We start from the raw sequence: 221,480 nt of genomic DNA on the forward strand, positions 1-221,480 counted from the left end.
GCTGATGTCTGATTGGCAGCCGGCGGTTACCCATTGGGCGAGACTTGCGCCATGTTGGCCCCAAGGGATCGATCTTGTTCGCGACAGAAGATTCGACTCTGACGTTCGGGATTGAGCGCGGGATCGAAGCCCCGCGGAACGCAAGGAGGGGGAACATGACTGACGATCAAGTCAATCGGATTGTCGAGCACCTGTGCCAGCACTTGCACGTAGCCGTCCGGTTGAAGGGCACACAGCCCGAGATCCATCCACCCAACCTCAAGGATCTTGGATTCGATTCTGCGTCTGTGAGAGCTGTATTGCTGACCGGCTTGCATTGGGCGGGCATCACAATAGTCGACAAGATAGAGACCGGTGAAGAGCCGCCCTAGTCCTAACGAGACGCGCGGGAACCCCGCGCCGCCTTCCTGTCACCGCACTACCTGGCCTGGCTAGGTGTGGTGCAATTCCCGCTCAATCGCTTTTAACCGTTTTCTAAGAGCGCGATCTATGGCGCTGGCTTCTCTTGGCGCGATTCTTCCCTTGGTGATGTCGGTCAGTATCCTGCTCTGAAACACTGCGATCTGCTCCAACGTCATCTGCTCGATTTGAGCTATCCGCGCCTCAACGTCGGCATCTGCTTCCGCCGCTTTCCTATTGCGCATGCCTTCCTCCCTCGGTGGCATGACTTTGATCCTGGACCCCGGCGGCGCCGAAACAAGACGCCAGCGCCGCCGAGCTTGTGGATAAGTTACTGCCTCAACCGGCGGGCATGCGCCGCCAGCCGTTGCCGGTTGCGCTTCGTGTGCGATCGGCGCCTGATTTGCCGAATTTTCAATGACCCGTTTCGCGGTCGAACGAGGGCACACCACTGTGAGCAGGCCATCCGCAGTAAGGGCCGTCACCGTCACCATCGACGGTTTTGAACACCACGGAACATTTTTCGTTCAAAGTTCAATGGTGCACGTTCAGTCACAGGTCGGATCTAAGGCCACTCAGGTCGGAGGGTCGCCGCCCGAAATGATTGCTAGGTTACTGCTTGCAGAACTAGTGCGCGCCGCCAGCGCAACCGATTAGGCCACGGTCAGCGGCTGGCGTACGGCTTGAGGGCAAAAGCGAAATAGCGCTTGCGCTCGCCCTGCGGTTGCCCGAGCATCCGCGGCGGTCTCAGTGGGGGCAAGGGGGATCCCGCCCTTAAGGAGTACGTGCAGGCGTGCATGCACCGTCGATAGTGGCGGGGCGCTTCGGCGCGCGCGGGAACCATTTGGCCCGCGGCGAGTCCTAAAGGCATATCGATCCTATGTTGCTGAGGATCGACCGATGAACACAGCAGTCGCCTATGCGATCTCGGCTTTCATGGTGGGCTTCGGCCTCTGGATCCTCATTGTCGGCCTAAGCTCCAGCGCACCCGTTTTGTGGGCTTGCGCGGCCCTCATCCCCATCGCCGTCGGGCTCGCAAGCGCCATCGGTCCCAGCTAACGATTTCATCCCCTCGTGGGGCGTCTCGGCGCGCCTATGCACCCCTATGCGAATTCGCTCGACGACCTGCGGGGGCCGCCGTCATAGGGAACTTTGGGGGCCGTGGGCAGTTGATGAGCTTAATCCCCGACAAGCGGAGTTTTCCCATGCGCGAGAGGCGCAGGATGGCAGCAGGCCCAGCGTCTGCCCGCGCCACCAAGGCATCGGTTGAGCCCCTCCGGACCGGTTATGCCTTAGTGATTGACGGACACATCAAGGCGAGCTTCGAGACAAAAGTCAGCGCTCTGGAAGCAGGCACACAGCTGAAGAGGCAATCTCCTCGGCTCCAAGTTAAAATCTACGACGCTGAAACCAAGCTCAGCGAGACTGTTGAGATCGCCGAAGCCTGATGACTCGGACTGACATTGCAGAGGCCTTAGGATGTTAGAAAAGGCGATGCAGCTTCAGCTTCCGCATTGGAATTACGGTGACAGTGCTGGACTGCACCCCTGAAGCGAGACACGATAATTTCAGTGACAGGCATTTCAAGGATGACCTGTGGCAGTACAAGGAAAGAACCGTCAGTTTCCGACGGCCTACAAAATAAAGGCGATCAAGCGGGTTGAGAGAGGCGACGGCGTTCTGCCGGTAGCCCGTGAACTCGGGATTTCTCGCAAGATTCTCCACGACTGGATCAAGGCGTGGAAGGCCGATGGGCCAGACGGGTTGAACCGCAAGCGCGGACCCAAGCCTGGCCCCCGCAAGCTGAAGCCGCTAGCGACGTACAACGACAAGCGCTCCGCCCTCGCGCTCGCCAAAGCGCGCATCGCCGAGCTCGAAGGGCTGGTGGGGCGCCAGCAGATGGATCTCGATTTTTTTCGACAAGCCTTGCGCGCCTTGGAGCGGCCGGCAGCGCAAGGCAAACCCGCATCCGCATCGTCGAAGTCATCCAAGCGATGACTTCGCAGGTAACAGACGCAAACGCCGACGTGCAGCGACTATGCCGCCTCGCGGGCCTGCCGCGCGCGACGTATTACCGCCATCTCGCCAAACGCAGCAGCGAGACAGCAGATTGCGAGCTGCGCGATGTGATCCAGCGCATCTGCCTCAAGCACGTCTTCTACGGCTATCGGCGGGTGACAGCTGCCCTCCGGCGCCAAGGTATGGCGGTGAATGCCAAGAAAGTTCAGCGGCTTATGCGCCAGGATAATCTGCTCGCGCAGCGCAAGACGCCGTTCCTGAAGCCGCCTGCGGAACGGCCATCGGGCGTTCTCGTCGTCCCCAATCTGGTCCGCGGCCTGGTGCCATCCGCACCCGATCAGATCTGGGTCGCCGACATCACCTATGTCCATCTCGCCAAGACCTTCGCCTATCTCGCCGTCATTCTGGATGCCTTCTCGCGCAAGGCTGTCGGATGGGCTTTTGAAGACACGCTCGATGCCTCACTCGCCATCGCTGCACTGGAGAAAGCCATCGCCACCAGGAAGCCGGCACCCGGCAGCCTGATCCATCACTCCGACCGCGGAGTGCAATATGCGTCCATCGCCTATCGCCAGCGACTGGCCGATCGCGACATCACCATCAGCATGAGCAGGCCGGGCAATCCCTTCGACAACGCCAAGGCCGAAAGCTTCATGAAGACGCTCAAGGCCGAGCAGGTCAACGGCCGGGCCTTTACTGACCTGGGCGACGCGCGCCGCCACATCAACAGCTTTATCGCAGAGGTCTACAACAAAGAGCGCCTCCATTCGGCGCTCGGATATCAGTCGCCTCTTGAATTCGAAACCGCGTTCGCCCAAAACAAAGCGCGATAACGCATCGTGACAACCCCGCTGTCACTGAAATTATCGTGTCTCACTTCAGGGGTGCAGTCCAGTGCACCTAATTCTCATCCGGCCTTGTACGTGGGCGGGCGGCGAAAGGACAAATACGTACACTGTCACTGTAATCCAAGGCGTCCGACCGGACTGCGCAGCGACCATGGGGTAGCGCCCTTCAAGAGAGCGGTACCGCCACCTTCGCGGCTCATCCTCCGCTTCTAGGTCTTGCAGGGGCTCCGCGCTGGCAATGGCGCCATCCCACCGATTTGCCCCGAGGTCTCAAGGATTTCGTAGAATCCGCAGAGCCTAGCGCCGCCTGTCAGCGGCTACTTTGCATGGGGTTGTTTTCGACGTTTTGGCCGGACGGTCGCCAACGGGCGGTCCGTTGGCAACTGACCGCCCGAAAACGACTTTGCAATGATTGCTGAATTTTGGTCGGAGCGAGAGGATTTGAACCTCCGACCCCTAGTCTCCCAGACTAGTGCGCTAACCGGGCTGCGCCACGCTCCGAATGCCGTTCCCATAGCTAGGATCGCCGCTTTGCGCAAGCCGCCTGAACCGCCCGCACGACCGGGAACATTCCCCTGAAATCGCAGAATGCGCCGGCTCAGCCGGCCTTGAGCGCCTCATCGATCAGTTCGCGGCAGGCAACGAGGTCCTGAAGCACCCGCTCCAGCCGCTCCCGGTCGGCCGGGTTCGGGCCGGCGCGGTCGGCCGGGCCCTTGCGGAAGGTGGTGAGGATTTCCTCGTCGTCGATCTCGGCGAAGCGGAAATCGATGCCCTCCTCCTCCTCGCCCTGGTAGTCGTCATCGTCGGTATCGGCGACGCCGCGGATTTCGGGTTCGTCCTCGGTCTCCATCAGGCTCTGCCCGATCGCATCCTCGATCGCGCCGAACGAGACCGCAGCCGACGAATCGGCGAGCCCCTGGACCGACTTGATGCCGTGCTCCTTCAGGATCCGCTGCACGCCGCGGATAGTATAGCCCTCGCCGTAGAGCAGCCGGCGGATGCCCTTGAGCAGGTCGACGTCGTCGGGGCGGTAGTAGCGGCGGCCGCCGCTGCGCTTCATCGGCTTGATCTGGGAGAAGCGGGTCTCCCAGAACCGCAGGACGTGCTGCGGGATGTCGAGGTCCTGCGCTACTTCGCTGATGGTGCGGAACGCATCCGGCGCCTTGTCCAAATGCGGCTCTCCTTATGGGAGGCGATTACGCCTCGGCCTGAGTCTTGCTGCCGTCGCCATTGGCCTTGTGTTGCGAATTGATCCGCTGCTTCAGGATGGCGGACGGCTTGAACACCATCACCCGGCGCGGCGAAATCGGCACTTCGGTACCGGTCTTCGGATTGCGGCCGATACGCTGACCCTTCTTACGCACCATAAAGGAGCCGAACGAGGACAGTTTCACCGTCTCGCCCCGCTCGAGGCAATCGGTGATCTCCTTCAATACGAGTTCCACGAAGGCAGACGATTCCGTCCGCGACAGGCCGACCTTTTGGTAGACGGCCTCGCAGAGATCGACACGCGTTACGGTTTTACTAGTCTCGGTCATCGCCCTGCCCCACATCACGGCGAACAATTGTCGTCTAAAATTATGAGGTTACGAGACGACGGTCAACCCGCTCATCCCCGCTTGAGTCGGCAAAATACGCTGCAATCTCGGCAAAATTTTATCGATCGCGCTCTGCTACCAGCGGACGAGCGCGGAACCCCAGGTGAAACCGCCGCCCATCGCTTCCAGAAGCAGCAGGTCGCCCTTCTTGACCCGACCGTCCTTCACCGCGACCGACAGCGCCAGCGGTATAGAGGCCGCCGAGGTGTTGCCGTGCTTGTCGACGGTCAGCACCACCTTCTGCGGCGCAATATGCAGCTTGTGGGCGGACGCATCGATGATTCGCTTGTTGGCCTGGTGCGGGATGAACCAGTGGATGTCCTCGGCGGTCATGCCGGTTGCGTTGAAGGCATCGACGATCACGTCGGTGATCATGCCGACCGCGTGCTTGAACACCTCCTTGCCTTCCATGCGCAAGTGGCCAACCGTCCTGGTCGAGCCGGGCCCCCCATCGACGAACAGCTTGGCCTTGTGGCGACCGTCCGAACGGAGATGCGTGGTCAGCACGCCGCTGTCGGAGATCTTGCCCGGTTGCGTCTGCGCTTCCAGCACGATGGCGCCGGCGCCGTCGCCGAACAGCACGCACGTGCCGCGGTCGTTCCAGTCGAGGATACGCGAGAAGGTTTCCGCGCCGATCACCAGCGCGCGCTTGTAGGCGCCGGTGCGCAGGAAATTGTCGGCAGTGGCGAGCGCGAACACGAAGCCGGAGCAGACCGCCTGGAGGTCGAACGCCACGCCATGGTTGATCCCGAGCCCGTGCTGGACGGCGACTGCGGTCGCCGGAAACGTGTTGTCGGGCGTCGAGGTCGCGAGCACGATCAGATCGATCGCCTGCGGATCGAGCCGGGCATGAGCGAGCGCGGCGCGCGCCGCCTTGATCGCAAGGTGCGAGGTGAACTCGTCGTCGGCCGCGATGTGACGCTCGCGAATGCCCGTGCGTTGCACGATCCACTCGTCCGATGTGTCGATGCGGGCCGCCAACTCGGCATTGGTCACGACACGCTCCGGCAAATAGCTGCCGCAGCCGAGCACGACCGATCGAATTTGAGTCACGAAACAGCCTCCTGCGCGGTCGGCACTGAAGTCAGCGCGCCACCGTCGCGGTTGAGCATCTGATTGATCTTGTTCAGGAGATCGTAGTGGACCATCTCATAGCCAACATCGATCGCATAGGCAAAGCCTTCGGCGCTGATTCCGCCGTGGCTCTTGACCACGAGGCCCCTCAATCCGAGGAACACACCGCCATTGGACTTGTTCGGGTCCATCTTGTCGCGCAGGGCCTGGAAAGCACCGCGCGCGAAGAGGTAGCCCAGCTTGGACAACCAGCTCCGCTGCATCTCGTTACGGAGCAATTCCGCCATCTGCCGCGCGGTTCCCTCGGCCGCCTTGAGTGCGATATTGCCGCTGAAACCTTCGGTGACGATGACGTCGGCCAGTCCCTTGCCGATGCCGTCACCCTCGACGAAGCCGAGATAGTCGAGCTCCGGCAGGTTCATCGCGCGCAGCTTTTCGCCGGCCTCGCGGATCTCCTCGTGTCCCTTGATCTCCTCGGTTCCGATATTGAGCAGGCCGACCGAGGGGCGCGGCTTGTCGAACAGCACACTCGCCATCGCCGCGCCCATGACTGCGAGCGACACCAGATGGTGCGCATCGCCGCCGATGGTGGCGCCGAGGTCGAGCACGACGGAATCGCCGCGCTTGGTCGGCCATAACCCGGCAATAGCCGGGCGATCGATGCCCGGCAGCGTACGCAGGTGGAAGCGCGACATCGCCATCAGTGCGCCGGTGTTACCGGCGGAGACCGCAACATCCGCCTCGCCTTTCTTGACCGCGTCAATGGCGAGCCACATCGAGGAGGTCTTGCGGCCGCGCCGCAGCGCCTGGCTCGGCTTGTCCTCCATGCCGACGGCGACGTCGGTGTGAATCACCTTCGAGGCGGCCTTTAGCGAGGGATGCCTCTGGAGCTCCGGCTCGATCTTGGCGCGGTCGCCGACCAGCAGGAATTCAGTATCGGGATGCCGGGCAAGCGAGATGGCCGCGCCGGGAATGACGACGGGCGCGCCGACATCGCCTCCCATGGCGTCAAGCGCGATTCGAACCTTGCTTGGCATGAACTCCCGGAAACCTGGTCTCGTGCGGTCTAAGAACTAGCGGGGCCGCGGAATGGGTTCGCCATCATCAACAGCGATCGGCCAGGCGCCACGCCGCACCCGAACCGGGCCGCGACAATAACGTTTCCCCGCGTCGAAACAACCTCTTGACCCCAGCCTTTTGCATCCCGGGCGATCCCGGATCGCGCCCGCCCCAGCGAGAAAAATATCATGAAATCAAACCGATGAAGCAATGTTTCAACCTGACGAGGCAAACCATTCATGCACATCGCAAAGCGAGCCCACCCGCGGCGCACCGTTATTTGCCCTCATTTGCGCTTGGGCTTGTCTTTGGGTTCGTCCTGGAGCGCCTTCAACGCCGCAAAGGGGTGATCCTCGGGATCGGGGGCCGTCACCTGCGCCTCGAACACCGCCCCCGGCTTACGCGGATAGGGGTCGATGCCCAAGAACAGGGCGTCCGTCGCCAGCCGGCCGAGGTCGATGACGCCGCCAATGATCGCCTCCGGCGGTTCGGGGGCGGCCTCGGCGTCGTCGCTGTCCTGCCCCTCCTCGATGAGGTCGGCGAGCCGCCGCGCCTCGGCCTCGGGTGCGAACATCAGGTCGATCTCCTCGTCGATCTCGCTCTCGATCGGGTCGAGCGTCACCACGCAGGTCTGGCCGATCCGCGCCCGGACGTTGCCGGTAACATGCACCCGCCCGCCGCTCTTCGGGGACACGTCGAAAGAGGCTTGGGCGGAGAGGACCTCGCGAACGCCCGCGACCCCGGCGATGGCCTCGCGCTCGCGGCTCGATGCCTCGATCTCCCTATGCACACCGGTGTCCGGAATCTGGGCCACGATCAGGGGCACGCGCCAAGGATCGGTCTCGGGTCCGGCATTGGGTCTGGTCATGGCGCCACATGCTCCCCTGGCGGCGGTGGAAACGCAAATGAACCGCGCAGCAGCGCGCCCTGGTCGGTCCGGGCGAGCTCGGCTTCCGTGGCCCTCGCATAGGCCGCAAGCCGCCGCGCCTGCGCGCTGTCGGTCCCATTCAAAATATTCTTGCAGATCGCCGATGCCAGCGCCTCGCCGCCTTCGTCCATGGCTTGGTCGTAGGCCCGGGCCCGGCCATAAAAGGCCTCGCCAAAGGCCCGCATCCGCTTGGGAACGGCCTGATCCCCGATACCCATCTCCCGCAAATTGTCGTCCATGTCCTCGCAGAAGCGGTCGAACAGCGCCTGCGACAGTTCGGTGTCGTCGGAAGCCGCCCGCAGCCGGCGCAGCAGGAGCCACAAATGCAGGAGAACCAGGTCGAATCGGCCATTAACCGTGTCCGGGACGGCCAAGTCCCGGTAAAACATGGGTTCTCGCGCCTGCGTCACGATCATGCCATAGATGGTCTCAATGGTGCCGCGCGGGGCTAGCGGGGGTTTCCTGAAGTGTTTGAACGGCCAAAGCATTGTGGGTTCCACAAGCGTGCGTGCGCGGGTTGCGCTCGCCGCGTCTGCCCGGTACTTCAGCGCCTCGCGCGACGCAAGGGGACGGGATAGTTCCGAGAATGACCAATTCGAGCCAGACCAGCCACCGCGGAACCAAGGCGCGCGGCCATTATGCGCGCTGGCGCGCCGTCGCCGCCGCGGCGTTCGTCAGCATCGCGCTTGCCGCCTGCACGGGCGAGCAGTTCCAGAAGGGCTACATCCTGCCGCCGGGTGCACTCGAGCAGATTCCACTCGGCGCGAGCCAGGATCAGGTGCTGATCGTGATGGGCACGCCCTCCACCGTCGCGACGCTGGACGGTGAGGTGTTCTATTACATCTCGCAGCGCTCGCAACGCCCGGTCGCCTTCATGAACCAGAGTGTCGTCGACCAGCGCGTGATCGCAATCTACTTCGACAAGAACCGGCGCGTGCGCCGGCTTGCGAATTACGGCCTGCAGGACGGCAAGATCTTCGACTCCATCAGCCGCTCCACGCCGACCTCGGGTCAGGAGCTCAACTACCTCACACCGCTGTTCAAGCTGCTCAGCTTCAACTGAGATCAGGCTGCGGCGTCGTGCCGCTCCACGCTGCTTGCGGTTGCAGCCCACGTTCCCTACGCTCCCTGCAAAACAAGACGCAGGGAGTGGGTTCGTGACCAGGAGATCGTTTTCCCGCCGGCGCGTGCTGACCGGCGCGGCAGCCCTGTCGACGGCGGCGATCCTGCCGCGCGCGAGCCTTGCCGACTGGAAGCCCACCGAGAACATCCGCATCATCGTGCCGGCTGCCGCCGGCGGCTCGACCGACGTCATGGGACGGCTGCTCGCGGCGCATCTGCAAACCGCCTGGGGCCAATCGGCGGTCGTGGAGAACCGCTCGGGCGGCGGCGGCACCATCGGCACCGCGGAAGCCGCGCGCGCCAAAGCGGATGGCCACACCATCCTGATCGGCAATCCCGGCCCCAACGCGATCGCCTACAGCATCTTCAAGAACCTCAGCTATAAGGCCGACCAGCTCCAGGCGGTCTCCAACATGATCCGGATCCCGAACATCGTCTCGGCGCATCCGAAGACCGGTATCAAGTCGATCGGAGAGCTGATCGCCTTCCTCAAGGCCAATCCGGATAAGTTCAGCTACGCCTCCTCCGGCGTCGGCCAGAGCCCTCACCTCACCGGCGCCTGGTTTCTCCAGCTCACCGGGCTGAAGATGACGCACATCCCGTTCCGCGGCGCGGGGCCCGCGCTCCAGGCGGCGCTCGCCGGCGACATCCAGATCCTGTTCGACAACCTCTATCCGAGCCTGCCGCAGGTGCAGAACGGCACGCTCAACGGGCTCTGCGTCACCACGCCGGAGCGCAGCGAGCTCGCGCCCAACCTTCCGACCATGCGCGAGAGCGCGCCGGAGCTTGCCAATTTCGACGTGTCGTCCTGGTTCGGCGTCTTCCTGCCGAAGAACGTGCCCGCACCCGTACTCGAGGCGCTGAATCTTCAGGTGAAGGCGATGCTCGCGCGCGAGGAGATCAGGAAGAACATCGTCTCCATGGGCGCCCGCGCCGACTACGGCACCCCGCAGCAATTTTCCGATTTCGTCGATGCCGAGACCAAGAAGTTCGCGGGCATCATCGCGAAGGAAGGTCTTCAGATGGATGTGCAGTAGGCGCTGTTCGTCATTCCGGGGCGGTCCGCAGGACCGAACTATGGTGCGCACTTGCGCACCTGAGAATCTCGAGATTCCGGGTTCGATGCTCCGGGCCGCGCTTGCGGTCCCGTCGCATCGCCCCGGAATGACACCCAGGAGAAAACAAAAACCCCGCGGCTTGCGCCGCGGGGTTTTGTTTTGCGCTGTCGCCGTTGCTTAGTGCGCGAGGATCGCCAGCAGCAGCAAGGCCACGATGTTGGTGATCTTGATCATCGGGTTCACCGCGGGGCCCGCCGTATCCTTGTAGGGATCGCCGACGGTGTCGCCGGTCACGGCGGACTTGTGGGCGTCGGAGCCCTTGCCGCCGAAATGGCCGTCCTCGATGTACTTCTTCGCGTTGTCCCAGGCACCGCCGCCCGAGGTCATCGAGATCGCGACGAACAGACCGGTCACGATCACGCCGAGCAGCATGGCGCCGACGGCGGAGAACGCCGCCGATTTACCGGCCGCGCCGCCGCCCGCAATCGTGTAGATCAAGAAGTAGACGACGATCGGCGACAGCACCGGCAGCAGCGAGGGGATGATCATCTCCTTGATCGCCGCCTTGGTCAGCAGGTCGACGGCCTTGCCGTAGTCCGGCTTGTCGGTGCCCTGCATGATGCCCGGCTTCTCGCGGAACTGGCGCCGCACCTCCTCGACGATCGCGCTGGCCGCACGGCCGACCGCGGTCATGCCCATCGCGCCGAACAGGTACGGCAGCAGGCCGCCGAACAGGAGGCCCACCACGACGTAGGGGTTGTTGAGCGAGAAGTCCGGATTGACGCCGGCGAAGTAGGTGTGGTGCGCGGAATCCGCAACGAAGAACTTGAGGTCCTGGTTGTAGGCCGCGAACAGCACCAGCGCACCGAGACCGGCGGAGCCGATCGCGTAGCCCTTGGTCACCGCTTTGGTGGTGTTGCCGACCGCGTCGAGCGCGTCGGTCGACTTGCGCACCTCCTTGGGCAGACCCGCCATCTCGGCGATGCCGCCGGCGTTGTCGGTCACCGGGCCGAAGGCGTCGAGCGCGACGACCATGCCGGCGAGCGCCAGCATGGTGGCGGTCGCGATCGCGATGCCGAACAGGCCGGCAAGGCTGTAGGTGACGAGGATGCCGGCGATGATGACGATCGCGGGCAGCGCGGTCGCTTCCATCGAGACCGCGAGGCCCTGGATCACGTTGGTGCCGTGGCCGGTCACCGAGGCCTGGGCGATCGACTTCACCGGACGATAGTCGGTGCCGGTGTAGTACTCGGTGATCCAGATGATCAGCGCGGTGACGACGAGGCCGACCACGCCGCACTCGAACAGCGCCATGCCGGTGAACTCGACACCATCGAGCTTGCCGAAGCCGATCAGGTAGTAGATCACGCCGGCAATGCCGATCAGCGACAGGACGCCGGTAGCGATCAGGCCCTTGTAGAGCGCGCCCATGATCGACTGGCTCGGCCCGAGCTTCACGAAGAAGGTGCCGATGATCGAGGTAATGATGCAGATGCCGCCGATCGCGAGCGGCAGCGTCATCATGCTGGCGAGAATCGGCGTCTTGGCGAAGAAGATCGCCGCCAGAACCATGGTGGCGACTGCGGTCACCGCGTAGGTCTCGAACAGGTCGGCGGCCATGCCGGCGCAGTCGCCGACGTTGTCGCCGACGTTGTCGGCGATCGTTGCCGGGTTGCGCGGATCGTCCTCGGGGATGCCGGCCTCGACCTTGCCGACGAGGTCGCCGCCGACGTCCGCACCCTTGGTGAAGATGCCGCCGCCGAGACGGGCGAAGATCGAGATCAGCGAGGCGCCGAAGCCGAGCGCCACCATGGCGTCGACGACGGTGCGGCTGTCAGGTGCAAGCTTCAGCGAATAGGTCAGGAAGCCGAAATAGAGCGTCACACCGAGAAGCGCGAGGCCGGCCACCAGAAGGCCGGTGATGGCGCCCGCCTTGAAGGCGAGCTCGAGACCGCCGGCGAGCGACGTCGTCGCAGCCTGCGCGGTGCGCACATTGGCGCGGACCGAGACGTTCATGCCGATGAAGCCCGCCGCCCCCGACAGGATGGCGCCGATGGCAAAGCCGACGGCAACGTAGATACCCAGGAAATAGGCAAGCAGCACGAAGATGACGATGCCGACGATGCCGATCGTCGTGTACTGACGTCGCAGATAGGCCTGCGCGCCCTCGCGGACCGCTCCGGCGATTTCCTGCATGCGCGGTGACCCCGCATCCGCGCTCAACACCGAAGACGTCGCCCAGATCGCGTAGACGACAGAGAGCACTCCGCAGAGCACTATCAACCATAATGCTGTCATGTGAATTTTGCCTCAGATCCTTGATGTACCCCCAGCGCCGATTTTTTCCCGTTGCTACCGAGTGGCGCCTTAAAGCGGGACCGCGCCTCCCCAAAAGGAGCAGCCCCGATGGGCGGGGACCTTGCCAAAATCGCCATGCCCGTGCAACGCCGTAAGGCGCCAAAATCGTCGATCTCGGCAGGTATTTAGATCGAAGCCACCCGTTTCACGGAAATTCCTAGAAGTGGCTGTAGGACAGCCGCTTGAGGACAAGTTCCCGGCCCGCGCCATCCAGGAAGCGTGGCGGCTCGTTTCCCGGCACTATCGTTCCGATGGCGGTCACGGCCACGCCTGCGGCCCGCCCGGCCGCAATCAGGTCGGCGCAGCGCGCTTCAGGAACAGCACACAGAAGCTCATAGTCATCGCCACCGGACAGCAACGCCTCGATCCCAACGGCGCCGCGCGCAACGAGGCCGGCGGCCGGCGCCGACAGCGGCACGCTGGCCGTATCGATCGTGGCTGACACGCCTGAGGCCGCGCAGAGCTTGGCGAGATCGCCGGCAAGCCCGTCAGAGACATCCATCGCAGCGCTCGCACAGTCGCGCACCGCCTGCGCCAGCGCGTTGCGTGGCTGCGGAATGCGGTAGCGCGCGACCAGGATGTCCCGCGCGGCCGGATCGGACGCCAGCGCCTTCGCGGCAGCACCGCCCTTGAGCACATCGAGGCCGAGAGCGGCATCGCCAATCGTGCCAGTCACCATGATGCGGTCACCGGCCTTGGCACCGGTGCGGCCGACCATCCGCCCCGACGGCACGCGGCCGAAGGCCGTGATCGAGATCATCTGCGGCCCGGGTGTCGAGACCGTATCACCACCGAGCAGCGGGCACGCGAAGCTCTTGGCGTCCTCGCCCAGCGCACCGGCAAACGGCTTCAGCCAGGCATCGTCCTTGCTGCGGAGCGCCAGCGTCAGCACGAAGCCTGCGGGCGCGGCGCCCTTCGCCGCAAGGTCGGACAGGTTCACCCGCAACGCCTTGCGGGCGATGCTGTCGGGCGGGTCGCTCGCGAGATAATGCACGCCCTCGACCACTGCGTCCGTGGTGACGACGATGTCCTCGCCGGAGGATTTCAGGATGGCGGCATCATCGACCAGCCCGAACGCGCCGGGGTCAGTCGCCAGCGGCTTGAAATAGCGCGCGATGAGGGAGTCTTCGCCGGATAGCTGCTTTTTGTCCTGCGTCACGATAGCAGACCCGTCATCCTGAGGTGCGAGCTCTTGCGAGCCTCGAAGGATGCACGGCCGAGATGCGACCTCAGCGGCACGCCGTCACCCTTCGAGGCCTCCGCTTCGCTACGGCACCTCAGGATGACGGCTACGGCGAGGGTCATCGTTTTTGTCCTACCCTCGCCCGAACTCGTCGCCGCGAAAATGGCGGCCGATCTGGTCGAGCACCGCGTTGACCATGCCGGTCTCCTCGCGATCGACGAAAGCGTTGGCGACGTCGACATATTCGGAGACCACGACGCGGCCCGGCACGTCCTTGCGGTGCTCCAATTCATAGGCCCCTGCCCGCAGCACCGCGCGCAGGATCGCCTCGATGCGCTTCAGGGGCCAGCCCTTCGACAGCGCCTCGTCGATCAGGGGATCGAGCTTCTTCTGGTCGCGTACGACGCCCGAGACGACGTCGCGAAAGAAGGCAGCTTCCGCCGGCAGGTACTTGTCGCCTTCGACCTCGTTGCCGAGCCAATGGCTCTCGAACTCGGCGAAGATGTCGTTGATGCCGGCGCCCGCAATGTCCATCTGGTAGAGCGCCTGGACGGCCGCGAGCCGCGCGGCGCCGCGCCGGTTCGCCTTCTTCTCCGCCCCGCCGGGCTGTTTCTTGCCGGTGTCAGCCATGGCTCAGGCCCGCGCCAGGCGGCGCTTGATGCGCAGCATGGCAAGCGCCGCGCGGGCGGCATCGCCGCCCTTGTTGAGCTCGCTGGCGCGCGCCCGCGCCCAGGCCTGCTCTTCGGTGTTGACGGTGAGGATGCCATTGCCGAGCGGCAGTTTGCGTGCCACGGCCAGATCCATCAGAGCACGCGAGGATTCCTGCGAGACGATCTCGAAATGGATGGTGTCGCCGCGGATCACGCAGCCGAGCGCGATGACGGCGTCATAGGGTTTCCCGTTGCCCGCCGCAGCATCGACCGCGATGGCCACGGCTGCAGGGATTTCGAGCGCTCCGGGAACCGTGATCACGTCATGGGTGAGGCCGGCCGCCTTCAGCTCGGTGACCGCGCCTTCCAGGAGCGCATCCTGGAGGTCGTCATAGAAGCGCGCTTCGACAATCAGCGCACGCGCGCCGGAAATGTCGGTCTGGTCCTTCAGGGGTGCGCGCCGCGCGTCTGCCATAGTTCAATCCGTTTTACTGAGGTCGGCGCGTTATGTAGTCGCCGGGGGAGCGTAAGCCAAGCACGAATGCCAGAGAGAGCGTCATTCCGGGGCGCGAAGCGAACCCGGAATCTCGAGATTCCGGGTTCAATGCTCCGGGCCGCGCTTGCGGTCCCGTCGCATCGCCCCGGAATGACCGTGTAACAATCACTTCATTTCGGTCAGCCGCGCCGCATAGCGGGCCATCAGATCGACCTCGATATTGACCTCGTCCCCGGCGCGCCAGGCACCGATGGTTGTGACGCTGAGGGTGTGCGGGATGATCAGGACCGAAAAGGTCACGTCCTTGACCGTATTGATGGTCAAGGACACGCCGTCCAGCGTGATCGAGCCCTTGGTCGCGATGAAGCGCGCGAGCTCCCGCGTGGTCTTGAGCTCGAACCGCGCCATGTCGGGCAAGTCCTCGCGGCTGAGAAGCATCGCAATCCCGTCGACGTGGCCTGCGACGATGTGACCGCCGAGCTCGTCACCGATCTTGAGCGCTCGCTCGAGATTGAGCTTCGTGCCCATCTTCCAGTGCTTGGCCGTCGTCAGCGCCAGCGTCTCCGCCGCGGCGTCGACGTCGAACCAGGTTTTGTCGCCTTCGACGCCGGAAGCCACCACCGTCAAGCAGACACCGTTGCAGGCGATCGAGGCGCCATCGGCGATGGTCGCACGATCATAGCGGCAGGCAATGCGCAGCCGATGCAGCTGGCCCTGCGCCGTCGGCGTCAGGCCGACGATCTCGCCAATATCAGTGACAATGCCGGTGAACATTTAAGCGCGCTCGTAGATGGTGAGAGTATCTCTGTCGAATGTTTCGCTAGCATGAACCTTGAAGGCGGGCGACTGCGTGATTTTCGACAGGGGCAATGCATCGAGCGCATCGACGCCGCCCGCGCCGATCGCTTCCGTCCCGCGGAACAGCCAGATCTCGTCCACCAGATCGGCCGCGACGAAGGAGGAGGCCACGTGGCTGCCGCCCTCGACCATCAGCCGCGTGATGCCCTTCTCGGCCAGCGCGTGCAGCACCGCAGGAAGATCGAGCCCCGGCGTGCTGCCGGGCGGAATGCGCGTGACCTGGGCGCCGGCCGCGCCGAGCCGTGCAACTGCGGCAGCTTCCGCAAGCTCGGAGCCGATCACCCACAGCGGCGTCTCGCGTGCGGAGTGGACGAGCTGGCTCGATGCCGGAATGCGTAAACTGCGGTCGAGCACGATGCGCACCGGCGAACGTGCTTCCATGCCCGGCAGCCGGCAGGTCAAAAGCGGATCGTCCGCAAGCACTGTGCCGATGCCAACCAGAATGGCATCGCTCTGCGCACGCAAGAGATGCACGCGGTTACGCGCGGCCTCTCCCGTGATCGCGACCGGCTTGCCGCCGGCCGCCCCGATCTTGTCGTCGGGCGAGACCGCAAGCTTCAGGATCACATGGGGCCGGCGATCCCTGACGCGGCGAAAATGGCCGGCATGGTCGTAGGCCGCTTCCGCAGCACAGAGCCCGACATCGACCGTGATGCCGGCGGCGCGCAAGCGCGCGTGGCCTTGTCCTGCGACCTCCGGATTGGGATCCTCGATCGCCGCCACGACGCGCTTGATGCCGGCCGCGATCACTGCGTCTGCGCAAGGCGGCGACTTGCCGAAATGCGAGCATGGTTCGAGCGTGACGTAGAGCGTGGCGCCGCGGGCCGCCTCCCCCGCGCATCGCAGCGCCTCGCGCTCGGCATGCGGACGGCCGCCGGGTTGCGTCCAGCCGCGGCCGACGATCACGCGGTCCTTGACGATGACGGCACCGACCGCGGGGTTCGGCCAAGTGCGCCCCTGCCCGCGCCGGCCAAGCGCCAGCGCAAGCTGCATGAAGCGGTGATCAGCGTCCTTGGATTCTTTTTCCCTTTGCGCCTTCTGCGCGAGCTGATCCTCCAGGATGCGGAAGATCATTTGCGTATCGCGGCGAGCCGCGCTTCCTCCTCACCGGAGAGCTCGCCGAGCACGTCGGCAAAATCCTTGGCCTCGCGGAAATTGCGGTAGACGGAGGCGAAGCGCACATAGGCGACGTCGTCGAGCGCGCGCAGATGCTCCATCACCGTCTCGCCGATCACCTCCGAGGAGATCTCGGCTTCGCCGGCGGTCTCGAGCTCGCGCACGATGGCAGAAACCATCTTCTCCACCCGCTCCGGCTCGACCGGACGCTTGCGCAAGGAAATCTGCACCGAACGCATCAGCTTGTCGCGGTCGAACGGCACGCGGCGGCCGTTGCGCTTGATCACAGTGAGTTCGCGAAGTTGCACGCGCTCGAAGGTGGTGAAGCGGAAATTGCAGGCGACGCAAATGCGCCGCCTGCGGATCACGGACGAGTCTTCGGTCGGACGCGAGTCCTTAACCTGCGTATCGAGACTGTTGCAGTTGGGACAGCGCATCCGCTTGTTATCCGGCCTTACTGGTAGATCGGGAACCGATCGGTGAGCGCCTTGACCCGCTCCTTGATCGCGGCCTCCACCAGCGGCGCCTTGCCGTCGGAAGACTGCGCGATTGCGTTCAGGACTTCAGCGATCATGCCGCCGACCTGCTTGAACTCCGCAACGCCGAAGCCGCGGGTGGTCGCCGCCGGCGTGCCGAGGCGCAGGCCCGAGGTGACGAACGGCGTCTCGGGGTCGAAGGGAATGCCGTTCTTGTTGCAGGTGATGGCCGCGCGGACCAGCGCCTTCTCCGAGACGTTGCCCTTGATGCCCTTCGGCCTGAGGTCAACCAGCATCAGATGATTGTCGGTGCCGCCGGAGACGATATCGAACCCGTGGCTGCGCAGCGTCTCGGCGAGCGCCTTGGCGTTCTCGACGATGTTCTTGGCGTAGACCTTGAAGTCCGGCCGCAGCGCCTCGCCGAAGGCGACCGCCTTCGCGGCAATCACATGCATCAGCGGCCCGCCCTGGAGGCCCGGGAAGATCGCCGAGTTGAGCTTCTTGGTCAGCGTCTCGTCATTCCACAGGATCAGGCCACCGCGCGGACCGCGCAGCGACTTGTGGGTCGTGGTGGTGGTGACGTGCGCGTAAGGCACGGGCGAGGCATGCACGCCGCCGGCGACGAGGCCTGCGAAATGCGCCATGTCGACCAGGAGGTACGCGCCGACGCTGTCGGCGATCTCGCGGAAGCGCTTGAAGTCCCAGGCGCGCGAATAGGCCGAACCGCCCGCGATGATCAGCTTCGGCTTGACCTGCTCGGCCTGCTTGGCCACCGCGTCCATGTCGATGATCTGGTCCTCGCGCCGCACCGTGTAGTGCGCGGCCTTGAACCATTTGCCGCTCATGTTGACGGGCGAGCCGTGGGTGAGATGGCCGCCGGCGGCGAGGTCGAGGCCCATGAAGGTGTCGCCGGGCTGCATCAGCGCCAGGAACACAGCCTGGTTCATCTGGCTGCCGGAGTTCGGCTGCACGTTGGCAAAGTTGGCACCAAACAGCCGCTTGGCGCGATCGATCGCGAGGTTCTCGGCAACGTCAACCCATTCGCAACCGCCGTAGTACCGCGCGCCGGGGTAACCTTCCGCATATTTGTTGGTCATCACCGAACCCTGCGCTTCCAGCACGGCCCGGCTGACGATGTTCTCGGAGGCGATCAGCTCGATCTCATGACGCTGACGGCCGAGCTCGCCCTTGATGGCGGCGGCGATTTCCGGGTCGGCCTGCTCAACAGAGGCCGTGAAAAACGAATCGGGCGCGGAGGCGGTTTTGGCGGAAGTCATCGGCGAATATCTCCACCGCCGCAGCCTTTTCTGGCGGGCTACGGTCGGTCTTGTGTGGCGGTTGGAAGCACGCGCGATCTACCACATCGCCCCGGTCCGGCCAAGCATTTGCGGGTCCGGGGCGACAATTATGCCAGATATGGTGGGGATCGGGGGGATTTGGAGGCCTGAAAGACGACAGAGCCGCCTGTGCCGGGGGAATCCCCCAATCCTTGACGGATGGCCGTCATCACGCCCGACCACCGGGCTCCCCGACCGGCGGGTAGCCGACTCCCCGCTTGTGGGGTGGACTTGGCCGCCCTTGCCGCTACAGCCCCGTATAGCCCGCCTTCACCGGGTCGATGCTGCCGTCGAGCTGGCGCAGATAAGTCAGGCCGCAGACCGTCAACCTATGAGTGTCCTTCTCGCCCGCTTCAACCAGCGTATTGAGGTAGTTCGTCACCTTCGCCCTCGCCTCCTCGCTCGCCGCAGCGGTGCGGTTCGCCAACAGGTCATAGGTCTGCATGATGCGGTCGATGGCGGCTTCCATGGCATCCTCTGATTGATCTGAATTTTGGGGAATGCTGTCAGGCAAACGCGTCGGCCTCGAAGGCGGCCTCGAATTCGGCGATCGCCTTGTTGGCGAGCCTGATCTTGTTGAATTCGCCGTGCTGGAACAATTGCACGATGATCTTCAGCAGCCGTTCGTCGGTGACGAGCGTATCGGGGAGCGCGCCGGCCCTGCGCAGATAATTCGCGGCGATGGCATAGGCCTCGCTCACGATCTCCACGTTCATCCTCTGTAGCCCGCGCTCGACCAGCATCGCACGCCTCCGATCCCAAGGGGATAAGCCGCGAGCCGCCGGCTCGTTCCGCCAAGGCGCTACTTTTTTCGCAGGTGCAAAAAACACAAAACGCGCCGGTCCAGGCGAAGCCGGGCCGGCGCGATTGGGGAAGTTCAGGCACGTTAGGGAGGCGCGCCGGTCTTGTTGTGGGGCCGGCTTGGCCTTGATCCCTCCGAAAAAATCAGAGCCGATACAGGATCTGGTCGGTCCAGAACCGCTCGAGGCGATGCAGCGACTTGTTGAGCGTGGAGAACTCCTCGCCCGAGATGCCGCCGACCTGCTCCACCGTCTTGACGTGCTTCTGGTAGAGAGCGTCGACGATGCGGCGAACTTCCTGGCCCTGCGGGGTCAGGCGGATGCGCACCGAGCGGCGGTCAACGCGCGAGCGCTGATGATCGAGGAATCCGAGCTCGACGAGCTTCTTCAGGTTGTAGGAGACGTTGGAGCCGAGATAGTAGCCGCGCGTGCGCAGCTCGCCTGCGGTCAGCTCCTTGTCGCCGATGTTGTAGAGGAGCAGCGCCTGCACCGAGTTGATGTCGGCGCGGCCGCGACGATCGAATTCATCCTTGATGACGTCGAGCAGGCGGCGATGCAGCCGCTCCACCAGAGTCAGAGCTTCGAGATAGAGCGACTGCACCGAGCCCTGCTGGCCGGCGACGCGCTCTGCGGTATCTGCCGCAGTTGCGACGGCTTTCATCATGACACTTCCCCTGTTGTCGTTTTTGTCGACACTTATTTCGACGAAACTTTTGTCCCGCCTGATAGCTTCAACTTAAGGGGAGGCGTTTGAAGATCAGCTTAAATAAGAGAATAAAGAGATCATGAATTTAAGACAGTGAATCGCGGATTAAGCCTGTGCGGCAAGGACTTTTCGCAACCCTCTGTTGACGGTGGCAAGGTCCTGTTCACCCTCCGTGCGCACGTATTGTCGCATTCCAGAACAGCCCTGCCCTGTTTCGAAACGGGAGCGTAACAGCTGTGGCGGATCACGCGGGATCTTCGCAAACTTGCCGCAAATTTGAAGCAACCAACGGTCAACCATCGACGCGCGAAAACACACTGGCGTGTCCCTGATGCGCTGCAGCGTGCAACGCTCGGTGCGCAGAGCCGGGGCACGAAGACCATCACTATGGCGGGCGCTCGCGCGCGGCCATCCAGGCGAGCGCGAGATAGGCGGCGAGCATGAAGGCTTCGACCCCGACCACGATGAGGCTGCCGCCATAGATGCCGGGGAACATCAATTCGATCACCGCCATCGAAACCACGGTCGTGAGCCACACGACCGCGCCCCAGGGCGTGGCGAGCCACAGGCCGACTGCGGCGACGAGCTCGATCACGGCGAAGTAGACGGTTGCGGCTTGCCAGGCCATCGACTGGTTCTCGAACGCGTCGTCCTCGCCGCCGACGAAGCCGGTCACCTGGGCCCAGTGATAGAGCCCCTTCAGGATCGAGAGCAGCGCCATCACGCGCAGGAACAGCACGAGCCGCCGCGTCCAGACGTTCTCGTCGGACTCGGGCCGCTCGGACGACAGCGCAGCCACCGACATGGCGCTGTCTCTGGCGTTGTCCCTGGCGCTATCGCGGGCGGCATCGCGGGTTGATATCTCGGACATGGCTCCCCTTCTGGCCGCTTCGCCGGGCAAAATCAATCGGTCTGCTACCGGGTTGCGGAAGGTCAAGCCGCGGTGACGGGAACCATGCGAGCTGGTATAAGAATAGTTCTACTTCGGCATGATCCGGAAAAGTGTGCAGCGGTTTTCCGAAAAGATCATGCCCAAACAACAACTAAGCGCGATGATGAATCATCGCGTTGGAGATACCTTAAATGGCGATCAAGTACGGACGTCCGATCGAATTGCGCGAGGTGGCGCGCGGAAGCGCGGCCGCCCCTGGCAAAGATCTGGGCTTGGATCTGACCGTCCGACCGCGCCGTAACCGCAAGGCGGAATGGGCGCGGCGCCTGGTGCGCGAGAACGTGCTGACCACCGACGATCTGATCTGGCCGCTGTTCCTGATCGATGGCAGCAACAAGCGCGAGGCGGTCAGCTCGATGCCGGGCGTCGAGCGGCTCAGCGTCGACCAGGCGGTGCGCGAGGCCGAGCGCGCGATGAAGCTGACCATCCCCTGCCTTGCGCTGTTTCCCTACACCGAGGCGTCGCTGCGCGACGAGCACGGCTCGGAAGCGACCAATCCGGACAACCTCGTCTGTCAGGCCGTGCGCGCGATCAAGAAAGAATTCCCTGACATCGGCATCCTTTGCGACGTCGCGCTCGATCCCTTCACCAGCCACGGCCACGACGGCCTGATCGCCGACGGCAGGATCTTGAACGACGAGACTGTCGCCGTGCTCGTGCGCCAGGCGCTGGTGCAGGCGGAGGCCGGCTGCGACATCATCGCGCCCTCCGACATGATGGACGGCCGCGTCGGCGCGATCCGCGAGGGGCTCGACCATGCCGGCCTGCTCGACGTGCAGATCATGGCCTATGCGGCGAAATATGCCTCCGCCTTCTACGGCCCGTTCCGCGATGCGATCGGCTCAGCCAAGACGCTTGTAGGCGACAAGCGCACCTATCAGATGGACAGCGCCAACACCGATGAAGCACTGCGCGAAGTCGAGCTCGATATTTCCGAGGGCGCCGACATGGTGATGGTGAAGCCCGGCATGCCCTATCTCGACGTCGTGCGGCGGGTAAAGGACACCTTTGCGATGCCGACCTTCGCCTACCAGGTCTCCGGCGAATACGCGATGATCGCGGCAGCCGCCGGCAACGGCTGGCTCGACGGCGAGCGCGCGATGATGGAAAGCCTGCTGGCGTTCAAGCGCGCCGGCGCCGACGGCGTGCTGACGTATTTCGCGCCGAAGGCGGCGGAGAAGATCAAGGCGCAGAGTTAACCGCACACTGTCTCCACACGGGTCGTCCTGGCGAACGCCAGGACCCATTACCCAATGAAGCAGTTTGGCGAAGATCCGTCGTCGTGGGACTGCCACCGTCCGCCATCGATAGGATCCGCGGTATGGGTCCTGGCTTTCGCCAGGACGACTTTGGGGTTGCCTGTCGTGACCTCCTCACCGCCCCCGAATCGCCGGAATATTTCCGCTTGTTGATCCCTGCGGCCTTGGCAGGGGGACGGCCTGATCCCATGTGCTGCCATGGGTGTTTCCGATCGGGAGGACGGACCATGTCGTATTCGGAGCAGGGCGATGCGGGCTCCAACTCGGGTCCCTGGCGCAATGCCGGCGGGGTTCCGCCGCATGCCTTTGATCCCTACCTCCAGCCGGAGCTGTTCCGCGGCGTGTCGACGCGGCGGGTATTCGCCTTCCTGATCGATCTCATCGTGATCTCGGTCCCGGTGATCCTTGGCTACATCTTCATTGCCGTGTTCGGCGTGGTCACGCTCGGCCTCGGCTGGGCGCTGTTCTGGCTCGCCTGGCCGGCCTCGGTGATCTGGGCCGTGGTCTATTACGGCGCCTGCATCAGCGGTCCGCATTCGGCGACGGTCGGCATGCGGGTGATGGATCTGGAGTTGCGCACCTGGTACGGCGCATCCGGCTATTTCGTGCTCGGCGCCATGCACGCCGTGCTGTTCTGGGTGTCGATCTCGTTCCTGACGCCGTTCGTGGTCGTGGTCGGCCTGTTCAACGGCCGGCGGCGCTTGTTGCATGACATCGTGCTGGGAACGGTCGTCATCAACAACTCGGTCCGTTCTCCCGTGCCTCAGACGGCAAGAACCTACTAGAGCGTCTCTTTAAACCACCTTGCGAGCTGACCGATTGACCATGGGCCTGCGTAGCGCGATGCTGATACTCATTTCGGAGGCCCACGACGTCCCTTGACCCAGCACTCGCGCGACACCCCCCAATTCTACCTTACGGCGCCCTCGCCCTGCCCGTATCTGCCGGGTCGGCATGAGCGCAAGGTGTTCACGCACCTCGTGGGAGACCGCGCCGGCGACCTCAATGACCTCCTGACCCACGGCGGCTTCCGGCGCAGCCAGTCGATCGCCTATAGGCCCGCCTGCGACCAGTGCCGGGCCTGCGTCTCGGTCCGGGTCGTCGCCAACGAGTTCCGCCCGTCCCGCAACTTCCGCAAGGTGATGGCGCGCAACGCCGACGTCATCGGCGAGCAGCGCAGCGCGGTCCCGACCTCGGAGCAGTATTCGGTGTTCCGCGCCTATCTCGACTCCCGCCACCGCCATGGCGGCATGGCCGACATGACCGTGCTCGACTACGCCATGATGGTCGAGGACAGCCATGTCGAAACCCGCATCATCGAGTATCGCAAGCGCGGCCCCGACAGCGGCATCACCGGCCGCGGCGAGGAGCTACTCGCGGTGGCGCTGACCGACGTGCTCAGCGACGGGCTGTCGATGGTCTATTCCTTCTTCGAGCCGAGCCAGGTCAGCCGCTCGCTCGGCACCTTCATGATCCTCGACCACATCGCCCGCGCGCGGCGCCAGGGCCTGCCCTACGTCTATCTCGGCTACTGGATCGAGGGCTCAAAGAAGATGGACTACAAGGCGCGCTTCCTGCCGCAGCAGCGCCTCGCACCCTCCGGATGGCTGCGCATCGACGCTGAGGGCGACGTGGCGTCAGAGCCGCAGGATTAGGCCCTTTCGACGTCTTGCCGCTCAGGAGACTGCCGCTTCGGCATGGTGCGCCGCGGCCGTCCTGACGCCAGCGCGATGGCCGACGATGAAATTGAGCGCCGCGATCCCCGGCAGGAAGAAGTAGCCGCCTCCGAGCGGCTGCGTGAACGAGGCCAGCGTGACTTCGCTGCCGCTTGGCAATCCGGGAATGGTGAACGTTTTGGGGACGGGCTGCGAGCCGACCACCGGGTCGTCCTGGTCGTCGAGAGTCCCGAACCGAGGGTTTTGCACCCAGCGCTGGTGCATGAACTCGAACTGCCGCTCGAGATCCGCATTGCAAGCGATGAAGAACAGGCCGTCGCGTGGCGTGCCGCTTTCGGTCTCCTCGCGATAGGGCCGTCCACGGCGGAGCAATCGGTGCAGCTTGGATGATTTGATGCTCGATTGCACGTCAATGCCCAAGGAATCGCGCGGGTTGGACCGACGGACATGAGCCCCCTTGGGACAGACGAAGCCATTTGCGTCCTCGACACGGTAACGGAAGGCGTCGGCCGCCGAATCCGATCCCGGGGGGCCTTGCCACCCGAGCGGCATGCCATCCATCCGACGTCCCATCAGCTTTTCGCAGACGCCCTGGCCGTTCGCTTTCCTGAACTCCTCGAACGCCTCGACATTCTGCTCGATCTGTCGCACCGCCAGGTAGCTTCCGTTCAGCGTGAAGCGGTCTCCGGACTGCGGCCACTCCTTCACGTTGGGACAGTAAGTGAGTTCGTCATACTCGTTGCGATAGCCCAGAATGAATTCTCCGGGTTCGACGACACGATCTTCAAAGAAATGGCCGGCGTCCCGTTCGGCCTGCTTCCGCGCCGCGCCTCCCTCTTCTCTGAGGCCGCGGATCACGGGTTGCGCGAGGCCATCGCGAAACCCGAACGGCTCGCGCAGTCTGCCGTCACCTTTCGACTTGAACGAGCAAGGATTGTTTTCGACGGTCCTGACGATGAACACATCTGGATCGGGAGCCTCCATACGTGATTTTTCGTCGAGCACCCACCATTGCGCTACGAGAACATGGACCGTCTGGCGGCCGTCGTCGTCTTCAACGTCGGACCATCGCCATTGATCACGCGACGTGTCTCTCAACAGCTCCTTGCGCAACGCGCTTCCCATGCCGCTGCTGAAAGGAGTTGGGAACGGATGCGTCTCCGCCTCGGAACAGCCGAGCTTCTTCAGCCCTGAAAAACTGAAAGCGACCGCCACCGCTTCGCTGATCGATCCTTCCGATTGCGCCTTGCCTTCCCCGACGCGCTTGGCACTGACGACCAAGCCGCTGTTGGCGAGTTGTGCGAGCCATGCCCGGGCCCGGTCCTCGCGACCGTCGCGGATCGTCAGCAACCAGAAGCGGCTGGACTTGAGCCAGCCGAAGCCGCTCTTCAGCATGCCCTGGATGTCGTGCCTCTGCTTGGAAAGATGCGGCGCGTGCTTCACGTATTTCATGTCTCGATGGCCCTCATGATCAGGTCGTCGTTTTTCTCGTTGCGCTCTCCGAACAGGGCGTCGCGCAGCCCGGTGGCGAGATTGATCTCGTCGAGCGTCGCGTTGCACGCCACGAAGCGGTACAGATTCGGAAGCATGCTGTCGCGCGCGTAGGACTTGAACTTCAGCTCGCACTTCACTCCCCGGTAAATGAGGAACCGCGTCGGCGGGAAGCTGCGCGGCTGCGCGATGCCCGGCTGACCGGCCACCGCCGGTACGCGCGGGTTCAGCTCAGTCCACCGCCAGGCCAGCGTCGTTCCGCTGGAAGCGCCATTGATGAAGTCGTCGAGGTAGCCGCCAAAATTGCCGTCATAGTTCGAGCAAAACAGGAAACGGCGACCGTTGTCGATGATGTGCCAGTGGCCGAAATGGATACCCGGCGCATCTCCCAGCCATCCCTGCGTGAAAAACACCCGTCCTGCGAACGTCACGATGCGCAGGGAAACCCGGATGCACCACGCGCTCCACCCTTGCGGACCGCGCAAGTCCGTCAGGCTGATCATGTGCTGGATTCCGTTGACCTCTCGCGCCTCGCATCTCTCGATCGACGGGTGGATCTGCTGGGCGCGAGGAACGTCGTCTTCGAGTGGATGAAAGAACCTTTCGCTCAGCGTCGTGAACCGGCGATTGAGCCAGGAAAACAACGCGCCGATGCAAAGCACCACGATGATCGCGACAACGCCGATCTCGGTGAGCTCCAGCCCAGTCAGCTTTGGCATCTTCGTTTCGATGGTTCGTGCCATATAGTCCGGAGCCAGCGCGTAGGCCAAAGGAGCGAGAGTGTAGGCTATGGCGCACGCGGCGACGGCCAGGAGCAGCGGCACGCCGATGACCCAGCCGGCCACATAGGTAGACAGCGACGAGATCGTCTCAGTCGGCCGTTCGAGCTCGCGCTGAATGCTCTTCAACCAGCGTCTCCAGGACACGAATTGCGCCGGGAGCGGGACCAGGAATAGCCAGACCAGAAATGCAATCACCGCCAACGCCAGCAGAAAGTGTCCGCTCATTGCCAGCAGAATTTCGCTCGTCTTGCTTGCGGCGTCCTCTATCGCTTGCACGACGGGATGCGGCTCGCCGAAGAACCAGTTGTAGGCGCGCGGAAGCGCCCCCACGAGCCAGACCACGACGAACCAGAGGACGAGCGCGCGCACCGGATAGGCGAGCTTCGCACCGATGCCGGCGCCCTTCCCGCGCCAATAGGATCGCGGTGCAGGTTTGGCGGCCCACTCGAAGCCAGGATTCGTGTAAGCCCATCGTGCCAGCGCCAGGGCGAACGCGGTGCGATCATTGCCGTATTTCTGCTTCAGCGTCCGCGCTTCGCTTCGCGTCTGCTTGAGCAGCTCGGCTTCGATCTGGATCTGCCGGACCGACCGGTCGCGAGCGCCGACGAAAGCGCCATCGGCGATGCTGAGGCATCCCATCAGCCGGCCGAGCAATTGCTGCTTCTGCTGATCCGTCGGCTCTTCGGCATTGGGGGAATACATGCTGCCGAAGAGCGACCACATCGCGCCGCCGGCATGGTAGATGAGCCGATAGAGCAAGTCGTACGGGCTGAGGCCCTCCTCGACGGCAAGCTCGAGCATCAGCGACGGCCGCTGCTCCGCTGCATCGGCCATCGCCGGCAGGAGCCCGATCGAAGCGAAGTGCACCACCGCCACGTCATTGAACAGATCGTGCAGCGCTTGCTGGAGGGGCTGCGAAATTTCGCCTTCGCCGGGCCAGCCTGGCGCAACGATGCAGATCATCTGCTGCCGGACAATCTCAAGCATGGCTGTCCTTCTCCGCTTGCTTACTGGATACGCATGCGCATGCACGCCATCAGCGGCCCGTCGTACACGATGGCCTTGCCTTGATCGCGCGCCAGTTGCAGCCCGGGCAAGGTCAGCAAGCCGATCAGCGCGCTCGTCAGGATTTCGACCGCGTAGTCCCTGGCAGGACATTGGCGGTAGCCATATCCGAACATGAGATATCGCAAGGCATGTTCGTTGCCCCAATTGCGATGCGGACAAAATTTGCCGCTGTCGGGAACCGCGCGTGAATCGAACAGGGCTGCGATCCCAAAGAGCGATATCTTCCCGCCGCCTGGACATTTGGCATTGTGTTGCGCGCCGGTCTCGACTTCGGTATCCCGCGGCACATCGCGCGCGAGGAGCGGAAAGATCGGACGGAAACGCATCAGCTCGAGCACATGGTCGCGCACGACGCTGCGGAAATTGGCGTCGGTCCAGACGGACGCGCCAAGACTTTTGGCCTGCGATCGTAGCTGTTCGTAGACCTTTGGCCGTCCCAGGAGCTCCTGCACGGCAAGGGCTCCGGACTGCACCGTGACCGGATGCGAGATCCATGCAAGCCCAACGGCATTTCGTTCAATGTCCGCAGTGGAGCTTGTGACACCCCACGCTGTGCCGATGAGGCCGGTCACGCGATCGATCCGCGCCTGTAGCGCATCCCCGCAGGTTTCCGCCCGCCGCCGAACCCCTAATGTCGCCAAGCTGCCAGCCAGGAGCTGCCCCGCGACATATCGGATTTCCAGGAGGTACTGTCGTTGCAGGCCCTGATTGACATTGCCTTGCGCGGCCGCGGCCGGGGCCGCCGAGCCCGCAACCACGGCGCCCGTTGCCGTTCCGAACAAGGGCCTCATGGCATGAAACACGACCCACATCAGGTAATCATCGATCAGATCGAAAGCGCCCGCTCCGGGCTGGCTCAGAGTATTGATCCGTCGCTTGGCCTCAGCATCAGAGTCGACAGGAACGTTCAGAGCGGCCAACCGCTGATGGACCAGGTCCCTGTCGGAATCGTAGGTGGGACCTGGATCCATGCCGATCAGATAGGTCCCGGAGACCATGTTGGCCTCATGCGCCGTGTTGGAGAAGCTTCGCGTCCTGGTCAGGACACCTTTGACGGCGCTGGCGCGGGCCACCATGCCGAACAGGCCGCCCACCGAGGGCCAGCGCCTAAGCACAGCGCCGAACACACGCAGGACGATGATGTGACGATTGAGCCAGCAAAAGGCGCCATAGGAGAAGTTGCGGGCTCCCGGCGACAAGGCATCGGGTTCATACATCGAGAGTTTCATGCTGGGTGCCAATCCTCTTGTCGCGTTGCAAGCGCTGCAGCGGCCCGCCTCTGGTAGTAGGCCATGCCGAGACGACGCGCCGCCTCGGAGGTCTGTGCGAAACATGCTTTGGCCGCAGGCTCGTCGCCCGCGCGCCGCAGCGTCACGGCCAGTTCGTAAAGGGCTTCCGTCCGGTGCCCGCTCTGTTCGCCCGCCTGGTCGACTGCCTTGCGTCCGGTGCTGATCGCATCGTCCAGCCGTCCGAGAGCGCGATAGGCAATACCGAGACCGACGCGCATGAACGTCCTGCCGTAAGGATTGGCCGCGTCGTAGATGCGGTCTGCGAAGCCCTTTTCCAGTACCGCGACTGCTTCGGAGGCCTTGCCATTGCGCGCAAGTGCAATGCCGAGCACCCCGCAGCAAGCCGCCAGCGTGGTCGGCACCTTGTGCGTGATGCATTGCTGCACGGCCTTGCGCATCAAGGCCTCCGCACTGTCGAGTTCCTCCTCCTCGACCCAGATTTGTGCCTGGACCGTGTCGACTATCAGACGCGAATACGGATGATCGACCTTGGACAAAATCTCATAGGCGCGAGCGCAGACCTCGTGCCCGGCTTCGCAATCACCGAGGCGCCATAGCGTGCTGGCATGGAATGCGTACAGGTTGATGATGGGGATGACAGCCCATCCGGGTTGGACGTAGTGCTCAGCCAACTCGGGCGCGTAGTCGGCCAGCAGGACGCGGCCTTCCGCGGCCGCCTCCGAATACCGCCCGAGAGCGTGAAAGTGCAGGAGGCGCGCCTGACGCGCCGCCATCGCCATGTGGCGACGCTGGGCAAGGCGGGCCGCTTCCAGGCCATGCGTGGCATGCCGCAGCCCCTGTTCGAAGCGTCCGCGCATCCACAGAAACACCGCCGTCTGCGTCGAAACCGATGCGCGCGCGGGCTGGTCGTTCAGCTGCGCGGCAAGCGCTTCCGCGCGTTCCATGTTGTTGAAGATCTCGTCGATGTGTCCGAGCGCCATCATGGCGCCGATGGCTTCCAGCCGGAGCGCAAGTTCAACGCCCTGCGCACTCCGCGTGCCGCCGGCGCGGCGAGCCGCTTCAATGCCCATTTCGAACAGTTGCAGGGCTTCCTGATTGGCCGAGCGCGAGATGGCTCGCGCCATCGACTTCACGGCGTATCTTGCCGCATGCTCCCATTCCTCGCCCTTGAAGGCGTGATGCGCCAGAGCTGGAGCGGCATCGGCGTCCTCGGCACCCGGCTGTGACTGCAAGGCGAGGAAAGCGAGCCGATGCAGCGCCTTGAGGCGGGCGCGGATTAGCGTTCCGAGCACGACGTCCCGGACCAGTGCATGACGGAACACGAAAGCGTGCTGCTCCAGCGAACGACCCGTAGGATCGGGGCTCGTCAGCAAGCCGGACGAGACGCAAAGACCAAGCAACTCCTCGGTCCGCGCGAGGTCTTCGTCCTGCATGGCGGCAATCAGCTCCCGCGTGATGGGATCACCGAGAACGCTCGCCGCCTCCAGGGCCGACTTCGCGGCATCAGGCAGCCTGTCGACCCGCGCGCCGATCACGGCGGCGATGGAGCCCGGGACCCGCAACTCCCCGAGGGGGCGCTGCAAACGGTAGGCACCCGGAGTTCCCTCGAGTGATCCGTCATCGATCAGCGTGATGACCAGTTGCTCCATGAAGAAGGGATTGCCGTCGGCGCGACGAACCAGCTCGCTGGTCACCCCAAGCACCGAAGGATCATCGCCGAGCAAGGCTCGAGCGAGGGCGAGCATCTCGCCGTCCCGCAGGGGCTCGACCAGGTACTCGGCGAACCACGTCGTCTGTGCCCATTGATGCTCGAAATCCGGACGGTAGCTGACACAGACCAGGACCTGCAGACCCTGGAGCCTGGGCAACAAGGCCTCGAACAGCCGCCGGCTGTCGCGATCGGCCAGGAACACATCCTCAAGCACGAGCACGAACGGGCCCGCCCGGACGCGCTGGCGAACGAGCCACAGCAGCGCCTCGCCGATACGGCGCCGCCTTTGCGCCGGATTGAGCGCCAGCCAAGCTTCGTTCGGCGCAGCGAACCCGAGCAGATCGCTCAAAGCCGGGAGGTGGTCGGCGCCCTCTGCCGGCCATTTCGCGAGCAAGGCCTGCACGGCGGTCTGCTTGACGTCGGTCACGCTCGTGCGAGGCAACTCCAGTAGACTTGCGACCAAATCGGCCGCGGTGCTGTAGGCTCTCGTGCTCGCATAGCCCCTCGCCTGCGCGACGCACAGGTTCACACCGTGGCCTGCGAGAGCGGCTGTCCAATCACCGATCAGGCGGGATTTTCCGATGCCGGCATCGCCGCGCAGGCCAATCGTCCGCATGGCGCCTGTCCTGGCGGTTTCGAACTCCCCCGCCAGAATCTGCAACAACTCCCGGCGCCCGATAAGCGGTGCCCAGCGTTGCTTTCGCGTCAACGGGGCGGCCGCCGAGCTTTCGGTCTCGACCACGACGTCGTGAAGTTCGATCGGGGCGGCCAATCCGCGTACGGGCTTTATCCCGACCGGCCGTGTGTCGATCTGCTGTGCGACCAGGCGCTGCGTCGCCGCGCTGATCAAGATGCCGCCCGGAGGCGCCAGCTTCTCCAGCCGCGACGCGATGTGGATCGTCTGGCCGTCCGCACCGTAGTGCGACCACTGGTACTGTCCGACGATACCCACCAGGACCTCGCCGGAGTTGATGCCGATGCGCAGCATCGGGCAGGCGACGCCTTGCGCGTCGTGGCCGGGAATGGTTGCCCTCTGCATCTTCAGAGCGGCCATGCAGGCCCGCAAGGCGTGATCTTCCTGCGCCAGAGGCGCGCCGAACAATGCAACGAGGCCGTCTCCCAGCAATTGGCTGACGGTGCCTCCAAAGGTTTCGACCGCGTCGGCAAGCAGATCGAGCGTCCTGCCGAGATAGTTCCGGGATTCCTCGGGGTCGGCGTGCTGCAACAATGAGGTCGAGTCGCAGACGTCGACGAACAGCACGCTCACCTGCTTGTTTTCGGTCAGCAGTTGCGCCCGCGAGTTGGGATGTTGCGAAGCGGATCGCGCCTCGCGCTCCACTGCGCCTGAGGTTGAGGGCCCGGAAGACTTGTCGGCGGCACGGTTGAGACCGGCGCCGCATTGCGAGCAGAATCGGTGCTCAAGTTCAACTCGGGCTGAGCAAGCAGGACACTTGGTCACGGCACTCGCACTCATCAATGGCTTCAACGAATAAACCGACGCTCATCCGCATGATCATCGTCTTAAGGACGTGAACCTGCGCGCAAACAGAGTGGCGGGAAGCCTGATCAACGTGGCGAAAAGTCTTCCCGCCGGTAACAATCAAGACGCCGATATGCGCTTCGCGCGGCATATCAATTCTAGGCAGGTGCCAATTCTGAAATGCCGGCACCTCATGCAAACGAATAAACTTGTGTCCTGCCCTTCGAGACGCGAGGCCAACCTTGCCCCTAACAGGAGCCGGCCGGATCAAACCATTGGATTTGAACCAAAGGATCTAAACCAAAGGTCCTGCGCGGATCGAAGTCGCGCGTTGCCGACGAACGTGTCTGATGAAAGCGCGGTCGACGCGCTCATCTCAGCGCATCATTCCGCGGCGGGTGAAAACCATTTTGAAAAAACCAACGCCATTATGTGCCCCTATCAAAAATTGAATTCATTATACGCGCCTAGCCAAAATTGAAAAGGACGAATCCGTAAAAGCCCGGGGCCCCAGGCGCCAAGCCGTGAGCGAGGCTCGATTATTCCGTCAAACGGCCGAATGCGGTCTGGTTTTTGCGCCTTTTGAGGGCTCTTTCGAGCAGGGACGACGGTATCCCGGGATTTTCGCGCCGACTGATCTCTGGGAAGGCTGCCCCCAGCCCTCACCCGAACAGCGTATCGACCAGCAACTTCAGGTTGAGTATCACGATGACGCCGGCGACGATCCATGCGGCCGCGGCGACGCTGCGGGAAATCGCGAACTTGCCCATCTTGCGTCGGTCGGAGACGAAGCGCACCAGCGGAATGACCGCGAAGGGAAGCTGCATGGACAGCACGACCTGGCTGAACACCAGGAGCTGCCCAGTGCCCTGCTCGCCGTAGAGTGCGGTGACGACGATCACCGGAATGATCGCAATGCCGCGCGTGAGCAGCCGACGCGCCCAGCTCGGCAGGCGCAAGTCGAGAAAGCCTTCCATCACGACCTGGCCGGCGAGCGTCGCGGTCACCGTGGAGTTGAGGCCGGAGGCGAGCAGCGCCACCGCGAACAGGGTCGAGGCGATGCCGAGGCCAAGCAGCGGCGACAGCAGCTCGAAGGCCTGGCTGATCTCGGCGACGTCGGAATGACCGCTCTTGTGGAAGGTCGCGGCCGCGACCACCAGGATCGCGGCGTTGATGAAGAGCGCCAGCATCAGCGCCACCGTGGAGTCGGTCGTCGCCCATGTGATCGCCTCGCGCCGACCTTCGTCGGTCCGCTCATAGGCGCGGGTCTGCACGATCGAGGAGTGCAGATAGAGATTATGCGGCATCACGGTGGCACCGATGATGCCGATCGCGATGTAGAGCATCTCGGGATTGGTGAAGATCTCCGTCCGCGGCGCAAATCCGTGGATCACCTCCGCCACCGGTGGCGCCGCGGCAGCGATCTGGATCGCGAAGCAAACCGCGATCACGACAAGCAACGCGATGACGAAGGCTTCCAGGAAGCGGAAGCCGCGGTTCATCAGGATGAGCAGCAGGAAGGCGTCGAGCGCGGCAATCAGCGCACCGCCGATCAGGGGAATGCCGAACAGCAATTTGAGCGCGATCGCCGTGCCGATGACCTCGGCAAGATCGCAGGCGATGATCGCGGCCTCGCAGGCGAGCCACAAGAGCCAGTTCACCGCCGGCGGGTAGGTCGCGCGGCAGGCCTGCGCGAGATCGCGATCGGTGGCAATGCCGAGCCTTGCTGCGAGCGACTGGAGCAGGATCGCCATCAGGTTCGAAAGCAGGATGACCGAGAGCAGCGTGTAACCAAATTTCGCCCCGCCGGCGAGGTCGGTCGCCCAGTTGCCGGGATCCATGTAGCCGACCGAGACGAGATAGCCTGGGCCGACAAAGGCGAGCAGCCGGCGCCACCACGCCGCAGCCGCGGGGATCGCGACCGTGCCGTTGACCTCGGCCAGGCTCTTGGTGGCGGGAGCGTCAGTGCGCCAGGCGGCTGCGTCGGGGGTCAGGTCGGGTGATCGGGCATCCATGGGACAGGAGAATACCGAACTCGGCTCTTATTGCAACTCATTTGCAACTGCATCTAGCCGTATTGGTTCCCGGGCCGACCGGTCTTGTCGGGAAGCGGGTGGGTTTGGCGGTCCTGCGGGGCGAATACTGGCCTCCAGATCGACTTTCAGGGAATGACCGATGTCAACGACCCCTCGCCTCCCGGACACGTTCAACCGCCTCGCCTGGTCCAATCTTGCGGCGCAATCGGCGGAACAGATCGCGCTCGCTGCCGCCCCCATCGTCGCGGTGCTGACGCTGGGCGTCGCCGAAGGCCAGACCGGCCTGCTCCAGACCGCCCTCACCCTGCCATTCGTGCTGTTTGCGATTCCGGCCGGCCTGCTCGCCGACCGCATCTCGCGACGCGCGCTGATGGCGGGTGCCGAGGCGCTCCGGGCCGCGGCGCTTGCAGCCGTCGTGGTCCTGATTGCGCTCGGCGCGCTCAACCTGCCGCTGCTCGCAGCGCTCGGCTTTGCCGCGGTCTGCGGCACGGTCGTCTACAGCGTCGCGGCGCCGGCGCTGGTGCCCTCGCTGGTGCAGGCGGACGCCTTGCCCGCGGCGAATGCGCGGATCGAGCTCGCCCGTACCATCGCCTTTGCCTCCGGCCCTGCGCTCGGCGGCGCGCTGGTCGGCTGGCTTGGCGCCAGCCCCGCCTTCGGCTTCGCCGCCGTACTTTCGGCGATCGCCGTCGTGCTGCTCGCCGGCCTCTACGAGCCCGCGCGCGTACCGGCGCCGCGACGGCACCCGCTCCATGAGATCCGCGAAGGCGCTGCCTTCGTCTTCCATCACCCGCTGCTGCGGCCGGTGTTCGTCACCCAGTTCATCTTCAACACAGGCTGGTTCCTCCAGCTTGCAGTGTTCGTGCCCTACGCGGTGCGCCATCTCGGCCTGTCCGCGACCGGCGTCGGCGTGGTGCTGGCGATGTATGGCGTCGGCACGGTGATCGGCGCGCTGGTCGCGACGCGGGTGATGCGGCGCCTCGCCTTCGGCACGGTGGTCGGGCTTGGGCCGGTAACTGGATTCGTTGCAGCCCTGGTGATGGCGCTGACGGTACTGGTGTCTGCGGCGTGGCTGGCGGCGTTGAGCTTCTTCCTGCTCGGCCTCGGCCCGATCCTCTGGGTGATCTCGACCACGACGCTGCGCCAATCGGTGACGCCGCCGCGCCTGCTCGGCCGCGTCTCCGCAATCAACATCATGAGCTACGGCGCACGCCCGCTCGGCTCGGCGCTGGGAGCGATCGTCGGCGGCTTTTATGGCGCGGAGACGTGCCTCTATCTCGCAGCCGCGATCTTCGCGGTCCAGGCACTGGTGATCTGGCTCTCGCCGGCGGTGGCGCTGGACCGGCAGCCGGAGATGGTTCCGGACGGTGCCGTGCCGCGCGCTTGCTGATCGGGCCCGGGCGGACGACGGTCACCTCGTCTAGCGATCAAAGGCCCGGGCCAAACGCGCTATCGCCGGCGCAATGATCTGGCGCGGATAACCGCTGAAGCCCAGCATCAGCGCCGATTGCGCCGGCGCCTCAAGATACAGGCGGCTCATCGCGCGAACGACGACACCTTGCTCGCGTGCCCGCCGTTCGATCATCACGTCCGACAGTTCCGGTCGCATGTAGGCGACCAGATGCATCCCCTGGTCCGGTGGTTCGACGCTCAGGTGATCGCTCAGCCGGCGCTTTAGAGCCGCGACGAGCGTATCCCGTTGAAGACGGTAGATCTCCCGCATTCGGCGAATGTGAGCCGCAAAATGCCCCTCCTCCATGAAGGCGGCGACGACCGCTTGGCAGAGGCTCGACGGCTGACGGTCCATCAGATAGCGCGCGGTAACGAAGTTCCGAACCAGTGAATGCGGCACCACGGCGTAGCCGAGCCGAAGTCCCGGGAAGAGCGCCTTGTTGAGAGTTCCGACGTAAATGACGCGCCCGGCTTCGTCGAGGCCCTGGAGCGAAGCGAGTGGCCGGCCGCCATATCGGAATTCGCTGGCGTAGTCGTCCTCGATGATCCAGGCGCCCGACTCTCGGGCCCAGCCAAGCAGTTCGAGGCGGCGTGCCATCGACAGGGGCACGCCGCTGGGAAACTGATGCGAGGCCGTTATGAACACCGCACACGCTTTGGGCGCGCGACGGATGCCCTCGGCGACGTTCATGCCGTGCTGGTCAACCGGGATGGGGCAAACCTTCGCGCCCGCCGCGACGAGGGCAAGACGGGTCAAGGTGTAGCCGGGGTCTTCGGTCCAGGCCTCCTTGTCCGGCCCCGGCATGATGCGGGCCACGATGTCCACGGCCTGTTGCGTGCCGGCAGTGAGCACGATCTGGTCGGGCTCGCAGCGCAGCCCGCGCGCAGCCTGAAGATAATCGCAGAGCGACCTGCGCAGCTCCGGCAAGCCGCGCGGATCGCCATAGCCGAGATGATGCCGCTCAAATGACCGCAGCGTGCGAGCGGTGAGCTTGCGCCACAACTCGGCGCTACGTGCGTCCAGCAGGGTCCGGCCCAGGTTGAAGGGACGCTCATCGTCTCGCGCCGTCACGTCGACGAAATCGCCGAGCTCTGCGAAGGTGGCGACGGCTGCTTCAGCTCGCACCTTGCGGCCCTGAAAGGCCGCGAAAGGTTCAGGAAGATCGAAGGCAACGTAGGTCCCTGCGCCTCTCTTGCCGACGGCATAGCCCTCGGCAAGAAGCTGCTCGAAAGCCGAGACGACTGCGGAGCGCGAAACACCGAGTTGCGTTGCGAGTTCGCGCGTCGAGGGCAGCTTGGTCGCGCGACGGAGCGTTCCCGACAGGATCGCCGATCGCAGCCGCAGGTAAATCTGGCGGAACACCGGCGCATCCGCCGCGCGATCCACCTCGAACGCATAAAGCTCTGCCCAGCTTTGCCGGCTCTTCACGTGTCCTCCCCAACAAAGTGAGCTGTACGTCGGGACACGTGGTATGCCTCAACGAGCCAAAGTGGACCTTTCCATAAGACCACTGACATCCTATCCTATTTCGGATAACGAGCAAATTCCCGTTCATTCGAACGACCGTACGGAGCGTCCCAACCATGAGCTCACCGCAGATCCGTCGCGCAGACCGCGCCATGTCGCACGAGCGGATGCTGGAGATGCTTGCACAAGGTTATAGTGGCCATCTCGCGACAGTAAGCGAGGACGGCTTCCCCTATTGCATCCCGCTGCTCTATCTCTGGATCGACGGAGAGGTGTATCTGCACACAACAGGTGCCAGAGGACATCTGCGCGCGAACATCGAGCGGGACCGGCGCGTCTGCTTCGAGATCGATGAGCACGACGGTGTCTTCGACTATGGCCGGTTTGAATGCGATTCCGGTCTCGCCTATCGAAGCATATGCCTGTCCGGCCGTATCAGGATCGTGGACGACAGGGACATCAAGCAGCGGTTCTGCGAGGCGTTGATGGTCAAATACGGCAAGCCGGAAACAACGCGACCCAAGGGATTCTTTCCGCGGCTCGATCTCATCACCGTCTATGCGATCGCCATCGAGCGCATGACCGGCAAGGAGACTTCGATGCCGCCGCTTTCCGAACAATGGCCCGCCATGGATCGGACGAAAACACCGAATGCCTCATTGCCCGCGGACGGCCCCTAACCCGCCAGGTACCGTTCGTAGCTGCCCGTCACCGGCTCGTTCGTGTCGACGTCCGGGTCGAGCGTATAGAGATCCTGCGCGCGGCCGATGCCACGCAGTGCGTAGCGGCCGGTCGAGACGAGATAGCGGCGGCCCGCCGCATCGAGCCCCGCATAAAACTCGGCGGATGCGAGCAGCTCGCGATCGACCGAGCGGCTCATCGAGGCGATCCGACTGACCTCGTTGACCGTGGGCCCGACCACTGTGAAATCGAGCCGGTCCTCGCTGCCGATATTGCCGTAGAAGACCTCCCCGACATGCAAGCCGATATAGGCCGAGGTGGTCGGGCGGCCGTCGGCGGCCCGCTTCGCATTCAGCACCACGATGTTCTTGCGGAACAGATGCTCGGCCCGCAGCGCCGCGCGACGCGCCGCCGCCATGTCCTCGCCGGTGAACATCGCGAGCACGCCGTCGCCGATCAGCTTCAGCACGTCGCCGCCGGCGTCGTGGATCGCATCGATCACGGCCTGCGCGTAGTCGTTGAGGAACGGAATGATCTCGTCGGGCCCGATGCTCTCGCTGATCCCGGTCGAGCCGCGCAAGTCCGAATACCAGAGCACTGCGTTGATGCGCTCGGTGACACCGCGCGAGATGCGCCCGCGCAGCACCTGCTCGGAAGCATCACGGCCGAGATAGACGCGCCCGAGCGTGCGCACGATATCGACCTGCTGGGCGGATTTGATCGTGAGCCCCAGCACCGGCACGAGATCGCGCAGCGCTGCGAGCTCGCCCTCGGCAAAGCCTTCGGGCCGCCGCGTCGTCCAGCAGGAATAAAGACAGTCCATCTGGCCGAGCGCGCCGCTCTCGCCGAAGCGATGCACGAAGGCGAGGAAATGCCGGTGGCCTTTTTCCGCGAGCTCGCCAATCTGCGAAAAGTCGAGCGTGGCGACGTCCGCGAGATCGATCTGCATCTCGTCTTCGCCGTGCTCGAGCAGATGGTAGAACACGGAGCGACGCCAGTTCTTGGCCGGATCGCCCTGCGCCGTCGATCCATACTCGATGACGTCGCTCTCATTGCTCGGCACGTCGCTCCAGCGGAACGCGCGCCCCTCATAGATCGGGTGCAGCGTGTCGATGACGACGAGCCCGCGCGACAGCGCGATCCCCTCGGCGCGGCAGCGTTCGCAGAAGCCGCGGAGCATCTCTATCTCAGGCAGTCCGGTGAGCCCCTGGACGGTCAGCCAGTTGATCAGCGCGAGGCGGGGGGTCAATTCCATAGGCCATTATAGCCGTACCTTCGTGACGGACGAAAGGCGAACCTGACTGCGCGCAGCATCCCGCATGCCGCAGATCGAATATGCCGTGGGCGATGTTGACGTCACCCGCGCCAGGGAGGCAAAAGCCAATTGATGTTTCCGATGCGCTCGACGACCAGAAACGCCAAGATCAACGCAAGCACATGAGCCAGCGACAGCTTCCGATCATTCTGGCGCTCGGCACCACACAGACGCTGGCCTGGGCTTCGAGCTATTACCTGCCGGCGATCCTCGCCGATCCGATCGGGCGCGATCTCGGCGTCTCCTCCAACTGGATCTTTGGCGCCTTCTCCGCCTCGCTGGTGATCTCGGCCATGCTCGGCCCGCGCATCGGGCGGCAGATCGATCTCGTCGGCGGACGGCAGGTGCTCTCGGCCTCGAACCTGACGATTGCAGGCGGCCTCGTGCTGCTCGGCTTCTCCTATTCCGTCCCGGTGATGGCGATCGCCTGGCTCGTGCTCGGCATCGGCATGGCGCTCGGACTCTATGACGCTGCCTTCGCCACGCTCGGGCGCATCTACGGCACCGAGGCCCGCGGCTCGATCACGGGCATCACGCTGATGGCGGGATTTGCCTCGACCGTCGGCTGGCCGCTGACGGCCTGGGGGCTTGCGCATATCGGCTGGCGCGACACCTGCTTTGCCTGGGCGGCCGGCCACATCCTGATCGGCCTGCCGCTCAACCTCCTGATGCTGCCGAAGGTGAAGGGCGCCAAGGAGGCGGCGACGACGGCCGTCAAGCCGCATATCCCGCTCGACCGCACCATGATCCTTCTGGCTTTCGTCTTCGCCGCGGCCTGGACGGTCACCGGCGCGATGGCGGTGCACTTCCCGCGTATCCTCGAAGCCACCGGCGCGACACCCGTCGAGGCCATTGCCGCGGGCGCCTTGATCGGGCCGGCACAAGTCGGCGCGCGGGTTCTCGAGGCGAGCTTTCTGAGCCGCTTTCATCCGCTGTGGTCGACGCGGATCGCCTGCATCACCCATCCGATCGGGGCGCTCGTGATCGCCATCTTCGGCGCCGCCGGCGCGAGCGCCTTTGCGCTTCTCCACGGTTCGGGCAACGGCGTTCTGACCATCGCGCGCGGAACGCTGCCGCTCGCGATCTTCGGGCCGAAGAATTACGGCTACCGGCTCGGCATCATCGGCGCGCCGGCGCGGATGGCGCAGGCCATTGCCCCGCTCGCCTTCGGCCTTTTGATCGACGTCTTGGGCAGCAAGGTCCTGATCGTGTCCTCGGCACTGAGCCTCACAGCACTCGCGGCACTGTTCCTGATCCACCCCAAGCGCCGGCCTTCTTGAGGCCCCTTCCCTTCGCGGCTGCTTTCGCGCAAAAGCAGGGCATGACCGACGACACCGAGCCATCAGGCACATTCAAGCGTCTCGCACGATGGGCGACCACGCCGCCACAGGCCTATGGCGTCTATCTCGCCGCCGTCGTGCTGGTGTTCCTGCTCTCGTTCTACGCGGGCAGCCTGAAGCCGACGAAGGCGCCTGAAGGCGGGCCGCCGCCCGTGGCGGCGCCCAAGAGCTGATCAAGAGCTGATCAAGCGCTGATCAGGCTGGCTTCGCCCCGCTGGTGGCGATCCAGATGCCGGCAAACACCGCCACAAGGCCGACCAGGAGATTGGGGGTGACCGGCTCGCCGATCAGGAGCGCCGCGAGCGCTGCCGCGGCGATGGGATTGACCGTCATGGTGTTGGCAACGCGCGTCGGCGTCGCAAGCGCGAGCGCCTTGACCCAGAGAATGAAGGCAAGCGCACCGCCGCCGACGCCGAGATAGACCCCCGCGACCCATTGCGCGGTCGTGAAGTGATCGAGCGCCGCGAAGCTTCCGCGCACAACGCCGACCAGCACCAGCGCAATCGCCCCGGCTCCCATGCCGACCGTCAAAAAGCCGAGCGCGCTCGAGCGCTGCATCAGCGGCCGTGACAACACGTTGTAGAAGGCCATGCAGAAGACGGCCGCGGCCATGATCAGCTCGCCACGCCAGGCTCCGGGCGGACTTTGCGCCAGGCCCGTCGCGAGCGCGGCCACGACGCCGAGCACGGCAATGCCGACGCCGAGCGCCTTGCGTGCCGTCAGACGCTCGACGCCGAGGAGCGCGCCGACCACCATGGTGTGAAGCGGCAGCGTCGCGAGCGCGAGGCTCGCCCGCGCCGCGGTCGTATAAGAGATCGCGATATTGTAGAGGATGAAGAACAGGCCGAAGAAGCTGAGGCCGAGCAGCAGCACGGCCGGCAGGTCACGCCGCGACGGCCACCGCACGCGCAACAGCAGCGCAACCGGCAGCAGGCAGGCGAACCCGATCCCCCAGCGCAGGATCGCCAGCAGGATCGGATCAGCGCCACCGACAAGATAGCGCGTGATCGCCGCCGCGGTGCCGCCGATGCTGCTGGACAGAAGCGCGATCGCAACGCCCGCCCATTCGCCCAAAGCCGCCTCCTTCGCGAAGCCAGCTGGACGAACTAGCACCCCCCTGCTGACAGCATCGTGGCAGCAGCCCCGCCAATACGTCAGTCGTAAGACTCCGGCGCCATCTTCAGGGTATCGCGCTGCGCCTTGTCGTGGTTGATCCAGAGCTGCGCCTTCTCCTTCGCAAGCACATCGGCGATCTTCTGCATCGAGGCGACAGTCTGCTCCTTGCTGACGTTCATGCCGGGTACCACGCGGTTGTCCCAGTTGCTTTTGAAGTGGACCGCATCGCCCGACAGCACCACCGCGCCGGTTTTCGGCAATTTCACCAGCAGCGACTGGTGTCCCGGCGTGTGGCCGGGCGTTGCGAGAATGGTCAGGCTGCCGTCGCCGAACAGGTCCTTGTCGCCATCGAGCAGCACGACGGGATGCGACGGCTTGAAGCGCGGCTCGTTGTTGGGACCGGGCCATTCATATTCAGCCTTCTGAACATGAAGGACGGCCTGCGGAAACATCTCGACATTGCCGGTGTGGTCGGGATGGGTGTGCGAGACCGCCATCCACTTGATGTCGCTCGGCTTGAGGCCGAGCTGCTCGAGTTGCGCGAGAAGCGTCTTCGGCCGGCGCCAGACCGTCGCCTTCGGGTCGGAGGGAACGAGGCCATTGGGCATCGATGCAACCGCATCCGGGACACCGGTATCCCAGAGGAACCAGCCCTGGCTGTGCTTGATCAGGTAGCAGCTATCGACGAAGTCCATCGGCTTGCCTTCGTTCATGCCCGGCGTCCAGCGCGACACGTCGCTGGTGGCACCCTCCCCGCAATTGAGGATGTAGAGCCTTTCGACACCGGACTTTTCGGACTGGGCCGAGGCGGATTGGGTAAGCAAGGCGAACGCGATTGCAACAAGAGCGAAGCTGATCCGGGGCATCATTCTAGTTCCTCATTTTCGGAAGCGACGCCGGCGACGCAATCCGTGATCGCTGACGAAACCCCGACCACGCCCGGGAATTCCCGTCGGCCCCAACACGTCAATGTGGGCAGGTTTCCACCTCGACGGTGATATGGCTGAGCCCCTTCAGCCCCGCGAGCCGCTTCTTGTAGACGGCGGGCTGCTTGGGCTTGTCGGAGACGAGCGAGACCAGCACGGCGCAGTGGCCGGGGCCGACCTGCCAGAGATGCAGGTCGGTGACGCGGTCCTCGCCCACCTCCATGCGGGCGCGGATGACCCTTTCCAGCTTCTCGTCGGCCCGGACGTCGAGCAGCACCGCGCCCGAGGCCTTGATCAGGCCGAACGCCCAGCTCGCGATCACCACGCTGCCGATCAGCCCGACGGCCGGATCGGCCCACACCCATCCCGAATACATGGCGACGACGAGCGCCCCGATCGCCAGCACCGAGGTCGCCGCATCCGCCATGACGTGGATGTAGGCGGCGCGCAAATTGTTGTCGTGATGATGGTGGTGATGATCGTGGTCGTGATCGTCGTCGTCATGCGCATGCGCGTGGCCATGGTCATGGCCGTGATGGTGATGATCATGGCTGTCGCGGAGCAGCCAGGCGCTGACGAGATTGACGCAGAGGCCGAGCACCGCCACCGCGATCGCCTCGCCATAGACGATCGGCACCGGGGAGATCAGGCGCAGCACGCTCTCATAGGCGATCTGGACGGCGATCAGCCCCAGGATGATCGCGCTGGAAAAGGCGGCGAGATCGCCGAACTTGCCGGTGCCGAACGTAAAATGCGCGTTGCCAAGGTGCTGGCGCGCGAAGCGATAGGCGAACGCCGCGATCCCGAGCGCCGCCGCATGCGTTCCCATGTGCCAACCGTCGGCGAGCAGTGCCATCGAGCCGAACAGCGAGCCGGCGACGATCTCGCCGACCATCATGATGAGCGTCAGCGCCACTACGAACCAGGTACGCCGCTCGTTCTCGTCATGCTTGTCGCCGAGGAACGCGTGCTCGTGCGTCCATTGCTCGAGGGAATGTGAGTGCATCGGGCATATCTCCGAGAAGGAATCCGTTTGCCGGGAATATAGGCCGCGGCAGCAGAACTTTCTAAGGCTGATTGCCGGCCAAACCCACGATTGACAGGCACTCGCAGTTTCGCTGTAATGCGGCTCATGGGGATTTGAGCGATCTCCCCACGAGGCGACATGCCCAAGTATCGCGTCCCGTCATTCTTTACGAGGACGCATCATGTCTACTTTCACGACGATATCTTCTGACAAATTGGCGCGGCTGATCGGCACGGCCAATGCCCCCGCCCTCATCGACGTCCGGACCGACGAGGACTATGCCGCCGACCGGCGGCTGATCCCCGGCTCCATCAAGCTCAGCCACGACAGGGTTCCGGATTGGGGAGCCGACTTCGCCGGCCGCTCCGCAATCGTTTCCTGCCTGCGCGGCGAAAAGCTCGCACAGGGCACCGCGGCCTGGCTCCGGCGACTTGGCGTGCAGGCCGAAACGCTCGAAGGCGGTTTCGAGGGGTGGAAGGCGGCGAAGCTGCCCCTTGTCGACACCAGCAAGCTGCCGAAGCGGGATGCCAAAGGCCGCACGGTCTGGGTGACGCGGGCACGGCCGAAGGTCGACCGCATCGCCTGCCCCTGGCTGATCCGCCGCTTCGTCGATCCCAATGCGGTGTTCCTCTACGTGGTGCCCTCGGAGGTCGTCGGCGTCGGCGAGCGCTTCAATGCCGCGCCCTTCGACATCGAGAACGTGTTCTGGAGCCACCGCGGACCGCTCTGCACCTTCGACGTCATGGTCGAGGAGTTCGGGCTTTCGACCCCGCCCTTGCAGCGGCTCGCAACCCTGGTGCGCGGCGCCGACACCGCGCGGCCCGATCTTGCTCCGGAGGCCCCGGGCCTGCTCGCGGCTTCGCTAGGCCTGTCGCGAATGTATGATGACGACCTCGCGCAGCTCGAGGCCGGCATGCTGCTCTACGACGCCTTCTACCGCTGGTGCCGCGACGCCACCACCGAGACTCACAACTGGCCGACCAACAAAGTGAAGGCGTGATGGACACCCGCAACGTCGAAGCAGGAGCTGATGCCGGTCACGGCATCAGCTTCAACGAAGCCTTTCGCGTCTGGCTCCGGGTCGCCGTGCTCAGCTTCGGCGGCCCCGCCGGCCAGATCGCGGTCATGCACCGCATCCTGGTCGAGGAGAAAAACTGGATCTCCGAAGGCCGTTTCCTGCATGCGCTGAACTACTGCATGCTGCTGCCAGGACCGGAGGCGCAGCAGCTTGCGACCTACATCGGCTGGCTGATGCATCGGACGGCCGGCGGGTTGATGGCGGGCGGGCTGTTCATCCTGCCCGGCATCATCGCCATCATGGGCCTCAGCTACATCTATGCTGCCTTCGGCAATGTCAGCTTCGTCGAGGCGCTGTTCTTCGGCCTGAAGGCCGCCGTGCTCGCCATCGTCGTCGAAGCCGTGGTGCGCGTCGGCAAGCGCGCGCTGAAGAACCGTGTCATGATCGCGCTTGCGGCCGCAGCCTTCGTCGCGATCTTCTTCTTCGCTATCCCCTTCCCGATCATCATCATCGCCGCCGGCGTGATCGGCTATGTCGGCGCAAGAAGCGGCCGTCCGGAATTCGCGCCCGCGGCCCACGGCCATGACAGCAACACCGCTTTGATCGACAGCATGCTCGGTGAGGCCGTGCCCGATCATGTCCGCCCCAACACAGCGCGCGCAATCCGCGTCGGCGCGCTGTGGCTCGCGCTCTGGCTGGTCCCGGTGATCGCGCTGCTCGCGGCGTTCGGAGAGGCCAACGTGTTCAGCCAGATCGCGCTGTTCTTCTCCAAGATGGCGCTGGTCACCTTCGGTGGCGCCTATGCGGTGCTCGCCTATGTCGCCCAGCAGGCGGTGGAGCATTATCACTGGCTCAGCGCGCGCGAGATGCTGGATGGGCTCGGCATGGCCGAGACCACGCCCGGCCCCCTGATCATGGTGCTGCAATTCGTGGGCTTCATGGCCGCCTTCCGCGATCCAACGGGACTGTCGCCGATGCTTGCCGGCACGCTCGGAGGCCTGCTAGCGACCTGGGTGACCTTCACGCCCTGCTTCCTGTGGATCTTCTTAGGCGCCCCCTATGTCGAGCTCCTGCGCGGCAACAAAGGCCTCGCCGGCGCGCTCGGCGCGATCACCGCCGCCGTCGTCGGTGTGATCCTCAACCTCTCGATCTGGTTCGCGCTGCACACGCTGTTCCGCGAGACCGCTCCGGTGCATGCATTTCCGCTGTCCTTCGACATGCCGGTGCTGGCAAGCGTCGATATCCCGGCGCTGGTGCTCTCGATCGCGGCGGCAACCGCGATCTTCCGCTTCAAGCTCGGCATGCTGACCGTACTGGCGGGATCGTGTGCGGCGGGCGTGGCGTTGCGGCTGGCGGGAGTGATCTAGGAGCCAAGAGATACTTGGCGCTCACGGCTTCGAAGTGCCGGCACGGTGCTCGCCCATATCCGAAATTCCATTTGCTGCGATGCATGACACTTGAATTGCACAGCGGGCGCCGTGCACGACTTCGGGCTGTCGGCGCCGTCGGCCCCTGTGCGATCGGCCCCAGACCGACTGATCTGCTTCGCATGCGTTTCTAACGTGCTACAATTCCTACGTGAGCCATAGGTTTGCCAAGAACTGGGTTTGCCAAGAACTGGGTTTGCCAAGACTGGGTTTGCCAAGACTGGGTCTGCCATGACTGGTATCGCAGAGTGGCTAGCATCGATCGGCTTGGGAGAGTACGCTCCGCGCTTCAGCGAGAATGCCATTGACGTCTCGGTCCTGCGCGATCTCACGGAGCAGGATCTCAAGGATCTCGGCGTCTTGCTTGGACATCGCCGCAAGATGTTGCGAGCGATCGCAGAACTTGCGGCGGACGTTCCTCGACCCCTCCCGACCGGCCTCCAACCGGCATCGCGAGACGGCGCCGAGCGGCGTCAACTTACGATCATGTTTTGCGATCTGGTGGGGTCGTCGGCACTTTCGGCCCGCCTGGATCCGGAGGACTTGCGGGCGGTAATCGGCACCTATCACGCCTGCATCGCAGCGGTTGTCGCCCAGAAGGAGGGCATCATCGCGCGGTATATGGGGGATGGCGTGCTCGCTTATTTTGGCTATCCCCAGGCGCACGAGGACGATGCCGAGCAGGCGATACGCGCGGGGATGGCGTTGGTCGATGCCGTAGCTAACCTTCAAACGGATGTCGGTATCGGGCTGCAGGTGCGCGTTGGCATCGCGACCGGCATGGTGGTCGTGGGCGATTTGATCGGCGAAGGCGCCGCCAAGGAGCAGGCGGTCATTGGCGAGACGCCGAACTTGGCGGCTCGCCTGCAGGCGTTCGCCGAGCCCGGTGCGGTGCTGATTTCAGAGAGTACCCACCAGCTCAGCGACGGGCATTTCGAATTCCGAAATCTCGGCCCTGTCGCGCTCAAAGGATGGGCGGATCCCATACCAGCCTGGCGGGTACTAGGGGCAACCGGAGTCGAAAGCCGCTTTGAGGCGCAGCACAAGGCCAGATTGACCCCACTCATCGGCCGGGACGAGGAGATGGAGCTGCTGTTGCGCCGCTGGCAGCATTCCGCGCGGGGCGAAGGCTGTGCGGTGGTTCTAACCGGAGAGCCAGGTATCGGCAAATCGCACATTGCCTTGGCGCTTCAACAGCGGCTCGAGGCCGAACCGCACATTACGGTGCGGCAATTCTGCTCGGCGCACCACACCAATAGTGCGCTCTATCCATTGATCGCCCAACTCGAACGGGCTGCCCGGTTCGAGCGAAGTGACTCCCCGGCGGAGAAGTTCACCAAGCTTGAGACCCTGCTCCTGCGGTCCGGCGCTGACGCCGAGCGTGTGGTACCACCTCTGGCCAACCTTTTGTCGCTACCAACCAGCGACCGCTATGACGTGCCAGAACTGACCCCGCAGAAGCGCAAGGAAATGATATTGGCGGCGTTCCTGGCTCAGCTCGAGGGCTTGGCAGCGCGACAGCCCGTATTCGTCATCTTCGAGGATGTCCATTGGGCGGACCCGACCTCACTGGAGCTGCTCACGATCACATTGGAACGGCTGCCACGGCTTCGAGTGCTACTGCTCATAACCGCAAGACGAGAGTTCAAGCCGCCGTGGCCCGGTCATGCGCATGTTACGACGATCTCGCTCACGCGGCTGAGCCGGCGGGACGGAGTGGCGTTGATCGAACGGGTCACGGCCGGCAAGACGCTCCCGCAGGAGGTGCTGGACCAAATCCTCGCTCGCACGGACGGCGTGCCACTGTTCGTCGAGGAATTGACCAAGACAGTCCTCGAAACCGGACTTTTGCAAGAACGGGAAGATCACTATGTCCTGAACCGCCCGTTACCATCGATGGCGATTCCGACGACATTGCACGCATCGCTGATGGCGAGGCTCGACCGATTGGCACCGGTTAGGGAAGTGGCTCAGATCGGCGCAGTCGTGGGGCGCGAGTTCTCTTTCGAACTGTTGAGCACAGTCGTCGGGCTGCCAAAGGAGAGACTCGAGGAGGCGCTTGCCCAGTTGGTTCGGTCGGAGCTGATATTTTGCCGGGGCGAAGTGCCCCAAGCGGTCTATACTTTCAAGCACGCCCTCGTGCGAGACGCCGCTTATTCTGGACTTCTAAGGAGTCGACGTACCGGACTGCATGCCACGATCGCGGACGCGTTCGAGCAACGCTTCCCGGAAATCGTCGAAGCGCAACCCGAAACTCTTGCCCACCATCTCACCGAAGCCGGACTGATCGAAAAGGCCACAGGCTATTGGCTACAGGCCAGCAAAAAGGCTGCCATGCGCTCCGCCAATCTCGAAGCCATCGCACACGCGCAGCGAGGCGTCGAAGCCCTGCGTCATTTGCCCGACGGCGCAGCGAAGGACGGGCTGGAGCTTGATTTTCACCTCGTTCTGGGGCCGTGCCTGATCGCTACCCAAGGGCCAGCATCGAACAGATCGATGGCGACCTTCGCTCGCGCTCGCGAGCTGTGCGAGCGCCTCGGAGATCCCCCCGAGCACCTCCAGGTCTTGTTCTGGTTGACCACCGCGAGAGTCATTCGTGGCGAATTGCCGCTGGCCCAGGAAATGATCGCGGCTTTGCTTGAGCTCATCGAAGCGCGCGGTGAACGACCGGCATTGCTCAATGCGATGCGCGGACAAGCTATGATACGTCTTTTCATGGGGCATGCCAGCGCGGCCCGAGAATTGCTGCAACGCGCTTTCGAGGCATTCAATGCAAGCAGCGAAGAACAACAATGGGCGGCGCGCGCGGCTGGCCAGGATGCTGGAGTGGCTGACCTCGCCTTGATGTCGTGGTCCCTCTGGCTGCTCGGCCATGCGGATACGGCGATCACGCGAATAAATGCCGCCGTTCAGAGGGCCAACGCCATCGATCATCCGCATTCTCAAGCTTATGCCTACTATTATGCGTCCATTCTTCACGCTCTCCGCGGCGAGTTCTCGAATGCACATGGGTTTGCCGAGCGCTGTCTCGCCCTGTCGGAAGAACACGGGTTCCAGCAGTGGCGCGGCTTGGCGCGCGCCATTCGTGGCATATGCGTCACCCTGCTCAGCCCTTCGCCCAGCGTGATCGAGGAAGTACGGAGCGCGTTCGATGAATATCGTGGAGCGGGGTATCAACTCGGTATCACGGCGCTTTACGTCCTCTTGTGCCCGGCGTTGTTGTTCGGCCACAGGTACGACGCTGCGCTGGATTTGATTGAGCTGGGACTCGCCACCGTAAACCGAAATTGCGAGAAAATATTCGAGGCCGAATTGTATCGACTGAAAGCGCAGGTGCTGATCGTCCGCGACGCGGCAGCCGCCAGGGCGGACGCACAGTCTCTGCTTGAAACGGCATTGAGCACAGCAAGGAGCCAGGACGTCAAGGCACTCGAACTTCGAACTGCAAAGGACCTTGCTGCGCTGTGGAGCGATCAGGGAAGGCACGAGGAAGCGCTGGCTCTCCTGACGCCCATTTACGCCTGGTTCACCGAGGGCTTCGACACCCAGGACCTGAAGGAGGCAAAGGCTTTGCTCGACCTGCAACGGTGACTCGGCATCGACAGCGTTTCCAACGAATCCTTGCGACAGACTGCACAATCGGATCGAACGCGGCGGATCAACCGGCCACTGTTTCCATCCCCGCCTCGGCATCGGACGGAGATTATCTCCACCGACTATGAAATGCTTCACATTGGGTTGCAGGGCTGCATGCTATGCAACCGGCTCAAAAGGCGCACGTGCCTTTCCCCAACACAATGCTTTTGGAGCAGATTCAAGCGACCTTGCTTGAGAGGGGGAGTCCGATGAAGAGAGCAATTACGCTTGGTGGCGGCGGGCCGGCAGCTGGGTTGCACATCGGCATTCTGGAAGCTCTTCAGTGCCATCCAGAGATCAAGTTTGATGTGTGGTCATTGTCCTGCATCGGTGCGTGGGTAGGCATAGTCTATAATCAGTTCGAGGGACCGAACAAAGCCTGGCTCACATATCAATTCTTCAAGGATCACGTGTTTCGCGATGACGAAAGCTATGAACGCTTTCCCATAAACTCCGTGTTCGGAACGGACTGGTTCGGCAACACAAAAGCCTTGATGGACTTCGTATTTGACATCCGGAATTATGACAAGGTGTGGTTGCCGGGCAGAATGGTGAAGGCAGTGGGAGAGACCATGACGATGCTCTCCGACCCTGGGCAGAAATGGGATAGAGGAGATATCAACGGCTGGGTTTTGAACCAGGCGTTGGCGCCCAATCCCTTCGTCCGCTATCTGACGTCGCTAATGTATTTGTCCAGCGTCAATGGCCTGTCCAAGATCAACTACCCGGACAGCAAATTCATGAGAAGCATAAATTTCGGAAGGCTGATTCAAGGCGACATGCCGCTCATCTTTCACAACGCATTTGACCTTCACAGCCGGGAATTGGTGTTTTTCGACAACAACCGAATGCAACGCAATCGTGCCAGAGGGACCATCAGCGCATCTTCTCTATGCGCGTGTTCGGCCCTTCCATTCATCGAAGAAACCGTAGAGATAGGTGGGGTTACATATTGCGAAGGGGCGCTGGTTGACACGGTCAACTTCCAGACACTGCTCGAAGAACACGATGATCCAAATGAGCTGGATGAAATATGGGTGTGCAGGATTGTCGACAGGAAGCAAATCCAAAAGCCTGGCAACCTTCACGATTCCCTCGCAAATCTCTGCCAGCTATTCGCCGCGACCGTCGGCGAAGATGACGTGAAGCTGTTCAGGTACCACGTCAAGTATGACCCTCCCGCCAATGGAAAGAGATGGACGGGTACGGTCGTTGAGATCCACGTGCCGCACCACATCGATTTCAAATGGAACCACAGCAATCTGGATGCCGGCCGAGATCATGGGAGGAAAGCGGCAGCGAAGGCGATCCAGGCGTACAAGCGCGCAGGTGAGAGGTGCGCAAAGGACAATCCAGAAGTACGGTTCATAAATGAGATGCCTTCGCGATGAAGGATGCCCGACCGAGGCCAAGATCGGGCACGGACTTTCACAAATCGTCCCGGTTAAGCGGCGCGATGGGTTGCGACTCCCGCCGGTAGTCCGAGGATTTCGTCCCTCGCCGCAATCCCGCAGCAAATGACGGCACCCGCAGAGCAACGACGATGGGGATAAAGGCGCGCGTGCCGTGCGCCAAGTCCGATCATGTCGGCGCGATGGCGATATAGGGAATGCAGGCCACGACAACGGCAAGCTGGATCGCATTGCCCAGCATGCCACCCCAGTGCAGCCGCCGGAGTCGGCGCGCCGCCTCCATGTCGCCTGCATCGCCGTCACTGATCCGGGCATCCATCTGCCGCAGGAACCAGCGGCGCGAGGACACGGCGAGAGCCGTGATCAAGCCGACGCCCAAGGCCAGGACCGGGCGGCCGTCCACGGCGACGGCAATCGTGCCGACGGCGCCGGCAACGGCCAATGTCAGGAAATAGCCGTTGAACATGGCGCGCAACAGCAGGGCGACAGGTCGGACGTCCAGCTTCACCAGCAGAAAGGCCGGCGCCGCCAGCAGCAGGTAAAACATCGGAAGCAGCAGGATGATCGTGGCGAACAGGGCGACGTTGTCTGGCATCATCCGAACACCCCCCCTTTTCTGTGCCGGGCAAGGGCTTTCCGGCAGCGCAGTATCGGCCTCGACCTGTCACCGGCACCATTGGGCTTTGGTCGGATGCAATATCGAATGGCTTGTGTGCAGCCGTCGGCCCCGGTCTGCTCTGCTCCGGCTGCCGCTTTCGTCTCGCCCGGACTCCTCCGCTCCGGTGAAAGACGCTAAGGTGCGTTGGAGGGAGAATCTGCGCCGTGGAATCGCTTCCGGATCAGAAGGCCAGGCCGCGTCGACGACCGGTCATCGTTCTCGTGCTCCTGTCCCTCCTCCTGATCGCTTGCTTCGTCGCCATGTATTACGCCGGCGATCTGTCGAAGTATCAGGCTGTCGTTTCCGCCGAGGAGACCCGCGCCGCCTTGCGCGACGTGACCGATGCCGACCAGCTCGATCAGGTCATCAAGCTGCATCCTTCCAACAAGCTGCTCAGGCTGCTTGCGCTCGCAAACAGCGACGCCATGGAAATCGATGCCGCCATGAGAAAGCTGCTGGGCGAGGTCGAGCCGAAACCGCTGCCAAAACTCGGCGATCTCGGCGCGTCCAGCCGCGGTGACCTTGAGGCGTTGCGCCGCGATCTCAAGACCGCGGAAAGCAATGCGGCAAGTTTGGCACCTCGTTACGCCGAGGTGATCAAGACCACGCGTGACAGGATCGAAAACGACGCGCGCTCGCTGAACCTCGGGGATAAGCGGCTCTCGGGTTTCATGGCGCGGATCGACGAGCAGCATGCGGCATGGACCGCGCTCACCGCCAAGGCGCTCGCCTCGCGCGCTGACTACTTCAATGCCTTCGACAAATGTGTGGCGCTTTTGGTCCGCGAGCTCGGGGTCTACAAGGTCGCGAACGGTCAGTTCATCTTTCCCTTCCAGTCCACGGCCGACAGCTACAATCGCGCCGCGACTGCCATGACTGCTGCGGCCACACGCGCTGCCGAACTCGACGACGAAAGCAAGGGCCTGCGACCGTCACAGCTCGCCAAATGGAAGGCATTCGTCGACGGTTAGCGCCTGAAGGCCTCGCTCGCGGGGTGGCGGATTTGTCCCCCTGATTTGCCCGACGTGTCAATCTGTCCAGCATCGCCCTGGCACGCTGCCGGCGACTGGCGCGCTACTTTGCATGGGGTTGTTTTCGGGATTTTGGATGGGGGGCGCTGCGGCCGTATCCCACCACCGCCTTTGCAAGACCGGATCGCCCGCTTTCGCGGGCGATCACAGCAGTCTGCGAGGCAATAGCTCTGCGCGGTCCCCCTAACCGATCAACCGCCCGAACTTGTTCGACTTCGGGAAGCCCTTCGGCGGCATGCGACCGGCGTCGGCGCGGGTGCCCTGCCACTCGGCGAGCTCCTTCATGGTCGCGCTGAACTCGCGGCCGGCGGAGTCCTTCCAGGTCAGGCCCGCCTTGGCGTCGAACACGGCGATGTCGGACAGGCCGCCGTCCTTGTATTTCTGAAGCCGCACGCCGCGGCCGCGGGCCATCTCCGGCACCTGGTCGAGCGGGAAGATCAGCATCTTGCGGTTCTCCCCGATGACCGCGATGGTGTCACCGAGCACCTCCGTGACAGCGCGCGCCTCGTTCGGCATCTCGACGTTGAGGACCTGCTTGCCCTTCTTGGTGGTGCCGACGCAATCGTCCTCGTTGACGACGAAAGCCTGGCCCTCGTGGCTGGCGACCAGGAATTTGCGGCCGCCCTTGTTGACGAACAACGCGACGGGGGCGGCCTCCTGCTCGAGGTCGATGAACAGGCGGATCGGCTCGCCATGGCCGCGGCCGCCCGGCAGCTTCGCAACGTCCAGCGAGTAGAACTTGCCGTTGGTCGCAAACAGCAGGAGCTTCGAGGTCGTCTCGGCGAAGAAGGCAAAGCCGAGCTTGTCGTCCTGCTTGAAGGCAAGCCCCGACAAATCCTCGACATGGCCTTTCATCGTCCGGATCCAGCCCTTGTCGGAGACGACGACCGTGACCGGCTCGCGCTCGACGAAGGCTTCCTCGATCGCGGCAAGGTCGTGCTCGGGCGCGTCGGCAAAGGTGGTGCGGCGCTTGCCGAGCGGCGTCTTGGGTCCGAACATGTCGCGGACCTTGCCGACCTGCTCGCCGACCTTCTTCCACTGCTCGGCTTCCGAGGCGAGCAGGCCTTCGATACCCTTCAATTCCTTGCGCAGATCCCTGTCTTCATTGCGGATCTCCATTTCCTCGAGCCTGCGCAAGTTGCGCAAACGCATGTTGAGGATGGCCTCGGCCTGGACTTCGGTGAGCTTGAACGCCTTGATCAACGCCGGCTTCGGCTCGTCCTCGGTGCGGATGATCTTGATCACCTTGTCGAGGTTCAGATAGGCGACCAAATGTCCGCCAAGGACCTCCAGCCGGTGCTCGATCTGGCTCTTGCGGAAGTTGGAGCGGCGGATCAGCACGTCGCGCAGATGGTCGAGCCATTCGCGCAGGCACTCCGCGAGCCCCACCACCTTGGGGATACGGCCTTTGATCAGCACGTTCAGATTCAGCGGAATCTTGCTTTCGAGCTCGGTCAGCCGGAACAGCGATTCCATCATCAAGGCGGGATCGACGTTCTTCGACTTCGGCTCGATCACGAGACGGACGTCTTCGGCGGATTCGTCACGGACTTCGCCGACGAGCGGCAGCTTCTTCTGATCCAGAAGCTCGGAAATCTTCTCGACCAGCCGCGACTTCTGCACCAGCCAGGGGATTTCCGTGACGACGACCACCCAGGTGCCGCGAGCGCCCTCCTCCTGCTCCCATTTGGAGCGGACGCGGAAGGAGCCACGGCCGGTGGTGTAGGCTTCCGCGATCGCCTGCTTGGAATCGACGATGATGCCGCCGGTCGGGAAATCCGGGCCCTTCACCCACTTCAGCAGAGCCTTGGATTTCGCGTCGGGCTTCTCGATCAGATGCAGCGCCGCATCGCAGAGCTCGGCTGCGTTGTGCGGCGGTATCGAGGTCGCCATGCCGACCGCGATGCCTTGCGCGCCGTTGGCGAGCAGGTTCGGGAAGCCGCCGGGCAGCACGATCGGCTCTTTCGACTGGCCGTCGTAATTGGGCCGGAATTCGACGCCGTCCTCGTCGATGCCATCGAGCAGAAGCCGCGCGACATCCGTCATGCGCGCTTCGGTGTAGCGGTAGGCGGCCGGATTATCGCCGTCGATATTGCCAAAGTTGCCCTGGCCGTCGACCAGCGGGTAGCGCGAGGAGAAATCCTGCGCGAGGCGCACCATGGCGTCGTAGATCGCCTGGTCGCCATGCGGATGGAACGAGCCCATCACGTCGCCGACGATTTTTGCGGACTTCTTGAAGGCCGTGCCGGGGTCCAGCCTGAGCAGGCGCATGCCGTAGAGGATGCGCCGGTGTACCGGCTTCAGACCGTCGCGCGCATCGGGCAGCGCGCGGTGCATGATGGTGGAGAGCGCATAGGCGAGATAGCGCTCTTCGAGCGCGTCCCGCAGAGGCACCTCGTGAATTTCGGCCGGCTTCTCCGGCGGAATCAGTCGTTTTCCCATGCCGCCCGGTTAAACCGTGGAAGCGAATCGGGCAAGGATCGATTGGTTCCCTGTGGGCGGCTATTGCCCGGCCCAGCCTGCCGTCACCGTCTGCGTGGTTTGCGGGGTTTTGGCCTGCACGGGCGCATTGGCGAGGCAGCGGCGGGCGGCCTCGATCTCGGCGTCCGTCGCGCCGTGGGACCTGGCCCATGTCTCTGCGGCGACTGCCGAATATTTCGCAACATAGTACCGCACGACGGTGCAGGAGGCGCGGCGAAACAGGCCGGGCTGCTCAGCAGCCATTGCGTCTGGCGCCAGCGCAAGCAGCGCGGCGGATACCACGAATCCTCTAATCATGCGGAATTCCCCAGTGGAACCAAACCGACCAAACCGGCCAACCCACTTAGCGCGATTTGGTTCCACCTTTCACCGGCCGATCAGGCGGGGCAGAGGCGCGCTCCGCTCATGGCGAGGCAATCGCCTTGGCCTGCTGCCGCGTCAACGCATTGAGGAAGCCGCTTCGGGCGTCCGAATGGCCCTGCCCGCGCGGCTCCAGGACGTGGCGGAGCAGGAACAGGCCGGTGAGCCGAAAGCCATCCTGGAGGTCCTGGTCGGTGAGCTCGCTCGCCGTTTCGCCCTGCCGCAGGAACGGCGGCAGCCGCAGCAGCCGGTCGCGCCACGGCTCGCCGGCGGAGCGCGACACCGCGCCGCCGGATTTCGGCGAGACGTAGATCAGGTCCGTGGTCTCGCCGGTCACCGCGCAATTCTCCAGCGCCAGGCCGAAGCCGAGTTCGGCGAGCATCGCGAGCTCGAAATGGATGATGTGCACGGCCGCCCCGCCGATGTCGTCGAAGTCATCGAGCGCGTGCTCGAGCTGCGCAAAGATCTCCTCGTGCGGATCGCGCTCGGGCAACAGCCGCGCCAGCGAGGCCAGATGCGTGACGCCATAGACGCCGTGCGAGGACGCAAGCAGCCCCGCCGCCCGCAACCGCAGGCCTTCGATCGCATAGGTGCCGAGATGCTCGTCCAGCCGCGCCCGCCACACCGCGCGCACGCTGTTGCCGGGCTGGAGCAGCGGCCGCATCCGCGAGCTGGCCCCGCCGCGCACGAGCCCGAGATGCCGCCCGCGCGCGCGCGTCAGGAGCTCGACGATGGCGCTGGTCTCGCCATGCCGCCGCACACCCAGCACGATGCCGTCGTCGGTCCATTCCATGGAACAGACTCTACCGCATTTCATGCGTGCGTAGGGTGGGCAAAGCCAAGCGTGCCCACCAATTTGATCAACGAGCCGACGGCCAGTCGTGGTGGGCACGGCGCGCGAAGAACGCGCCTTTGCCACCCTACGGCATCGCGCGAGAGCTCACGCGTTGAACCAGCCCTGCGCGTCGCCGGTGAAGGAGAAATAGAGCCCGATCGTCGTCAGCACGCAGGACACGATCTCGATGCCGCTGTCGAGCTCGACGCCCTTCTCGCCGATGATCTGCGCAAGCGAGATCGCCGACAGCACGAGGGCCGCCGCCAGCACCCAGCGCGGCCAGTTCTTGCGCTTTTGCGCCGCCAGCCAGACGAAATAGACCAGCAGCAGGATCATCCCGCCAGCGATCAGCGTCGCCGTCGTGATCATCTGGTCCGTCATGTCGGGGTTCGGCGTGCGGTCCTGGAACGCGACCGACAGCGCATCCAGCATCAACGATGCGTAAAGCAGCACTTCAAAGCGCAGGACGTTGCGGGGCACGCTCATCACCAACCCATCTTCTTCTTGTTCATTCTTTGGGGAATTCCAGGCCCATTTCCCGATAACGGTCGGGATCGTCGCCCCAGTTCTCGCGCACCTTGACGAACAGGAAGAGATGCACGGGCACGCCGAGAATATCGATGAGTTCTTTGCGCGATTCCGCGCCGATCGACTTGATGGTAGCGCCGCCCTTGCCGAGCACGATCTTGCGCTGGCTCTCGCGCTCGACGTAGATCGTCTGCTCGATGCGCACCGACTTGTCCTTGCGCTCCTCCCATTTCTCGGTCTCGACCGTGGACTGGTAGGGCAATTCCTGGTGCAGCTTCTGATAGATCTTTTCCCGCGTGATCTCGGCCGCGAGCTGCCGCATCGGCGCATCCGACATCTGGTCCTCGGGATAGAGGAACGGACCTGCCGGCACCATCTCGGCAAGCGCATGCCGAATGTCGTCGACGCCATCGCCCGACAGCGCTGAGATCATGAAGGTCTTTGCAAAGCGAATGCGCTCGTTCGCCGCCTGCGCCAGCGCGAGGAGCTTCTCGCGCTGCACCAGATCGACCTTGTTGAGCACCAAAATCTTCTCGTGAGCGACGCTTGCGACCTTGGCGAGGATCGCCTCGGCCTCCTCGTCGAGGCCGGCCTTGGCGTCGAGCAGCACGCAGACGAGATCGGCGTCATGCGCCCCGCTCCAGGCGGTCGACACCATGGCCCGATCGAGCCGCCGCTTCGGCGAGAAGATGCCGGGCGTATCGACCAGAATGATTTGCGCATTGTCCTCGATGACGATGCCACGGATCAGCGCCCGCGTCGTCTGCACCTTGCGCGAGACGATCGTGACCTTCGCGCCGACCAGCGCATTAACCAGCGTGGATTTGCCGACATTGGGGGCACCGATCAGCGCCACGAAGCCGCAGCGCGTCGCGGGCACCGCCCCATCGTTCGATTCAGCCGTCATTGCCGCCGCCAACACCTTCGCGTTCGATCATGACGGAGGCTGCGACCTTCTCCGCCGCGCGCTTGCTGCCGCCAATGCCTTCCGCCGACTCCAGCCCCGGCAGATCCACGGCGACGCGGAACTGCGGATCGTGATGCGGCCCGGTGCGCTCAACCTCGCGATAAACCGGTGTCGGCAAGCCCTTCCCCTGCGCCCATTCCTGGAGCACGGTCTTGGGATCGCGCAGCGGCCGCCGCGGCTTGTGCATGCGCTCGGTCCAGTTGCGCTTGACGAACTCGGCCGCGGCCGCATGCCCGCCGTCGAGATAGATGGCGCCGATCACGGCTTCGCAGATGTCGCCGAGCACGGATTTGCGCAAGCGGGCGTCGGCGGCGGGGCCGACGCTGCCGAGCTTGATGTCCTCGACGAGGCCCAGCAGCTTCGCAACGTCGGCGCAGCTCTCCTTGCGCACGAGTTCGGCGAGCCGCTTCGACAGCTCGCCTTCATCCGCGCTCGGGAAGGCGTGATAGAGCATGTCGGAGACGACGAGCCCGAGCACGTGGTCGCCCAGAAATTCCAGCCGCTGGTAGCTGTCGCCGCGCTTGCGTCCCGACTTGAGAGCGGACACGTGCGTGATCGCCTGGATCAGCAGGTTCGGATCGGCAAAATTATGCCCGATGCGCGCCTCGAGCGCCGCGTTCGCGCCCTTGGCCTTGCCGCTCCTCGCCCGCTTCTTCTTTGCGGGAGCCTTGGGAGCAGCTTCGGCGTCAGGGCTCGCAGCGGCCTCGATCGGTTGGATTGCGATGTCCTTGGCTTCGTCTTTCATCGGACGATTTTGAACATTCGGTTCCAGCGCACCGCCCAGGGCCAGCGCCAGAACATCCAGGCATGCTCGCCTTCGGCGATGGAAAAGAAGATCATCTGGGCACGGCCGATCAGATTCTCCTGCGGCACGTAGCCCACCGCCGACTGCACGCGGCTGTCGGTCGAGTTGTCACGGTTGTCGCCCATCATGAAGAAGTGGCCGGCAGGCACCGTGTAGACGTTGGTGTTGTCGTAGAAGCCGTTGTCGACGCAGTCGAGCGTCTCGTAGGTGACGCCGTTCGGCAGCGTCTCCTTCCAGCGCTTCACCCGTGCGGTAGCGTCCGACGAGCCACAGGGGTCTTCGCCGACGAAGTCGCTCAAGCGTTCGCGCTGCACGGGCACGTCGTTGATGTAGAGCAGCCCTTCCTTCATCTGGACGCGGTCGCCGGGCAGCCCGATCACGCGCTTGATGTAATCGGTGGTGTCGTCCTTCGGCAGACGGAACACGACGATGTCGCCGCGGTTCGGGTCCGAGCCGAAGACGCGTCCCGAGAACAGCGGCGGCGAGAACGGGATCGAGTAATGGCTATAGCCGTAGGAATATTTCGACACGAACAGGTAATCGCCGACCAGCAGCGTCGCCTTCATCGAGCCGGAGGGGATGTTGAACGGCTGAAACAGGAACGTACGGATCACCAGCGCGATCAGGAGAGCGTGGATGACAACCCGGACGGTTTCGCCGAGGCCGCTCTCAGATTTGGTTCCTGAAGTCACGCTCATTGCTTTCCCAATTCCGGTCCCGCGGTCACGGAACGCCCGTTCCCGCGCATAGCCCCGTCGCTTTGCGGCGTAAGGAGATTGTCCTGATTCTGATAGTGAGGGCCAATTCCGGCGTAAAGCCGAATTTGCCCCGGCTGATTTTGTGCCGGCGAACTTTTAGACGGTTGTCGGCAGCCACGCAATCAAGGGCCGCATCAACAATATGCAAAGAACTGATTTTATTGGATTATTTTAATTTACCGGCCCGCAGATCAAGGTTTTGACAGCGGCACGGCTGAAATGATGACGAAGGCCTGGGCGAGCGGCCAGTCGTCGGTGATCGACAGGTCGATCCGCGGCTCGAAGCCCTCCGGCGTCAGCGCCTTCAGCCGGGCCAGCGCCCCGCCGGTCAGTTGCATGGTCGGCCGCCCCCCGGGCAGGTTGACCACCCCCATGTCGCGCCACCAGACGCCGCGCCGGATGCCGGTCCCGAGCGCCTTGGAGCAGGCCTCCTTGGCGGCGAACCGTTTGGCATAGGTCGCCACCACCATTTTCTCGTTCTTGGCGCGGCGCTCCGCCTTGGCGCGCTCGGCCTCGGTGAAGATGCGGTCGAGGAAGCGCTCGCCATGGCGCTCGATCACCTTGGCGACGCGGGTGATGTCGATCAGGTCGGAGCCGATGCCGATGATCATGCCTTGCTCCGGCCGCGGTCCATCGCGGCGCGCATGCTGCGCACCGTCTCGGCAAGGCCGACGAACAACGCCTCGCCGATCATGTAGTAGCCGATGTTCAACTCGACGATCTCCGGAAGCGCGGAGATCTTCTCCGCCGTCGCATAGTCGAGCCCATGGCCGGCATGGACCTCGAGGCCCGCGGCGCGCGCCAGCCTGGCGCCGGCCACGATGCGCTGCCATTCGGCCTCGGCCTTGTCAGTGTGTCCGTCGACCACGGCGTCGCACCACGCACCGGTATGGATCTCGATCACGGGCGCGCGCAGTCGCGCCGCCATCTCGATCTGCTTGGGATCGGCGGCGATGAACAGCGACACGCGGATGCCGGCGTCGTTCAGCCGGGCGATGAACGGTGCCAGCGCATTGTGCTGTCCGACCACATCGAGCCCGCCTTCGGTCGTCACCTCCTGGCGGCGCTCCGGCACCAGGCAAACCGCATGCGGCTTGGTGGCAAGCGAGATGCGCATCATGTCGTCGGTCGCCGCCATCTCGAAATTGAGCGGCTTCGAGATTTCCGCCTTCAGCCGCGCCATGTCCTCGTCGCGGATATGCCGGCGGTCTTCGCGCAAGTGTGCGGTGATGCCGTCGGCGCCGGCCTCGATCACCAGCAAAGCGGCGCGCACCGGATCGGGATTGCGGCCGCCCCGCGCGTTACGCAGGGTCGCGACATGGTCGACATTGACGCCGAGGCGAAGCGGAGGAACGGGCATGGCGAGGCTCACGTAGTCGGAGGGACAGGCAAACTCAGCCTATCCATTAACACGTTCGACGCGCGCGACGACCGCCTTCGCGCGCAACTGGGCTATGATCGCGCTCAGGTGCTTCAGGTCATAGACCTCGAGATCGATGGTCGTCTCGGTGAAGTCCGGCGAGCGGCGCTGCATGCTGATATTGTCGATGTTGCCGTCGTGCTCGGCGATCACGGTCGCGATCTGCGCAAGCGCGCCGGGCTCGTTGACGTTCTCGACCTTGATGCGGGCCGGGAAGCGCTGCGGAGTGGTGTCCTCGATGTCCCAGCGCACGTCGAGCCAGCGCTCCGGCTCCTCCTCGAAATCCTTCAAGGCCGGCGCCTGGATCGGATAGATGGTGATGCCCTCGCCCGGCGTGACGATACCGACGATGCGGTCGCCCGGCACGGCGCCGCCGTTCGGCGCGAACTTCACCGGCAGGTCGGAATTGATGCCGCGGATCGGGATTGCGGTCGGGGGGCGCGGCGTCCCCGGCACCACGGTCTCCTTGAGCTTGGCAGCCAGCCCCTTCTTGGCGTAGCGCCCAACCCGCTCTTCCTTGTAGTCGGGATACATGGCCCGCGCGACGTCAGAGGCCTTGATCTCGCCCCGGCCGACTGCCGCCATCACGTCCTCGATCGAGGAGCGGGCAAGCCGCGGCAGCGCGCCCTTCAGCTTGTCGTCGGCGTAGTCGATCTTGGCGCGCTCGAACAAGCGCTCGACGATACGCCGGCCGAGGCCGGCATATTGGTCGCGGACTGCGGTGCGTGTGGCGCGCCGGATCGCCGCGCGCGCCTTGCCGGTGACGGCAAGCGATTCCCAGGCCGACGGCGGCGCCGACTGCGCCTCCGAGGTCAGGACCTCGACCTCGTCGCCGTTCTGAAGCTCGGAGGACAGCGGCGCGAACTTGCCGTTGATCTTGCAGCCCACCGCGCTGTTGCCGACGTCGGTGTGCACCGCATAGGCGAAGTCGACCACATTAGCATGGCGCGGCAGCGCGATCAGCTTGCCCTTAGGGGTGAAGCAGAACACCTGGTCGTGGAACAATTCGAGCTTGGTGTGCTCGAGGAATTCCTCGGGATTGGTGCTCTCGGAAAGAATTCCAACGGTGTGGCGCAGCCACGCAAACGCATTGGACTCGCGCTTCAGGAACTCCGTCGGCGAGCCGGCGCCCTCCTTGTAGAAGACGTGCGCGGCGATGCCGCGCTCGGCGATCTGGTCCATCTCCTCGGTGCGGATCTGGAGCTCGACGCGCTGGTTGCCGGGGCCGATCACCGTGGTGTGGATCGAGCGGTAGTCGTTCTGCTTGGGCGTCGAGATGTAGTCCTTGAAGCGGCCAGGCACGACCGGCCAGGTCGTGTGGACGATGCCGAGCGCGCGGTAGCAGGCCTCGACATCGTTGACCACGACACGGAAGCCGAAGATGTCGGACAACTGCTCGAAGCCGACCGACTTACGCTCCATCTTGGTCCAGATCGAGAACGGCTTCTTGCGGCGGCCGTAAACGCGCGCACCGAGGCCCCTGTGGCGCAGATTGTTGGAGAGCTGAGCCTCGATCTCGCCGATCAAATTGCGGTTGCGCTCGGCCAGCGCATCGAGCCGCTGCATCACCACGTTGTAGGCTTCGGGATCGAGTGTGCGGAAGGACAGGTCCTCCAGCTCCTCACGCATCTCCTGCATACCCATGCGGCCAGCGAGCGGCGCGTAGATGTCGAGCGTCTCCTCGGCGATCCGGCGGCGCGATGCCGGCGGCACGAATTCCAGAGTGCGCATGTTGTGCAGGCGGTCGGCGAGCTTGACCAGAAGGACGCGGACGTCGTCGGCGATCGCCAGCAGGAGCTTGCGCAGGTTCTCGGCCTGCTTGGCCTCGCGCGACACCAGCTCCAGCCGCTTCAGCTTGGTCAGGCCCTCGACTAGCGCGCCGATCTCGGGGCCGAAGATCTGGTCGATCTCGGCGCGGGTCGCCTCGGTGTCCTCGATCGTGTCGTGCAATAGCGCCGCGACGATGGTGGCGTCGTCGAGCTTCAGGTCGGTGAGGATCGCCGCCACTTCGAGCGGATGGGAGAAGTATGGGTCGCCCGAGGCACGGGTCTGCGAACCGTGCGCCTTCATGGCGTAAACATAAGCGCGGTTCAGCAGGTCTTCGTTGGTGTTGGGGTTATAGGACCTGACGCGCTCGACGAGGTCATATTGCCTCATCATGCGCGCCCGCGGCTTTGAGGGCCGCGCCGCCGGCGCAGTCGGGGCCACGGCGACCGATTCGGTCGCGGCCTCCATCTGCGTAAATTTGCGACGCCGATACACCATCTCTGCCCGCGTCTTCCTGCCTTCAAACGAACCAGGAACTGGCCCGTTGTATACATCCTAACGCCGATCGTGCGCGTGTCCGACACTATCGGAAACGGCGCTCGCTAGCGCGCTATGCCGGCGCTATGGTAACCACGAAAAGGTCAACAAAAGCAAAGGCCCGAACGCGGGTTCGGGCCTTTGATGAAATCAAAATTTCGTCGGCGCGGCGCAAGGACGATTACTCGTCCTCCTCGGGCTGCTCCTCCGGCGGCGCGAGGCCCTCAAGGCCCTTCAGGAGCTCCTCTTCCGTCATGCGTTCGACAGCGACCTCGGTATCGTCGGCATCGACGCTGGCGCCAGCGGAACCGATCAAGGGCACGGTATCGGGCTCAGGCTCATCCACCTCGACGAATTTCTGGAGGGAGTGGACGAGCTCCTCGCGCAGATCCTCCGGCGAAATGGTCTGGTCGGCAATTTCGCGCAAAGAAACAACTGGGTTCTTGTCGTTATCGCGGTCAACCGTTAGTTGTGAACCGGATGAAATCATGCGGGCGCGGTGGGCGGCCAGCAGGACGAGGTCAAACCGGTTGTCGACCTTGTCGATACAATCTTCTACGGTGACGCGAGCCATTAGACTGTCGCTCCGCTCTAGGGTGGGTCAAAACATGTGGATGATGTGGGCTAGTTATAGAGGCCGGGGCGGTTTCGCAAGATCATTTTGTGATTTGGCCTCGCCAAACGCCTTTGATAACCCCACATTGGGGCTAGAATCGGCGTTTCCCGGGTCGCCAAGGAGGGCGGTACCGGACGGGCCGACCGCCATAACTATACCTTGGTTTGCCCCGAGTTCTCCGGATTTACTGCTACGACGGGTTTTGGCAGCCTCTTGATCTGCGCGGATTGCTGCCGTCGCGCCAACAATAAACGATTGAACACGAACATTACGCGAGCAACTGAATGTCACCTTCTCCAACCAACAAGATCGCGCTCTTCATCGATGGGGCCAATCTGTACGCGACGGCAAAAACGCTGGGTTTCGATATCGATTACAAGCGCCTGCTGAAGGAATTTCAGAGCCGCGGGACGCTTCTACGCGCCTTTTACTACACCGCCATCATCGAGGATCAGGAATACTCCTCGATACGTCCCCTGATCGACTGGCTCGACTACAACGGCTACACCGTCGTCACCAAGGCCACGAAAGAATTCATCGACGCCAGCGGCCGCCGCAAGGTCAAGGGCAACATGGATATCGAGCTCGCGGTGGACGCCATGGAGCTCGCCGAGCACATCGACCAGATGGTGCTGTTCTCCGGTGACGGCGATTTCCGATCTTTGGTCGAGGCCGTGCAGCGCCGCGGCGTGCGCGTCACCGTCATCTCCACCATCGCCAGCCAGCCACCGATGATCGCCGACGAGCTGCGCCGCCAGGCGGACGTCTTCACCGACCTCGTCGAGCTTCAGTCCAAGCTTGGTCGCGACCCGTCCGAACGCCCGGCTCCGCGCGAGCGGGGCGATCGCGAAGCACGTCATCACGCCCCGCAGTTCCTCCAGCGCGCGACCACGATGGCGCCGAGGGGCGATGACGACTTCGACGAGTGAAGCGACCCGGTTAAGCCGCGAGGCCCCCACCGTCGTACCCGACCGTGACTGTCCACTCTGTCCGCGCTTGGTCGCCTTTCGCGAGGCGAACCGGGCGCGTGAGCCGTCTTGGCACAACGCGCCGGTTGCTCCCTTTGGCGACATCAAGGCGCGCCTTCTGATCGTCGGTCTCGCACCCGGGATGCAGGGCGCGAACCGCACGGGTCGCCCGTTCACGGGCGACTATGCCGGCGACCTGCTCTACGCAACGCTGATCGAATTCGGGTTTGCCAAGGGGACCTATCGGGCGCGGCCCGACGACGGCCTGAAGCTGGTCGACTGCCGGATCGCCAATGCAGTGCATTGCGTGCCGCCACAGAACAAGCCGCTGCCGGCAGAAATCAACACCTGCCGCCCCTTCCTCGCCGCGAACCTCGAGACGATGCCGAACCTGCGCGCCATCGTCGCGCTGGGGCGGATTGCGCATGATACCGTGCTCAAGCCGCTGGGCCTGAAGGGCGCGCAAGCGCCGTTCGGTCACGGCGCGGTGCACCAGGCGGGCGCGCTCCGGCTGTACGACAGCTATCATTGCTCCCGCTACAACACGAACACCGGCGTGCTGACGCCGGCGATGTTCCGCAAGGTCTTTGCGAAGGTGAAGGCGGACTTAGATTAGGTCCTCGCCGGATTGGCCTTCAGCCAGTCCAGCACGTCGGCGGCGTTCCGATCGGGCGGGAACACCGGATAGAATACGTGCGTGACTTTCGCGTCGTCGATGATCAGCGCGAGCCGCTTGATCAGCGTCAGCCCGGCAATCTCCATCGTCGGCAGATTGAGCACGCGGGTCAGCGCGAGCTTCTCGTCTGACAGCACCGGGAACGGCAGATGCAGCCGCGAGGCCATCTCGGTCTGGTAGTCGTTACTCTGGGTCGAGAGGCCGAACACATGGGACGCGCCGGCTGCCTTCAGCTCGGCGAAGAGATCGCGGAACGCGCAGGTCTGCGGCGTGCAGCCGCGCGCGCCTGGGATCATGTCCCAGTCGTCGACCAGCGCGATCTTGCCGGGCTCGCCGGTGCGTGGATAGCCGAACACCACGGTGCGGCCGCTGAGCGCCGATAGCGTCACTGACGTATCGTCGGTCGCGCGCAGGCTCACCGGCGGAACTATCATCCCTTTCAGATGCGCCGCGCCGCCATCGTCTGTCGGCGCCGGGATCTTGCTCCAGTCGACCTCTAGCAGGTTTCGCTGGTTCATCGCCTCATCCCCTCGCCCGCATCAGCCGGCCCTTCTCCCGGCCCCAGTCGCGCTTCTTCTCGGATTCGCGCTTGTCGTGCAGCTTCTTGCCCTTGGCGACCGCCAACTGCAATTTCGCCCGCCCGCGCTCGTTGAAGTAAAGCTTGAGCGGGATCAGCGTCATGCCCTCGCGGTCGACCGCGCCGATCAGCTTGTTGATCTGCCGGCGGTGGAGCAGCAGCTTTCGCGGCCGCTTGGGCTCGTGGTTGAAGCGGTTGCCCTGGAGATATTCGGGAATGGTGGCGTTGATCAGCCAGATCTCGCCGTCCTTCGAATCGGCGTAGGATTCCGCGATCGTGCTCTTGCCGTTGCGGATCGATTTGACCTCGGTGCCGGTCAGTGCAATGCCCGCCTCGACCGTATCCTCGATGGCGTAATTGAAACGGGCCTTGCGATTTTCCGCCATGACCTTGATCGGGCGTTCGTTCTTGTCGGCCATGGAAAATAAACCTGATCGAGATACGCGCAGACGCTAACAGTTTGGACGAAGCGTGCGCGTCAAGACTTCTTGAGGAGATCGCGGATCTCGGTCAGCAGCTCGACCTCGGCCGAAGGCTTCGGCGGAGCGGCGGGCGCCGCCTCCTCCTTGCGCTTCAGCTTGTTCATGGCGCGGATCACCAGGAACAGCACGAAGGCAATGATGATGAAGTTGATCGTCAGCGTGAGGAAGCTACCCCAAGCCAAGACGGCCCCCTGCTTTTTCGCGTCCGCAAGAACGCTGGCGGTGACCTTGCTCGACAGCGGCGTAAAGTAATTCGAGAAGTCGAGTCCCCCGGTGGCCGCGCCGATGATCGGCATGATCACGTCGCCGACCAGCGAGTTCACGATGGCGCCGAAGGCCGCGCCGATGATGACGCCGACCGCGAGATCGACGACGTTGCCCTTCATGGCAAACTCGCGGAACTCCTGGAGCATCTGCATGCCCTTTTCCTCGACGCTCATGAACCAGTCCCCCCGGGAACGTTGACGTCAGTTGATCAGGCCTGCATGGACCATGGCGCTGCGCACCGCGACGCGGGTCGGCTCGGACACCGGCACCATCGGCAGCCGCAGCGTCTCGTCCATCTTGCCGAGGAGCGACAGCGCATATTTGATTGGCGCCGGATTGCTCTCGATGAAGAGGTTATTGTGCAGCGGCATCAGCTTGTCGTGCAACTTTAAGGCGGTTGCGTGATCGCCCTTCTGCCAGGCGGTGTGGAATTCCGAGCACAGGCGCGGCGCGACATTGGAGGTCACCGAGATACAGCCATGGCCGCCATGCGCCATGTAGCCGAGCACGGTCGCATCCTCGCCCGAGAGCTGGTTGAAATCCTCGCCCATCGCGGCGCGCTGCTGCGACACCCGCACCATGCTGGCGGTCGCGTCCTTGACGCCGGCGATGTTCTTCAAGTCCCACAGCCGCTTCATGGTGTCGACCGACATGTCGATCACCGAGCGCGGCGGGATGTTGTAGATGATGATCGGAATTCCAATCGCATCGTTGATCGCCTTGAAGTGCTGGTAGAGCCCTTCCTGGGTCGGCTTGTTGTAGTAGGGCGTCACCACCAGCACGGCGTTGGCGCCCGCCTTCTCGGCGTGCTGGGCGAGCTCGATCGCTTCCTTGGTGGAGTTGGAGCCGGCGCCGGCGATGACGGGCACCCGCCCCTTGGCCTCCTGGATGCACCATTCGACGACCTTCTTGTGCTCGTCATGGCTGAGCGTCGGGCTCTCGCCGGTGGTGCCAACCGGAACCAGGCCGTGGGTGCCCTCGGCGATCTGCCAGTTGACCAGCGAGCGGAACGCGGCCTCGTCCAGCGAGCCGTTCTTGAACGGCGTGACCAAGGCGGTAAACGACCCCCGGAACTTCGTCTTGGCTGCCATGGGCTTTCTCCGTACGCGTGCTGGCCTGAAAAGAGGCTTCTTTCATATCGGGTCTAACGGGCCGGTAAAAGGCCCGGTCCAAGGTGACGCACCGTTTAGGCCGCGATTTTGCCGCGGTGATGGTCCAAACACGGCCGCAGTAAGCGGCTGTTGGTATTTTTTCCGCATATTCAATCAAATACAGCTAAGTCTTGAGCCACTTGAACGATTCGGGGCGACGAAACGCCGTGACCTCCAGCGCCCGTGCCGCATGGCGATCCACTGGTCTGATCATGTGCCTGATGGCAGGGCTGTCGGTCGGCTGCGCCGCTTTGGCCAAATCCAACGAGACGACCGCAGAAGGCGTCAAGGAAACTGCCAAGGAGGCCGCCAAGCCTGCCACCAAGGATACCGCGAAGGGACCCGCCAAAGGATCGACCAAGGGAACCGGCAAGGAGACGGGCAAGGAAGCAACCAAGGGGGCGAGCAAGGGGGCAGCAGTCTCTCCCGCCAAGGACGCCGCGAAGAAGTCAGCCAAGGATGCCGGCAAGGATGCCGGCAAGGAACTCGGCAAGGACAAGCCCAAGCCCGCGGCAGCGGCCAAGCCCGCGGCAGCGGCCAAACCCGCGGCAGCAGCCCCCGCGCCAAGATCACAGCCGGCCGCCAACGGTTCTCCCCCCAAAGCCGCACCCGCGCCGGCCGTGACGGCCACCGTCAGACCTGCTGCCGCGGTCCCCAAACCGATCGCAGCTCCCGTGCTGGCACCGGCAACGCGCCAGCATGCCGCACCACGCAAGCCCGTCACGCCGGCCGCAGTCGCTGCGACCTCATCGACTTCGCAGGCCGACAAGGACACGCTGGAGAACGTCATCGAGCTCGTGCGCAAGCACAGGCCGGGCGATGCCACCGACAATGCGGCCACCATCTCGGATCCGGTCGCGCGAAAACTCGCCGAATGGATCATCCTGCGCAGCGACGACAATGGCGCCAGCGTCGAGCGCTACCGCGCCTTCATCAGCGCCAATCCGAGCTGGCCGTCGCAAACCTTCCTGCGCCGCCGCCTCGAAGCCGCGCTTTGGGACGACCGGCGCGAGGATACGGTCGCCTGGTCGTGGTTCGAGAACGAATCCCCGGTCTCCGCCAAGGGCCGCTTCTCGCTGGCCCGGGCGATGCTGGCGCGCGGCGACCGCGCCAATGCCGAGCGCCTCGTGCGCGAGGCCTGGCGCAGCGATCCGATGTCGGAGGAGACCGAGAACAACGCACTCGACCAGTTCGGCGCGCTGCTCACGCCGGGCGACCAGAAGGCACGGATGGACACGCTGCTCTATGGCAGCGAGCACGAGGCCGCGCTGCGCGCCGCCAAACGGCTCGGCGCGGGCTATGTGGCGCTCGCCAAGGCCCGCATCGCCTCCTCCAAGAAGGCGCCCAACACGCGCGCCTTGCTCGAAGCCGTGCCGCACGAACTGCATGGCGATCCCGGCTTCATCTTCAGCAAGATCCAGCTCCTGCGCCGCGAGGAGAAGTTCGCGGAAGCCGCGCAACTGATGCTCTCGGCGCCGAAGGATCCGAATCGGCTCTACAATCTCGACGAATGGTGGATCGAGCGGCGCCTGATCGCGCGCAAGATGATCGACACCGAGGAATTCCGCAGCGCCTATCTGATCGCGCGCGACGCGGCCCTGCCCTCGCGCGACATCTACAAGACCGAGCAGGAATTCACCGCGGGCTGGATCGCGCTCCGATTCCTCAATGATCCCGCAGCCGCCGCCCAGCACTTTGCCCGCATTGGCGTCGGCAGCGTCAATCCGACCACGCTGGCGCGCGCCGGCTACTGGCAGGGCCGTGCGGCGGAAGCCGCCGGCCGCCAGCAGGACGCGCGCAACGCTTATGCACGCGCGGCCGAGCAGTCGACGAGCTACTATGGCCAGCTTGCGCGGGCAAAACTCGGCCTGCCGCAGATCGAGCTCAACAGCGCGCCGCGCGGCCGCGGCGCCGAGCGGCTGGAAATCGTGCGCGCCGCGCAACTGCTCTACGAGCTCGACGAGCGCGAGATCGCGGTCCCGATGCTCGCCGACATGGGCGAGAACGGCGATCCCGAGGCCCTTGCCGGCCTCGGCGAGCTGACCCAGCGCTACAGCGACGCGCGCAGCATGCTGCTGCTCGGCAAGGCCGCGCTCAACCGCGGGCTGCCCTTCGACTTTTACGCCTATCCGGTCAACGGCATCCCGCAGTTCAGCCAGATCGGACCCGAGGTCGAGCGCAGCATCGTCTACGCGATCGCACGGCAGGAAAGCGCATTCAATCCCGCGGTGGTGTCGCCGGCGCAGGCCTACGGGCTGATGCAGGTGACGCCGGACGCTGCGCGCTATGTCTGCAAGCGACACGGCGCGACCTACGATCTGTCGCGGCTGAAGAACGATTCGGTCTACAACGCCACGCTTGGCGCGGCCGAGCTCGGCGGCCTGCTCGAGGACTACCGCGGCTCTTACATCATGACCTTCGCGGCCTATAACGCCGGCCGTGGCAGCGTGAAGAAGTGGGTCGAGCGCTACGGCGACCCGCGCGAGTCCAAGATCGACGCGGTTGACTGGGTCGAGCTGATCCCGTTCTCCGAAACGCGCAACTACGTGCAGCGCATCATGGAGAACCTTCAAGTCTACCGCGCGCGCTTCGGCGGTGGGACGCGGCTGCAAATCGATGCAGACCTGCACAGAGGCACGACCGGCAGCGTCGAGTAGCTGCTCGGCGCCGCGTTGGCTGCACCACTTCGGTGCATGTTACAAAGTCGATGGGCGACCGGCTGCGGCTTGCGCGGAGCGCATTCTCCGCGCCGGCTCGGCCGAACGAATGGACCGCGCAAATCGTACGTGCGACATCTCACATTCGAGATGAGCCCCCACAGATAAGCTGATTGGTGGGCACCACGAACCCGGAGACGCCTTTATGTCCCGTCTGATTTGTACACTGACTGCCTTGGCCCTGCTGCTGCCAGGACTTGTGTTACCAGGACTTGCCGTCACCAGCGCGCCGGCTCACGCCAAGAGTCGCTATCATGCCCCTCCGCAGGCCGCGGCCCAGGACCGCTACTGCCTGCAAGGACGGCGTTGGGGATACCCGGGCAATTGCCAATTCGCCACTTATAGCCAGTGCATGGCGACCGCATCGGGCACGATTGACGCCTGCGGCTTGAATCCCACCTACGCCTTCCAGGAATGGAAGGGACCCAAGTGGTAGCGATTCAACGATCCGCATCGGGTGCGAGCTTGCAGCAAGGCTGGTGAGCCATACCGGCCACAACCGGACGTCGTTCGTCACCACATCCGGCTCGGAGCCGGCCTGCCGGGAGCCCGGGCTGCGCCCGTTGTCGTCGACTGGGACCAATATGGGTTGTCCATGCACATCGCCGATAGTCCCGCCGCGGCCGCCTTGCACGCCTCCCAGGAGGGATAGCTGCAGTACACCGTGCTGCTGCCACCCCACTCCCACTTCTGGAGGCAGACGGGATATCTGGGATCGTAGCGTTCGGCCATGGCTGGCGCAGGAGCGAGGATCGTGGCGCCGCCCATGATCACCGCGCCGAGCACGCCAATCATCGCTGTCGTCCGAATTGTCCAACTGCTCACCGTCGAATCTCCAACTCCGCTCCCTCCACCGGAAAGAAGCCGTTACGTCCGAGACAATATACGCCGCAGCGTCCGCCAAGAAAAACCCCGGCGGTTGCCCGCCGGGGTTCTCTGATCGGTCGAGAGATTGATCTTAGAAGTTGCGCTGAGCGCGAAGCAGCATGGTGACGCTGTTCTGGTCCCTCAACTCATACGTGGCCTGCGGCTTGGCAAACGTCGCAGGAGGTGTAACGAAGACAGTACCAGAGTACTTCTGGTCCAGATGCGTCCAGTTGACGTCGGCGGTGAAGGCCAAGTTCTTGAGCGGGGTCCAAACGACGTTGGCACCGACTACAGCGAAATTAAAGTCGGGGTTGCAGTTGCCGGTCAGACCAAGCGACGCCACAGCGTTGGCGCAGATCGCGGTCGTGGCAAGAGAGCCGTAATCAACCACGCCATAGGCACCGTAGATGCCGCTCGCCCAGTTCGGCGACCAGTTGTGGGTGTAGCCACCGCGGAAGCCCCAAGTCTTCACAGTTTCAAGGCTGCTTCCGTTCACGAACACTGCATCGCCAATGGCGGCGAAGCCGAGGCTCTGGTAAGCACCAGGGGTGCTCGTGCCACCAAACATCGCGATGCCGGTCGGGAACAAGCTCTGGAAGTTATAGCGGCTTGCACCGTCCGTATAGACGGCCTGCAGGTTGATGCTGTCGCCGGGTCCAGTCGGAATGTTCTTGATCGACAACGACGCCTGAACGGCCCAACCCCACTTATCCGACGGGTGACCGCTGACTTCAGTCGAACCGTAGTAGCTAGCATGGTTGTCATGCGCCACTGCGGAGAACTGGAACAGACCCCAAGCCTGGTCGACACGGACTGCACCGACGATGTCGGGAGCAACCATGCCGGCGCCGATGCTGGGCGCGCCGTAACCCCCGAAGAAGTTCACAACGCCCGCCGTCACGCTCGGCGACGTCCCACCCGGGAATGACAGGTTCCAGATGTTCGTCGTGTCGTACACGGTCGGATCCTGCAACGCCACCGAACCGGTGATGCCCTGGCCGAAGTCAGCCGTGTAGGCCACCTGGTTCACGCCGGTGACATGGTTGGAACCGCCCGGCATGGTGTCGGGACCGCCAGCCGGATAGCTCTGCCACGGTGCGTCGAAGATCGACACCGTGCGACCGAAGGTGAAGCCAGCGAACTGGATGAACGCGTGGTAGAGACCGAGCGAAGCGCCGCCAATGGTGCCGGTGGTGCTGTTGTAAAGCGTCGCGCCGCCGCTCGTGTTGAAAGATGTGCCAGGCGCAACGTTCCCAGCACCGACGTACGAACCACCGGTCCAGGTGAAGACCATGTCCGCGTAGGTGCGAACCACGCCGTACTCGGTCGCAGTGCGGGTATCGACCGTGAGGTCCATACGGGCGCGGCTGGTGAAGTTATTGCGAAGACGGTTCTGCGCGCCATCCGGTGCGCCGGTGTTAAAACCGTAGTCGTTGCCGCTGTTGACCATCAGGTCGGCGCGCACATAACCGCCGAACTTGATGCAGGTGTCAGTGCCCGGCATATAGTAGAATCCGGCACCGTACAGGGAGCAGATCTTCACGTATTCGACCGCCTTGGCCTTCACGGGGAGATCGGCTGCCTGAGCTCCGCCAACGGCGATGAGACCCGCCGCTGAACCGAGCAAAAGGCTCTTAACCAACTTCATGTTAAACCTCCAAGTTTGCTCTATAGGGAAGGTTCCGGATCCGCTGGGTGACGACACCCTAAGGTTGGTTCCCTTGTCCCTTTAACTCACCGCTTAGCCGCTTCGCGCCTTCGGACACACCCGCATGAACGCGAGGGACTTAAGCGAACCACCTAAAACGGGACGACCTCGGGATGCCCCCCTCCGTCGCCTGGTCACAATTACCGAACGTCCTTGCACACACAACAACAGAACGCTCCGAACCGGCCCTACGAAGCGCGTTTTCCAACGGGTGTTGCACAAATAACACGCAGATGTGATTGCAGCGCGCCCGTAAGTAATTGTTTTCCATATTCTTTTCGAAGCAGTTCCAAATGGCGTCAAAATTTCCCGCCGTGAAGCGATGGGAGCGTCCGCTCGCTGTGGCGTCCTTGCGACGCACTCGAATCGGAGAATCGGCAACCGACTCGGAATGGCTGCTGGATGATCTCGTCACCGCGCCGTTCGACCGCCGGGCGCAGTGGTTTTAGCGAGCGCGACGCCGATATCCCGGGCCGACCAAGGACAGAGTGCGATTTCCCGCAAGGGGCTAGCTGCCGCCGGCCGGACTTATCCGGACTCTATATTGTGCAGAGATTTTGCGGGGGATTGCAGCGGCGCGCCAGGCTTCACGGCTGGCGGAGACGGAGGGATTCGAACCCTCGATAGGCCTTTACAAGCCTATAACGGTTTAGCAAACCGCCGCCTTCAGCCACTCGGCCACGTCTCCGGCTTCGCCGGGTATGCCCGACCCCGCGGCGAGCCGCAAGCGGCAGAATTGAGGCTGGCGGGTTTCTTTACAGATGAAAGCTTTGACGGCGACGGAAACCAAGGACGGGTCGGGACTGGCTGACGTCCAGAGCGCCGGCCGTCGTCCCGCCCTCACAGCTTGTAGCCGTCGCGTCAGTCGGCCGGAATCGAAAATTGTCGCGCACGAAATCTCGGCACAAGCACGGAAGTTTCGTGCCTTGAAGCACGAGCGGCGCGGCCGTTGTTCTCTCCAGCAAAGGCGACTAGAGTTTTTGCGCCAGTTCGCCAAAGCACAGACCCGTCATCAGGGTCCAGAAACCCAATCACATGTCGCAGCAAAGCCGCAACAAGGGAGCTTCGGCCCCCTCCTCACTCCATCGGTCGGCTTTTCTGGACCAGGCAATTGCGGCGCAGCGTTCGGGCAATCTGTCGGATGCGGAACGGGCCTACACGACCATCCTGAGGGGAAGCAGAACGCATCCCATCGCGCTCCACATGCTGGGGCTGTTGCACGCCCAGCGCGGCAATTTCGCGGACGCCGAGCCATTGCTCAAGAAGGCTGCCCGCGTCGACGCCGGCAATCCCGACGTTCTTTTCAACTATGCCAACGTGCTGCGTGCATTGGACAAGACAGACGATGCGCTCGCTTGGCTTGCGAAAGTGATTGCCCTGTCGCCGAACTTCGCCGATGCGCATCTCAATCGCGGAGCGATCCTGATGGCACGGCAGGAGCTGCACGGCGCAATCTCGGATTTTGATCGCGCCATTGCGATCGCACCATCGAGCGCAGCGTTCGCAAACCGGGGCAGTGCGTTCCAGCAGCTCGGTCAGCTCGACGAAGCGCATGACAGCTACCGACGCGCCGTGGAGCTTGCACCGTCGAATCCACAGAACCATTTCGTCTTGTCCGAGGTCCTTACCCAAATGGGCCGACACGACGAAGCGATCGGAGCGCTCGAAAGAACGGTCGCACTGAACAAGGCCTTCCCGTTCGCCTTGAGCAAGCTCGTTGCTTCCACGCGGAAGCGTGCCGACTGGCGCGGATTCGAACGTGAACAGGCCGCCTTGGACGAGGCCGTCGAATCCGGCGTGCCGATCGACCCCTTCACCTACTTTCATGCCTCGTCGTCTCCCGCACACCAATTGACCTGTGCGAAGACATATGTCGCCAACGTCGCCCCGGAACGAGATGCGGCGAGACCCAGAACGCCGTCATCGGTTTCCCGGCTGCGGGTCGCGTACATGTCTGCCGATTTTTACAGTCACGCCACCGCGCATTTGATGGCCGGACTTTTCGAGGAGCACGACCGCGAGCGCTTCGACGTCAGCGCCATCTCCTACGGACCGGATGATCAGAGCAAGATGCGCGACCGCCTCAAGGCCGCATTCGAACGCTTTGAAGACGTCAGCCATCTTACCGACGAGGACGTGGTCAAGCTGATACGCCAGCTCGACATTGAGGTCCTCGTCGATCTCGGAGGCTTCACCGCCGGTGCGCGGCCGAAAATCCTCGCGCAGCGGGCGGCTCCCATCCAGGTCAACTATCTAGGCTTTCCCGGCACGATGGGCGCGTCATATATCGACTACGTGATGGCCGACCGGATCGTCATCCCCGAAGGAGAGCAGAAACATTACGCCGAGAAGGTGATTTATCTCCCCGACAGCTATCAGGCGACCGACGCGAGGCGGCCGCTCCTGCCAAACGTACCGGCCCGGAGCGAGGTCGGACTGGCGGACGATGCATTCGTCTACTGTGCTTTCCACAGAACTCTCAAGATCACGCCCGTGCTGTTCGATGTCTGGATGCGGCTGCTGACCAGGACCGCCGGCAGCGTCCTTTGGCTGCTTGATGGGGACCCGCTCGCCAGGGAGAACCTGAGGCGTGAAGCTGTTGCCCGCGGCATCGCCGCCGAGAGGATCGTGTTCGCCCCAAGCGCCCCTGCCGACGAACACTTGGCGCGTCATCAGCTCGCCGATCTGTCCCTGGATACGTTGCCCTACAACGCCCATACCGCGGCCAGCGACGCCCTTTGGGCTGGCTTGCCGGTCCTGACCTGCCTCGGCACCGCCTTTGCCGGACGTGTTGCAGCCAGTCTCCTGAATGCCGTCGGCCTTCCTGAGCTGGTGACGCGATCGCTGGACGAATATGAGGCTTTGGCGCTTCGGATCGCGCACGATTCCGAACTTCGAGCCGCCCTCAAGAGCAAGCTGGCGACGCATCGGTCCACTTGGCCCCTCTTCGATACTGTCGGCATGACGCGACACATCGAAAAGGCCTTCACTGAAATGTGGCGCCGGCATTTCGCTGGCGAAGCGCCGGCCTCGTTTGCCGTCTAAATCTCATCGTGGGGCGCCTTGGCGCGATCGTACCGATCGGTCAAAGCTCGGTTCCCTACGGCCGAGTGAACCGGTCAGTGCGCGGTGACCCAGGCCCTCGCCTCGCGCTGCGCGGCCGCGATGTCGGCATCCGACATCTGCCCGGCAACTTCCTGGCGAAGCGCGATCGCGTCCTTGCGGCCCTTCGACGCCGCGAGGTTGAACCATTTATGCGCGGCGATGAGATCGACGAGGCCGGAGCGGCCGCTCGCCCAATACATACCCCGCTCGAACAGCACGTCCGACAACGCGGTCGCGTCGATCGGCGTCGCGGTCTCCAGATCGAAAGTCCCCTGAAACATGTCGCATCCCCTTTATTGTTGTGCCGCCTCGTTCCCCCGAGCGCGGCTCCCGTCCAAACTGTTCAACTCGTCCCCATGCCGTTCTTGCCGGCTTGTTGAGGGCGATCTTGGCGAGCAAATTTGAATGGCAGTTTAAGTATCGCGATGAAGGGGACGTAAACGCGAGGCCACCCGGCGCGGCCGCGAGAATGCAAGAAGTCCGGGATTCTCAGGCACTTCTGCGATTCGTCAGACTTGGTTTACCGTTCCGATTTTCGGACAATGATAACCATCGCGCGCGGTGAGGCGTGCATGATCGTAGCTGCACTCTGAGCTGTCATTCCCTGCGACCCGGCTACGCCAAGGCTTCGCCGAGGCGTGAGGTCTTGGCTCGCCGAAGCTTCAGCGAAGGCGGCGAGCCGGGCGATGATGCCGGAGTGTGAGCGCGCAGTCAGGCCACGGCGATCGCGAGCCTGTTCGGCTGCACTGTCACGTCGTCTGGGATCTGTGAAAAATGAAAAGGCCGGCGAGCATCCCGGCTACTCGAACGAGGGCGTCGGCGAACACGTCAGGACCAGATTTCATTTTGGCCGCGAGGCTACTCATGAAATTGCGGGGCCGATAAAGGCGAACCGCACCGAACGAAGAAAACTTGTTTCTTCTGCCGGACCGGACCTTAACGAGCAAGCTCGGCAAGGAAGGACGATCCGACCGTTGACCTGATGTCTCGCCGACACCCTCTATCGCCGATCAGAGCCCTGTTGACTGAGACCTGCCCTGCCGGAGGCAAACCAGATCGCAGAAGGCGCTGATGACGTGCCGGCCGTCAGAGAGGCCGGCGACTTCAGAAGCGAAGTTACTTCTTCTTCTTCGCGACCTTGCGGGTCTTCTTCGCAGTCTTCTTCACTGCGCTCTTCGCCTTCTTCGCCTTCTTCGCTTTCTTGGCCATGTTGCCCTCCGATGTGTGAGATGGCTTTAATCGCTGCGTGCACTCGGGGATCGAATGCACTTCATCCCGAATACACCAACACGGCGAAAAAAACATCTTCCCGCTTAAGGAAGTGTTGACGCAGCAAAGCGCGCACGCACTCCGCGCTTCGCGCGCGCGCTCGACGAGTCGTTCGATCGTCTATGCGAAATGTGCCTGCCGCATCGACGCCGGCGAAAGCATCGATTGCAGGAAAACCCTATGCTGCAAGCCCATTCCGCATTCGCACGTTGCGCGCGATCGACGCTCCGTCGCGCGTTGCATCTTGTTCGAAGGCGTACGAAGTAGGTTTCGCGGACTCTGAGTCGCGAATTTTGGCAACGAAAATATTTTCATGCTTAACGGCGCGATCGCTCGGCGGGGTGCGTTCGAAGCCGCCGCTTTCCGCGAATCGATGGCGGCGATTCGGTAGGGCTTGGACGGTGCGATCGAGACGACGTCGGTGTCGCCGCGTGCGAAAGACGGATGCGCGAAGGCAGGATCGCGGTGACGGCACGCGCCGTCACCGCGACGTGTCACAGGCCGAGCTTGGACTTGAGCAGATCGTTGACGGCTTGCGGGTTGGCCTTGCCGCCGGACGACTTCATCACCTGGCCGACGAACCAGCCGAGCGACTGCGGCTTGTCCTTGACCTGCGCCGCCTTGTCGGGATTGGCCGCGATGATGTCGTCGACCACCCTCTCGATCGCCGAAAGGTCGGTGACCTGCTTCATGCCGCGGCTCTCGACGAGCGCGCGGGGATCGCCGCCTTCCTGCCAGACGATCTCGAACAGGTCCTTGGCGATCTTTCCGCTGATCGTGCCCTCTCCGATCAGATCGATGATCGCGGCAAGCTGCGAGGACGTGACGGGAGAGGCCGTAATGTCCCGCCCCTCCTTGTTGAGACGGCCGAACAGTTCGTTGATGACCCAGTTCGCCGCCATCTTGCCGTCGCGGGTGCGATTGGCGAGCCTGTCGAGCACGGTCTCGTAGAAGTCAGCGCTCTCGCGCTCGGCGACGAGAACGCTCGCGTCATAGGCTGACAGGCCGAAATCGGCGACGAAGCGCGTCTTCTTCTGATCCGGCAGCTCGGGCAGCTTCGCCCTCAGCTCATCAACGAAGCCTTGCGAGAACTCCAGCGGCAAGAGATCGGGATCGGGGAAGTAGCGGTAGTCGTGTGCCTCTTCCTTCGACCGCATCGAGCGCGTCTCACCCTTGTTGGGGTCGTAGAGCCGCGTCTCCTGGTCGATCTCGCCGCCGTCCTCGAGGATCTCGATCTGGCGCCGCGCCTCGTACTCGATCGCTTGTCCAATGAAGTTGATCGAGTTCATGTTCTTGATCTCGCAGCGGGTGCCGAGCGGCCCGCCGGGCCTGCGCACCGAGACGTTGACGTCGGCGCGCAAGTTACCCTTCTCCATGTCGCCGTCGCAGGTGCCGAGATAGCGCAGGATCGAGCGCAGCTTGGTCACATAGGCCTTGGCCTGCTCGGCATCGCGGATGTCCGGTTTTGAGACGATCTCCATCAGCGCCACGCCGGAGCGGTTGAGATCGACATAGGACATCGTCGGCGACTGGTCGTGCAGCAACTTGCCGGCATCCTGCTCCAGATGTAGCCGCTCGATGCCGACCGTGACGCTGCGGCCGCCGTCGAGCTCGACCAGCACCTCGCCCTCGCCCACCACCGGCGACTTGTACTGGCTGATCTGGTAGCCCTGCGGCAGGTCGGGATAGAAATAGTTTTTCCGGTCGAACACCGAACGCAGGTTGATCTTCGCCTTCAGCCCGAGCCCGGTCCGGACAGCCTGCCTGACGCATTCCTCGTTGATGACGGGCAGCATCCCCGGCATTGCCGCATCGACGAGAGAAACATGCGTGTTCGGCTCGCCGCCGAATGTAGTGGACGCGCCCGAGAACAGTTTTGAGTTCGACGTCACCTGGGCGTGGATTTCCATGCCGATGACGATCTCCCAGTCGCCGGTGGCGCCTTTGAGAAGCTTGTGAGGGGCTGCGGGTGCGTTCATCGGTCTCGGTGTCCAGATAAGATCATATCGGGGATGGCAGGGCTTCGCGCAACGGATCGTGCCAGTCAAGCTGGAGAACCGGCCGCGCGGCGGATCGCAAGGCCTGCACGACCGGCGTGCAGCCCGCGCAACGCCATTGATGCCATGCACTCAGGCATTGACGCAAACCCATCGTAGCCCATACAAGTTGCATGCAGGGGGCAATGCATGTTTTTCCGCGTTTCGATGCTGGCGGCGATGGCCGCCGTTCTCGTGTCGTGTTCGACACCCTACCAGCAACAGAGCTTCACCGGCGGGTCCGACGTCAAGGAGCTGAGACCTGACGTCTACCGCGTCAGCTTCCAGGGCAATGGCTACACCACCCGGGAGAGCGTTCAGGTCTATTGGCTCTACCGTTCGGCCCAGCTTGCGGTCGAAAAGGGTTTTGCCGGATTTGAAATCCTGTCGGACGTTCACTTCGTGATGCGCAGGCCGCCGGCGGACGACCGGCTTGGCTCTCGCCTTGCCAGCGCCGTGCCGTCGCTGCGCACCCGCATTCCGGTGTCGCCCCAGGAAACCGCCGACTTCAGGATCTGGGATCAAAGCGATCTCGCCATCCGCTCGGATCAGCCTGTCCGGCTCGCGCGCGGCGGCGGCGTCTTCGTCTACACCGGCGGTGGAGCGGCGGCGCCAAAGCCCGGGCTCGAGGCCGACGTATACTTTCTGCCGGCACCAATCGTGTCGGCGCCGCCCAAAGTGTTCGATGCCAAGACGCTGATCGCCCAGCTCGAGCCGCTCATCAAGGCGGAGCGATGCAACCTCGGCAATATTTGTCCGCATGTTCACGAATATCTGTTGCCGAAGGGAACGTTGAGATAGCGGAGCGCGGGCGTATCACCGCAGGCCAAGCGTCATCACTTCGCGAGCAGCGTGGCAGCGATCCGCTCCCACTCCGCTTCCAATGAATCCTTTGCCGCGGGCTGGCCGGCCTGGCGGTACCAGTAGCCGGCATTGCCGAGATCGCCTTCGACGCGGTGCAGATAAGCGTGCACCCAGGCGGCGTCGCGGCCGTTTTCGTCCTGAACGATCTTGTGCGCCTGATCCCAGTCACCCTTGCCGGCCCACCAAAGACCTCTGAGCGGCGCGTTCAGATCCGGCGCGGGCGCCGCGCCGTCGAGGCTCGCGATAAATGCCGCGACATTCACCACCACCTCGCGGGCGTGAAGCGGCCTGCCGCCTGCTCGATCACCTCGCCGAGCGAGAACAGCGTCTCCTCCTCGAACGGACGGCCGATCAGTTGCAGGCCGAGCGGCAGACCCTGCGTGTCCTTGCCGGCGGGCACGGCGATGCCGGGCAGGCCTGCCATGTTCACGGTCACCGTGAAGATGTCGTTGAGATACATCTCGACCGGATCGGCGCCGCCCTTCTCGCCGATGCCGAAAGCGGCCGACGGTGTCGCCGGCGTAAGGATCGCGTCGACGCCCCTGGCGAAGCAATCCTCGAAATCCTTCTTGATCAGCGTGCGGACCTTTTGCGCGCGCAGATAATAGGCGTCGTAGTAGCCGGCGGAGAGCACGTAGGTGCCGATCATGACGCGGCGCTTCACCTCGGCACCAAAGCCTTCAGCGCGCGTGTTCTCGTACATCTCGATGATGTTCCTGCCCTGCTCGCGCAGGCCGTAGCGCACGCCATCATAGCGCGCGAGGTTGGAAGAGGCTTCCGCCGGCGCCACGATGTAATAGGCCGGCAGCGCGTATTTGGTGTGCGGCAGCGACACTTCGACGAGCTCGGCGCCGGCCGCTTTCAGCCAGGCCGCGCCCTCGCTCCAGAGCTTTTCAATCTCGGCCGGCATGCCGTCGAGGCGATATTCCCTGGGAATGCCGATCTTCATGCCCTTCACGGACTTGCCGATCGCGGCCTCATAGTCCGGCACGGCGATGTCGACGGACGTCGTGTCCTTCGGATCGTGGCCGGCCATCGAGCGCAGCAGCATCGCGCAATCGCGCACGCTGCGCGCGATTGGACCGGCCTGATCGAGCGAAGAGGCAAAGGCGACGATGCCCCAGCGCGAGCAGCGGCCATAGGTCGGCTTGATTCCGACGGTCGCAGTGAAGGCTGCCGGCTGGCGGATCGAGCCGCCCGTATCGGTCGCGGTCGCGCCCATGCAGAGCAGCGCGGCAACGGCCGAGGCCGAGCCGCCGGACGAACCGCCCGGCACCAGGGTCGTGTTGGAGCCCTCGCGCCGCCACGGATTGACGACCGGGCCAAAGCACGAAGTCTCGTTGGACGAGCCCATCGCAAACTCGTCATTGTTGAGTTTGCCGAGCAGCACGGCACCATCACGCCACAGCTGCTTGGTCACGGTCGATTCATAGGGCGGCTTGAAATCGCCAAGAATCTTCGAGCACGCCGTGGTGCGGATGCCTTCTGTCGCGAACAGGTCCTTAATGCCAAGCGGAATGCCGGCCAGCGGACCGCCCTCGCCCTTGGCGATCTTCTCATCCACGGCCTTCGCCATATCGCGCGCACGATCCGGCGTCTCCAGGACGAAGGCGTTGAGCGCGCGTGCAGCTTCCATCGCGCTCAGATGCGCGTCGGTCAGCTCAAGCGACGTGAATGTCTTGTCGGCGAGACCCTTGCGGGCCTCGGCGAGCGTCAGCGTTGTCAAATTGGTCATTTATTGATCGGGCTACAGAAGAACGGAGACAGGGTCTTGTCGTTGGCCGGGTCGTCTTTTTTGGCGGACGCATTCGCCGCCGCCTCGAGCTGGTCGAGCACGGCATTGACGGCCACGTTGGGATCGGCAGCCTTGCCCTGCCGCTCCATCGCGTCGAGATAGTTCATATAGGCCTGATAGGCCTTCTCATCGTCGCATAGCAGGCACATCGGACTCGTGTCCTAATTGGTTACTCGACGACCTTCGGCACCAGGAAGAAGTGACCTTCGGTCGCCGGCGCATTGGCAACGATATCGTCGCCGATCTCGCCGTCGTTGACCACGTCCTGACGCTTCTTCATCTCCATCGGGGTCACCGAGGTCATGGGATCGACACCCTCGACATTGACCTCCGAGAGCTGCTCGACAAAGGCAAGCATGGCGTTGAGCTCGCCCTGGAGATGCGGAACCTCGTCGTCTGAAACCGCAATGCGCGCGAGATGCGCGATGCGGCGGACGGTAGCGGCGTCAACGGACATAGTATAAGGCCTCGAACGGCAGAAATCAGGTCTGCCGTATAGCAGAGGCCGGTTTTGCGCCGCAACCGGCGCTTATCGCCTAGCCGGCCAGCGCTTTCAGGCGGGCCTGCGCGGATTTGGCCAGCTCCCGGGTCAATTCGGCCGCGGGCATCTCGCGGCCCATGCCGATGGCTTGGCCTGCCCAGAGATTGGTGAAATCCACCCTGCCCTGCTTTTCGGCAGCCGCCTTCAAAGGCCCCAGCGCGGTCGCGGCATGGGGAAAGGCCGGCGCGTCCGGCGAAATCGGGCCGGCTTCGCGCATCAGGCGGTTCTGCACGCCGCGCGCGGGCCGTCCGGTCATCACATTGGTAATGACCGTGGAATCGTCGCGCGCTTCGGCGAGCGCCTTGCGGCCGCCGGCGCTGACCTTGGATTCCGGGCAGCGCAGATAGGCACTGCCGATCTGCACGCCGGCCGCGCCGAGTGCGAAGGCGGCCGCGATACCGCGCCCGTCGGCAATTCCGCCGCAGGCGATCACCGGCACCTTCACGGCATCGACCACCTGCGGCACCAGCGCGAAGGTGCCGGGCTGCTCCGAGATATTCTCAGTCAAGAACATGCCGCGATGGCCGCCCGCCTCGGCGCCCTGCGCGATCACGGCGTCGACGCCGTGCTGCTCCAGCCAGACCGCCTCCTTTACCGTGGTGGCCGACGAGATGACGAGGCAGCCGGCCGCCTTGACACGCTTGAGCAGCGCCTCTGTGGGCAGGCCGAAATGGAAGCTGACGACTTCCGGCTTCAACTCTTCGACGACCTCGCAGAACGCCGCATCGAACGGCGCGCGGTTCGCGGCGTTGATCGGCGCCGACGGATCGAGACCATGCTCCTTGTAGTAGCCGGCCAGCCGCTGCTTCCAGCGCGCTTCGGCATCGGCGGTGAGCTCGAGAGGCTTATGGCAGAAGAAGTTCATGTTCACGGGCGCAGTGACCCGCTGGCGGATCAGATTGACCTGCTCGCGCGCCTTCTCCGCCGACAGCATCGCGCACGGCAGCGAGCCGAGCGCACCGCCATGCGCCGCCGCGATCACGAGCTCCGCATCCATCACGCCGGCCATCGGCGCCAGCACAATCGGGAATTCGGTCTTGAAGAGGTCGATCAGTCGACGGTCAGGCCACATGGTTGTTCTCTCTTGTTCAAGCGGTGGAAGCCACCGAGTTGCGCCGGCCGGCCAGCAACTGCTCCGCCTCCGTCGCGATCCGCTCGACGATCTCGGCCGCCGGCGGAATATCATGGATCAGGCCAACCGCCTCGCCTGCGATAACGGCGGCGACATCGAAATTGCCGCTCGCCTTTGAGGTGGCATAGTCAGCCGCAACCTTGGCGACATTCTGCATCAATTCGACCTCGCGGCCCATCCAGCGCCGGGCGTGATCGTTGATCAGGCACCGCCCGGTATACGGCGCCGGCCAGACATTGTTGCGGGAGAGATCGAAAATGATGCCGCGCACGGTCGAGCCGCTCGTCGCATCACAGATGCGCCGCTTCGCCTCATCCGCGCCGTCGGCCTCCTGGCTCGCATGAAAGCGCGTGCCGAGCAGCACGCCACTTGCGCCCAGCATCATCATGGCGGCGAGCCCGCGTCCGTCGGCGATGCCGCCGGCGGCGACCACCGGCACCCGCCCCGCCGCAAGATCGACGATGGACGGCACGAGATCGACGGTCGTGCGGGATGCGCCATGGCCGCCTGCTTCGGTGCCTTGCGCGATGAGAACATCCGCGCCGGCATCGAGCGCCTGTCGCGCCATGGTCTCGTCCTGCACCTGGCAGATCAGACGCGCACCGGCCGATTTGATCCGCGGTGAAAACGGCGCGGGATCGCCGAACGAGAGCATGATCGCGCTGGGGCGCACCGCGAGCGCGATGTCGAGAAGCTCCGGACGCCTGGCGAGGCTCCAGGTGATGAAACCGATGCCGAACGGCGCGCGCAGCTCTCTCAGCTTCGCAGTCTCCTGCTCCAGCCAGAGCCGCTCCCCATAGCCGCCGCCGAGAATGCCGAAACCGCCCGCGCGGCTCACCGCCGCCACCAACCGGCTGCCCGCAACGATGTCCATCGGAGCGAGCAGGATCGGGTGCTGGATGCCGAACTGCGCGGTCAGGGGTGTGGTGATCGGCATGGCTCCTCCCGTCTGGACAGCAAGACTAGGCGGGAATAACATTCTCGAAAATTGAATTGTTGCGAACGCTGCCATCTCAAAAACGAAACGAAGCCATGGAACTCAGCGATATCAAGACCTTTGCCGCGGTCGCCCGCACCGGCGGCATCACCCGCGCCGCCGAGGAACTCAACACCGTGCAGTCGAATGTCACCCAACGGATCAAGGCGCTGGAGTCCGAGATCGGCACGCCGTTGTTCGAGCGCCACAGCCGCGGCATGACGCTGACTGGCGCCGGCAAGAGGCTTTTGCCTTACGCGCGACGGATGGCTGCACTCTCGCGCGAGGCCGTGCTCGCCGCGCGCGACGATGGCGAGCCGAAGGGGCCGCTCGCGATCGGCTCGATGGAGACGACCGCCGCCGTCCGCCTGCCGCCGCTGCTCGCCGATTTCCACCGCCGCTTCCCGGCCGTGCGCTTGAGCCTGCGCACCGCACCCACCGCCGATCTCGTCGCCGCTGTGCTCGATGGCGCGCTCGACGGCGCCTTCGTCGCGGGTCCCATCGAGCATGCCGAGCTCACCGCCGTCAGCGCATTCCGCGAGGAGCTGGTGCTGGTCAGTGCGCGCCGCTGGGCGTCACTGAAGGAGCTGCGTGCCGGCACGCCTGAGTCCGGGCCGACGGCGCTGGTGTTCCGCACCGGCTGCACCTACCGCCAGCGGCTCGAGCAGATCTTCGTCGAGTTCGGCTGGCCGTCGGCGGCGCGCTTCGAGCTCGGCACGCTCGACGGCATGATCGGCTGCGTCGCCGCCGACATGGGCGTGACACTGCTGCCTCGCGCGGTGGTCGAACGCAGCGCCATGATCGGCAACGTGGCGATCCACACGCTGCCCCCCGCCTACGCTGGGGTTGAGACGCTGTTCATCCAGCGCCGCGCCGGCCACCAGTACAGCGCGCTCCAAGGGTTTGTCTCGTGCCTGAACAACGACGACGAGGTCATCGCAGCTTGAGCAACCAGCGCCTGAGCGCCACGATCGCCCAGATCGCCTCCACCACGCCGAACGGCCAGGCGCCTTGCAGGAAGCCGTAGGCCGAGCCGAGCGCACAGGAGACGGCGAACAGCAGCACGAACCAGTGGCTGCGATCCTCCAGCGCATAACAGACCAGCATCGCGCTCACGGCGAACAGGCCGAATAAGGTCAGCGCATCCATTGTTCTCGGTTCACTCCGCAGCGCTTCGCATGGTATGCGCTAACGCCATGCCGGCTCCTATCCTACCTCTCATCGACGCTGCAACCCACTGGCCCGCGCGCGGCGCGCTGATCGGGCTCGATCTCGGCACCAAGACGATCGGCGTTGCCGTCTCCGATCCGGACCGGCGGCTCGCGACCGGCGTCGAGACCATCCAGCGCAAGGCTTTCAAGCAGGATGCGGCAAGGCTTCTTGCGATCGCTGCCGAGCGCAAGGCGGTCGGCTTCGTGCTCGGCCTGCCCATCAACATGGACGGCAGCGAAGGTCCGCGTGCACAATCGACCCGCGCCTTCGCCCGCAACCTCGCCGGTCTCACGGCGCTCGCCATCGGGCTGTGGGACGAGCGTCTCTCGACGTCGGCGGTCGAGCGCGAGCTGATCGGCATGGATGTCAGCCGCGCTAAACGCGCCGAGGTGATCGACGAGCACGCCGCGATCTTCATCCTCCAGGGAGCGCTCGATCGTCTCGCCAATCTTCGCACGGCGCCCGGAACGGACTGACCCATGGCGGTGGTGATTGCAGCGCTGCTGCCGGTCTTCATTCTCATCGTGCTCGGCGTGGTGCTCAGACACAGCCTGATGCGGCTCGACAGCCAATGGCACGGGCTGGAGCGGCTGACCTATTACGTGCTGTTTCCGATGCTGCTGATCCAGACGCTGGTGAAGGCCGACCTCGACAAGGTACCGGTCGCAGGCGTCGGCGGCGCACTGCTGCTGTCTTCGCTCGCGATGTCGCTGTTATGCCTGGCGTTGCGTCCCGCTCTGGCGCGGCTCGATATCGACGGCCCCGCCTTCTCCTCGATCTTCCAGGGCGCGACCCGTTGGCAGACCTATGTGGCGCTGTCGGTCTCGGCCAACCTGTTCGGCGATGTCGGCCTCGCGCTCGCCTCCGTCGCGATGGTTGCGATCATACCGCTGGTGAACGTTTTCAGCGTCGCGGTGCTCGCGCATTACGCCTCGCCGGAGAAGCGATCCGTCGGCGCCATCGTTATGACCGTGGCGAGCAACCCGCTGATCTGGGCCTGCGCGATCGGCCTTCTCGTCAACGTCCTGCACCTGCCGCTGCCAAGGATCTGGCACGAGGTGGCGGATGCGCTGAGCCGCTCCTCCCTCGCCATCGGCCTGCTCGTCACGGGCGCGGGCCTGCATCTGAACGGCCTGCTCCGCCCGAGCGTGGGCGCCGCCATCGGCGTCGCCTTCAAGCTCGTGCTGATGCCCGTGCTCGCGCTCCTGCTGGCGCTGTGGTTCGGCCTGTCGGACAAGAGCCTCGCGATCGTCGCGATCTGCGCGGCGGTGCCGACTTCCCCCAGCGCCTATGTGCTGGCGCGCCAGATGGGCGGCGATGCGCCGCTGCTGGCGCAGATCATCACGTTGCAGACGATCTTGGCGGCGATCACGATGCCGATTGCGATCGCGCTGGTGGCCTAACCACCATCATCAGAGCGCGATTACCGGCAACCTCAACTCCCGAGCCACATCGTCAGCACCACCGCGGTCAGGTTGTTCAGCGCGTGGAGCACGATCGTGAGCCACAGCGAGTTGCCGCGGTAGCGCATGTAGCCGAACCACAATCCAATCGAGAACACCTCGGCAAGGAAATACATGTCGTATTGCAAATGCACGGCCGTCCAGACCAGCGACGACAGGATGATCGCGCCGGGCACGCGCAGAAAACTTTCCGACCAGCCGCGGTAGAGGAAGCCCCGCGCGATCACCTCTTCGGACATCGGCGCGGCAATGCTGAAGGCGAGCACGAGCATCGTCGCCGCGCCCTTGTCGCGGCCTGATTTCAAGAGATCGGTCATGAATCCCGGCGTCGCCTCGCGGCCCAGCGCACGCGACATCGTCTCCCAGATCACCACGATCAGGACGAGACCGACGGCACCAAGCAGAATCTGCAACCAGGATGGCCAGCGCAGCGCGAGGTAATCGGCGAAGGAAGCTCGCTTCAGGCGAATGGCCAGCCACACCGCGGCCAGCGTGGTCGGCAGACCCGCGATCACCGACAGCGCCAGCGCCTGCGGATCGCGACCGACGGACGCGAGGGACGCCATGTCGATCGGGCCGCCGCGATGCGCGACGAGATAGACGATCGTGCCGATCTGGCCAACGAACATCGCGGCGAACACGAACACGCCCCACAGCGCCGTGCCCCAGAATTTCCAGACGCGCGGCGCGCGGTCGGCAGGCGTCACGATGAGCGGCGGGTGGTCAGGATTGAGAATGTCCATCAGGAGGCTACGTCCTACAGGGGCGGCGGCTGGTTGAAGACGTCGTGGGTTGCGAAGCTCGGCTGGGTCATGGCGTGTCCTCGGACCGGAATCAGTTCCGCCGCGGCTGGATCGGGAAATCATAGGCGGCCCCGCCGGCCCCCGGCAGGGAAAAATGCCACCACTCCTTCGAATAGTTCACAAAGCCTTGCCGGGCCATCGCAGCGACCAGCCGCTTGCGCCAGGCACGCTGATCGGCCGTGATCATTGGCGCGGCGGTATGGCCCTTCGCATCCGTGCAGTCATAGCCGGTGCCCATGTCGACACTGCCTTCCGGCGGCCTGGCCTCGACCGGCGCCGTGCAGTCGCCATAGGCCTTCGCGGAATCGTACTTGGCGGAGTTGTCAGCCTTGAGATCGACCAGCGTCAGATCGAGCGCCGCACCGGTGGAATGCTGCGAGCGGCTCGCGATGTAGCCGAGCCGAAACAGCTCGGTCTTGGGAATCTTGGGGTTGTAGCGCCGCTCGGCCGCCGGCTCCCGGCCGTTCTGCGCCCACGCCACCATATCGAGCGACGCGCGCACCGGCCGGTAGCAATCGAACATCTTCAGCGAGAGACTCTGGCTGGCGAGTTCCTGCTGGATCGCCTTCAGCCGCAGCCCCACCTCCCGCTTGACCACGCATTCGCCGGCGCCGTAGCCGCTCAGCGGATGGCCGGTGAAGTTGTTGGAGGTCGCGTAGCGGATGTCCTGGATGATGGTGGGATCGATGTCCCGCAAGTACACGAAGCCACCGGGGAGCAATTGGGCGGAGGCCGACGAAATTGAGACGATCGTTACAAGTAGAGTGAAAATCGGCTTCACGTGGATCTGACCTTCCCCTGTCATTCCGGGGCGCGCGCCAGCGCGAACCCGGAATCTCGAGATTCCGGGTTCGATGCTTCGCATCGCCCCGGAATGACGACAAGATTACAGATCAGGGGATAACTCACTTCCCTACCTTTGGCCCTTGCCCCCTTACCCATCCCCGCCTATAGCTCTGCTTTTAATGACCCCTGCATCGAAATCGACCTTCGTCCTCGGTCACCGGCATTTGCTGGGCATCGAGGGCCTTTCCGCGGCCGACATCACCGGCCTCCTCGACCTGTCCGAAGAATATGTCGAGGTGAACCGCCAGGTGGACAAGAAACGCGCCGTCCTGCGTGGGCGGACGCAGGTGAACTTGTTCTTCGAGGCTTCCACCCGCACCCAATCCTCGTTCGAGATCGCCGGCAAACGCATGGGCGCCGACGTCATGAACATGTCGGTCTCCTCCTCCTCCATGAAGAAGGGCGAGACGCTGATCGACACCGCGGTGACGCTGAATGCCATGCACCCGGACATCCTGGTGGTGCGGCATCATGCCTCCGGCGCCGTGGAACTTCTGGCCCGCAAGGTTGACGGTTCCGTGATCAATGCCGGCGACGGCGCGCATGAGCACCCGACGCAGGCGCTGCTGGACGCGCTGACCATCCGCCGCAACAAGGGCCGGATCGAGGGCCTCGTGATCGCGATCTGCGGCGACGTGCTGCATTCGCGCGTCGCCCGCTCCAACATCATCCTGCTCAACACCATGGGCGCCCGCGTCCGCGTCGTCGGGCCCTCCACGCTGCTGCCGCCCGGGATTGAGCGGATGGGCGTCGAAGTTGCGCGCGACATGCGCGAAGGCCTGGAAGGCGCCGACATCGTCATGATGCTGCGGCTCCAGCGGGAGCGCATGAACGGTTCCTTCGTGCCGTCCACCAGCGAGTACTTCAACTATTTCGGGCTGGACCAGAAAAAGCTCGCCTACGCCAAACCCGATGCGCTGGTGATGCACCCCGGTCCCATGAACCGCGGCGTCGAGATCGACACCGCGGTCGCCGACGGCGCGCAATCCCTGATCCGCGAACAGGTGGAGATGGGCGTCGCCGTGCGCATGGCGGTGCTGGAAGCGCTCGCCCGTAACCTGCCGAACGCGTGATGCCCATGCTGACCGACCGCCGCCCGATCCTGCTCGCCAACGCCCGCGTCGTCGATCCCTCCAGGGATTTTGATGGCATCGGCGACGTCCTGATCGCCGATGGCACCGTCCGCGAGACCCGCCGCGGCATCGGCGCCGCCGGCGTCCCCGAGGGCACCGACATCGTCAACTGCTCCGGCAAGATCGTGGCCCCCGGCCTGATCGATATGCGCGCCTTCGCCGGCGAGCCCGGCTATGGCCATCGCGAGACCTTTGCGAGCGCGAGCCAGGCGGCGGCGACCGGCGGCATCACCACCGTGATCTGCCAGCCGGACACCTTACCCGTCATCGACAATTCGGCGACCGTCGACTTCGTGATGCGCCGAGCCCGTGACACCGCGATCGTCAACATCCAGCCGATGGCCGCCCTGACCAAGGGGATGCGCGGCGAGGAGATGACCGAGTTCGGTCTCCTGAAAGCTGCCGGCGCGGTCGCCTTCAGCGACGGCGACAGAAGCGTCACCAATGCGCAGGTGATGCGCCGGGCCCTCACCTATGCGCGCGATTTCGACGCGCTGATCGTGCATTACACCGAGGATCCCAACCTCGTCGGCGAAGGCGTCATGAACGAGGGCGAGTTCGCAACCCGCCTCGGCCTGATGGGTATCCCGAACGCGGCGGAAGCCGTGGTGCTGGAGCGCGACATGCGCCTCGTCGCGCTGACCGGCGGCCGCTATCACGCGGCCTCGCTGTCCTGCATCGACTCACTCGATATTCTCAAGCGCGCCCGCGACGCCGGTCTTGCCGTCAGCGCCTCGGTCTCGATCAACCATCTCGCGCTGAACGAGAACGATATCGGGCCTTACCGGACGTTCCTGAAGCTGTCGCCGCCGCTGCGCACCGAGGACGACCGGCGGGCCCTGGTTGCGGCCGTCGGCTCCGGCCTCGTCGACGTCATCATGTCCGACCACAATCCGCAGGACGTCGAAGGCAAGCGCCTTCCGTTTGCGGAAGCAGCTCCCGGCGCGGTGGGCCTCGAGACCATGCTGTCGGCGGGCCTGCGGCTGGTGCATAATGGCGAGATGGAGCTGAAGACGCTGATCCGGGCGATGTCGACGCGGCCGGCCGAACTGCTCGGCCTGCCCGGTGGCACCTTGCGCCCCGGCGCGCCGGCCGACGTCGTCGTGATCGATGCCGACACGCCCTGGGTGCTCGATCCCGCCGACCTCAAATCGCCGTGCAAGAATACACCGTTCGACGAAGCCCGCTTCTCGGGACGGGTGGTGCGTACCGTCGTCGGCGGGCGGACGGTGTTCGAGCATGTCTAATCATGCGCGGGAAATACACCGGACATGGGGATGCGGCGATGGGACTTGAAGCTTTCCTCCCCGTGGCCTTGGTCATCGGCTATTTGCTCGGCTCGATCCCCTTCGGCCTCGTCCTGACGAAACTGGCCGGCACGCAGGATCTGCGCTCGATCGGGTCCGGCAATATCGGCGCCACCAACGTGCTGCGCACCGGCCGCAAGGGGCTTGCGGCGGCAACACTGCTGCTCGACGCGCTCAAGGGCACCGCGGCGGTGGTGATCGCTGGCTATCTCGCCGGGCCCAATGCGGCGATGATCGCCGGCCTTGGCGCCTTCCTCGGCCACCTGTTCCCGGTCTGGCTGAAATTCAAAGGCGGCAAGGGTGTTGCGGTCTATATCGGTATCCTGCTCGGGCTGTTCTGGCCGGGCGCGCTGTTCTTCTGCCTGCTGTGGCTCGCGACCGCCTTCACCTCGCGCTACTCCTCGCTCTCGGCGCTGGTAGCGGCCTTCGTGACGCCGATCTTTTTGTGGTGGTTCGGCCACCTCGCGATCGCCTCGCTGTTCGCGGTGCTGACGCTGCTCCTGTTCTACATGCACCGCGAGAACATCAGGCGGTTGCAATCGGGCACCGAGAGCCGGATCGGCCAGAAATCCTAGTCCGGAAAAAATACGGATATCGCCGCACCCCTTCCGCAATATATGCCAATTCCTGTTCGCAACTTTCGGCCTGTTCCCGGCCGGAGTGGTCAACGGGTTCCAGGCCTGTCATCCTGACGGCAGAAATGGCGTTACGCGGTAGCTCAGAATGAGCAAGAAGATTGTCGGCGCGCATGACGAAGGTAGTTTGCAGGGTGCTGCGCGCACGCCCGCAAGCATGCTGCTCTCCGCCGCGGACATCTGGTCTAGCGCGCCCTCTCCGCCTCCTGTCGCTGAGATTGCGCCCGTATCGCCGCCATCACCCGCGCCTGCTCCCGTCGCGCCGGCAGTTCCGCCGATCGAACCAGTGACCGCCGTCGCGCCGAGCGTGACACTCGCCGAGCAATGGCCGCCGCGAAAATTGTCGCTGGCGCTCCAGGGCGGCGGCACCTTTGCGGCTTTCACCTGGGGCGTGCTGGAGCGCCTGCTGGAAGAGCCGGGACTCGAATTCGACACCATCAGCGGCGCCAGCGCGGGCGCCATCAACGCACTGCTCCTCGCTGGCGGCCTCGCCGAGGGCGGCCGCGAGGGCGCGCGGGCCCGCCTCGAGCGGTTCTGGGTGCGGCTGATGCACGAGGCCTCATTCCGCTCGCTGATGCTGGTCGGCGGCTTTTCGCCGGCGGGAAGCTCCGTGGCATTCGGGCCGACGCTGCGCTCCGGCCAGTTCGATCCGTTCGATCTCGATCCGCTGCGGCAGGCGCTGTCGCGCGACATCAATTTTGCGGCGCTGCGCGGCAAGGCCTGCCCCAAGCTCCTGATCGCGGCGACGCGGATCCGTGACGGGCACCAGCAGGTGTTTTCGAACGACGCGATCACCGCCGACGTCGCGCTGGCCTCGACCTGTCCGCCGCTGGTGCATTGCGCCATCGAGATCGAAGGCGAGGCCTATTGGGATGGCGGCTATGGCGGCAATCCGCCGCTGGTGCGGCTGGTGCAGGAATCGCGCGCGTCCGACGTGCTCGTCGTCCAGGTGACGCCCTCGCGCGACAGCTACGTGCCAATCACACTCGCCGCGATCGACCGCAGGCTCGACCAGATCGCGGCCAACGCCGCGCTCAATGCCGAGATCGCCGCGGTGGAATGGGCACGCGCCGGCTCCGCACCGGCACTGCGCTTATTCCGGATCGCGGCGGAGGACGAGATCGAGGGGCTGGCGCAGCGCTCATCGACCGATCTCGGCCGCGGCTTCATCCGCCTGTTGCACCGGAGCGGCCGCACCGCTGCCGACCGCTGGCTGCTGCAGGAGACGCGTAGCGAGCGGTCCGTTCAGCGCATGCCCGCCGAGCCCGCGCTAGCTTGACGCCGCGAGCGCGTTCTCGAGGAAGCGCGCTGCGGCCAGCGCGCCCGCATCATTGCCAAAGCGCGCGATCACCTGCACGCCGACCGGCAGGCCCTCGACCTTGAGCGCCGGCACGTTGACGCAAGGATTGCCCATCAGCGTCCACAGCCGGTTGTAGCGGGGATCGCCGGTCGACGAGAGCCCCTTTGGCGCGGTGCCCGGCGCGGAATAGGTCAAGAGCACGTCGACCCCCTCAAAGACTTCGCCAAGCTCGCGGCGGCCGCGACGGCCGATCCGGCGCGCCTCGTCATATTCGCGCGGCGTGACCCCGACGCCTGCATCGAGGGTCGCGCGCAGCATCGGCGCGATCTCGTCGTGACGCTCGGAAAACTCCCAGGCGAGCGCACGATGCGCCTCGAACACCTGGATCACGGGGTGAATGCGCCAGGCCTCCCGCACCAGTTCCGGCAGGTCGACGCTCTCGACGCTCGCGCCGGCACGCTTCGCAGCCTTGATCGCGGCGGCGAGCCCCTCTTCGGCTGCGGGCTCGACCGGACCGGCGAACTCCTGCCCGACCACGCCGATGCGCGGCGACGTCGCCGCGACGATGTCGGAGAATTCCGCCCGGCCGGTCATCCCGAACAATCCGCGCGCGATGTCGTCGACGCCCGCACCGAACAACCCGACCGTGTCGAGCGCCCAGGAAAAGCATTTGACGCCCACCGTCGGCAGAAGGCGGAACGACGGTTTTATCGCCGCGACGCCGCAATAGGCCGCGGGCCGGATCACCGAGCCGCCGGTCTGCGTGCCGAGCGCGAGCGGGATCATGCCGGCAGCCACCGCTGCCGCCGAGCCCGCGGAGGAGCCGCCCGGCGTGTGGCCGGGATTGTGCGGATTGAGCGTGACGGTCGGATCGTTCGCGGCGAAGGCGGTCGTCGTGGTCTTGCCGATGACGGTGGCCCCGGCCCGCTTGAGCATCATCACGACCGGCGCATCCGCGCGCGGCTGCCAGCCACGATAGATCGCCGAGCCCATCTCGGTCGGGAAATCCGCGGTGTCGATGATGTCCTTGATGCCGACCGCAACGCCGCGCAGCGGACCCGAGCGTTGCGCCTTCGCAGACTTGGCGTGGCAGACGAAGGCCCGGACGTCCTTCTCCCGCGCCTCGATCGCATCCAGCGACTGCGCGATCGCCGCATCCGGAGAAAGCTCGCCCTTGTCGATGCGGCGCTGGAGGTCGGCGAGTGAAATCATGGGCAAATCCTTGTTGTTGGGAGCGCTTTTAACATCGCGAGGAGGCCGCGCAAGCGCAGGCACCCTGTTGCCCACGCGCCCAGGTTGTTCCATGCTGCGCGCGCAAGGAGACGCCGTGGACGCCATCAACTCAACGATCGAGCTGACCGAGGCCGACAGGATCGACCGCTTGCGGCTGATCCGCTCGGACAATGTCGGCCCGCGCACTTTCCGCTCGCTGGTCGATCACTTTGGCAGCGCGCGCGCCGCGCTGGAGCGGCTGCCGGATCTCGCGCGCCGCGGTGGCGCGGCGCGGTCGGGACGCATCTGTTCGGCTGACGAAGCCAAGGCCGAGCTTGCGGCGAGCCGGAAACTCGGTGTGAGCTGGCTTGCGCCCGGCGAGGACGGCTATCCCTCGCGGCTGGCGACCATCGACGACGCGCCGCCCATGCTTGCCGTGCGCGGCGACGCCGCGACCTTGATGCGGCCGATGATCGCGATCGTCGGCTCGCGTAACGCTTCCGGCGCCGGGCTCAAATTTGCCGGTCAACTCGCGCGCGAGCTCGGCGAGGCCGGCTTCGTGATCATCTCAGGGCTTGCGCGCGGCGTCGACCAGGCTGCGCACCGCGCGAGCATCGCGAGCGGCACGGTCGCCGTGCTGGCCGGCGGCCATGACTGCATCTACCCGCCCGAGCATGAGGATCTGCTCGCCGCGATCCTCGACCAGAGCGGCGCCGGGATCTCCGAGATGCCGCTCGGCCACGAGCCGCGCGCACGCGACTTTCCCCGCCGCAACCGCCTGATCTCGGGCGCCTGCCTCGGCGTGGTCGTGGTCGAGGCCGCGCAGCGTTCGGGCTCGCTGATCACTGCGCGCATGGCGGCCGAACAGGGCCGCGAGGTCTTTGCCGTGCCGGGCTCGCCGCTCGACCCACGCGCCGCCGGCACCAACGATCTGATCAAGCAGGGCGCAACGCTCGTCACGGAAGCCGCCGACATCGTCAATGCGGTGCAGCCGATCATGGAGCGCCCGATCATGCATCCGGCCGGCGAGCCCGACAGCGAACCCTTTGAAAGCGATCCGCAAGGACATGACCGCGACCAGATCACCGGCCTGCTCGGCCCCGTGCCGATCTCGATCGACGATCTCGTGCGGATGTCCGGCGCCTCGCCTGCGATCGTCCGCACCGTGCTGCTGGAACTCGAACTCGCCGGCCGCCTCGAGCGTCACGGCGGCGGCTTGGTCTCGCTGCTCTGAGGCACGAACCGAAAAAGGTCGAAAACAACCCCATGCAAAGTAGAAAGCCCGCCATAGGCGGGGCGCCGCAGGACTTCGTGCCACCCCCGAGGTGGACCGGGCTAAATCGCTCCAACCAAACGTGATTCAGCCCAACAGCTCACATCAGCCCTGATTGCGTTTGTCGAAGCGTGCCCGCGCCGCCTCGATCTGGGTCTGATGCTCCTTCGCCCACATGCCGAGCGCCTCGACCGGGCGAGCCAGCCCGCGGCCGAGATCAGTCAGCTCGTAGTCCACGCGCGGCGGAATGGTCGGGAAGATCGTGCGCGTGACGAGTCCGTCGCGCTCCAGCCCGCGCAGCGTCAGGGTCAGCATCCGCTGCGAGATGCCGGCGATCATCCGCTTGAGCTCATTGAAACGCTTCGGCCCGTCGCCGAGCATCATGATCACGAACACGCTCCATTTGTCGCCGACGCGCGCAAGGATGGAAGCGACGCCGCGGCAGTCGGCATGGTCCGGATGCGGCACCGGCAAGACGGGCAAATGGCTGTGTGTCGGTTTCAAAAATGTGCCCTCGGCTCAAAAAAGTGCGTTCTTGCGGGGATTCCGGTAGTCACTCATGTAGTGCGGGTTACAAATCTATACCATAGGTGACCCCAATGAAACTCCTCCACATCGACTCCAGCGTCCTCGGCCCCCACTCCGTCAGCCGGCAGGTTTCGGCGGCTGTCGCCGACCGGCTGCGCCAGGCCACGCCGTCCCTCGACGTCGTCTATCGTGATCTGACCCAGGCGCCGCTCGCGCACCTTTCCGGATCGCACCTTGCCGCCGCACAGGGTGCCCCGGCGCCGGCCGAACTCGGGCCCGACCTCGCCGCCAGCAAAACCGCGCTGGAAGAATTCCTCAGCTCGGACATCGTCGTGATCGGCGCTCCCATGTACAATTTCACCATCCCGAGCCAGCTCAAGGCCTGGATCGACCGCATCATCGTGGCAGGAAAGACCTTTCAATATGGCGCCACGGGACCCGAAGGGCTTGCCGGCGGCAAGCGCGTGATCGTGGCGATCTCCCGCGGCGGCTATTACGGAGCCGGCACGCCGCTCGCTGCTCTGGAGCACCTCGAAACCTATCTGCGCAGCGTGTTCGGCTTCATTGGGATCAGCCCGGAATTCATCATCGCCGACGGCATCCAGGTCGGACCGGATCACCGCGAGAAGGCCATCGCCGGCGCGCTTCAGGCCGCGACCAGCCTGCGCGCCGCATAGGCCTCACGCCGACGCCTTCTGTCGCCGCCGCATGCGGGCGGCGGCAGTTGCACCAGCGCGTCTCTTGCCGCGCTAAAACCACATCCCCTGAATGCCGAAGATGACGGCGACGAGCGAGATGAACAGTCCGATGCAGGAGAACAAGGCGACCGCAACGAGCTGATGCGAGTCTGACTTCTTCGCAGGGATGGCAGAACGTTCGGTGTAAATACGCGGTGCTGAAATCGATGAAAAAATACGTGCTGCTTTCGGCATCACGGGCTCCCTTAAATGGGTCTTATGACCCCTGCCCGTAGAAGGGTCTATGCAGCACACGCCAAGGTTCAACGCATCACGGACAGTTTTGAAAATACCTCCGTGAGACGAGGGAACCGGCCGGCGCAACCGCTCCGCCGGCCGATTCAAATTTTCACTTCATCCGATCGACATCTGATCAACCGCGAAAGATCGGCGCGCCCGCAGGCGAGCCGGTCGCGCCACCATCGACGAAGATCTCAGCACTCTGGACGTGCGCGGAATCATCGGAGGCGAGGAACAGCACCGTCTTCGCAATGTGATCTGCTTCACCAATTCGCCCCAGCGGCGTGGTCTTGGCGATGCGGCTCTCCAGCGCGGCAAATGCCTCGTCTGTCGGTGCTGCGCCCTTCCAGATCGGCGTGCGGGCCGCGCCCGGCGCCACCACGTTGACGCGGATATTGCGCGGCGACAGTTCGGACGCCATCACGCGCGCCATCGCACGCACGCCGGCCTTGCTCGCGGCGTAGGCGGAATAACCGGGATTGCCAAGCACCGAGATCACCGAGCCGTTGAGTATGATGGAGGCGCCGTCATTGAGATGCGGCAGCGCCGCCTGCACGGTGAAGAACACCGATGTGATGTTGGTGCGGATCACCTGCTCGAAGGCGGACAGCGTGGTGCCGCCGAGCGGCGTATTGCCGGGGATGCCGGCATTGGCAAAGACGATGTCGAGCTTGCCGAATTTTTCGACAGCGCGCGCGATCGCCTTCTCGGTCGCGGCGACGTCGTTGATGTCGGCTTCCACCGCAAGACCGTTGGTCCCGAGTTCCTGCGCGGCAGCCTCCAACGTCTCCCTGTTGCGCCCGGTGATGGTGACCTTGGCGCCCTCCGCCACGAACAGCTTTGCCGTCGCAAGCCCGATGCCGCTGTTGCCGCCGGTGATGAATGCCGTCTTGCCTTTCAATCTCACGCTCGCCTCCAGTGGTTGCATAATGAAACTCGATTGCCATCTAGGCCATCTGGTTTTATAATGCAACCACACAAGCGCGTGATCGGCGCGAGAGCGCGCAGGCAAACGGAAACGGCACGATGGTGAAACGAACGAGCTTCGAGGGCGACTCCTGCCCGATCGCGCGATCGCTGGAGGCGATAGGCGACTGGTGGTCGCTCCTCATCATCCGCGAGGCGTTGTTCGGCGTGCGCCGCTTCGGCGAGTTCCAGGGCAAGCTCGGCATGGCCAAGAACATCCTCGCCACGCGGCTGCGCGCGCTGGTCGACCACGGCATCCTGAAGATCGCCCCCGCCTCCGACGGCAGCGCCTATTCTGAATATGTGCTCACACCAAAAGGCCGCGGCGTCTTCCCCGTCCTGGTCGCGCTCCGCCAATGGAGCGAGGAGTTCGACGATCATCCCGAGGAGATCGCAACCATCCTGGTCGATCGCGACAAGGGCCGCCCCGTGAAGAAGCTCGAACTGCGCGCAGAGGACGGAAAGTTGCTCGGTGCCGCCGACACCATGCTCAAGCCGCGGCGAAATCGGCGCGCAGGCTAGCGGATGTCAGCTTTTCGCGGCGGGGTGGAAACGCTCCGCTTGATCAGAACTTGCCGGGCTTTGACCCGAAGCTGGCATTTGACGCGGTACACGCAGCATACCCCGCTAGCGCGAGGCCGGTCCCTATGGTTTGATACTTTGGCTCCAATCAACCACCGGGTGCTTCGTGGCGGGCGAGCGCGTCGAGCGTCGACTAGTAGCTGTTGTGGCCGCTGACGTGGCTGGCTATTCGCGGCTTATGCACAAGGATGAAGAGGCCACGCATACCAAACTGGCGGCCCTCCTCGCGGATGGTGTCGCGCCCGCGATCACGGAACACGGGGGCCGCATCGTGAAGAACACGGGCGACGGGTTCCTGGCAGAGTTTCCGAGCGCGGTCGAAGCTGTTCGAGCTGCTCTGCAGTTCCAGACCCGTACCAAGGAACTTACAATCGGTGAGGCTGAAGACCGGCGCATCGCTTTCCGCGTGGGCGTCAATATCGGCGACGTAATCGTCGAGGCCCACGACATCTTTGGAGACGGAGTCAACATTGCGGCTCGGCTTGAGAGCATCGCAGAACCCGGCGGCATCTGCATCTCGTCATTTGCCTATGATCAGGTTCGCGGCAAGGTCGCTGTTGAGTTCGTCGATCTAGGCGAGCAGAACCTCAAAAACATTGATCGCCCCGTTCGCATCTACGCAGCAAGATTGAAGGACGGAGCGGTTTCTGCGCCGGCTCCAGAGGCCAGGAAGCCGCTGCCGCTCCCCGAAAAGCCTTCCATAGCCGTCCTGCCCTTCGAGAACATGTTGGGCGATCCCGAGCAGGAATACTTCACGGATGGCATGGTGGAGGACATCATCACCGCGCTCTCGCGGTTCAAATCGCTGTTCGTCATCGCCCGCAATTCGAGCTTCACCTACAAGGACAAGGCTGTCGAGATCAAGCAGGTTGGACGAGAGCTGGGCGTCCGCTACGTGCTGGAAGGTAGTGTCCGAAAGACTGGCGGCAAGATCCGCATCAGCGGCCAGCTCATCGAGGCCGCTACCGGAGCACATCTATGGGCTGATCGGTTTGACGGACCTCTGGATGACATCTTTGCGCTTCAGGATAAGGTCACATCCAACGTAGTCGCGGCAATCGAGCCGCGCCTTGTACAGGCGGAAATCGATCGGTCGGAGCGCAAACCGACTGAAAACCTCGACGCCGTTGATCTGTATTACCGCGCTCTCCACTCTCATCGGCGCGTTACCCGCCAAGGATATGAAGATGCTTTGCGGCTTGCCCGGCAAGCGATTTCACTCGATCCCAATTTTGCAGCCGCGTATGGCCTGGCCTTGGACTGTTATATTGGGCAGGAAGAGCTTGGTTGGATCACAAACGACGATGTTGCGGCCGAAGGCAAGCAATATGCTTTGCGCGCAATCGAAGTGGGAGCGGATGACGCGTTTGCCCTTGCGCGGGCAGCAAACTTCTTCGGCCGTAATCTAGGGGACACCAGAACTGCGGATGTGATTGTGGATCAAGCAATTGCCGTAAACCCCAATTTGTCCGTAGCTTGGCGAATGCGCGGCTGGATCAGTGCTTATCTCGGTCAACACGAGGCCGCCATCGAACAATTCCAGCACGCCATGCGGCTCAATCCCCTCGATCCGGAAATCTACCTTGTGGAGTCCGGACTGGCGTTCGCCAATTTCTTTTTGCGTCGCTTCGAGGTTGCCGTTTCATGGGTTACCAAAGCGCTGGCCCGTCAAAAAAACTACGTCCCGGCCATCGCGATTGCCATGGCGAGTTACGCCATGCTGGGCCGTATTCCCGATGCGCAGATGTTGGTGGCCCGTCGGCGTGAAGCCGGCTTTGTTTGGACGATTTCTGGAAGTCGGAAACGGGTTTCAAAGATGTTTCGGCAGGAGGATATTGAACTCTATATCGAAGCCTGTCGTATCGCTGGCGTGCCCGAATGAGATGACCTGCCTTGGCTCACCGCCATTCGCGTTCGACCTTGAATGTCGAGTATTGGCTGCGAGCGCAGCGAAGCAATCCATTCAGCTAACCGCGGGAAAATTCTGGATTGCTTCGCTGCGCTCGCAATGACGCGTTGAAAGCCGCTTGCTCAAATCATAGCCCGTCACCCTGAGGCGCCGGAGCGAAGCGGAGGCCTCGAAGGGCGATGGCCTGGCTGCAGCAGCGGGGCCGTGCATCCTTCGAGGCTCTCAGCGCAGTGCCGACGCACTGCGCTGCTCGCACCTCAGGATGACGGATTCAGCTGCTACGGCAGCCCCCTCACGACAGCTTGCGCTTGCTGCGCAGGCGGAGGTGTTCGTCGGCCTCTAGCTGGGTCATGCCGAGGAGATAATGCAGCACGTCGAGCTTGTGGCGCTCGGCGATCTGGCGCAGGTGAACCACCTGCTCGGCGATGAACGCGACAGCCTCGTCCGCCCCGCCCTCGCCCGGTTCCTCGCTCCGCGAACGCTTTCCTCCGGCCGAGGCCGCCTGCGTTCGCTTCCTTGCTGGTTTTGTCACCAGACCCCATCCGAATCCTAGTCCGGCCCGGAGTCTACGCCGCCCCGCATCACAACTCCAAGGCGGTATTTTACAACTTTCTCGATATGAAACTTTGCTCATTTTCGACTTGTTCAACACCCCTCGATTTGACAGGGACGGCCTCACCACCCATGTTCGGGTCGAAACGGCCGACCCGAGTCCCTTCGAATTTGGCCTAAATTTCTCCCGTAAGTTACTGGAACTACATGAATATCGTCATTGTGGAGTCGCCGGCGAAAGCCAAGACGATCAACAAGTATCTGGGCTCGTCCTACGAGGTTCTGGCCTCGTTCGGCCATGTCCGCGACTTGCCGGCCAAGAACGGATCGGTCGATCCGGACGAAAATTTCAAGATGATCTGGGAGGTCGACCCCAAGGCGGCCGGCCGGCTCAATGACATTGCCAAGTCGCTGAAGGGCGCCGACCGCCTGATTCTGGCGACCGACCCCGATCGCGAGGGCGAGGCGATCTCCTGGCACGTGCTGGAGGTGTTGAAAGAGAAGCGCGCGCTGAAGGACCAGAAGATCGAGCGCGTGGTGTTCAACGCCATCACCAAGCAGGCGGTCTCGGAAGCCATGAAGCATCCGCGCCAGATCGACGGCGCGCTGGTCGACGCCTATATGGCGCGCCGCGCGCTGGATTATCTGGTCGGCTTCACCCTCTCCCCCGTGCTGTGGCGAAAGCTGCCGGGCGCCCGCTCGGCCGGCCGCGTGCAGTCGGTGGCGCTGCGCCTCGTCTGCGACCGCGAGCTCGAGATCGAGAAATTCGTCGCGCGCGAATACTGGTCGCTGATCGCGACCCTGCTGACGCCGCGCGGCGACGCCTTCGAGGCGCGCCTCGTCGGCGCCGACGGCAAGAAGATCCAGCGGCTCGACATCGGCACCGGTGCGGAAGCGGAAGACTTCAAGAAGGCGCTGGAACTGGCCACCTACGCGGTGACCGCGGTCGACGCCAAGCCGGCCCGGCGCAATCCGCAGGCGCCGTTCACGACTTCCACCCTCCAGCAGGAAGCCAGCCGCAAATACGGCTTTGCGCCGGCGCATACGATGCGGATCGCGCAGCGGCTCTATGAGGGCATCGACATCGGCGGCGAGACCACCGGACTCATTACTTATATGCGTACCGACGGCGTGCAGATCGCGCCCGAAGCGATCACCCAGGCGCGCAAGGTGATCGGCGAGGATTACGGCAACGCCTACGTGCCGGACAGCCCCCGCCAGTACCAGGCCAAGGCCAAGAACGCGCAGGAAGCGCATGAGGCGATCCGCCCGACCGACCTCTCCCGCCGTCCCGCCAGCATGGCCCGGAAGCTCGATGCCGATCAGGCCAAGCTCTACGAGCTGATCTGGAAGCGCACCATCGCAAGCCAGATGGAATCGGCTGAGCTGGAGCGCACCACCGTCGACATCACGGCGAAGGCAGGCTCCCGCACGCTGGAGCTGCGCGCCACCGGCCAAGTCATCAAGTTCGACGGTTTCCTGGCGCTCTACCAGGAGGGCCGCGACGACGAGGAGGACGAGGACTCCCGCCGCCTGCCCGCGATGAGCGAAGGCGACGCGGTGAAGCGTCAGTCGCTTGCCGTCACCCAGCATTTCACCGAGCCACCGCCGCGCTTCTCGGAAGCCTCGCTCGTCAAGCGCATGGAAGAGCTCGGCATCGGCCGGCCCTCGACCTATGCCTCGATCCTCCAGGTCCTGAAGGACCGCGGCTACGTCAAGCTCGAGAAGAAGCGCCTGCATGGCGAGGACAAGGGCCGCGTCGTGGTTGCGTTCCTGGAGAGCTTTTTCAGCCGCTACGTCGAATACGACTTCACCGCCGGTCTGGAGGAGCAGCTCGACCGCATCTCCAACAACGAGATTTCCTGGCAGCAGGTGCTGAAGGATTTTTGGCGCGACTTCATCGGCGCCGTCGACGAGATCAAGGATCTGCGCGTCGCGCAGGTGCTGGACGTGCTCGACGAGATGCTCGGGCCGCACATCTATCCGCCCCGCGCCGATGGCGGCGACGTCAGGCAGTGCCCGAGCTGCGGCAGCGGCAAGCTCAACCTGAAGGCCGGCAAGTTCGGCGCCTTCGTCGGATGCTCCAACTATCCGGAATGCCGCTACACCCGCCAGCTCGCCGCCGACGGTGAAGCGAGCGCCGACCGCTCCCTCGGTCAGGATCCCGACACCGGCTTCGAGGTCTGGGTCAAGGCCGGCCGCTTCGGGCCCTACATCCAGCTCGGCGAGCAGAAGGACTATGCGGAAGGCGAGAAGCCGAAGCGCGCCGGCATCCCGAAAGGCACCTCGCCCGGCGATGTCGACCTCGAGCTTGCGCTAAAATTGCTGTCGCTGCCGCGCGAGATCGGCAAGCATCCGGAAACCGGCCAGCCGATCACCGCCGGTCTCGGCCGCTTCGGGCCGTTCGTGAAGCACGAGAAGACGTATGCCAGCCTGGAGGCCGGCGACGAAGTCTTCGACATCGGCCTCAACCGCGCGGTGACGCTGATCGCGGAAAAGGCGGCCAAGGGACCGAGCCGGCGCTTCGGCGCCGATCCCGGCAAGGCGATCGGCGATCACCCGACGCTTGGTACGGTCACCGTGAAGGCCGGCCGTTACGGCCCCTACGTCACCGCCGGCGGCGTCAACGCCACGATCCCGAGCGAGATCGAGAAGGACGCGATCACGCTGCCGCAGGCGATCGCGCTGATCGACGAGCGCGCCGCCAAGGGTGGCGGCAAGGCCAAAGCAAAGAAGGCGAAGGCGAAAAAGACCAAGGCAAAGACCGCCGAGGGCGAGGACGCGCCCAAGCCAGCAAAGAAACCGGCCGCGAAAAAAGCCGCGGCCAAGACGAAATCTGAATCAACCAGCAAGGCGCGCGCAGCCGTGTCGTCGACGGCCAAGACGTCGCCGACCAAGGGATCTGCCGCGGCCAAGGCACCGGCCAAGAAGAGTGCCGGCAAGAATTAGAGGTTAAGTGAAACGTAAGAATGACCTTGGCTTTCCCGATCGGAACGCCATCGTCGCCTTCATCAAGGCAAATCCAGGAAATGTCGGCACGCGCGAAATAGCGCGCGAGTTCGGCCTGAAGAACGCCGATCGCGTCGAGCTCAAGCGCATGCTGCGCGAGCTTGCCGACGACGGAATCATCAAGAAAAAGCGCCACACGGTTTCGGAGCCGGACAGCCTGCCGCCGACGCTGCTCGCCGACATCACCGGCCGCGACAGCGATGGCGAGTTGATCGCCTCCCCCGCAGAGTGGGACGAGGTCGAAAGCGGCGAACCGCCAAAAATCCTCATCGAGATGCCGCGCCGGCCGAAACCGGGCACGGCGGCCGGCGTCGGCGACCGCGCTTTGCTTCGCATCGAGCGCTCCGACGAGACCGAAGGTCCCGCCTGGCGGGGCCACATCATCAAGGTCATCGACAAGGCGAAGAGCCGCATCCTCGGCGTCTTCCGCAGCCTGCCCGAGGGCGGCGGACGGCTCGTGCCGGTCGACAAGAAGTTCGCCGACCGCGAACTCAACATTGCGAAGACCGAGACGCAAGGCGCGCAGGATGGCGACCTCGTCAGCGTCGACATCGTGCGCTCGCGCGGCTTTGGCCTCGCGTCGGGCCGGGTCAAGGAGAAGCTCGGCTCGGTCAAGTCGGAGAAGGCAATCAGCCTGATCGCGATCTACGCCCACGATATCCCCCTGCAATTCTCCCCCGCTGCGGAGCGCGAGGCAGAAGCGGCTGAACCGGCGAACCTGAAAGGGCGCGAGGACTGGCGCGACGTCCCGCTCGTCACCATCGATCCGCCCGACGCCAAGGATCACGACGACGCGGTGCATGCGGAGGCCGATCCGGATCCGAACAACAAGGGCGGCTTCATCGTCAATGTCGCGATTGCGGATGTGAGCTTCTACGTCCGCCCGGGCACTGCGCTCGACCGCGACGCGATCGACCGCGGCAACTCCGTCTATTTCCCCGACCGCGTCGTGCCGATGCTGCCTGAGCGGATCTCCAACAATCTGTGCTCGCTGGTGCCGGGCGAGCCGCGCGGCGCCCTCGCCGTGCGGATGGTGATCGGCCCCGACGGCCGCAAGCGCTCGCACTCGTTCCATCGCATCCTGATGCGCTCGGCCGCAAAACTGCATTATGCGCAGGCGCAGGCAGCGATCGACGGCCGGCCGGACGACACCACCGGCCCCCTGCTCGATCCGATCCTCAAACCCCTTTATGCCGCCTACGCCTGCGTCAAGCGCGCCCGCGACGAGCGCGATCCGCTCAATCTCGATCTGCCCGAGCGCAAGATCCTGTTGAAGAGCGACGGCACAGTCGATCGCGTCGTCGTCCCCGAAAGGTTGGACGCGCACCGGCTGATCGAGGAGTTCATGATCCTCGCCAACGTCGCGGCAGCCGAGATGCTGGAGAAGAAGTCGCTGCCGCTGATCTATCGCGTGCACGACGAGCCGACGCTGGAAAAGGTCCACGCGCTCCAGGAGTTTCTGGAGACGCTCGACGTGCCCTTTGCCAAGAGCGGTCCGCTACGCCCGACCCTGTTCAACCGCGTGCTGGCCCAGCTCGAGGGTCACGACTACTACCCGCTGGTGAGCGAGGTGGTGCTGCGCGCGCAGGCGCAAGCCGAATATTCCGCCGAGAATTACGGCCATTTCGGCCTGAACCTGCGCCGCTACGCGCATTTCACCTCGCCGATCCGCCGCTACGCCGACCTCGTGGTGCATCGCGCGCTGGTTCGCGCGCTGGGCCTGGGCGAAGGCGCACTGCCCGACAGCGAGACGCCGGAAACCTTAAGCGAAGTCGCCGCGCATATTTCGGTCACGGAGCGGCGCGCGATGAAGGCCGAGCGCGAGACCGTCGACCGGCTCATTGCGCATCATCTCGCCGATCGCATCGGCGCGACGTTCCAGGGCCGGGTCTCCGGCGTCACGCGCGCCGGCCTGTTCGTCAAGCTCGACGACACCGGCGCTGACGGCTTGATCCCGATCCGATCCCTCGGCACGGAATATTTCAACTATGACGAGAGCCGCCACGCCCTCGTCGGCTCGCGCAGCGGTGCCATGCACCAGCTGGGTGATGTCGTCGACGTCCGTCTGATAGAAGCTGCTCCCATAGCCGGCGCGCTGCGCTTCGAGCTGCTGTCGGCGGGCGAGAGCACACCGCGCGGCCGCCGGGACTTTCGTCCGCAGCGCAAATCGGCGAAGGCGCGCCCCGGACGCAGTCCCGAGAAGAAGCGCAAGCCGGAGCGGCAGAAGAAGTCCGGCAAGGGAAAGAAGGGCAAGGGCGCGAAGGGCAAGGGAAAGAACAAGGCATGGAAGCGATGAGCACGGCGCCAAAGATCTGGACGCGCGAGACCGGCCTCACCGAGAAGCGCGACGTCTGGGATGCGATGAAGCGCGGCTTTCGCGGCCGCTGCCCGCGTTGCGGCCGGGGCAAGCTGTTCCGCGCGTTCCTGAAAACCGCAGACAACTGCTCGGCCTGCGGGCTCGACTTCACGCCGCATCGCGCCGACGACCTGCCGGCCTATCTCGTGATCGTCATCGTCGGCCATATCGTGGTGCCAACCATCCTCTGGATCGAGACCAACTACACCACGCCGGTCTGGATCAGCTTCGCCGCCTATCTGCCCTTCACCTTCGTCGCATCGCTCGCGCTGCTGCAACCGGTGAAGGGCGCCGTGGTCGGCCTGCAATGGGCCCTGCGCATGCACGGCTTTGACGACAATCCGCCGGATGGTATTCCGCCGGTGTAGAGCATGATCCGGACCCGAAGGGCCGCGTTTGCGCAAAGCGTGCAGCGGTTTTCCGATCAGATCATGCTCAAAAAACAAAATGAAGAAAACAGTTCGGGTGAGGACATGACGGATACGGCGCAGGCGGAGAAAGAAAGGGTTCACGACGAGAAGGAGCCCGATCACCATCCTTATTTTCGGCCGAAGGATGCTGCCACCCTGATCCTGGTCGATCGCAGCGGCTCCGTTCCAAAAGTGCTGGTCGGCAAGCGCCACGACAAGGTGGTGTTCATGCCCGGCAAGTTCGTCTTCCCCGGCGGTCGCGTCGACAAGGCCGACTATCGCGTGCCCTGCGCGGCGCCGATCACGCCGGAGCTTCAGGCCAATCTGTTCAAGGGCAGCCCGAAGACCGAGGCCTCGCGTGCAAAATCGCTGGCGGTCGCCGCGATCCGCGAGGCCTGCGAGGAAACCGGTCTCTGCCTTGGGCGTCAGCATGAGGGCAAGGCGCCGAAGCTTGACGGCCCCTGGCAACCGTTTGCCGATGCGAGCCTGCTGCCCGATCCCTCCGGCCTGTTTCTGATCGCGCGCGCGATCACACCACCCGGCCGCGTCAAGCGCTTCGACACGCGCTTCTTCACCGCGGATGCCTCGGCCATCACCCATCGCGTCGAGGGCGTGGTGCATGCCGATGCCGAGCTGGTCGAGTTGGTCTGGGTCGAGCTCGGCTCACAGCCCCTCGCCGACCTGCATCCGATGACGCGGAACGTGCTCAACGAGCTGGACAAGCGGCTCGCCACCGGCCCGCTCCGCCATGACGCCCCGGTGCCGTTCTTCCATTTTTACGGCGGCAAGATGCAGAAGGACATTTTGAGCTGACCTGAGACGGATCACTCGTCCGCGTCAGGCTCGGTGCCGACATAGTCGCGTGCCGGAAGCTTGAGCTTGCGACCGAGCTCATTGGCAAGCTCGGTCGCGTCTTCGCGCCTGGTGAAGCTCGACAGCGTGATCGGCGTGGTGCCCTTGTTGCCGCAGAGGTTGACGTCGTACATCGTCAGCTCCGGATCGCAGTCATCGGTGATGCTGATGAGGTGGTAGTCCGACAGACTGCGCGAGCTGCGGATATTCAGCGGTCCGAACTGCCTGGTGATGACGACCTGACGCTGTGTGTCGTTCAGAACGATGAAATAGCGGAATGTCAGCAGGATGAGGCCGGGAATGCCGACCACAAGGCCGAGACCCGTGAAGACCAGCACAGGCCCCCAGTCATCCGCCAGCCGTCCGAATCCAAGCAGGTCCTGTCGCAGCCCGAGGCCCACGTTCCAAAGCAAATAGGCGCTCGCCGCAAGCAGCGGCAGCGACAACAGCCGGCCGATCCAGGGCATCGGCCGATCGATGCGGATTGAGCCGTCCACTGCCATTGCGCTGGCCATTGCCTGTCTCCTCACGGGTCGAAGTCATGGCTTGGTCGGATCAGGATGCCGATCGGTTCGACGGATTCCGGGCTCGCCGCTCACGCGGCGCCCCGGAATGACGTGCTGAGTGTGCATCAAAAAACGGAAAAATCTTCCAGCCTCCAGCGATGGCGGAGCTTCACGCCGCACCTATGTCTCTTGCAACGACACCCAACACGGAACGGGGCGATGGCACAACGGCAACTCAAGCTCGGCGCGTTCATGCGCCCGATCTCAATTCACACCGGCGCCTGGCGCTATCCGGGCGCCTGGCCCGACGCCAATTTCAACTTCGGCCACATCAAGACGCTGATCAGGAAGCTCGAGGCCGGCAAGTTCGACGCCTTCTTCATGGCCGATCACCTCGCCGTGCTGAACATGCCGATCAATGCACTCAAGCGCAGCCACACGGTGACGTCGTTCGAGCCGTTCACGCTTTTGTCAGCGCTCTCCGCCGTGACCGAGCGAATCGGCCTGATCGCGACGGGCTCGACCACGTTTGATGAGCCCTATCACGTCGCGCGGCGCTTTGCCTCGCTCGACCACATCAGCGGCGGTCGCGCGGGCTGGAATATCGTCACCACCTCGAACCCGGACGCGGCGCTGAATTTCGGTCTCGACGACCACATGGAGCACGCCGAGCGCTACAAGCGCGCGCGAGAATTCTATGACGTCGTTACCGGTCTCTGGGACTCCTTCGCCGACGACGCCTTCGTGCGCGACGTCGAAGACGGCCTGTTCTTCGATCCCACGAAGATGCATGTGCTCGACCACCAGGGCAAATATCTGAAGGTACGTGGTCCTCTCAACATCGCCCGCCCCGTTCAGGGCTGGCCGGTGATCGTGCAGGCCGGCGCGTCCGAGGACGGCAAGCAGCTCGCAGCCGAAACCGCGGAGGCCGTGTTCACCGGCGGCGGCAGCCTTGCCGACGGGCAGAAGCTCTATGCCGACATCAAAGGCCGGATGGAGAAGATCGGGCGCGATCCCGAGCACCTGAAGATTTTGCCGGGCGCCTTCGTGGTGGTCGGCGACAGCGTCGATGAGGCCAAGGAGAAGCGCGCCCTGCTCGACAGCCGCGTGCATTACGACAGCGCCATCGCCTCGCTCTCGGTCATCCTCGGCACCGACGCGAGCGGCTTCGACCCCGATGGGCCGTTGCCGCCGATCCCTGAGACCAACGCCAGCAAAAGCGGCCGGCAGCGGATGGTCGATCTCGCGGCGCGCGACAAGCTCACCGTGCGCCAGCTCGCCCAGCGCGTCGGCGGCTATGGCGGGCTCGCCTTCGTCGGTACCGCCAAAACCATCGCCGACCAGATGGAGGAATGGCTCCTCAGCCGCGGCTCCGACGGCTTCAACATCATGTTCCCGTTCCTGCCCGCAGGCCTCGACGATTTCGTCGACAAGGTCGTCCCGGAACTGCAGAAGCGCGGGATTTTCCGCAAAGAGTATGAAGGGGCCACTTTGAGGGAGAATCTGGGCCTGCCGCGGCCGAAAAACCGGTTCTTCGCGGGTTAATCGGGCCGATTTGGGTGCTTTTCGTCCCCTAAAACCTTGACATCAGGCGGTTTGTGGCTAGGTTGCCGGCCAACGCGGGCCGTTTGGCCGGCTCCAGATTCCCTTTATTTCAGAGGTCCTGAACATGGCCAAAGCGGTCACCATCAAGGTCAAGCTCGTGTCCTCGGCTGACACTGGCTTCTACTACGTCGCCAAGAAGAATTCGCGCACCATGACCGACAAGCTGGTCAAGAAGAAGTATGACCCGGTCGCGCGCAAGCACGTCGAATTCCGCGAAGCCAAGATCAAGTAAGATCGCGGAACGCTGAGCGACTTAGGCGGGGCCCTTCGCGGCCCCGTTTTTATTTTGCGGCCGTTTTTATTTGCGGCTGTTGGTCGTAGCCTTCACGTCCATGATCGCAACCCTGGACGAGGGAAACGTTGGTGGCTACTCGGTCGCCTATGGCCGCGACGACACCTATTTCCCCGTCTACGTGACGGCGGCGCTGGCCGCGATCTTCTGCACAGCCGCCCTCCTCACCGGCGCGCTGTATTGGCTTGTGCTCGCAGCGCTCGCTGCCGGCTTCACCTACTACAACATTCCGCTGCTCGAGACCGGCCGCCCCACGATCGGTGCCAATCAATACGGCATCTTCATCCAGGCCTTCGGCCTAGTCCGGTGGCGCGCAATCGAGCGCATCGATCTCGTCGAGATCGCCGAACGCGCGATGACGGTGCACGAGCTGCAAATCGTCCTCAACGCGCCTTTGACCAGCGCGCTGGTCGCCGACTGGCGCAAGCAGCCGTCCTGGCGCTGGCTGATGCGCCTGCCCTGGCGGATGAGCCACACCAACATGGTGCGGATCAATGTCGAGCCGTTCGACCAGCCGCCCGACATGATCCATCGCACGTTCCTGAGGATGTGGCGCTACTACCGCAGCTAGGCGCGCACGCATGGGTCATGTCCGCTTCGCTCCAATAATGACCACTTTTGTGCAGGAGCAGCAAAACGACGCGATGGCCAGGAGCGGACTCAGTGTCCTCAGGAGCATTATGCTAGGGCGTGTACTCATAAAATGCTTCGAATGCGGAAGCGTCCTCATCGGTCCGCAACCAGAGCGCGCCGTCAAAAGTCTTTTGGTGACCATCGCGCGGGTATAATATTGTTTGGAGCTGCCGACGGGAAACGCCGAATTCCCGGTGGTGCGACACAGGCAGCCATCGTGCTGTCGGCAGGCAAATACGTCTCAAATTACGATTTTTAGTTCTGTCAGCGATTGGGCGCTGTCCCATCGCTTTTGCACCGGGAGGTCACAATGAATCGGAAGACTCTTTTCGCCGGCATTCTAGCCGCTGGCTTCATGGCAACGTCTGCGATGGCTCCTAGCGTCGGGCACGCTCAGGCAGACCCGAGGGTCACAAAATCCATGGAGACCTTGAAGTCTATGACAGCGAAACTGGGAGCGCCAAAGCTCGACGGCAAAGAGGCGGTCGGCGGCAAGGAAGCTCCTGCCCTGTATTTCGGTACGACCAAGGTCAACAACAATTTCGATATTGTTGACGCAATTGGAAAGGAAGACGGCAAAGGGATGACGGCCACTCTGTTCGCGAAAAGTGGAGACGAATACATCCGCGTCGCCACGAGTGTACCGAAGCCCGACGGCAGCGGTCGAGCGGTGGGCACCGTACTGGCAGGACCGGCGCTCGAGTCGATCAAAGCAGGCAAAGCGCATTATGGCGAAGTCCCTATTCTGGGAACACCCTACGTAACGGGCTACGAGCCGATGATGGATAGCTCGGGCGCTCAAATTGGCGTCTACTATGTGGGTTACAAGAAATAACTAGCCCGTTCTCGGAGTTTTCTTGCTAAAAACCGACGAGCCGAAACGAACTCGACGCGAGGGGGACTATTTTGCGTAGCTGGGGTTCGAAGTGGCCAGTCGCTGACCCGCCTGCGTTGGTTTATGAGTACACGCCCTAGCTTTTGGCTGACGGCCGCTCCTTTTGCCATTGCACGAGAAGGATCGCCCTAAGCGTCAGCCCAGCGCCAGCCGACACGTCCGTCAGGCGACGGCCGCCTACCGGCGTTGTTGAGATGATCGTTGCAGCGTTGAAAGAAGGGACCCGCGCGCTAAAACGACACTTCTTCGCTGTGGTCGTCGAGCCAGGCGGATCAGCAGCTTTGGTGATGCCGGCAACTTGGCATCGACCAAGCGCTGTGTCATGTTGCATGAATAATGACGAGGGAGGATTGTCTCTTGTCCCGGCACGTTGGAGCTCCATGCTCGGCCGCAATGCTCGTACTTTGGTCTGCGTCGGCTGGCCTCGCTGGCGACTCAGAAAAATGTCGGGAAATCGGCCTTCGGTTTCAAACCGCGCAATCTCAGATCACTGCAATGGAGGTATCGTTACTTCTATTCTCGGTAGCGGACGAGAATTGCACCGAGTTGGCGACCGAGCTGCTGGACTATGGCGCGTCGGTGGACGCGCGCGACCGGTTTGGAGCCCGCCCGCTCAGCCACGCCGCGCGATCCGGCCACTTGGAAATGGTCGATCTTTTGCTTGCGCGTGGCGCTCCAATCGATGCGCGCAATCTCGCAGGCGCGACAGCGCTATACTTCGCGGCTGAACGCGGTCAGGTCGCTGTCGCGCAGCGACTTGTTGAACGCGGCGCCGACGTCAAACTCACCGGACGCAGTGGAGTTTCACCGGTCGCGGCCGCCGCCTATGCGGGCAGCGACGCAATCATCGAGACGCTACTCGCGCATGGCGCCGACGAACGCGTCTCCGACGACACCGGAAAGCCACCGATTGTCTACGCGGCGGCCCGCGCCCGGCTTGACATTGTGAAGCGCCTGCTTTCGCGAAGCATCGATATCAATGCCCGCTATCGGAATGATCTGACGCTGCTGATGTGGGCTGCGGGTCCGGATGAAAAAATTCCGGAGACGGAGGCCGTCAAGGTCGTGAAGTATCTACTGGAGTCAGGCGCGCACATCGATGATCGCGATGCCCGCGGCCGGACGGCTCTCATGATCGCCGCCGAAGGCGGGCGCGCTGAGATCGCCGGTCTCCTGCTCGCGCGAGGCGCCGATCCTTCGCTCAAGGACAACGCGGGCAAACGCGCCGCGGATCTCACCTCACTATCGTTGTTGCGTGATCGACTGGCCACACCGTAGCGAGGGCACGTCCTAGAGCATGATCCGGAAAAGTGTGAAGCGGTTTTCCCTCGCGACAAACGCGGAACGCGTTTGCGCGGAGATCATGCTCAAACAAGAAGCTAAAGCGCGATGATGACCCTTCCCAATCTCATCGAGCTTTAGTCTAAAGACCAGCGAGATATTGCACGAGCGCTGCAAGATCGTCGACAGGCGTGGCGAGCATCAGATCGGTCATGCCGGGGTTGTTGCCGCGCGCACGGGTGCGGAAATCGGCGATTGTCTTGGCGAGGTATTCCCGGCTCTGCCCGGCCAGGCGCGGTGTGGTGCCACTACCTTGAAACTGATCGCGATGACAGCCGGTGCAGCCTACCGAATGCTCGGCGCTGAGCGCCTGCTGGGCCACATGCTTCGGCGCGCGGGGTTGGCCCAGATCAGGCCACGGCTTTTGTGCGAAATACTCCGCGATCGCCAGCATATCGTCCTTCTCGAAGGACGACACGGTCAGCTGCTTAATCTCGTTCTTGCGGTCACCCCGTTTGAAGTCGCGCAGCTGGATGTAGATGTAGCCGGCTTGCTGTCCCCAGATGATGGGAATCGACTCGTTGCTCGGCTTGCCGTCCTGGCCGTGGCAGCCGGCGCAGACCTCGACTTTTTCCGCGATGCTTTGTGCAAAGGCGGGGGCTGCGGTCAACAATGCCCCGAGGATCGTCCCGATCGAAATCACCCAGTTCACATTGCAGACCGTCGAATTCCGGTGGGGTTTACAGAAGCGGGGCCGACCATGGCCCCGCATCTGTGATCGCGACGTTCGTTCAATCGAGCGTAAAGGCGATGATGTTGTTGCCACGCCTGAAGTTCACCTGAGTGTTACCGCCCGCGCCGACCACGATGTATTGCTTATCGCCCACCGAATAGCTGGACGGCGGTGCATTGACGCCCGCACCGGCGCGGAAGCTCCACAATTCCTTGCCGGTGGACGAGTTGTAGGCAGCGAACTTGCCGTTGCCTTCACCAGTAAAGACCAGACCGCCCGCGGTGGCGAGAATGCCGCCGATCATCGGCTCTGGCGTTTTCACCTGCCATCTGATCTTGCCGGTGTTGTAGTCGACTGCGGTGATATTTCCCGCCTGCTTCTCACCTGGAATGGCCGTGAAGGCGCCACCAAGCCAGAGCTTGCCGTTCGGATAGGGCGAGTTCTCGACCCGGTAGTGCATGGGCTGATGCAGATTGATGGCGTAGGCGAGCCCCTGTCCGGGGTCGGTAGCGATCGGCGACCATTCGACGCCGCCGTTTGCCCCTGGAAGCATGCGCGCGCCTTCCTTGGTCGGCAAGGTCCACATATTCTCCTGCGGCACCATCGCCTCAGAGAACCGGATCAGGCTGCAGTCTTTCCGGTCGTGAACATAGATGTGACCGGTTTTGCCGGCATGGATCACGCCCGGAATGGTCTTGCCGTCCTTGTCCTGCACATCCACCAGCACCGGCGGGCTCGCGGCATCGAGATCCCAGACGTCGTGGGCAATATACTGAAGGTGGCAGACGAAGTTTCCGGTATCCAAGTCAAGCGATACCAGCGAGTTGGTGTAGAGATTGTCGCCGGGGCGCGGCGCACCGTCGAGGTCGGGAGATGGATTGCCGACCACGAAATAGATCCGGTTGGTGGAGAGATCGACAGCGGGATTTTGCCAGACGCCGCCGCCCAGCTTCTTGTAGGGGTCGCCGATCTTGGCGAGTTGGTCCTTTTCAGCCTGGATATCGCGATGCATGTCGCGCCCAGTAGCGTCCTTGGTTGCCCAGACGCCGACGGAATTTTCTGGGATGGTGTCGAAATTCCAGACCAGCTTGCCGGTCTTCGCATCATAGGCCCTGACAAAGCCGCGGACGCCGTATTCGCCGCCGTTGGTGCCGATCAAGACCTTGTCCTTGACGACCGTCGGAGCCATCGTCTCGCTGTAGCCGAACTCGGGATCAGCGATATCGCTGCTCCAGACGACTTCGCCGGTATTCGCATTCAATGCCACCAGCTTGGAGTCCAGCGTGGCCAGGTAAACCTTGTCACCGAGAACCTGGACACCGCGATTATTGGGACCGCAGCAGTAGGTCGTTATGGGCCCCATCTTGTGGCTATAGTGCCAGAGCTGTTCGCCCGTCTTAGCGTCGATCGCATAGACATGGCTGAACGATGTCGTCACGTACATCACACCATCGATCACAATGGGCGACGTTTCGAGGGATTCCTTGACCTCGGCCTGGAAGATCCAGGCGACGTGCAGGTTTTTCACATTGTCGCGGTTGATCTGCTTTGCAGGATGAAAGCGCGTTTGAGCGTAGTTGCCGTTGGTCAGCAGAAAGTTCGTTGCATTCTTGTCCGCTGCATTGAGCTGGTCTTGAGTGACCGGAGAAACCTTCGCCTCGCGCGGAGGCGACCATTCATCCTGCAGCTTGACTTCTTGCGCATGACTTGATGCTGCGAGCGTGCAGCCCAGACCGAACAACGTGGCGTATGCGACAGAATATCTTTTCATGGCTCAGCCCCGTAATTATTCGAATTATCGGAACAGGCGCTCATGTACGTCTGCTCTTGAATTCTGATCGTGCGAAACCTGTTTTACAAGCAGAAAGCCACTAGGGGCGCGAGCCTCGGGGCGCTCAAGCCTTTGACGCAGCGGGCGTTGCAGTGCCTAAATCTCCGCGACGCGACCGCTGCAGTGCCGCATGCAATTCAGCAGGTCAGGTCACGGATGCAGACAAGCGTGCGCTGCCATCAGAGAAATGTCGGCAAGTCGCAACAGCTCTCTAGGTCATAGTCCCTACCATAATGCAGAGACCTATGTCCGAGTCGGGTCAGTTTCGACGGATTCAGCGGGCGTCATCGGCTGGTTGAAGTCCGCTTTGCCCCGAAAGCGCCGAAGCCGGGAGCGTTGCGTTTGGCCGCCTTGCTGCGACCTCCTTGCCTTCGTCCAGTGGCAGCGATCGGCTATGGCTGGCTACGCGCCAATGACTCACGTCCGCTGCACGAGCTGCGCATAGGCCTCCGCCCGCATGCCGTAGGTCCAGGCGACCGCCTCGCGCGCGGTGCGCAGATTGGCCGGCACCTGGACGAAGAAATGCCGGCGCGTGCCGTCGGGCTCGGGCGTGGCGTTGACCACCTCCACCGCGGCCCAGGCGTCCGCGGCGAGCCAGTTCCGCCGCCACAGGATTCCGGTCTCGTCTTCGGCGATGCGGGTCGCGCCGCCGAGCGCGACATAACGTTCCGGCGTCATGATCTCGATCATGCAGCGGCGGACCTGGACATCGATCTGCTCGTCGATCGCGGCCAGCGTGATCCGGTCCTTGTGCTCGATGATCCAGCGCGGCACCTCCACCCCGCGCCAGGCCCAGATCGACCAGCCGTCCGGATAGCGCATCGCCGGACCGCTGGCGTGATGCAACCGGTCGCGCGCGTCACCGCACAACAAATTCGGTCGCTCGACGAGCCAGCAGGTACGTTCATGCGGCTGTAGCCAGCCGACACTGGTGGCGAGCAGCATCAGGCCGCGCAGCGGCTGAATGTGCCGCTGACCAGCGCACTGGTCGCAGACTGGCGCAAGCAGCCGTCCTGGCGCTGGCTGATGCGCCTGCCCTGGCGGATGAGCCACACCAACATGGTGCGGATCAATGTCGAGCCGTTCGACCAGCCGCCCGACATGATCCATCGCACGTTCCTGAGGATGTGGCGCTACTACCGCAGCTAGGCGCGCACTCATGGGTCATATCCGCTTCGCTCCAATCATGACCACTTTTGTGCAGGAGCAGCAAAACGACGCGATGGGGCAGAATCAGAAGTTGACCGAAGACAAAAAGCTGCCTTGTCAGCCGCCTTACTTCGCGCGGATCAACGATTGTAGGGTTACGTTGAGGCCGGGCCTCAACAGATAGTCTGGGTTCGGAAACTCCACAGCGATCTGGGTCGTCTGCGTTGCTACATCGAACTCGTAGCTCCCTGCGGCGAGACGTCCCTTGTGTGGATACTTGTCGCTGTTTGGCAGGACGATGCCGAACTCACGCCGCTCGGCAATCTGCTCAATGCTCGGGACCGTTTCGCCGCGCTGAAAATACATGGCGGCAGGCGCCTGACCGACCACATGAATTGGATCCAATTGGACGATGGTGGCGAGACGACTCTGATCGCGCGCCTCCTTGGTGATGTACGCTCCTTCATTGACCAAGGGACGACCGATGATGCCAGATATTGGCGCGTAAAGCTTCGTTTGCTGCAAAGCCAGGTCGGCAAGCTGCACGTTGGCACGTGCTTCGTCGGCCTTGGCCGCCGCGAGATCGCGCTGTGCTTCCGCCTCCAGCAACTGCATTTGGGAGGTAACGTTGCGGGTCCGGAGGGTCTGCGCGTTCTTTAGCTTGACCTCGACAAGGCGCAACTGCGCCTCCGCCTCTTTCAGGTGTGCCTGGGCAACTGCGACGGAGAGTTCCTTGTCCTTTGACGCGAACTCGAACAGAAGATCGCCTTTCTTGACAAGCTGGCCGGCGGTGAAGTTGATCTTGAGCAGAAGTCCATCAAGCCGGGGCGCTACTTCCGCTTCGCGCGCAGCGGCCACCGTTCCCTTGTATTCAAGGACGTCAGGCGTAGCCGGTTGCTGGGCGGCGGCCGCCTGGATCATCAGGCAAGCCACAGCGAATGTCGGGATGATCCGCAGACGGAGCGATCTTAGGCTGTCGATCTCAATTGCGCTCATTGCAGCCTCCTGTGCAGTTACTCGTATTTAGCGTACGCCGTGGGTCGTGGGCCCGGTGGCTCGCATCCGCTTGCGCCACAGTTGGTAGGGAGCGACAGCAATCTCGCTCACGATGACGGCGAATAGAACGCCGATTGGGGCCAGCGGTTGATCCATGAGACCCGCGACGACGATCGCGACGCCGGGATGACGCGATACCGTCGCAAACGCGAGTACGGTGCGGTCGTCCGGGCCGGGCCCGCCGAGAAAATGACCGACGGCGAGCCCAATCAGCGTCACCATGGTAATTGCCGTCAATGTGCCTTCCTGGATGACCAAGCCCAGGCGAGACCAAACGACAACCAGAAGGGCGACATTGCAGACAGCGAGCACGACAGAACTCACCGTCTGAATCGCGGAGTTCCACCGCGTCGCTGCGGGCCACCACCGCGCGATCGCAAGGCCGATGCCGAGTGGCAGCAGCACGGAACTGACTACCACTTCCGTGACCGACAGCGGATTGACATGCACGTCCCCGCCGAAGATCACTTGCATCAGCTCGACGGCGAGCGGCGTGAGGACCACCGACAGCACGATGCTCGCGAAAAAAAGCCCTCTCGCGTAGACAGCATTTCCGGGCGCCACAAGTGGCAGCATGCCCTGCGAGAATAGGGATCCCACCGGGGCGACAGCGAGCGTAACGAGCGCGAGAGTCACCGCGGGATGCAGCGAGAACATTTTGCAGATCAGCACGGCGATGATCGGCGCCAGCACGTTCATGGCGAGCAGAGACCGCAAGAGAAGCGAAGGCCTGCCGAAGAGATATCGCAAATCCGCGGGCGCGACACGCATGCCAACTGCCAGCACCGCGAGAAAGATGCTGGCCGTCAATGCAAGCCCTATGAGCGCCAAGACGCTCACGCCGCTTCTCCTACACCACTGCGTTCTGCCGGGCCGCCTCCCGGAACCACTCGGCGCTCAGCTTCGGGATACGCTCCAACGTGTCGAAGTTGACGTAGATCAGCCCGAACCGGTTGCCGAAGCCGTCAATCCACTCGAAATTGTCCTGCGCGCTCCAGAGGAAGTACCCATCGACCGGCACGCCCTCCGAGGTCGCCCGCTGGAGTTGGCCCAAACAAGCGCGCAGGAACATCACCCGGTCCGAGTCGTACACCCTGCCGTCCTCGGCAACCACGTCGGACGCTGCGCAGCCGTTCTCGGTGATGAAGATGGACCGCGCGCCCCAGATCTTCTGCATATGGCGTGACGCCCAGTACATGACCTCCGGGTCGAGGACATGCCACGACGACTGCATCTTTGGATGGGAGGCGTTAAGCGGGATGTCCCGGTAGCCCGGCGGCTCGTCGGACGGCTCTACGTACCAACGGGGCTTGTAGACGTTGATGCCGACGAAATCGAGCGGCGAGGCGATCGTCTTCAGCTCCTCCTCGGTGAACTTGGGAGCCCCGCCGCCGGGCTCGGCCAGATACGCCTCGGTGTACCGCCCCTCGAGCATGACCGTCGTGAAGCCGGCGTTGCGCTCGCGCGTCACCGTCTCCGCGGCCTTTACGTACGCGGGCTCATCGATGACCGGGACCGCGACGCTGAGGTTTTCCGCGAAGCCGACCTTTGTGCCGGCCGGCGAGCGGGCCCGGATCGCCTGGACAGCGAGGCCGTGCCCGAGCACGGCGTGATGCCGGACCTGCTTCAGTTCGGAATCGGAGAGAGAGAGAGCCCGGGCGCACCGCCAAGGCGGACCTTCTTCCCGCCGCCAACGTCGACGTCGATAACCTGGTAGCCGCCCTCTACGAACGAGCGGAACTCGTTGATCGTGAAGTAGTGCTTCACACGGTCGCCAAGCTGCTCGGCCACGTAGCCGGCGTAGTCAGCGAATACTTTCGCCGTCTGTTTGGACCGCCAGCCGCCGTACTTGTCTTGCAGCGTCTGCGGCAGGTCCCAGTGGTAGAGCGTGGCGAACGGCTCGATTCCCGCGCCGAGCAGCTCGTCGACGAGGCGTTTGTAGAAGTCGAGCCCCTTCTGGTTGTGCTGGCCGGTGCCTTCAGGGAAGATCCGCGGCCAGGCGATCGAGAACCGGTACGCCTTGACGCCGATCGATTTCATCAGCGCTACGTCTTCCTTGTACCGGTGGTAGTGGTCGTTCGCGACGTCGCCGTTGTCGTCGTTCTTGATGTTGCCGGGCGTGTGCGCAAACGTGTCCCAGATCGACATGCCCTTGCCATCGTCGTTCCATGCTCCCTCGATCTGGTACGACGACGTGGCGACGCCCCAGTAGAACCCGTCAGGGAAGCGGCGGCCGATGGAAGCGGGCGACTTGGCTGCTATGGCGTTCATTGACGGACCCTCCGTTTTTCCAAGCTATCCCGAGGTGATCAAACGGTTCTCTTACGAATCCAACATCGTGACAGAGCGAGCGCTCCTCGCCTTCGTGACGAGCAGTTTTCCGATTCTGGTGAGCTTGGCACTGGACGGTAATGTCGTTCGAACTGCCCGCGCTCATCACTACCGAACGGCTCGATGACGACGTCGCCGGAGAACCCAGTGTGCGGGCCAGCAGGCTCATCTCCTCGTCGAGGAAGTGCAGCCGCCGCTCCTCGCTCTTTCAATATCCGGCACCGGCCAGCTTCCAAATATGCGTGCGTAGGCGCGAAAGTGCGGGACCAACTTGCCCGACAGATAAATAGGGTGCCGCACAGCGGTTTTTGACCTAGATCAAGGGTAGTCCGCGTCAGGTCTCCATAAGTTCTTCACGGCTGTCGCGGTAACGCTGTGATGTCATTCAGCATTGAAGCGTGCTTTGGCTGCGCTCCGCACCGTGCCTAACGAAGTGTCGAAAATCTGAAAGGCCGAGGCCTCCGTCGCACGAGCAGACACTGAGGGCACGCCGGCCGTGTGGGCGATCAAGGGAGGAATGGGCAATGATTGCGCACTTCACCCGGCGCGGGGTTGCAAAGCTAGGCGGCTAAGCAGCGTTTGCGAATTCCAGCGACGGCCCCGCCGTCGCACAAACAACCTCGCCGAGGCCAGCCATGTCATCACCCGATGAGCGCGCGCGCGAAACGGAACAGAAGTTGACCGATGACGAGCGGTTCTCGCTCATCGTCAGCCTCGTCGGAGCCGTTCCTTCCATTGGCGTTCCTCGTGACAGGCGCATTCCTGAAGCCGTCAAGAACATGAGTGCAGGCTATACGCCCGGAGTTCCGCGGCTGGGCATTCCGGCGCTACAGTCGAGCGACGCCAGCATGGGCGTCACCAACCCAGGCTATCGGCCCGACGACAAGGGCGCGACAGCGTTCCCGGCGTCCATTGTGGTCGGCTCGACCTTCAATCCGCAGCTCGCACGTTATGGCGGCGCCGCAATCGGCCGCGAGGCGCGGATGCGAGGGTTCAACATCATGCTCGCCGGCGGGATCAACCTCGCTCGCGATGTCCGCAATGGCCGGAACTTCGAATACTACTCCGAGGATCCGTGGGTGAGCGCAGTATTCGGCGCGGAAGCCGTCAACGGCATTCAGGCTGAGGGTGTCATCTCGACTCTCAAGCACTTCACACTGAACTGCAACGAGACCAACCGCCACTGGCTCGATGCCGTTATCGATCCCGTCGCGCATCGCGAGTCCGATCTGCTCGCGTTCCAGATCGCGATCGAGCGCTCGCAGCCTGGCTCGATCATGAGCGGGTACAACAAGGTCAATGGCTTTTACCTCAGCGGAAACCATCACTTGCTGAATGAAGTGCTCAAAGGCGCCTGGGGCTACAGGGGCTACGTGATGTCGGATTGGGGCGCGGTGCCCGAATGGGATTACGCGCTCAACGGACTCGACCAGGAATCCGGGATCCAGATGGATGTCAAGCAGTGGGGCGCCGAGGCGTTCACCGACCGGCTGAGGAAAGCTTACGCCGAGGGGAAACTGCCGAAGGAGCGCCTCTCCGATATGGTGCGCCGCATCCTGCGCTCAGCCTACGCGGTGGGCATCGACAAGTGGGGCGCTGCGCCCGCAGTCGACATTGGCAAGCACAACGAAATCGCGCTTGAAATCGCCCGGCAGGGCATCGTCTTGCTGACGAACGACGGCGCGCTGCCGCTCGCCACGGACAGGCCGCTAAAGATCGGCGTTGTCGGCGGCTATGCGCAATTGGGTGTGCCGAGTGGCACCGGTTCAGGAGCCGTTCTTCCGGTAGGCGGCTTTGCAGCAACCGTAAACATCGGAGGCGCACACGGCGTGATGGGAAACATACGCAACCTGTTCCTCCTGCCATCGTCGCCGCTCGCCGAGCTAAAGAAGCTCTTGCCGCAGGCTCAGATCGAGTTCGACGGAGGGTACACGCCGGCGGAGTCGGCCTTGCTGGCGGGGCGATCCGACGTGGTCATCGCATTCGGGATTCGGGTTGAGGGCGAAGCGTTCGACCTCCCCGACCTTTCCTTGCCGTGGGGCCAGGACGCGATCATCGATGCGGTCGCGACCGCCAACCCCAACACCATAGTTGTGCTGGAAACCGGCAACCCGGTGTCCATGCCGTGGCGCGACAAGGTCAAGGCTATAATTCAGGCCTGGTATCCCGGGCAGGCGGGCGGGCAGGCCATTGCCGAGGTGTTGACCGGCAAGGTCAATCCCTCGGGAAGGCTGCCGATCACCTTTCCGGCGAGCCTTGTCCAAACGCCGCGGCCGGAGCTATCCGGCATCGCGACTCCCTGGGGAACGCCAACGACGATCCGCTACGACGAGGGCGCGGAGGTTGGCTATCGCTGGTACGCGCACAAAGGCGTCGCGCCGCTCTACGCTTTCGGCCACGGTCTGAGCTATACGACGTTCTCCTATGGCGATTTGAATGTGAGTGGCGGCGAAACCGTCACCGCCATGTTGACCGTGACCAATACTGGTCAACATGAAGGCGCCGATGTGCCGCAGGTTTATCTGACCGAAGCTGCGGGCTACAAACGCATGCGGCTCCTCGGGTTCGACCGTGTCGTCCTGAAGCCAGGCGAATCGAAGCGCGTGACCATCACCGCCGATCCGCGCCTCCTCGCCCGCTTCGATGACAGTGCCGGCCGCTGGCGCATCGCCGCTGGCACCTATCGTATTGCAGTCGGCAAATCGGCCGAAGATCTGCCGCTGAACGCCGACACCCGATTGGATACGCGGCTGTTTGGGTCGTGACGCGAAACGGCTCGCGTCTGACTCGGTGAAGGGGCTTGAGTCCGCTCCGGGTCATTTTCGACGGATGCAGCGGGCGTCATCGGCTGGTTGAAGTCCGCTTTGCCCCGAAAGCGCCGAAGCGGGGACAGGTCGGGAGCGTTGCGTTTGGCCGCCTTGTTGCGAACTACCTTGCCTTCGTCCAGTTGCAGCGATCGGCTATGGCTGGCTACGCGCCAATGAGTCACGTCCGCTGCACGAGGTGAGCATAGGCCTCCACCCGCATGCCGTAGGTCCAGGCGACCGCTTCGCGCGCGGTGCGCAGATTGGCCGGCACCTGGAGGAAGAAATGCCGGCGCGTGCCGTCCGGCTCGGGCGTGGCGTTGACGACCTCCACCGCGGCCCAGGCGTCCGCGGCGAGCCAGTTCCGCCGCCACAGGATTCCGGTCTCGTCCTCGGCGATGCAGGTCGCGCCGCCGAGCGCGACGTAACGTTCCGGCGTCATGATCTCGATCATGCAGCGGCGGACCTGGACGTCGATCTGCTCGTCGATCGCGGCCAGCGTGATCCGGTCCTTGTGCTCGATGATCCAGCGCGGCACCTCCACCCCGCGCCAGGCCCAGATCGACCAGCCGTCCGGATAGCGCAGCGCCGGACCGCTGGCGTGATGCAACCGGTCGCGCGTGTCGCCGCACAACAGATTCGGTCGCTCGACGAGCCAGCAGGTGCGTTCATGCGGCTGTAGCCAGCCGACACTGGTGGCGAGCAGCATCAGGCCGCGCAGCGGCTCGGTCTCGGCACGCAAGCCCAGCACCTCGCGGAGATAATCGTAAGCGCCAAGCCACGAAAGATCATGCGGCCCCGCTGCACAGGACGAAAAACTCCGCGGGGCAAGCATCGCCTGGAGCACGCCGGACCATGACAGGCCATGGCGGCGGAGATGGCCCAGCACGGACAGCGTCTGCTCAGGCACGCTCTGCGTCACCGCCTCGGCCGCAGCGGCGACCAGCGAGTCAGCGGGATTGACCGCGCTATCGATCGCGGCAAGCAGCTTCCGCTGCACACGCGTCTCAACCACTGAATCTACGCGCCGACGAAGACGATCGACGAGACGGAAGCGCACATTGGGGCCATCCTCGCGCAACATCCTGTGAGCTGGCTCGGCCAACGCCAGCGGGCCGTCGCACCAGACGATGCGCGCCGGCAGCGCAAGTCCTGCGGCACGATAGGCAAGCTGCACTGCCTGCTCCGCCGCGCCGCGATCGGCAGGCGCAGTCGATCGGCGAACGGCAGCCCACCGCACACCGTAATCCGCAAGCGCCGCCGTCTGCTCCGCCGTCAGCGCCTGTCTAGTCGGCAATGACGCGCGCATCGCGTGGCCCAAGCTCGCGCTGGCGGCGCACCCGGTAGGTCCCTCGCGGCAGCGTCAGCGGCGCATGTTCCTCATGCGTCACCCGCGCATAGGCTGCACCGATCAGGAGATGCCCGATATAGAGTCCGGCCGGAATGTCGCGCGCCAGATCATCGTCGCGAAACAGCGTCACGCGCTCGCGGATCGCATGACAATGTCCGGTCGCCTCGCCCTCCAGCAGGACCAGCGGCATGCCCTCGGCAGTTTCGGCGAGCGTTCCCGATGGCGCCACATCGGGTACCCGCTCGATCAGCAGGTCACCTTGCGCAAAGATCTCGGTCATCGTTCCCTCTCCCGTGCCGGTGCATCCGCGGCCAGCGCGGATGCCCGGATTGGCTTCACCATTGGTATCGTTGATCTAGTGCACGACCTCCCCATGCAGTGCGAGGTCGAGACCGTCGCGCTCCATATCCTCCGACACCCGCAAGCCGACGAACAGCTTGACCACATAGAGGATGATCAGGCTGACGACGGCGTCGTAGACGAACACCGTGGCGACGCCGATGCACTGGTTGATGAACTGGCCCGGATTGCCTTCCAGCGCGCCCGCGGTGCCGCCATATTGCTCGACAGCGAAGATACCGGTGAGCAGCGCGCCGACGATGCCGCCGACGGCGTGAACGCCGAAGCAATCGAGCGCATCGTCGTAGCTGAACATGGCCTTCAGCCCGGTACATCCCCAGTAGCAGAGCACGCCGGCTGCGATGCCGATCACGAAGGCGCCGATCGGGCCGACGAAGCCGGACGCGGGCGTGATGGCGACGAGGCCTGCGACCGCGCCCGAGCAGATGCCGACGACCGTCGGCTTGCCCTTGAGCGACCACTCGACCAGCATCCAGGTGAAGCCTGCGACCGCCGTTGCGATCTGCGTCACCAGCATCGCCATGCCGGCCTGCATGCCCGCCGTCACCGCGGAACCCGCATTGAAGCCGAACCAGCCGACCCAGAGCAGCGAGGCGCCGATGAAGGTGAGCACCATGTTATGGGCCGGTCCCGTCTCCTTGCGCTTGCCGAGCATGATGGCGCACATCAGGCCCGCCACGCCGGCGTTGATATGCACGACGGTCCCGCCGGCGAAATCCAGCACCTTGACCCAGGCGGCGTCGTTGCCGGAGGCGAAGATCCCGTCGGGGCCCCACACCCAATGCGCGACCGGCGCGTAGACGAAGATCGCCCACAGGCCGATGAACCAGAGCATCGCGGAGAATTTCATCCGCTCGGCAAAGGCTCCGGCGATCAGCGCCGGCGTGATGATGGCAAACGTCATCTGGAAGCAGATGTAGACGCTCTCAGGAATCGTTGCCGCGAGCGGATTGGGATTGCCGATGCCGCCCTTGCCGATGTCGCTCAGGATGTCCTTGAGGAACATGCGGTCCAACCCGCCGATGAACGGCGTGCCGGCGCGGAAGGCCAGGCTGTAGGTCACGATCGCGAACAGGATCGTGACGAGGCACGTCACCGCAAAGCTCGTCATCACGGTGTCGCCGACGTTCTTCTTGCGCACCATGCCGCCATAGAACAGCCCAAGCCCCGGGACCGTCATCATCAGCACCAGTGCGACGGAGGTGAGCATCCAGGCGGTGTCGCCAGGATTAGGCGTGCACCTCTCGAGGATCTTGCCGCCGCAAGCCGGCGGCGCCGCGTCCTCGGCAAGAGCAAAATCGCCGAGGGCGAGGTAGAGCAGCGCAATTCCCAGCAACGCGACCAGCAATGTCACGAGCCTTTGGCGCGTGGATGTTCTCGATTCCATCGTCATCCTCCCAAGTCGCAAGAGATGTCTTCCGGCGATTGCCTTGACTGGAACCCGCGACACGAACGTTCGCGCCGGCGCGATTGGGCCAGCGTGATCAGCTCGGATTTTCGGGACACAATGATCGCGGCTCGGCGCGATGAGGTCGTCGAGTGTCGATGGCTGGAGACTGGCAACGACCAGCCTCATGGCTTATCGGCCTTTCCCTTGTCGCCAGATCGGAAAGCGTCAGAGACGGTTCCAATTCCTGGTCAAGGAGAAGCAAAATTCACGCCATTGACGCTTCTCGCTCAACCCACTGAACGCGCATCGATTCCAATTTGCTGCTGTGCGACAAGCGTCACGCGCGCTGCTTCACGCAGAAGCGCTTCGCCCAACGAATGAGCAGAGGCCGACGATGCCTACGCCGTCTGCAACAGCGGCGGCGCCGTCGGGCGGATCAGCGCGAAGGCGATCTGCACGATACCCGCGGCAAGTCCCACCGCGACGCCGATCCGCCAGGCCATGTTGTAGGAACCCAGCGCGTCATAGATCAGCCCGCCGCCATAGGCGCCGACGAAGCTGCCGATCTGGTGGCTCATGAAGGCCAGCCCCTGGATCATCGCCTGCCATTGCAGGCCAAACATCTCGGCCACAGCGCCGGCGACGAGCGGGCCGACGCCGAGCCACAAAAATCCCATCAGAGCGCCGAACACGAGCGTCGAGGCCTCAGTCGGCGGCAGCATGAAGTACCAGGCGAGCACCAGCGAGCGCGCAACGTAGATGCCGCCCAGGAGCGCGAGCTTGTTCCAGCGCTGGCCGGCCCAACCGAAGAACAGCGAGCCCAGCACGTTGAAGCCGCCGATCACGCCGAGCGTCTTGGCGCTCAGCATCGGGTCCATGCCACAGATCTGAAGGTAGGACGGCAGGTGCGTGGTGATGAAGACGAGTTGCATGCCGCAGACGAAATAGGCGGCGGTCATGACCGAGAAGGATGCGTTGCTGAACGCGGTCACGGTCGCCGTCGTTGCCGAGACGTCACCGAGGCCCTTCGTCCTGGGCAGCGGGATGCGATCGATGCGCCCGGCGAACCAGGCCGCCGGCAGCATCAAGAGCGACAGCAGCACGAAACCGGCGAGCCCGATCCGCCAGCCATAGCCTTCTGCGAGCACCTGTCCGATCGGCGCCGACAACAGCGCGCCGAGCGAGCCCGCGGCCGAGACCATGCCGAGCACCGTCGAACGCACGCTTTCAGGCGCCGCTCGCGCGGCGACCGACATCGCCATCGCAGCCGCCGTGCAGGCGAGCGAGGTGCCGATCAGCACCCCTGCCCCCAGCATCACGAAAATCATGCCCTGGGCACTTGCCATCAGCGCAAGGCCGACGATGTAGAGCAGCGCGCCGGCCATCATGATCACGCGAAAGCCGTGGCGCACGGTGAGCGCGCCGGCGAGCGGTTGCAGGAAGCCCCAGGCGAGGTTTTGCACGGCGATCGCGAGGGTGAAGTCGGTGACGGAGATGCCGACGTCGTGGGTCAGGGGCTGAAGGAAGATGCCGAGCGACTGGCGCAGGCCCATGCTCAGCGTCAGCATCAGCGAGGCGCCGATCAGGATCGGGAGCGTCGGACGGAGCGCTTGCAGCAGCGGCATGGTTGTTCTCCCTTTTCTTGTTACGGCCGAAGGATTGCCCCCCGAAGCCGCGGCCCGTCGCCGCATTCGGCTTGATTACACAGGTCTGTGTAACTAAGATTGGAAGTTGGAATGGCTGTCAAGCGCCAAGTAAACAGATCTGTGTAATGGCTGCTACCACAAAAACGGATATGGCGGAGCGGATCCTCAAGACCGCCGACCGGCTGTTTTACCTTGAGGGCATCCGCGCCATCGGCGTCGATACCATCGCGGCCGAAATCGGCATCTCCAAGCGCACGCTCTACAACCACTTCCCATCCAAGGACGCGCTGATCGCGGCCTATCTCGCGCGACGTTTTGTTCAGCCTCGTCCCTCGGACAAGCCGCCGGCCGAGCAGATCCTCGCCACCTTCGATTCGCTGGAGCGCCGCTTCGCCGCCAAGGATTTTCGCGGCTGCCCGTTCGTGAATGCGGTGGCAGAGCTCGGAACCGAAGACCGCGCCGTGAAAAAGATCGCGAAGGCCTTCAAGGAGAGCCGCCGGCTCTGGTTTCGCGACCGGCTCATCGAGCTCGGCGTGACTGACGCCGAGGCGCTGGCGACGCAGCTCGTACTGCTGGTCGACGGCTCGATCGCGCAGGACCTCGTGCGCGACGACCCTGCGATGGCCCGCGCGGCGAAGGAAGCGGCGAAGGTACTGCTGCGGAATGCGGGGGTGGATGTGGGAGATGGTGCGAAGGAGACGGCGGCGAAGCGAGGCAAGTAGGCGCAACAATGACAGCCGTCGTCCCGGACAAGCGAAGCGCAGATCAGGGACCCATAGCCACAGGAAGTCGTTTTGGCGAAGACTCGTGGTCGGTTGTACGCACCACAACCCTCCCTGGGGTAATGGGTCCCGGCTTTCGCCGGGACGACACGGGAGTTTGTAGCGCGCCTATTGCGTCCCTGATCCGTCCCTACGCCGCCTGCGACACCACGCGGTTGCGGCCGTCGTGCTTGGCGCGATAGAGCGCGGTGTCGGCACGCTTGAGCACGTCGGCGACGGCCTCGCCCTTCTGCTCCAGCGTGGTGAGGCCGATCGAGATCGTCACCTCGATGCGCTTGGTACCCTTGTGGACGGAGAACGGCTCGCCCGCGATCGAGCGACGCAGGCGCTCGGCGACCATGCCGGCAACGTGCAGGTCGGTCTCCGGCATCACGATGACGAACTCCTCGCCGCCATAGCGACAGGCGAGATCGATGCCGCGGATCGACTTGCGCACGCGCACCGCGAATTCGCGCAAGACGTCGTCGCCGGCGTCATGCCCGTAATTGTCGTTGATCGACTTGAAATAGTCGATGTCCAGAATCATCAGCGCCAGCGGCTTGCCGCGCGTCGAGGCCTGTTCGGCGAGCGTCGCCAGATGGCTCTCCATGTAGCGGCGGTTGTGCAGGCCGGTGAGCGCGTCGGTGATCGCCATCTCGATCGAGTTCTGCACGTTGTCGCGCAAATGATCGGTGTAGCGGCGGCGGCGGATCTGCGTGCGCGCACGCGCGAGCAGCTCATTCTTGTCGACGGGGCGGAGCAGATAGTCGTTGACGCCGATCTCCAGCCCGCGGAGCAGCCGCGTGCCGCTGTCGGCATCGGCAATGGCAAGGATCGGCACGTGGCGGGTGCGCTCCAGCGAGCGCGCCTGGCTGCACAGGCGAAGCCCGTCGAAATTGTTGAGGTCGAGCGAGACGATCAAGAGGTCGTAATTGCCCTCGGCGGCGTGGAACAGCGCCTCCGTCGGGTTGGGCTCGACGTCGACCGTATGCTCGGCGGCAAGCAGGGTCGCCAGCCGTTCATAGGAGGATTGGCGGTCGTCGACCAGGAGGATGCGGCCGCCCTTGCCGGTGTCGGCCACCGCGCTGCGCTCCGGGGCCTGCACGCCGATCTCGAGCGAGGTGATGGCGCGCATGCGCAGCTCATCCGTCATCATCTTCAGCCGCGTCAGCGATCGCACGCGCGCGATCAGCACGACGTCGGAGACGGGTTTTGTGAGAAAATCGTCGGCGCCCGCTTCCAGGCCGCGGATGCGGTCGGCGGGGCTGTCGAGCGCGGTCACCATCACGACGGGGATGTGATGCGTCACCGGATCGGTCTTCAGCCGGCGGCAGACCTCGAACCCGTCGATGTCGGGCATCATGACGTCGAGCAGGATGATGTCGCACTCGGCTCTTCGGCAGATCGCCAGCGCCTCGGCGCCGTTCGAGGCCGTCATCACGTCGAAATATTCGGCGGAGAGGCGGGCTTCCAGCAGCTTGACGTTGGCGGGGACGTCATCGACGACGAGGATACGCGCGGACACTGAAATTACTCCCCTACCCGATAAAACGCCGGACCGTCTCAATGAACTTGCCGACCGAGATCGGCTTGGAAAGATACGCCTCGCAGCCGCCCTCGCGTATGCGCTCTTCGTCGCCCTTCATCGCGAATGCGGTCACCGCGACCACGGGAATGTTGCGCAGCTCCGGATCGTCCTTGATCCAGCGCGTCACCTCGAGCCCCGACACCTGCGGCAACTGGATATCCATCAGCACGAGATCGGGACGCATCTTGCGAACGAGATCCAGCGCCTCGTAGCCGTTGCTGGTGCCCGAAGTCTGATAGCCGTGCGCCTCCAACAGGTCGCGGAAGAGCTTCATGTTGAGCTCGTTGTCCTCCACGATCAGGACGGTCTTAGTCATCCCGTCCCTCCCCATTGTCAGGAGACCTGTTCGACATGTGACGCCTCAGGCGCCTTCCGCGGGCGCTTCGAAAACTGGATTCAAACTAGCCTCAGATTCGCTCTAGTTTCGTTAAACCCGAGGGCCAACTTTCCGAGAAGTGGTTTCCAGTTGCTTGTCTGGGATCACCAGACTCGGGCATGATGATTCCAAATTAGAGACCGAAAGTTAACGGAAAGGCAAACTGTCCGCTTGAAAAAGCCTGTTCAAAACCCCCGCGAAGTAGCTGAAATCGTTGCGATTCAGGCATTGTCCTTCGTCGCCGGCGATCCGGAGCGGCTGGGCCTGTTTCTGGCTGAGACAGGCATCGGCCCGGAGACCCTGCGAAACGCGGCCTCAGACCCGAATTTCCTGATCAGCGTGCTCGATTTCGTGCTGCGCGACGACGCAACCGTGAAGGCCTTTGCGAGCGCCTCGGAACTCCATCCGACCAACATCGCTGCGGCCCGGCAAGTGCTCGGCGACCCGCACTGGGAGCGCGACGTGCCGTGAGCACCCCTGAGGCGGCCGGGCCCCGCTGCTTCTGCCGGGATTGTCTGGCCGACCAGGGCATGCCGGCGCGGCGCTGTTCCGCCTGCGGTTCCCCGCGCCTCGTCCGCCACCGCGCGCTCGCCGCCCTGACGATCGCCCATATCGACTGCGACGCCTTCTACGCGACGGTCGAGAAGCGCGACAATCCCGACATCGCCGACAAGCCCGTGATCATCGGCGGGGGAAAGCGCGGCGTGGTGTCGGCGGCCTGCTACATCGCACGCACCTTCGGCGTGCGCTCGGCCATGCCGATGTTCAAGGCACTGGAAGCCTGCCCGCATGCGACCGTGATCCGGCCCGACATGGCCAAATATGTGCGCGTCGGCCGCGAGGTGCGCCACGCCATGCAGGCGTTGACGCCGCTGGTCGAGCCGCTCTCGATCGATGAAGCCTTTCTCGATCTCTCCGGCACCGAGCGCGTTCACGGCATGATCCCGGCAAAGGTGCTGGCGCGCTTTGCCCGCGACGTCGAACGCGACATCGGCATCACCGTGTCGGTCGGGCTGTCCTGCAACAAGTTTCTGGCCAAGATCGCCTCCGATCTCGATAAGCCGCGCGGCTTTGCGAGCCTCGATCAGGAGGAAGCGCGCTCGATGCTTGCTTCGAGGCCGGTCGGCTTCATCTTCGGCGTCGGCCCGGCGACCCAGGAGCGTCTGGTGCAACGCGGTTTCCGCATCATCGCCGATCTGCAGAAGGCCGACGAGATCGAGCTGATGCGGCAGTTTCCGAGCGATGGCCGCAGGCTGTGGCGGCTCGCCCGCGGCATCGACGATCGCCGCGTCGAGCCGGATCGCGGCGCCAAGACGATTTCCAGCGAGACCACGTTCGAGACCGACATCCGCGACTTCGCGACGCTGGAGAAGATCTTGTGGCGGCTGTGCGAGAAGACGTCGTCGCGGCTCAAGAGCAGCGAGCTTGCGGGCGCGACCATCACGCTGAAGCTGAAGACCGCCGACTTCCGCCAGCGCACCCGCTCGCAGTCGATCAACGCGCCGACGCAGCTCGCCGCCAAGATCTTTTCGATCTGCCGGGAGATGCTGGCCAAGGAGATCGATGGCACCGCCTTCCGCCTGATGGGCGCCGGCGTCAGCGCGCTGCGCACGGGCTCGGCCACCGACGACACCGACATGCTCGACCGCCGCGCCGCCCACGCCGAACGCGCCATCGACGGCTTGCGCAAGAAGTTCGGCAGCGCCGCCGTGATCCGCGGCATTGCCTATGACGGGCCGGAGAAGACGGAGCCGGAGTGAGGGACGGAGCGTAGCGGACGCCTAGGCCAGCCCCGTCATCCTGAGGCGCTCTCCATGCGGCGCAACGCACCGCATGGAGAGCCTCGAAGGATGGACGGCCCGGCTGCCGCAGAAGGGCCGTCGCCCTTCGAGGCCTCCGCTTCGCTCCGGCACCTCAGGGTGACGGTGAGAGATCGAGCGCTGTGGCCTCAATCCGCGACTGCCACCGCCTCGATCTCGATCAGCCATTCGGGTGCCGCGAGCGCGGTGACGCCGACGAGCGTGCTGGCAGGCGGCTCCATGCCTTGGAAGAAAGCGGAGCGGGCCTTGCCGATGATCGGGCGCAGCTCGGGCTTGTAGCCGACGACGAAGGTGGTGATCTTCACGATGTTCGCGTAGCTCGCACCCGCAGCTTTCAGCGCGAGGCCAAGGTTCTGCATCACCTGCGTCGTCTGCGCGGCGATATCGCCCTCGCCGACGATCCTGCCCTCCTCATCGGTCGATACCTGCCCCGAGATGTAGATGGTGCGCGCGCCGGAGGCCGTGACGACGTGTGAATAGGCCGGATTGTGGTGCAGGCCGCTTGGGCGGAGATGGTCGATCTTCGGCATGTGCGCCTCCCTGACGTTTATGATTGGGAGGGAGCGTAGCGAGGCTCGGCGCTCAACGCCAGCTGTCAATTACAGGGCTTGCTATCTTTGACGTCGAACTTGCCGAGTGCGCCGGAGATGACGAAATCGTTGTAGTCGAGCACCAGCGCACGGGAGACGCCGTTTTCGTAGAGCTCGAACGACATCGCGTAGACGGGCGTCTGCTCGCCCTCTTTCTGCTGGGCCTCGCGGTCGAAATAGCTGACGGTGACCGGCCAGCGCGTCAGCGATTTCATATGCTCGTCCGACGTCGACGGATCGGGCGAGGACGCCGCGCGGTCTGGCGTGATCGGCTGGCCGATCACGGTCAGCGTGTTGTAGACCTTCTCGCCATTGTCGGAGCCGTCATAGACGGAGAGCTCGAGCAGCGACTTGCCCTCCTTGGCGGCGGCAATGATCCGCTGGATCTGCTCGGTCGGAAACACCGTCGTGCCGTCGAGCGTGAAATTCTTCGGCACCGGCAGCTTCAATTTGACGTTGATGTGGTCGCCATCGCGCTCGGCCGATCCGTCGACCTGGCCCGAATCGACCTCGTTCATCCGCGTCTCGATCTTGAAACGATAGCTCTTGCCGGCCGCGTCCTCCCAGGAGTTGGAGCGAAGGTCGCTGAGCGTGACCTTGCCCTCGCCGCTGTCGAGCTCCGAGACCTGGCGGAATTCCGACGTGTAGCCCTCGCAGGAATTGCCGGCGAAATTATAGAGGATGCGCCCGCGCGCGCTGTTGATCGAGTTGGAGCGCGACTTGACGAGGCTCAAGTCGTACAGGGCCTGGTGCGAGAGGAACGGACCATTCGCGGCCTCAGCCCCGCCAGAAACGCCAACAGCGACAGCCGCGAGCGCCATGACACCGAGCGACGTCCGGAAAAGGTGCACCATGAATATCCCTTGGGAAATCGAGATTCGTCATTTTAATGACCGCCGCATTGCGTCGCAACTGCGGCCGCTTCACGGAAAGTTGCGCTTTTTTCTCAGAAATACACTGCCTTGCCTCGGAAAGATGCAACCCTGCCGGGCGCCCGGGCCACCGCCTCGCCGCCTTGCATGTAACCGCGCAATCGGCGAAACAGGCGCGCCGGCCGACTTGAGGCCGGACAGAATTTCCAGATGACATCGAGGTCGGAACATGGCGGGCACGGTCGAGCAGAAACTGGCGGAACAGGGCATCAAGCTGCACGAGGCCCCCACTCCCGTGGCCAATTACGTGCCGTTCGTGCGAACCGGCAACCTGCTCTTCGTTTCGGGCCAGGTCTGCTTCGATCCCGCCGGCAAGCTGATCGCCAAGGGCAAGCTGGGCGCCGGCGTCTCCATCGAAGAGGGTGCGGCGGCGGCGCGCGGCTGCGCCATCAACCTGCTGGCGCAGGTCAAGGCGGCGCTCGGCGACCTCGACAAGGTCGTGCGCGTGGTGCGGCTCGGCGGCTTCATCAACTCGGCGCCGGATTTCGTCGACGGACCGAAGGTGCTGAACGGCGCCTCCGACCTGATGGTCGCAGCCTTCGGTGACAAGGGCCGCCACGCCCGCACCACCGTCGGCGTTGCCTCACTGCCGGCAGACGCCGCGGTCGAGGTCGAAGGCCTGTTCGAGGTCGCCTGATCCGGGAGCATGAGACGTGCGTGCTCCGGATTGGCTGACGGCGCGGCCGGTCGCCCATCGCGGCCTGCATGACATTTCACGTGGCATCGTCGAGAACATGGCGGGCGCGGTGCAGGCTGCGATCGCGGGCAATTTCGCCATCGAGGTCGACATCCAGCTCTCCGCCGACGGCGAGGCCATGGTGCATCATGACCACGCGCTCGGCCGCCTGACCGAGGGCGACGGCGAGCTGATCGAGAAGACTGCGGCCGAGCTCAGGGCTGTCAAATTCAAGGACACGTCCGAGCGGATGATGTCGCTGTCCGACCTCTGCACCATGGTCGCCGGGCGGGTGCCGCTGGTGATCGAGGTGAAGAGCCATTTTGGCGGCGACCGCAAGCTCGTCAGGCGCATGGCCGAGGTCTTGGCGACCTACCAGGGTCCCGCCGTCGGCATGTCCTTCGATCCGGACCAGGTGCTGGCGCTACGCGAGCTGTTGCCTTCGCGCCCACGCGGCATCGTCGCGCAGCGGAGCTACGAGGACGAGTACTGGGCAAAGCTGACGCAAGCCCAGCGCGACAGCATGCTGTACTTGCGCCACGGCTTTCAAACCCAGCCGCATTTCGTCGCCTTCAGAGTCGACGATCTGCCGACGCCGGCGCCATGGATCGCGCGCAACGTCTTCGGCTGCGCCCTGCTCGGCTGGACCGTCCGTACCCCCGAGCAGCGGACACGGGCCGGGCAATTTGCCGACCAGATGATCTTTGAGGGGTTTGTGCCGTAGGGTGCCGTCGTCGCATAGCGCAAGCTCTCGTGTCCCGGACGCGCTGCAACGCGCCAGCGTTGCTGCGCAGAGCCGGGACCCAAGCGGCCCACGAATTTATTCGCGGCATGGGCCCTGGCTCTGCAGCGCACCGCCAAGGCGCTGCGCTGCGTCCGGGGCACGTGTGGTTCCCGCCCCTTGAAGTCGCTGCTGCAATGCACGATCTTCTCTGCAGGGTTCTTCAAGACACGCGATGGCATCATCCGAAATCACGCTCGAGGCCGTGCCTTCCATTGGCGATGTTTTCGCTGAGGATTGGGACGCTTGCGCCAATCCTGCTCGTGTCTGCAATGGCAAGGACGCGGGAACCTCATCCGGGCTATCCGGCACCTCCATCGCACTTTCAAAGCCCGCCTATAACCCCTTTGTTTCCCATGCCTTTTTGTCGGCGGCGGAGAATTCAGGTTCGGCGACGGCGCGCACCGGCTGGGGGCCGTGGCACCTCGTTGCCAAGCTCGATGGCCGCGTCGCGGGCGTCGTGCCCTGCTATCTGAAATCGCATTCGCAGGGCGAGTACGTCTTCGACCGCGGTTGGGCGGATGCCTATCAGCGCGCCGGTGGGCGCTACTATCCGAAGCTCCAGGTCTCGGTTCCCTTCACGCCGGCGACCGGCCCGCGCCTTCTGATCCGCGAGGGCGTCGATCGCGAGCGCATTGCCTCTGCCCTGGCGAGCGGGCTGATCGCGTTGTGCGGGGTGAGCAAGGCCTCCTCGGTGCACGTCACCTTCGCGCGCGAGGCCGAATGGAAGCTGCTCGCCGAGCACGGTTTCCTGCAACGGACCGACCAGCAGTTCCACTGGCACAACGAGGGCTTCGCGACCTTCGACGACTTCCTCGCCACCCTGAATTCGCGCCACCGCAAATCGATCAAGCGCGAGCGGCGCGATGCGCTTGCCGCCGGCATCAGCATCCACTGGCTGACCGGCAGCGACATCACCGAGGAGGCCTGGGACGCGTTCTTCGACTTCTACATGGAAACCGGCTCGCGCAAATGGGGCCGGCCCTATCTGACGCGAGAATTCTTCTCGCTGATCGGCGAGACCATGAGCAACGACGTGCTCCTGGTGATGGCCCGCCGCAATCACCGCTGGATCGCGGGCGCCATCAACTTCATCGGCTCGGACACGCTGTTCGGTCGCAACTGGGGCGCGATCGAGCATCATCCGTTCCTGCATTTCGAGGTCTGCTACTATCAGGCGATCGATTTTGCGATCAAACACGGCCTGAAGCATGTCGAGGCCGGCGCACAAGGCGACCACAAGATCGCACGCGGCTACCTTCCGCGAACGACGCATTCGGCGCATTTCATCGCCGATCCCGGCCTGCGCCGTGCCATCGACGATTACCTCAAGCGCGAACGTGCCTATGTCGCGGAAGCTGGTCGCGAACTTGCCGAATTGGGCCCGTTCCGAAAAGCCGCCGAAGAGGCGCCTTGACGGCTTCTCTTGGGTGATGACAGTAAGGCCGCAACTTCAGGAGCAGCCGCATGAGCGCCTACGATCCCAACAATGTCTTCGCGAAAATCCTGCGCGGCGAATTCCCCTGCTACAAGGTCTATGAGGACGAGCACGTGCTCGCGTTCCTCGACATCATGCCACGCTCGCCCGGCCATACGCTGGTCATCCCGAAAGCCCCTGCCCGCAACATCCTCGACATCAGGCCGGACGACTACGCCCATGTCGCGCGCGGCGCGCACAAGATCGCAGCCGCCGCGATGAAGGCCTTCGACGCCGACGGCATCACCGTGCAGCAGTTCAACGAGCCCGCCGGCGGACAGGTCGTGTTTCACCTGCACATGCATGTGATGCCGCGCCACGACGGTGTCGCACTGCTGCCGCCCGCGAGCCGCAAGGAAGACGGCAAGGTGCTGGAAGAGCACGCGGCGAATCTGATCGCGGCGTTGAAGCAAGCCTAACTCGCTCCGCATTGTCTACCGCCCGATGGATGCAGGCTCGCGACTTCGTCGCGCCCCGGAAATGACGAGGTGGAGACAGCGCGCTCCCTACTCTGTCTCGAAGTCCCCCGCCTGCGGTGCGGCGAGTGGCGTGAACTCGCAACGATCCGGCTTGATGTCGATCAGCGGCGTGTTGTCGATGCAGTCGAGGCCGCGCACCAGGATCGTGTTGCCCTCGATGCCGACCAGCTTGACGATCGAGGTGCCGATCGGATTGGGCCGCACCGGCGAGCGCAGCGAGAACGTGCCGCGGGTCTTCTCGTTATTCTTCGGGCTCTGCAGGATGATGTCGCGACGCGACCGGTCGAGCCAATAGAGCACCTCGAGATTGCTGTAGAAATCGACGCCCTTGATCGCCGGCACGAAGGGCTCGAAAATCTCCAGCCGGCACACCGGGCCGTCATGCCGTCCCTGCCGCGGCGTCTGAAGCCGCGAGGTCCAGGGCGTGCGGATCCGGCCGATGAAGACGAGGCCGGCATCCTGCGTCGCCGGCAGCTCGATCGCGACCTCACCTTCGCGGAGCTCATTTTCGCGAACCATTATTCATGTCCCTTGCTGTTCGAGCAGACTCTAGCCGATCAGCACACTGCAGCAAACACGACTCTCTCCCCTCATCCTGAGGAGCGCGGAACGCGCGTCTCGAAGGATGAAGGCCACCAGCCGGGCCTGCATGGTTCGAGACGGCCGCTCCGCGGCCTCCTCACCATGAGGGGCAGCAGCAGCTAACCCAGCCACCACTTGCCGGCCAGCATGAACAGCTCGCCGGTGACGACGCCGGCAAAGGTCGAGCGACGGCTCAGCATGAAGACGATGAAGCCCGCGACCACCGCACCATAGCGCAAGACATCGGGCACGCTGGCGAGCGCGCCCGGCGGCTGGACCACAATCTGGGCGATAACGCCGGCCAGGATCGCGGTCGCCACCGCCCTCACCCAGACCAGCAGCTCCGAGCCCTCGTCGATACCGCCGCCGAACCACAGGCCCAGCATGCGCCATATCTGGTTGGGAATAACGCCGGCCACGAACAGCACGGCAAGTGCATGCCAGTCGCCGATGAAGGCACTCATGCGCGCGCCTCCCGCCAGAAATGGACGCCATAAGCGATGGTGCCCGCCACGACACCGCTGACGAGGATGTCGAGGCCGCTGTTCATCCTCGCGGCCAGCGGATAGAGCACGAGCCCGAGCACCAGCGCGACGACATCGGCGATCTCCCGGCTGTTGCGCGCCGTCGAGAACAGGAACGACAACGGCGTGAGCAGCAGGATCGCCGCGCCCAGCGCCTGCGTGAGGTTGGCGGCGAGGACATAGCCGACGGTGTTGGCGGCCAGGCACACCGAGACGAGGCCGCAGCCGAGCCCGTGGACGAAGGCAATCCGCCGCTCGCGCGGCACCTGCGGCAGGAAGCGGTGGCATTCGACCCACAGCGTCACGGCGGTGAGGTGCGCCGCGAAGATCAGCTCGCGCCGTTTTGTCGCCGGCGTGCGCATCAAGGGCAGGACCGACACCACCATCGGAAACAGGCGGATGGCGCTGACGGTGACGGCAATCGCCGACTGGATGACGGTCGCCCCGGAGCCGAGCGTCGTGATCAGGATGATCTGCGCCGGCCCCGCCCAGACGAACAGCGTCGAGGCCAGCGCCCAGGCCAGGCTGAAATGCGTGTCATGCGCCAGCGCCCCGATGCCGAGATAGGTCACGAACAGCACGATGGTGAGGATGGTCTGCGTGATCGAGCGCAGCCCCCACGCAAAGGCGCGCCAAGGGCTGTGCCAGTCAGGCGAATCGAGCGGAGGAAGCGCCACGGGGAGCCGGGATGGGACGAGGAATCGTGACGGCATAACGGGGGATGCGGCGGCGCGCGTCAAGGAAGTGCGAGGCTGGGCTGGCATGCGCGCCTCCCTACCCCGTCACGCCCCGGTTCTTCAGCACGAAGCAGGCGCCGCCGGCTTTGCGGATACGGTTGCAGAGATCATCCGCCTCTGGCCGCGTATCAGCGCCGATGCGCACCTGATAGAAGGCGTGGGTGCCGCGGCTGCGCATCACCGAGGAGAGCAAGCTCGGGTCGCGGTCACCGACCACCGAGCTCAGCCGCGTGACCGCGCGGGAATACATCGCGAGCGCCTTGTTGCGGTCGAAGCCGGCGGCGAGCTGCACGCCCCAGATCTTGGCGGCGGCGAGCTCGACGTGCTGCTCCAGCCCTGCGACGAACGGGTTGGGCGCACGCTTGAGCAGCGCCATCAGCTCGCGGCAGCTCGTCGGCGGTGAGCTTTGCGGCGCCTTGCCACCGCGCCCGGCCGCAGCCCAGGCCTCGACCGTGGACCCTGTGATGGCCACCACGTAATTGCGGGTCTGCTCCGGCATGCCGCCGGTGCCGGCGAGCCATTCCTGCACCCGGCGCGGACCGGCATTGTAGGCGGCCGCCGCTAGCCCGAGATTGCCGAACTGGTTGCGCAGCTCGTTCAGGAACTCTGCCGATTTCGGCAACGCCTGCACGGGATTGAAGGGATCAAGCAGCCCGCGCTCGCTGGCGGTGCCGGGCATGAACTGCGCGATGCCCTGCGCGCGGTCGCCGCTGCGCGTCACCGGGCCCACCGCGTCGCTCTGGAACCGGCTTTCCTGCCAGATCACGCGGGCAAAGAATTCGAGCGGCAGGCTGGCATCGCGCGCCGCCGCTTCGATGATCAGGCAGATCGATTCCCGTGTGTCGCTCTCGCGCGCCGCCTCCGCGGGCTTTGCCGGCGGCATCGCGAGCTCCTCGACGCTCGGATGCACGACGGGACTCGGCTCATCCTCGGCCAGCGCCGGCGCGAGCAGAAGCAGCGCGGTGGCGGCCTGGCAGAGCGCATATCGGGCTCGTGTCATCGGCAGGGTACCGGCGATATCGGGCAGATCGGCCTTGAACTCCAAGGCCCTTGAACTCCAAGGCCAAGCCAACTAGCAACTGGCGGCATAATCAACGCAGGCCGGGGCGGAATGGCAACAATCTATTTTGATCTCGACGGCACGCTGACCGATCCGAAACCGGGGATCACCCGCTCGATCCAGTACGCGCTGGAACGGCTCGGACAGCACGTCCCGAGCGAGGACGAATTGACCTGGTGCATCGGGCCGCCGCTGCATGCCAGCCTGAAGAAGCTCACCGGAACCGACGAGCTCGCCGACCGGGCGCTGCTGCTGTATCGCGAGCGCTTTTCCGATGTCGGCCTGTTCGAGAACGAGGCGTATGGCGGGATCGCGGAGACCTTGGCTACGATCTCAGCGACCGGCGCGCGCATGTTCGTCGCGACCAGCAAGCCGGCCGTCTATGCGAGCCGCATCGTCGATCATTTCGGCCTGCGGCGCTATTTCGAGCAGGTGTTCGGCTCCGAGCTCGACGGCACCCGCGTCGACAAGGGCGATCTGCTGCGCTACGCGCTCGACACCGCGAAGGTAGACCCGCAAACAGCGGTCATGATCGGCGACCGCAGCCACGACGTGGTCGGCGCGCGCAAGAACGGCATGACCGCGATCGGCGTGCTCTATGGCTATGGCAGCGAGACCGAGCTCAGGGACGCCGGCGCGCATCACATCTGCGCCGCGCACCCCGAGCTGCTCGCCCATTGCGTGGCATGAGCCCTCAGGCGCCGACGGTCTCGACTGCCGCCAGCATGCCCGTCTTGGGATGGCAGTTCAGATATTCGAAGAACTGCTCGTCCGCGGCCGCGACCGTGACCTCGTGATACAGCCGCAGCTTCGCTGACGGCCCGAGCGTCGAGAGGTATTTCATCGCCGCGCCAAAAATCCTGACGTGGGTCGGATGCGATTCCGCCCAGCGTTCCAGCGTGGCCAGACTCTTCCACCAGCTCTGGCCGTAGGATTTTTCACTCGGTGTGCCGTCGGCTCCGAGCACGCGCATGTAGCGGTTGGCGTAGCAGCCAATGCTGAGCCCGTCGTCGCGCAAAAAGTCCATGCCCTCCCGCAGGACCGGCTCGACGTCGTCGAGATAGAGCTTGCGCTCCGAGGTCTCCGTATCGCTCCAGTCCTGCCCGGAGCGGATCAGGCAGAGATTGTCGTGCGCCTTGACCCGCAGCCGCGCGCCATCGCGGATTAGTTCGGGATCACCGCCGGGCGCCATCGCGTCCATCTGCGACAGCGGGATGCGGTCGCGCATCCCGCCCCAATAGGCGTGCTCCTGCACCTCGCCGCTCATGCCATCGGCAATCACGGCGACGCCTTCGGGCCGGCCGAGCGAGGAGAATAGCGTCTCGTGACGCGCAACCACCGGCCGCAGCACCTCGATGAAGGTGCCGATGCCCTCGCTCGCCTTCCCGGTCCAGGCCTCGCGCGCCGGTGCGAACCAGGCATCGAATCGCGCGATGTCGTCCCAATAGGCGACCGTGACGATGTTCGAATAACCGGCTTGATCGACATAGTGCGCCCGATCCCAATGTGAGGGACCGTCGCCTGCGGCAAAGCGCTCCGCGATGTGCGCCAGCGCCTCGGTCGCAGCCGCGGGGGTGCTGCCGCGATATTGTATGCCGAAATAGGCCATCACGACGCGGTTCACGGCCGGCTTGTAGCGCGCCACGAACGACGGATATGGCGGCTGATAGTCATCCGGAACGCGCTTGTGACGCGAGCGCACGGTCTCAAGATGCGAAGGAATTGCGGATTCCATGATCATGCCCTCCCGAGTACGAGCGCGACAATCAGCTCGCTGCCGCCGCGATGTCCGCGGGCTCGACGCTGTCGACCGGCAGCGCGAACTGCTCGACACGCTTGGAGGGCTTCTTGTTGAGCAGCAGCCGCGTGACGTCGGGCCGCGAATAGTGCCCGGCGGGATCGGCCGCGTTCTTGGCGACGCCGATGGCGCCGAGATCGATCTCGGCGATCAGAAGCCCTTCCTGATCCGGCGCCAGCTTGTCGCCGATCTGGCTGCCGTCGGGTCCATAGATCGCGGCAAAGCCGCCGCCGGCATGCAACAGCGCATGCTTGTCCGGCCGGTCGCAGAGCTCGTCGATCATCGCCTGCGAGACGGTCGCGCATGGCGCAAGCACGAAGCACGAGCCCTCCACCGCATAGACGCGCGAGGCGGCGTTGTTGACTTCTGCTCCGAGGGCGGGCGCGAAGGGATCGTAGAGCGAGAAGCTCGGCCAGGACGCCACATGCACCTGCTCGTTCTGGGCGTACATCGCGTATTTCGACAGCGGCTGGAGATGCTCCCAGCAGCACAGCGCGCCGAGCCGTCCGATGTCGGCGCGGTCATGGACGGCAAGATCGCTGCCGTCGCCCTCGCCATAGACGGTGCGCTCGGCATGGGTCGGCCGCAGCTTGCGGCGCTTTGCGATGGTCTCGCCATCGGGCCCGATCAGCCATTGCGCGATGTAGAGACTGCCGCCGTCGCGTTCGGAGAGCCCGATGACCGCGGTCAGGCCCGCCTTGCGCACGGCCTGCCGCAGCTTTTCGGCCTGCGGGCTGTCGTAGGCGAGCGAATTGTCGAAATAGCGCTGCACGAAGCCGCGGCCGATCGACCAGGCCGGCGAATCCAGCCAGATATGCCAGGGGTATCCGGGGATGAACACCTCCGGGAAGGCGATCAGCTTCGCGCCCTTGCTCGCGGCCTCCTCGATCAGCCCGATCGACTTATCGACCGACGCATCAAGGTCGAGCCAGGCCGGCGCCGCCTGCACCACCGCAACCCTGTATTTCGGATGTTCGATGCCCATTCCCGCCTCCATGCTCTCTAGGACGGGGCCGCTTTCCAGTTGATCGAAGGCCCAAGTCCGATGCAATCTTCCGATGCAGTTGATTGGGCCACGGCCGGACGACGCTCGCTCGACCGTCACGGCACGAAAATTCGACCGGGACGGCGGTCCGGGATTTGCTTCCGGTGGGGCAAGCGCACGCAGCTTTCGGAATGTGAAAGGGAGGCCTGCCGATGACCATCCAGTTCACCACGGACGGCAGCCCCGGATACCGGCGCCTGGCGCTCTGGCAGGACATCGTCTGCGACGTCTTCGTCGAGCTCGACTGCAAGTCGGATCTCGGCAACGCCTTCCGCGGCTCGGTGACGCAAGCCTCCCTTGGGCGCGCGGTCTGTTCGGATGTCTGCTCGGACCGTCAGCATGTCTTCCGTACGCCGTCGCGGATTGCGCGCTCGGATCTCGACTTCGTTCTCGTCGCGCTCGGCAATCAGGGCGTCGGCGGCGTCGTGCAGGACGGCCGCGAGACCGTGATCCATCCCGGCGAGTTCGCGCTCTACGACACCACGCGCCCCTATGAGCTGAAGTTCGATCACGCCTTCACGCAGACCATCTTCAAGGTGCCGCGCGAGATGCTGCAGCGGCGCCTCGGCGCCACCGAGGCGCTGACCGCGATTTCGTTCGGCGCGGACGCACCGCTGCAAAAGCTCGCCTACGATTTCATCTTCAAGCTTTGCCACAGCGCCGATCAGATCGATCCGCAGCACGCCGTCGCGCTCTCCGAGCAGGCGGTCGATCTCGTCGCCATGGTGCTGAGCGAACGGCTCGGCAAGATGTCGCCGCCCTCCTCGACGCATCGCTCGGCCCTGCTCTACCGGCTGAAGTCGCACATCCGCGGCCATCTCGCCGATCCCGATCTGTCGCTGTCGGACACTGCGGCCGCGCTTGGCATCTCGCCGCGCTATGTCAACGATCTCCTCAGCCAGGAGCACACCTCGTTCCAGCGTTACGTGCTTGCGGAGCGTCTTGCCCAGTGCCGGCGCGATCTCGCCTCGCCCGCTCTCGCAGGGCGTCAGGTCGGCGAGATTGCGTTCGCCTGGGGCTTCAACGACCTCTCGCATTTCGGCCGCGTCTTCCGCGAGCATTTCGGGATGTCGCCGCGCGACTTCCGGCAGAGCCAATTGCCGCACTAGACTGGAAATGATTTGATGCTTTGCGCCAATCTCGCGGTCCGTTTTCGTGCAGGGACCGGTCGGCTATTCCTGATGCGCGTGCGCTGCGCGGCGCTTGACGCAGCCCTTGGGCTGGCGTTGGCGCTATTTGTCTGCATCTCCGGCTCCATGGCCCAGGAAGGGACCACCAAGCTCCGGGTGGCGACCCGCATCGTGCCTCCCTTGGTCATCGAGAAGAACGGCACCCTGGGTGGCTTCAGCATTGAGCTCTGGAACGGCATTGGGGAGCGACTGCATCGCGAGACCGAGTACGTCATCACGCCCGATGTCGGCGAATTGCTTGCGGCCGTGGAAAGCGGACGGGCAGATCTCGGGATCGCAGCCATCTCGATCACATCAGATCGCGAGAACAGGTTCGACTTCTCCCAGCCGATCCTGAATTCGGGACTACAGATCCTGGTGCGCGGTACCGCTGCGAATGTCGAGCCGAATCCGCTGCTCGAGTTCGTGGAGTTGTTCTTCTCCCGCACTCTCCTGATCTGGCTAGGCATTGCGCTGCTCCTGATCCTCATTCCGGCGCATCTGATTTTCCTGGTGGAGCGACATCATCACAACGGAATCATTCCAACGAGCCGGTATTTTCCGGGAATCTTCCATGCGATGTTTTGGGCCGCAGGCACGCTGGCGACCCAGGCGGATCAAATGCCCCGGCACTGGATCGCTCGCATCGTCGCCGTGCTCTGGATGTTCACGGGCGTGGTCTTCGTGGCCTTCTATACGGCGCAACTGACGGCATCGCTGACGGTCCAGCAGATCAGGGGACCGATCAATAGTCCGCAGGATCTCGTCGGCAAACGCGTCGGCACGACACGGGGAAGCACGGCCACACTCTATCTGAATGAGGTCAAGGCCGAGGTCCGCGAGTTCGATAAAGTCGATGACCTCTACAAGGCCCTGTTGGATCAGGAGGTCGACGCGGTCGTCTTCGATTCACCTGCGCTGCTTTACTACACAACCCACGACGGCAGGGGATTGGCACGAACCGTCGGCAGTGTCTTCCATCGGGAAGACTACGGCATCGTCTTTCCGACCGGCAGCCCGCTGCGCAAGCACGTCAACGAAGCGCTTCTCGCGCTGCGCGAGAGCGATGCGTATCAGCGGATACACGAGGAATGGTTCGGCAAGCGCTAGGCCAGTGACGCCGCAGCGCCGCGCCCGATGCCGCCGATGTGACTGATCGTGAAGCCGCGAGCGATTGCGGTGCCGCAAGCCGAACCTCACCTAAGGTCGGTATCAGGTTCCATCGGGGAGAACGCAATGCGTCCCGTCTTGCTCTTGAGCCTTCTGATCGCGCTATCCAGTGCCGCCAACGCCGCTCCGGTGCATCACACGCACCGGCACTATGCCGTTGACCCTGCCCCTCGCGCGTACAGGGATCCCATGTCGAGTTTTGGCTATGCGCAGCCTCGGGCACCGGCCCCCTATCTGTACGTGCCGAGCGATCAACCCGATCCGACGGTTGACAGTCCCTACAAGAACTGGGGCGGCTAGCTGATATCGCATGCAGCCCTTTCGCCCGGCTGCATGCCCGTCGCGCATTGACGTGCATCAAGCCGACCTTCGCCGGACGTGCCATGGTCTACGCGCGAGGATTGTCGATGCGCCGATTTGCCATGAAGGCATTGTTCACCGCCCTTAGCCTCAACAGAGAGGAGAGGAAGCGGATCGATTGGGATCGCAACGTCCTGATCTTCTCGACGGTGGTGACTGCAGGCCTGATCGCGCTCTATGTCTTCGGCAAGGCAACGTCGCGCTGGTAGGACGACGCCGACTTCGTGCAGCGCCTGCAGAAGGGCTACAGCAGCATTCACCGCTTCAGCCGACCTTCCGTTTCGAGCGTGCCGATGCCGAGGCCGAGGTCAACTACCTCAAGGCGATTCAGAAGCTAGGGAAGCAGAAATAGCGCCGTAACGGCACGCGGGTCGCCGATCGGCCCGCGCGGGGCCCTCCGCCGGCGCCAGCCGCGAGAAAGCCGCGCCCGCCGCGGGCACCCGACGCCGGGACCTAACGCCGCCGCAATAGACACTCGACAAAAAAGGCCGGCTTCGCAGCCGGCCTTTTTCAGTTCATGACGCTCCCGATCAAACCTTGACCAGCGGCCCCTTGGAGGTCGGCCCCTTGGAGGGGCCACCGGGTCCGCCCGGCTTGGACTTGCCTGACGGTGGGCGCTTGCGGGCGCCGGGCAGCTTCTCCTGCTTCGGCGTGACCGGGCCCTCGACGAACTCGAAGCCGATCTTGTCCTTCTCGGCGTCGGCCTCGTCCTTGACCAGCACGACGCGGACATGACCGCCGCCCTTGAGCTTGCCGAACAGCACCTCGTCGGCAAGCGGCTTCTTGATGTGCTCCTGGATCACGCGGGCCATCGGCCGCGCGCCCATCTGCTCGTCATAGCCGTGCTTGATCAGCCAGGCCTTGGCCTCCTCGGACAGCTCGATCGTGACGTCGCGGTCGCCGAGCTGCGCCTCGAGCTGAAGCACGAACTTCTCCACGACCATGCCGATCACGTCGGCATTGAGATGGGCGAAGGAGACGATGGCATCGAGGCGGTTGCGGAATTCCGGCGCGAACTGCCGGTTGATCGCCTCGTGATCGTCGCCTTCCCGCTTGGAGCGGGTGAAGCCGAAGGCCTGCTTGGCAAGATCGGCCGCGCCGGCATTCGTGGTCATGATCAGGATCACGTTGCGGAAGTTGACCTGCTTGCCGTTGTGATCGGTGAGCCGGCCATGGTCCATGATCTGGAGCAGCACGTTGTAGAGATCGGGGTGCGCCTTCTCGATTTCGTCGAGCAGCACCACGCAATGCGGATGCTGGTCGACGCCGTCGGTGAGCAGGCCGCCCTGATCGAAGCCGACATAGCCGGGAGGCGCGCCGATCAGACGCGACACGGTGTGCCGCTCCATGTATTCGGACATGTCGAAGCGCAACAGCTCGACACCGAGGCTGGAGGCAAGCTGCTTTGCGACCTCGGTCTTGCCGACGCCGGTGGGCCCTGAGAACAGGTAGCAGCCGATCGGCTTCTCCGGCTCACGCAGGCCGGCACGCGCCAGCTTGATCGAGGCGGACAGCGACTCGATCGCCTTGTCCTGGCCGAACACGACGCGCTTCAGGGTCTGCTCGAGATGCTTGAGCACCTCGGCATCGTCCTTCGACACGCTCTTCGGCGGGATCCGCGCCATCGAGGCGATCGTGGTCTCGATCTCCTTGATGCCGATCGTCTTCTTGCGCTTGTTCTCGGCAACCAGCATCTGCGCCGCACCGGATTCGTCGATCACGTCGATCGCCTTGTCCGGCAGCTTGCGGTCGTGGATGTAGCGCGAGGAGAGCTGCACCGCGGCCTCAATGGCCTCGTTGGTGTATTTCAGCCGGTGGTAGTCCTCGAAGTACGGCTTCAGCCCCTTGAGGATCGCAATCGCGTCCTCGACCGTCGGCTCGTTGATGTCGATCTTCTGGAAGCGCCGCACCAGCGCGCGGTCCTTCTCGAAATGCTGGCGGTATTCCTTGTAGGTGGTCGAGCCCATGCAGCGGATGGTGCCCGAGGCGAGCGCCGGCTTGAGCAGGTTCGACGCGTCCATCGCGCCGCCCGACGTCGCACCCGCACCGATCACGGTGTGGATCTCGTCGATGAACAGGATGGCGTTGGGATGCGCCTCGAGCTCCTTCAGCACCTGCTTCAGGCGTTCCTCGAAGTCGCCGCGATAGCGCGTGCCCGCGAGCAGCGTGCCCATGTCGAGCGAGAACACGGTCGCGGCCGCCAGGACCTCCGGCACCTCGCTGTCGACGATGCGCTTCGCAAGGCCTTCCGCGATCGCGGTCTTGCCGACGCCGGCCTCGCCCACGAACAGCGGGTTGTTCTTCTGCCTGCGGCACAGCACCTGGATGGCGCGGTTGATCTCGGAATTGCGTCCGATCACCGGATCGATCTTGCCGTCGCGCGCCTTCTTGTTGAGGTTGACGCAATAGGTCTCGAGCGCCTCGCCCTTTTTCTTGGAGTCCTCGTTGCCCTTGGTCTCGGTTTCCTCGTCGACGCCGCGAACGGGGCGCGCCTCGGAGACGCCCGGCCGCTTGGCGATGCCGTGGCTGATGTAGTTGACCGCGTCGTAGCGCGTCATGTCCTGCTCTTGCAGGAAGTACGCGGCGTGGCTCTCGCGCTCGGCGAAGATCGCGATCAGAACGTTCGCACCGGTCACTTCCTCGCGACCGGATGACTGCACGTGAATCACCGCGCGCTGGATCACGCGCTGGAAACCGGCCGTCGGCTTGGCGTCGTCGGCTCCATCCGTCACCAGATTTTCGAATTCGGTCTCAAGATAGTTCACGAGACTGGTGCGCAGCTTGTCGAGATCGACGCTGCAGGCCCGCATGACGGCTGCTGCGTCAGAGTCATCGATCAGCGACAGCAGCAAATGTTCGAGCGTCGCGTATTGGTGATGACGCTCATTTGCGATCGCCAGTGCACGATGCAGGGATTGTTCAAGGCTTTGAGAAAAAGTCGGCATTCGCGTCCTCTGTGGCCCCCACCATCATGATCGCCATCGCCCGGTCAGGCAACAACAACCTTTGTCACATATAGTTATACAAGATCGCGGCAAAAGACCGGTTCCGCGACACTGGACTCACGCGCGGTACTTTCGATGCAAAACCCGTTCCGATTTGGGCGGGACTGGCGCCAGTACCCCTGCTCCCCGTAGTTCGCCGGCCATCGCGGCCGTGAGGATAACGAGCTGGGTGACACGAATGTCAGAACGCCAGAAGTCGGGACGCGCCTACTTCTTTTCCATCACGCATTGCAGGGGGTGCTGATGCTTGCGGGCAAAATCCATCACCTGAGTGACCTTGGTCTCGGCGATCTCGTAGGTGAAGACGCCGCATTCGCCGATGCCGTGATGGTGGACATGCAGCATGATCTTGGTCGCGGCCTCGATGTCCTTGTTGAAGAACTTCTCCAGCACGAGAACCACGAACTCCATCGGCGTGTAGTCGTCGTTCAGGATCAGCACCCGGTAAAGGTTGGGCCGCTTGGTCTTGGGCTTGACCTTGGTGATGACCGAGGTGCTCGGGCCGGACGGACCATTGGGACGGTTCTCGTCATTGCTCATCCGGGGAGCATAGGCGACGGCTGACACTGGCAGATCGAGGCTGGAAGTTAGTTGCGGCATGGCACAGGCGTTCAAAATCCCCACGGAAGCGTATAGCAGCCCTCCACGCTGCTCCGCATCGGAGCCTCGCATAGGCGCGCCGTCTTGTTCGATCGCCGCTCCCGACCGGTCCGGTCCTCACCGGAACGGCATCAGTGAATATGGGCCTGCCCCCGGCCCGCCGCAAGCGTGCAAGGCTCGACCTATGCGGCCGCGGCGGTCCCGATTCCCGGTTCCTGGCGATCCTGACCAAGGTTAGTCAATCCTGACCAATTTGACAAAAAAATCCGATCGGCAGGTTCTTCTGCCCTCAATCAGGAACCCGAGGTCAACCCGCGGCAGCCAGTTCACGGGCCGCCACACCTCCGGCCTTCTACGGTCGAATTAACCAGCCATGCAATTGCGCGCTCTTCACCGACAAAGCCTCGCTGCCGACCAAGCGTCACGGTCGACCATACGTTCGCAAGCAGCGGCAGCGCGGCAACCACGGCTGCTCTCCGCGGTCGACGAACAACGGCGCGGCGACATCTCGACAACGTCAGAAAATTGCAACGACGCGCAAACGGCAGCCAGGTTCGCAAGAGCGGCGCGACTACAGGCAACAGCGCGACGATCTCGATCAACGGCGCAAGCGTTCAAAACTCATCTCGCCTCACGCGCCATGCAACGGCTGCCTGAGCAGCTCAGCCGATCGGCCGCCAGGAGACCTTGTGCAGCGGCCCCCGCGAACGCGTCCACGAAAAAAGCCCGGCTGAATCAGCCGGGCTTTTCCGATTCCAGGACTTGACGAAGAGTTACTGAGCGGCCGGGTTGAACTTCGAGACGATGGTCTCGACCGGCTTGAACGCCTGCTTGGCGAGGTCGTTGTAGAGGCCGGCGATCTTCTGCGATTCCGCAACGAAGGTCTCGTAGGCGGAGCGCGCGAAATCGGTCTGCGCTTCCATTGCCTTGTCCAGCGACTTCACGCCGGAAAGCTTCTCAACGAAGGACTTGGTGTCCTCGAACGACTTCTTGGTGTAGTCGCCATAGGCGCTGGCGATCGCCTGGATGCCGTGCTGCACCGAGGTCGCGGAGGCGACGCACTGCTCGAACTGCTCTTTGCCGTAGTTCTGAAAGTCTTCAACCTTGAACATCATGGAATCCTTTTTTTCCCTGGCTCTCGTCCGGAAGCCTTAGATTTTTCAAGCCTTGGATATCAAGCCTTGGAGTTCTCCTCGGGGCCGCCTGACGCTGCCCATAATTAGTGCAACGCACAAAAAAGTCAAGAATCTTTGTGCGGCGCACAATAATGCATGCAACTTGAGGTGATTCCGGGATATCTACGCAAGGGTTCCTTAAGCTTTTGGAAACCGGGCGCCCCTACCCTGATTCCCTGGACGTGTTCAGCTTCCGACAGGCGGTCAAAAGCCGTTTGCGAACATCGCCTTAGCCAGAACAGCGGCTTGAGCTTCGGTCGCCGGCGATCAGCGCCGGCGGATTGGCGGTTCAAGCAGGTCATGGTCCCGGATCTGGAGGGCACAATTTTGCCTCACGAGCCGGTGATCAAGTCAGAAACGGGGACGGGGTTTCATGCTTCGTAAGAACTGGTCTTCCTCGCGCTTGGCGCGGGCTGGGGTCTTCGGGCTTCTTACAGTCACCACCGCGGTCATCTTCACCAGCGATGCTGCCGAAGCGCGTCGCCACCGCGGCCGGCACTACGCACACCATCGCGTGCATCGCGACTCCGGCGAGAGCTATAGCCCGCAATTCGCCTCGATCATCGTCGACGGCAATTCCGGCGCGACCCTCCAGTCGACGAGCCCGGACGGGCTGCGTCATCCCGCCTCCCTCACCAAGATCATGACGCTCTACCTGCTGTTCGAGCGTCTGGAGTCCGGCAAGATGAAGCTCGACACCGAAATGCCGGTGTCCCAGCATGCCGCCGACCAGGATCCGACCAAGCTGGGCCTTCGCGCCGGTCAGACCATCCGCGTCGAGGACGCGATCAAGGGTCTCGTCACCCGTTCTGCCAACGACGCGGCCGTCGTGATCGCGGAAGCGATCGGCGGCGATGAAGACGGTTTCGCCCAGATGATGACGCGCAAGGCGCGCGCGCTCGGCATGTCGAAGACGGTCTACCGCAACGCGTCCGGTCTGCCCAACGACGAACAGATCACGACAGCGCGCGACCAGGCCACGCTCGGCCGCGCGATCCAGGATCGCTTCCCGCGCTATTACCGCTATTTCTCGACCACGGCCTTCAACTTCCGCGGCCACACCATTACCGGCCACAATCGCCTGCTCGGCAGCGTCGAAGGCGTCGACGGCATCAAGACCGGCTACACCCGCGCCTCCGGCTTCAATCTCGTGAGCTCGATCCACCGCGGCAACCGCTTCCTGGTTGGCGTGGTCCTGGGCGGCCGCAGCGGCGGCTCGCGCGACGCCATCATGCGCAACCTGCTCGCGGAGAACCTCGAGAAGGGCGCAGGCACCCGCACCGCGGCAGCCATCACCGAGCGCAATGGCGCCGACACCAGCGTCGACGTCGCCGACGCTTCCGACACGCCGGCGCGAGCAGCACCGCAGGTTCAGGCGGCAGCAGCCTCCGCTCCCGAAGCGCCGGCGCCGCGCCCCGCCTCGCGCCTTGCCGCGCTTGCCGCCGCCACCGCGGCGATGCCGCCGGCCGCCAAGCCGGAGCCCAAGGCCGTCGAATCCAAGGTCGAACCCGCGCCGCTGACCAATGGCGTGATCTCCAGCCAGCCGCTCTCGATCATTCCGGGCTCGTCCGAGCCGATGAAGCCGGTCAAGGTGAAGACGGTTCAGGTCAAGGCCGGCGCCGTGAAGGTCGCTTCCGCCGTCCCGTCGCAGCCAGCACCGCCGATTACCAACACGATCTCCAGCGCGCGTGCCGAAGTCGCGGAGACCTCCGGCGCCGTCGTCGCCAAGGCAGATCTCGTCAACAAGCCGGACGTCGTCGCCAAGCCTGAAGTCGCCCGCAGCGAGCTGCCACCGCAGCCGCCCGGCTTTGGCACCGGCAACGGCATCCTTGGCGTCCTGCCGGCGTCCGGCGCCGCGGCCCCCGCGCCTGCCGCAAAACTCGCCTCGGCCGAACCGGCCCCGCAGCCGATCCAGATGAGCGCGACGACCAAACCGGTTGTCACGCACAGCGGCTGGATCGTTCAGGTCGGCGCACTTGAAAGCGAGAACGAGGCGCAGCAGCGCATCGAGGCCGCCCGCAGCTCGGCCCGCGGCCTGCTCAGCAAGGCCGACCCCTTCACCGAAGTCGTTGCCAAGGACAATCGCAAGCTGTTCCGCGCCCGCTTCGCCGGGCTCGAGCGCGACCAGGCGGAAGCCGTCTGTCGCACGCTGAAGCGCGCCGACATCTCCTGCATCACCGTCCGCAACTGACGCCGACCAAATCGATCCGATCCCAACGCCCGCGCCTTCCGCGCGGGCGTTGTCGTTTCAGGCGGGGTCGTTACAGGCAGGCGCAAAGACTGCTTCGCAACAACCTCTCGTCAACGATTTACGGTTAAGTTTTTGCTCAAGGGATCGACCACGCCGACAACGGCGGGCGACATCGGGGCGACGGCAGACAGAGCAATACGGAGCTGACGCGGTACGGGCGTTTGTAGCGTTGTTGCCGGAGTTAGCCGTTATGCGTGCGAAGCAGAGTATCCTTGGCCTCGTTTACCCGGGCAGCGAGATACGTCGAGCCCCCCTGGTCGGGATGCAGTTTCTTCATCAGGGTCTTGTGGGCCCGGCCGATCTCGTCGCGCCCCGCGCCCGGCTGCAGGCCAAGGATCTGATAGGCTTCCTCCGCCGTCATTTTGCCGCTCGGCGCCGCGCGGCCCTGCCGCCCTGCCGCATCGCCCTGCGCGTTCTGACGCCAGGCGGGAAACCGGCGGTCCAGATAGCTTTCGAGTAGCGCGACGCTCTCCGCGTCGAAGGCGGGGCACATCGCAAGCAGCGCGGTGAGATCGAACTCGTCGAGCGAACGCCCGGCGTAAGGCCCTGCGACGATCTCGCCTGCAAGCTGACCGGAATCGTGGTCCAGCCGCATATCCAGAAATTGCGAGCGGACGCGCGAGGTCTGCCCCGACGAGCGCGTCGCGCCGCCGAACAGCCCGCCGATATTGCCGAAGGTCGAGTTCGCGAGCGGCGTCCAGCCGAGCAGGCCGGCACCGAAAATGCCGAGCGGAATCGCGACCGCCAGCTCGCCCCGCAGGCCCGTGAAGGCCGCAACCGCCAGCGCCACGACCCCGCCGCCGACCTTGATCGCGCGCGCGAGCACCGCCGGATTGGCGGAACGGAACATCTGCAGCAGCAGGTAAAGGGTGACGACGGCGACAGCGCCTGCGATCAGGGTCGGCATGATCGCAATATAGTCGCCTTGGTCACAAAAAGCATGCGGCCCCGTTTCGCTGTGGACGGCCAGCGCCTCACTTCATCTGCCCGATCAGCTTGGCTGCGCCGCTCGTCGTCTTGGCCAGCCTGAGCAGCGCCTCGCGGCCGCCGGCGGCGTAGGCCGCCGCCGCGCGCAACAGCTCGCGCAGTTGCGCGGCCGCGCCCGGATCGAACCTGCACCAGGCCCCGCCGGTCAGGCGCGCGATCTCGCGGAACGCCTGCTCGGCGGTTGCATCATGACCTTCCTGAAACATGAAGACGGGCACCTTGAGCATGCCGAGCTCGCCCGCTCTGGCACAGAGCTCGTCGACCTTCTCCTCCATGGCATCGCCGACGAAAACCACCGCGCGGACGCCGGAGGATGCCGCTTCGCGCCGCGCCTCGGAAAGCACCCGGCCGATCTGGGTGTCGCCGCCGCGGCAATCGATCTTGCTCATCAGGCTCGCGAGCTTGGTGCTGTCGGAGATCCATCCTGTCGCACGGCACTCGTTGAAGCCGCGGTAGTAGACGAGCCGGATATCGAGGCTGCCGAGCGCCGCCGCCTCGCGGAACATGTCCGCCTGAAGCGCACAGGCCATGTCCCAGGTCGGCTGCCGGCTCATCGTGGCGTCGAGCGCGAAGATCAACCGGCCCTTCGCGCCCGGCGCATGCGGCGACATCGCGCGCGCCTTGGCGACGAAGGCGGCGATGTCGTCGCTGGTGGAGGTCTTGGCCTGCGGCAGCCTGCCGTCGGCCTCGGCCCGCGCCGATACCGCATCGCCGCTGCGTGGTTTGGTCGGTTCGCCGGACATCCCTGCTCGCACATTGGACTACACCGCCAATATGTGGCGAGCGCGCCGTGATCGGTCAATGTGCAAAGGCCTCCGCAGCGGTCAGCAGCGGAGGCCTGGCGGGACGAATTCTGGGTCGACGGATGCGGTCAGCTCTTGGACGGCGCCATCAGTGCGACCGGACCGGGTTCGAGCGCGCTGGGCGGCGCCTTCAACGTATCGACGGGCGCAATCTCGCTATCGGTATCGGCGAGGAATTTATCGAGCATACCCTGGATCGAGTTCTTCGCGCCGTCCGGACCGGTGTCGCGCATGTCGTTGTGCTGGAAGTCAGTCTTGACCACCGTGATGCCCGCCTTCTCGCACTCCTCGTCCGTCGGGAGCACGCCCGCATCGGTCTTGAACTGCGGATCCTTCGAGCGGAAGGACAGGATCTTGAACTTGCCGGCGGTGACGAACGGGACGCGCAGATTGTCCAGCGTCACGACCTTCTTGACCTCTTCAGGATACTGCTTGGCAAAATACATCGAGATGTCGCCGCCCATGGAATGGCCGACCATGGTCACCCTGGCGTAGTCGGCGTTGGGCTGGACGCCCTTCATGTCGTGCAGCGCCAGATGGATGTTGGCCACACCGCGCAGGATCTGCGGCAGACGGCCGACATAGAGCTCGCCCGGCTTTGTCACCATCGGCGGATCGGTCGGCAGGTCATGCTGCGGGCTGACCACGAGGTAACCACGCATCGCGAACACGTTGGCGAGGAAGCCGTACTCGGTGTTCTTGACGGTGTTGCCGTGATTGAGGACTGCGACCGGCAACGTGATCAAGCCGGCATCGGCCTGCATCTCGCGATCGCGACGGACGGCAATATCGACCGGCACCGGGCGGTTGTCGCGCGAGGCATCATAGAAGGTGATGGTCTCGTGCTTGATCGCCCATTTGCTCATCGTGAAATAAGCGACGCCTGCAAGGGCGGTGACTGAAACCAGAATGGCAATTCCACGCTTCATTTTCGTCCTCAGCCTCACGCTCAGGCTCTTCTGGCCTGAACTCCCGTTTGAATTCGTGTTGCTCGAAGGCTCTAGGGCCCCTTGTCGGTTATTCCCTAATATATGTCACAGCGACGTGACAGGAAGACCAAATATTGTGAAGTAGCAGCCCTTTCGTTGTGCGCTGCACTCGTTTCGTGGGCACGGTATTCCAAGACCACTACGTCAGGTACACTGGTACGCCAGACGCAACCTCTCTGCGCCGGTTCAATCGCGATGGCCCCGCCCGGTTCCCGTGGAACCGGTGGCTTGATCGAAAAATCTTCGGTGGAAGTAGCTGCCTACCGCGCCCGGGTCAGGCGCCGAGGATGTCGTGAACCTCGAGCGGCTTGTCGACCTGGCTGAACCATTCGGCGCGGTTGGCGGCGCGGCGGCGTCCGCGCTCGTCGAGCGGCAGCTTGAGCTGGCGGAGCAGGCTCGTCACCTCCTCGCGGGCGGTGACGTGGCCGAGATTGGGCCGCATGCCGAGGGTCGCTTCATCGATATCGTCGAGAGCCGTCAGGCCGCGCGGGAAAAATTCGCGGTAGACGACACGCTCGGCAAAGCCGTCGACATAGCGGAAGCCGAGCCGCAGCGACAATTCCTTCAACCCGTCGGCAACGAGCTGCTTGTTGCGCGAGCCCAGCATCGACAAGCGGTTGCGCACCACGATCCAGTCGGTGGTCGAGCCGTCGAGCTGGCGGCGCTTGCGGCGGGTGTCGCGGACCATCTCGGCATAGTGGCTCTCGCCGATCACCGCATAGTTGGCGGGATCGACGGTGCCGAGCACGTCGAAGTCGAGGAAGCTGTCGTTGATCGGGGTGACCAGCGTGTCCGCCATCGAGTGGGCGAGCCGCATCAGGTAGCTGTCGGTGCCGGGCGTATCGATGACGATGAAATCGAAGTCGCTCTCGACCGCCGAGACCGCCTCCATGAATTGCAGGAACTCGGAGTTCTCGTTCTCGGCGATCTGCATGGTCTCGCCGAGCTTGATGCAGCGATGCACCGGCAACTCGAGGGCGAGGCCGGTGCGGCGTGCCCAGGCGGAACGGTTGCTGATGTAGCGGGTAAAGCTCTGCTGGCGGCAGTCGAGATCGATGGTGGCGACGCGCTGGCCGGCCTTCAGCAGCGCGACCGCGATGTGCAGGGCCGTGGTGGATTTCCCCGAGCCACCCTTCTCGTTGCCGAGCACGACGACGTGCGCCGAGCCCGATTGGCCTTGGCTAGCCTGCACAAGCATTTTAGGAATCCTCGACGCCCCTAACAAATATCTTCAAGTTGACCGGGTCTGCGGTCAAGTGAAATGCGTGACAGGAAATGCAAATCGCAACGCGCGGTTCTTAATCATGAATCGCGCGCGTGCTTCGCGGCTGTGATCCAGCCGACACAGCCGACATCGTCGCGCCGCGCGAAACATTCTCTGACGCCTGCGGATGCATGGCGTCCACCCGTTCCGCTTGTTAAGGTTAGCCTCGGCCCTGCGGACCGCCGCGCCAGCCGCACCTCCAGCCGCCAAGACTTCAACCAAGAGTCCAGATGCCACGAAGCCCCTTGATCGCCCGCACGGTCCCTGCCCTGCGGCGCAACCTCGACAATCTTCGCAAGCGGAAGGCCACGGTCGCGCTGGTGCCGACGATGGGCGCGCTCCATGACGGGCATATGTCGCTGGTGCGCCTCGCCAGGCGACGCGCGAACAAGGTCGTCGTCTCGATCTTCGTCAACCCCACGCAGTTCGCGCCGACCGAGGATTTCGGGGCCTACCCGCGCACCTGGAAGGCCGATATCGCAAAGCTCGCGGCGGAGGACGTCGACCTGGTCTGGCACCCGACGGTCGAGGCCATGTATCCGGAAGGCTTTGCGACCCGCATCGTGCCGGAGGGACCGGCGCTTGCCGGACTCGAGGACCGCTTCCGGCCGCATTTCTTCGGCGGCGTCGCCACCGTCGTCGGCAAGCTGTTCACGCAATGCCGACCGGAGGTCGCGATCTTCGGCGAAAAGGACTTTCAGCAATTGCGGGTGGTCACTCAGATGGCTGGAGATCTCGACCTCGGCGTCAAGGTGGTCGGCTCGCGCACGGTGCGCGAGCGCGACGGGCTCGCGATGTCCTCGCGCAACGTCTATCTGTCGGCCGATGAGCGCCAGCGCGCTGCAACCCTCTATCGCGCCATGAAGGAGAGCGCCGGGCGGATCCGCGCCGGCGAGGCGGTCGCGCCGGCGATGGCCGCTGGCGCGGGGATGATCGAAAAGGCCGGCTTTGCGCTCGACTATTTTGAAGCCCGCCATGCCGAGACGCTGGCGCCGGCCAGTTCGCGCAAGGACGGGCCGCTGCGCATTCTGGTGGCGGCGCGGCTCGGCACCACCCGCCTGATCGACAATATCGCGGTGTAGGACGCCCAGGTTGCGCTTGCGCGGTCCCTCGCCCGCATGGATGATTGGCGCGAGACGGAAAGCCTATGGGCAGGGCATGTCATCCATCCGCACGATGGTCGCGAGCTGTGTGCTGGCGCTCGCCGCCGGCAGCGCCGCGCAAGCGCAGCAGCGGCCGCCGATCGGCGTGTTCGGGTCGCCGCCGAACGCCATGATCTTCTATGTCGCCCATGGTCCGGTCGGCGCCTGCGGACCGGGCTGCGCGGACTGGATCGCCGCCGAAGGCACCGTGCAATGGGACAGCTACAAGCGGCTGATCGCGATCCTCGACCGCCAGCAAGGCCGCAAGCTGCCGCTCGTGATCCATAGCTGGGGCCAGTCCGATCTCAATGTCGCAGCGAGCCTCGGCCGCATCCTGCGCGACCGCGGGATCGACGTCACAGCGGGCGAAACCGATGTCGAGGCCTGCGCCGGCAAGTCGGAGGCCGATTGCTTTGCGCTGAAGCGTCCGGGCGGATCGCTGGACGCCCAGGTATCGTTACCGGACCCCGCCTGTGACCTTGCCTGCGTGCTGATCCTGGCAGGCGGTGTGCATCGCAGCCTGCCAACCGGCGCAAAGGTGGTGCTGACCGGCCAGACCATCTACAACCGCCGCGCGCCCAACGTCTCGGCCGAGCGGCGCGAGAACCTGACGGTGCTTTTTGGCGAACAGCAACGGAGATACCTGCACGACATGGGCATCGAGCAGGAGTTGACCGATATCGTGGACAGTCTGCGAGAAGGCGGCGGACGGCTTGAGGTGCCGGCGTCCGATTGGGTGCGGTTGCACCTCGTCACGCCGCCGTAGCGTTACAGCAAGCCGAGATCGCGCAATTCGCGCCGCATCGGCTCGGGCATCGCTGCGATGGTTCCGGCCGCGGCCTTGCCGAGATCGGGCGGCACGGAATCTTCGGTCAGATAGCGCCAGCCCTGGAACGGCCGCATCGGCCGCGGCGATACCGTGATCACCTTGGGCTGCATCACGATCCGGCAGCGTCCGATGCCGTCCTTGTCGCGGAACGGCTCGATGCCGATGATCTTTTCGCGCGCGGCGATCTCACCCTTGATCACCCAGTAGAGCGAGCCGCCCGACAGGATCTCGGCGTCGCGCTTGGGGACCATGCGCGTGACGTGGATGTGATGTTGCGGCAGGCCCTTCTTCTTGGCGGCCTGCATCCGTTCGGCGATCCACTCCTTCAATTCCTTGACGGAGTCGCAGCCGACGGCGAGCTTGATCAGATGTAGTGGCATGCCCCAGCATTAGCGGGCCGGCCGCGCATTTGGAATGCCGAACTAGTTGTTATCCGCAGCCGCGGGGGCCGGCGCCGGCGCAGGCTGAGCAGCCGGCGCGATTTGAACCGGTGCAGACGCAGGCGCGCGCGCGGCCTTCGGAGCGGGCGGCTTCTTCGCCGCCGGTGGCGGCGCCGAAGCCTGCGCCGAGGTTGCCGCAGCGGGCGCGCGCGGTGCAGCCGGCGCCGCTGCGGTTCCGGACGGCGCCGAGCGTGCGGGCGGTTCCGGCGCCATGATGCTCACGGCCGGCGTCGATGCGGCGCTTGGAAACTCGGCATTGGTCGGCTTGCCGGTCGGAACCGACGGGGACAGCCCGGCAATCGCACCGGGCATCGGCGTCGCCGGCACATTCCAGGTGGCTGCATAGCGTGCGACCAGCCCGTCATAGATATGCGCATCCATGTTGGCGGCGACATGCTGCTGATCCGTCAGTGAACGGAACGCGGCGCAGTCGAATTGCGTGCAGCCGTCGCGGGCGGCCAGCACCTGCGCGACGAGGCCATAGCGGTCGCGCTCGATGGCCCGCCGCAACGCCTTGAGTTCCGGGGTCGGGTTCTTGCCGGCGGCAGCGACATCGCCGAGCGCGGTGAGCCGGCTGATCTGGGCCGCGGTGTAGGAGACGGCGGCGGCGGCCGCTTCAGGCGAACCAAACAGCGCCTTCTCGCAGGCCGCCAGAACGGTGTCGCCGGCCAGATCGTCGATGCAGGATAGCGCGGGCAGAGCGGCGGTCGTCACGGGCTGCGCGCGGGTTTCGCTCGTGGGACCTTCCCTGCCCGGTCCATAAGCGCGCATGGTCGCAGCAACCGCGATGCCGATGGCGAGCAGTGCAATCACGGTGAGCGCCCCGTTGGCGACCGAACGCTCGGCGCGCAGCAGCGTGATCAACAGGATCAGACCGAAGAAGCCGGCGGCCGCCAGCGTCAGCCACATCGGAAAGCCCGGTGAGCGCCAGATTTCGTCGAGCGAATTGGCCCATGCCCAGTTCATGCGCGATGTCCCCTCACGCGAGCCAAGATCGCATCAAGATCAAATTCAGTTATGGCAACTGCCCACGAAGCGCGAGCTCGCTCACCATGTTGACTTGAACCGGGCCTTTTGACGGCGTGACGACATTCAATTCGTCATCCCACCCTTGCTTATCGTCAGGACAGGGCGAGCTGGCTTTCCTTGGCAACCCGTTCGAAGGCTTCGGTCGAGCTCTTGATCCGATACTGACAATCGTCACCCTCGGTCGGCAGCAGGCGGATGACCTCGTAGGTCCCGCTGGCAGCCGGGCGCGCGATATTGCTGGCCGTGAAAAGGACGCGCGCGCCCACGGGGAATTTGTGCTTCAACACCCTCTCCATCACTCAAACAACGCCTGCCGCGCCCACGTGTCCCGCTGCGGCGGCCGGCCGGAAACCCGGCGCGGTGTATAGCACGCGGCCGGCCTTCTTGGCCAGCGCTATACCACTATGGCAAACGTGTGATTTTGGTAATATTTTCAGCACGATAGCGGTCAGACCGCGCGTCGAAACACCGTCCGGAACCGTAGAACTACGGCCTATCTCAGGCTCCGTGTGGCAGCCTTCCATCAGGGCTCGCATTGTCCACAGCCTTGGGCAGCTCCTGGGCCAGGATCTGGCTGAGCTGGTCGACCGGAATGTTGTAGCGCGCGGCGAGCTGCCTGACCGTATCGTTGCCAAGCACCTGGCGGAGCTGGTCGGCCGAGATCGGCAGGTTCTGGCCGTTGCCGAGCCACGACTTCACTTGGTCGCCGAAGCCCGCCTGCTCGAGCTTCGCGACGATGGCACCCAAGCCGCCCTGGTTGTTGCTGCCGAGCACCTCGTTGAGCACGGCCGGCAACACGGCTGCGCCAAGCTGGCCGAGCGCGCTGCGGAATGCGGGGTTGTTTTCCAGCGCGTCGAAGATTCCCATGGCCCGTCTCCCCTTGCGCCTGATGCGCGTTGCCTTCGCCGATTGAGCGCCGCCCGCCGGCCTGCCGTCAAGCCGCGCCCAATCACATTCCTGTCTGCGGCTCGATCCGCCCCGCTTACGCGGTTTCGAACTTCTCGATGACCAGCGTTTCGGCGAGCCCGTCCCGCGTCCATTCCTGGAATGCCGGCTGCGCCAGCATGGTGTCCATATAGGCGCGCGTCTGCGGCGTGACCTCGATCGCATAGGTGCGGAAGCGGTGTACCACCGGCGCATACATCGCGTCCGCCGCGCCGAAGCGGCCGAACAGGAACGGTCCGCCCGCGCTGTAACGCTCGCGGCACTCCTGCCAGATCTCCTGCACGCGCGCGACATTGGCTTGCGCATCCGCCGACAGCGTCACGGGCCGCACCGGCCGGTGCAGGTTCATGCCGCATTCGCCGCGCAGCGCCATGAATCCGGAATGCATCTCGGCGCACACCGAACGGGCATGCGCACGCGCCGCGGCGCCGTCGGGCCACAGCTTCTTCTCCGGAAAGCGCTCGGCGATGTATTCGATGATGCTGAGCGAATCCCACACCGTGACGTCGCCGTCGACCAGCACCGGCACCTTGCCGGCGCGGCTGAAGGAGATGATGCGCTGCTTGTCCGCGGGATTGTCGGTGTAGAGCGGGATCACGACCTCCTCGAACGGGATGTCGTTGGCGCGCAGCGCGAGCCAGGGCCGCATCGACCATGACGAGTAGTTCTTGTTGCCGATCGCGAGCTTCAGCGCCATGTGACTGGTCCTTCTCAAATGCTGGTCCATCAAGCCGCTGCTTTTAACGCCATCGCCTGCACGCAATCAATCGTTGCCGCGACGGAACATGCATGGCAATCCTGCGCGCCAACGAGGGGATCACAATGAGCGGATACTGGGTCGACATCGCCGCGGTCGGCTTTTTCGTGCTGGAATGGTTCGTCTACGCCATGACGCTGGAGCATTCGGCCTATGGCCGCGACAGCCTGTCGGCGCGCATGAACCGCTACCGCGAGGTCTGGGTCCGCCGGCTGCTCGACCGCGAGGCGCGCATGGTTGACATGCAGATCATGGCCTCGCTCCAGAACGGCACCGCCTTCTTCGCCTCCACCAGCCTGTTCGCGATCGGCGGCGCGCTGGCGCTCTTGCGGGCGACCAACGACGCGCTCGCGATCCTCTCCAAGCTGCCGGTCGATCTCAGCCCCTCGCCCGCGCTGTGGGAGCTGAAATGCGTCGGCCTCGTGCTGATCTGCGTCTACGCCTTCTTCAAGTTTGCCTGGGCCTATCGCCTGTTCAACTATGTCGCGATCCTGTTCGGCGGCATGCCACCGGCCTCGCAGCGCGACACGCCGGAAGCCGAAGCCCACGTTCTCCGCGCCACCCGCCTGTTCGAATCGGCCGGCCGTCACTTCAACCGCGGCCAGCGCGCCTTCTTCTTCGCACTCGGCTATCTCGGCTGGTTCGTCAGCCCCTGGGTGCTGTTCGTGACGACGGCGGCGGTCGTCATCGTGACGTGGCGGAGACAGTTTGCATCGAGCGCGTGGGCGGCGATGGCGCCGGAGCCTTTGGCCGCGGATGGCGATGAGGCGCGAAAGCGCAGGCACTGACTTCAACTCTCGCGTCCCGGACGCGCTGCAACGCGCGGTAAGCGAAGGGCGGGCGCAAGCCGCTCAGTCAGGGACACATGTCTTTCGAGCTGCGTCCCAAACTCCATCCTGACATGGGATATCCACAAAATCGGCGAGAAGGTTGGCCGCAAGCAGCGCAAGACCGGTGACCAGCAGGATAGCCAGAGCGACAAGCCATTTTCTCATTCCAGGAATCCTACTTCCGCACCACCAGCCAAGCGCGGACCGCAGCCGCAGAGCCGGGACGATGGCGACGAGTAATTTTGTGCACTGGACTGCACCCCTTGCGGCTGAAGGCACTCTAGGAAAGACTGGCGGCATGATCAAAGCTCATGCGGTGCCCGTGCCGTCCGACTGCGTGCTGGCGCCGCGTTATGTGGGCGCGGACCTGCTGGATGCGTTTGCGATTCAGCTGCCGGCGGGGGCGAACGACGATCTCGAAGTGCTGGCGCGCGCTGGGTTCGAGCGGCCGGCGGGGTGGATTCGCGCGCTGACGTGGGTGCGTGATGCGATGATGGCGACGGTCGGCGTCAAATCGTCTCGCGCGATCGGTGCTGCTGCCGCGGCGCGGGGGCCGGTGATCGGCTACTTTCCGCTGCTGTCGAAGAGTGCGGGGGAGTTGGTGGTGGGCGAGGACGACCGGCATCTCGACTTCCGCGTCGCGATCCTGCTGCGCACGGGCGCGGCGGGCGGCCGGGAGCTCGTCGTGGTGACGGTGGTGCATTGCCATAACCAGCTGGGGCGGACCTACCTGGCGGTGATCGCGCCGTTTCACCGCGCGATCGCGCGGGCAAATTTGGAACAGGCGGCAAGGGTGACGCAAGGGTGATCGAGCGCTAGATCAGTTCGACGGGGATGCCGAGGATTGGCGCGGGAAGAGTTACGGTGACGGTGCTGGACTGCATCGACAATGTCGCTCTCAAGGTCGGCTTTGACGACCCGGGCTATTTCACTCGCTTGTTTCGCCGTAATGCATTGTTTGCACCGCCCCCTCACCCATCACGGGTCGATTGAACCGGCTGACGGTATCCTGCGACGAACAGCGCGGGAAGCGGCCGTCCCTCATGCACGGCCGGGTTTATTCATGAGGGCGCTCTTGAAAATCTCGTCTACGATCTTCGCCGCCGCGGTTATCCTGCATTGTGCAACCGCCATGGCACAGCAACAACAATCCCCGTCTCCCGATCTTGGCCTGCACGAGATCGCGGATTCGGACATGGATCGTTACATCGCGAAGTCCAACGGCGTCGTCGGCCTCCTGAACGCCTCGCTGCGCGGCAAAGATTCCTGGAACAGGTATCTGAGCTGGGTCGATGTGAAGCGCGGCCCGACCGGCAAGGAGCGCATCATCTATGGCCTGTATTCGGTCGGATCGTCGGCCAAGGACGCGATAGAGAAGGCGCGCAAGACAGCGGGCGACAAGCCGGCGATCCCTGCGCTCGACGACGCAGCGAAGCAGCTCGCCTCAGCCTTTGAAACGCTGATTCCGATCCTGAACGAAGCGGAAGCCTACTACGATCGAAAGGACTATCTTTCCGACAACATGACCGGCGGCAAGGAGCTGCATGAAAGGCTGCTGCCGGCGGCAACGGCGTTTCTCGCTGCGCGCGCCACGACCGAGGCACTGCAGAACCAATTCAAGGACATGCTCGACCGTCAGCAATTGGCGAAGATCGAAAAGGCCGAAGGCAGAAGCGTGCGCTGGCACGTGCTCAACACCATGACACTGGCGAAGAAGGCGGTCGACCTGATGCCGTCGAACCCGAAGGGCGGTGCAGACCTCCAGCAGTTCGATGCAGCGCTTGCGGCTTTCGGCAGCGCCGCGCGTGACTTCGATACGGCGATCCGCGAGTCCGGAAAATCCACCTCGATCGATTCGTCTCCGCGAGAGATTCTGGGCAAATTGCGCGAGATGCGCGACAACATCGCCAAGGGCCACGCCGACAACATGACGTACTCGATGGACTATAACGGCGTTATCCAACGGTATAACATGATGGTGACGATGTCGAACGCGTTCCGTTGAACTGACGGTCGACGGACTTTCCTGACGCCCCACGGCCAAATCGAGTCCGCTCGCGTGCTTCGCTCAAAGCGCTATGGCAGTCGCTTTCGCTCCTCGAACTACGGTGCCAGTCCAGCACTGTCACCGGAATTAAAGAACTCGCATGCAGGAACATGATAATGAGCGACGAACAAGAAGTGCCGCAGGCACTCGTTAGTCTGCGTCAGAGCATCGACAACATTGATGCTGCATTGGTTTACATGTTGGCCGAACGCTTCAAATGCACGCGGCTGGTTGGCGAGCTCAAAGCTGCTTCGGGATTGCCGGCGGCCGATCGCAGCCGGGAGGAGGTGCAAATTTCACGGTTGAGACGGCTCGCCGACGCAGCGAACTTGGATCCTGTTTTTGCAGAGAAGTTTCTCAAGTTTATTATCAACGAAGTCATACGACATCATAACGAAGTTGCCGCCACCGGATCTTCGGATCAATGAGGTCGCCGCAGGTTCTTTCCCGTGACTCACTACTTTAATTGGCGGCACACGCCCTCGCCTTCGCTCAACTGGGCCACAATATCTTGTGCTGCCAGTCGAGGCGGCGATGGGGTTGATTTCGAGGAATCAGATTTGGCATCGGGCAAAAGTCGCTCCGCACCGCCAACCTCGACCGCTGCGCTCGCAATGACGGGAGCTACGGCGCCCCGAAGTCCCTTGGCGTGAAGGTGAGGTCCAGCACCTTCCACTCCTCGTACTTGTCGGCCGGCAGCATGGTGTAGGGCTGGCAGGCCTGCAGCGCGGCCTTGGCGGCCTGCATCAGGGCGAGGCCCTTGGCGGGCGATGCGCTGGCCTCGATCAGCGCGGGGACGGTGGCGAGCTGGCCGTCGCTTGTCATGAATGTGCGCATCTTGATGTGCACCTTGTCGGACGGCGCGATCGTCTCCGGCAGCTTGGCGCAGTTTCGCAAGTGACGGCGGAATTCGGCGATGACGTTGGCCGGAAGCTTGGCCGCTTCGGCGTCCGCGGCGCCGCCGCCGTCGTTGTCCCTGGGGGCGTCCTTCGGCGAGGGCGGCAGCTCGGCGGGCAATCCCAGCATCACGCCGTATTTGAGGGTCACGTCGGGCTCCGGCTGCTGGTAGCTCGGCGCCTGCGGCGTGGGTTGTGGTTGTGGCTGAGCCTGCGGCTGCGCATTGGCGTCACGCTTGGCCGGTGACGGCTGCGGTGAAGGCTGTGGCCGCGGCGAGGCCTGTGGCGTCGGCTGTGGCGGTGGCTGCTGTGCGGCTTGCGGAGGTGGCGGCGGTGCAGGCGCCTCCGCCTTGTCCTTCGCGGTCAGCTCGGGCAACGAAAGTTGCGGCGACGGCGTCGGCTCCGGTTCCTTCTGCTTCAGTTCCTCCGGCGTGACGATGTCGACGGCGACCGTGTCGCTCGGCGGGGCATGGAACGGATGCACCTCGCTGATCAGGACGATCAGCGCCACCAGCGTCAGGTGCACGACGGCCGACGCCGCAATGTCCGTCCGTATGATCCGCCGCCAGTCCATGGCCCAACTTCGGTTGTCACCCCTGGTCCTAAAGCGCGCTGAGATTGGGATGAATCGTCATCGCGCTTTAGGTTGTTGTTTGAGCATGATCTCCGCGCAAACGCGTTCCGCGTTTGTCGCGAGGGAAAACCGCCTCACACTTTTCCGGATCATGCTGTAGCATATGGGCGCGGCGCCTCAATCCCATTTCGGCGCGAAGCCGAAATCGGTCAGCCGGCCCTTGGCATGGGCGAGCGCGGCAATCTGGCTCATCTCGTCGCCCGACAATTCGAAGTCGAAGATCTCGATGTTTTCCGACAGCCGTTCGATACGCGAGGTGCGCGGGATCGCGACCACGTTCTGCTGCACCAGCCAGCGCAGGCAGATTTGCGCGGCCGTCTTGCGATGGACCCGGCCGATCCTGGCCAGCGTTTCGTCGCTCTTGATGCGGCCCTTGGCGATCGGGCTGTAGGCGACGAGCGCAAGGCCGTGCTGCTCGCAGGCCGCCCTCACCTTGGCCTGGTCGAGATAGGGATGATACTCGACCTGGTCGCAGACCAGCGGCTCCGGACACGCGGCGACCGCCTCTTCGATCAGCGCCACCGTGAAGTTGGAGACGCCGATATGCCGCGTCAGCCCGAGCCGTCTGGCATGCGCCAGCGCGCCGAGCGTCTCGCTCAGCGGCACGTGCGGATTGGGCCAATGCAGCAGCAACAGATCGACCGACGGCTGGCGCAGCCTGACCAGGCTCTCCTTGACCGAGCGCTCGAGATCGTGAGGCGCGAAATGATTGGTCCAGACCTTCGTGGTGATGAAGACATCGTCGCGGCGCACACCTGAGGCGCGAACACCGTCGCCGACCTCGCGCTCATTGTCGTAGACCTGCGCGGTGTCGATATGGCGGTATCCGAGCCGCAGCGCCTGCTCGACCACGCGGGCGCAGGTCCGGCCGCTCAGCTCCCAGGTCCCGAGTCCGAGAGCTGGAATGTTTGCACCATTGGCCTCGACGAACAGCATGAGGAATCCTCTCCTCGCCCGCCCCGGTCGCATTATGGACCCCACGCACGCGGCTGCCAACCGAGGCCGCCGGCATTGTCGTCAGGCTTGTCGTTGTCAGGCTTTGGCGAGCGCCTGGAAGACCGTGTCGGGCGCATGCGCGATCACCGCGAGCAACGCTCGTGCGGGTCCGCGCGGCGCGCGCTTGCCCTGCTCCCAGTTGCGGATGGTCTCGACGGGCACGCCGAGTTTTGCGGCGAATTCCATCTGGGTGAGACAGGCGCGGCGGCGCAGGTCGCGCACTTCGAGCGGGCCGGCTTCGCTCGGCGCAGCCGCGCCTTGCAGCGGAAGCTCCTGCCCGTCCCGCAATTCGACGATCCGTCCGTCCGCTTTCAGCCGCAACCGCATGTTCATCCCCAAGCGGAGCGATCATGATCGAGGTGGCTTAAGTTCGGATTAATGATAACGCGATGGCAGCTATTTCAGCCCGAACCACAAGGTCGCAATGCCGAGGAAGGAGAAGAAGCCGACGACGTCGGTCACCGTCGTGACGAAGGTGCCGGAGGCGACCGCGGGATCGGCCCGCACCCGCTCGAGCCCCATCGGGATCAGAATGCCGCCGAGCGCGCCGGCGACGAGGTTGCAGATGATCGCAAGCCCGATGACGATGCCGAGGCCCGGGATCCTGAACCAGGCCACTGCAGCAATGCCGGTGATCACCGCAAAGGCGAGGCCATTGACGAGACCGACGAAAGTCTCGCGCATCACCACGCGCCAGGCATTGGAGGAGCCGAGCTCGCGGGTGGCGAGCGCCCGCACCGCGACCGTCATGGTCTGGGTCGCCGCGTTGCCGCCCTGGCTCGCCACGATCGGCGCCAGCACAGCGAGCGCCACCATCTTTTCGAGCTGCCCCTCGAACAGGCCAAGCACGGAAGACGCAAGGAACGCGGTGGCGAGATTGACCAGCAGCCAGTTGAAGCGGGCGCGCGCAATGGTCAGCACGCTGTCGGACAGTTCTTCGTCGCTGGTGACGCCGCCGAGCGCCTTGAGGTCCTCGTCCGCCTCCTCCTCGATGACGTCGACGACGTCGTCGACGGTGACGACGCCGACCAGGCGATCCTGGGTATCGACGACGGGAGCGGCAACCAGATTGTACTTGCCGAACATGCGCGCCACCTCCTCCTGGTCCTCCAGGACGGAGACGCGGCGGCGATCCTCGTCGCAGAGGTCGGCGAGCGGCACCGGGCGGCGGGCGCGCAAGAGCACGTCGAGCGGAACGGCGCCCTGCCAGTGCTGGTCCTTGTCGACGACGTAGATCTCGTAGAAGCGGTCCGGCAGATCGGGCGTCTCGCGCATGTAGTCGATCGCCTGGCCCACGGTGAAATCCTGGGGCACCGCGATGAACTCGGTCTGCATCCGCCGGCCGGCGGAGTTTTCCGGATAAAGCAGGCTGCGCTCGAGCGCGACGCGCTCGGGCAGCGGCAGCTTCTCGAGGATCTCCTCCTGATCCGCCTCATCGAGCGTCTCGAGCAATTCAACGGCATCGTCGGATTCGAGCTCGCGGACACCCTCGGCGACCGTTTCCGGCGGCAGCTCCTCGAGGATCTCCTCGCGCACGGCCTCGTCGACCTCGTTCAGGGCCGAGAAGTCGAAGTCGCGCCCCGTCAGCTCGACCAGCCGGACGCGGTCGTCGGGCTGGAGGGCCGCAATGAGGTCGCCGAGGTCCGCCTCGTGCAGTTCCGCGACGATGGCCCGCAGCAGCGCGCTGTCGGAGGCTTCGATGGCCCGCGCGATCTCCGCGACGAATTCGTGACGAATTTCGCCATCTTCGTTGCGCATGGGAACGTGGTCGAGGACCGAGGCCTCGGCGGATGCGGCAACGTCCATATGTTCGTCCATGGCGCGCCTCGCCGTTTGACAGGATGGTTCAATTGGTTTGAGCTGAGGCTCAGGCAATAGTCACAGGGCAATCAGAAGCGCAATGACAAAGATGCGTCTGCACCAATGGCCCCTGCAGCTCGCCGCCGCCACCGCGCTGCTTGCCGGCATCACGGCTGCGGACGCGGCCGACTGCCCGCGCGAGGATGCACTCGGCACCGCGCGCGTGCTCAGCGTCGATACCAAGACCTATCCGCGCGTCGGGCTGAAGAGCTTTCCGCAGACCTTGCCGCTCGCCGATCACGAGGTTGTGCTGACATTCGATGACGGGCCCCGGCCGCCGCACACGCAGAAGGTGCTGGCGGCGCTCGCGCATGAATGCGTGCGCGCCACCTTCTTCCTGGTCGGCCAGTCATCGGCCGAATCTCCGGCACTGGTCAAACGGATCGCCGCCGAAGGCCATACGGTGGCGCATCACAGCTGGTCGCATCCGATGTCGTCGAAGATCTCTTTCGAGCACGCCAAGGAAGACATCGATCGCGGCATCGCGGCCGACGAGATGGCGCTGCATGGCGTCTCGACCACGACGCCCTCGACCCCTTTCTTCCGTTTCCCCTATTTCGACTCGACGCCCGCAACCCTCGATTTCCTGCAATCACGCGGGATCGCCGTGTTCGGGGCAGACCTGTGGGCCAGCGACTGGGAAGACATCACCCCGGAGCAGGAACTGAAGAAGGTCACAGAGCGGCTCGAGGCCGCCAAGAAGGGGATCATCCTGTTTCACGACGCGCAGGCGCGAACCGCGGCCATGATGCCCGCCTTCCTGCGATACCTGCACGATAACGGCTATCACATCGTTCACATTGTTCCCGCAGCGACGCAAAAGAGCGTCAATGCGCATTGATGCCGGAATGTCACGGCAGCCCAAAATGGGCTGATTGCGGACCAATTAAGCCTCCGTTCATGCTAGGCCGTGCAAAAATGGACTAGGAACGGCGCTTGAACCGTTTCGGACAGGCTTCGACCAATGTTCGGGCGTAGCATGGATGTTCAGTCGCGGATCGCGTACGAGGGCAGACGGAGAGCAATGATCGGTCGTAGAGTTTCCTGCCGGACGCGGTCCTGGATCGTCTGCCTCGGATTTTTGACCGCCGGCCCCGCCGCTGCGCTCGCGGCCGACTGTCCCGGCCATCCCGACGCGCTCGGCACCTCGCGCACGATCGTGGTCGATCCCCGCGAGCATCCCCGCATCGGCACGATGCAGTATCGCGAAACGCTGCCGCTCAGGGATCACGAGGTGGTCCTGACCTTCGACGACGGGCCGCTGCCGAAATATTCGAACCAGGTGCTCCAGATCCTGGCCAATGAGTGCATCAAGGCGACCTTCTTCACCATCGGCAAGCAGGCCCAGGCCAATCCCGAAGGCGTGCGCAAGCTGGTCGCGGCCGGCCATACCGTCGGCACGCACAGCTACAGCCATCCGCTGACCTTCGAGAAGATGCCGATCGAGAAGGCGCAGGCCGAGATCGACGGCGGCATCCAGTGGACCTCGGCGGCGATGACCGATCCGTCTGCGCTGGCGCCCTTCTTCCGTATTCCCGGACTGCTGCGTGCCCAGGGCGTCGAGAACCTGCTCGCCTCGCGCGGCATCCAACTCTGGAGCGCCGATTTCCCGGCCGACGACTGGCGGCACGTCTCGCCCGAGCGCGTCTATCAGCTTGCCATCCAGCGGCTGGAGGCCAAGGGCAAAGGCATTCTGCTGCTGCACGACATCCAGCCGCGCACCGTCGCGGCGCTGCCCAAGATCCTCCGTGAGCTGAAGGCACGGGGCTATCGCATCGTGAATGTGGTGCCGGCGACCGCCGACCGGCCGGCGACGCCGACCGAGCTGGTCGAATGGCTGCTGCATCCGCCGAGCGAGAACGTGGCCGCGGTGCGCTGGCCGAGGATTCCGAGCTTCGTCTTCACACGGAGCGAAACGCTGCGGGCCCCGCTGCTGTCGGACCTGAATGCCGAGCTGCCGCGCCAAGTGGCCTCGTCGCATTGGGGCGTCGCGAAGGCCGGCGCGGAGAGCCTGGCCGTTCCGAGCCGGGACCTTTTCGAGATCAAGGAAGGTTCGCTCGAGGTCCTGATGGCCACAGCGGCGTCGCGCCATGTCGCGACAAGGCTGGCGCGGGCCACCACAGCCGATGCGGTCTCCTCAGGGAATGCAAAGGGTCGCGGCCAGGCTGCAGCGGTCGCCGCGCATGGTGGCAAGCATGGGCAGACCACACACGCTACGGCCAAGCGCACGGCGCGGAACGCCAACGCAAGCGCGGCGCGCCCGACCAAGCTCGCGAGCCTGAAGAAGCGGCAGCAGTAGCCTTACGAGCTGCCTACTGCCGCACGATGGCGGCGACGCAGAGCAGCACGATCAGCGCCAGGAAGAACAGGTCCATATAGGACTTGAGCTCGCCGTCGCGGCGCAGCCGCGCCACATCGGTCACGATCTGCTTGCGCGCATTGGTTCCACCGCTGCCGTCATTGATCGGCGCCTGCAGGCGCCGCGTCTCGCCTTCCAGCTTCTCGATCTTCTGGTAAAAATAGAATGCGCGCAGCGTCGAGGCCGCGCGCATGCCGGCGTAGACCAGCACCAGAATCGCGAGGATTGCGCGGTTCGGATACTTCTCCATGAAGTTCAGGCTGAAATAGACCATCGCCAGGAACGCGAAGTTGGTCACAAAGCGGTAGACGAAGCTTAGAAAGACCATGCTGGCTCCAGCGAAGGGCGGTGCGATCGCACGACGTTGCGAATTGCTGAGATGTTGGAGGCAAGCCGGAACGGCCGGCCTGGAATGCTGTCGGTGCTGGTCTACGCCAACATTGTGCAGCCAAGATTAAGAGTGCCCGCGCGGCGCAGGCCGGGAATCGACCGGGTGGCCGGACGCGCGCGTGCGCCTTTTAGCTGCGCTTGGCCATAATGCAAGAGAGCGCAGGCGGCCTGCCGCGACGTCGCGGACGGCGGCGGCCGCACCGGCTCAATGGAGATTCAGCAGAAGTCGCGTTACACTGCGTTAGTCACCAGGCTTTGCCAGCCGATGTGGGGTCTGCCGATGCCGAAGAAGGGAATCACGGGCCACGACGAATGGGTGCTCACCGAGGCGCTGGCAACCGCGCTGGTCGCGCTGGAGCAGCTCGCGCCGAAGCACCAGCCGCGCGCGCATATGGACGACATCCGCAAGTTGCTCGCCAACGGCAATGAGCCGGCCGCCGTCAGCCTGCATCTCGCCCAGGCCAAATGCCGCCTGTTCCCCGACACCGATCCGCTCGAGATCTACCGGGAATACGGGATCGGCGAAGAATATGGCTGAGCGGAGCCTGAAGGCCCGTGAGGACGCCCACGTCCTGGAAAACTGGGAAATAAGAGGGGTGGTGCGCTCGGAAGCGCCATCGCATTTGCTGCTGTTTCAAGGACTTGCGAAGATCACCTAACGTTTCTGACCGGTTTCCACCAAACCCAATTCCTTTGTGATCCATCGCGTAAAGGTGCGGACTGAGCGCCGATGCTTGGCCTGCGGCGGACAGACGAGATAGTGCTCGACATAGGACGGATCGTTCGCACGGCCTGCCAGCGGAGCCACCAATCTTCCGCTTGCAAGTTCGCGCTCGGCAAATCGTGTCGATTCAAGGGTCACGCCGAGACCATCGACGGCCGCGGCAATCGCCATGAAGCTGCGATCGAACCGAAACCCGCCCGGGCCCGGCGCCGAGAGACCGTTTGTCGCGAACCAGGCATTCCAGCGGACACGCTTTTGCTCGCTTTCGATCAGCGGGAGCTTGAGCAGGTCAGCGGGTTCGCGGATGGCACCGGCAAGCGAGGGGGCGCACATTGGACGTATGATTTCCTCGCCGAGCGGCAGGACAACCATGCCTTCCTGGCGCGGCGGTCCGTAACAAATATCGACGTCGAACTCGTCGTTGCGGAAATGGGGATAGTCCGTTCCTGCGGCCAGCCTCACCTCCAGCTCGGGATGCTTCTCGATCAGTCCGCGCAGCCGGGGCATCAGCCATTGCGCCGCAAGACTCGGCGCACAATGAACCCGCAAGAGGTTGGAGGAGCGTGCGCTGGCAACCTCAAGCCCGTTCCTCAGCTCGTCAAAGGCACCGGACACGCGCCGCAACAGTTCCTCGCCGGCCTGATTGACCAGCATTCTGCGTCCGGCACGCTCGAACAGCGTCGTCCCGATCTGCTCTTCAAAGTCCCGGATCGCGTGGCTGACCGCGCTCGGCGTCAGCCCGAGCTCGCCCGCAGCCGCGCGGAACGATCCCGTGCGTGCGGCCGCCTCGAAAACCCGGAGAGCCCGAAGGGGTAGCGGAGCCATGCGATAGGTGAGCACGATTCAACTATCAGTGCAAATTTCGCGTATATTCGTACTATCTGGCCTCAACCATAGTCCCCTCCAATCGAAACAAGATTTCTCGGAGGGAATATGCTTCTGGCGGGCAAAACCGCGATCATTTCCGGCGCGGCTGGCGCGCGTGGCATTGGCTTCGCAACTGCAAAAACATTCGCCGCCCAGGGTGCGCGGGTCGCGATCCTCGATCTCGACGGCGCCGGCGCAGCAAGGGCAGCCGCCGAACTCGGCAAGGAGCATCTCGGTCTTCCCTGCAACGTCACCGACAAGGCTGACTGCGAGCGTGCAGCGTCCGAGGTAATCGCGGCCTTCGGCCAGGTCGACATCCTCATCAACAATGCCGGCATCACCCAGCCCGTGAAGGTCTGGGACATCACCGCCGAGGATTGGGACCGCATCCAGGACGTCAATCTGCGCGGCGTGCTCTATCTCTCGCAGGCGCTGATGCCGCACATGCGTGCGCGCAAGGCGGGCGCGATCGCCTGCATGTCGTCAGTCTCCGCGCAGCGCGGCGGCGGCATTCTCGGCGGTGCGCATTATTCGGCCGCCAAGGCCGGCGTGCTCGGCCTCGCCAAGGCGATGGCGCGCGAGCTCGGCCCCGACAACATCCGCGTCAATTGCGTCACACCCGGGCTGATCGTCACCGACATCAACATCGGCAAGATCCCGCCCGAGAAGGAGAAGGAGATTCTCGCGGGCATTCCGCTGAGCCGCCTCGGCCGGCCGCAGGACGTTGCGAACATCTTCCTGTTCCTGGCCTCCGATCTGTCGGCCTACACGACCGGCGCCGTGATCGACGTGAATGGCGGCATGCACATCCACTGATGATAGCCAAGGGACGAGCCATGGCCGGCACCAACCTGCGAACCAATGAACCCGCGCTGGCGGAACGCGCCTACCGCATCCGCCGCAATGCGCTTCGCATGGGTGAAGTTCAGGGCCAGGGCTACATCGCCCAGGCCCTCGACATCGCCGACGTGCTGGCCGTCGCCTACTTCCATGCGATGCGATACCGCCCGGAAGAACCGACCTGGGAGGGGCGCGACCGCTTCCTGCTGTCGAACGGCCACTACGCCATCGCGCTCTATGCCGCGTTGATCGAGGCAGGAATTATTCCGGAAGCGGAGCTCGAGACCTACGGGTTCGACGACAGCCGGCTTCCGATGTCCGGAATGGCCTCCTACACGCCGGGCATGGAGATGTCGGGAGGATCGCTGGGGCTTGGCCTGAGCATCGCTGTCGGCATGTGCCTGGGTTTGAAGCGCAAGGGCTCCGACAGCCGCGTCTACACGCTGTTCTCCGACGGCGAGCTCGACGAGGGCTCCAAGTGGGAAGCCATGATGTCCGCGGCGCACTACGGGCTCGACAATCTCATTGCGGTTGTCGACGTCAATAATCAGCAGGCCGATGGGCCTTCCAAGCAGATGATGGGTTTCGAGCCGCTTGCCGACAAGGTGCGCGCATTCGGCTGGTTCGTGCAGCGCATCGACGGCAATGATCTCGATGCCGTGGTTGCCGCCTTCGATGCCGCCGAAAAGCATGAAGGCGCAAGGCCGCGCATGATCATCGCGGACACGATGATGGGCAAGGGCGTGCCGTTCCTGGAGGCCCGCGAGCGCAATCACTTCATGCGCGTCGATCAGCACGAGTGGCAGCTCGCGCTGCAGGCTCTTGAAGACGGGAGGCACGCATGAAGGCGACCAGCACAACGACGGCGGCCTCGGCCGCCAAGCCGCGCCTCACCACCTCGGCCATGATCGCTTCGATCGCTGCCGAAGGGCAGCGGACCAAGCCGGCGCCGTTCGGCAATGCGCTCGTCGAGCTCGCGCGCGAACGCCATGACATCGTCGGCATGACCGCCGATCTCGGCAAATATACCGACCTCCACGTGTTCGCGAAGGAGTTTCCCGACCGCTACTATCAAATGGGGATGGCCGAGCAGCTCTTGTTCGGCGCCGCCTCCGGCATCGCCGCGGAGGGTTTCACCCCGTTCGTCACGACCTATGCGGTCTTTGCGGCCCGCCGCGCCTACGACTTCATCCACCAGACGATCGCGGAGGAGGATCGCAACGTCAAGATTGCATGCGCCCTGCCCGGTCTCACGTCAGGTTACGGACCGAGCCACCAGGCGGCGGAAGATCTGGCGCTGTTCCGCGCCATGCCGAACATGACCGTGATCGACCCCTGCGACGCCTGCGAAATCGAGCAGGTCGTGCCGGCAATGGCGGACCATCATGGTCCGGTCTATATGCGCCTCTTGCGCGGACAGGTGCCGCTCGTGCTCGACGAGTACGGCTACAAGTTCGAGCTGGGCAAAGCCAAGCTGCTGCGCGACGGCGCCGACGTGCTGTTCGTGACCTCGGGACTGCTGACCATGCGCGCGCTCGAGGCCGCCAAGCAGCTCGAAGCCGACAAGATCCAGGCGGCCGTTCTGCATGTGCCGACCATCAAGCCGCTCGACACGGAAACGATCGTGGAGGCATGCCGCAAGCCCGGACGCCTCGTCGTCGTCGCCGAAAACCACACCGTGATCGGAGGACTGGGAGAGGCCGTGGCTTCCGCGCTGATGCGTGCGCGGGTCCATCCCCTCTTCCACCAGATCGGCCTGCCCGACGAGTTCCTCGCGGCAGGCGCGCTACCGACATTGCACGATCGCTACGGCATCTCGACGCAGGCGATATGCAGTGCCGTCAAGAGTTGGCGGTGAAAACACCGCCTTCCAAGACACTACAACAATAAAGACACAGACACAGGGAGAACGAGATGACCAAGGTATCCAAGACGGGCCTGAGCCGACGCGTCGTGCTGGCTGCGGGCGCATCCATTCCGCTCGTATCAATTCTCTCGCGCCGCGGTGACGCGGCCGAGTTCACCCTCAAATTCGCCACCGGCCAGGATCCGTCGCATCCGGTCAACAAGCGCGCGCGCGAGGCGATCGACCGTATCAAGGAAGCAACGAGCGGGCGTGTCGAGATCAACCTGTTTCCGGCGAACCAGCTCGGCTCCGATACTGACCTCCTGGGCCAGATCCGAAACGGGGCAGTCGACTATCTGAACATCGGCTCCTCTGTTCTCGCGACGCTCGTGCCGACCGTCGGCATCGTCAACACGGGCTTCGCCTTCACCTCCTATGACGAGGTCTGGAAGGCGATGGACGGAGATCTCGGAAAGTTCGTCAAGAGCGAGATCGAGAACGTCGGCGTCCTTCAGATCGGCAAATCCTGGGACAACGGATTCCGTCAGCTCACCTCGTCCACGCGCGAGATCAAGACCCCGGACGATCTCAAGGGCTTCAAGATGCGCGTGCCGGCCGCCCCCATCCTGACCGGCCTGTTCCAGGCGCTCGGCGCCGGCCCGACGCCGATCAACTTCAATGAGGTCTATTCGGCGCTCCAGACCAAGGTCGTCGAAGGCCAGGAGAATCCGCTCGCCATCATCGCGACGGCGAAGCTCTACGAAGTGCAGAAATATTGCAGCCTCACCAGCCATGTCTGGGACGCCTACATCATCCTCGGCAACCGCCGTTCCTTCCAGCGCCTGCCGGCCGACGCCCAGGAGATCGTCACGCGCGAATTGAACAAGGCTGCCGACGCCGAGCGCGCCGATATTGCCGGGCTTTCGAAGTCGCTGCGCGACGAGCTCTCGGGCAAGGGCTTGCAGTTCGTCGAGGTCGACAAGGCCACGTTCCGGACCGCGCTAGGCAAGACCAGCTTCTACAAGGATTGGCGTACCAAGTTCGGCGAAAAGGGCTGGACGCTGCTCGAACAAGCCGTAGGCCAGCTCGCATGAGCGCCGAGCCGCTGTCGGGAGAGCTGGTGGCGCCCGCACTGGGCGTCGCCGCACCGCTCGATCGGCTGCTCGCGCTCGTCACCGAGCCGCTGGCAGCCGTCGTGGTCGTCGCCGAGGTCCTGGTCCTGCTCACGGGCGTCATCTCACGCTTCGTTTTCAACCATCCCCTGACCTGGTCGGACGAACTCGCCTCCATCATGTTCCTGTGGCTGGCGATGCTCGGCGCGGCAATCGCGCAGCGGCGCGGTCAGCACATGCGCATGACGGCGCTTGTCGGCAAGTGCTCGGGCTCGCTACGCGGCTTGCTCGAGGCGGTCGGCGCGGCGGCGCCCGCGCTGTTCCTGCTGCTCATTCTCGGCCCGGCCTACAATTTCACCGAAGACCAGACCTTCGTTCATACGCCGGCACTCGGCCTCAATGACGCCTTTCGGGCAGCCGCCCTGCCGGTCGGCGTCGTGCTCATGCTGGCAGCGAGCCTGGTCCGCTGCGCCGATCGCGGCTGGCGCGACCTCATCCTCGCCATTGTCGTCATCGCCGCGCTGGGCGGCGCACTGCATGTACTCGGCCCGTGGATCAAGTCGATCGGCAACTGGAATCTCGTCATCTTCTTTGCGGTCCTGCTCGGGCTCGGCGTGCTCGCCGGCGTGCCGATCGCGTTCTGCTTCGGGCTGTCGACCGTCTCCTATCTCCTGTTGACCACGACCACGCCGCTCGAAGTGATTCCGGGCCGCATCGACGAGGGCGTCAGTTCATTGATCCTGCTGGCGGTGCCTCTGTTCATCCTGCTCGGCTACCTCATCGTCATGACGCGCATGTCGACCGCCATGGTGAATTTCCTGGCTGCGCTGGTCGGTCATATCGAGGGCGGCCTCTCGTATGTGCTGCTCGGCGCAATGCTGCTGGTCTCGGGCATTTCCGGCGCCAAGACGGCCGACATGGCGGCGGTGGCTCCGGTGCTCTTTCCGGACATGAAGAAGCGCGGCATCCACGACGGCGAGCTCGTATCGCTGCTGGCGGCGTCAGGCGCGATGGCCGAGACGATCCCGCCGTCAATCGTGCTCATCATCATCGGCTCGGTGACGGGCGTCTCGATCGCGGCCCTGTTCACCGGCGGTATCATGCCCGGCATTGTGCTGGCACTGGCGCTGGCCCTGATCGCGCGGCGGCGCATGGTGGAGCGCAAGGGGGTGGAACGCGGGACAACGAGCCCAACCACGATCGGCCGCACCTTTGTCATCGCTGCGCCAGCCCTGATGCTGCCAATCATCATCCGCGTTGCCGTGATGGAAGGCGTGGCGACCGCGACCGAGGTCGCCACGATCGGCATTGCCTATGCGATCGTGATCGGAATCCTCGTCTATCGCTCCTTCAACTGGCGCGAGCTCTATCCGGCGCTTGTCGGCACCGCGACGCTTGCGGGCACCATCCTGTTCATCATTGGCGCAGCGACCTGCATGTCCTGGGCATTGACGCAATCGAACTTCTCGCACGCGCTTGCTGCTGCGCTAGCGCAGGCTCCCGGTGGCAAGTATGGCTTCCTGGTCGGCTCCATCGTGCTGTTCATCGTGCTCGGCAGCGTGCTCGAGGGCATCCCGGCAATGGTGCTGTTCGGGCCCCTGCTCTTTCCGGTCGCCAAGCAGCTCGGCGTGCATGAGGTGCACTATGCGATGGTCGTCATCCTCGCCATGGGCATCGGCCTGTTCGCACCGCCCTTCGGGCTCGGTTACTACGCTGCATGCTCGATCGGCCAGGTGGACCCCAATGCAGGCCTGAAGCGCATCTGGAGTTATCTGGCGGCACTGGTGGTCGGACTGCTCGTCGTAGCCTTCGTTCCCTGGATCTCCACCGGTTTTCTCCCGTAACGCGCCGGACGCGGGCCCGAGTGCTGCGGCGCAGGCCCGGTTACGCCGCATGAAGATGGTGCTTGCCTATGTCAGATGAAGCCTCCGTGATCTCCGCCTCTGCCTTTCCATCGGGCGAGGTCGGCAAGCGTCAGGCCGACGCGATCCGTTTTCTGGCCGTGGATGCGATTCTGAGCGCCGGCGAAGGCCATCAGGGTGTTCCGCTCGGCATGGCGGAGATTGCGACCGCGCTCTTCACGCGCCACCTGAAATTCAATCCGAAGGATCCGCTCTGGCCCGATCGCGACCGTTTCGTCGTCTCGAACGGCCACGGATCGATGCTGCTCTATGCGCTGCTCCATTTGACGGGTTACGAGAAGATTTCGCTTCCTCAGGTGAAGTCTTTCCGCGAACTGGGCTCGCACTGCGCCGGGCATCCCGAATACGATCCTGCCGCCGGCATCGAGACGACGACCGGTCCGCTCGGCCAGGGCATCGCGAATGCGCTGGGCATGGCAATTGCGGAAGCGCGGTTGCGGGCACGTTTCGGGGCCGAAATCATCAACCACATGACCTACGCCTTCGTCGGCGACGGCTGCCTGCAGGAAGGGGTGGGCCAGAAGTCATTTCGCTCGCCGGACATTTGCGCCTTGGCCATCTCGTTTTTGTCTGGGACGACAACAGCATCACCGACGACGGCGCGACCTCGCTGAGCATTTCCGAGAACGTGGCCGAACGCTTTCGTGTAGCGGGCTGGCATGTCGCGGAGGTCGATGGACACGACATCGAGGCCGTGAGCGATGCATTCGCGGCGGCAAGAAAGAACGATCGTCCATCGCTGATCGCGTGCCGAACGACGATTGCGAAAGGCATTCGCCGGCTTCAAGGCCAGCGCGGCGGACACAGCGGCAAACTCTTTGCCACCGATCGCGATGACATGGCGGCCTCGCGGGGCTGGCCGGCGGCGCCCTTCACCTTTCCGAACGACATTGCCGCAGCCTGGCTCGACGCGGGAATCCGCGCGCGCGGCGAATATGACGCCTGGCAGCGACGCCTCGCGACGCTGAACGGCGCCGACCGCGCCGCGTTCGAACGCGCTTTCGGCGGAGTCCTTCCCAGCGATTGGCGTGACGTCACGTCGGCTTACAAGGCGCGTTCGATCGCGGAGCAAAAGCCGGCCTATTCCATCGAGACCTCGGGCGACGTTGCAGGTGCGCTCTATGATCTCGTGCCCGACATCATGACCTGCTGCGCAGACCTCGAAGCGCCGACCAACCACAAGCGGCAGCTCCAGGCCTTCACGGCCACCAATACAGGGGGACGCTATGTCCACTGCGGAGTCCGCGAACATGCGATGGGCTCGCTCGCCAACGGCATGGCCGCCCATGGCGGCGTGATCCCGCTGGCCGTGACGTACCTCGCGTTCGCCGATTACGAGCGCCCCGCGATGCGAATGGCGGCCCTCATGGGCCTGCCGGTCAAGTTCATCTTCAGCCATGACTCGATCGGGATCGGCAAGAACGGTCCCACCCATCAGCCGGTCGAGATTTTGGCCTCGTTGCGGGCAATGCCGAACATGCTTGTGCTGCGTCCGGCCGATGCCGCCGAGATGGCCGAATGCTGGGAGATCATGCTCGAGCACACGAGCGGACCCGTGTCCCTTGTGTGCGCCCGCCAACAACTTGACCAACTCAGATCCGACGCATCGACGGACAACCAATCCCGACGCGGCGCCTACGTCCTCGCGGAGGCCGACGGACAGCGCCGTGTCACGCTGCTCGCCACTGGCTCTGAGGTCGCGTTGGCGATGAACGCGCGGACCATCCTGCAAGCGAAAGGCATCCCGACAGCGGTCGTATCCATGCCGTGCTGGGAGCTGTTCGAGCTCCAGGATGCGAGCTATCGCTCTTCGGTTTTGGGGGCTGGCACCGCCCGGGTCGGCAGCGAGGCTGCGATGAAATTCGGTTGGGAGCGTTGGTTGGGCGACAACGGCGCCTTCATCGGAATGACAGGATTTGGCGCGTCAGGTCCTGCCGACGCGCTGTACAAACGCTTCAAAATCACCGCAGATGCGATCGTCGCTGCCGCATTGGCAATTCTCTAATTTGATCGCGTCGCCACCGTCGCAAAACCCCCGGGAGAGCCAACCATGAAGGCCGCCGAACCCGCACGCATCGTATTCCTCGATCGCGACACGATGCCGGCCGATATCAGCCTGCGTCCATTTGCGTTTCCGCATGAACTGGTCGAATTCGGCGCGACCAACCCCGATCAGGTTGCCGAGAGAATTGTGAGCGCCGATATCGTCATCACCAACAAGGCACCGATCCGACGCGCCGAATTGACCGCGGCATCGAAGCTGCGCTTGATCGCGATTGCGGCAACCGGCTCGGACGTCGTCGATATCAAGGCTTGCACGGAGCGCGGCGTCGCCGTCTCCAACATCCGCGGCTACGCCGTCAACACCGTGCCCGAGCACACGTTCGCGCTCATTCTCGCGCTGCGCCGGAGCCTGACAGCCTATCGTGACTCCGTGCGTGCGGGTCGCTGGGCCGAATCCGGACAGTTCTGCTATTTCGACCACCCCATCAATGATCTCTCGGGGGCTACGCTCGGCATCATCGGCGACGGCGCGCTCGGCCGCGCGGTTGCCGACATTGGAAGGGCATTCGGGATGCGCACGCTGTTCTCGTCCTACAAGGGCGTAGCCGGCATGGGCCCCCTCTACACGCCATTCGAGGACGTGCTGCGACAGAGCGATATCATCACCTTGCACGCGCCCTTGATGCCGCAGACGCGCAACATGATTGCAGCGCCCGAATTCGCGCTGATGGAGCGCAAGCCGCTGCTTATCAACACGGCGCGGGGTGGCCTGGTCGACGAGGTCGCGCTGGGCGAGGCGCTTCGCTCGGGCCAGCTCGCCGGTGCGGGCTTTGACGTGGCGACGGTCGAGCCGCCACACGCCGATCATCCGCTGATGCAACTGGTCGACTTACCGAATTTTATCCTGACACCGCACGTTGCCTGGGCCAGCCGTGAAGCTGTCCAATCGCTCACTGATCAGCTCGTCGACAATGTCGAAGGGTATTGGAACGGCACGCCGAGGAACTTGGTGGCTGAGGTGCCCCCGTTGTCTCGCCCATGAGCGGGCGTGATCGACTCGTTGGGGGCCAGGCGAAAGCGCGCGAGACAAAGCACTGATCACTTGCCGCAGCTACGCTCGCTAGGCGCGACGAAAACGCTTTTATATCAATGTCTTATTGGGTGGTGCGCTCGGAGGGACTCGAACCCCCACGGTGTTACCCACTGCCACCTCAAGGCAGCGCGTCTACCAGTTCCGCCACGAGCGCTTTAAGAAACCGGCTTGGGCTCGCGCCGGCCGGATCAACCGGCGCCGATCTAACAAATCCATCAGGGGGGTACAAGCCTGCTGAGGCTGCAAATTCCACAAGCTTCTGAGGAAAGTTTCGCCCCTGCCCGTCCCTAGCGGGTCCCGGGCGAGCGCGGCAGCATCTGCTTGACTTCGACCGCGATCCGATTGCGGTCGACCAGCACGACGCCGCTGGCGACGGGCAGATTATTTGCCAAAACCTTGACCTCGTCGGCCTCGGTTGCGTCCAGTTCGATGATGGCGCCGCGGGAAAGACGTAATACTTGATGGACCGGCATGGTGGTCGTCCCGAGGACGACCATGAGATCCACGGTGACTTTGTCGAGAGTGGGCACGTCAGCACCGCCGCAACTGGAGACTCTGCATTTGCGCCTGTGATGATCACCACGTTATGGTTAGCTAATGGTTAATAGCCCCGAAAATCAGCGCCAAGACCTCGATTTGACACCGTTTTCCGCCTCCTCGGGCCAGCCCGTGGAGTGGCGGATCTCGGACGCCCCGGTGTCCTATCCCGAAGCCGTCGCCGCCATGGAGGCACGGGTTGCGGCGATTGCCGCGGGCGAAGCGCCGGAACTGGTGTGGCTGCTCGAGCACCCCCCGCTTTACACCTCTGGCACCTCCGCCAAGGCGTCCGACCTGCTCGATCCGCGCTTTCCCACCTTTGCCGCGGGGCGCGGCGGGCAACTGACCTATCACGGGCCCGGCCAGCGGGTGACCTATGTGATGCTCGACCTCAAGCGACGACGGCCGGACGTACGGGCCTATGTTGCGAGCCTGGAGGAATGGATTTTACGCACGCTCGATGCCTTCAACGTCCGCGGCGAGCGGCGCGAGGACCGGGTCGGCGTCTGGGTGAAACGGCCGGACAAGGGGCCCGGTCATGAGGACAAGATCGCCGCGATCGGCGTGCGACTGAAGCGCTGGGTGTCGTTCCACGGCATCGCCATCAACGTCGAGCCGGACCTGTCGCATTTTTTGGGGATCGTGCCCTGCGGCGTCGCCGATCCCCGCTATGGCGTCACCTCGCTGGTCGACCTCGGCCACCTCGTCACGATGGCCGATGTCGACGTCGCGCTGCGGCGGGCTTTTGAGGAGCTGTTCGGCCCGACCAAAGCAGTGCTTCCGGAGGCCGTGATTTAGGCGGCGGCGCGGTCCGGCGCGACTTCGAGCTTGCCGGCGATGTAGCGGCGCTCCTGGGTGAGGCCGCCAAAGCCGTAGGCATCGCCCCTCACCTCGTCGACATGCAGATAGGTCTCATGATGCAGGGGCCCGAGAATCTCGGCCATGCGCTTGAACATCGCGGCGAGATAGGCGGCCTTCTCGTCCTTGGTGTTGGTCCCCTCGGAAACATGGATGTCGATCCAGTAGCTCGCGAGCTTCTGCTCGGCGAGCGACTTGCCGCCGGCGAACCAGTCGTTGGCGTCGACCGATTTCACGATGATGGCGGTGACCGTGGGATCCTTGTGCAGGATCTTTGCGGTGAGCTCGGACACGGTGCTCGCGATGTCGGCCTTGAGCGACGGCGACTGGCGGGAGGTCGAATAAGACACAGTAATCAGGGGCATGGTGGTTCTCCTTGGAAAGCTTCGGCGCAGCTACTGCGCGGCGTCCAAGGAAAACTAGACCCGGCCGCATCATTTTGGTATCTTATCTTTGTTGATATCAGTGATAACAATTTGCAATGACAGCAACGCTCGACATCGCCACGGTGCAGGCCTTCCTGCTGGTCGCCGACCTCCAGAGTTTTACGCGCGCGGCTGAGGCGCTCGGAACAACGCAGGCGGCGGTGAGCCTCAAGCTTCAGCGCCTTGAAACGCTGCTTGGAAAGCGCCTCGTCGAGCGCTCGCCGCGCGCGGTGAAGCTGACCGCCGAGGGCGTTGCGTTCCTGCCGCGAGCGCGGGCGCTGATGGACGCCCATGACCGCGCGCTGTCGGGCGAGGCGGAGACGGCGCAACTGTTGTCGCTTGGCATCTCCGACCATGCGGGCGGCTCCGAGCTCGTGCCGCTACTGGAGCGGTTGCATGCAATGTCCTCGACGCTCGCCCTTGCCGTCACCATCGGCTTCTCGCGCGAGATGCTGGACGCTTACGACGCGGGCCGGGTCGATGCGGTGATCGTCCGTCAGGAAGGCAGCCGGCGCGGCGGCGAAAAGCTCGTCGAGGACACATTCGGCTGGTTCGCGTCAAAGCGCTTCACCCTGCCGACAGGCGACGCATTGCCGCTCGCAACCCTGGCACCGCCCTGCGGCGTGCGCGCCATCGCGGTGCGCGCACTGGACAAGGCCGGCATCCCCTGGCGCGAGCGCTTCCTCGGCGGTGGCGTCACCGCGGTCGTCGCCGCTGCGCTTGCCGGCCTCGCCGTCGCGCCGCTGGCACGGCGGATCGCGCCGCCCGGACTCGTCGATATCGGCCCGGTCCACAAGCTGCCGCCGCTCGGCACCTCAAAGGTGATGCTGCACTCGAAGGTCAGCGATCCCACAAGCCTCGCCGCGCTGCGCACGGTGGCGGCGACATTCCGGAGCGTGGCAGGCGCGTAGACCTCACAAGATCGCATCAAACGCGCTGCGCAGCGTCTCGTGCCTGAAGACGAAGCCGCGGCTCAGCGCCTTGTTCGGCAGCACGCGCTGGCCGCCGAGCAGAAGCTCCTCGGCGAAGCCGCCGCCGATCCGGCGCAGCAGGCCGCCAGGAATGCGAAACACCGCGGGCCGGTGCAGGCGGCGGGCGAGCTCATCAGTGAACTTTGCATTGGTGACCGGGATCGGCGCGGTCGCGTTGATAGGGCCGGCGAGATCGGGTGTCGCGACGACATAGGCGATCAGGCGGATGAGATCGTCGCGCTCGATCCAGGACATCCACTGCCGGCCCGTCCCGAGCGGGCCGCCGAGGCCAAACTCGAACGGCGTCAGCATGCGCGTGATGAAGCCGGTGCCGAGCACGAGGCCAATGCGCAGGTAAATCACGCGAACGCCGAACTCCTCTGCCGGCCGCGCTGCCTTCTCCCAGGCATCGCACAACTCATGGCTGAAGCAGGCGTGCGACTTCGCCGATTCTGTCAGCACCTGGTCGGCCCACAGCCCGTACCAGCCGATCGCGGAGCCACTGACCAGCACGGCCGGCTTGCGCACCAACCGCGCGATCAGCTTCACGACCTCACCGGTCATGTCGATCCGCGACTTGAGAATCTTTGTACGCTTCTCCTCGGTCCACAGCCCGTTGCCAATCGGCTCGCCGGCAAGATTGACGATAGCGTCAATGCCCATGTCCGAGGAAATCTGATCGAGGCTCGTGATCAGCGTCACCGGCGGCGGCAACATCTGAGCCTTCGCCGGATCGCGGATGAGCGCGACGACCTGATGCCCCGCCTCGGCCAGGCTTGCCGCGAGCCAGCTGCCGATGAATCCGGTGGCGCCCGTGATCAACACGGTCTGGCAGCCGGCGAGTTTGTCAACGAGGTCACGCGCGGGGGCGCTGGTCATACGCGCGAGCCGCCTCGTCACGGCAAAGTCGCGCAGGCCGCACAGCGCCGCGCCAACCGCGCAGGCGGTCGCGGCAATGCTGAGGAGACCGTGATAGACGACCGTCGCGCCGAGCGGCTGCATGGCCCAGCCGATCAGGACCGGCAGCAGCAGCACCAGGATGGCGCCGTAGTTGATCGCCAGCAGCGTGTGGTTGATGCGCTCGCTCGGCGGCAGCTTGCGACTCAGATCCTCCTCGCGAAATCCATCAGCGTGATGACGATCTCGGCGATAAGCACCGCGACGATGAGAACGGCAAGCAGCCCATGCACCTCGAGCCAGCCGAGCAACAGGAACAGCAGCGCATAGAGCATGTTGCGCACCGCGTGGAGTTTCAGCTCGAAACGCTGTGACGGCCGCCAGGCAAGGCGTTCTGTGAATTCGTGATGATAGAAGGTATCGAACACCCCCATCACGATCTGGAGGCCAATGAGGGTCCACAACAGCGATGTCATGACACGGCCTCCCTGAACACGGCAGACTGGTGGATCAGCGCGCCGTAACGCGGGTGAGTGACGTCGAGGGTGAAACGGAAGGCGCCCTCGCTGAGATCGCGGTGCGTCACCGTGAGATCGCCGGGCGTCAGCCATTTCGGCAGCGGCAGCCAGAGCCGGCCGATCTGGAGTCCGTAGCCGGCACTGCGAAACTCAAGCACCTCGTCCACGACCGCGATGCGCAGCGCCATCGACACGCCGAAGCCGACATATTCCTCCAGCCCGGTCGGCCCCTCAAACCGCTTAGCGGAGTGGATGACCTGCGGAAATCCATCCCTGCGCGCACAGATGCGCGTCCAGGTCTGGCCGGCGCTCTTCGCGTCCTCGGTGACGGTGACGATCATGGGTACGCCGATGTCGCGGCCGGTCGGCAACGGCCCGCCGATCAGGCGCGCGGCCTGCGCGAACCACCAGCCGAGATCGCTGAAGCTGACCTCGTCGACGACGCCGACATAGACGACGCTGTCGCCGTCGCGTACGCGCTTGGAAAACCTCCGCCAGGTCGCAAGCGGCAGGCGCCCCCAATCCTCATCCGGCAACAGCGCACGGAAGCGGCGATCATCGAGGAATTTGGTGTGAGCGGGGAAGGACGCGTGAGAGCCTGGTAATCTTGCCGACGTCATCGCAACCCCCCTCGCGCTATTTGGCTTTGCCCAGCGGCAGCAGATTTGCGATCTTCTCGCCGAGCTTCATCAACGCGATCAGCCGCGGCCGCGGCACTCTGAGCATCTGCATGAACCAGTGGTCCGCGAGCTCGGTAAAGGCGAGCATCTCCTTCAGCCGCTTGGCTGCGACCGGACTGATCGTCGGATCGTCGGTGGCATCGGAGACGCAGGCCCGCAGGGCCGCAACCGCAGGATCGATCTCCCGCTCCTTGCGCCGTGCCGCGATCCGCGCCGCCACCTCCCAGATGTCGGTCTCCGCCTCGAAATGATCGCGGCGGTCGCCGAGGATCGGCACGCGCCGGATCAAATTCCAGGCCAGAAGCTCCTTGATCGAGTTGGAGACGTTGGACCGCGCCATGCCGAGCGTCTCGGCGATGTCCTCCGCCGTCATTGGCGCTTCCGCGAGATAGAGCAGCCCATGGATCTGGCTGACCGAGCGGTTGACGCCCCACTCGTCTCCCATGTCGCCCCAGTGCAGGATGAAGCGCTCGACGGCGGCAGGCAGTTTCTTCTTACCGGTTGTTTCTGTCATAACAGAAATATCTGACGATATCGATTTCCCGTCAAGGGGAGCAGGCGGGATTTAATCCTGCATACCGTTCCCGGCATTTGCCTAAAAACACCTCAGCCTCCCGGAACAATGTCTGCATTGAGGCGTTTGCCCGGGTCGAGGCTGGGGCCCAGAAATGGCGCAAAAGTACAGACAACAGCGAGACTTGTTCGATAGCGAACGCAGTTTCAGGCTGTTGGTCGAGGGGGTTGCGGACTACGCCCTCTATATGCTCGATCCCACCGGGATCATCACGAGCTGGAACATCGGCGGTCAGCGCATCAAGGGCTATTTGCCCGAGGAGATCGTCGGCCAGCACTTCTCGCGCTTCTATACCGAAATCGACCGCGCCAACGGCAAGCCCGCGCGCGCGCTCAGAATCGCACGAGAACAGGGGCGCTACGAGGAAGAAGGCTGGCGCGTCCGCAAGGACGGCACTTTCTTCTGGGCCAGCGTCGTGATCGATCCGATCTACGAGAATGGCGAGCTCGTCGGCTTTGCCAAGATCACCCGCGACATCACCGAGCGCCGCAACGCCGAGCTCAAGCTCGAGGCGATGCAGAAGCAACTTGCGGAGTCCCAGAAGTTCGATGCGCTCGGCCAGCTCACCGGCGGCGTCGCGCACGACTTCAACAACCTGTTGATGATCATCAGCGGCAGCCTTCACGTTCTCAAGCGGGTCGCCGAGCAGGACGCCAAGCTGGAGCGCGCGATTTCCGCGATCGATACGGCGACCAAGCGGGGCGCCGCGCTCACGGCCCAGCTGCTGACCTTTGCCCGGCGGCAGAGCGTCAATCCCCAGGCGATCCATTTCGGTGAGCGGATCAAGGCGATCCGCGAAGTTCTCCATGCCGGCGTCGGCAGCCCCGTGCGGCTCGCCTTCGACATCGACCGCGAGATCTGGCCGATCAGGGCCGACGTGTCCGAACTCGAGACGGCGCTGCTCAACCTCGTGATCAATGCGCGCGACGCGATGCCCGACGGCGGCACCGTGACGATCGGCGCCCGCAATGTGGTGCTGTCCGAACAGCTTTACGCCGGCGAGTTCGTGGCCATCAGCGTTGCCGACACCGGCCTCGGAATCCCCTCCGACGTGCTCGACAAGATCTTCGAGCCATTCTTCACGACCAAGCCAGTCGGCAAGGGCACCGGGCTCGGCCTGTCCCAGGTGCACGGCTTTGCCCATCAGGCCGGCGGCACCGTGAAAGTGGACAGCGAGCTCGGCAAGGGCACGGCATTCACAATTCTCCTGCCGCGCGAGACGAGCGAACCACAGCGCGAAGCCGCAGCCGCGCCCTCGCGCGGCAGCGGAACCGTGCTGCTGGTCGAGGACAATCCGGACGTCGCGCTGGTCAGCACCACGCTGCTGGAGCAACTTGGCTATCAGGTACGCCGCGTGGCGGACGCCGAGGAGGCGCTGCGCGAGATCGAGCATGACGGCGTCGACTTCGTATTCTCCGACATCGTGATGCCCGGCAAGATGGACGGGCTCACCCTCGCCCATCGCCTGCGCCAGATCCGCCCCGGTCTGCCGATCCTGCTGGCGACCGGCTACAGCGATGCCGCTGCCGGCGTGCGCGGCGATTTCCCGATCCTGCGCAAGCCCTACGAGATCCACGAGCTCAGCGACGCCATCGCCAGGCTGCCGCGGTGAAATCTACACCGTCGGCAGGACCGAGAACGCCTCCCCTGCCCGCCGCAGGTTCAAATCGTCCTCGCCTGCGGTCTCGCTGGTGACGTTGTCGACGCGCGAGGACGGCGGACCATGCCGGCACAAGGCCACCATTTCGGCGACGCGGGTCGGCGCTCCCGCAAACAGCGCCTCCACGCTGCCGTCGCGCCGGTTGCGCACCCAGCCTTCCAGCCCGCTCGCGCTCGCCTGGTATTCGACCCAGGCACGATAGCCGACGCCCTGCACGCGGCCGCGGATCATGACCTGGAGGATGGCTCGGCTCATCTCTTCAACCCGAGGAAATCGGCACTGCGCGCCTTCACGTCGGCCTCGCGCATGATACGGCCGGTCAGCTCCGACGATGCGAGGCCTCTGAGGTCTTTCGGCGGCGTCCCCTCGCGCAGCGCCTTCAGCGTGTCGTAGACCGCCTGCGTTGCCACAGCGATCGGTGCGTGGCCTTGCAGCGCGATGCGCACGCGCTGACCGGCGAGATAGTCGAGCGCGTTCAGCTCGTCGGGCGCGCCGCCCAGCACGATCGGCAGACGCGTCGCCGCTGCGATCGCCTCAAGCTCGGCGCGCGACTTGATGCCGGTGAAGAACAAGGCATCGACGCCGGTTGCCTGATAGGCCTGCGCTCGCTTGATGGTGTCCTCGAGCGAGGTGACCGCGGCGGCGCCCGTGCGGCCCATGATGACCAGCGAGGGATCGCTGCGGCCATCAAGCGCCGCTTTCATTTTGCCGACGCCCTCTTCCAGCGAGATGAGCTGTGTCTTCGCCTCGGCAAAAGCCTGCGGGAGCAGCGTGTCCTCAATGGTGAGGCCGGCGCAGCCCGCGGCCTCCAGCTCCTGCACCGTGCGGCGGACGTTGAGCGCGTTGCCGTAGCCGTGATCGGCATCGACCAGCACCGGCAGCACGGAGGCCCGCGACATCCGCCGCATCTGCTCGGCAAGCTCCGTGAGCGTGATCAGCGCGATGTCGGGATCGCCGAGCACCGCGAGCGAAGCCACCGAGCCGCCGAACATCCCGAGCGGAAAGCCGAGATCCTCGGCAATGCGGATCGAGATCGCGTCATAGACCGAGCCGGGACGGATGCAGCCCTGACCGGTGAGGATCGATCGCAGTTTTTCGCGGCGTTGACGGAAGGCCATGGTTGCTTCGCTCCCAGTTCCTCGTCCTGAGGAGCGCGGAACGCGCGTCTCGAAGGACGAAGGCCCCGCTCTCGGCCTCGCCCTTCAAGACGCGCGCGAAGTGCGCGCTCCTCAGGGTGAGGGTCTACATTTAGAACTGCGCCGCCGCCTCACGCAAACTCCAGGATCAGCGCGTCCACCGCCAGCGTGGCGCCGGCGCTGGCGTGGATCTTCTTCACCGTGCCGTCGCGCTCGGCGCGCAGCACGTTCTGCATCTTCATGGCTTCGACGACCGCAAGCGTCTCGCCGGCCTTGATCTCCTGCCCTTCGGCGACGGCGATCGAGACGACGAGGCCGGGCATCGGACAGAGCAGCTTCTTGCCGGTGTCGGAGGCCGTGGTCACCGGCATCAGCCGCGCGGAGGACGCTTCCGTCTCGGTCCAGACATAGACCTGCACCTCGACGCCTTGATGGGCGAGCCGCATGCCGTTCGGGATCGGCCTCGCCTGCACGGCGATGAAGTGGCCGTCGATCGTGCCCTGCCAGACCGGTTCGCCCGGCTTCCAAGGCGACTCCAGGAGATGGGTATTGCCCGCCTTGCCCTCGGCATCGAGGAAACGCACGGCGATCGCCTCGCCTTCGCGCGCGATCTCGAGTGCGATCTCCTCGCGGTCGAGCCACACCGCGCGGCGACGCTCGCGCTGCACGACGCGGCCGCCGAGCTGGCCGGAAATCTGTCGCTTGCGCTCTCCCAACACGTGATCGATGGCGGCACCGACGGCGGCGATCCGCCGTGCGACCTCGCCTTCAGGCACCCGCGCCGAAAAACCCTTCGGGAATTCCTCGGCGATGAATCCGGTCGACAGCCGTCCCTCGCGCCAGCGCGGATGGTTCATCAGCGCGGACAGGAACGGAATGTTGTGGCGGATGCCGTCGACATAGAACGCATCGAGCGCGGTCGCCTGCGCCTCGATGGCGGCGGCGCGCGAGGGCGCATGGGTGACGAGCTTGGCGATCATCGGATCGTAGTGGATCGAGATCTCGCCGCCCTCCTGCACGCCGGTGTCGTTGCGCACGGTGATGCCGTCTTTGCTTAGCTCCGCCGGCGGGCGGTACTTCACGAGGCGCCCGATCGAGGGCAGGAAATTGCGGAAGGGGTCTTCGGCGTAGAGACGCGATTCCACCGCCCAACCGGTCAGCGCGACGTCCTTCTGCGCGATGGTGAGCTTTTCGCCGGCGGCGACCCGGATCATCTGCTCGACGAGATCGATACCGGTGACGAGCTCGGTCACGGGATGCTCGACCTGGAGGCGGGTGTTCATCTCCAGGAAATAGAAGCTCTTGTCCTGGCCCGCGACGAATTCGACGGTGCCGGCGGAATCGTAGTTCACGGCCTTCGCCAGCGCGACCGCCTGCTCGCCCATCTTGCGGCGCGTGGTCTCGTCGAGCAGCGGCGACGGTGCCTCCTCGATGACCTTCTGGTTGCGGCGCTGGATCGAGCATTCGCGCTCGCCGAGATAGATCACGTTGCCATGCTTGTCGCCCAGCACCTGGATCTCGATGTGGCGGGGATCGACGATGAATTTTTCGACGAACACCCGATCGTCGCCGAACGAGGCCTTGGCTTCGGCTTTGGCCAGATTGAAGCCTTCGGCGACCTCGCTCTTCGAATGCGCGATGCGCATGCCCTTGCCACCGCCGCCGGCGGACGCCTTGATCATCACGGGATAGCCGATCTCGTCGGCTATGCGCACCGCTTGCTTGTCGTCTTCGATGACGCCGAGATAGCCGGGCACGGTCGAGACTTTTGCCTTGGCGGCCGCCTTCTTGGACTCGATCTTGTCGCCCATCGCCGCGATCGCGCCGGGGTTCGGGCCGATGAAGACGATACCGGCCGCCTCCAGCGCGCGCGGAAACGCCTCGCGCTCGGACAGGAAGCCGTAGCCGGGATGCACGGCCTGCGCCCCCGTCTTGCGGCAGGCCTCGACGATCTTCTCGATCACCAGATAGCTCTCGGCCGCGGCCGGTGGTCCGATCAGGACCGCCTCGTCGGCCATCTCGACATGCAGGGCATCGCGGTCGGCCTCGGAATAGACCGCAACCGTCTCAATTCCCATCCGGCGGGCAGTCTTGATGACCCGGCAGGCGATTTCGCCGCGATTGGCGATCAGAATGCGCTTGAACATGCTTTTCTTGGTTCTTCGACCTTGGGCGGGACCCATCCCTCACCCGTTCGGGCCGATGGGACAGGCCGTGATGTGTCCGTGGTACAGCAAAATCGGCCGGAGGCAACGGTCTAAATCCGCACCCCGCCCTGGCGTACCAGCGACGCGCGCCGGCCTTATCGCCTCGCCAAAGCCGGCCTTATCGATCCCCTATCGACTGCCGGCTTTGGTCGCACCCCGCACCAGCTCGTGGACAAAGCCCAGCTTCCCGATCACCGCGGGTGACAGGATGAAGGGATAGAGGTCGCGGGCGCCCATCGCCCGGTTGACGCTGTTGATGGCAAAGGTGAAGGGCAGCCACGCGTTGACGAGCTTCTCGACGTCCGCTGCCATGTAGGGGTTGAAGCGGATGCGCGCCGTCAGCTCGCCGTCCCGATCGATCCTGGGACGCACCTCCATGCCGAATTCGGCGGCCATCTCCAGGGTGTCGACGATGTGGAGGTAGTGCGCCCAGGTCTCGGCGAAATCCTCCCAGGGATGCGTGGTCGCGTAGGCGGAGACATAGCTCTGCTGCCAGTCCGGCGGCGGCCCCTCCGCATAGTGGCGCTGGAGCGCCTGCCCATAGTCGATCTGCTCGTCGCCGAACATCGCGCGGAATTCGTCGAGCTTGCCGCCGCCCCGCACCAGCACGTCCCAGAAATAGTGCCCGACCTCGTGGCGGAAATGGCCGAGCAGCGTCCGGTATGGCTCGCCCATCTCGAGCCTGCGCCGCTCGCGTTCGATATCGTTGGCTTCCGTCAGCGCGATCGTGATCAGGCCGTTGTCGTGGCCGGTCATGATCCGCTGGCCGCTGTAGGGATCATCGGCAAGGAAGTTGAAGATCAGCCCGTGCGCGGGATCCTCTGCCCGCGTCGTCAGCGGCAGCTTCCAGCGCGAGAGCGAATAGAACAACCGGTGCTTGGCCACCTCGAGCTCGCGCCAGCCGGCAAGCTGCGTCGGATCGGACAGGTCGGGCACCGTGCCGTTGTGCCGGCAGGCGCGGCAGTAGAGATCGCTGCTGCCGGGCTCGGTCAGCCAGTTGCAGGCGTCGAACTCGGCATTGGCGCACAGCATGCGGCCCTTGCCCTTGTCGGCCAGCGTCGCCCAGGCCGTCCCGTCGGGCTCGATCGCGGAGAGCATCTCCTTCTCGGGGAGGAAGGCAACCCGGTGGCCGCAGCGTTCGCAGGCGCGGTTCTCGAAATAGAGGACGTTGCTGCAGGCCTGGCAGACAAATAACTTCAAGGTTTACATCCCCCGGTAGAAGTCTCGTGAGCCTATCTTGAATTCGATCTTGGGCCCGGCGACGACGCTTCGCGACGTTAATCGTTCCTGCGGACGGAACAAAATCCTCTGGCGCGACGTTGGTCCGCCGTCCACACTTCCCCGACATCATTCTCCACCGTCCGATCGTTGCAATGGGTAGCCATCGCGCCCGGTCTGTGTGAGTATTGCTCGGGCACGTGCATCACAGCGGCCGACGCCTTGAACGATCCTTTACCCGAGACCATCGCCGCCGAAAGGCTGCGCCAGCATCTGGAGGAGATCGCCCGCGAGCGCGACAACGCCTATCGCGCCTTGCAGGAGCGTGAGGCCGAGCTTGCGCGCATCCAGCGTATTGCCGGCGTCGGCGGCCTGGAGATCGATTTCCGCGGCGGCGTCAGGAACCGCCGCACCCCCGAATATCTCCTGATCCACGGCCTGCCGCCGGAGGCGGCCAGCGAGACCTACGAAGACTGGGTCGGCCGCATCCATCCGGAGGACCGCGAGCGGACAATCCAGCACCTCTTCGGCATACTCAAGAGCGGGGGCGAAGATTACTCCGACACCTACCGCATCAATCGCCCCAGCGACGGCGAGGTGCGCTGGATCCGTGTCGTCGGCAAGATCGAGCGCGATGCGGGCGGCCGCGCGGTACGGCTGGTCGGCGCAGACCTCGACGTCACCGACCAGATGCTGGCGCAGGCGACGTTGCGGGAAAGCGAGGAACGCTTCCGCCTGATCGCCGATAGTGCGCCGGTGCCGATCTGGGTCACCAAGCTCGACCGCAAGCGCTCCTTCGCCAACCAGGCCTATGTCGACTTCCTCGGCCTGCCCTTCGAGGAGGCGATCGATTTCGACTGGCGCAAGGTGCTGCACCCGGACGACCTTCCGCAGGTGCTGCAGCAATCCGTGCAGGGCGAAGCCTCGTTAAAGCCCTTCGTGCTGGAAGCCCGCTACAGGCGCGCCGACGGCCAGTGGCGCTGGCTGCGCTCGGAATCGCAGCCGCGCTGGGACCCCAACGGCAAGCATATCGGCTTCATCGGCGTCGCCCACGACATCACCGCCGCCAAGCAGGCCGAGATCGAGCTCAGGCAACTCAACGAAACGCTGGAAGAGCGCATCACGGAGCGCACCTCACAGCTCGAAGCCAACGAGGCCCGGCTGCGGGCGATCCTGGAAACCAGCAACCAATACCAGGGCCTGCTCAACCTCGAAGGCGAGGTGCTCTACGCCAACACTACGGCGCTCGCCGGCATCCGCGCCGCGCCACGAGACGTCATCGGAAAGCCGTTCTGGGACACGCCGTGGTTCACCGCGACCGAGGGCATGTCGACGATGGTCCGCAACGCCTTCGATACGGTCCTGACGGGCGAAGCGGTGCGGATGGAGATGCTGCTCCGCCTCCCCATCGGCGAGCGCTGGTTCGATTTCAGCATCCGCCCCCTGCTCGACCAGCACGGCAAGATCTCCGGCGCCGTGCCCGAAGCCGTCGACATCACCGAGCGCCGCCGCGGCGAGGAGGCGCTGCGCCAGTCGCAGAAGATGGAGGCGATCGGCCAGCTCACCGGCGGCGTCGCGCATGATTTCAACAATCTCCTCACCATCATCCGCTCGGCGACCGACTTCTTGCGCCGGCGCGAGCTGCCGGAGGAACGGCGGCGACGCTATGTCGATGCGATCTCCGAGACGGTCGAGCGCGCCTCGAACCTGACGGCGCAGCTGCTCGCCTTTGCGCGGCGACAGCCCTTGAAGCCGCAGATCTTCAACGTCGGTACGCAGGTCGAAAGCGTGGCGCAACTGGTACGACCGCTGGTCGGCGGCCGCATCGAGATCGCGGTCGACGTGCACGATCTCGACTGCTTCACCATCGCCGACATCGCGCAGTTCGAGACCGCGCTGATCAACCTTGCCATCAACGCACGCGATGCGATGAAGGACGAGGGACGCCTGACCATCGCGGTCCGCAAGCTCAAGGGCATCCCTGCCTTGCGCACACAATCCGCGCGCAGCGGCGATTTCGTCGCGATCTCGGTCCACGACACCGGCTCGGGTATCGCGCCGGAAAATCTCGAGGCGATCTTCGAGCCGTTCTTCACCACCAAGGAGGTCGGCAAGGGCACCGGGCTCGGCCTCAGCCAGGCCTTCGGCTTCGCCAAGCAGTCCGAGGGCGACATCGCGGTCGAGAGCAACGTCGGACACGGCGCGACCTTCACGATCTATCTGCCGCAGGCACCGAGCCCCAACCTGGCCACGGCAGCAGCATCGCTGATGAGCGAGCCTGCCGCCACGGGGCGCGGCTATCGCGTGCTGGTGGTCGAGGACAATGACGACGTCGGGCGCTTCTCCACCGAACTGCTCGAAGACCTCGGCTATGTCGTGCGCCGTGTCGCCAACGCCAACGCCGCGCTGGCGATCCTCGGCGAGAACGAATTCGCCGTCGATCTCGTGTTCTCCGACGTCATCATGCCGGGCATGAACGGCGTCGAGCTCGCCGGCGTGATCCGCGAGCGCTATCCGGGCCTGCCGGTGGTGCTCACCTCCGGCTACAGCAACGTGCTCGCCGAAAGCGCCCATCGCGGCTTCGAGCTGATCCAGAAGCCGTATTCGGTCGAGTCCCTCTCGCGCATCCTGCGCAAGGCGATGGCGGAAAAGGTCCCGATGGCGAGGTGAGCGGAGGCCACAAAACACAATGTCGTCCCGGCGACGGCCGGGACCCATAACCACAGGATTGTGTTTGGCGAAGAACGACGACCAGTGTGCCCCAAGAAACATTCCGCGGTATGGGTCCCGGCCTTCGCCGGGACGACAGTGGAGTGTTTGGCCGCTGTGCCCCTCATCACCACAAGTGAAAAGCAACGCATCAGGCAGCATGACATGAAACCCGCCCTCCTCTCCGCCTGGCAGACCTGGGCGTTGCTCTCCGCCAGCTTTGCCGCGCTGACTGCGATCTTCGCAAAGGTCGGCGTCGAGAACATCAACCCGGATCTTGCAACCTTCATCCGCACCATCGTGGTGCTGCTGGCTTTCTCAGTACTGTTGTTCCTCACCGGCCAATTCGCGGTACCCTCGGCAGTCTCGTCAAAGACCTGGCTGTTCCTGATCCTGTCGGGGCTGGCCACCGGGGCATCCTGGCTGTGCTATTTCCGCGCGCTGAAGCTCGGGCCGGCGACGCTGGTCGCGCCGATCGACAAGCTCAGCGTCGTGCTGGTGGCGCTGTTCGCCTTCGCCTTTCTCGGCGAGCGTCCGACCGCGCAGGGCTGGATCGGCATTGCCATGATCGGCGCCGGCGCGGTGCTGCTGGCGGTGAAGCTCTGAGCTTGAGGACTCGCGGACGGAGCGGATAGTCAGGCGCGACGAGGAGACAGATATTGCCGATCGCGCCGCATGACGCCTTTTGGGCCTGGAGCATCATCGTCGCCGCGACGGCAGGCGTCATCATCCGCCCGTTTCGCCTGCCCGAGGCGATCTGGGCGGTGGCAGGCGCCGCGGCGCTGGTGCTGTTCGGCTTCCTGAGCCGGGATGACGCGCTGACCGGCCTCGAAAAGGGCATCGACGTCTATCTGTTCCTGATCGGCATGATGCTGATCGCCGAGCTCGCCCGGCTCGAAGGCCTGTTCGACTATCTCGCGGCCCTCGCCGTCGAATATGCCCGGGGCTCGCCGCAGCGCCTGTTTCTGCTGATCTACCTCGTCGGCACGCTGGTGACAGTGTTCCTGTCGAACGACGCGACCGCGATCGTGTTGACCCCGGCGGTCTACGCGGCAACACGGGCTGCCGGCGCGGCGCCGCTGCCTTATCTGTTCGTCTGCGCCTTCATTGCCAACGCCGCGAGCTTCGTGCTGCCGATCTCGAACCCCGCCAATCTCGTGGTGTTCGGCGCGCACATGCCGCATCTGACCGAATGGCTCCGCCTGTTCGCGCTGCCCTCGCTCGCCTCGATCGTGCTCACTTACGTCGTTCTTCGCCTCACCCAGCATCGCGCGCTGAAGGAGGAGATCATCGAGCGCCGCGTGCCGCACAAGGTGCTCAGCCGCGGCGGCAAGCTGACCGCCATCGGCATTGCCGCGATCGGCGTCGTGCTGATCACGGCTTCCGCGCTTGACAAGCCGCTCGGCCTGCCCACCTTCATCTGCGGCGCGGTGACGACCGGCCTCGTCCTCCTGCTCAGCCGCCAGTCGCCCGTGCCGGTGCTCAAGCATGTGTCATGGAGCGTGCTACCGCTGGTCGGCGGGCTTTTCGTCATGGTGGAAGCGCTGATCAAGACCGGCGTGATCGGCCATCTCAGCGCGCTGCTGCATGAGGCTGTCGAACAGTCCGTGCCCAAGGCCGCCTGGAGCGTCGGGATCGCGACTGCGATCGCCACCAACATCGCCAACAACCTGCCGGTCGGGCTGGTCGCCGGATCAATCGTGGCCAGCGATCACCTGCCCACGTCAGTCGTCAGCGCCATCCTGATCGGCGTCGACCTGGGACCGAATTTCTCGATCACCGGCTCGCTGGCCACCATCCTGTGGCTGGTGGCACTGCGCCGCGAGAAGATCGAGGTCGGCGCCTGGCCATTCCTGAAGCTCGGTCTGCTCGTCACGCCGCCCGCCCTGATTGCGGCGCTCGCGGCCGCGATCAGGTGAACGTGGTCAGTCGTTCTCGCAGCCCCGAGGCATGACGAGATGAGGCTCGGCACGAGGCCTCAACAAAAACATCGAAAACAACCCCATGCAAAGTAGCCGACGACTGTCCGCGTTACGTCATACGAATTTTCCGAACTTCATTTGACACGTCGGGCAAATCAGGGGCACAATGCCATCATCGACGCAAGACACGGCGGCTCGCCCGAGCGGAGCCATCAGCGCCCTCAACAACCTGACCGTCGCTCCCATTGCCGCATCGATCGCGGCGAGCGATCACGGCCTGCGCCCGTCGTCAGCGCCACCCTCGGTTTCGCCTGGGAAACTAGTAGACTTCCGGTGTTCCATCTTAACCAATTATGGACCGGACTGCGACAAAAGTTCGCACAGCTCAGCGACTACGGCCTGGGGTGGACGCTGATCAACATTCCAACCAATCGCATAGACGGAAGAAGCATGCATTTTCTCGGCCGTTTTCGTATCTTGCCTAAAATTCTCGCCATTGTCCTCCTGCTCGCCGCGACGATGGCGGCACTGTCATACGTCGCCATCACGGCACTCTCGGCGCAGAACGAAAACGCCGAGAAAATGGCAGTAGCCGCCACGCGCTCCCTCCAAGCAGCGCGCGCCCGCCAGCGGGTGATCGCGATGAACCGTGCCGAATTCCGCGGCGCGCTTGACCCGACCGGCGAGAACCGAAGCGCCGCCAGAAAGGTCCTCGAAGAGCAACTCGCGCAGTTTCACGAGCTGATGGACTCGGTCAGCAAGACGACCGACAGCAAGGTCCAGGCGATGCTGCCCGGCGTGCAACAATCGCTGTCCGCCTACGAACAGACGATGAAGCAGTCGATGGCTGCAACCGACGCGGCCGCGTCACAGAAGATTACGGAAACCGCCGAGAAACTCCGCGAAACCGTCATGACGAGCCGCGCTGCGGCGGAGAAGCTGTCGGCCGACATCACGGCCGTGGCGGACCGGCTCGATGAGAGGGTCCAGGAGTTCTCCCGGAAGACCTCGGACGAATATGCCTCGACGTCGCGGACGCTGATCGTGATCTCGGTCACGAGCGTGCTGGCCGGGACTCTGGTCGGCTTCCTGATCGGCCAGTTCGGCATCGCCGGGCCGATTCGCTCCATTGTCGCCCTGCTTCAGCAGCTGGCGGCCGGCCGCTACGACATCGACATCCACAGTAGCGACCGCAACGACGAGGTCGGTGAAGTTGCCAAGACAGCCCTGGCATTCAAGGAAAATGGCCTCGCCAAATTGCGCATGGAAGCGGAAGCAAAGGAATCCGAGGCACGCGCCGCCACGCAACGCAAGGCGGACATGGTTCAGCTTGCGAACAGTTTCGAGACCGCCGTCGGCGAGATTGTCGACACCGTGTCGTCCGCATCCACCGAGCTGGAAGCCTCCGCCGGCACGCTGACGACGAGTGCCGGTCACTCCCAGCAGCTTGCGACCACCGTTGCGGCAGCTTCGGAACAGGCCTCCGCGAACGTGCAATCGGTCGCTTCGGCGACCGAGGAGCTGTCCTCGTCGGTCGGCGAAATCAGCCGCCAGGTGCAGGAATCTGCACGCATGGCCGGCGACGCCGTCGGTCAGGCGCGCGCGACCACTGAACGCGTGAGCGAACTATCGAAGGCGGCAACGCGGATCAGCGACGTGGTCGAGCTGATCAATACCATCGCCAGCCAGACTAATCTGCTTGCACTGAACGCGACCATCGAAGCCGCACGCGCCGGCGAGGCGGGTCGCGGCTTTGCCGTGGTTGCCTCCGAGGTGAAGGCCCTCGCCGAGCAGACCGCGAAAGCGACCGACGAGATCAGCCAGCAGATTTCGGGCATCCAGGCCGCGACCCAGGACTCGGTCGCGTCGATCAAGGAAATCTCCGGGACGATCGAAAGGCTGTCCGAAGTATCGTCGGCCATTGCGGCTGCCGTGGAGGAACAGGGCGCGGCAACGCAGGAAATCTCTCGCAACGTGCAGCAGGCGGCCCAAGGTACCCACGAGGTGTCCACCAATATCGGCTCCGTGCAACGCGGCGCCGCCGAAACCGGTTCGGCGTCGTCGCAGGTTCTCTCGGCCGCTCAATCGCTGGCCTCGGATAGCAACCGCCTCAAGCTCGAGGTCGGTCGCTTCCTGAGTTCGGTGCGCGCCGCCTGACGGCACCGCCGTGAGGTCGAACGAGGCGCCTTGCCCGCCGCCTCGTTTACTCAGATCCGTCAGTCGTTGTCGTAGCCGTAGACCTCCGGCAGGATGAAGATCGCAGCCAACAGGCCGATCAGCGGGAAGATCGCGACGAACAACGTGGCGTTCGCCTGCCCGATCGCCGAGAACAGCGCGGGGAACAGGAAGATCGCCAGGAACGACGGCAGCTTCACGAACATGTAGGCGAAGCCGCTCGCGGTGCCGCGATACTTCGGCTTGGCGACCATGGTCGGGATCGTCATGCAGTTCGAGGCGTCCCAGTAATGGCCCCAGAGCATGGCCGCCGCTGCGAACGGCAGCAGGATCTTGTTGTCGGTGTACAGCGCGAAGGCCGCGACCAGCAGCGAGGCCAGGACGATGGAGAAGCCGGCGATCGCGATGCCGCGATGGCCGAGCTTCGGCGTCAGCAGCGGCCCGACCCAGCCCGAGAGTCCGGCGAAGCAGAACAGCGCCATCGTCACCAGATTGTTGCCGAGGATGGACGACACGCCAACCATCACGAACAGCACGGGCAGGTAGAACGCGAAGGTCGAGAACTCGCTTCCTTGCGCGAACCAGGCGATCCAGCCATAGATCGTGGCGCGCCAGCGGATCGGATCCTTCCTGAGGTCGGCGAGGAAGGCGCTGGTGCGGACCTTCGGTACCACCACGTCCTGGTTCGGCAGCATGTCGAGATCGTCGTTGAACATCTCGCGCGCGACCTGCTTGGCCTCGCGGAAACGCCCCTTCTGCACCAGCCAGACCGCCGTCTCCGGCACGTCGTGCCGCATGATCAGGATGATCAGCGCGGGCACTGCGCCGAGGCCGAGCGTCACGCGCCACAGCATCTCGTGCTGCATGTCGATCAGCAGGAAGATCACGATGACGCCGATGGTGAGGACTTCACCGACCGCGAACATGAACTGCCAGCGGTTGCCCATGACCTCGCGCTCGCCCTTGGCCATGGATTCCATGATGTAGGTGTAGCCGGTCGAGATGTCGGAGCCGAGCGGCACGCCGAGCAGGAAGCGGACCACGACGAGCCAGCCGACGCTGGGCACGAAGGCCTGCGCCAGCGCCAGCACGATGAACATGACCATCGTGATCAGGAACATCACGCGGCGGCCGATCTTGTCGGAGAGCCAGCCGCCGAGCAGCGCGCCGATCAGGGCGCCGCCCTGCGTGCCGGCCGCGGCAAGACCGAGCATCAGAGGATCGGGGTTGTACTGCTCGCGGATGAAGATCAGCACGAAGGCGATCGAATAGAGATCCCAGGCCTCGACCAGGATCGAGGCCATCATCAGCCAGCCGACCTTGTTGCCCTTGGGGCTGTAGTTGGTGATGAGGTAGCGGACCGCGGCCTCGCTCGCGGTCTCCTGTGGCACGGCCATCGTTGACATGTTCTGGTTCTCCCTGAGATTTCTTACGTGCCGAGCAGCGGCTCGATGCTGCAATCGAGCAGGCGCGGATCAATCCCCACCTCCATCCCGACGAACATCGCATTCATGAAGTCGATCAGCGCGTCGCTGGCCTCGACCGCCGCTTCAACGCGGCGATTGGCGACGGCGTTCAAGATGTCGAGATGGCGATCGATGGTGCCGGACAAGTCGGTCTGCCCCGGCATGTGGCGGTGATGGATGAAGCCGATGCGGCGATACAGCGTGTGCAGCGGCCGCATCGTATGCGCGAGAAACGGCTCGCCGCCGGCCTCCAGGATCAGCGCATCGATCCGGCGGTCGATGCTGTTGAACTCGTCGAGCGTCAGCTTGGCCCGGCGCTCGCGCAGCACGCGCTCGATATGCAGGGCCTGGTTGCGGTGGGAAAGGCTGGCGCGATCGGCTGCGAGCCGGATCACGAAGCGTTCCATGTCGCGGCGGAGGCCCAACAGCATGCGCTCGCGGGCGAGATCAATCGGCGCGACCTGAAGGCCATGGCGCGGGCGGATGATGATCAGCGTGTCGCCGGCAAGCGTGTTGACGGCGTGGTGCACCGGCGTGCGGCCGAATCCCGTGATGTGCTGCAACTCCAGCATGGTCAGGAACTGACCCGGCCTCAGCTCGCAATTGACCAGCAGATCCTCGATCTTCTGATAGGCGAGCTCGACGAAATTGACGCGGTTGCGCCGGCCGATCGCGCCTTCACTTGCCGCATTGACCAGCTCAAGCGGGCGTTTGCGCCGCACCATGTTGTCCTCCCCATCGACCCCGCCTCGTTCCCGGGCCGGATCGCGTCTTGCTTGTGACATGTATAAAACATGTTGTGATATATTACAAGCGGGCGTATGACTGCGGCAACAAGACGGGCGCTCGCCGCGCTCTCAACGGGAGGATGCTGCCGTGAAGATCACGTCGATCGAGACGCTGCGCACCGAGGAATTCGCCAATGTGATCTGGGTGCGCGTCCACACCGATGCCGGCGTGATCGGCTTAGGTGAGACCTTTTACGGCGCAGGCGCCGTCGAAGCGCAGATCCACGACACCTTTGCCGGCCGCCTGCTCGGCCGCAATCCCCTCCACATCGAGGCGATCCATCGGGACATGCTCAATCTGCCGATGGCGCAGTCCTCGACCGGCGTCGAATATCGCGCGGCCTCCGCGATCGACATCGCGCTCTGGGACCTCTTCGGCAAGGTCTGCGGCCAGCCCGTGCACCAGATGCTCGGCGGCCTCTGCCGCGACAAGCAGCGCATCTACAACACCTGCGCCGGCACCAAATATGTCCGCTCCACCAACATACGCCCGGTCTCGAACTGGAATCTCGGCGAGGTGCAAAGCCCCTATGAAGACCTCGACGCCTTCATGAACCGCGCCGACGCGCTGGCCGAAAACCTCTTGGAAAGCGGCATCTCGGCCATGAAGATCTGGCCGTTCGACCCGGCCGCGCAGGAGAACAACGGCCTCTTCATCACCGCAGCCCAGATGAAGCGGGCGATCGAGCCGTTCGAGAAGATCCGCAAAGCCGTCGGCGACAAGATGGAGATCATGGTCGAGCTCCATTCGCTCTGGAACCTGCCGACCGCAAAACAGATCGCCCGCGCGATCGAGCCGTACAAGCCGACCTGGTATGAAGACCCGATCCGCATGAACTCGCCGCAGGCGCTCGCCGAATATGCGCGCTCGACCGACGTCTGGGTCTGCGCCAGCGAGACGCTCGGCTCGCGCTTCCCCTACAAGGACATGCTCGACCGCGACGCCATGCATGTGGTGATGGCGGATTTGTGCTGGACCGGCGGCCTCACCGAAGGCCGCAAGATCGCCGCGATGGCGGAGACCTATCACCGCCCCTTTGCACCGCATGATTGCATCGGCCCGGTCGGCTTCATCGCCGCGATCCACATGTCGTTCAGCCAGCCCAACACGCTGATCCAGGAATCAGTGCGCGCCTTCTACAAAGGCTGGTACAATGAGCTCGTCACCACGATGCCCGTGATCAAGGATGGCTACGTCTTCCCGATGGAAGGTCCCGGCCTTGGCGTCGACCTCCTGCCTGCGGTATACGACCGGTCCGATCTCACCGTGCGCCGCTCCAACGTTTGAGGATTCCTGGATGAGCACCACTTTGTTCGATCTCTCCGGCCGGACCGCGCTCGTCACCGGCTCCTCCCGCGGGCTCGGCCGCGCCATCGCCGAGGGCATGGCGAAAGCCGGCGCGAAGATGATCATCAACGGCGTCGATCCCAAGCGGGTCGAGCAGGCGGTCGCCGAGTTTCGCGCCGCCGGTCACGAGGCCGAAGGCGCCGCCTTCAACGTCACCGATGAACCCGCAATCGTAGCCAGCTTCGAGCGCTTCGACCGCCAAGGGCTCGCGGTCGACATCCTCGTCAACAATGCCGGCATCCAGCACCGCAAGCCGCTGGTCGAGTTCACCACCGACGAATGGCGCAAGGTGATCGAGACGGACCTGACCAGCGCCTTCGTGATCGGCCGCGAAGCCGCCAAGCGGATGATTCCGCGCAAGCGCGGCAAGATCATCAACATCGGATCGCTCGGCAGCGAGCTGGCGCGGCCGACCATCGCGCCCTACACCGCGGCCAAGGGCGGCATCAAGAATCTCACCCGCTCGATGGCCGTGGAATGGGCCCAGCATGGCATCCAGGCCAACGCGATCGGCCCGGGCTACATGCTGACCGACATGAATGAGGCGCTGGTCAACAACGCCGATTTCAACAACTGGCTGATGGGGCGTATCCCGTCGAAGCGCTGGGGCAAGCCTGACGAGCTGGTGGGCGCCGCGGTTTTCCTTGCTTCCGACGCCTCGACTTATGTCAACGGTCAGATCATCTATGTCGATGGCGGCATGATCGCCGCGATGTGATCGCGCCCCACCACTGAACGAACTGAAGGAGTGAGCCCATGCGTGCCGTCGTCATCCACGCGCCGAAGGATCTGCGGATCGACAGCTTTGCCGATCCCGCGCCCGGCCCAGGTGAAGTCCGTGTGAAGATCGCCAATGGCGGCATCTGCGGCTCCGACCTGCACTATTATCACCATGGCGGCTTCGGCACCGTACGCATCCAGCAGCCGATGGCGCTCGGGCACGAGATCGCCGGCGTCGTTGCCGCGGTCGGTGAAGGCGTCTTGCGTGTGAAGCCGGGCACGCGTGTCGCGGTCAATCCCAGCAAGCCGTGCGGCCAGTGCCTGCATTGCCAGGAGGGCATGCGCAACCAGTGCCTCGACATGCGCTTCATGGGCAGCGCAATGCGCAATCCCCACGTCCAGGGCGGCTTTCGTGAATACGTCACGGTCGACGCAGCGCAGGCCGTGCCGATCGCCGAAAAACTGTCGCTCGCGGAAGCCGCGATGGCCGAGCCGCTCGCGGTGTGCCTGCATGCCGGCAAGCAGGCCGGTCCCCTCCTCGGCAAGCGCGTGCTGGTCACCGGCTGCGGCCCGATCGGCGCGCTGATGATCCTGGTGTCGCGCTTTGGCGGAGCCGCCGAGATCGTGGTGACTGACGTGGCCGACGCGCCGCTGGCAGTCGCCAGGAAGCTCGGCGCGACCCATGCCATCAACGTCGCGAACAACGCCGCGGCACTGGATCCCTGGCGCGCCGGCAAGGGCGTGTTCGACACGCTGTTCGAAGCGTCCGGCAACCAGGCGGCGCTGCGCACCGCGCTCGACTTGCTGCGCCCCGGCGCGACCATCGTGCAGCTCGGCCTCGGCGGCGAGATGACGCTGCCGATCAATTCCATCGTCGCCAAGGAGTTGCAGCTCCGCGGCACCTTCCGCTTCGATCCGGAGTTCGAGCTTGCGGTGCGGCTGATGGGCGAAGGGCTGATCGACGTGAAGCCACTGATCTCGGCCTCGCTGCCGTTCGAGAACGCGGTCGCCGCCTTCGAGCTCGCCAGCGACCGGTCTCAGTCGATGAAGGTGCAGTTGACGTTCTGAGGCGCCGGTCGCCTACTGGCCCTCGATCAGGCGATCGCTGACCAGCCGCACGGCGCCGCGATCCCAGGAATAGTCGGCGCCCATGCGCAAGCCGCTGTCGCCGCGCGCGACGACCTGGCCGGTCCTGACGTCACGGACCTGGAATCCGATCGTATATTCGGTGCGGCTGACCCGCCGTACCACGCCGATCAGCGACTGGTCCGCCCCGAGCTTCCCGGCAATTTCTGCATCGCAGCCGCCGCAGTCGCGCAGCGCATGGCGCGCAACCGCTTCCCCGCTCGCGCCGCTGACGTCGACCAGGCGGTAGCGGCCGGATTGCGCGAGGCGATCGCGCACGCCGTTCGTGACCTCGACCAGATGCGCGGTATCGGACTCGCTAACGCCCGCCGAGGGTGCGGCCGTGGTGTCCTCGAGCTCGAAAGCGAACACCGCAAGCGCGACCGGCACAGGCCGCGCGAGCGCTTCAATCACCTCGCGGGAGACGAACGCCTCGGCGCGATCCCAGGCTTCGTCACTGTCGCCGCGGAAAGTGTAGAGCTTCTCGAACAGGACCTTTTTGGCACCGATATCGATCACGGCCGCCCTCGCCCACTGCACCAGCGTGCTCGTCTTCTGGACGCCACCGACGATCCTGAATTTTGCATCGGCCTGCCCGGCGGGCGTGAGCCGATAGCGCTTGTCCGCCTCGACATCCCGCCGCAGCGCGACCATGAACGCGTTGAGCCGCTTCTCGTGAGCGGCGGTCTGGTCGACCGGCTCGCCGGACGTGTCGAGATAGCTGAAATCCTCGATTGTCACGCCGACCGGCGCTGCCGTGGCCGCCTCGGTGCCCGCACTGGCCGGTCGGACATCCAGCAGGACAGCGAGAAGAAAAGCAGAGAGGATCAACCGGGAGAGGTGCATGCGCTGGCCTCGTGTGCTGGAGCGGACCCGCAAATCTAGGCCGGCAGCCTCGGGCCGCGCAGCCGTGCCCGTCCCGGCGAGTGCCGGGAAAATTTCACGACTGTGCTTCGGGACGGCAGCGGGCGCTTTCCGCCGCTTGTGTTCTGCCGTTTAATGCGGACGGGACAATACCGTCCGCGCCAGGTGCCCGCCGATGTGGAACCGCCCGAGGTTCGATCTCAAGGTCCGTCTGACGTTGCGCGTGGCCGCCGTATCGGCCGCCTGCTTCGCCGCGATCTCCGCCTACTTCCTCATCACGGCCGACCGCGCGGTGCATGCGCGTATCGACGGTATCGCCGCCATCGTGGCGAAGACGCTGGAGCTGCAACAGGGCAAAGTCCAGTGGGTGAACAGCCCGCGCTCGGACTTTCCGAACCTTGATCCCGTCGCGGCCTTCGTGATGACGCCCGGCCTGTGTCTCGCATTCCGTGGCGCGAACGGCGAGATGCTGCAACGTTTCTGTAGCGGCGCGCCGAACCCGGCGAGCGTGCCGCCGCAGGCGTTCGCGGCCTTCTATCGCGGCCTGTTCGACCCCGGCCGCGAAGCGGCACGGCCCGTGATCGCGCGCGGAGCGAAGCTCGGCGACGCCGTGGTCTGGTTCGATCCGGCCGTGCAGACCGCGGAGGCCTGGCACGAGGCCGGCCGCCTGATGACCGTGCTTGCGATCACGCTGCCGCTGTTGTGCGTCCTGGTCTACGCAGCGCTGGCGCGCGCGCTGCGTCCGACGCAGGTCGTTCGCGCCGGCCTCGAACGGATTGCCGCCAATGACCTTACCGCGCGGCTGCCACCCTTCGATCTCGCGGAGCTGTCGGCGATCCGCGACGTCTTCAATCATCTGGCTGCGAGTCTTGCCGGCGCGCTGTCCGAACGCAGCGAGCTGACGCGCAGGCTGATCGCGCTCCAGGACGAGGAGCGCCGCCATCTCGCGCGCGAGCTGCACGACGAGTTCGGCCAGTCGCTCGCCGCAATCCGCGCGCTCGCCGCATCCGCCCGCCAGACCGCGGCGCAGGACTGCCCCGCATTGCTGGGAGAATGCGACAGCATTGCCCGGACCGCGACCGGCATGATGGAGACGCTGCGCGGCGCGCTGTTCCGCCTGCGGCCGCCCGATGTCGAGGAGCTCGGCCTCATCGCGAGCCTCGAAGGCCTGGTGTCGGGGTGGAACGGCCGTAGCCGCGGCCAGACGCGCTTCGATATCCGCTTCGAGGGCGCCTTCGAGAACCTGCCGCCTCCATCAGCGCCAATCTCTACCGCATCGTGCAGGAAGCGCTCACCAATGCGGCCAAGCACGCCGGCGCCACGAAGGTCAGCCTGCATCTGGCGATGGCCGCAAACGAGATCGCGCTCGCCATCGACGATGACGGCCGGCCGAACGATGCCGCCGTCAAATCCGGCATGGGCCTGCTGGGCATGCGCGAGCGCGTCGCGGCGATGCGCGGCCGGCTCAGCTTCACGGCCGGGCCGGACGGCGGCTCCGCCTTGCGCGTCGTGATTCCGGTCAGCCCTGCCGACGGGCAGCTGGAAGCTCTGGAGGACGCGGCATGAGCGAGGCCGGCTGGGCCATCATGCTGGTCGACGACCACGCCGTCGTCCGCGAGGGCTATCGCTCCGTCCTGCAGAAGCAGCCGGGACTGCGCGTCGTCGCCGAGGCCTCGGACGGCGCGGAAGCCTATCGGCTGTTCAAGGAGTGCACGCCTGATCTGATCATCATGGATCTGAGCATGCCCGGCATCGGCGGCCTCGAGGCCATCCGGCGGATCAGGCAGTGGGACAAGGCCGCAAAAATCCTCGTCTTCACCATGCATCAGAACGCGGGCTTCGCCGTGCAGGCGATCCGCGCCGGCGCGAGGGGCTACGTCACCAAGACCAGCCCGCCGGAGACGCTGGTGCGCGCGGTGATGGACGTGCTTGCGGGGCGGGTCGCCATCAGTCCCGACATCGACCACGAGCTCGCGCTGAGCCGGCTCGCCGGCGAGAGCTCGGCGACCGACGTCCTGACGGCGCGCGAATTCGAGGTGCTCAGGCTCCTGCTCGCCGAACGCTCCACCGAGGAGATCGCCGAGACGCTCCACGTCAGTCCCAAGACGGTCGCGAACCTGCACTCCCTGATCAAGGGCAAGCTCGGCGTCGAGTCGGATATCGAGCTCGTCAGGCTCGCGCTACGCCAGGGGATATTGACCCAAGTCGATCTCGGCGAGGCCTGACGCGCTTTGGCTCAAACGAGGTAGCGCGTCAGATAGCCTTCCATCGCATAGACCGCGCACAGCGCCAGGCTCGACCATACCGCCGCGCTGAAATAGAGCGCCATCCAGGCGAGCTCACCCTTCCAATGCGCGACGTCATGCGTCACGACCCAGCGGGTGGCGACGTCATGAAGACCTTCGAGCAGGCCGAGCAGCCTGCCGCCTTCGGGATGCCCTGCCCGCCAGCGGCTCAGATACATCGGCACGTCGACGGTGACGAGAAAAGCGAGATAGCAGGCGATCCCGACGATGCCGGCAATGAGCCCCCAGCGCACCGGCCCCTGGAATTCGGGCAGCAGCCGGCACAGCGCTATCCCGACCAGGAAGAAGACCACCGCCCACAGCGAATTCTCGATGGCGTTGTAGAGGTAGTTGGTGGTCAGCACCGCGTACCAGGAAAAGCATTCGGCGATGATGATCACGGGCACGATCACCCAGGCGATATTCACCGTGGTCTCCGCCCCCGCCATGCCGCCGAGCTGGGCGAGGATGATCGCCCATTGCGCGGCGAAGCAGAGTTCAGCGACGGTTGCGACCGAGCGGCCGACGAATACGCTCGACAGCCAGGTGTCGAACAAGCAGATGCGCTGCACGTCGGCGCGCGGCAGGAACGAGCGGAATGCGCAGCCGAACACGTAGCCGGCGCAGAGCAGCAGCATGAGCCCGATGCCCGACACGCCGCCGAAGCCGCCCGTCGGGACCTGGTAGAATTCGCGATACAGCATGAACCAGACGAGGATGTTGACGTTGCTGACCAACGTCAGGGAACCCCACCACCAGGCCAGGGGATTTGACCTCGCCTGCAACATCAACCGCATCGACCGCTCCGCTTTTTATCGAACTGACATCAAGCGGTAGCAATACTGTCACAATAAGGCAGCCGGTTGCGACAAAAATCTGCGTGACGGCCCTGATTCGCAGACTTCGGCGGCGCGAAGTATTTGGTCTGACGTCATTCCGGGGCGATGCGACGGGACCGCGCTAGGCGCGGCCCGGAGCATCGAACCCGGAATGACGGCCTGGCGGCTTGTGAGCCGCACTCACCCCTTCGCCGCCTCGACATGGGCGGCAAGCTTGTCCAGCGTCTGGTAGCCGAGCTCGACGGCACCGAAGCCGATCACGGTCTCGCGCTGCGCGGCCGTCGGGTGCAGTTGCCGCAGCGTCAGCACGGTCTTGTCGCCGTGGGCATCGAAGGTGACTGTCATGCGGAACATGCCGGGGTCCTCGTCCTCGTCGACGCCGTGATTGACCTCGATCAGCCGCGGCTTGTCGATGCGCAGGAAGCGCATGCGGTTCGGATAGACCGTGCCGTCAGGCCCGATCATGTCGAAACGCCAGACCCCGCCGACGCGGACGTCGATTTCCTTGGTCTCGGTCCTGAAGCCCGCCGGCCCGAACCATTGCGGCAGATGCTTTGGGTCGGACCACGCCTCGAACACCAGCTCGCGCGGCGCGTCGATCACACGCGACAGCACGATCTCGCGATCGAGCGACCATTGCGACAGAGCGGGGTTGGCAGAACTCGTCATCACTCAGCACCTTTCCGTTTGGTTGTTCGGGACGGCCGCTTGGCAGCTGCCCTCTCCTTCTCTTTCTTCAGCGTCATCACATAGGCCTCGACGCGGTCGAGGCGCGCTTCCCAGATCGCCCGTTGCTGCTGGAGCCAATCCTCCGCGCCCGCCATCGCGTCCGGCCGCAGCCGGCAGGTGCGCACGCGTCCGAACTTTTCGGACACGACGAGGCCACTCTCCTCGAGCACGCGGATGTGCTTCATGAAGCTCGGCAGCGCCATTGCAAAGGGATCGGCAAGCTCGCCGACCGACGCCTCGCCGGCGCACAGCCGCATCACGATCGCCCTGCGCGTCGGGTCGGACAGCGCGCCGAAGACCTGGTCGAGTCGGGACAATTGGTTAGCCATACGGCTAACTATAGATGGAGCGCCGAACGCCGTCAATGATTGTTAGCCGCTTAGCTTAGTTTCTTTGCCACCGTGGACGGGTGGAACCGTCCCCGCGCAATCGTGAATTGGGATGCGCGACATTTGCCGATAAGAGTGAAACGGGGGCGCATCGAACTGATCATCAGACTACGTGCATCCTCTTGCTCCCTCATCACGCCCAGCCATCAGCCGGCGGTTCCTTGCCAGGGCCGCGCTGCTGCCATTTGCACTTGGTTTCGCCCGCGCTGCCAACGCGGACTCCGACATGATCCCGATGTTGCGGGACGTCGTGGCCACAGAGCTCGCGCCGACGGCGACGCCGGATCATCCCGGCGGCCTCGCCGCCGCGCTCTATGCGGGCCGTCACGTCGACTTCTTCAACTACGGCTTCGCCGACGACGCCACCAGGCGTCCGGTCACATCGGACACGCTGTTCAACCTCGCCTCCTTGCGAAAGACTTTTGAGGCGACGCTGGTCGCGCTCGGGGTGCGCCGCGGCGAATTGCGGCTCGACGAGCACGTGGCGGCGTATCTGCCCGAACTCGACGGCAATTATATCCGCCGTGTCACGATCGGCGAGCTCGTCACGCATACATCCGGCCTGCTGCTGCCGACGGATCATCCGCCCTGGCCGAACGAGTCGTTCAGCCTCGGCGAGTTCCTCGATATGCTCAACGCCTGGACGCCGCCGCAGGGCATCGAGCCCGGCAAGCAGCGCATCTACACCCATGCCGGTTACGTGCTGCTCGTGCTCGAGCGCCGCTATCGCGTCCCGATCAGCGAGCTGATCGCAAACCGAATCCTGAAGCCGCTCGGCATGACCTCGACATTCGTGCCGGAGCGCACGCCCGACAATCGCGCGATGTTGAGTGATGCGCAGATGGCGCGCGCCGTGCAGGGCTATTCGGATCAGGGCACGCCGATCGGAGCGCCCGGCAATCAGCAGAGCTATTTCGACTTTCCGGGCACCGGCCAGATGTTCTCGTCCGCGCGCGACCTCGCGACCTTCGTCGCGGCCTGCGCGGACGGCAGGTTGATCGAGCCCGAGCTGGGCGAGGCCATCCGGATGACGCAGCACGAGAGCTTCCCCGTCGACGAGAAATTCGGCCAGGCCATGGCTTGGGAGACCGTGCATCTCGACGGTGTGACGGTGCTCGACAAGCCGGGCGGACTCAACAACACCTCCGGCTATATCGGCCTCGTGCCCACACGAAGGCTCGGCATCGTCCTGCTCGCCAATCGCGGCGAATATCCGCACGAGATCGCGCGCTACAAGATCCTGCCGGCGCTGGCGCGGCTGGTCGCATCGCGATGAGACGCCGGAAAGAGAAAGCCCCGGCTGAGCCGGGCTTTCGTCAGATCCGCTCCTGCGGACGCTCAGTACCTGGCGACGACCGGGCCGCCGAACTTGTAGTTCACGCCGACGCGGACGATGTTCGACTTGAGATCGACCGAATGGGTGAAAGTCTGGGCGGGCATCGGAAAGGCGGCGCCGCCGAAGGGCGCCGTGAGATTGTTGCTGGTCATGCTGGCGCGACCGAGATCGACATAGAGATATTCGGCCTTCAAGGACCAGCCGTTGCCGACCGCGTATTCGCCACCGAGGCCCGCGGTCCAGCCGACGCGCGTGTCACGGATCGCGCCGGATTCGGTCGCCGACGCGAACGTATCGGTGAAGGTGAAATTGGCCTTCACGTCGGCGATCGCGGCGCCGCCGGTGGCGTAGATCAGCCAGTTCGGCGTGGCGAGGAAGCCGACGCGGCCGCGGATGGTAGCCAGCCAATCAGCCGAGACCGAGGAGTTGACTGTGAAGCTGCTAAATGTGCAGCAAGGATACACCGCCGAGCCGCTCGCGCTGCCCTTGAAGCCGAAATAGTTGATGTCGCCTTCGAGGCCGAACACCGCATTGTTGACTTGCCAGTTGTAGCCGGCCGTGAAGCCGCCGGTCACACTGGAGCTGTTGATATGCTGCGCGCCTACGGTGCCGATGGCGGTCACGCTCGAATCCGCGAAGTAAGTGGCCACCGGGAATAGGGTCGTCGTGCTCGGATCCGAACTGCCCCACTGCCCGCCGACGTTGCCGCCGATGTAGAAGCCCGTCCAGTTGTAGACCGGCGCCATCGCAGGTGCCTTGGTGTAGCTCGGCGCGAGATCCGCCGCGAACGCGGACGCGGTTCCAAACAGAGCCAGCGAAAGGGCCAGGGCAATTTTCTTCATTTCAATCTCCAGCTCTTCGTGCGAGCGGTGTCGCGTCCCAAAGCATCCGGCCGGAAGCGTCCGGCGCAAGATCGGGAATAATCTCCGCGCGTGCGGCCGTCTTGTTCTGCGGCGAACTTCGTTTGGACTGCGGCGAACTCTTGGGATCATTGCGCGACGGCTGTTGCCGATCCGGCACATTCCAGTGCCGCCCACGCCAATCGCACCACGCCCGCGGCGACAATCCGGCGCGCAAAGCCAGACGTCGCCGGCAAGTTCGAATTGGCTCGAGGCGCCCGCAGCCTCACACCGACCGCGTCAGCCCGCCATCGACGCGGAGGTTCTGCCCGGTGATGTAGGCGGCGCCATCGGAGGCGAGGAACGAGATCGTCGCGGCGATCTCCTCGACCTTGCCATAGCGCCGCATCGGCACGCTGTCGCGACGCGCGTCCGTCGCCGGCAGACTGTCGATCCAGCCCGGCAGCACGTTGTTCATGCGGATGTTGTCGGCGGCATAGGTATCGGTGAAGATCTTGGTGAAGGCCGCAAGGCCGGCGCGGAACACCGCCGAGGTCGGAAACATCGCGCTCGGCTCGAACGCCCAGGCGGTCGAGATATTGATGATCGCACCCTGCTTCTGTGCCTGCATGATCGGCGTGACCAGCCGCGTTGGGCGGATCACGTTCAAGAGATAGGTGTCCATGCCGGCGTGCCACTGCTCGTCCGTGATCTCGACGATCGGCGCGCGCGGCCCGTGGCCGGCGCTGTTGACGAGCACGTCGATGCGCCCCCACTCCGCCATGGCGCCATCGACCAGGCGCTTGAGGTCGTCGTTGGACTTGTTCGAGCCGGTGATGCCGAGCCCGCCGAGCTCGTTCGCAAGCGCCTCACCCTTGCCGGAGGAGGACAGGATCGCGACGCGAAACCCGTCGGCAGCAAGCCGCCGTGCGGCGCCCGCCCCCATGCCGCTACCGCCTGCGGTGACGAGTGCGACCTTCTCTGCTGCCATGTTGATCCCCGGCTGTTGTCATGACTTGGCTGTCAAGACTCGGCGACAGGTTTATGCGCCGCCCGTCCGGACGTATAGTCCGATCATGAGGCCCTGCACACGATGATTGACCATGGGTGATCTGCAAATCCGCACCATGCGCGCCGACGACATCGTGCTCGCCGCCAACTGGGCGGCGGCCGAAGGCTGGAATCCGGGTTTTTCGGATGCCGCCTGCTTCGCCGTCGTCGACCCCTCAGGCTTTCTCATCGGCGAGATCGACCGCACACCGGTCGCCACCGTCTCCTGCGTCAATTACGATGATCGCTTCGCATTCCTCGGCTTCTACATCGTGCGCAGCGAGCTGCGCGGCCGCGGCTACGGCTTGCGCATCTGGAACGCGGCGATTGCGCATGCGGGCGCGCGCGTGATCGGGCTCGACGGCGTCGTCGCACAGCAGGACAATTACAGAAAATCCGGCTTTGCGCTCGCCTACGCCAACATCCGCTATGGCGGCACCATCGCGGCACCGCCCCAGCCTGCCGGCATCATCGCGCTCGACAAAATTCCGCCAGCGCTGCTGGAGGCGGACGACGCCACCGTCTTCCCCGCCCCGCGCAGCGCCTTCCTGCGCGCCTGGGTCGGCGCGCCCGGCCATATCGGCCGCGCGCTGCTGCGCGAAGGCAAGCTCGCCGGATGGGGCGTGATCCGCCCCTGCCGGCACGGTCACAAGATCGGCCCGCTGGTCGCCGACGACCGCGCCGGCGCGGAGGTCATCATGCAGGCGCTGCTCGCCGGCGCAGGTGGAGGCGAGGTTTTTCTCGACGTCGCCGGCGTCAACCGCGAGGCGATTGCGCTGGCGGAAAGCTTTGGCCTTACGCCGACCTTCGAGACGGCGCGCATGTATACGGGCGCCATCCCGCCGCTACGGCTGGACCGTCTGTTCGGCGTAACCAGCTTCGAGCTCGGCTAGCGTTTTGCCGGCCTGCATCGATCCGATCTGCGCAATCTGTTCCACACGCGGGCAGCCCGTTTCGCGCTATGGTCCGCTCGATTGATCACCGGCCTGACCTTCGTGCCAGGATCGGCAAAAATGATTGCAAGGCGGGGTTACCCATTGTGCGGCATGATTCAGGATAACCACGCCAAGACGCCAGATTTCTGGCGGGGCTACGTCATTGCTGGCGTGGTCCTCGGCGTGATCCTGGTGCTCGAGCTGATCGCGTCGATCTGGCTGGGGTGAAGGGGCTCGCGACCGCCGGTTGGCGACAAGCGAATCCGATCCAGCGCGATCTGCGCAAACTGTTCCGTGTGGCCAAAGCGGCGCAGCGATATTGATCGACGGCATAGCCGATGTTGCGGGCTATTCGAAGACGACTCTTTTCACGTTCTTATTTCAATGATTTCAGAGAAGCTCAGATGACCGACGTCAGGACCAAAGGCCGTTCCAATCCCACGACAGCCAACGCGCTACCTCGTCCGACGCTCGCCTATGTGGCGCTGCTGGCGGTGGCGATCGCCTATGGGCTGCACGCCCTCTTCATCTCCGGCCCCGCCATGCGCGAGGCCGCCCAGGCCCAACTGGAGCAGATCATTGCGGACGAGGACCGCGACGTCTGCGGTCAGTTCGGGATCCGCCCGGGCACGTCGCAGTTCGCCACGTGCAGCAACGAGCTCGCGATCGTCAGGCAGAAGCAGTCGGACCGCGATCGCGCCGCGGCCGAAGGCATTCTCTGAGCCGAAGCGCGCTCAGTAGCAGCGCATGATGTTGACGGTCTGCTCGCCGCCGCGGCCGGGCACCGTCACGGTCTCCGACGGGCAGCTCGGCACATAGGGCCGATCCGACGGCACGACGTTCGGCGGATAGCGGTGAGCCCAGTCCCAGGGCACGTCATAGGTGTAGGTGTAGCGGACGTCGTTGGCGACCGGCGGCTGGGCCATCTCGGGGGCATAGGAGTCGCTCGTGGAAGGCTCGTAGTAGAAGCCGCCGCCGCCCGGCCAGGAAACAAACGAATTTCGGCGATGGAACCGCGCCGACGGCGCGATCGGCGGATGGACGGCGGCCGGTGCTCCGACCACGCCATGGGGCGCGGCGCCCGATCTCGCAAAACTGTTGCTGGTGGCAAGAAGCAGCGCGGCTGCGCTTAGCGAGGCGAGCAACGCCCCATATGATCTATACGTCATGGTACGCACCAACTGGTTTGGCCTGCGATGCAGCTCCCCACCAGCACGCTAGGCCGGGCCGTCGGCCCCCCGCAAACCTATAATTAATTGTTGGTTAAGGCACGGGATTAACGGGGCGGTTCCCGCCCCCGCCCTGCCAAAGCGTCATGATCCCGACCGTCACGGCTCGCACGCGCGGGACGACCATCGAGGCGAGGTATGGCGGCCCCGTGAGCTCCGTTGCGCTGTCGCGCGTCACGCCAGGGCGCACGTCGCGGAACCTGCGGCAAGTGCACTCACATTTCCCAAATTTCAGATGTTGCGTGACATTTAAAGCACATGAGGGAACCTGGTTCGCGCACGCAGGTGGTCCTCCCTACGGTGTTACCCATTCGCGTTTTGCAATTCGTTTCTGACGACTTATCTGCTTCAACATATTTACACGTTGATTGCAGAATCGCTCCGAGCCGAAAATCGGACTCGCGAGAGCACAATTGAGCTTTTGGTTTTGTTGCGATGAAGGCGTTTTTGTCTGACTTGGAAGCCGACGTCCGTCGAGAGAGCCGATACGAAAATTTGCTAGGGCCGCCGTTCCACACCGTTCGGAGGTGTGGCGGGAGCCTCATGGCGAGTCACTTGCAGTGACAATCCCTAACGGAATGGACAACCGCCTTCTGAGAATATTGCCGCGAGCCGACCTTGATCTGCTCGCGCCCGAGCTCGAGAAGGTCGCGCTCAACCAGGATGTGATCCTCTCGCAAGCGGGCGAGCGGATGGAGCATGTCTTCTTCCCTCATAGCGGCGCGATCTCGCTCATGATCGAGATGGCAAACGGACAGACGGTTGCCACTGCGTCAATCGGGCGCGAAGGTGCAATCGGCATACTCTCCGTGTTTGGACCGTCGCTTTCGGTGATAACCGCCAACGTTCGTATGGCGGGAACCGCCTCGCGGATTCCGGCAGCGCGATTTCATGCTGCCTTTAGCCGGAGTCCCGCGATCCGGCAGGCGGTCCAGGTTCACATCACCTCGTTACTGACGCAGTTTCAACTTGGCGTGGCCTGCAATGCACTGCATCCGGTCGGAGCCCGGATGGCCCGCTGGCTGCTGCAACTGCGCGACTGCACCGATAGCGACATCCTCCCGCTCACTCAGGAGGCGCTGTCGCAGATGCTCGGTGTGCGACGAACCACAGTCACGCTCCTGATGCGCAATCTGCGCGAGTCCGGAGCGATCCGATCCGATCGACGGGGCAAAATCGAGGTTGATCGACCGCGGCTCGCCGCCGCCGCGTGCGAATGCCACGCCAGCATGCGTCGCCAGATCGCGGAGATCTTCTCGGCGAGCGCGCCCCGGTCTCACGCCTGGGCCGTGCCGGCCAATGCAACGGACACGGACAAGGCCGTTTGAGCGTTGCCGCGCGGCGCGCCTGGACTCGATCTGGATTTCCCGGCGTCGACTATCTCGTGTCCGCCTGATGAGACGCAAATTTGGATTGCGTCTCCAGCTTGCCAAGCTCGTGCAGGACCTTGGCCACCTCGCGCAATTCATTGCGCGCGGGGCCCGGCTTCAGCCGTCGCGCTTCGTCAAGAAAATCCTTTGCCTGCAGCAGCAACGTGGACACTTCACCGGAAACGTTCCTGTTCGCCATGGTAGGCCCCCTATCACAATCGTCGATGACAGCGTGCGATGATCAGGCCTAAAGACCTGCGCCGCTGCGCGCACGGAGGCTCGGCTCGTCAACCCAGGCTTCCTGTGCGAACCAGGCGTGATCGACGGAGCAGATCGGACAACGGGTGCGTGCGAAAAACACCGCGCTGCACCGAAAGCGCTCGCGATCCGTCGCGATGCCGGTCGGGATCGCGCGTCCGGTTTGCGGGCATTTGACCATGAGCATACCCATCTCTTCCTCCTCCTCGGAATCGACCTGATTATTGTTGGAGCAGGAACCAGCCGGTTGGATTGCGCCTCTTGTGTCGGTGCGTTGGGTTGGGGGGCATCACGCACCTTGCCATCGTCTGATCACGCATGGTGTGGGTCCATGCGAGTGGCGGGGCTTGTTCCAACCGGCCGGATTGCTCTCCTCTGCGAACCGCGGACGGTTCAACTGGCCTTTTGGAAAACTTTGGCGACGTGCTGTCTGATTGGCTCGCCCGATTGCGTTGCAAGCCTCTGCGCAAGCTCCCACAATTGCCTGTTCTGCGCCGCGGCGGCATCAAAAGCCCTGCGCGCTTCCGCCGCCGACGTGGTGAAAACGTCGGTCATCGACTTGCTGCTCGCGACACGAGCGAGGAAATCGATTGCGGAGCTGGCGTTCGCATTCGAAATTTCGATGACCTTGAGCCCGTAGTCGGTCGCAGTCCTGGCGCTGTTCGAATAAGTCTCGCGAAGCGCTTCCGTCGCCTCCTGCGAAACTGCCTTGATTTTCTCGCAACCCTCCTGCGTGCGAGCAGCTCGCTGCTCGGCAAGCTGCTCGAACAAGGGCTGCCAACTCACGTTCGGAAGTCCGAACGCGGACAGTCCGAAACCATTTGAACCATTTGCTGCTTTCACTTCGACTTTCGCTTCACTTTCGTTCACGCGCCTTATCCTCTACTCAAGCGAAGTCATTTCTCGCGACGCATGAGTTGCGCCGCGGGAGTCCACCCGCTTCCATGATCAGCCATTTTGATGAGCTTCAAACCCAGCCCGCACGACGACTATGCCTGACGAGGGAAAGGTCGTCCGTTCGATTTGCGACTCTCGCCGGAATTTTTTTCCCGAAATGTCAATACAAACTCTCGTATGTCCGGGAGATGACGTGGTGCATAGTGGGGATATCGTGCGCGACGGCTGACGGAACTTGCGCGGTGGCCAACGAAGACGGAACGGGGGGTTGTCCGGAAAGACAGCGGCTGCAAGGTATCGCAGCAGTTGGGTTCTGTGCCCGACCAGTCGGCCCAGCCAGGATCGCTAGCGCAGCCCGACGGACGAACCACCGCAGAAGCGGGTCACTTCGCGCCGCTCATATCGATCGACGAAATTCGGAATCATCGTATCCCCGCCTCGCCCCACTCGGAGGGCGTATCAAGCCACGGCACCTTGCTCCGTCATTGCAATGATGGCGTTGCGACAGCACGGGTGGCTCACCGCGTTGGCGAAAGCCGGGAACGACACCGAGCTGCCTTTCCCCATCATCCTTGCACAAACCCTCCGCTTGTAACAAAACCGTCATGCAGCAAAACTAAATGAAGGCGGCGGCCGCGGTCGGCCGCCAAGCCGCCTCACCGCTGGGAGAGATTTGATGCGCCGTTCACTGCTGTTGCTGTCCGCCGGACTGACAATGCTGTCCACCGGACTTGCCTCCGCGCAGAACAACACGCCCCGTAACCTGATCCTGTTCATCCCGGACGGCCTGCGCGCGCTGAAAGTCACGCCCGAGACCGCGCCGGCCATGGCCGAAATCCGCGACAAGGGCGTCAACTTCAAGAATTCGCATTCGCTATTCCCGACCTTCACCATGGCGAACGGCTCGGCGATGTCGACCGGGCACTATCTCGGCGACACCGGCGTGTTCTCCAACACGATCTGGACCGGCTACACCTCCGCCCCCGCCGGCGACACCGTGGTCCCCTTCATCGAGAACGACGCCGTGCTCGGCGACATCGACGAGCATTTCAAGGGCGACTATCTCAACGAAGAGACCATTTTGAAGATGGCCCGCGACAAGGGCCTTTCCACCGCGGCGATCGGCAAGCTCGGCCCGACCTACCAGTTCGACCACACCGATCACCCGGAAAAGGCCGGTCAGCACTCGATCGTGATTGACGATGCTACCGGCGGCAAGGCTGGCGTGGCACTGTCAGACGAGATGAAGGAGGCGCTGACCAAGGCCGGCCTGCCCGTTACCGCACCCTCACGCGGCGACAATGCCAAGGCGGGCGATGCCAAGACACCGGGCACCACGGTCGCCAACGTCGCCCAGCAGGCCTATTTCGCCGACGTCGCCGCCAAGGTCGTTCTGCCGATGTTCAAGGCGCGCAACAAGCCGTTCGTCCTGGTGCTCTGGTCACGCGATCCCGACGGCAGCCAGCACAACACCGGTGACAGCCTGAATCAGATCAAGCCGGGCATCAACGGGCCGACCTCGATGGCCGGCATCAAGAATGCCGACAACAACCTCGCCCAGCTCCGCAAGGCGCTGGACGAGCTCGGCCTTACGGCAAGCACCAACATCATCGTATCCGCTGACCACGGCTTCTCCACGATCTCCAAGGAAAGCAAGACCAGCCCCTCGGCCAAGGTCAGCTATGACGACACGCCGAAGGACTTCCTGCCGATGGGCTTCCTGGCGCTCGACCTTGCCAAGGCGCTGGACCTGCCGCTGTTCGATCCCAATGACAAGAACGCCGCCGTCACCGGCAACGCGCATCCGAAGGCGGGCAACGGCGTGCTGGGCAAGGATCCCACCAAGCCCGATCTCGTCGTCGCGACCAACGGTGGATCAGACCTGGTCTACCTGCCGAACAAGGACAAGAAGCTGGCGGCAAAGACGATCAAGGCGCTGCTCGAGCAGGACTATGTCTCCGGCCTGTTCGTCGACGACTCCCTCGGCCGTTTCCCCGGCACGTTGCCGCTGTCGCTGATCAATCTGCGCGGCAAGGCGGCGACGCCGACGCCGGCGATCGTCGTCAACTTCCGCTCCTATGCCAGCGATTGCGGCGAGGCGCCAACCAACTGCTCGGTGCAGGTCGCCGACACCGTGCTGCGCCAGGGTCAGGGCATGCACGGCAGCTTCAGCCGCGGCGACACCATGAACTTCATGGCCGCGATCGGGCCGGACTTCAAAGCCGGCTTCGTTGACGCGCTGCCGGTCAGCAATGCCGACGTCGGGATGACGGCGGCC

220 protein-coding genes, 3 tRNA genes and 3 pseudogenes (2 of these 226 cut by a window edge) are annotated in these 221,480 nt (G+C 64.2%); 98 read left to right on the forward strand and 128 right to left on the reverse strand.

What is annotated here, in order from left to right:
* Window positions 1-115, forward strand: the end of a protein-coding gene (locus tag NLM33_RS08590) for a hypothetical protein (protein WP_254095652.1). It extends 197 nt beyond the left edge of the window; only the last 115 of its 312 coding nucleotides appear in the window; its start codon lies off the left edge, out of view; its stop codon occupies window positions 113-115.
* Between the two features lie 40 nt (window positions 116-155).
* Window positions 156-371, forward strand: coding sequence for a hypothetical protein (locus NLM33_RS08595; protein ID WP_254095653.1), 216 nt, complete (start codon window positions 156-158; stop codon window positions 369-371).
* A gap of 60 nt (window positions 372-431) precedes the next feature.
* On the opposite strand, the gene NLM33_RS08600 is transcribed toward NLM33_RS08595, so the two are convergent.
* Complete coding sequence (locus tag NLM33_RS08600) at window positions 432-893, reverse strand: hypothetical protein (protein ID WP_254095654.1); 462 nt, start codon at window positions 891-893, stop codon at window positions 432-434.
* 406 nt (window positions 894-1,299) lie between these two features.
* Between NLM33_RS08600 and NLM33_RS08605 the strand changes: the two genes are divergently transcribed.
* The 4 genes from NLM33_RS08605 (at window position 1,300) to NLM33_RS08620 (ending at window position 3,251) form a co-directional block, all read left to right on the forward strand.
* Window positions 1,300-1,458: a hypothetical protein gene (locus tag NLM33_RS08605; RefSeq protein WP_254095655.1), complete on the forward strand. Its 159-nt coding sequence runs from the start codon at window positions 1,300-1,302 to the stop codon at window positions 1,456-1,458.
* 146 nt (window positions 1,459-1,604) lie between these two features.
* Window positions 1,605-1,847, forward strand: a complete 243-nt coding sequence (locus NLM33_RS08610) for a hypothetical protein (RefSeq protein ID WP_254095656.1) — start codon at window positions 1,605-1,607, stop codon at window positions 1,845-1,847.
* A gap of 148 nt (window positions 1,848-1,995) precedes the next feature.
* Window positions 1,996-2,397 carry a helix-turn-helix domain-containing protein gene (locus tag NLM33_RS08615; RefSeq protein ID WP_254094384.1) on the forward strand — a complete coding sequence of 134 codons (402 nt, stop codon included), beginning with the start codon at window positions 1,996-1,998 and terminating at the stop codon, window positions 2,395-2,397.
* Window positions 2,394-3,251 carry an IS3 family transposase gene (locus NLM33_RS08620; protein WP_254094386.1) on the forward strand — a complete coding sequence of 286 codons (858 nt, stop codon included), beginning with the start codon at window positions 2,394-2,396 and terminating at the stop codon, window positions 3,249-3,251. The genes NLM33_RS08615 and NLM33_RS08620 overlap by 4 nt, the downstream gene beginning before the upstream one ends.
* Window positions 3,252-3,689: 438 nt before the next feature.
* Here the strand turns inward: NLM33_RS08620 and NLM33_RS08625 are convergent.
* From NLM33_RS08625 to NLM33_RS08655, 7 genes are all read right to left on the reverse strand, one after another.
* Window positions 3,690-3,767: transfer RNA gene (locus NLM33_RS08625), tRNA-Pro, on the reverse strand.
* Window positions 3,768-3,864: 97 nt separating this feature from the next.
* Window positions 3,865-4,437: a MerR family transcriptional regulator gene (locus NLM33_RS08630; RefSeq protein WP_254095657.1), complete on the reverse strand. Its 573-nt coding sequence runs from the start codon at window positions 4,435-4,437 to the stop codon at window positions 3,865-3,867.
* 25 nt (window positions 4,438-4,462) lie between these two features.
* Window positions 4,463-4,804, reverse strand: coding sequence for an integration host factor subunit alpha (locus tag NLM33_RS08635; protein WP_254095658.1), 342 nt, complete (start codon window positions 4,802-4,804; stop codon window positions 4,463-4,465).
* A 135-nt stretch (window positions 4,805-4,939) separates the two neighbouring features.
* Complete coding sequence (locus NLM33_RS08640; RefSeq protein ID WP_254095659.1) at window positions 4,940-5,917, reverse strand: beta-ketoacyl-ACP synthase III; 978 nt, start codon at window positions 5,915-5,917, stop codon at window positions 4,940-4,942.
* Window positions 5,914-6,975 (reverse strand): phosphate acyltransferase PlsX, encoded by a 1,062-nt coding sequence (plsX, locus tag NLM33_RS08645; RefSeq protein ID WP_254095660.1) that lies wholly within the window; start codon window positions 6,973-6,975, stop codon window positions 5,914-5,916. The genes NLM33_RS08640 and plsX overlap by 4 nt, the downstream gene beginning before the upstream one ends.
* A gap of 308 nt (window positions 6,976-7,283) precedes the next feature.
* Complete coding sequence (locus NLM33_RS08650) at window positions 7,284-7,865, reverse strand: DUF177 domain-containing protein (RefSeq protein WP_254095661.1); 582 nt, start codon at window positions 7,863-7,865, stop codon at window positions 7,284-7,286.
* Window positions 7,862-8,413 (reverse strand): ubiquinol-cytochrome C chaperone family protein, encoded by a 552-nt coding sequence (locus tag NLM33_RS08655; protein ID WP_254095662.1) that lies wholly within the window; start codon window positions 8,411-8,413, stop codon window positions 7,862-7,864. The genes NLM33_RS08650 and NLM33_RS08655 overlap by 4 nt, the downstream gene beginning before the upstream one ends.
* Window positions 8,414-8,511: 98 nt before the next feature.
* On the opposite strand from NLM33_RS08655, the gene NLM33_RS08660 reads away from it, so the two are divergent.
* Together NLM33_RS08660 and NLM33_RS08665 are read left to right on the forward strand one after the other, a co-directional pair.
* Entirely contained in the window at window positions 8,512-8,988 is a 477-nt protein-coding gene (locus tag NLM33_RS08660; RefSeq protein ID WP_254095663.1) for an outer membrane protein assembly factor BamE, read from the forward strand.
* Between the two features lie 94 nt (window positions 8,989-9,082).
* On the forward strand, window positions 9,083-10,084 hold the full coding sequence (locus tag NLM33_RS08665) for a tripartite tricarboxylate transporter substrate binding protein (protein ID WP_254095664.1): 1,002 nt from the start codon (window positions 9,083-9,085) through the stop codon (window positions 10,082-10,084).
* 198 nt (window positions 10,085-10,282) lie between these two features.
* Here the strand turns inward: NLM33_RS08665 and NLM33_RS08670 are convergent, their stop codons facing one another.
* From NLM33_RS08670 to NLM33_RS08730, 13 genes are all read right to left on the reverse strand, one after another.
* Window positions 10,283-12,403, reverse strand: coding sequence for a sodium-translocating pyrophosphatase (locus tag NLM33_RS08670; RefSeq protein WP_254095665.1), 2,121 nt, complete (start codon window positions 12,401-12,403; stop codon window positions 10,283-10,285).
* 217 nt (window positions 12,404-12,620) lie between these two features.
* Window positions 12,621-13,622 (reverse strand): thiamine-phosphate kinase, encoded by a 1,002-nt coding sequence (gene thiL / locus NLM33_RS08675; protein ID WP_254095666.1) that lies wholly within the window; start codon window positions 13,620-13,622, stop codon window positions 12,621-12,623.
* Window positions 13,619-13,768, reverse strand: a complete 150-nt coding sequence (locus tag NLM33_RS08680) for a hypothetical protein (RefSeq protein WP_254095667.1) — start codon at window positions 13,766-13,768, stop codon at window positions 13,619-13,621. Before NLM33_RS08680 ends, thiL begins: the two co-directional genes overlap by 4 nt.
* 10 nt (window positions 13,769-13,778) lie before the next feature.
* On the reverse strand, window positions 13,779-14,276 hold the full coding sequence (nusB, locus tag NLM33_RS08685) for a transcription antitermination factor NusB (protein WP_254095668.1): 498 nt from the start codon (window positions 14,274-14,276) through the stop codon (window positions 13,779-13,781).
* A 3-nt stretch (window positions 14,277-14,279) separates the two neighbouring features.
* Window positions 14,280-14,771 (reverse strand): 6,7-dimethyl-8-ribityllumazine synthase, encoded by a 492-nt coding sequence (ribH, locus tag NLM33_RS08690; RefSeq protein ID WP_254095669.1) that lies wholly within the window; start codon window positions 14,769-14,771, stop codon window positions 14,280-14,282.
* 186 nt (window positions 14,772-14,957) lie between these two features.
* Window positions 14,958-15,566 (reverse strand): riboflavin synthase, encoded by a 609-nt coding sequence (locus tag NLM33_RS08695; protein WP_254095670.1) that lies wholly within the window; start codon window positions 15,564-15,566, stop codon window positions 14,958-14,960.
* Window positions 15,567-16,724 carry a bifunctional diaminohydroxyphosphoribosylaminopyrimidine deaminase/5-amino-6-(5-phosphoribosylamino)uracil reductase RibD gene (ribD, locus tag NLM33_RS08700; RefSeq protein WP_254095671.1) on the reverse strand — a complete coding sequence of 386 codons (1,158 nt, stop codon included), beginning with the start codon at window positions 16,722-16,724 and terminating at the stop codon, window positions 15,567-15,569.
* The gene (nrdR, locus tag NLM33_RS08705) at window positions 16,721-17,203 is read right to left on the reverse strand and encodes a transcriptional regulator NrdR (RefSeq protein WP_254095672.1); all 483 of its coding nucleotides are present in this window, start codon (window positions 17,201-17,203) and stop codon (window positions 16,721-16,723) included. Before nrdR ends, ribD begins: the two co-directional genes overlap by 4 nt.
* Window positions 17,204-17,220: 17 nt before the next feature.
* Complete coding sequence (gene glyA / locus NLM33_RS08710; RefSeq protein WP_254095673.1) at window positions 17,221-18,519, reverse strand: serine hydroxymethyltransferase; 1,299 nt, start codon at window positions 18,517-18,519, stop codon at window positions 17,221-17,223.
* A gap of 307 nt (window positions 18,520-18,826) precedes the next feature.
* A complete protein-coding gene (locus NLM33_RS08715) occupies window positions 18,827-19,048 on the reverse strand; it encodes a hypothetical protein (RefSeq protein ID WP_254095674.1) in 222 nt (73 codons plus the stop codon).
* Between the two features lie 37 nt (window positions 19,049-19,085).
* Window positions 19,086-19,322: a hypothetical protein gene (locus tag NLM33_RS08720; protein WP_254095675.1), complete on the reverse strand. Its 237-nt coding sequence runs from the start codon at window positions 19,320-19,322 to the stop codon at window positions 19,086-19,088.
* Window positions 19,323-19,524: 202 nt separating this feature from the next.
* Window positions 19,525-20,043, reverse strand: coding sequence for a transcriptional regulator LdtR (gene ldtR, locus NLM33_RS08725; protein ID WP_027522899.1), 519 nt, complete (start codon window positions 20,041-20,043; stop codon window positions 19,525-19,527).
* A gap of 427 nt (window positions 20,044-20,470) precedes the next feature.
* On the reverse strand, window positions 20,471-20,956 hold the full coding sequence (locus tag NLM33_RS08730) for a DUF6163 family protein (protein WP_254095676.1): 486 nt from the start codon (window positions 20,954-20,956) through the stop codon (window positions 20,471-20,473).
* A 212-nt stretch (window positions 20,957-21,168) separates the two neighbouring features.
* Here NLM33_RS08730 and hemB point away from each other — a divergent pair, with 212 nt between their 5' ends.
* From hemB to NLM33_RS08745, 3 genes are all read left to right on the forward strand, one after another.
* Window positions 21,169-22,236: a porphobilinogen synthase gene (hemB, locus tag NLM33_RS08735; protein WP_254095677.1), complete on the forward strand. Its 1,068-nt coding sequence runs from the start codon at window positions 21,169-21,171 to the stop codon at window positions 22,234-22,236.
* 287 nt (window positions 22,237-22,523) lie between these two features.
* Window positions 22,524-23,081 (forward strand): RDD family protein, encoded by a 558-nt coding sequence (locus NLM33_RS08740; protein ID WP_254095678.1) that lies wholly within the window; start codon window positions 22,524-22,526, stop codon window positions 23,079-23,081.
* A gap of 93 nt (window positions 23,082-23,174) precedes the next feature.
* Window positions 23,175-23,951 (forward strand): arginyltransferase, encoded by a 777-nt coding sequence (locus NLM33_RS08745; RefSeq protein ID WP_254095679.1) that lies wholly within the window; start codon window positions 23,175-23,177, stop codon window positions 23,949-23,951.
* Window positions 23,952-23,972: 21 nt separating this feature from the next.
* On the opposite strand, the gene NLM33_RS08750 is transcribed toward NLM33_RS08745, so the two are convergent.
* The 5 genes from NLM33_RS08750 to NLM33_RS08770 all read right to left on the reverse strand — a co-directional run bounded on the left by NLM33_RS08750 (window position 23,973) and on the right by NLM33_RS08770 (window position 33,769).
* The gene (locus NLM33_RS08750) at window positions 23,973-25,424 is read right to left on the reverse strand and encodes a Dyp-type peroxidase domain-containing protein (protein WP_254095680.1); all 1,452 of its coding nucleotides are present in this window, start codon (window positions 25,422-25,424) and stop codon (window positions 23,973-23,975) included.
* A complete protein-coding gene (locus tag NLM33_RS08755) occupies window positions 25,421-27,232 on the reverse strand; it encodes a hypothetical protein (protein ID WP_254095681.1) in 1,812 nt (603 codons plus the stop codon). Before NLM33_RS08755 ends, NLM33_RS08750 begins: the two co-directional genes overlap by 4 nt.
* Before the next feature lie 20 nt (window positions 27,233-27,252).
* Window positions 27,253-28,542, reverse strand: a complete 1,290-nt coding sequence (locus NLM33_RS08760; protein WP_254095682.1) for a cytochrome P450 — start codon at window positions 28,540-28,542, stop codon at window positions 27,253-27,255.
* Window positions 28,539-31,613, reverse strand: coding sequence for an adenylate/guanylate cyclase domain-containing protein (locus NLM33_RS08765; RefSeq protein ID WP_371929923.1), 3,075 nt, complete (start codon window positions 31,611-31,613; stop codon window positions 28,539-28,541). Before NLM33_RS08765 ends, NLM33_RS08760 begins: the two co-directional genes overlap by 4 nt.
* Window positions 31,614-32,416: 803 nt before the next feature.
* A complete protein-coding gene (locus NLM33_RS08770) occupies window positions 32,417-33,769 on the reverse strand; it encodes an Nramp family divalent metal transporter (protein ID WP_254095684.1) in 1,353 nt (450 codons plus the stop codon).
* Between the two features lie 160 nt (window positions 33,770-33,929).
* On the opposite strand from NLM33_RS08770, the gene NLM33_RS08775 reads away from it, so the two are divergent.
* Window positions 33,930-35,177: an MFS transporter gene (locus NLM33_RS08775; RefSeq protein WP_254095685.1), complete on the forward strand. Its 1,248-nt coding sequence runs from the start codon at window positions 33,930-33,932 to the stop codon at window positions 35,175-35,177.
* Between the two features lie 30 nt (window positions 35,178-35,207).
* On the opposite strand, the gene NLM33_RS08780 is transcribed toward NLM33_RS08775, so the two are convergent.
* Window positions 35,208-36,668 (reverse strand): PLP-dependent aminotransferase family protein, encoded by a 1,461-nt coding sequence (locus NLM33_RS08780; protein ID WP_254095686.1) that lies wholly within the window; start codon window positions 36,666-36,668, stop codon window positions 35,208-35,210.
* A gap of 155 nt (window positions 36,669-36,823) precedes the next feature.
* On the opposite strand from NLM33_RS08780, the gene NLM33_RS08785 reads away from it, so the two are divergent.
* Window positions 36,824-37,387, forward strand: coding sequence for a pyridoxamine 5'-phosphate oxidase family protein (locus tag NLM33_RS08785; protein ID WP_254095687.1), 564 nt, complete (start codon window positions 36,824-36,826; stop codon window positions 37,385-37,387).
* On the opposite strand, the gene NLM33_RS08790 is transcribed toward NLM33_RS08785, so the two are convergent.
* Complete coding sequence (locus NLM33_RS08790) at window positions 37,384-38,643, reverse strand: adenylate/guanylate cyclase domain-containing protein (RefSeq protein ID WP_254095688.1); 1,260 nt, start codon at window positions 38,641-38,643, stop codon at window positions 37,384-37,386. The genes NLM33_RS08785 and NLM33_RS08790 overlap by 4 nt on opposite strands.
* Window positions 38,644-38,825: 182 nt before the next feature.
* Between NLM33_RS08790 and NLM33_RS08795 the strand changes: the two genes are divergently transcribed.
* On the forward strand, window positions 38,826-39,983 hold the full coding sequence (locus NLM33_RS08795) for an MFS transporter (RefSeq protein WP_254095689.1): 1,158 nt from the start codon (window positions 38,826-38,828) through the stop codon (window positions 39,981-39,983).
* A gap of 41 nt (window positions 39,984-40,024) precedes the next feature.
* Window positions 40,025-40,216, forward strand: coding sequence for a hypothetical protein (locus NLM33_RS08800; RefSeq protein WP_254095690.1), 192 nt, complete (start codon window positions 40,025-40,027; stop codon window positions 40,214-40,216).
* Window positions 40,217-40,238: 22 nt separating this feature from the next.
* Here NLM33_RS08800 and NLM33_RS08805 read toward each other — a convergent pair whose 3' ends face one another.
* From NLM33_RS08805 to dmeF, 3 genes are all read right to left on the reverse strand, one after another.
* Window positions 40,239-41,117: a DMT family transporter gene (locus NLM33_RS08805; protein ID WP_254095691.1), complete on the reverse strand. Its 879-nt coding sequence runs from the start codon at window positions 41,115-41,117 to the stop codon at window positions 40,239-40,241.
* Window positions 41,118-41,197: 80 nt separating this feature from the next.
* Window positions 41,198-42,028, reverse strand: a complete 831-nt coding sequence (locus NLM33_RS08810; protein ID WP_254095692.1) for an N-acyl homoserine lactonase family protein — start codon at window positions 42,026-42,028, stop codon at window positions 41,198-41,200.
* 97 nt (window positions 42,029-42,125) lie between these two features.
* Window positions 42,126-43,091: a CDF family Co(II)/Ni(II) efflux transporter DmeF gene (dmeF, locus tag NLM33_RS08815; protein WP_254095693.1), complete on the reverse strand. Its 966-nt coding sequence runs from the start codon at window positions 43,089-43,091 to the stop codon at window positions 42,126-42,128.
* A gap of 202 nt (window positions 43,092-43,293) precedes the next feature.
* Between dmeF and NLM33_RS08820 the strand changes: the two genes are divergently transcribed.
* The 4 genes from NLM33_RS08820 to NLM33_RS08835 all read left to right on the forward strand — a co-directional run bounded on the left by NLM33_RS08820 (window position 43,294) and on the right by NLM33_RS08835 (window position 50,584).
* Window positions 43,294-44,112, forward strand: coding sequence for a chromate resistance protein ChrB domain-containing protein (locus NLM33_RS08820; RefSeq protein ID WP_254095694.1), 819 nt, complete (start codon window positions 43,294-43,296; stop codon window positions 44,110-44,112).
* On the forward strand, window positions 44,112-45,497 hold the full coding sequence (gene chrA, locus NLM33_RS08825) for a chromate efflux transporter (protein WP_254095695.1): 1,386 nt from the start codon (window positions 44,112-44,114) through the stop codon (window positions 45,495-45,497). The genes NLM33_RS08820 and chrA overlap by 1 nt, the downstream gene beginning before the upstream one ends.
* A gap of 291 nt (window positions 45,498-45,788) precedes the next feature.
* Complete coding sequence (locus NLM33_RS08830) at window positions 45,789-49,148, forward strand: adenylate/guanylate cyclase domain-containing protein (protein WP_254095696.1); 3,360 nt, start codon at window positions 45,789-45,791, stop codon at window positions 49,146-49,148.
* Between the two features lie 254 nt (window positions 49,149-49,402).
* Window positions 49,403-50,584 carry a patatin-like phospholipase family protein gene (locus NLM33_RS08835; RefSeq protein WP_254095697.1) on the forward strand — a complete coding sequence of 394 codons (1,182 nt, stop codon included), beginning with the start codon at window positions 49,403-49,405 and terminating at the stop codon, window positions 50,582-50,584.
* Window positions 50,585-50,774: 190 nt separating this feature from the next.
* Here NLM33_RS08835 and NLM33_RS08840 read toward each other — a convergent pair whose 3' ends face one another.
* Entirely contained in the window at window positions 50,775-51,200 is a 426-nt protein-coding gene (locus tag NLM33_RS08840) for a hypothetical protein (RefSeq protein WP_254095698.1), read from the reverse strand.
* Window positions 51,201-51,427: 227 nt separating this feature from the next.
* Here NLM33_RS08840 and NLM33_RS08845 point away from each other — a divergent pair, with 227 nt between their 5' ends.
* Window positions 51,428-52,234 carry a hypothetical protein gene (locus tag NLM33_RS08845; RefSeq protein ID WP_254095699.1) on the forward strand — a complete coding sequence of 269 codons (807 nt, stop codon included), beginning with the start codon at window positions 51,428-51,430 and terminating at the stop codon, window positions 52,232-52,234.
* A gap of 243 nt (window positions 52,235-52,477) precedes the next feature.
* Here the strand turns inward: NLM33_RS08845 and parC are convergent, their stop codons facing one another.
* The 11 genes from parC to rpoZ form a co-directional block, all read right to left on the reverse strand.
* A complete protein-coding gene (gene parC, locus NLM33_RS08850) occupies window positions 52,478-54,736 on the reverse strand; it encodes a DNA topoisomerase IV subunit A (protein WP_254095700.1) in 2,259 nt (752 codons plus the stop codon).
* A gap of 60 nt (window positions 54,737-54,796) precedes the next feature.
* The gene (locus NLM33_RS08855; protein WP_254095701.1) at window positions 54,797-55,072 is read right to left on the reverse strand and encodes a hypothetical protein; all 276 of its coding nucleotides are present in this window, start codon (window positions 55,070-55,072) and stop codon (window positions 54,797-54,799) included.
* A gap of 106 nt (window positions 55,073-55,178) precedes the next feature.
* Window positions 55,179-55,928, reverse strand: coding sequence for a DNA repair protein RecO (recO, locus tag NLM33_RS08860; RefSeq protein ID WP_254095702.1), 750 nt, complete (start codon window positions 55,926-55,928; stop codon window positions 55,179-55,181).
* 147 nt (window positions 55,929-56,075) lie between these two features.
* Complete coding sequence (locus NLM33_RS08865) at window positions 56,076-56,456, reverse strand: hypothetical protein (RefSeq protein ID WP_254095703.1); 381 nt, start codon at window positions 56,454-56,456, stop codon at window positions 56,076-56,078.
* A 22-nt stretch (window positions 56,457-56,478) separates the two neighbouring features.
* Window positions 56,479-57,405 (reverse strand): GTPase Era, encoded by a 927-nt coding sequence (gene era, locus NLM33_RS08870; RefSeq protein ID WP_254095704.1) that lies wholly within the window; start codon window positions 57,403-57,405, stop codon window positions 56,479-56,481.
* A complete protein-coding gene (gene rnc, locus NLM33_RS08875; protein WP_254095705.1) occupies window positions 57,395-58,210 on the reverse strand; it encodes a ribonuclease III in 816 nt (271 codons plus the stop codon). Before rnc ends, era begins: the two co-directional genes overlap by 11 nt.
* Window positions 58,207-58,968, reverse strand: coding sequence for a signal peptidase I (gene lepB, locus NLM33_RS08880; protein WP_027522931.1), 762 nt, complete (start codon window positions 58,966-58,968; stop codon window positions 58,207-58,209). Before lepB ends, rnc begins: the two co-directional genes overlap by 4 nt.
* A gap of 251 nt (window positions 58,969-59,219) precedes the next feature.
* Window positions 59,220-59,639: a holo-ACP synthase gene (gene acpS / locus NLM33_RS08885; protein WP_254095706.1), complete on the reverse strand. Its 420-nt coding sequence runs from the start codon at window positions 59,637-59,639 to the stop codon at window positions 59,220-59,222.
* The gene (locus NLM33_RS08890; RefSeq protein ID WP_254095707.1) at window positions 59,636-60,388 is read right to left on the reverse strand and encodes a pyridoxine 5'-phosphate synthase; all 753 of its coding nucleotides are present in this window, start codon (window positions 60,386-60,388) and stop codon (window positions 59,636-59,638) included. The genes acpS and NLM33_RS08890 overlap by 4 nt, the downstream gene beginning before the upstream one ends.
* Before the next feature lie 39 nt (window positions 60,389-60,427).
* A complete protein-coding gene (locus tag NLM33_RS08895; RefSeq protein WP_254095708.1) occupies window positions 60,428-62,713 on the reverse strand; it encodes a bifunctional (p)ppGpp synthetase/guanosine-3',5'-bis(diphosphate) 3'-pyrophosphohydrolase in 2,286 nt (761 codons plus the stop codon).
* Between the two features lie 220 nt (window positions 62,714-62,933).
* The gene (gene rpoZ, locus NLM33_RS08900) at window positions 62,934-63,326 is read right to left on the reverse strand and encodes a DNA-directed RNA polymerase subunit omega (RefSeq protein WP_027522935.1); all 393 of its coding nucleotides are present in this window, start codon (window positions 63,324-63,326) and stop codon (window positions 62,934-62,936) included.
* 326 nt (window positions 63,327-63,652) lie between these two features.
* Here rpoZ and NLM33_RS08905 point away from each other — a divergent pair, with 326 nt between their 5' ends.
* Window positions 63,653-64,297, forward strand: a complete 645-nt coding sequence (locus NLM33_RS08905) for an NYN domain-containing protein (protein WP_254095709.1) — start codon at window positions 63,653-63,655, stop codon at window positions 64,295-64,297.
* Complete coding sequence (locus NLM33_RS08910) at window positions 64,278-64,952, forward strand: uracil-DNA glycosylase (RefSeq protein WP_254095710.1); 675 nt, start codon at window positions 64,278-64,280, stop codon at window positions 64,950-64,952. The genes NLM33_RS08905 and NLM33_RS08910 overlap by 20 nt, the downstream gene beginning before the upstream one ends.
* On the opposite strand, the gene NLM33_RS08915 is transcribed toward NLM33_RS08910, so the two are convergent.
* Genes NLM33_RS08915 through dapA form a run of 4 tightly spaced genes read right to left on the reverse strand, consistent with a single transcriptional unit; the run spans window position 64,949 to window position 67,429 of the window.
* Window positions 64,949-65,530, reverse strand: a complete 582-nt coding sequence (locus NLM33_RS08915) for a peroxiredoxin (RefSeq protein ID WP_254095711.1) — start codon at window positions 65,528-65,530, stop codon at window positions 64,949-64,951. The genes NLM33_RS08910 and NLM33_RS08915 overlap by 4 nt on opposite strands.
* Before the next feature lie 4 nt (window positions 65,531-65,534).
* Window positions 65,535-66,008, reverse strand: a complete 474-nt coding sequence (gene smpB, locus NLM33_RS08920; RefSeq protein WP_254095712.1) for an SsrA-binding protein SmpB — start codon at window positions 66,006-66,008, stop codon at window positions 65,535-65,537.
* Window positions 66,009-66,067: 59 nt separating this feature from the next.
* The gene (gene mscL / locus NLM33_RS08925) at window positions 66,068-66,511 is read right to left on the reverse strand and encodes a large conductance mechanosensitive channel protein MscL (RefSeq protein WP_254095713.1); all 444 of its coding nucleotides are present in this window, start codon (window positions 66,509-66,511) and stop codon (window positions 66,068-66,070) included.
* 27 nt (window positions 66,512-66,538) lie between these two features.
* The gene (dapA, locus tag NLM33_RS08930; RefSeq protein WP_254095714.1) at window positions 66,539-67,429 is read right to left on the reverse strand and encodes a 4-hydroxy-tetrahydrodipicolinate synthase; all 891 of its coding nucleotides are present in this window, start codon (window positions 67,427-67,429) and stop codon (window positions 66,539-66,541) included.
* A 281-nt stretch (window positions 67,430-67,710) separates the two neighbouring features.
* Here dapA and NLM33_RS08935 point away from each other — a divergent pair, with 281 nt between their 5' ends.
* Together NLM33_RS08935 and NLM33_RS08940 are read left to right on the forward strand one after the other, a co-directional pair.
* On the forward strand, window positions 67,711-70,146 hold the full coding sequence (locus NLM33_RS08935) for a lytic transglycosylase domain-containing protein (protein WP_254105692.1): 2,436 nt from the start codon (window positions 67,711-67,713) through the stop codon (window positions 70,144-70,146).
* A 205-nt stretch (window positions 70,147-70,351) separates the two neighbouring features.
* A complete protein-coding gene (locus tag NLM33_RS08940; protein WP_254095715.1) occupies window positions 70,352-70,642 on the forward strand; it encodes a DUF3551 domain-containing protein in 291 nt (96 codons plus the stop codon).
* Between the two features lie 77 nt (window positions 70,643-70,719).
* Here NLM33_RS08940 and NLM33_RS08945 read toward each other — a convergent pair whose 3' ends face one another.
* From NLM33_RS08945 to NLM33_RS08955, 3 genes are all read right to left on the reverse strand, one after another.
* Window positions 70,720-71,031 (reverse strand): DUF3551 domain-containing protein, encoded by a 312-nt coding sequence (locus NLM33_RS08945; protein ID WP_254095716.1) that lies wholly within the window; start codon window positions 71,029-71,031, stop codon window positions 70,720-70,722.
* Between the two features lie 133 nt (window positions 71,032-71,164).
* Window positions 71,165-72,721 carry a porin gene (locus NLM33_RS08950; RefSeq protein ID WP_254095717.1) on the reverse strand — a complete coding sequence of 519 codons (1,557 nt, stop codon included), beginning with the start codon at window positions 72,719-72,721 and terminating at the stop codon, window positions 71,165-71,167.
* 654 nt (window positions 72,722-73,375) lie between these two features.
* Window positions 73,376-73,469: transfer RNA gene (locus NLM33_RS08955), tRNA-Ser, on the reverse strand.
* A 347-nt stretch (window positions 73,470-73,816) separates the two neighbouring features.
* Here NLM33_RS08955 and NLM33_RS08960 point away from each other — a divergent pair.
* Window positions 73,817-75,826 (forward strand): tetratricopeptide repeat protein, encoded by a 2,010-nt coding sequence (locus NLM33_RS08960; RefSeq protein ID WP_254095718.1) that lies wholly within the window; start codon window positions 73,817-73,819, stop codon window positions 75,824-75,826.
* Window positions 75,827-75,900: 74 nt separating this feature from the next.
* Here the strand turns inward: NLM33_RS08960 and NLM33_RS08965 are convergent, their stop codons facing one another.
* Window positions 75,901-76,167 (reverse strand): hypothetical protein, encoded by a 267-nt coding sequence (locus tag NLM33_RS08965; RefSeq protein ID WP_254095719.1) that lies wholly within the window; start codon window positions 76,165-76,167, stop codon window positions 75,901-75,903.
* 1,482 nt (window positions 76,168-77,649) lie between these two features.
* A complete protein-coding gene (gene gatB / locus NLM33_RS08970) occupies window positions 77,650-79,134 on the reverse strand; it encodes an Asp-tRNA(Asn)/Glu-tRNA(Gln) amidotransferase subunit GatB (protein WP_254095720.1) in 1,485 nt (494 codons plus the stop codon).
* 207 nt (window positions 79,135-79,341) lie between these two features.
* On the opposite strand from gatB, the gene NLM33_RS08975 reads away from it, so the two are divergent.
* The gene (locus NLM33_RS08975; RefSeq protein ID WP_254095721.1) at window positions 79,342-79,992 is read left to right on the forward strand and encodes a hypothetical protein; all 651 of its coding nucleotides are present in this window, start codon (window positions 79,342-79,344) and stop codon (window positions 79,990-79,992) included.
* A 35-nt stretch (window positions 79,993-80,027) separates the two neighbouring features.
* On the opposite strand, the gene NLM33_RS08980 is transcribed toward NLM33_RS08975, so the two are convergent.
* The 6 genes from NLM33_RS08980 to NLM33_RS09005 all read right to left on the reverse strand — a co-directional run bounded on the left by NLM33_RS08980 (window position 80,028) and on the right by NLM33_RS09005 (window position 84,460).
* Entirely contained in the window at window positions 80,028-80,324 is a 297-nt protein-coding gene (locus NLM33_RS08980; protein WP_254095722.1) for a hypothetical protein, read from the reverse strand.
* Entirely contained in the window at window positions 80,315-81,790 is a 1,476-nt protein-coding gene (gatA, locus tag NLM33_RS08985; protein ID WP_254095723.1) for an Asp-tRNA(Asn)/Glu-tRNA(Gln) amidotransferase subunit GatA, read from the reverse strand. Before gatA ends, NLM33_RS08980 begins: the two co-directional genes overlap by 10 nt.
* A complete protein-coding gene (locus NLM33_RS08990; RefSeq protein WP_254095724.1) occupies window positions 81,787-81,999 on the reverse strand; it encodes a hypothetical protein in 213 nt (70 codons plus the stop codon). The genes gatA and NLM33_RS08990 overlap by 4 nt, the downstream gene beginning before the upstream one ends.
* A 20-nt stretch (window positions 82,000-82,019) precedes the next feature.
* The gene (gene gatC / locus NLM33_RS08995) at window positions 82,020-82,307 is read right to left on the reverse strand and encodes an Asp-tRNA(Asn)/Glu-tRNA(Gln) amidotransferase subunit GatC (protein WP_254095725.1); all 288 of its coding nucleotides are present in this window, start codon (window positions 82,305-82,307) and stop codon (window positions 82,020-82,022) included.
* A 79-nt stretch (window positions 82,308-82,386) separates the two neighbouring features.
* A complete protein-coding gene (locus tag NLM33_RS09000; protein ID WP_254095726.1) occupies window positions 82,387-83,463 on the reverse strand; it encodes a nitronate monooxygenase family protein in 1,077 nt (358 codons plus the stop codon).
* A 16-nt stretch (window positions 83,464-83,479) separates the two neighbouring features.
* Complete coding sequence (locus NLM33_RS09005) at window positions 83,480-84,460, reverse strand: nitronate monooxygenase (RefSeq protein ID WP_254095727.1); 981 nt, start codon at window positions 84,458-84,460, stop codon at window positions 83,480-83,482.
* Between the two features lie 95 nt (window positions 84,461-84,555).
* Between NLM33_RS09005 and NLM33_RS09010 the strand changes: the two genes are divergently transcribed.
* The gene (locus NLM33_RS09010; RefSeq protein WP_254095728.1) at window positions 84,556-85,446 is read left to right on the forward strand and encodes a LysR family transcriptional regulator; all 891 of its coding nucleotides are present in this window, start codon (window positions 84,556-84,558) and stop codon (window positions 85,444-85,446) included.
* Here the strand turns inward: NLM33_RS09010 and NLM33_RS09015 are convergent.
* Window positions 85,433-85,648: a hypothetical protein gene (locus NLM33_RS09015; protein ID WP_254095729.1), complete on the reverse strand. Its 216-nt coding sequence runs from the start codon at window positions 85,646-85,648 to the stop codon at window positions 85,433-85,435. The genes NLM33_RS09010 and NLM33_RS09015 overlap by 14 nt on opposite strands.
* Before the next feature lie 47 nt (window positions 85,649-85,695).
* Between NLM33_RS09015 and ruvX the strand changes: the two genes are divergently transcribed.
* Together ruvX and NLM33_RS09025 are read left to right on the forward strand one after the other, a co-directional pair.
* Window positions 85,696-86,187 carry a Holliday junction resolvase RuvX gene (gene ruvX / locus NLM33_RS09020; protein ID WP_254095730.1) on the forward strand — a complete coding sequence of 164 codons (492 nt, stop codon included), beginning with the start codon at window positions 85,696-85,698 and terminating at the stop codon, window positions 86,185-86,187.
* A gap of 3 nt (window positions 86,188-86,190) precedes the next feature.
* Window positions 86,191-87,114 (forward strand): AEC family transporter, encoded by a 924-nt coding sequence (locus NLM33_RS09025; RefSeq protein ID WP_254095731.1) that lies wholly within the window; start codon window positions 86,191-86,193, stop codon window positions 87,112-87,114.
* Window positions 87,115-87,146: 32 nt separating this feature from the next.
* Here NLM33_RS09025 and NLM33_RS09030 read toward each other — a convergent pair whose 3' ends face one another.
* Together NLM33_RS09030 and NLM33_RS09035 are read right to left on the reverse strand one after the other, a co-directional pair.
* Window positions 87,147-87,917, reverse strand: a complete 771-nt coding sequence (locus NLM33_RS09030) for a CPBP family intramembrane glutamic endopeptidase (RefSeq protein WP_254095732.1) — start codon at window positions 87,915-87,917, stop codon at window positions 87,147-87,149.
* A gap of 91 nt (window positions 87,918-88,008) precedes the next feature.
* Window positions 88,009-88,782 carry a M15 family metallopeptidase gene (locus tag NLM33_RS09035; protein WP_254095733.1) on the reverse strand — a complete coding sequence of 258 codons (774 nt, stop codon included), beginning with the start codon at window positions 88,780-88,782 and terminating at the stop codon, window positions 88,009-88,011.
* Window positions 88,783-88,942: 160 nt separating this feature from the next.
* Between NLM33_RS09035 and NLM33_RS09040 the strand changes: the two genes are divergently transcribed.
* The 4 genes from NLM33_RS09040 (at window position 88,943) to NLM33_RS09055 (ending at window position 93,177) form a co-directional block, all read left to right on the forward strand.
* Complete coding sequence (locus tag NLM33_RS09040; RefSeq protein ID WP_027522965.1) at window positions 88,943-89,896, forward strand: aspartate carbamoyltransferase catalytic subunit; 954 nt, start codon at window positions 88,943-88,945, stop codon at window positions 89,894-89,896.
* 5 nt (window positions 89,897-89,901) lie between these two features.
* Entirely contained in the window at window positions 89,902-91,203 is a 1,302-nt protein-coding gene (locus tag NLM33_RS09045; protein ID WP_254105693.1) for a dihydroorotase, read from the forward strand.
* A 38-nt stretch (window positions 91,204-91,241) separates the two neighbouring features.
* Window positions 91,242-91,838 carry a glycerol-3-phosphate 1-O-acyltransferase PlsY gene (gene plsY, locus NLM33_RS09050; RefSeq protein ID WP_254095734.1) on the forward strand — a complete coding sequence of 199 codons (597 nt, stop codon included), beginning with the start codon at window positions 91,242-91,244 and terminating at the stop codon, window positions 91,836-91,838.
* A gap of 148 nt (window positions 91,839-91,986) precedes the next feature.
* Entirely contained in the window at window positions 91,987-93,177 is a 1,191-nt protein-coding gene (locus tag NLM33_RS09055) for a patatin-like phospholipase family protein (RefSeq protein ID WP_254095735.1), read from the forward strand.
* On the opposite strand, the gene NLM33_RS09060 is transcribed toward NLM33_RS09055, so the two are convergent.
* Window positions 93,169-94,410 carry an amidase gene (locus NLM33_RS09060; RefSeq protein WP_254095736.1) on the reverse strand — a complete coding sequence of 414 codons (1,242 nt, stop codon included), beginning with the start codon at window positions 94,408-94,410 and terminating at the stop codon, window positions 93,169-93,171. The two genes, NLM33_RS09055 and NLM33_RS09060, sit on opposite strands and share 9 nt — an antisense overlap.
* Window positions 94,411-94,501: 91 nt before the next feature.
* Here NLM33_RS09060 and dprA point away from each other — a divergent pair, with 91 nt between their 5' ends.
* On the forward strand, window positions 94,502-95,644 hold the full coding sequence (gene dprA, locus NLM33_RS09065; RefSeq protein WP_254095737.1) for a DNA-processing protein DprA: 1,143 nt from the start codon (window positions 94,502-94,504) through the stop codon (window positions 95,642-95,644).
* A 144-nt stretch (window positions 95,645-95,788) separates the two neighbouring features.
* Here dprA and NLM33_RS09070 read toward each other — a convergent pair whose 3' ends face one another.
* Entirely contained in the window at window positions 95,789-96,187 is a 399-nt protein-coding gene (locus NLM33_RS09070) for a helix-turn-helix domain-containing protein (protein WP_254095738.1), read from the reverse strand.
* Window positions 96,188-96,282: 95 nt separating this feature from the next.
* Between NLM33_RS09070 and NLM33_RS09075 the strand changes: the two genes are divergently transcribed.
* A complete protein-coding gene (locus NLM33_RS09075; protein WP_254095739.1) occupies window positions 96,283-96,888 on the forward strand; it encodes an FMN-dependent NADH-azoreductase in 606 nt (201 codons plus the stop codon).
* Window positions 96,889-96,960: 72 nt separating this feature from the next.
* Here the strand turns inward: NLM33_RS09075 and NLM33_RS09080 are convergent, their stop codons facing one another.
* The gene (locus NLM33_RS09080) at window positions 96,961-97,143 is read right to left on the reverse strand and encodes a hypothetical protein (RefSeq protein WP_254095740.1); all 183 of its coding nucleotides are present in this window, start codon (window positions 97,141-97,143) and stop codon (window positions 96,961-96,963) included.
* Between the two features lie 178 nt (window positions 97,144-97,321).
* Complete coding sequence (locus NLM33_RS09085) at window positions 97,322-98,095, reverse strand: SDR family NAD(P)-dependent oxidoreductase (protein ID WP_254095741.1); 774 nt, start codon at window positions 98,093-98,095, stop codon at window positions 97,322-97,324.
* A gap of 119 nt (window positions 98,096-98,214) precedes the next feature.
* On the opposite strand from NLM33_RS09085, the gene NLM33_RS09090 reads away from it, so the two are divergent.
* Together NLM33_RS09090 and NLM33_RS09095 are read left to right on the forward strand one after the other, a co-directional pair.
* On the forward strand, window positions 98,215-98,676 hold the full coding sequence (locus NLM33_RS09090) for a helix-turn-helix domain-containing protein (protein ID WP_254095742.1): 462 nt from the start codon (window positions 98,215-98,217) through the stop codon (window positions 98,674-98,676).
* Between the two features lie 205 nt (window positions 98,677-98,881).
* Window positions 98,882-100,618: an adenylate/guanylate cyclase domain-containing protein gene (locus NLM33_RS09095; protein WP_371930110.1), complete on the forward strand. Its 1,737-nt coding sequence runs from the start codon at window positions 98,882-98,884 to the stop codon at window positions 100,616-100,618.
* A gap of 319 nt (window positions 100,619-100,937) precedes the next feature.
* Here the strand turns inward: NLM33_RS09095 and NLM33_RS09100 are convergent, their stop codons facing one another.
* A complete protein-coding gene (locus NLM33_RS09100; protein WP_254095744.1) occupies window positions 100,938-101,177 on the reverse strand; it encodes a hypothetical protein in 240 nt (79 codons plus the stop codon).
* A gap of 227 nt (window positions 101,178-101,404) precedes the next feature.
* Here NLM33_RS09100 and topA point away from each other — a divergent pair, with 227 nt between their 5' ends.
* The 4 genes from topA (at window position 101,405) to NLM33_RS09120 (ending at window position 107,785) form a co-directional block, all read left to right on the forward strand.
* The gene (topA, locus tag NLM33_RS09105) at window positions 101,405-104,146 is read left to right on the forward strand and encodes a type I DNA topoisomerase (RefSeq protein WP_254095745.1); all 2,742 of its coding nucleotides are present in this window, start codon (window positions 101,405-101,407) and stop codon (window positions 104,144-104,146) included.
* 7 nt (window positions 104,147-104,153) lie between these two features.
* Window positions 104,154-106,502 (forward strand): ribonuclease R, encoded by a 2,349-nt coding sequence (rnr, locus tag NLM33_RS09110; protein ID WP_254095746.1) that lies wholly within the window; start codon window positions 104,154-104,156, stop codon window positions 106,500-106,502.
* Window positions 106,490-106,930, forward strand: a complete 441-nt coding sequence (locus tag NLM33_RS09115) for a DUF983 domain-containing protein (RefSeq protein WP_254095747.1) — start codon at window positions 106,490-106,492, stop codon at window positions 106,928-106,930. Before rnr ends, NLM33_RS09115 begins: the two co-directional genes overlap by 13 nt.
* A 105-nt stretch (window positions 106,931-107,035) precedes the next feature.
* The gene (locus tag NLM33_RS09120; protein ID WP_254105694.1) at window positions 107,036-107,785 is read left to right on the forward strand and encodes an NUDIX hydrolase; all 750 of its coding nucleotides are present in this window, start codon (window positions 107,036-107,038) and stop codon (window positions 107,783-107,785) included.
* An 11-nt stretch (window positions 107,786-107,796) separates the two neighbouring features.
* Here the strand turns inward: NLM33_RS09120 and NLM33_RS09125 are convergent, their stop codons facing one another.
* On the reverse strand, window positions 107,797-108,339 hold the full coding sequence (locus tag NLM33_RS09125) for a hypothetical protein (protein WP_254095748.1): 543 nt from the start codon (window positions 108,337-108,339) through the stop codon (window positions 107,797-107,799).
* 210 nt (window positions 108,340-108,549) lie between these two features.
* On the opposite strand from NLM33_RS09125, the gene NLM33_RS09130 reads away from it, so the two are divergent.
* The 5 genes from NLM33_RS09130 to NLM33_RS09150 all read left to right on the forward strand — a co-directional run bounded on the left by NLM33_RS09130 (window position 108,550) and on the right by NLM33_RS09150 (window position 113,033).
* Window positions 108,550-109,875 carry an LLM class flavin-dependent oxidoreductase gene (locus NLM33_RS09130; protein WP_254095749.1) on the forward strand — a complete coding sequence of 442 codons (1,326 nt, stop codon included), beginning with the start codon at window positions 108,550-108,552 and terminating at the stop codon, window positions 109,873-109,875.
* Between the two features lie 124 nt (window positions 109,876-109,999).
* A complete protein-coding gene (rpmG, locus tag NLM33_RS09135; RefSeq protein ID WP_007603295.1) occupies window positions 110,000-110,167 on the forward strand; it encodes a 50S ribosomal protein L33 in 168 nt (55 codons plus the stop codon).
* Window positions 110,168-110,267: 100 nt separating this feature from the next.
* Complete coding sequence (locus tag NLM33_RS09140) at window positions 110,268-110,798, forward strand: hypothetical protein (protein WP_254095750.1); 531 nt, start codon at window positions 110,268-110,270, stop codon at window positions 110,796-110,798.
* A 432-nt stretch (window positions 110,799-111,230) separates the two neighbouring features.
* The gene (locus NLM33_RS09145) at window positions 111,231-111,695 is read left to right on the forward strand and encodes a Cache 3/Cache 2 fusion domain-containing protein (protein ID WP_256570606.1); all 465 of its coding nucleotides are present in this window, start codon (window positions 111,231-111,233) and stop codon (window positions 111,693-111,695) included.
* Window positions 111,696-112,250: 555 nt separating this feature from the next.
* A complete protein-coding gene (locus NLM33_RS09150; protein WP_254095752.1) occupies window positions 112,251-113,033 on the forward strand; it encodes an ankyrin repeat domain-containing protein in 783 nt (260 codons plus the stop codon).
* Between the two features lie 145 nt (window positions 113,034-113,178).
* Here the strand turns inward: NLM33_RS09150 and NLM33_RS09155 are convergent, their stop codons facing one another.
* The 3 genes from NLM33_RS09155 to NLM33_RS09165 all read right to left on the reverse strand — a co-directional run bounded on the left by NLM33_RS09155 (window position 113,179) and on the right by NLM33_RS09165 (window position 116,545).
* Window positions 113,179-113,748, reverse strand: coding sequence for a c-type cytochrome (locus NLM33_RS09155; RefSeq protein WP_254095753.1), 570 nt, complete (start codon window positions 113,746-113,748; stop codon window positions 113,179-113,181).
* Between the two features lie 79 nt (window positions 113,749-113,827).
* Window positions 113,828-115,540, reverse strand: a complete 1,713-nt coding sequence (locus NLM33_RS09160) for a PQQ-binding-like beta-propeller repeat protein (protein WP_254095754.1) — start codon at window positions 115,538-115,540, stop codon at window positions 113,828-113,830.
* Window positions 115,541-116,017: 477 nt separating this feature from the next.
* A complete protein-coding gene (locus NLM33_RS09165) occupies window positions 116,018-116,545 on the reverse strand; it encodes a DUF6745 domain-containing protein (RefSeq protein ID WP_254095755.1) in 528 nt (175 codons plus the stop codon).
* A 21-nt stretch (window positions 116,546-116,566) separates the two neighbouring features.
* Here NLM33_RS09165 and NLM33_RS09170 point away from each other — a divergent pair, with 21 nt between their 5' ends.
* A complete protein-coding gene (locus tag NLM33_RS09170; RefSeq protein ID WP_254095756.1) occupies window positions 116,567-116,749 on the forward strand; it encodes a hypothetical protein in 183 nt (60 codons plus the stop codon).
* Between the two features lie 126 nt (window positions 116,750-116,875).
* Here the strand turns inward: NLM33_RS09170 and NLM33_RS09175 are convergent, their stop codons facing one another.
* Genes NLM33_RS09175 through NLM33_RS09190 form a run of 4 tightly spaced genes read right to left on the reverse strand, consistent with a single transcriptional unit; the run spans window position 116,876 to window position 120,076 of the window.
* Window positions 116,876-117,745, reverse strand: a complete 870-nt coding sequence (locus NLM33_RS09175) for an efflux RND transporter periplasmic adaptor subunit (RefSeq protein WP_254095757.1) — start codon at window positions 117,743-117,745, stop codon at window positions 116,876-116,878.
* Between the two features lie 27 nt (window positions 117,746-117,772).
* Entirely contained in the window at window positions 117,773-118,615 is an 843-nt protein-coding gene (locus tag NLM33_RS09180; protein ID WP_254095758.1) for a hypothetical protein, read from the reverse strand.
* A 40-nt stretch (window positions 118,616-118,655) separates the two neighbouring features.
* Window positions 118,656-119,411, reverse strand: coding sequence for a family 1 glycosylhydrolase (locus tag NLM33_RS09185; RefSeq protein ID WP_254095759.1), 756 nt, complete (start codon window positions 119,409-119,411; stop codon window positions 118,656-118,658).
* Window positions 119,412-119,431: 20 nt separating this feature from the next.
* The gene (locus NLM33_RS09190) at window positions 119,432-120,076 is read right to left on the reverse strand and encodes a glycoside hydrolase family 1 protein (protein WP_254095760.1); all 645 of its coding nucleotides are present in this window, start codon (window positions 120,074-120,076) and stop codon (window positions 119,432-119,434) included.
* Window positions 120,077-120,771: 695 nt separating this feature from the next.
* Between NLM33_RS09190 and NLM33_RS09195 the strand changes: the two genes are divergently transcribed.
* Complete coding sequence (locus tag NLM33_RS09195) at window positions 120,772-122,901, forward strand: beta-glucosidase (protein WP_254095761.1); 2,130 nt, start codon at window positions 120,772-120,774, stop codon at window positions 122,899-122,901.
* Between the two features lie 220 nt (window positions 122,902-123,121).
* Here the strand turns inward: NLM33_RS09195 and NLM33_RS09200 are convergent, their stop codons facing one another.
* From NLM33_RS09200 to NLM33_RS09215, 4 genes are all read right to left on the reverse strand, one after another.
* A complete protein-coding gene (locus tag NLM33_RS09200; protein ID WP_254095762.1) occupies window positions 123,122-124,237 on the reverse strand; it encodes a DUF6745 domain-containing protein in 1,116 nt (371 codons plus the stop codon).
* Window positions 124,227-124,571 carry a hypothetical protein gene (locus tag NLM33_RS09205; protein WP_254095763.1) on the reverse strand — a complete coding sequence of 115 codons (345 nt, stop codon included), beginning with the start codon at window positions 124,569-124,571 and terminating at the stop codon, window positions 124,227-124,229. Before NLM33_RS09205 ends, NLM33_RS09200 begins: the two co-directional genes overlap by 11 nt.
* A 75-nt stretch (window positions 124,572-124,646) precedes the next feature.
* Complete coding sequence (locus NLM33_RS09210; protein ID WP_371929924.1) at window positions 124,647-126,044, reverse strand: ammonium transporter; 1,398 nt, start codon at window positions 126,042-126,044, stop codon at window positions 124,647-124,649.
* Window positions 126,045-126,439: 395 nt separating this feature from the next.
* A complete protein-coding gene (locus NLM33_RS09215; protein ID WP_254095764.1) occupies window positions 126,440-127,666 on the reverse strand; it encodes an MFS transporter in 1,227 nt (408 codons plus the stop codon).
* A gap of 170 nt (window positions 127,667-127,836) precedes the next feature.
* Between NLM33_RS09215 and NLM33_RS09220 the strand changes: the two genes are divergently transcribed.
* The gene (locus NLM33_RS09220; RefSeq protein WP_254105696.1) at window positions 127,837-128,409 is read left to right on the forward strand and encodes a TetR/AcrR family transcriptional regulator; all 573 of its coding nucleotides are present in this window, start codon (window positions 127,837-127,839) and stop codon (window positions 128,407-128,409) included.
* 190 nt (window positions 128,410-128,599) lie between these two features.
* Here NLM33_RS09220 and NLM33_RS09225 read toward each other — a convergent pair whose 3' ends face one another.
* Together NLM33_RS09225 and NLM33_RS09230 are read right to left on the reverse strand one after the other, a co-directional pair.
* A complete protein-coding gene (locus NLM33_RS09225; protein ID WP_254095765.1) occupies window positions 128,600-129,973 on the reverse strand; it encodes a PleD family two-component system response regulator in 1,374 nt (457 codons plus the stop codon).
* A 13-nt stretch (window positions 129,974-129,986) separates the two neighbouring features.
* On the reverse strand, window positions 129,987-130,352 hold the full coding sequence (locus NLM33_RS09230; protein ID WP_254095766.1) for a response regulator: 366 nt from the start codon (window positions 130,350-130,352) through the stop codon (window positions 129,987-129,989).
* A gap of 231 nt (window positions 130,353-130,583) precedes the next feature.
* Here NLM33_RS09230 and NLM33_RS09235 point away from each other — a divergent pair, with 231 nt between their 5' ends.
* Both NLM33_RS09235 and NLM33_RS09240 read left to right on the forward strand, forming a co-directional pair.
* Entirely contained in the window at window positions 130,584-130,883 is a 300-nt protein-coding gene (locus tag NLM33_RS09235; RefSeq protein ID WP_254095767.1) for a DUF3572 domain-containing protein, read from the forward strand.
* On the forward strand, window positions 130,880-132,172 hold the full coding sequence (locus NLM33_RS09240) for a DNA polymerase IV (protein ID WP_254095768.1): 1,293 nt from the start codon (window positions 130,880-130,882) through the stop codon (window positions 132,170-132,172). Before NLM33_RS09235 ends, NLM33_RS09240 begins: the two co-directional genes overlap by 4 nt.
* A gap of 188 nt (window positions 132,173-132,360) precedes the next feature.
* On the opposite strand, the gene NLM33_RS09245 is transcribed toward NLM33_RS09240, so the two are convergent.
* Window positions 132,361-132,762: a RidA family protein gene (locus NLM33_RS09245; RefSeq protein WP_254095769.1), complete on the reverse strand. Its 402-nt coding sequence runs from the start codon at window positions 132,760-132,762 to the stop codon at window positions 132,361-132,363.
* Between the two features lie 65 nt (window positions 132,763-132,827).
* Window positions 132,828-133,676, reverse strand: coding sequence for a cell envelope integrity EipB family protein (locus NLM33_RS09250; protein WP_254095770.1), 849 nt, complete (start codon window positions 133,674-133,676; stop codon window positions 132,828-132,830).
* A 247-nt stretch (window positions 133,677-133,923) separates the two neighbouring features.
* Here NLM33_RS09250 and NLM33_RS09255 point away from each other — a divergent pair, with 247 nt between their 5' ends.
* The 4 genes from NLM33_RS09255 to NLM33_RS09270 all read left to right on the forward strand — a co-directional run bounded on the left by NLM33_RS09255 (window position 133,924) and on the right by NLM33_RS09270 (window position 137,107).
* Window positions 133,924-134,391: a RidA family protein gene (locus tag NLM33_RS09255; RefSeq protein WP_254095771.1), complete on the forward strand. Its 468-nt coding sequence runs from the start codon at window positions 133,924-133,926 to the stop codon at window positions 134,389-134,391.
* A gap of 16 nt (window positions 134,392-134,407) precedes the next feature.
* Window positions 134,408-135,154, forward strand: coding sequence for a glycerophosphodiester phosphodiesterase (locus tag NLM33_RS09260; protein WP_254095772.1), 747 nt, complete (start codon window positions 134,408-134,410; stop codon window positions 135,152-135,154).
* 232 nt (window positions 135,155-135,386) lie between these two features.
* Window positions 135,387-136,628, forward strand: a complete 1,242-nt coding sequence (locus NLM33_RS09265) for a GNAT family N-acetyltransferase (protein WP_254095773.1) — start codon at window positions 135,387-135,389, stop codon at window positions 136,626-136,628.
* A 50-nt stretch (window positions 136,629-136,678) separates the two neighbouring features.
* The gene (locus NLM33_RS09270) at window positions 136,679-137,107 is read left to right on the forward strand and encodes an HIT family protein (protein WP_254095774.1); all 429 of its coding nucleotides are present in this window, start codon (window positions 136,679-136,681) and stop codon (window positions 137,105-137,107) included.
* Window positions 137,108-137,194: 87 nt separating this feature from the next.
* Here the strand turns inward: NLM33_RS09270 and tsaA are convergent, their stop codons facing one another.
* The 4 genes from tsaA to NLM33_RS09290 all read right to left on the reverse strand — a co-directional run bounded on the left by tsaA (window position 137,195) and on the right by NLM33_RS09290 (window position 140,010).
* Complete coding sequence (tsaA, locus tag NLM33_RS09275; RefSeq protein ID WP_254095775.1) at window positions 137,195-137,686, reverse strand: tRNA (N6-threonylcarbamoyladenosine(37)-N6)-methyltransferase TrmO; 492 nt, start codon at window positions 137,684-137,686, stop codon at window positions 137,195-137,197.
* A 182-nt stretch (window positions 137,687-137,868) separates the two neighbouring features.
* Complete coding sequence (locus NLM33_RS09280) at window positions 137,869-138,213, reverse strand: AzlD domain-containing protein (protein ID WP_254095776.1); 345 nt, start codon at window positions 138,211-138,213, stop codon at window positions 137,869-137,871.
* A complete protein-coding gene (locus NLM33_RS09285) occupies window positions 138,210-138,950 on the reverse strand; it encodes an AzlC family ABC transporter permease (protein ID WP_254105698.1) in 741 nt (246 codons plus the stop codon). The genes NLM33_RS09280 and NLM33_RS09285 overlap by 4 nt, the downstream gene beginning before the upstream one ends.
* A 97-nt stretch (window positions 138,951-139,047) precedes the next feature.
* Window positions 139,048-140,010 carry a transglycosylase SLT domain-containing protein gene (locus NLM33_RS09290; RefSeq protein WP_371930111.1) on the reverse strand — a complete coding sequence of 321 codons (963 nt, stop codon included), beginning with the start codon at window positions 140,008-140,010 and terminating at the stop codon, window positions 139,048-139,050.
* 111 nt (window positions 140,011-140,121) lie between these two features.
* On the opposite strand from NLM33_RS09290, the gene NLM33_RS09295 reads away from it, so the two are divergent.
* The gene (locus NLM33_RS09295; RefSeq protein WP_254095778.1) at window positions 140,122-140,760 is read left to right on the forward strand and encodes an HAD family hydrolase; all 639 of its coding nucleotides are present in this window, start codon (window positions 140,122-140,124) and stop codon (window positions 140,758-140,760) included.
* 4 nt (window positions 140,761-140,764) lie between these two features.
* Here the strand turns inward: NLM33_RS09295 and NLM33_RS09300 are convergent, their stop codons facing one another.
* Both NLM33_RS09300 and NLM33_RS09305 read right to left on the reverse strand, forming a co-directional pair.
* On the reverse strand, window positions 140,765-141,805 hold the full coding sequence (locus tag NLM33_RS09300; protein WP_254095779.1) for a phenylacetaldoxime dehydratase family protein: 1,041 nt from the start codon (window positions 141,803-141,805) through the stop codon (window positions 140,765-140,767).
* Between the two features lie 31 nt (window positions 141,806-141,836).
* Window positions 141,837-142,853, reverse strand: a complete 1,017-nt coding sequence (locus NLM33_RS09305) for a carbon-nitrogen hydrolase family protein (protein ID WP_254095780.1) — start codon at window positions 142,851-142,853, stop codon at window positions 141,837-141,839.
* Window positions 142,854-143,065: 212 nt separating this feature from the next.
* Between NLM33_RS09305 and NLM33_RS09310 the strand changes: the two genes are divergently transcribed.
* From NLM33_RS09310 to NLM33_RS09325, 4 genes are all read left to right on the forward strand, one after another.
* A complete protein-coding gene (locus tag NLM33_RS09310) occupies window positions 143,066-144,022 on the forward strand; it encodes a helix-turn-helix domain-containing protein (RefSeq protein ID WP_254095781.1) in 957 nt (318 codons plus the stop codon).
* Window positions 144,023-144,037: 15 nt separating this feature from the next.
* Window positions 144,038-145,192: a transporter substrate-binding domain-containing protein gene (locus tag NLM33_RS09315; protein ID WP_254095782.1), complete on the forward strand. Its 1,155-nt coding sequence runs from the start codon at window positions 144,038-144,040 to the stop codon at window positions 145,190-145,192.
* 126 nt (window positions 145,193-145,318) lie between these two features.
* On the forward strand, window positions 145,319-145,552 hold the full coding sequence (locus NLM33_RS09320; protein ID WP_254095783.1) for a hypothetical protein: 234 nt from the start codon (window positions 145,319-145,321) through the stop codon (window positions 145,550-145,552).
* A 107-nt stretch (window positions 145,553-145,659) separates the two neighbouring features.
* Window positions 145,660-145,821 carry a hypothetical protein gene (locus NLM33_RS09325; protein ID WP_254095784.1) on the forward strand — a complete coding sequence of 54 codons (162 nt, stop codon included), beginning with the start codon at window positions 145,660-145,662 and terminating at the stop codon, window positions 145,819-145,821.
* A gap of 321 nt (window positions 145,822-146,142) precedes the next feature.
* On the opposite strand, the gene clpA is transcribed toward NLM33_RS09325, so the two are convergent.
* The 3 genes from clpA to NLM33_RS09340 all read right to left on the reverse strand — a co-directional run bounded on the left by clpA (window position 146,143) and on the right by NLM33_RS09340 (window position 150,329).
* The gene (clpA, locus tag NLM33_RS09330) at window positions 146,143-148,557 is read right to left on the reverse strand and encodes an ATP-dependent Clp protease ATP-binding subunit ClpA (RefSeq protein WP_027523019.1); all 2,415 of its coding nucleotides are present in this window, start codon (window positions 148,555-148,557) and stop codon (window positions 146,143-146,145) included.
* 267 nt (window positions 148,558-148,824) lie between these two features.
* Window positions 148,825-149,157 carry an ATP-dependent Clp protease adapter ClpS gene (gene clpS / locus NLM33_RS09335; protein ID WP_254105700.1) on the reverse strand — a complete coding sequence of 111 codons (333 nt, stop codon included), beginning with the start codon at window positions 149,155-149,157 and terminating at the stop codon, window positions 148,825-148,827.
* A gap of 833 nt (window positions 149,158-149,990) precedes the next feature.
* A complete protein-coding gene (locus tag NLM33_RS09340) occupies window positions 149,991-150,329 on the reverse strand; it encodes a phasin family protein (RefSeq protein WP_254095785.1) in 339 nt (112 codons plus the stop codon).
* 436 nt (window positions 150,330-150,765) lie between these two features.
* Here NLM33_RS09340 and NLM33_RS09345 point away from each other — a divergent pair, with 436 nt between their 5' ends.
* Window positions 150,766-152,583, forward strand: coding sequence for a D-alanyl-D-alanine carboxypeptidase (locus NLM33_RS09345; RefSeq protein WP_254095786.1), 1,818 nt, complete (start codon window positions 150,766-150,768; stop codon window positions 152,581-152,583).
* A 241-nt stretch (window positions 152,584-152,824) separates the two neighbouring features.
* On the opposite strand, the gene NLM33_RS09350 is transcribed toward NLM33_RS09345, so the two are convergent.
* The 4 genes from NLM33_RS09350 to NLM33_RS09365 form a co-directional block, all read right to left on the reverse strand.
* Window positions 152,825-153,550 (reverse strand): DnaJ domain-containing protein, encoded by a 726-nt coding sequence (locus tag NLM33_RS09350; RefSeq protein WP_254095787.1) that lies wholly within the window; start codon window positions 153,548-153,550, stop codon window positions 152,825-152,827.
* A 67-nt stretch (window positions 153,551-153,617) separates the two neighbouring features.
* Window positions 153,618-154,373, reverse strand: a complete 756-nt coding sequence (locus NLM33_RS09355) for a VWA domain-containing protein (protein WP_254095788.1) — start codon at window positions 154,371-154,373, stop codon at window positions 153,618-153,620.
* A 128-nt stretch (window positions 154,374-154,501) separates the two neighbouring features.
* Window positions 154,502-155,362 carry an alpha/beta fold hydrolase gene (locus NLM33_RS09360; protein ID WP_254095789.1) on the reverse strand — a complete coding sequence of 287 codons (861 nt, stop codon included), beginning with the start codon at window positions 155,360-155,362 and terminating at the stop codon, window positions 154,502-154,504.
* Between the two features lie 334 nt (window positions 155,363-155,696).
* Entirely contained in the window at window positions 155,697-156,620 is a 924-nt protein-coding gene (locus NLM33_RS09365) for a division plane positioning ATPase MipZ (protein WP_254095790.1), read from the reverse strand.
* A gap of 296 nt (window positions 156,621-156,916) precedes the next feature.
* Here NLM33_RS09365 and panC point away from each other — a divergent pair, with 296 nt between their 5' ends.
* Window positions 156,917-157,768, forward strand: coding sequence for a pantoate--beta-alanine ligase (gene panC / locus NLM33_RS09370; protein WP_254095791.1), 852 nt, complete (start codon window positions 156,917-156,919; stop codon window positions 157,766-157,768).
* A gap of 76 nt (window positions 157,769-157,844) precedes the next feature.
* Window positions 157,845-158,594 (forward strand): hypothetical protein, encoded by a 750-nt coding sequence (locus NLM33_RS09375; protein ID WP_254095792.1) that lies wholly within the window; start codon window positions 157,845-157,847, stop codon window positions 158,592-158,594.
* Between the two features lie 2 nt (window positions 158,595-158,596).
* Here the strand turns inward: NLM33_RS09375 and NLM33_RS09380 are convergent, their stop codons facing one another.
* The 5 genes from NLM33_RS09380 to NLM33_RS09400 all read right to left on the reverse strand — a co-directional run bounded on the left by NLM33_RS09380 (window position 158,597) and on the right by NLM33_RS09400 (window position 161,768).
* Window positions 158,597-159,037 carry a DUF1489 family protein gene (locus tag NLM33_RS09380; RefSeq protein WP_254095793.1) on the reverse strand — a complete coding sequence of 147 codons (441 nt, stop codon included), beginning with the start codon at window positions 159,035-159,037 and terminating at the stop codon, window positions 158,597-158,599.
* Between the two features lie 42 nt (window positions 159,038-159,079).
* Window positions 159,080-160,063 (reverse strand): hypothetical protein, encoded by a 984-nt coding sequence (locus tag NLM33_RS09385; protein WP_254095794.1) that lies wholly within the window; start codon window positions 160,061-160,063, stop codon window positions 159,080-159,082.
* A gap of 155 nt (window positions 160,064-160,218) precedes the next feature.
* Complete coding sequence (locus tag NLM33_RS09390) at window positions 160,219-160,422, reverse strand: hypothetical protein (protein ID WP_156944292.1); 204 nt, start codon at window positions 160,420-160,422, stop codon at window positions 160,219-160,221.
* Window positions 160,423-160,624: 202 nt separating this feature from the next.
* Window positions 160,625-160,993, reverse strand: a complete 369-nt coding sequence (locus NLM33_RS09395) for a YidB family protein (protein ID WP_254095795.1) — start codon at window positions 160,991-160,993, stop codon at window positions 160,625-160,627.
* A gap of 115 nt (window positions 160,994-161,108) precedes the next feature.
* Window positions 161,109-161,768, reverse strand: coding sequence for a glutathione S-transferase family protein (locus NLM33_RS09400; RefSeq protein WP_254095796.1), 660 nt, complete (start codon window positions 161,766-161,768; stop codon window positions 161,109-161,111).
* A 125-nt stretch (window positions 161,769-161,893) separates the two neighbouring features.
* Between NLM33_RS09400 and NLM33_RS09405 the strand changes: the two genes are divergently transcribed.
* From NLM33_RS09405 to NLM33_RS09420, 5 genes are all read left to right on the forward strand, one after another.
* Window positions 161,894-162,616, forward strand: coding sequence for a DUF599 domain-containing protein (locus NLM33_RS09405; protein WP_254105701.1), 723 nt, complete (start codon window positions 161,894-161,896; stop codon window positions 162,614-162,616).
* Between the two features lie 340 nt (window positions 162,617-162,956).
* On the forward strand, window positions 162,957-163,466 hold the full coding sequence (locus tag NLM33_RS09410; protein WP_254095797.1) for a DUF2867 domain-containing protein: 510 nt from the start codon (window positions 162,957-162,959) through the stop codon (window positions 163,464-163,466).
* Between the two features lie 56 nt (window positions 163,467-163,522).
* The gene (locus tag NLM33_RS49235; RefSeq protein WP_256570521.1) at window positions 163,523-163,651 is read left to right on the forward strand and encodes a hypothetical protein; all 129 of its coding nucleotides are present in this window, start codon (window positions 163,523-163,525) and stop codon (window positions 163,649-163,651) included.
* 202 nt (window positions 163,652-163,853) lie between these two features.
* Window positions 163,854-164,663 (forward strand): DUF3829 domain-containing protein, encoded by an 810-nt coding sequence (locus NLM33_RS09415; protein ID WP_254095798.1) that lies wholly within the window; start codon window positions 163,854-163,856, stop codon window positions 164,661-164,663.
* Between the two features lie 158 nt (window positions 164,664-164,821).
* On the forward strand, window positions 164,822-165,133 hold the full coding sequence (locus NLM33_RS09420; RefSeq protein WP_254095799.1) for a chorismate mutase: 312 nt from the start codon (window positions 164,822-164,824) through the stop codon (window positions 165,131-165,133).
* Window positions 165,134-165,329: 196 nt separating this feature from the next.
* On the opposite strand, the gene NLM33_RS09425 is transcribed toward NLM33_RS09420, so the two are convergent.
* The 4 genes from NLM33_RS09425 to mgtE form a co-directional block, all read right to left on the reverse strand.
* Entirely contained in the window at window positions 165,330-166,175 is an 846-nt protein-coding gene (locus NLM33_RS09425) for a hypothetical protein (RefSeq protein WP_254095800.1), read from the reverse strand.
* A 177-nt stretch (window positions 166,176-166,352) separates the two neighbouring features.
* The gene (locus NLM33_RS09430) at window positions 166,353-167,171 is read right to left on the reverse strand and encodes an aldo/keto reductase (protein ID WP_254095801.1); all 819 of its coding nucleotides are present in this window, start codon (window positions 167,169-167,171) and stop codon (window positions 166,353-166,355) included.
* Between the two features lie 96 nt (window positions 167,172-167,267).
* Window positions 167,268-167,564, reverse strand: a complete 297-nt coding sequence (locus NLM33_RS09435) for a DNA-binding transcriptional regulator (RefSeq protein ID WP_254095802.1) — start codon at window positions 167,562-167,564, stop codon at window positions 167,268-167,270.
* A 63-nt stretch (window positions 167,565-167,627) separates the two neighbouring features.
* Window positions 167,628-169,049 carry a magnesium transporter gene (gene mgtE, locus NLM33_RS09440; protein WP_254095803.1) on the reverse strand — a complete coding sequence of 474 codons (1,422 nt, stop codon included), beginning with the start codon at window positions 169,047-169,049 and terminating at the stop codon, window positions 167,628-167,630.
* 82 nt (window positions 169,050-169,131) lie between these two features.
* Here mgtE and NLM33_RS09445 point away from each other — a divergent pair, with 82 nt between their 5' ends.
* Window positions 169,132-169,932 carry a polysaccharide deacetylase family protein gene (locus NLM33_RS09445; protein ID WP_254095804.1) on the forward strand — a complete coding sequence of 267 codons (801 nt, stop codon included), beginning with the start codon at window positions 169,132-169,134 and terminating at the stop codon, window positions 169,930-169,932.
* Between the two features lie 183 nt (window positions 169,933-170,115).
* The gene (locus NLM33_RS09450) at window positions 170,116-171,390 is read left to right on the forward strand and encodes a polysaccharide deacetylase family protein (RefSeq protein ID WP_254095805.1); all 1,275 of its coding nucleotides are present in this window, start codon (window positions 170,116-170,118) and stop codon (window positions 171,388-171,390) included.
* A 13-nt stretch (window positions 171,391-171,403) separates the two neighbouring features.
* Here the strand turns inward: NLM33_RS09450 and NLM33_RS09455 are convergent, their stop codons facing one another.
* Complete coding sequence (locus NLM33_RS09455) at window positions 171,404-171,778, reverse strand: hypothetical protein (RefSeq protein ID WP_254095806.1); 375 nt, start codon at window positions 171,776-171,778, stop codon at window positions 171,404-171,406.
* Window positions 171,779-172,120: 342 nt separating this feature from the next.
* Here NLM33_RS09455 and NLM33_RS09460 point away from each other — a divergent pair, with 342 nt between their 5' ends.
* Together NLM33_RS09460 and NLM33_RS49240 are read left to right on the forward strand one after the other, a co-directional pair.
* The gene (locus NLM33_RS09460; protein ID WP_254095807.1) at window positions 172,121-172,378 is read left to right on the forward strand and encodes a hypothetical protein; all 258 of its coding nucleotides are present in this window, start codon (window positions 172,121-172,123) and stop codon (window positions 172,376-172,378) included.
* On the forward strand, window positions 172,371-172,499 hold the full coding sequence (locus tag NLM33_RS49240) for a hypothetical protein (RefSeq protein WP_256570522.1): 129 nt from the start codon (window positions 172,371-172,373) through the stop codon (window positions 172,497-172,499). The genes NLM33_RS09460 and NLM33_RS49240 overlap by 8 nt, the downstream gene beginning before the upstream one ends.
* On the opposite strand, the gene NLM33_RS09465 is transcribed toward NLM33_RS49240, so the two are convergent.
* Window positions 172,496-173,389, reverse strand: coding sequence for a LysR substrate-binding domain-containing protein (locus tag NLM33_RS09465; RefSeq protein ID WP_254105703.1), 894 nt, complete (start codon window positions 173,387-173,389; stop codon window positions 172,496-172,498). The two genes, NLM33_RS49240 and NLM33_RS09465, sit on opposite strands and share 4 nt — an antisense overlap.
* 108 nt (window positions 173,390-173,497) lie before the next feature.
* Here NLM33_RS09465 and NLM33_RS09470 point away from each other — a divergent pair, with 108 nt between their 5' ends.
* The 8 genes and pseudogenes from NLM33_RS09470 (at window position 173,498) to NLM33_RS09500 (ending at window position 182,197) form a co-directional block, all read left to right on the forward strand.
* The gene (locus tag NLM33_RS09470) at window positions 173,498-174,247 is read left to right on the forward strand and encodes an SDR family NAD(P)-dependent oxidoreductase (RefSeq protein WP_254095808.1); all 750 of its coding nucleotides are present in this window, start codon (window positions 173,498-173,500) and stop codon (window positions 174,245-174,247) included.
* A gap of 20 nt (window positions 174,248-174,267) precedes the next feature.
* Window positions 174,268-175,116 (forward strand): transketolase, encoded by an 849-nt coding sequence (locus NLM33_RS09475; protein WP_254095809.1) that lies wholly within the window; start codon window positions 174,268-174,270, stop codon window positions 175,114-175,116.
* Complete coding sequence (locus NLM33_RS09480) at window positions 175,113-176,129, forward strand: transketolase family protein (protein ID WP_254095810.1); 1,017 nt, start codon at window positions 175,113-175,115, stop codon at window positions 176,127-176,129. Before NLM33_RS09475 ends, NLM33_RS09480 begins: the two co-directional genes overlap by 4 nt.
* 56 nt (window positions 176,130-176,185) lie before the next feature.
* On the forward strand, window positions 176,186-177,211 hold the full coding sequence (locus NLM33_RS09485) for a TRAP transporter substrate-binding protein (RefSeq protein WP_254095811.1): 1,026 nt from the start codon (window positions 176,186-176,188) through the stop codon (window positions 177,209-177,211).
* Window positions 177,208-179,073 (forward strand): TRAP transporter large permease subunit, encoded by a 1,866-nt coding sequence (locus tag NLM33_RS09490; protein ID WP_254095812.1) that lies wholly within the window; start codon window positions 177,208-177,210, stop codon window positions 179,071-179,073. Before NLM33_RS09485 ends, NLM33_RS09490 begins: the two co-directional genes overlap by 4 nt.
* Before the next feature lie 68 nt (window positions 179,074-179,141).
* Window positions 179,142-180,676, forward strand: a pseudogene (locus NLM33_RS09495) (thiamine pyrophosphate-dependent enzyme); the annotation flags it as partial.
* Between the two features lie 6 nt (window positions 180,677-180,682).
* Window positions 180,683-181,156 (forward strand): transketolase C-terminal domain-containing protein, encoded by a 474-nt coding sequence (locus NLM33_RS49590; RefSeq protein ID WP_371930112.1) that lies wholly within the window; start codon window positions 180,683-180,685, stop codon window positions 181,154-181,156.
* A gap of 45 nt (window positions 181,157-181,201) precedes the next feature.
* Complete coding sequence (locus NLM33_RS09500; RefSeq protein ID WP_254095813.1) at window positions 181,202-182,197, forward strand: D-2-hydroxyacid dehydrogenase; 996 nt, start codon at window positions 181,202-181,204, stop codon at window positions 182,195-182,197.
* Window positions 182,198-182,317: 120 nt separating this feature from the next.
* On the opposite strand, the gene NLM33_RS09505 is transcribed toward NLM33_RS09500, so the two are convergent.
* Window positions 182,318-182,402, reverse strand: a tRNA-Leu gene (locus NLM33_RS09505).
* A 133-nt stretch (window positions 182,403-182,535) separates the two neighbouring features.
* The gene (locus tag NLM33_RS09510) at window positions 182,536-182,778 is read right to left on the reverse strand and encodes a FliM/FliN family flagellar motor switch protein (protein WP_166819394.1); all 243 of its coding nucleotides are present in this window, start codon (window positions 182,776-182,778) and stop codon (window positions 182,536-182,538) included.
* Between the two features lie 67 nt (window positions 182,779-182,845).
* Between NLM33_RS09510 and lipB the strand changes: the two genes are divergently transcribed.
* Entirely contained in the window at window positions 182,846-183,583 is a 738-nt protein-coding gene (lipB, locus tag NLM33_RS09515; protein ID WP_254095814.1) for a lipoyl(octanoyl) transferase LipB, read from the forward strand.
* Here the strand turns inward: lipB and NLM33_RS09520 are convergent.
* Window positions 183,580-184,008, reverse strand: coding sequence for a 4-oxalocrotonate tautomerase family protein (locus tag NLM33_RS09520; RefSeq protein ID WP_254095815.1), 429 nt, complete (start codon window positions 184,006-184,008; stop codon window positions 183,580-183,582). The two genes, lipB and NLM33_RS09520, sit on opposite strands and share 4 nt — an antisense overlap.
* Window positions 184,009-184,124: 116 nt before the next feature.
* Between NLM33_RS09520 and NLM33_RS09525 the strand changes: the two genes are divergently transcribed.
* Window positions 184,125-184,979, forward strand: a complete 855-nt coding sequence (locus tag NLM33_RS09525; protein WP_254095816.1) for a LysR family transcriptional regulator — start codon at window positions 184,125-184,127, stop codon at window positions 184,977-184,979.
* Window positions 184,980-184,982: 3 nt separating this feature from the next.
* Here NLM33_RS09525 and NLM33_RS09530 read toward each other — a convergent pair.
* The 3 genes and pseudogenes from NLM33_RS09530 to NLM33_RS09540 form a co-directional block, all read right to left on the reverse strand.
* Window positions 184,983-186,412 (reverse strand): annotated as a pseudogene (locus NLM33_RS09530) (TIGR01777 family oxidoreductase).
* Entirely contained in the window at window positions 186,409-187,074 is a 666-nt protein-coding gene (locus NLM33_RS09535; protein ID WP_254095817.1) for a DUF4166 domain-containing protein, read from the reverse strand. Before NLM33_RS09535 ends, NLM33_RS09530 begins: the two are co-directional and overlap by 4 nt.
* A 16-nt stretch (window positions 187,075-187,090) precedes the next feature.
* Window positions 187,091-187,648, reverse strand: coding sequence for a GbsR/MarR family transcriptional regulator (locus NLM33_RS09540; RefSeq protein ID WP_254095818.1), 558 nt, complete (start codon window positions 187,646-187,648; stop codon window positions 187,091-187,093).
* A 154-nt stretch (window positions 187,649-187,802) separates the two neighbouring features.
* Between NLM33_RS09540 and NLM33_RS09545 the strand changes: the two genes are divergently transcribed.
* The gene (locus NLM33_RS09545) at window positions 187,803-189,320 is read left to right on the forward strand and encodes a PAS domain-containing sensor histidine kinase (RefSeq protein ID WP_254095819.1); all 1,518 of its coding nucleotides are present in this window, start codon (window positions 187,803-187,805) and stop codon (window positions 189,318-189,320) included.
* 3 nt (window positions 189,321-189,323) lie between these two features.
* On the opposite strand, the gene NLM33_RS09550 is transcribed toward NLM33_RS09545, so the two are convergent.
* The 4 genes from NLM33_RS09550 to NLM33_RS09565 all read right to left on the reverse strand — a co-directional run bounded on the left by NLM33_RS09550 (window position 189,324) and on the right by NLM33_RS09565 (window position 193,911).
* Entirely contained in the window at window positions 189,324-189,623 is a 300-nt protein-coding gene (locus NLM33_RS09550; RefSeq protein ID WP_254095820.1) for an acylphosphatase, read from the reverse strand.
* Entirely contained in the window at window positions 189,620-190,486 is an 867-nt protein-coding gene (locus NLM33_RS09555; RefSeq protein ID WP_254095821.1) for an oxaloacetate decarboxylase, read from the reverse strand. Before NLM33_RS09555 ends, NLM33_RS09550 begins: the two co-directional genes overlap by 4 nt.
* 149 nt (window positions 190,487-190,635) lie before the next feature.
* Window positions 190,636-192,651: an acetyl/propionyl/methylcrotonyl-CoA carboxylase subunit alpha gene (locus NLM33_RS09560; protein ID WP_254095822.1), complete on the reverse strand. Its 2,016-nt coding sequence runs from the start codon at window positions 192,649-192,651 to the stop codon at window positions 190,636-190,638.
* A gap of 189 nt (window positions 192,652-192,840) precedes the next feature.
* Window positions 192,841-193,911, reverse strand: a complete 1,071-nt coding sequence (locus tag NLM33_RS09565; protein WP_254095823.1) for a putative zinc-binding metallopeptidase — start codon at window positions 193,909-193,911, stop codon at window positions 192,841-192,843.
* A 222-nt stretch (window positions 193,912-194,133) separates the two neighbouring features.
* On the opposite strand from NLM33_RS09565, the gene NLM33_RS09570 reads away from it, so the two are divergent.
* The 4 genes from NLM33_RS09570 to NLM33_RS09585 all read left to right on the forward strand — a co-directional run bounded on the left by NLM33_RS09570 (window position 194,134) and on the right by NLM33_RS09585 (window position 200,717).
* On the forward strand, window positions 194,134-196,599 hold the full coding sequence (locus NLM33_RS09570; protein WP_254105705.1) for a PAS domain S-box protein: 2,466 nt from the start codon (window positions 194,134-194,136) through the stop codon (window positions 196,597-196,599).
* Window positions 196,600-196,803: 204 nt separating this feature from the next.
* Window positions 196,804-197,244: an EamA family transporter gene (locus NLM33_RS09575; RefSeq protein ID WP_254095824.1), complete on the forward strand. Its 441-nt coding sequence runs from the start codon at window positions 196,804-196,806 to the stop codon at window positions 197,242-197,244.
* Window positions 197,245-197,297: 53 nt separating this feature from the next.
* Entirely contained in the window at window positions 197,298-198,557 is a 1,260-nt protein-coding gene (locus NLM33_RS09580) for an arsenic transporter (RefSeq protein ID WP_254095825.1), read from the forward strand.
* A gap of 453 nt (window positions 198,558-199,010) precedes the next feature.
* Window positions 199,011-200,717 carry a methyl-accepting chemotaxis protein gene (locus tag NLM33_RS09585; protein ID WP_254095826.1) on the forward strand — a complete coding sequence of 569 codons (1,707 nt, stop codon included), beginning with the start codon at window positions 199,011-199,013 and terminating at the stop codon, window positions 200,715-200,717.
* Between the two features lie 59 nt (window positions 200,718-200,776).
* Here NLM33_RS09585 and NLM33_RS09590 read toward each other — a convergent pair whose 3' ends face one another.
* A complete protein-coding gene (locus NLM33_RS09590; RefSeq protein WP_254095827.1) occupies window positions 200,777-202,141 on the reverse strand; it encodes an MFS transporter in 1,365 nt (454 codons plus the stop codon).
* A gap of 23 nt (window positions 202,142-202,164) precedes the next feature.
* Complete coding sequence (locus NLM33_RS09595) at window positions 202,165-202,926, reverse strand: GntR family transcriptional regulator (RefSeq protein ID WP_254095828.1); 762 nt, start codon at window positions 202,924-202,926, stop codon at window positions 202,165-202,167.
* Between the two features lie 151 nt (window positions 202,927-203,077).
* Here NLM33_RS09595 and NLM33_RS09600 point away from each other — a divergent pair, with 151 nt between their 5' ends.
* Genes NLM33_RS09600 through NLM33_RS09610 form a run of 3 tightly spaced genes read left to right on the forward strand, consistent with a single transcriptional unit; the run spans window position 203,078 to window position 206,125 of the window.
* Window positions 203,078-204,277, forward strand: coding sequence for a mandelate racemase/muconate lactonizing enzyme family protein (locus NLM33_RS09600; protein WP_254095829.1), 1,200 nt, complete (start codon window positions 203,078-203,080; stop codon window positions 204,275-204,277).
* A 10-nt stretch (window positions 204,278-204,287) separates the two neighbouring features.
* The gene (locus NLM33_RS09605) at window positions 204,288-205,055 is read left to right on the forward strand and encodes an SDR family oxidoreductase (RefSeq protein WP_254095830.1); all 768 of its coding nucleotides are present in this window, start codon (window positions 204,288-204,290) and stop codon (window positions 205,053-205,055) included.
* 38 nt (window positions 205,056-205,093) lie between these two features.
* Window positions 205,094-206,125, forward strand: coding sequence for an L-idonate 5-dehydrogenase (locus tag NLM33_RS09610; RefSeq protein WP_254095831.1), 1,032 nt, complete (start codon window positions 205,094-205,096; stop codon window positions 206,123-206,125).
* A 12-nt stretch (window positions 206,126-206,137) separates the two neighbouring features.
* Here the strand turns inward: NLM33_RS09610 and NLM33_RS09615 are convergent, their stop codons facing one another.
* Complete coding sequence (locus NLM33_RS09615; protein WP_254095832.1) at window positions 206,138-207,028, reverse strand: DUF3280 domain-containing protein; 891 nt, start codon at window positions 207,026-207,028, stop codon at window positions 206,138-206,140.
* 193 nt (window positions 207,029-207,221) lie between these two features.
* Between NLM33_RS09615 and NLM33_RS09620 the strand changes: the two are divergent.
* Window positions 207,222-208,612: pseudogene (locus NLM33_RS09620) on the forward strand (histidine kinase).
* The gene (locus NLM33_RS09625; RefSeq protein WP_254095833.1) at window positions 208,609-209,271 is read left to right on the forward strand and encodes a response regulator transcription factor; all 663 of its coding nucleotides are present in this window, start codon (window positions 208,609-208,611) and stop codon (window positions 209,269-209,271) included. Before NLM33_RS09620 ends, NLM33_RS09625 begins: the two are co-directional and overlap by 4 nt.
* A gap of 11 nt (window positions 209,272-209,282) precedes the next feature.
* Here the strand turns inward: NLM33_RS09625 and NLM33_RS09630 are convergent, their stop codons facing one another.
* The 3 genes from NLM33_RS09630 to NLM33_RS09640 form a co-directional block, all read right to left on the reverse strand.
* Window positions 209,283-210,128, reverse strand: coding sequence for a hypothetical protein (locus tag NLM33_RS09630; protein ID WP_254095834.1), 846 nt, complete (start codon window positions 210,126-210,128; stop codon window positions 209,283-209,285).
* 222 nt (window positions 210,129-210,350) lie between these two features.
* Entirely contained in the window at window positions 210,351-210,839 is a 489-nt protein-coding gene (locus NLM33_RS09635; protein WP_254095835.1) for an SRPBCC family protein, read from the reverse strand.
* Entirely contained in the window at window positions 210,839-211,228 is a 390-nt protein-coding gene (locus NLM33_RS09640) for a helix-turn-helix transcriptional regulator (protein ID WP_254095836.1), read from the reverse strand. The genes NLM33_RS09635 and NLM33_RS09640 overlap by 1 nt, the downstream gene beginning before the upstream one ends.
* A gap of 286 nt (window positions 211,229-211,514) precedes the next feature.
* On the opposite strand from NLM33_RS09640, the gene NLM33_RS09645 reads away from it, so the two are divergent.
* A complete protein-coding gene (locus NLM33_RS09645) occupies window positions 211,515-212,564 on the forward strand; it encodes a serine hydrolase (RefSeq protein WP_254095837.1) in 1,050 nt (349 codons plus the stop codon).
* 62 nt (window positions 212,565-212,626) lie between these two features.
* Here the strand turns inward: NLM33_RS09645 and NLM33_RS09650 are convergent, their stop codons facing one another.
* Together NLM33_RS09650 and NLM33_RS09655 are read right to left on the reverse strand one after the other, a co-directional pair.
* Entirely contained in the window at window positions 212,627-213,466 is an 840-nt protein-coding gene (locus tag NLM33_RS09650) for an outer membrane protein (RefSeq protein WP_254095838.1), read from the reverse strand.
* A 283-nt stretch (window positions 213,467-213,749) separates the two neighbouring features.
* Window positions 213,750-214,454 (reverse strand): SDR family oxidoreductase, encoded by a 705-nt coding sequence (locus NLM33_RS09655; RefSeq protein ID WP_254095839.1) that lies wholly within the window; start codon window positions 214,452-214,454, stop codon window positions 213,750-213,752.
* A gap of 112 nt (window positions 214,455-214,566) precedes the next feature.
* Here NLM33_RS09655 and NLM33_RS09660 point away from each other — a divergent pair, with 112 nt between their 5' ends.
* The 3 genes from NLM33_RS09660 (at window position 214,567) to NLM33_RS09670 (ending at window position 216,170) form a co-directional block, all read left to right on the forward strand.
* On the forward strand, window positions 214,567-215,406 hold the full coding sequence (locus NLM33_RS09660) for a GNAT family N-acetyltransferase (protein ID WP_254095840.1): 840 nt from the start codon (window positions 214,567-214,569) through the stop codon (window positions 215,404-215,406).
* An 81-nt stretch (window positions 215,407-215,487) separates the two neighbouring features.
* Window positions 215,488-215,676, forward strand: coding sequence for a hypothetical protein (locus NLM33_RS09665; RefSeq protein ID WP_254095841.1), 189 nt, complete (start codon window positions 215,488-215,490; stop codon window positions 215,674-215,676).
* A gap of 176 nt (window positions 215,677-215,852) precedes the next feature.
* Window positions 215,853-216,170 carry a hypothetical protein gene (locus NLM33_RS09670; RefSeq protein ID WP_254095842.1) on the forward strand — a complete coding sequence of 106 codons (318 nt, stop codon included), beginning with the start codon at window positions 215,853-215,855 and terminating at the stop codon, window positions 216,168-216,170.
* Between the two features lie 12 nt (window positions 216,171-216,182).
* Here NLM33_RS09670 and NLM33_RS09675 read toward each other — a convergent pair whose 3' ends face one another.
* Complete coding sequence (locus NLM33_RS09675; protein WP_254095843.1) at window positions 216,183-216,617, reverse strand: hypothetical protein; 435 nt, start codon at window positions 216,615-216,617, stop codon at window positions 216,183-216,185.
* Window positions 216,618-217,255: 638 nt separating this feature from the next.
* On the opposite strand from NLM33_RS09675, the gene NLM33_RS09680 reads away from it, so the two are divergent.
* The gene (locus NLM33_RS09680; protein WP_254105708.1) at window positions 217,256-218,005 is read left to right on the forward strand and encodes a Crp/Fnr family transcriptional regulator; all 750 of its coding nucleotides are present in this window, start codon (window positions 217,256-217,258) and stop codon (window positions 218,003-218,005) included.
* Between the two features lie 49 nt (window positions 218,006-218,054).
* Here the strand turns inward: NLM33_RS09680 and NLM33_RS09685 are convergent, their stop codons facing one another.
* The 3 genes from NLM33_RS09685 to NLM33_RS09695 form a co-directional block, all read right to left on the reverse strand.
* Entirely contained in the window at window positions 218,055-218,246 is a 192-nt protein-coding gene (locus tag NLM33_RS09685) for a hypothetical protein (RefSeq protein ID WP_254095844.1), read from the reverse strand.
* Window positions 218,247-218,294: 48 nt separating this feature from the next.
* Window positions 218,295-218,498 (reverse strand): hypothetical protein, encoded by a 204-nt coding sequence (locus NLM33_RS09690; RefSeq protein WP_254095845.1) that lies wholly within the window; start codon window positions 218,496-218,498, stop codon window positions 218,295-218,297.
* A gap of 200 nt (window positions 218,499-218,698) precedes the next feature.
* On the reverse strand, window positions 218,699-219,175 hold the full coding sequence (locus tag NLM33_RS09695; protein ID WP_254095846.1) for a phasin family protein: 477 nt from the start codon (window positions 219,173-219,175) through the stop codon (window positions 218,699-218,701).
* 703 nt (window positions 219,176-219,878) lie between these two features.
* On the opposite strand from NLM33_RS09695, the gene NLM33_RS09700 reads away from it, so the two are divergent.
* Window positions 219,879-221,480 carry the 5' portion of a nucleotide pyrophosphatase/phosphodiesterase family protein gene (locus tag NLM33_RS09700; RefSeq protein ID WP_254095847.1) on the forward strand. 252 nt of this gene lie beyond the right edge of the window, so only the first 1,602 of its 1,854 coding nucleotides appear in the window; the start codon lies at window positions 219,879-219,881; its stop codon lies beyond the right edge, outside the window.

The sequence above is a fragment of the Bradyrhizobium sp. CCGUVB1N3 genome, from assembly GCF_024199925.1.
Classification (GTDB): domain Bacteria; phylum Pseudomonadota; class Alphaproteobacteria; order Rhizobiales; family Xanthobacteraceae; genus Bradyrhizobium.

Excerpts from the sequence above, each read along its gene's own strand:
- nusB (WP_254095668.1), bottom strand. The coding sequence starts at position 14,276 with ATGGCTGACACCGGCAAGAAACAGCCCGGCGGGGCGGAGAAGAAGGCG.
- mscL (WP_254095713.1), bottom strand. The coding sequence starts at position 66,511 with ATGAGCGTCGAGGAAAAGGGCATGCAGATGCTCCAGGAGTTCCGCGAG.
- NLM33_RS08940 (WP_254095715.1), top strand. The coding sequence starts at position 70,352 with ATGTCCCGTCTGATTTGTACACTGACTGCCTTGGCCCTGCTGCTGCCA.
- NLM33_RS09345 (WP_254095786.1), top strand. The coding sequence starts at position 150,766 with ATGCTTCGTAAGAACTGGTCTTCCTCGCGCTTGGCGCGGGCTGGGGTC.
- nrdR (WP_254095672.1), bottom strand. The coding sequence starts at position 17,203 with ATGCGCTGTCCCAACTGCAACAGTCTCGATACGCAGGTTAAGGACTCG.
- NLM33_RS09000 (WP_254095726.1), bottom strand. The coding sequence starts at position 83,463 with ATGTGGCCTGACCGTCGACTGATCGACCTCTTCAAGACCGAATTCCCG.
- NLM33_RS09355 (WP_254095788.1), bottom strand. The coding sequence starts at position 154,373 with ATGTCCGGCGAACCGACCAAACCACGCAGCGGCGATGCGGTATCGGCG.
- hemB (WP_254095677.1), top strand. The coding sequence starts at position 21,169 with ATGGCGATCAAGTACGGACGTCCGATCGAATTGCGCGAGGTGGCGCGC.
- NLM33_RS09500 (WP_254095813.1), top strand. The coding sequence starts at position 181,202 with ATGAAGGCCGCCGAACCCGCACGCATCGTATTCCTCGATCGCGACACG.
- NLM33_RS09145 (WP_256570606.1), top strand. The coding sequence starts at position 111,231 with ATGGCTCCTAGCGTCGGGCACGCTCAGGCAGACCCGAGGGTCACAAAA.
- NLM33_RS09325 (WP_254095784.1), top strand. The coding sequence starts at position 145,660 with ATGCGCCGATTTGCCATGAAGGCATTGTTCACCGCCCTTAGCCTCAAC.
- NLM33_RS09390 (WP_156944292.1), bottom strand. The coding sequence starts at position 160,422 with ATGGAGAGGGTGTTGAAGCACAAATTCCCCGTGGGCGCGCGCGTCCTT.
- clpS (WP_254105700.1), bottom strand. The coding sequence starts at position 149,157 with ATGAGCAATGACGAGAACCGTCCCAATGGTCCGTCCGGCCCGAGCACC.
- NLM33_RS09470 (WP_254095808.1), top strand. The coding sequence starts at position 173,498 with ATGCTTCTGGCGGGCAAAACCGCGATCATTTCCGGCGCGGCTGGCGCG.
- NLM33_RS09630 (WP_254095834.1), bottom strand. The coding sequence starts at position 210,128 with ATGCGGTTGATGTTGCAGGCGAGGTCAAATCCCCTGGCCTGGTGGTGG.
- NLM33_RS09035 (WP_254095733.1), bottom strand. The coding sequence starts at position 88,782 with ATGACAGGGGAAGGTCAGATCCACGTGAAGCCGATTTTCACTCTACTT.
- NLM33_RS09575 (WP_254095824.1), top strand. The coding sequence starts at position 196,804 with ATGAAACCCGCCCTCCTCTCCGCCTGGCAGACCTGGGCGTTGCTCTCC.
- NLM33_RS09165 (WP_254095755.1), bottom strand. The coding sequence starts at position 116,545 with ATGCTGCTCGCCACCAGTGTCGGCTGGCTACAGCCGCATGAACGTACC.
- NLM33_RS09075 (WP_254095739.1), top strand. The coding sequence starts at position 96,283 with ATGAAACTCCTCCACATCGACTCCAGCGTCCTCGGCCCCCACTCCGTC.
- panC (WP_254095791.1), top strand. The coding sequence starts at position 156,917 with ATGCCACGAAGCCCCTTGATCGCCCGCACGGTCCCTGCCCTGCGGCGC.
- NLM33_RS09090 (WP_254095742.1), top strand. The coding sequence starts at position 98,215 with ATGGTGAAACGAACGAGCTTCGAGGGCGACTCCTGCCCGATCGCGCGA.
- NLM33_RS08865 (WP_254095703.1), bottom strand. The coding sequence starts at position 56,456 with ATGAGCGTGCCCCGCAACGTCCTGCGCTTTGAAGTGCTGCTTTACGCA.
- NLM33_RS09485 (WP_254095811.1), top strand. The coding sequence starts at position 176,186 with ATGACCAAGGTATCCAAGACGGGCCTGAGCCGACGCGTCGTGCTGGCT.
- NLM33_RS09315 (WP_254095782.1), top strand. The coding sequence starts at position 144,038 with ATGCTTTGCGCCAATCTCGCGGTCCGTTTTCGTGCAGGGACCGGTCGG.
- NLM33_RS09595 (WP_254095828.1), bottom strand. The coding sequence starts at position 202,926 with ATGGTGCGGCGCAAACGCCCGCTTGAGCTGGTCAATGCGGCAAGTGAA.
- NLM33_RS08800 (WP_254095690.1), top strand. The coding sequence starts at position 40,025 with ATGACCGACGACACCGAGCCATCAGGCACATTCAAGCGTCTCGCACGA.
- NLM33_RS09490 (WP_254095812.1), top strand. The coding sequence starts at position 177,208 with ATGAGCGCCGAGCCGCTGTCGGGAGAGCTGGTGGCGCCCGCACTGGGC.
- plsY (WP_254095734.1), top strand. The coding sequence starts at position 91,242 with ATGGGACTTGAAGCTTTCCTCCCCGTGGCCTTGGTCATCGGCTATTTG.
- NLM33_RS09540 (WP_254095818.1), bottom strand. The coding sequence starts at position 187,648 with ATGACAGAAACAACCGGTAAGAAGAAACTGCCTGCCGCCGTCGAGCGC.
- NLM33_RS09115 (WP_254095747.1), top strand. The coding sequence starts at position 106,490 with ATGGAAGCGATGAGCACGGCGCCAAAGATCTGGACGCGCGAGACCGGC.
- NLM33_RS09535 (WP_254095817.1), bottom strand. The coding sequence starts at position 187,074 with ATGACGTCGGCAAGATTACCAGGCTCTCACGCGTCCTTCCCCGCTCAC.
- NLM33_RS08905 (WP_254095709.1), top strand. The coding sequence starts at position 63,653 with ATGTCACCTTCTCCAACCAACAAGATCGCGCTCTTCATCGATGGGGCC.
- NLM33_RS09340 (WP_254095785.1), bottom strand. The coding sequence starts at position 150,329 with ATGTTCAAGGTTGAAGACTTTCAGAACTACGGCAAAGAGCAGTTCGAG.
- NLM33_RS08890 (WP_254095707.1), bottom strand. The coding sequence starts at position 60,388 with ATGCCCGTTCCTCCGCTTCGCCTCGGCGTCAATGTCGACCATGTCGCG.
- NLM33_RS09545 (WP_254095819.1), top strand. The coding sequence starts at position 187,803 with ATGGCGCAAAAGTACAGACAACAGCGAGACTTGTTCGATAGCGAACGC.
- NLM33_RS09460 (WP_254095807.1), top strand. The coding sequence starts at position 172,121 with ATGCCGAAGAAGGGAATCACGGGCCACGACGAATGGGTGCTCACCGAG.
- NLM33_RS08785 (WP_254095687.1), top strand. The coding sequence starts at position 36,824 with ATGAGCTCACCGCAGATCCGTCGCGCAGACCGCGCCATGTCGCACGAG.
- NLM33_RS08855 (WP_254095701.1), bottom strand. The coding sequence starts at position 55,072 with ATGATTAGAGGATTCGTGGTATCCGCCGCGCTGCTTGCGCTGGCGCCA.
- recO (WP_254095702.1), bottom strand. The coding sequence starts at position 55,928 with ATGGAATGGACCGACGACGGCATCGTGCTGGGTGTGCGGCGGCATGGC.
- NLM33_RS08695 (WP_254095670.1), bottom strand. The coding sequence starts at position 15,566 with ATGTTCACCGGCATTGTCACTGATATTGGCGAGATCGTCGGCCTGACG.
- NLM33_RS09405 (WP_254105701.1), top strand. The coding sequence starts at position 161,894 with ATGAGCGGATACTGGGTCGACATCGCCGCGGTCGGCTTTTTCGTGCTG.
- NLM33_RS09045 (WP_254105693.1), top strand. The coding sequence starts at position 89,902 with ATGCTGACCGACCGCCGCCCGATCCTGCTCGCCAACGCCCGCGTCGTC.
- NLM33_RS08810 (WP_254095692.1), bottom strand. The coding sequence starts at position 42,028 with ATGATGCCCCGGATCAGCTTCGCTCTTGTTGCAATCGCGTTCGCCTTG.
- ribH (WP_254095669.1), bottom strand. The coding sequence starts at position 14,771 with ATGGCAGACGCGCGGCGCGCACCCCTGAAGGACCAGACCGACATTTCC.
- gatC (WP_254095725.1), bottom strand. The coding sequence starts at position 82,307 with ATGTCCGTTGACGCCGCTACCGTCCGCCGCATCGCGCATCTCGCGCGC.
- NLM33_RS09395 (WP_254095795.1), bottom strand. The coding sequence starts at position 160,993 with ATGGGAATCTTCGACGCGCTGGAAAACAACCCCGCATTCCGCAGCGCG.
- NLM33_RS08670 (WP_254095665.1), bottom strand. The coding sequence starts at position 12,403 with ATGACAGCATTATGGTTGATAGTGCTCTGCGGAGTGCTCTCTGTCGTC.
- NLM33_RS09060 (WP_254095736.1), bottom strand. The coding sequence starts at position 94,410 with ATGATTTCACTCGCCGACCTCCAGCGCCGCATCGACAAGGGCGAGCTT.
- NLM33_RS09400 (WP_254095796.1), bottom strand. The coding sequence starts at position 161,768 with ATGGCGCTGAAGCTCGCGATCGGCAACAAGAACTACTCGTCATGGTCG.
- NLM33_RS09300 (WP_254095779.1), bottom strand. The coding sequence starts at position 141,805 with ATGGAATCCGCAATTCCTTCGCATCTTGAGACCGTGCGCTCGCGTCAC.
- NLM33_RS09250 (WP_254095770.1), bottom strand. The coding sequence starts at position 133,676 with ATGGTGCACCTTTTCCGGACGTCGCTCGGTGTCATGGCGCTCGCGGCT.
- NLM33_RS09670 (WP_254095842.1), top strand. The coding sequence starts at position 215,853 with ATGACCGACGTCAGGACCAAAGGCCGTTCCAATCCCACGACAGCCAAC.
- NLM33_RS09195 (WP_254095761.1), top strand. The coding sequence starts at position 120,772 with ATGTCATCACCCGATGAGCGCGCGCGCGAAACGGAACAGAAGTTGACC.
- NLM33_RS08795 (WP_254095689.1), top strand. The coding sequence starts at position 38,826 with ATGAGCCAGCGACAGCTTCCGATCATTCTGGCGCTCGGCACCACACAG.
- NLM33_RS08730 (WP_254095676.1), bottom strand. The coding sequence starts at position 20,956 with ATGTCCGAGATATCAACCCGCGATGCCGCCCGCGATAGCGCCAGGGAC.
- NLM33_RS09635 (WP_254095835.1), bottom strand. The coding sequence starts at position 210,839 with ATGACGAGTTCTGCCAACCCCGCTCTGTCGCAATGGTCGCTCGATCGC.
- tsaA (WP_254095775.1), bottom strand. The coding sequence starts at position 137,686 with ATGGTTCGCGAAAATGAGCTCCGCGAAGGTGAGGTCGCGATCGAGCTG.
- NLM33_RS09555 (WP_254095821.1), bottom strand. The coding sequence starts at position 190,486 with ATGGCCTTCCGTCAACGCCGCGAAAAACTGCGATCGATCCTCACCGGT.
- NLM33_RS09360 (WP_254095789.1), bottom strand. The coding sequence starts at position 155,362 with ATGAAGCGTGGAATTGCCATTCTGGTTTCAGTCACCGCCCTTGCAGGC.
- NLM33_RS09305 (WP_254095780.1), bottom strand. The coding sequence starts at position 142,853 with ATGGGCATCGAACATCCGAAATACAGGGTTGCGGTGGTGCAGGCGGCG.
- NLM33_RS09190 (WP_254095760.1), bottom strand. The coding sequence starts at position 120,076 with ATGAACGCCATAGCAGCCAAGTCGCCCGCTTCCATCGGCCGCCGCTTC.
- NLM33_RS09120 (WP_254105694.1), top strand. The coding sequence starts at position 107,036 with ATGACGGATACGGCGCAGGCGGAGAAAGAAAGGGTTCACGACGAGAAG.
- NLM33_RS09480 (WP_254095810.1), top strand. The coding sequence starts at position 175,113 with ATGAAGGCGACCAGCACAACGACGGCGGCCTCGGCCGCCAAGCCGCGC.
- NLM33_RS08775 (WP_254095685.1), top strand. The coding sequence starts at position 33,930 with ATGTCAACGACCCCTCGCCTCCCGGACACGTTCAACCGCCTCGCCTGG.
- NLM33_RS08720 (WP_254095675.1), bottom strand. The coding sequence starts at position 19,322 with ATGCTGGTCGAGCGCGGGCTACAGAGGATGAACGTGGAGATCGTGAGC.
- NLM33_RS09560 (WP_254095822.1), bottom strand. The coding sequence starts at position 192,651 with ATGTTCAAGCGCATTCTGATCGCCAATCGCGGCGAAATCGCCTGCCGG.
- NLM33_RS09420 (WP_254095799.1), top strand. The coding sequence starts at position 164,822 with ATGAGCGACGAACAAGAAGTGCCGCAGGCACTCGTTAGTCTGCGTCAG.
- NLM33_RS09030 (WP_254095732.1), bottom strand. The coding sequence starts at position 87,917 with ATGGACATTCTCAATCCTGACCACCCGCCGCTCATCGTGACGCCTGCC.
- NLM33_RS09375 (WP_254095792.1), top strand. The coding sequence starts at position 157,845 with ATGTCATCCATCCGCACGATGGTCGCGAGCTGTGTGCTGGCGCTCGCC.
- NLM33_RS08760 (WP_254095682.1), bottom strand. The coding sequence starts at position 28,542 with ATGAAACTCTCGATGTATGAACCCGATGCCTTGTCGCCGGGAGCCCGC.
- NLM33_RS09520 (WP_254095815.1), bottom strand. The coding sequence starts at position 184,008 with ATGCCCCTGATTACTGTGTCTTATTCGACCTCCCGCCAGTCGCCGTCG.
- NLM33_RS09015 (WP_254095729.1), bottom strand. The coding sequence starts at position 85,648 with ATGGATGCGCTGACCTTATTCGGCCTGTTCGCCGTGAGCGCGATGCTG.
- NLM33_RS09650 (WP_254095838.1), bottom strand. The coding sequence starts at position 213,466 with ATGAAGAAAATTGCCCTGGCCCTTTCGCTGGCTCTGTTTGGAACCGCG.
- NLM33_RS08620 (WP_254094386.1), top strand. The coding sequence starts at position 2,394 with ATGACTTCGCAGGTAACAGACGCAAACGCCGACGTGCAGCGACTATGC.
- NLM33_RS09525 (WP_254095816.1), top strand. The coding sequence starts at position 184,125 with ATGACAGCAACGCTCGACATCGCCACGGTGCAGGCCTTCCTGCTGGTC.
- dprA (WP_254095737.1), top strand. The coding sequence starts at position 94,502 with ATGCTGCGCGCGCAAGGAGACGCCGTGGACGCCATCAACTCAACGATC.
- NLM33_RS09320 (WP_254095783.1), top strand. The coding sequence starts at position 145,319 with ATGCGTCCCGTCTTGCTCTTGAGCCTTCTGATCGCGCTATCCAGTGCC.
- lepB (WP_027522931.1), bottom strand. The coding sequence starts at position 58,968 with ATGAGCGTGACTTCAGGAACCAAATCTGAGAGCGGCCTCGGCGAAACC.
- topA (WP_254095745.1), top strand. The coding sequence starts at position 101,405 with ATGAATATCGTCATTGTGGAGTCGCCGGCGAAAGCCAAGACGATCAAC.
- acpS (WP_254095706.1), bottom strand. The coding sequence starts at position 59,639 with ATGATCATCGGCATCGGCTCCGACCTGATCGACATCACCCGCGTCGCC.
- NLM33_RS08915 (WP_254095711.1), bottom strand. The coding sequence starts at position 65,530 with ATGAACCAGCGAAACCTGCTAGAGGTCGACTGGAGCAAGATCCCGGCG.
- chrA (WP_254095695.1), top strand. The coding sequence starts at position 44,112 with ATGGACACCCGCAACGTCGAAGCAGGAGCTGATGCCGGTCACGGCATC.
- NLM33_RS09220 (WP_254105696.1), top strand. The coding sequence starts at position 127,837 with ATGGCGGAGCGGATCCTCAAGACCGCCGACCGGCTGTTTTACCTTGAG.
- NLM33_RS08655 (WP_254095662.1), bottom strand. The coding sequence starts at position 8,413 with ATGCTTTGGCCGTTCAAACACTTCAGGAAACCCCCGCTAGCCCCGCGC.
- mgtE (WP_254095803.1), bottom strand. The coding sequence starts at position 169,049 with ATGGACGAACATATGGACGTTGCCGCATCCGCCGAGGCCTCGGTCCTC.
- NLM33_RS09295 (WP_254095778.1), top strand. The coding sequence starts at position 140,122 with ATGGCAACAATCTATTTTGATCTCGACGGCACGCTGACCGATCCGAAA.
- gatA (WP_254095723.1), bottom strand. The coding sequence starts at position 81,790 with ATGACCAATTTGACAACGCTGACGCTCGCCGAGGCCCGCAAGGGTCTC.
- NLM33_RS09055 (WP_254095735.1), top strand. The coding sequence starts at position 91,987 with ATGAGCAAGAAGATTGTCGGCGCGCATGACGAAGGTAGTTTGCAGGGT.
- NLM33_RS09005 (WP_254095727.1), bottom strand. The coding sequence starts at position 84,460 with ATGCCGATCACCACACCCCTGACCGCGCAGTTCGGCATCCAGCACCCG.
- NLM33_RS09205 (WP_254095763.1), bottom strand. The coding sequence starts at position 124,571 with ATGACCGAGATCTTTGCGCAAGGTGACCTGCTGATCGAGCGGGTACCC.
- NLM33_RS08790 (WP_254095688.1), bottom strand. The coding sequence starts at position 38,643 with ATGGAATTGACCCCCCGCCTCGCGCTGATCAACTGGCTGACCGTCCAG.
- NLM33_RS08935 (WP_254105692.1), top strand. The coding sequence starts at position 67,711 with ATGGCAGGGCTGTCGGTCGGCTGCGCCGCTTTGGCCAAATCCAACGAG.
- NLM33_RS09415 (WP_254095798.1), top strand. The coding sequence starts at position 163,854 with ATGGATCGTTACATCGCGAAGTCCAACGGCGTCGTCGGCCTCCTGAAC.
- NLM33_RS08950 (WP_254095717.1), bottom strand. The coding sequence starts at position 72,721 with ATGAAGTTGGTTAAGAGCCTTTTGCTCGGTTCAGCGGCGGGTCTCATC.
- NLM33_RS09160 (WP_254095754.1), bottom strand. The coding sequence starts at position 115,540 with ATGAAAAGATATTCTGTCGCATACGCCACGTTGTTCGGTCTGGGCTGC.
- NLM33_RS08595 (WP_254095653.1), top strand. The coding sequence starts at position 156 with ATGACTGACGATCAAGTCAATCGGATTGTCGAGCACCTGTGCCAGCAC.
- rpmG (WP_007603295.1), top strand. The coding sequence starts at position 110,000 with ATGGCCAAAGCGGTCACCATCAAGGTCAAGCTCGTGTCCTCGGCTGAC.
- ldtR (WP_027522899.1), bottom strand. The coding sequence starts at position 20,043 with ATGATGAAAGCCGTCGCAACTGCGGCAGATACCGCAGAGCGCGTCGCC.
- rpoZ (WP_027522935.1), bottom strand. The coding sequence starts at position 63,326 with ATGGCTCGCGTCACCGTAGAAGATTGTATCGACAAGGTCGACAACCGG.
- NLM33_RS09150 (WP_254095752.1), top strand. The coding sequence starts at position 112,251 with ATGGAGGTATCGTTACTTCTATTCTCGGTAGCGGACGAGAATTGCACC.
- NLM33_RS09465 (WP_254105703.1), bottom strand. The coding sequence starts at position 173,389 with ATGGCTCCGCTACCCCTTCGGGCTCTCCGGGTTTTCGAGGCGGCCGCA.
- NLM33_RS08975 (WP_254095721.1), top strand. The coding sequence starts at position 79,342 with ATGTTTTTCCGCGTTTCGATGCTGGCGGCGATGGCCGCCGTTCTCGTG.
- NLM33_RS09365 (WP_254095790.1), bottom strand. The coding sequence starts at position 156,620 with ATGCTTGTGCAGGCTAGCCAAGGCCAATCGGGCTCGGCGCACGTCGTC.
- NLM33_RS09310 (WP_254095781.1), top strand. The coding sequence starts at position 143,066 with ATGACCATCCAGTTCACCACGGACGGCAGCCCCGGATACCGGCGCCTG.
- NLM33_RS09690 (WP_254095845.1), bottom strand. The coding sequence starts at position 218,498 with ATGGGTATGCTCATGGTCAAATGCCCGCAAACCGGACGCGCGATCCCG.
- NLM33_RS08770 (WP_254095684.1), bottom strand. The coding sequence starts at position 33,769 with ATGGATGCCCGATCACCCGACCTGACCCCCGACGCAGCCGCCTGGCGC.
- NLM33_RS09010 (WP_254095728.1), top strand. The coding sequence starts at position 84,556 with ATGGAACTCAGCGATATCAAGACCTTTGCCGCGGTCGCCCGCACCGGC.
- NLM33_RS09615 (WP_254095832.1), bottom strand. The coding sequence starts at position 207,028 with ATGCACCTCTCCCGGTTGATCCTCTCTGCTTTTCTTCTCGCTGTCCTG.
- NLM33_RS09265 (WP_254095773.1), top strand. The coding sequence starts at position 135,387 with ATGGCATCATCCGAAATCACGCTCGAGGCCGTGCCTTCCATTGGCGAT.
- NLM33_RS09125 (WP_254095748.1), bottom strand. The coding sequence starts at position 108,339 with ATGGCCAGCGCAATGGCAGTGGACGGCTCAATCCGCATCGATCGGCCG.
- NLM33_RS08830 (WP_254095696.1), top strand. The coding sequence starts at position 45,789 with ATGACTGGTATCGCAGAGTGGCTAGCATCGATCGGCTTGGGAGAGTAC.
- NLM33_RS09680 (WP_254105708.1), top strand. The coding sequence starts at position 217,256 with ATGGACAACCGCCTTCTGAGAATATTGCCGCGAGCCGACCTTGATCTG.
- rnc (WP_254095705.1), bottom strand. The coding sequence starts at position 58,210 with ATGAAAGACGAAGCCAAGGACATCGCAATCCAACCGATCGAGGCCGCT.
- NLM33_RS09230 (WP_254095766.1), bottom strand. The coding sequence starts at position 130,352 with ATGACTAAGACCGTCCTGATCGTGGAGGACAACGAGCTCAACATGAAG.
- NLM33_RS08910 (WP_254095710.1), top strand. The coding sequence starts at position 64,278 with ATGACGACTTCGACGAGTGAAGCGACCCGGTTAAGCCGCGAGGCCCCC.
- dmeF (WP_254095693.1), bottom strand. The coding sequence starts at position 43,091 with ATGCACTCACATTCCCTCGAGCAATGGACGCACGAGCACGCGTTCCTC.
- NLM33_RS09430 (WP_254095801.1), bottom strand. The coding sequence starts at position 167,171 with ATGCTGTTCGTCGAGGCCAATGGTGCAAACATTCCAGCTCTCGGACTC.
- NLM33_RS09175 (WP_254095757.1), bottom strand. The coding sequence starts at position 117,745 with ATGAGCGCAATTGAGATCGACAGCCTAAGATCGCTCCGTCTGCGGATC.
- NLM33_RS09455 (WP_254095806.1), bottom strand. The coding sequence starts at position 171,778 with ATGGTCTTTCTAAGCTTCGTCTACCGCTTTGTGACCAACTTCGCGTTC.
- NLM33_RS09025 (WP_254095731.1), top strand. The coding sequence starts at position 86,191 with ATGGCGGTGGTGATTGCAGCGCTGCTGCCGGTCTTCATTCTCATCGTG.
- NLM33_RS09550 (WP_254095820.1), bottom strand. The coding sequence starts at position 189,623 with ATGAGCCGAGCCATCCTCCAGGTCATGATCCGCGGCCGCGTGCAGGGC.
- NLM33_RS08840 (WP_254095698.1), bottom strand. The coding sequence starts at position 51,200 with ATGCCAGACAACGTCGCCCTGTTCGCCACGATCATCCTGCTGCTTCCG.
- NLM33_RS09425 (WP_254095800.1), bottom strand. The coding sequence starts at position 166,175 with ATGGACTGGCGGCGGATCATACGGACGGACATTGCGGCGTCGGCCGTC.
- NLM33_RS09685 (WP_254095844.1), bottom strand. The coding sequence starts at position 218,246 with ATGGCGAACAGGAACGTTTCCGGTGAAGTGTCCACGTTGCTGCTGCAG.
- NLM33_RS09215 (WP_254095764.1), bottom strand. The coding sequence starts at position 127,666 with ATGCCGCTGCTGCAAGCGCTCCGTCCGACGCTCCCGATCCTGATCGGC.
- NLM33_RS09270 (WP_254095774.1), top strand. The coding sequence starts at position 136,679 with ATGAGCGCCTACGATCCCAACAATGTCTTCGCGAAAATCCTGCGCGGC.
- parC (WP_254095700.1), bottom strand. The coding sequence starts at position 54,736 with ATGGGAAAACGACTGATTCCGCCGGAGAAGCCGGCCGAAATTCACGAG.
- NLM33_RS09655 (WP_254095839.1), bottom strand. The coding sequence starts at position 214,454 with ATGGCAGCAGAGAAGGTCGCACTCGTCACCGCAGGCGGTAGCGGCATG.
- NLM33_RS08990 (WP_254095724.1), bottom strand. The coding sequence starts at position 81,999 with ATGTGCCTGCTATGCGACGATGAGAAGGCCTATCAGGCCTATATGAAC.
- NLM33_RS08610 (WP_254095656.1), top strand. The coding sequence starts at position 1,605 with ATGCGCGAGAGGCGCAGGATGGCAGCAGGCCCAGCGTCTGCCCGCGCC.
- NLM33_RS09210 (WP_371929924.1), bottom strand. The coding sequence starts at position 126,044 with ATGACGATGGAATCGAGAACATCCACGCGCCAAAGGCTCGTGACATTG.
- NLM33_RS09675 (WP_254095843.1), bottom strand. The coding sequence starts at position 216,617 with ATGACGTATAGATCATATGGGGCGTTGCTCGCCTCGCTAAGCGCAGCC.
- lipB (WP_254095814.1), top strand. The coding sequence starts at position 182,846 with ATGGTTAATAGCCCCGAAAATCAGCGCCAAGACCTCGATTTGACACCG.
- NLM33_RS09435 (WP_254095802.1), bottom strand. The coding sequence starts at position 167,564 with ATGAACATGCGGTTGCGGCTGAAAGCGGACGGACGGATCGTCGAATTG.
- gatB (WP_254095720.1), bottom strand. The coding sequence starts at position 79,134 with ATGAACGCACCCGCAGCCCCTCACAAGCTTCTCAAAGGCGCCACCGGC.
- NLM33_RS09280 (WP_254095776.1), bottom strand. The coding sequence starts at position 138,213 with ATGAGTGCCTTCATCGGCGACTGGCATGCACTTGCCGTGCTGTTCGTG.
- NLM33_RS08600 (WP_254095654.1), bottom strand. The coding sequence starts at position 893 with ATGGTGACGGTGACGGCCCTTACTGCGGATGGCCTGCTCACAGTGGTG.
- NLM33_RS08750 (WP_254095680.1), bottom strand. The coding sequence starts at position 25,424 with ATGAAATACGTGAAGCACGCGCCGCATCTTTCCAAGCAGAGGCACGAC.
- NLM33_RS08820 (WP_254095694.1), top strand. The coding sequence starts at position 43,294 with ATGTCTACTTTCACGACGATATCTTCTGACAAATTGGCGCGGCTGATC.
- dapA (WP_254095714.1), bottom strand. The coding sequence starts at position 67,429 with ATGGCAGCCAAGACGAAGTTCCGGGGGTCGTTTACCGCCTTGGTCACG.
- NLM33_RS08835 (WP_254095697.1), top strand. The coding sequence starts at position 49,403 with ATGAAGAGAGCAATTACGCTTGGTGGCGGCGGGCCGGCAGCTGGGTTG.
- NLM33_RS09610 (WP_254095831.1), top strand. The coding sequence starts at position 205,094 with ATGCGTGCCGTCGTCATCCACGCGCCGAAGGATCTGCGGATCGACAGC.
- NLM33_RS09080 (WP_254095740.1), bottom strand. The coding sequence starts at position 97,143 with ATGCCGAAAGCAGCACGTATTTTTTCATCGATTTCAGCACCGCGTATT.
- NLM33_RS09605 (WP_254095830.1), top strand. The coding sequence starts at position 204,288 with ATGAGCACCACTTTGTTCGATCTCTCCGGCCGGACCGCGCTCGTCACC.
- NLM33_RS08965 (WP_254095719.1), bottom strand. The coding sequence starts at position 76,167 with ATGTTTCAGGGGACTTTCGATCTGGAGACCGCGACGCCGATCGACGCG.
- NLM33_RS09245 (WP_254095769.1), bottom strand. The coding sequence starts at position 132,762 with ATGCCGAAGATCGACCATCTCCGCCCAAGCGGCCTGCACCACAATCCG.
- NLM33_RS08895 (WP_254095708.1), bottom strand. The coding sequence starts at position 62,713 with ATGGTGTATCGGCGTCGCAAATTTACGCAGATGGAGGCCGCGACCGAA.
- NLM33_RS09040 (WP_027522965.1), top strand. The coding sequence starts at position 88,943 with ATGACCCCTGCATCGAAATCGACCTTCGTCCTCGGTCACCGGCATTTG.
- clpA (WP_027523019.1), bottom strand. The coding sequence starts at position 148,557 with ATGCCGACTTTTTCTCAAAGCCTTGAACAATCCCTGCATCGTGCACTG.
- NLM33_RS09590 (WP_254095827.1), bottom strand. The coding sequence starts at position 202,141 with ATGTCAACGATGGCCGTGCCACAGGAGACCGCGAGCGAGGCCGCGGTC.
- plsX (WP_254095660.1), bottom strand. The coding sequence starts at position 6,975 with ATGCCAAGCAAGGTTCGAATCGCGCTTGACGCCATGGGAGGCGATGTC.
- NLM33_RS09475 (WP_254095809.1), top strand. The coding sequence starts at position 174,268 with ATGGCCGGCACCAACCTGCGAACCAATGAACCCGCGCTGGCGGAACGC.
- NLM33_RS08680 (WP_254095667.1), bottom strand. The coding sequence starts at position 13,768 with ATGACCCTCGCCGTAGCCGTCATCCTGAGGTGCCGTAGCGAAGCGGAG.
- NLM33_RS09380 (WP_254095793.1), bottom strand. The coding sequence starts at position 159,037 with ATGCCACTACATCTGATCAAGCTCGCCGTCGGCTGCGACTCCGTCAAG.
- NLM33_RS08635 (WP_254095658.1), bottom strand. The coding sequence starts at position 4,804 with ATGACCGAGACTAGTAAAACCGTAACGCGTGTCGATCTCTGCGAGGCC.
- NLM33_RS49240 (WP_256570522.1), top strand. The coding sequence starts at position 172,371 with ATGGCTGAGCGGAGCCTGAAGGCCCGTGAGGACGCCCACGTCCTGGAA.
- NLM33_RS09585 (WP_254095826.1), top strand. The coding sequence starts at position 199,011 with ATGCATTTTCTCGGCCGTTTTCGTATCTTGCCTAAAATTCTCGCCATT.
- NLM33_RS08740 (WP_254095678.1), top strand. The coding sequence starts at position 22,524 with ATGTCGTATTCGGAGCAGGGCGATGCGGGCTCCAACTCGGGTCCCTGG.
- NLM33_RS09645 (WP_254095837.1), top strand. The coding sequence starts at position 211,515 with ATGATCCCGATGTTGCGGGACGTCGTGGCCACAGAGCTCGCGCCGACG.
- NLM33_RS08960 (WP_254095718.1), top strand. The coding sequence starts at position 73,817 with ATGTCGCAGCAAAGCCGCAACAAGGGAGCTTCGGCCCCCTCCTCACTC.
- NLM33_RS09660 (WP_254095840.1), top strand. The coding sequence starts at position 214,567 with ATGGGTGATCTGCAAATCCGCACCATGCGCGCCGACGACATCGTGCTC.
- NLM33_RS09410 (WP_254095797.1), top strand. The coding sequence starts at position 162,957 with ATGATCAAAGCTCATGCGGTGCCCGTGCCGTCCGACTGCGTGCTGGCG.
- NLM33_RS09290 (WP_371930111.1), bottom strand. The coding sequence starts at position 140,010 with ATGACACGAGCCCGATATGCGCTCTGCCAGGCCGCCACCGCGCTGCTT.
- NLM33_RS09450 (WP_254095805.1), top strand. The coding sequence starts at position 170,116 with ATGATCGGTCGTAGAGTTTCCTGCCGGACGCGGTCCTGGATCGTCTGC.
- NLM33_RS49590 (WP_371930112.1), top strand. The coding sequence starts at position 180,683 with ATGCTCGAGCACACGAGCGGACCCGTGTCCCTTGTGTGCGCCCGCCAA.
- NLM33_RS08660 (WP_254095663.1), top strand. The coding sequence starts at position 8,512 with ATGACCAATTCGAGCCAGACCAGCCACCGCGGAACCAAGGCGCGCGGC.
- NLM33_RS08715 (WP_254095674.1), bottom strand. The coding sequence starts at position 19,048 with ATGGAAGCCGCCATCGACCGCATCATGCAGACCTATGACCTGTTGGCG.
- NLM33_RS09255 (WP_254095771.1), top strand. The coding sequence starts at position 133,924 with ATGGCGGGCACGGTCGAGCAGAAACTGGCGGAACAGGGCATCAAGCTG.
- era (WP_254095704.1), bottom strand. The coding sequence starts at position 57,405 with ATGACGGCTGAATCGAACGATGGGGCGGTGCCCGCGACGCGCTGCGGC.
- NLM33_RS09350 (WP_254095787.1), bottom strand. The coding sequence starts at position 153,550 with ATGCCGACCCTGATCGCAGGCGCTGTCGCCGTCGTCACCCTTTACCTG.
- NLM33_RS09130 (WP_254095749.1), top strand. The coding sequence starts at position 108,550 with ATGGCACAACGGCAACTCAAGCTCGGCGCGTTCATGCGCCCGATCTCA.
- NLM33_RS09625 (WP_254095833.1), top strand. The coding sequence starts at position 208,609 with ATGAGCGAGGCCGGCTGGGCCATCATGCTGGTCGACGACCACGCCGTC.
- NLM33_RS09445 (WP_254095804.1), top strand. The coding sequence starts at position 169,132 with ATGACAAAGATGCGTCTGCACCAATGGCCCCTGCAGCTCGCCGCCGCC.
- ribD (WP_254095671.1), bottom strand. The coding sequence starts at position 16,724 with ATGATCTTCCGCATCCTGGAGGATCAGCTCGCGCAGAAGGCGCAAAGG.
- NLM33_RS09140 (WP_254095750.1), top strand. The coding sequence starts at position 110,268 with ATGATCGCAACCCTGGACGAGGGAAACGTTGGTGGCTACTCGGTCGCC.
- NLM33_RS09385 (WP_254095794.1), bottom strand. The coding sequence starts at position 160,063 with ATGAACTGGGCATGGGCCAATTCGCTCGACGAAATCTGGCGCTCACCG.
- ruvX (WP_254095730.1), top strand. The coding sequence starts at position 85,696 with ATGCCGGCTCCTATCCTACCTCTCATCGACGCTGCAACCCACTGGCCC.
- smpB (WP_254095712.1), bottom strand. The coding sequence starts at position 66,008 with ATGGCCGACAAGAACGAACGCCCGATCAAGGTCATGGCGGAAAATCGC.
- glyA (WP_254095673.1), bottom strand. The coding sequence starts at position 18,519 with ATGACTTCCGCCAAAACCGCCTCCGCGCCCGATTCGTTTTTCACGGCC.
- NLM33_RS08605 (WP_254095655.1), top strand. The coding sequence starts at position 1,300 with ATGAACACAGCAGTCGCCTATGCGATCTCGGCTTTCATGGTGGGCTTC.
- NLM33_RS08755 (WP_254095681.1), bottom strand. The coding sequence starts at position 27,232 with ATGCTTGAGATTGTCCGGCAGCAGATGATCTGCATCGTTGCGCCAGGC.
- NLM33_RS08650 (WP_254095661.1), bottom strand. The coding sequence starts at position 7,865 with ATGACCAGACCCAATGCCGGACCCGAGACCGATCCTTGGCGCGTGCCC.
- NLM33_RS09640 (WP_254095836.1), bottom strand. The coding sequence starts at position 211,228 with ATGGCTAACCAATTGTCCCGACTCGACCAGGTCTTCGGCGCGCTGTCC.